This window comes from Bradyrhizobium zhanjiangense (assembly GCF_004114935.1).
Classification (GTDB): Bacteria; Pseudomonadota; Alphaproteobacteria; order Rhizobiales; family Xanthobacteraceae; genus Bradyrhizobium; species Bradyrhizobium zhanjiangense.
Map to the genome: position 1 here is coordinate 2,348,530 of NZ_CP022221.1, position 230,686 is coordinate 2,579,215.

Below are 230,686 nucleotides of genomic sequence, written 5' to 3' on the forward strand. Positions count from 1 at the left end.
GACTGTAAAGTGCGCACTTCGCGTGTTCGTGCGGAACTAATGTCTTATGCTCCGGATTTTGGTGTGTGCCGCATCGTAGTAGCTGCTAGTTGAAGTGGTGGGGCTAGACCGCGCGGCTCCCAGGCAGCTCCGATCTCCAAGCCGTGATTTTGCGGGCATTCGGGAGGCAAGGCGCGAGCCGCCTGGTGGACAACCTCTGCGAAGATCGGAAGGTGGTGAAGGTATTCAGCACTTTGGTTGGAATCCGCCTAATTTGCATTTCCGCATCTGGATAAAGGCCTGTGCATATCGAACAACGCCTCGCCCGGCGCTACGTTCGACGAGCGCTTTCGTATAGCCATCTTATCTCGGGGAGGGCTGCGCTCGTGCAGAGGATAGGCCCGACAGGCAAGGTCATGGTCGCAAGGCGTTCGACACGGCGCTTCCGATGAGCGAAGCATTGTGTGCGTCGACTGCGGCTTGCGACGCTCGGTTTAACTCGCACGAGCACAGTTCTCCCGCTCTTGTCCATCGGTGGCTGGAACGACGTCGCGCCGGGAGCGAGGGGCATGAGGAGTTCGTGCGTACGTGCGCTCCTCGGCGTGGAAACCCCGCACCAGGCTCCACGTGGCCGCGATGCTTGCATCGATTATGACAATGAACTTATTGTCGTATTGCGACGAATCGCGGGAATTAAGCTCGCGCGTTGCCCGTAGAGGCTGGACCGCCGGACAATTTCGGCGAAACGATCGCCGCTATGCGGATGATGGTGCGCTGACGGCCATGCTTTAGGATGTCTGGCGCGTTGACTTGCTCGAAGATCTGCTCGCGTTGCACTCCTTGCAGCTGCCCGGAATGAAAGTTGGCTAGCCTCGACCAGCAGCAGCACCAGCAACAGCACTATAGCAGCGCCGCCCATGCGAGGACGACTACGGTGCTCTGCTGGCGCCAGCAACAGTGACAGACGCCTCAAAGCTGGAACCGAGCAGTAGGTAATAGGGGCCTAGGTCGGCAATAGTCCCAGGCAGCGCGACCCAAGTGTGACGGCTCGCTTATTCGACGGCAGCTAATTCAACAACCGCAGAAGGGACAACACGATCGCCCATGCAATCGGCACGAACGCGACTAGGACTATCGCAATGCGTAGTGGCCAACGGACTACGTCAAGGGCTTCTTTGCCTGAAGCTATAATCCTTCGAGACTTTAGGTCGACTTCAATTTTGGGAATCACAAACGGTCCCCATCATCTAAGTGTGGAGGCCCCATCAGTTTGTGAGCCCAACTATTTAGGCACGAGTCATCGCGTGGAGCAAGTAAGAAACATTGCGTGCAGGACAGCTGCTTTCTCGCATCTCCAACAACTTGGGGACGGTTCGTTGTAGGCTGAGGTGCTTTCCCGGGCTTTACCAGATCTGACCTGCCACCGCGTATTTCCTCCAGAAGGAGTTAGAGTCCGGCCCGAAGAAGGACGGACAGGCAGATTATCGCGGTATTAAGGAGCATGAGGCTGGGGCGAAGACAGCCGACCTGGCTCGCAAGCACGGTGTTTCCGAGACGACGATTTACAATTGGAAGGCCAAATTCGGCGGCATGGACGTTTCCGAGGCGAAGCGGCCGAAAGAGGAGAACGCGAAGCTGAAGAAGCTTCTAGCCGAGCAGATGCTCAACGCGGCCGCCCTTAGCGAGCTGCTTTCAAAAAAATGGTAGGGCCCGCCGCCAAGCGCGCTGCGGTCGCGCATCTACAGGCCGTCATGAGCCTGTCGGAACGGCGGGTCTGCTCGATCGTCGGGGCGGATCGGAAGATGATCCGCTATCGCTCCAACCGCTCCCCGGACGCAGTTCTGCGTGGCCGATTGCGCGATCTCGCCAACGAGCGGCGGCGTTTCGGCTATCGCCGGTTGTTCGTCCTGCTGCGGCGGGAGGGCGAGCCATCGGGAATCAACCGGATCTATCGGCTGTATCGCGAGGAAGGGCTCACCGTCCGCAAGCGGCGCGCTCGCCGCAAGGCCGTGGGGACCCGTGCCCCGATCCTGGTCGAGGCGAGGCCGAACGCGCGCTGGTCGCTGGACTTCGTCCACGACCAGTTCGCCAATGGCCGACGCTTCCGCATCCTCAACATCGTCGACGACCTCACCAAAGAATGCCTGGGCGCCATTCCGGAGACGTCGATCTCGGGGCGGCGCGCGGCCCGCGAACTGACGGCAATCGTCGAGCGACGCGGCAAGCCAGGAATGATCGTGTCCGACCATGGCACCGAGTTCACCTGCAACGCCATCCTCGCTTGGTGCAAGGACGCAGCCATCGATTGGCACCTCATCGCACCGGGAAAGCCGATGCAGAACGGCTTCGTCGAGGGCTTCAATGGCCGGATGCGCGATGAGCTGCTCAACGAGACCCTGTTCTTCGATCTCGATGACGCCCGCGCCAAGATCGCCAATTGGGTCGCCGACTACAATCTCCAGTGTCCCACTCGTCGCAGAAATACCTGACCCCCGCGGCCTACGCCGCCCACCTCACCGCAACGGACGATCGGCTGCGCAACCCCGACCAGCTCCGCCGATCGTCCGTTGCTCCACCCGCGCCACTTGGCGTACAAAACCCCGAGACTCTAACTGCCGCGCTCGCAACCTTATAACTGTTCGTCAATCGCTTTGGCGTACGGTCTCGAACTACGGCATTCTACCGCAATGTAGCCACGGCCGCGGTGAGTAGAGCGGTGCCTCAGCGGAACCGGAGTTCTTTCTTCAGATAATCATCCTTGAAGATTTCAACGAGCGCCCTGGATATCCTGCCACGATCTTTTCGGCGCCGGAGCTCCGCAACAACGTGCGTTTCATCTAGACCGCCTACGATGCCTTCGGTCTGAACGATGATGAGTATTCGACCCTCTCGCTCCTGTGTCTGCATTCTCTCGCTATCGTGAGGACGATTACTTCATCAGGATCGCGTTTCGTTCGATGTTAGCGGCTCAGACGGTGTCTTCGTCGGTGGAGCTCGAGCGCATGTTGCTCGGTGGCGACGCTCACTTCAAACAGGCCAGGAAAGGCAGCAATCGACAGGTACTTGTGAGGAAAGGAATGAGCATTTCAGGGCCAATCCGCGCCGCGCCGGCAACAAGATCTGGGGGAAGGAGCGGGCGCTTCCCGAGTTCTCCCCATCGAAGAACTGCAAGGACCCGCGCCTCAGCTGGCGACGGAGAAGAATGCATGCGCCCAAAGCGCCGGGTCGGCCGGAAGATGCCGTCTCCTGCTACATTCTTGAGATAAAAGGATTGGGACTGGAGCTACAGCTTCGGTGTGAACGATAGGCTGATTGGTGCTTAGGGCTTTGAAAAGATTGGTATTTGGGCATTGATATGTCAGCGATCGCTGACATGCGAAAATGTTGGCGAATGGCGACATTTTTGGCTGTCAGCGATCGCTGACATATGCTAATGTAAGCGACCGCTGACATTTGGATTGCCCCATGCTCATCCGCACACCTGCCGACCTCGGCGCCGTTATTCGCGACAGACGCAAGCGTCTCAAGCTCGACCAGTTGACACTGGCCAAGCGCATTGGCGTGAGCCGTCAATGGGTGATCGATATCGAGCACGGCCATCCCCGCGCGGAGTTGGCTCTTGTGCTCCGCGCGCTCGACGCTCTCGGCATTCCCTTGGACGCAAGCGACGAGACGACCACCAGCCGTGGTTCGGCCAAATCCGCTGTCGATATCAATGCCATCCTCACCAAAGCCAAAAAGGGCAAAGCATGACGAACGAACTTGTCGCGCTCCTGGACGGCAATGAAGTAGGCCGCGTGCACAATGATGCGCGCGGGCGACTAACCTTTGTCTATAAAAGCGACTGGCGCGGCACACGTGGGGCTTACCCCCTCTCACTCTCGATGCCGCTCGCTGCTGAAGAACATGGTCCTCACGTCGTGCAGGCGTTCCTTTGGGGACTTCTGCCGGACAATGAACGTGTACTCGATCGCTGGGCCAAGAAATTTCAGGTCTCGGCCCGCAATGTCTTTGCCCTTATCTCTCACGTCGGCGAAGATTGCGCAGGAGCCATCCAGTTCATCACGCCCGATCGGCTGGAGGCTCTGAAAACCGGCAAGGACGACAAGGTCGAATGGCTGGACGAGCCGGAACTAGCAAAGCGGCTCCAAGCTTTACGCGAGGACCACGCCGCCTGGCGTCTGCCGCGCGATACCGGCCAATTCAGCCTTGCTGGCGCCCAGCCGAAGACGGCCCTTGTTCTGCAGAAGAACCGATGGGGCATTCCGTCCGGGCGCATTCCGACCACCCATATCCTCAAACCGCCGACGGGCCATTTCGATGGTCACGCCGAGAATGAGCATATCTGCCTGCAGCTCGCACGCGAGCTTGGGCTACCCGCCGCCGATACGAAGGTGATGCGATTCGCGGACGAAATTGCAATCGTTGTCGAGCGCTATGACCGCCAAGTGAGCGGGAACAACATCATCCGGGTCCACCAGGAAGACATCTGTCAGGCATTGGGCATCTTGCCTACCAAGAAATATCAGAACGAAGGTGGGCCTACGCCCGCCGATGTGATCGAGCTCTTGCGCACCTACTCGACGGACCGTGGGACCGATGTTGATACATTCATCGGCGCACTTGCCTTTAATTGGCTCATTGCGGGAACCGATGCTCATGCCAAAAACTACTCGCTTCTCTTGGCTAGCGGCCCGCATGTCAGGCTCGCACCGCTCTATGACATAGCCAGCATCCTTCCTTATGACGATGTCGATGCCCATAAGATTAAGCTCGCGATGAAAATCGGCGGCGAATACAAACTCAGCCAAATCGGCCTTCGCCAATGGCAGAAGTTTGCGCGCGAAACGCGGCTTGATGCCGACAAGATGCGTGCAGCACTAATTCAGATGGCCGAGCAACTTCCGGATTTCATCACTGCGGCGCGTGCGCGGGCCCAAAAAGAAGGCTTGGACAATGCCATCATCGGGCGCTTGGCCGACCGGTTGATCGCTCGAGCACAGGCCTGCGAACGTCTCCTGAAGGGGACCTAGTTTTGGGGGGCATGGCAAATAGACCAGCGCCTCGCGGCACCAGCACCAGCATAATCATCGTCGGCGTCGGGTTCGACACCGCGATTATCGCCGCCATGATCGCCGTCGGCGTCGCCGGCGCCGGCATTGCCGGACCGCGATGATCGGCGGGCCGATGATGATTATCGCCAGCAGCAGCGCCAGACCGGCGTCAGTGAAGCGGCATGCCTCGCGTCTAGGTCACTACAATCGTTGTGACAGTCGACAACTGAATCCACTCTCGCCCGCCGACAGATAACAGCGAGGAGCTTGCTGCTGCCGAACGTACTCTACTTGGCTAAAGGCAGATTCTCCCCCAGAATTGCCAATGTATGAATGCTTCAGCTCGGGAAGCGCTGACAATGTCGGATCTCGATCGTCACTTCCAAGCCATTTGGAACCGAGCCTGCAATGGGCCATCGCTTGCCGCTTTAGCGCCCGAACAGACGATGGGCTATCGAGCGCGACCTCGACGTGACAAGCGTGGAGGAGCGCGAGGTGGGCAATTTCGCAACGACTCCGGCCGTCGTGCTCGACGTCGGGGGCGTCAAGGCATGCTTCCCGAAAATTGGGGCGACAGGTGATCCGAATTGGGAGGTGCGCCGGCAAGCAGCGGAGGCAAACGCGGCATTGTGGGAAAAAATGGAGTGATTCTCTCCGTTCTGGATTCCCATGGGAGAGGCAAGAAAGATCCTTGGCGCTGCAAGAAACTGTACGCGCGAGCGAGCTATCGAGCTCTTCAACTATCATACATCCACTTTGTACACAGTGCCTTTCGAGGCCATTTGTATCGCACAGATCTTGCCTCAGGCACGCAGCCTGCAAGAGATTTGCCCCTGGCGCGGGAGGCGTTCCTCGCCTTCTACAGCGGATATCGCGCTTCAAGCATTTCCGCGCTCATCCCGGCTATTGAAGGAAGTCTGACGCGGATCGTTTCTGCCTCAGGAAACGAGCTTCCAATTGCCGCCAAAGTCGATCGCGTCATTGATCGATGCATCGAAAACGCGGCAGGTCTTCACTACGACAGGATGTGGGTGCCAGAGGACTATCTGAGCAAGGACTACTTGCTTGGTCAGGATGAGCGTGCTTTCGCGTTCGAATTCCCATTGGAACAGGGAGCCTATGGAAATGGTCGATGAAACTAGCGATCCCATGCTTACCGCCCCGGAATGCGCAAGCTTGTTCGGTGTGTCTAGTTACGACTTTCTGGCGCTGGATCGCCGGTGGGCGCGCGCCGAAACCGATCAAGCTGTGCAAGTTGTCGCGTTGGCCGAAATCTGAGATTTTGGGCTTGATGCAGCGCGCGAAAGCTGCGCGCCAAGTTGCCGCCTAATCCGTCACGCTCGGGGAAAGAAAACGCTCCGAAGATTTCTCCTGGGGGCGGCACCGCGTTTAGATCGTGATTGGCCTTGCGATCTATAAACCAATGGTCCCGCTTTTACAAGATGTAAGGGCACACGAGGAACGCTCACGTTCCTCCGACAGATTGGACTGTCGCTGATATCGATCTTGATCCGTTCGACGTAATCGATCCGCACATAGCCGACAAAGCAAAGCGCCTTCATCGAATTCATCGCTGGGTTTTCTTCCTATATTGCTGGATCAATGAATGGGGCGGGGCGCTACTGTTTGACCGGAAGTATCACCCGCTGTGTTGCAAGCGGCCGGATGGCTCGGTGGAAATCCTGGCTGTAGCGAACATCGAACGCGCTGCTCTGCCACAAGCCCAAGAAGCTGCGATTTCTGTACGGGAGTCTCGACCATCCATAGTCCGACGTCTCGGTTTGGGAGAAGTGGTCTACCGCAGGTATGACGTGCTCGACCGCGTATTTGCAGAACGCCGTAGGAACTTCCGGCGATACCTCGCAGGTTTCGGTGATCTCAGATGAATGCCGTTGATGCCCTCCCGCTCTACGGGTTGGAAACGCCGGAGGTGCGAGACAGGCAATAGTCGTTGAGGACGAGAAGTGCCGCGACGCGCTCGCCCGCGAGACGGGTAGGGCCGTGGTGTCCTGGGCGGGCCGAACGCAAGGCGTCAAGCATACCGATTGGACGCCGCTGGCTGGGCGCAACATCGTGATTTGGCCGGATGCCGACGCGCCGGGCCTTGCGACTGCGAATGAGATTGCGGCCATCCTGGTCGCGCTCGCCTGCACCGCGTCATGGATGTCATGCGGGACAATCCGCCGAAAGGCTGGGACGCCGCTGACGCGGTTGACGGCGGATGGGACAAGGACCGCCTTGACGGGTTCATGCGGGACACGGTTCGTCCGTGGTCGCCGCCCGCGCCGCCAGCGGAGAAGTCCGCAGCACCTGCCGGTCCGGTCGCACCAGCCGCGCCCGTCCCTGATGTTCAGGGCGACCGTCTAAAGGGCGAGCCGATCTATGGGATATTCACGAAGCTGTTGACCGGGCAATGGCGGTGCTTTCGAATCCTGCGCTCGGCATCTACGCACATGGCGATGATCTTGTGCGAGCTGTCACGTACAGCATGCCGACGCGGACACTCACAATCGCAAAGCAGGGCGAGAATGTCGATCGCCCCGACGTAACGGTTATCATCGCAACGTTTCTGATGTTGCCTTGGTCGAGACGCTTAGCGCCATGCCACATTTGCGAAATGGGATGCGCGCGCCGGCAAGTTTGTGCCGTGCGATTGCCCCACGTAAATCGCTCGCATGATCCTCGCGAGTAAGGGCCATGGCTGGACCGTGGCGCGCCTGCGGGCCATCATCAGCGCGCCGACGCTGCGGCATGACGGAACGGTGCTCAGCGCGCCTGGATACGACAAGGCCACTGGCCTCTTGCTGGTCGGAGATCGCATCTGGAGGCAGGTTCCTGAAAACCCGTCTAAACGCGATGCCATAAAGGCGCTCGATGTCTAAGCAGAGCCAATCGCGGGGTTTCCTTTCGTCGATAACTCCGACCGCGCTGCTGCCTTGGCGCTGCTCATCACTAGCGTCATGCGTCCGAGCCTCAAAACGGTTCCGATGTTCACCGTAACCGCGCCGGCCGCCGGGACAGGAAAAAGCCTCCTGGTAGACATCGCCGCCATACTGGCAACGGACCGCAAGGCCGCAGTCGTCACGCCTACCCAAGATGAGGCCGAACTCGAGAAGCGGATCGGCGCAGCCGCACTTGCTGGCGATCAGATTATCGGCATCGACAACGTAACGCATATCCTGCGCAGCGATCAGCTTTGCCAGTTGCTCATTCAAGAGAAAGTTCAAGTCCGAGTGCTCGGCGCGTCCAAGAATGTACGCATTCCTTCCACGGCTCTCATCTGCGCGACTGGTAACAATCTCTCGGTCCACGGCGATCTAAATCGCCGCGCCGTTCGTATCCGGCTCGACGCCAAGTGCGAGCGGCCTGACGAGCGCCGTTTTGATCGGCATGCGGCAGGCCTCGCATTACGGAAGCGCGCGGAACTCGTCGCCGCCGCGCTGACGATCGTCCGGGCTTACCTCGCTGCCGGTGCTCCAAGTCAGGCAGCGCCCACGGGATCGTTCGAGGATTGGTCTGACACGGTGCGTTCGGCGCTGATCTGGATGGGAATGGGCGACTGCCGAGGGGATGTCGATGCGATGCGCGCAGAGGATCCCGAGAAGGCGGAACTGGCTGAGATCATGGAAGGTCTGCCGACCGGCAGGTTCACGGTCCGCGAAATCGCACACAACGTCTCCGAGAGCCCCGAGCTGCGAGAGGTGTTCGCCGGCTTTGTGGGCAGGAATGGTGTGTTCGCCACGAAGACCTTCGGTCGGTATCTCGCGCGGTATCGCGGCACGATCGTCGGAGGGCGATCAATCGAGCTGATCGCCAACGGTGCTGTTTGGCAGGGCCAAAGCCAGACTGAAGTTCGGTGGTGAGCGACCCGCATAGCCTCAACAGACCCGGCCTTGGCCGGGTTTTTTTGTTGTCAGCACCCAAACAAATTTGGAATTCCATCCTCTTGAGGTTTGTGAGGTTTCCGAGGTTTCTCTCAACCCTAACGCGGAAATTGTCAGTAGAGATGGTTATATACCCGTGCATACATGACAATGCCTAGGAGGCGACTGAAACAAACCTCAGAAACCTCCGAAACCTCATCGCCCTCGATCTCACCTCACGTAAGAAATGGTCCTTTCAAAAATGACACTCGAACACTTTCTCACCGCTGGTGTCGTTGGCTTCTCCATCATTGCTGGGGCAGCGTGGTTCCTGGCGGCGACTGTAAAAATCAATGTGCCCAAGCAAGGGGGCAAGATCGTCGACTTTCGAGAGACCATCGGAGATGAGCCGGGTGACAACCAGCTAGTGGTTGACGGCGTAGATGTTTGGCGGACATCTGCGTTGCAGGGTCGATGGAACGCCACAGCAGCCGCTGCGGCTTGCGTCGCTGCGCTCCTTCAAGCATGGCAGGCTTCGCTTCACTGGTAATTATGGCCCTTCGGTAGAGATGTAGGGAAATGCAGTAGTGCGGTTGGTGGCGGCAACTATTCGCGTGCCACAGATCGCATTATGGCATTGACCGCAAAACAGCAACGATTTGTTGAAAGCTACTTGCTCGATCTCAACGCGACGCAAGCCGCGATCCGCGCGGGCTATTCCAAGGGAACCGCAGACAAGCAAGGTCCGCGCCTTTTAGCCCATCCCGATGTTATTGCCGCGATCGATGCGGCCAAGCTCGCACGGTCGGAACGGACGCAAGTTGACGCGGACTACCTGTTGCGTCGCCTTTTCGAAGAGGCTGAGGCTGACCTTGCCGATCTGTACGACGAGAACAACAACCTCAAGCCAATAGAGGAATGGCCGGAAATTTGGCGGCAAGGCCTCGTTGCCGGTGTGGAGATCGACGCGCTGTATGAAGGTTCAGGCGAGGATCGTCGGCAGGTCGGACACGTCAAGAAAATCAGGCTGAGCGATCGACTGCGCCGGCTGGAGTTGATCGGCAAGCATGTCGGCGTGAACGCGTTCCAGGATCAGGTTGCGATGAGCGGGGTCGAGGGGCTGGCGGACCGGATTGCCCGTGCCAAACTTCGCAACGGAAGCGATGGCTAACCCGATGGTCAAAAGACTTGCGTCGCGCAGCCGAGCGTGATGCACAACGGCCTGTGGCATCGACCCGTGCGATGGCGGCGGAGCGAGCGCAACGAGGCGTTCGAAATGCCGTCTACAGGTTGGGCCGCTTTGGCGGCGGCCCTTCTCATTTCCGGTGCTTGTACAATTCGGCCTCAGCCTTCTTTAGCTCGGCGTCGGCTTCTTCCCACTCTTTGGAGCCTGGGCGCATCTTGTCCCTGGCTTCACGCCACGCTGAAACATTCTCTGCGTATGCCTGGTCAGTCATTGAGCACCTCGTTGATCCACAAGAGCTAATTAGGACACTACAAGATTCAAGGCACTATGAGGCCTCGTCTTGCCGACCTGTATTGCCGCGACGCTGATTCGGAGGACGTCAATCGGAAAGAATTGTGTATTCACACCTTGCGGCAACTAGAACGGGCGTTATGTTGTGCCCCGACACTGAGGTAGCCGAAGCGTGTAGGGGCACCGGGTGGCTATTTAAACTCCCAAAAATCTCTGCCACTGCTGGCTTAACGCGCGATGTCGGCTAAGTTAGGACCCCGCGCGAGAGAAGGAGGACACCATGACGGTGTTACTCACTCTCGAAGCCAGCCAACCAAGTTGGAAGACCTTTCGTCTTGGTATTGGATGCAACTTGCATCTGGCTTCGATGATCGCTCTGCTCTCACAATTGTTCTGATCGACGGAAGGAGCCTCTCGGAAACGAGGGGCTCTTTTCTGTTTAGAACGTCCCATCGTCAGCGCGTTCCACCGCTGGCGGATTTGGATTCAACTAGGCCCGACGGATTGGTTGTTCCGCTGCACCCGAGCACAATAGGCGATGAATGAGGCTTCCGCATTGGGACCCCGGGCCTCATCCATGAACTTTTGCATCCGCTCGTCGGTGACGCTGGTTTTCCCGTAGGTCAGGTGGCAATTGAATGCGATAATTGCCTCCGCTGGCTCGATCAGCTTCGCCGGATTTGCAGCCAGATTTGCTTGTGTGCAGGCTTCGAGAATGCCCTGATAGGTGATGCGCAACTCATGTGCGTCCGCCGCCGAGCCGATCAGGTCGTCAAAGTAAACCGAGACCAGGACGCCCCGGTCCATCGCCTCCTCGATCGACGAGGCAATTGCCGACCGCCACAGCGCCAGACTAGCTAGGAGCGGGGACTGCTTGAACCCGATCGGCAGAACGTATTTCGGCCCGCCCTCGTACGGATTGCGTACGGTAGACCAGGCCGCATAATCCCGCGCTGAGTGAAAGCCCAGTTGACGCAGCATGTGCGCCACCCTGTTTCGAGAGATCGAATAGAAGAAGTTTTTGAGGTCGATGCGGAAGAAATATCGATTGGTTCGGTGCTCGTGGAGCGCCGCCACATGTCCGCCGCTGCGGTAGTGGAAGAAATAGTGAGGCAACTCGATTTCAGCGGCAAATTTGAGGAGCGTATCCCCTCGTCGATCGCATTCCGCGTTCGGGACGAAAATGTGTTTACCGCGAGACGTATAGCGTTCCTTGAAGTTTTCGAGCATCGCAGTTGGCGACCTTATCCAGGATCTCAAGCACAGCCTTGGCCAACCGTAGAACGGCAGTCAAGACCTGCAGGGTCACCCGAATAAGGCGCGCCCGACGTGCGAATTTCTTCGTCATCGAACAACTCCGTATTCCGCCCGTCGACTACCCGCGATGCCAGTTTTGGAATCGCCAACCGAGAGAGACCCATTGCGTAACAACAGATACCCCTAAGGCGTGCAGGTAACGTTACGTAACGTTTCGAAACATGCAGCCACGCGAAGCAGGTCATCGCCAACGTGCGTGTCGATAGGATCGTAGGTGGCGAGGTCGATCGCAAGGGGGCGCATCCTATAATCCACAGTTGCGTCATAAATGCCACCATTCCCCAAGCCCCGGCCACGACTATGTCGCGCGTTGCGAACATCGCAACGGATGTTGCGATCTTGCCCGCAGACGCAACGAGGCGGCGCGAACGAGGATTACTTCGGGCCTGCCGGCTTCAAGGGACACGGGAAGGACGGCATCGAGACGCGCGACCACACCTTCGGTTCATTCAGCGGCCACGCCAATTAAGATGGCGCAAATCTTCCAAATCCTCTCTGATGTCCACATCTCAATGGGGTTTACCCTCACGAGACAGGCCCCTGAGACGCAGAACATGTCTCAATAGGATTGACTTTGAAATTATGAGACACCACCGTCTCACGGTCTAAAGCCTAACGAAACACAGAGGCATACGCTCGCGTCTCCACCATCGATCAAGACCTAACCATCCAAGAGACCGCGTTGCGCGCGGCGGGCTGTGACCTGATCCGCTCTGAGAAGCGAACGGGCACCACTACCACCCGCCGCGAGGAGCTGCGCACCGTGCTTGACTTCCTACGCTCCGGCGACGTGCTGATGGTGACACGCATCGACCGTCTCGCGCGCAGCATTGGTGACCTGCAGGACATTGTGCGCGCCATGAAAGCCCGTGGTGCCTCCCTGCGGGCTACGAGCAACCGATTGACACCAGCACGGCAGCGGGCAAGTGCTTCTTGGACATGCTCGGTGTGTTCGCAGAATTCGAGACCAACCTCCGCAAAGAGCGGCAGTTAGAGGGCATTGCGGACGCCAAGGCACGCGGTGTGTATCTAGGGCGCAAGGCCATTATCGACCCTGCGAAAGTGGAGGCCCTCAAGGCTGAAGGCATGGGGGCGTCGGCCATCGCCAAGGCTCTCAAGATTGGTCGCGCCTCGGTCTACCGCGTTCTTGAGGAGTGAGGAGCATGCCGATGCTATGCAGGATGATCCTCTGGACACCATTCGATAAAATTGCAATTCCTGCGGGCGAACTAAGGGAAAGGAAAACAAGTTGAAGTTTGGGAATTTGCTTGTCGCGGCAGTGATCGCGGCTTTGCCCTCGGTGGCGTTCGCAGAGATGACAACTCCGCTCCTCGACAAGGAGACGGACGCGATCAAGCAGTATCTTTGGAAGCAGGGCATGAGCACGGCGCCGACCGGATTGTATCTGGCAGCTCGATACCAGCTGCGGACGGAGATTTGCGGCAAGCCAGACATGGACGAAGAAGTGCAGATGTACCTGCGCGACGCGACCGTAGAGGCGCCGGCTGCGGTGATCGCAAACTGGCACGCCACCTTCAAAAAGAAGATGCGCGAGGTACTCCTCGCCAATCCATCCGAAGCTCGCGAATTCTGCAAGTAAATTCGCTGGCTATGGGGTGGCTGAGGGGTGATTGCGATCTCCGCGATCTGTTGAGGCCGATCTTGCCGGCGGAGATCGCGGCCTGATGAACACCGCGTTACTGCTGATGGCGCAGTATAACGGCATGGTGATCCCGCTCGAACTCTTGTGCCGAGACTACTTCCAGCACCTGACGCCGAACGAATTCGCGCGGAAGGCTACGAACGGGAGCCTCGACATCCCGGTTGTCCGGATCGAGGGCAGCGCGAAGACAACACGGGGCATCCACCTCGCCGACCTCGCGAAGTGGATCGACGATCGCCGCGCGGCAGCGCAGAAGGAGCTGGAGCAGCTTCAAGGACGCAGGTGAGAGGTGGCCGCTCACATCATAGAGGCCCGGCCAAGCGCCGGGCTTTTGTTTTCTGAGTGATCGCCCGCTAGAGCATCTAAGGTCCGCTTCGCGGCCAAGCGGTTTCTATGCCATTGTTCTCGGCGTTCTTGGCAACGACGTCCGGTCCGATCATGAGTTCGCCAGCTAGTTCATAGACCGCGCTCTGCGACAGAAAATTCTTTGATGCTCTTTTCCGAAGTAACGCTTTAGGGGCGGTCAACTCGGCGGCAAACGCACGATTGGCTTGCTGGTCGCGCGTGACGGCGGAAGTGAGAAGGCGGCTCTCATGTGGTTCGGCTGACCAGCCCGAGAAAACGGCGCGTGCGGCGGCGAATCGACGCTTCGGTTGGGTTTCCTGCAATAGCGCAACTCGCATATCGGAATCGTCGCGCACCACTGCGCCGGTAATAGATATTTCCTCGTCAGTCCGCCGTCGCGGTTCGCCTCTGATCGAAGTGTCGACGCGCAACATATCAAACACCTTCGTCGCCCCGGCGGGGTCCGTGTCCTTAATGCCGAGCCGCCGCCTGATGAGATCGGCGGCCTGGACGCCGCGGCGGTAGGCATGCACGGAAAGATTGTCGGCCGGCAGCCGTACTGTTTCGAGCGGTGAAAGCGTGGAAGTCGCCGCGTTCTTGGTGAGCAAGGCCGCTTCCTCAGCGAGCGCCGCGACTGATTTGAATGTTTGAGGGGTCGAACTGAGACAAAGGTCCATAAGTAACCGATCGCCTAACACCGGCTGTAGCCGTTCGATTAAGTCGGCGATCGCGTCGTCGACATCATAGGGAGAGAGACCGAGAGCGCCCGCACAACGACAGAACTGGGCCTCTTCTTCATCGGTATCGATGATTTGGATCCATGCATCCTGTAAGAACGTCCCCTTGATGCTCGCCGCTTCTAATCGCGCCACAACTTTCGCGACGAAGTCGCGCAATACCTGTTCGACGGCGTCTCTCTTCAATGTTGTTGATGCGGTATTCCGGAATCTGACACCGGCCAGCTCAACGTCTCTTCCGCTGGCAGTGATGTAAACGGAGCCGCCCTGAGGAAGGAACAAGAGGCGCGGAAGAGCAAATCCGTGTTGCCCAGACAGCAAAGAATGACGAGCATTGAACGTCGGGCTGGTGCTTTGGGAATTGTCTTCTTCACTCTTGCGGGGCTCCCACAGCAGAGCCCACCAATTCTCGGCCATCCATTCGGCAAGGTAATAGGCAGGAATTTGGAGCTGCGGCACTACGTTGTCGCGGCCGTCGATGAACTCGGTGACGACCTTGTTCCCCACCTCAATCATGAGGTTGCAGAAGGTCATGTCCACCTCGTTCCTTCCGCCGGTCGGCGACCAGGACGTTGTGATTTTGAACTCACTCATTCTGCAAACCAGGCGGCAGGCCGCTGACCTCTATGGGGTACGCGTGATAAGTCCCGGCAGTTCCCGTATTCGTGGTAGCTTCGTACCAAACCATGCCGATCTTGTGCCAGATGTGCCTCGGAAAACCGTTAACCCACTGCCGGGAAATTCGCCGAGCCCGGATAGCAGCTCTTAATGCGTCGCCGGCCTCCTGAAGCGTGAAGTCACGCGGACACGGAGTGGCCGGTTTTGGCCGACGGCGTAGCCTGCCATCGATCTTACAGTGATAGTCGCTCGGCGCATACAGCGCCCTTGCAGCGGCTGTTTCCAACTGCTCTTCCGGAACGAGCCGCGCCAAAATACGCGGCTTATCCGGGTTCGGATTCCGCCTCTTTGGCCGTCGCATTCCTCTCCCCCAACGTAGGCATGCTAGCTACTCGGCCAAGTTGCTTCAACCAAAATTGTTCGCTTTGGGATAGGCTGATCCGTCAATTCTCCTTCCGAACAGTCGGATTTCGCGAGTACTATCAACGGGTGAACGAAAGGGGAAAGTTCGGTTTGGGGATTGAAAACTAAGAAGAATTTGACGGATTTTGATTCCATGGGGCGTGCGCGTACTTAGTGCGCCGGGTCTTAAGAGATCCAGTGGCACGTTCGGCGAGATCAGACCGTTCTCCGGCACGCATACGACCATGTCGCCGCGGACAGGCTCGGCGGCCAGCACCGCAAGCGCAAAAGCAGGAGGGATCGGCCGCGGAGCGTGTCCTCGGTAGAATTGGTCTCGACAATGTCGGTCGGAAGAAGGGCGCTGGGGGTGGGCGGCGAAGCCAGCCCTCACCGAAAAAATAAAACCAGGTGAGATAACGGCCAATAACGGCGCGCGGTATTCGGCCATGGCAGGGGACTCCAGCAGCCTGCTCAGGGAGCCTGCTACGTGGGGTTAGCCAGATTGTCCTCGATCCCCACAGGACCAAGCTTTCGATCGCATCCCGAATGGCACGCGCGTTGACGACGCGCGCGACCTCGGCGGAAGGTCGAAGGTAGCGACGCCGACGCACAGGTCGACGGGCAACGCATCGCCCTCATAAAATCTTGAGATACTCAACAAGCGCTCGGCGCTCGGGTTCGGTCAATTCTGGTCCGATGACGCCAGGCGGCAGCTTCGTTAGGTCGGTTTCCTTGCCCTCGAACGAATGTCCGCGATTGCTGTTGCCAAGCAGCGACACATCAAAGTTCGTCAGGCCGGCCGCACAGCTCTCGGTCGCCTCTGCTTTCGTAACAAGCCCGACATTGACCGGGTCGAACGCACGACTGCCGATGCAAAACGAAGTCGGCCGTTGGGCTTGCGGCAAAAACATGTCTCTCAGTGTCGGAACGGACCCATTGTGCAGATAAGGAGCCGTTGCCCAAACACCGTCCAACGGGCGCGCCCGGTACTGAGGCTCAAGAGCGAGAAGGATTTCGTCCTTGCCGTTGCGGCTCGCACGCGCCCCGACATAGACTCGCTGGTTTTGGCAGTTCTTCCGAGGTCCCCACATTTGCCGCTTGGTCTCTTCAGAAGTGCCGTTCGCAATGAGCCATTGGTCGATCGTTTTGCCGACCACGTCCATGAGCGCGAGTACAAATAGAGGATCTACGCCTTTATCTGCCAGAAGGCCGCAACCTCCGGCTTTGTTGAGGTCATCTGCAGGATTTAATCCGAGTGACTTGGGTAGGTGAACGCGCCGCGTCGTGAGGACGTTAGATTGTTGGCGGTCGGTGCCGATCGCCGAAACTGGCATCTGGACGACGTTAAAATAGTGCCGTCCGCCGATCTCTACCCAATTCTTCTCGTTCCTGGCTGAGCGATCGGGGTTCTCTGCGCGCCAGAATGAGTCTTCCGGCCACTTTTTGTCGAAGGCAGCATCGTTCACGGGGCCTCGGTGGCATTCAAAGCAGTGAGCACGATAAAGATCGCGACCTTGTTCAACGAGCTTTTCATCGATCGCCCAGGCCGGGTCACCGCGGAATTTCTCCTGCGCGTCCTTCCATCGGGGTGCTACGAGCCCGGTGAATTTTCTCCCTCCTGCATTTTCGGACGAAAAGGGATCGGTGCCGCGCAGAAGCTCTTCGAACCGCGCGATGTCGGAGAGATGTATGGATGAGGCAAAAAGCGGCCTTCCGGGCGCGGCAGCGGTCATATTGATTTTTGCGCTGACACCGAGCGCTTCGCCTGCATTCCGAACGAGTTCGTTGAGAACAGAAGCGTCATACTGTGCCCAAAGGAAATACGGCGTGTCCCAGATCGGTGGAAAGCTCACGGGGGCATCGTGGCGCGCGAAGTTGCCCTTGAGGAGTGGCTCGGAAAGTTCGCCGGTCAAGGGATCGAGTAGATTGCTATAGAAAACCTGGTTTCCGATCCGGTTCAGCGCATCAAGTCGACCGAACCCTTCATCGAGATCCGCCACTCCTTGTCCCGTTAAAAGTCTGTCAGTCTCTGCCTTTTGGTTCTCGATCTTTCGGAGCGCTAACTCGAGATCGCTTCGAAGCTGTCTTCGATCGACGCTCTGCCCTTTGATCTGCTCCAGCTTGCTGGCGAAACGCTCGAAACGCCATGGCAAGATCAGCGTGTAGCCGATCGACAGCCCGACGGCTCTTTCAACCTCGCCAAGATTGACCATCGCCGGCCCGTCGTCGAACCGTATGCTGACATTCTTGTATTCGAGATGACCCGTATGACAGGCGGCGCAGGTTAGGCCAACCTGATCTTCATACGGGGCGCCTGTCGTTGGATCAACGCCGCCCTTGAGGATGGCAAAGCCGACCGGCAAAGCATTCAGGTTCGCGGGCGCGCTTGGAGTCCACCCGGGGTTGGCTGTGTCCCCATTCGGCGCATCGTCGTGATAACCGTATGCGGGCGCAATACCGGCAAAGTCCTTTGAGCCAGGACTGGGAATGAAGCCGAGGCGGCGCAGGTAGTTCTCGTCCGTCAAGCTCGTGTAAGAGAAGGACAGCTCCGGCCGTTCCAGAGCCAAAAACCACTGATAATTGACAGGGATGGTCGCTGTCCCCTGCGATGTGTGGTGAAACCAGTAACGCTGGCGGGCGCTCCAATTTTGCGGGAGCCAATAAGCGCTTTCGATTTTCGATGGCTCGGGCAGGGTTGCAGGCAGCAATTGAGCTACCAGATTAGCATCGTTCTTGATTTTGAGGGTGGCGTCGCGAACCTTCTCCAAATATACCAGGCCGGCCGCCACGATCACGACAACGACGATTGCCAACAATAGGCTGGTGATATGAGGCCAGCGCATCAGCCAGGAAAAAAGACGAGAGCCAAAAGAAGGTCTCCCCATAGCAGGACTCCATCCATCTTTCGTGCGCCCAGCCGGCCCGACAGGCCGGCGGAAACGACGACGCCGTCTGTTACTTGTTCAGCAATTGGCTATTGATGAAGGCGACCACGTCGGCGGTCTCGGCTGCCGCGCGCCTCGTTATCGTCGCCGTGGCCCGGCCGCCGTGCAAAAAGGATGGAAACCAACCGAAGTTGCGGAGATTCCAATCTTCCTTCGGCTAGACCGCCCGCTTCACGCCAGGGACTGCGAAATTTGGAATTTTCCTGGCGAGTGGCTGTGCCGTCTCGGTGTGACAGCTCACGCAATCGGTATTGAAGAAGTGGCTCTTCTTCGGATCGGCAATGGTATTGACGATCTCGATGATGCGGCTGTTGGGCACGTTACCATCGATGAACTCGGAGGTCGAAACACCCTTACGATCAGCTTGGGGCAGGGGCGGATTTTGCAATGCCGCGTGTCGACAGGTGATCGGATTTTGATTATTCGTACCCGGTTGCGGGACCACGTGCTTTCCGCCGATGGCGCTGAACATCTGTGCCGCGTGCATGCCATCAAGCGTCGGGCCGGGCACTGGTGTTAGGCCTGCTTGCGGGACCCTTAACATCGACACGAAAATCCAGGGTTCGGGCGGTGCGATGCCCATCACGGCCATGGTGTTGAGGCGCTGCGGCGAGAGATGCTTCTCAATCAACGCCTTGAGCGCGTCGCGAAACGCCTTCGCCGATAGCCCTACAAGACCCGGATGCACATTCAGATCACCGCTAGTCGATACCTTGACATTGCCAAAATGCCCGGCTCCAAGCTGACCGCGCAAAGTCGCGACGTCACGAATGATCGCCTTGAATGCTTCGTCGTCTGGTTTGAAGCGCGGGAACGGCGCGCAACCGTCCAGAGGTGGATCCGCCTCGAGGGTGAAGCTGAAGATAAGGTGGCCGGCGGTGTCATGGACTTTGAAGCCGTCCGGCCCATTTGTTACCGGCTGAATGATCAGGCGGATTTGTGGTTGCCGGCCAAACTGGGCGATGATCTCCGGCGACAATCCCGGCGCGCCCGGGTCGATCCGGATTCCGGCCACAAACCAGGCGTCGATCTTTTTTACGGCATCGGGAAACTGAATGTGCCGTGCACCCGAATCCGGCGCGCCAGGATGCTCCGGGTTTTCGGCGTTGGCGATAAAATGCGCGAAATCCGCGTCGGAAAACAGCCGCTGCGGCAATCCCGAAGGGCCCGCAAGATCGGACACGGCGATGAGGTTGGCAAGGTCGGCCGCCGACTTCGGCGGAGGAAAGAGAATGGACACATCATTGGGCGCAAGCGGCCTCGACGCCGCTTGCGCCGGAGCCGTTCCTACCTCCAAAGCTGCGGCGAACATCACCCCTGCCGCTAACAAGCTTGCAAGCCGTCGCGGAAACAGAGATCCGTTGATTTGACCCCTCGCGATCATTGGAAATCCCCCTGTAAGACCAAAACTTTAAACATTAGCTGTCGGACAATCTCGCCGCTACGCGCCTCGCCAAGGCAATGCGGGTGACCGGATCAAACCCTTCACTCCTCACCGTAGAATTGGCTTTGCAAGGTCTTGAGTTTCGTCGGATGCAACGCCTCATCGATACAGCCGAGGAAACATCTCACTGCGTGCATTGACCCGCGCGTGGTCGGCTGGATGCGCCATATCCGTTTGCAACGCGCGGACGGTTGTCCAGTCGTTCGCACGATCCTTGAGCAATTCGAACAGCGTTCGGCGGTTGTTCGGCGGAGATAACCGGTCGTCCTTATACCGGTGCATCCGGAAGTGAGCGAAAGTGACCTTGGCTGAGATCTTCGCATCCCATAGCGCGTCGGGTAGCGTTAGCAGATCAAGTCCTTGCAGCTCGCCCAGCTGCTGCATTTGATCCTGCGCTTCCTGATACTGCTCACGGCCGACCAATTGATACATTCCTCGCGGGCGAAACAGCCAGCCGTCGTCCGTTCCGGGCTGGTTGCCAAAGTCGTTGTCATCGTAAGCGAGCACGAAATTGGCTAGAACCTATCTCAAAATTGTCGAAACAGGATCAGCAGGCAAGCGAGCTGGACGAAGCCGAGGAAATTTTGCGGATAGAACTCCCAGCGGACCAGCAGGCGCCGCCGCCACTGTATCCAGGCGAAGAAGCGTTCGACCAGCCAACGCCGAGTATAACGACGGAGCCTACGGCCGTCCTGGGTGAGCGACCTCACTCGGTTTGAACGATGTGGCGCGATCATCTCGATGCCTTGTGACCGCAGTTTATCGTCGAGCGTATCGCTGTCATAGGCGCGGTCGCCGATGAGGTTCTCTGGCTTGGCCTCGATCATGTAGAAGTCGAAGCAGAGCTGTACCAAGCGCACTTCGTGATGGTTCGCGGCATGCGTGCTCACTGAAAGCGGCAAACCGTGGCGATCCACAATCGCCATGATTTTTAACCCCTTTCCGCGCCTCGTTGGGCCGATCTCTGCACCGCCGCCTTTGGCCATCGCAAAGGTCGCGTCGATGAAACACTCCTCTTCGTCGAGCAAGCCTTTCTCGCGAAGTTCGTTGGCGATATCGGTCAGAACGCGTCGCAACACTTCATTGCGACACCAGTTCTGAAAGCGACGATGTACGGTCTTATAGTTCGGATAGCACTGCGGCAGCATGTGCCACTGCGCGCCCGTATTCAAAATCCAAAGAGCGGCTTCGAGAACCTGACGCGTCGCAATCGGCTTCCGGCCCGGCCGGCCGTCGGCAATGTGCTCTTCCGGAAAGTGTTTCCGGATGCGCTCCCATTGCTCGTCCGTCAGCCGAATCATCTTTCCTTTATAGACGATCGACGCTGATCTTCAATTTTGAGATAGGTTCTAGTTCCTTGGGATGATTAAGCAAAGAGTTCACGTCGACCGCGGGCTTGTTTGCGGCCAGAAGCCTTGAGTTATTTTTGTCAATGCGATCGCGCCATTTCTGCGGGAGTTGAGAAACCGCGCTGTAAGAAAAGTTCTCGCTGCTGCGCGTAAAATCGGCGCTGTCGTAAGAGATGGATCCCAGAATATAGGCGAGGATACGGGGATCCGTTTCCTCGACGCGATCCCATTCCTGCAACAAGGCTTTGACCTGTTCGGCCTGATAGTAGGCCATATAGCCCTTGCGATATGGCGGAACGGGGGGAGGGGCCGGCGAATGATTTTTGCGCGATTCACTGAGCTGATGCTCGTAGGCGGCGACGTTTTCCTGATATTCCTCATAACCGCGCTGTTGCAACCAATTGCTCTCATAACAAGCAAGTAATGGCTGCGGTTTGATCTTTGGAGTTGGTTGATATTCCTTCGCTAGCTCGTCGGCGTAGGCAGTGGATGCATGCAAAAGGGCTGAAGGAGAGTGAGAAAAATCAGCTCCGGCGCTTGCTCGACACCAAGCTGAAAGAGGCGCACACGCAGTATCTTGCCAAGAATCCGATGCAGCTGACGATACTGTTGTCTTTGATCCATAATCGTGGTGCATCCCTGCCAGAGAAGCGCACGGCTATGTACGACGCTTACATGGACATGTTTTTCAGCCGTGAGTCAGAGAAGAGCGATGTCGTGAGGGACAATCGAGATGTTCTCATAGACATACACAGATTCCTAGCGTGGAAGCTGCAAACGGCTGCAGAGGCGGGCAACAATGGCAGTATCGAGTACAGTGACCTCAGGGCTACACTGTTCTCGTATCTTGATAAGGAAGGTGAGGATACGACTATTGTTGATGCGCTATTCAATGGGATTATAGAGCGAGTAGGTGCCTTAGTGTCCAGAGTGCAGGACACTTACGAGTTTGAGGTTCAGCCCTTGCGCGAGTATTTCGTTGCTAAGTATCTTTACGAGACATCGCCCTATCCCTCGGGCGAAGGAGACGCCACGGGTGACAAATTCGATCGTTTTAATGCTCTTATCCGCAATCCATATTGGTTGAACGTCACGAGATTCTACGGAGGCTGCTTTAACAAAGGTGAGATCCTCACGTTGGTGAATGAGCTTGTGGAACTGGCGAAGACTTCACCATACGATCGCACGAGCCATGTTCGATCGATCGCGCTGATGCTTCTTGGTGATTGGGTGTTCACTCAGTATCAGCCTGGCGTGAAAAGTGTCGTCAACTTTATAACGGACTACCCGCAACTTCGGCAGTTGCTTGCTTCGGTCGACGAACCCGGCACCGGTTTATGGGGTGTGTTGCCCGAGCGAAGCGGTAGAGCAGACTTCATCTCCATTCTGTTCGATCGAATCGTTAGAACGCAATATGTCGATGAGCGTCGTGCCCTCGCTCAGATTATTAATCAAAATGCGACGGCGGAAGAACGCTTCGACTATTGGCAGCAGGCGCAGTCAAAGATGCTCCATCTAGAGTGGGCGAAGCTTGGTGCGTTATTAGATGTTTACGCAACGGCAAACGAGGTGCGAGCGGGCGCGCTGCTCGCCACAAAGAGTGAGGCTATCCTTAGTCGGTTCGTGGAGTCTCGTTGCTTTACTCTCCTGGAGAAGTCTGATTGCGCAGACGAGGCGCGCAAGCTAATCCTTTTTGATGCGAAGTTTAGTGCCGTCGCCTTTGATGGGTCTAATCCTCATAGGCTCAACTGGCTAGCATTGATTTGCGGCGCGTTTCAGTATGGTTCCGTGTTCGATGTGGGTGCTGTTTCGCTGCGATCCTTTCTTGAGTCGAGAGCCGGGCGCGATAAATTCCTCCCGCGTTCTGCGACGCCCGAGAACCTCAAGCTGGATGAGCTTCCCGAACCTGAGCGCGGGGTTGTTCTGGCGTATCTCGCTTTTATCGACAATAGTACGGAACTCTTGTCGAGTACGTTAGCCCCATGGACAGAGTTGGTGACGGCCTTAAGACAAGCTCTCGGAGATAGCCCGGCTTTCGATCGGATCGCGGTCATTAGTGCGGGCATCCGATCTAAGATCGATTTGGGAAGCGACGGTGACTTAAGCGCCACGGATGATATCGTCTCGACCGCTCGGTTTGCGAGATTGAAGTCTGGCGCCCATCAATGGTGGCGCGACCGTCTAAGCGGAGTCGAGAATGTTGATGCACGGGTTAGATGGTTGTTGCTGTTGTGGTTTTGGGCAACACCACGAACATTGATGAAGCTAGCGTCCTTTCTTGATGGCTTGCTCGCCGATTTGTCTAACAAAGAATGGACGACCCTGAGCCGAGAGTTCTATTTCCTTTCCACATACGTTCGGCGGTCGGACGAAGCCTCTTCCGGCCAGAGTTATGATCTAACCGACTTTGAAAAATTCAGTTCTCGGGTCTGTAGCTTCGTGAGACAGCGTCTTCCACTCAAGCCGCAGCTGAAGCTTGCACAGAACGTCGCGAACGATCCGTCTGCCGAAGCTCCTGAGGTGCAATTTGCGTTGGAGGCGGTAGTTAGGTCTTGCCTAGGCGAATCCAACTGGGAAGGCGAATTGGGGACCATCAAAGCGCTGTATTCGAGGGGGGCTTACATCCCCCTAGGAATACGTCGAAACTTCGAAGTCCCCGCAGGCGTGGCGAGTGAGGTGTCGCGCGAGCCCGAAAGCTTTCCTTTGCCTCTAGTCGCCGCCGCGGACGGCGCTTTGCGGGCAGAGGCGGGATCAAAATCGGTAAGCCTGCAAGCGATCGCGGCGCGAGACAAGTGGTTCCGTTAGAAGCAGCGAAGAATCAGCATTTGTCGTGACGTGAGATCGATGAACACGAACAGTAGCAAGATGAGCGTTGCTGTTTCTATTGAGGTCGGCCCCTCCGTCGCAACGTCTGAGCGTGTGACCTTGCCCCCAAGTTTTATCCAGTTTTGAGTTCGCCCCGGTGGTTGGATTTGCCCGTTTGGGCGGTGGGAGCGACGGGAGCTGGCGCGGAGCCTTCGGCATAGCGCAGCGCCAGATCCCGGCGCGGATGACAGGTGAAGGCGAACTCCGACGGGGTCTTCCATCCGAGCTGCGAGTGTGGTCGTGCGTTGTTGTAATCGGCCCGCCAGCATCCAAGCGTGACGCGGGCCTGGGCCAGCGACGTGAACAGCGTCTCGTTCAACAATTCATCCCGCAGCCGGCCGTTGATGGGGAAGACGGCCCCGCTCCCTCGGCGCCGGCGATATACTGGCGATGGACGAACCCGCTAACAGGAGCAATTCACCAATGGAAGCCGCGACAATTGGGTTGGACATTTCGAAGCACGTATTTCACATCCATGCAGTTGATAGCCAAGGCCAAGTGGCCGGTCGCCAACGCCTCCGGCGAGGCGAGATCGTGTCGTTCTTCTCCTCGCTCGCACCTTGCCTGGTCGGCATTGAGGCCTGCGCGACTGCTCACCACTGGGCGCGGGAGATTCGGCAGTTCGGACACGATGTGAGATTGATCCCGCCAGCCTATGTTAAACCCTACGTACGAAGAGGAGCCAAGAATGACGCCGCTGACGCGGCCGCGATCTGCGAAGCCGTCACCCGTCCCAATATGCGGTTCGTTCCAATCAAGAGCGTCGAGAACCAGGGCTTCTTGATGCTTCATCGTGCAACTCTCGATGAAGGCGTTCTGCATGGGCTTGCCCGGCGCGATGTAGTGCCATGCGACGCGGCTCTGGTCGGCCCAGGTCAGGGTGGCATTGCTGGTGAACTCGCTACCGTTGTCGCTAACCACCATTTTGGGCTTGCTCCGTTCCATCACCAGCCGGTCCAGTTCCCGCGCGACCCGGGCGCCCGAGAGCGAGGTGTCGGCCACAAGCGCCAGGCACTCGCGGGTGCAATCATCGACCACGGTCAGGATGCGGAAGCGGCGGCCGTCGGTGAGCTGATCCGAGACGAAGTCGAGCGACCAGCGGTCGTTCGGCGCCATCGGCACTGTCATCGGCGCTCGGGTCCCGATCGCCCGCTTGCGGCCGCCACGGCGACGAACCGCGAGCCTCTCTTCCCGGTAGAGCCGGAAGAGTTTCTTGTGGTTGATCCTATAGCCCTCCCGCTTGAGCAGAACATGCAGGCGCCGATAGCCGAAGCGACGGCGCTCCTGGGCGAGCGCCCTCATGCGTTGGCGCAGGGCGGCATCATCCGCCCGGGACGTCTGGTATCTGATGGTCATGCGGCAACAGCCGATGGCTTTACACGCCCGCCGTTCGCTCATCCCGTGGGCATCCACGAGATGCGCGACAGCTTTCCGCTTCCCCGCGGGCGTCACCACTTCTTTCCCAACAAGTCCTTCAGCGCTGCATTGTCCAGCATGGCATCAGCCAGCAACCGCTTCAGCCGCGTGTTCTCGTCCTCCAGCGTCTTCAGCCGCTTGGCCTCCGAGACCTCCATCCCGCCAAACCTGGCTTTCCATTTGTAGATACTGGCATCACTGACGCCGTGCTTCCGGCACAGATCGGCAACCGAAACGCCAGCCTCGTGCTCCTTCAAAATCCCGATGATCTGCTCTTCCGAAAAGCGGCTGCGCTTCATGCTCTGGTCCTTGTCTTGGGCCAGAGCGAACTTCAACCTGGATTAAGCCTGAGGGGCAAGGTCACGTGGGCTCACGTTGCGTGATCTATCGCATATCTAGGAAATCGCTTCATGGCCTTGGCGCGGGTCTTCAAGGTGACTTTGGTGTACATCTCCTCCTGTGTTCTCTCGACCATGTTTTGAGATGGCATTCAAGGTCAGCAGCTCGATGCCAACTTCCTTCCTCCCACGGCTCGTATTTGAGTTCCGATTGAGAAAAGCTAATACCGGAAATAGACGAACGATCTTTGTATCTTCGTCGCGTTGGGTTTGGTATTGTCAAGCCTTGGTCGATCAGCATGTTTGCTATGCTACAGGGGGAGGCACATGGCGTGCAGCATCGAACACTTTGGTCACGTACTCGCAATTGCATTCAGCGTGAGCGCGATACTGTATTATATCGAACTGCGCGAACTAATAACGAAACGGAGAGAGGAGGCCGTGGCGATTCATGAGGCCGCGCGAAAGGCTGCCAACAAAGAATGGGCTGATGAGCTTGTTCAGAACATTAGAAAAGATATGGACAACGCGAGAGCCGCGAACCGGCCCTGGATGCTCACACCCACTCGGGAGCCGAGCGAAGAAGAACTCAAAAACGAGTCCAGACTTTTATCGAGAATGTTATTGCTCGATTACAGCGGCACTCTCCTGAGAGCGTTCCCATTCATCACAACAGCGTTGGTCTTTTTGTCTACAGCAACGTCATTAGGCGCCTTACTTGTTGCTGGTTATTATCCGGAGGCGCAACCCGGCTGCAGTTACATGACCTTCATTCTAGCTATTTCCTTTGCTTCGATAGTTTGGAATGTTTTGGTGTACTGGATCTACATCCCAAAAATATCGTCGTGGGTGGCGAAGGGCTGAAGCCGTTCAGGCTCGCCAGAGACTCCTCTATCTTGCCAGTGTCGTGCTGCAGAGCAGCATCCAATCATATCTTTCCTCTAATATGTACTCATGAACGACGGAATGCCATTTGACCTTCTGCCGAAGCCGCCCTCTTTCACGGACGAAGAAGTGCGCGAACAAAGCCTCGGCGTCCAAATGGTCAAGGTTACAAACCAAGGAATAACCTACACCGCCGCACAGAACGCGCCGAGCCTTCCCATATCCGTCGGCGCACCCGTCCACGCTATCATCGGCCAAATCTACGCGACGGGTTCACTTCAGTTTGTGGCGCTCGTACCTTCCACAATCGTACTGAGCGTTACGACATACCAAGAGAGCCGACGTCGATGCGCTCAAAACGTGGCTAACCGAACAAGCTTGTAAACGGTAATCGCGTCACTTTCTGATGCTGGGTTGCCAGAGTTGTACGAAACGTTCGCGCAGCCAAGCTAAGCTCCAGCTGTTCGATCAAGAGCGATATCTTCCTAGTCAGATGTCATCAGTGAATGCAGCGCCGCGCTGCGCTGCGACCTAGGTGAAGCAGCTATTCCTAGCTTTTCCTCGACCAAATAGCTTCGTTTCGTCCGTTGGACTTGGGACCTGCGCACTTATGGTCACGTGCAGCGACGAGAATTCGTTGGCGAGCGGACATAGTCTTAAGGTACGGCGGCAGCGCCTCTCCCGCCAGCTCGGCAGACCGCGCAATCGATAACTTCGCCAAAAGGAGGGATGCTATACGCGCCGGTTTTCGGGTCACGACGATATCGTAGGCAGGGTGCGGGCGGAGGACCGGTCGGGACACAGATGTATGGGGGAGGGCCCATCGATGCGGCTGTGCGCGCAACCAACGCATGAGCCTCGGGTTCAGTCAGCGTCCTAGCCCGGTTGAAGCCCTCCGGGACGACAGGACGAGATTTAGGTTTCCGTGCTTTGGCCATTTCGAAATATCCAAAGCTAGCGATTTAGTGCGTTTCTCACTCCCGTTTCGATGCCGTTCGCGATCTGAGCAGAGAGATGCAGGTCAGCGGCACGCCTGTCAGGCACGCGGCTTGCCACCGTAATTCTCCGACCATTTCTTGTTGCTTCCACGACGCCCGGAACGGCTGGTCCCAGCGTGATCGTCAGATCATTTGTTCTCGTGCGATCCAGGCTCAGGAAGTTGCCGCTCGGATTGACGGTAACTCTGGTGAGTGTCCAGCTCGGAGTGGCTGTGGCATTGGTGTTGATCACAAATTTTACCTGGTGCTGCAAGATTGAATCCTTCACTGCAATCGTAGTCGTCTTGAAATTGACGGTGTTGGTCATGGAGGCGCTGACAGCAGTGAATAGCCACTCCGAAAGCTTCAAATCGCTCTGCAGCAGGAATGCGCCATTCGGGCGCGACTCGTCAGAGCACGTTGCCTTCTGCAAGTCGGAAACCAGATAATAAGCGTCAATCTTGTTCGTCCTCGTTGCATCTGAGGATACGGACAGTCCAGCGCCCAGGGAGAACACTGCGGTTGCCGGGCTGGGGGGCGTCCAAGTGACTCCCGGGGCTAACGCTCCCTTTTCATCGTAGGTCAGCGTAAGCGTAGACTGAATACCAAATCCGTCCAGGAATGTGCCGCCTGGGAAAGCCGCATGCAGATCGGCCACTGCCGCACGCAACTCGCATGTTATGTTGATCAGAATTGCTTGAACAAAGCGCTGCCCCTCAACGCGATCACCAGAATCGTCAATCGGTGGCACGCGGAGTCCACATCCCAACAGCGCTCCCATGATCATAGTGAGCGCAAGCAATCGTATCGCGGACATGCGATCGTCTCCCGTCCGAAGCTCTTCAATTTCTGAACGTCTCCTGCGATTGTTGAAGCAACGAAATACGACTTTCTGGAAAAGAGCAATAATCAAGGGTTGAGGAAATGATACATTTCAATTGTGCGACTTTGCGGCAACACTTCTGGCTCGTAGGCGAGGTCGAAAGATGTCGTCGTGAGTACCCGGTTCGGCCTCCGTTGGACTCGCGGGCTAGGAAAGCGGATTTGCATCTGGCGGAGACGGGGGAGATAATGGCCGGCAGTTCAGGGGGCGCTTGGAGCGCCGCGCTGGTCGGTTGCTTGAGCGGCCGCGCCGCCCGCACGCGGGGGCGACAGGCTGGATCGTGCTTGCCGTCGAACATTCGCAATTACCGAGTGTGGCTTCCCACAATGGCTCCAGGCATGACGACAACAGCTGGGATTTTAGCCACTCCAATTTTCAACAGCGGCGGGGCGCCAGCCGGCAATGAATAGGTCTCCCCAATACGACGGCACATCTTATCATAAGCGTCGATCGCTAGTTGAATTGACGTGTTTGCGGACTTTAGAAACTCGTCTGCTTGCTTTTGCATAGGCTCGGTTAGTGGAGCGATGCGTCGTTTGATGCTTTCGCGCATAACCTCAAAAGCGTCTCTGCCGTTGATCGTCGGGGGAGCTCGATAGAGAGGTGTTATCGGTGCCCCGTCTCGAACTCCGATGCAGGTGTAAGTCGTTTCGCCAACTATGGTGCAATTTATTTTGAAGTGAGCGTCAGGCGACATTTGACGGCCAACTTTATCTCTAATGACACTAACTCGCCTCACAAAGTCGTCCATCGTTGGTCGTGCGCTCCTGATGTGGCCCTGATCATGGTCGAGCTCGTAGAGCGCATAGAGCGTAAATAGCCGGTAAGCCATTGCGGTCGTCGTGACAAAGAGCGCCTGGTCGTAATTTAGCGACAGCGGGACCAAGCTTGCGGTCGTCGTGTCGCATGTTTCAAGAAGGTACTTGTTACGCAATCGATTGCTCGCCCGCAGGCTCGAATACTGATAAAGATTGGTGTTGATGCCCTGCAAGTCCGCGCGACATCTGCTCGATCACTCTTTCATCCAGCTGACGTCTTAGTTCAGCAGAGACAAATGCCTCTAATTCAGCGATGGCGTTTTTGAGCCAGGACTGTACATCCGAAATGACCGGATCACCTAACGCACTGGCCAACAACCGGCCTCCGACGTAACTGATCGCGCCTTGCAGCAGTGCAAGTCCAACAAACGCCGCTGCGGATCCAAGTGTAACCGGCTCTTGTGCTGCGGCCGATCTGCTGAACGGCAGCGTCGTTGCCATCAGGCCGCAAATCATCTCGCGCCGCGAAGCGAAGATTCGATTTTCGGTCCGATCCTGCATTTTTCCCGCCAGATCCGTACGTCTAGTCACCCTGAACCATGCTCAATGTTTCCTATTGCAGCGAAAGTTCATATAAGCCTCTCCCGTGCGTCGCCGCCCGCATTAACCGCTGAGTCGGGTGAATTTGCAGATCGAAAACCGGCGCATCGGGCAAGCCGTTCTCAAGCGGATTCCAATTGAGACCGCCGTCGGGAGAATGCCAGACGCCAACATCAGCGCCGACGTAGACGTTATTGGGGGCCGTCTGGTCAACGGCCAGGGCGTTATGCTCAACGTCAAGGAGGCCGGTCGCTCCGGCACCACTGCGGACTTCCCAGCGTGTTCCGTCGAAGTGCCAGACCCTGCGACGGTCTCCTATTCCTCCAAAGGCGACATAGATGGAGCCGCTATTCGCGTCGGCCCAGTCCACTGCAACATCGGCGATAAGGCCCGATACTCCGAGCGGCGCGGCGGGCGCGTCGTCGAGCCGCCTAATCTGCCATGCATTGCCCGAGCGATCCGCTCGAAACACTTGGCCGCGCGTCGTCCCAATGAACAGACGGTTTGCCGAGGCAAATGCAAGTGCGAACGCGTCACCCGTCGAAGCCCCACCGGGGAGGGTGATCGGCGAGAGCCAGTTGCTCGCGAAGTTGTTCGATAGAAATACAAGCTGACCAGCCCCGACCGCCACCAAGTCTGCGCTGGATGGGCTTGAAGGATTGTACGGCACGCCGACAATCGGCTGTGTCATCGTCGCCCAACCGAAGTTCCACACCGGCGTCCACCCCGCGTGCGATGTGCCTCCCGTCGTGGAGCGATACACGACCCCATTCATGTATACGAGCACTTGGTTAGGCGTGTTCCAGTTAATCAAACAGTAGCCACCATCTCCACCACTGACGTGCGTCCAGATTGCCCCCGACGACGTCCGCGCCGTGCCGTTATCTTGCAGGCCACTGAATAGGATGTTGGGATCTGTTGGATGCTGCGCGATAAAATTGCTGCAGAGGCACGCGAGTCCATTATTTTGACTTACGAACTCACCGGTACCTTTGGGGGCGCGGTTGAGAAATACCCCGCCGTCGCATCCGCACCACAGCTCGTTCGGATCGCCGGGCGTGTGGCAAATGATGTGAATATCGGCGTGGGCATGGGTACCGATCGATGCCGAGTTGCTCACCTTGAAGGCCGAACCGCTCGCCTGGATAGTGCAACGCCAGACCGATCCGCCCCACGGCGGGGCGTCCATGCGATCGCCGCCAAGGTAAATTAGGTTGGTATCGGCAGGATCAACGACGATCGTTAGGTCGTAAGCCCCCTGACCTCCGGGCAGGACGTTGGGCACAGCGTTAACGGGTTTCCAGGCCTGCGTAATGCCATCAAGGCGATAAACGCCCTGGAGCGATCCGCTCGAAGTTGTAACAAATGCATAGAGCAGATTTGGCTTATCTGACTGCACCGCAAGTGCTATGCGCCCAATGTTGGTACTTGGGAAATTAGTGCCGGTGGTAGCCCAGGTTGCTCCGCCGTCGTCCGAATGCATCACCGTTGACCGAGAGGGGCCCTGTCCCCACTCCGCGCTGAAGAACCGTGTAGCGCCGCCGCTCGATGCGGCAACGACGCTCGCGTGCACTCCAGTGCGCACCTGCACCCATTGGAATTGACCTCCGGCTTGAGGTACACGGCGGTAGAGCCCAGCGGTCGTCGCACCAACTACATTCTCGCGATTGCCGGGATCGATCGCGAGCGCGAAGAAAGCTTCGCCTGCAAGGTCCGGCGAGCTTGCTTCGACGACCCAATTTGCGCCTCCATCGTCGGTGCGGATCACGCCGAGCCCGCGGTAGGCTGGAAGGGCTCCCGTTACGCGAGAACGGAAGAGCTGCAACGTGTCCCCTTCTCCAGTGCCAACATAGACCCGGTTCGGATCTATCGGGTCGAGTGCGATCGCTCCGCAGACCAAGCTTGCTGTGGCAAAATTCGTGGGATCCAAGTCGAAACGGTCCATCATGGACCGCCACGTTGTTCCGCCATCGGCGGAGCGAAACACGCCGCCGTTGGCCGACGCGGCATAAACCACCGCACCGCCCGGCGCGACCGCGAGACGCGAGACACGCCCCGCGACCGGCTGATTGCCGACGGTTTGGCCATCCATCACGACGCTCGGGCCCAGCGGGAGCCAGTTGCGCGCACCTGGGACCAATGGCATCGGCGGAGCGCCGGGCGCTACCGCCGGCCCTGCGACTGCGGCGGCCTTGCGTTGCTTGTATTCGAGGAGCACGTCGCGCCAGATTGTAGGCGTAGCCGGCGCGATTAGCGCCTCGCTGCTTGAATCGAGACTGCTTGCAGTTGCGGTAGTGACTGAGTGAGCCGTTGCGCCTCGTCCCTCCAGTGGGGTGTAGCTCGACTCCAGCATCGGTAGCAGCCACTCAAGTGGCCCGCTTCCATCTGTCTTCTTTTTCTTCTTCTTTGCCGCGACTTTTTGCTTACTGAGCCTGAGCGGCTTCAATAAGGGTGCGGCAGGTGCAGGAGCGCGTTTGCTCTTGCGTACATATCGCTTGTTGGATGTTGAGGAGGAGCTTCGCTTCCGCTTTGTCGATTTGCCCATTTGAGTGACCTCGCACTATCCGGCGACCTTAACTTGAGAACGACACGTGCTGCGAGTGCCGCAACAGGACTGACTTCGCAGTTGCTTGTCCTCCGTCAGCAAAATCGAAACCGAGACCGGGTGGAGCACCGCCGGCCTTTTCGAAAGTTCGGATCGCTATTGGTCGATCGCGATTATGCGCGATTGCTCACCCGTAACAGATTTCGCACGTAGTCTCGTGCCTTGGGCATGCGAGCAAAAGCAAGGATTGCAACGACCACGCAGACGGCAAAAACAATCATCATTTCAGTAGTGCCGTCGCCTCCATCGGGGCTAAAGCCCAGCAACTGCTCTATCCAATCCATCTAATACTCCCCTCGTATTGGGCTTTGTATTGACGCCTAGGTTTCGGTCCGACAGTGACGATCAAGACCAAGCTCTGGCAGGAGGCGGTGTAGGGCCGGTTGCGTCGTACTAACGAATTGGCCAAGCACATCCATGCGCGCGTGCCTGCCATGCTCAACGCGCCCGCAACAGACGCTGCGTCCCCCGATTGAAATGCCTCGATACCCAAAAACTAGATACCAAAAAAGGACGAATGAAGCAGACTGATTAGATGCTAGTTTTGTCCATTTCGCAACTAGAAAGCGATGCACGTAGAAATAGTCTGGAGACCTGACAGATTGCGCCTACCGGCCGAGGGAGCAGCACCCTCCGGCAAGCCAGTTCGGGAAAACAAAACTAGGGGCAGTTAATGAGCAGTCGATGTCAGGTTTATGATAGTTCGGGCATTTTGGGTGATCGGGTTCAGGGGTAGTCGCGCTCCTGAACGAGTTGAAGGCGCTCCGTAGTCGGCTGCGAAGGGCGGAAGCGAGAAGCCATCAAAGACCGCGGCGCGCCAGACGCGCCTGTGAACGTCGTTTCTTCGGCGCCAGGTAGAGGAGGATGTCGGAAACACCGCTGACTCGACGTGATCGATTGTCGACGGAGAGCCATGAAAGGTTCTGGGCGAGTTTGCCACCAAAGAGAGATCGTCGCGCACGCACCGAGTGAGAAGTATTTTTGATCCGAACACCTGGGTAGTCAGCCCTTCTAAGCGCTTGCGTAGCAGACCAGCAGTCGGTTGCTCGCCGCAACTGAGCTCAAATTTGAAGGAATGGCCCGCCCTCCCGCGTCCCGTACTTACAAATGCGAAAATGCCGAACTTTATCCGAGCCGGACTTAATTTTCGTTATACTCTCGCAGCTGGAAAGCTGTATTCTGCCATTTGATTTGCTGATCAATTTTTTACGAGAGCATGTTAATGCCCCAGCGAGCGGTATCGCGTGAGGATTTTCGAGGCTTATTCGCCTTCTATGTGTTTGTTGCCCGACATAACAACAAGCATGACGGCGCATCTCGCCTGTTGAAGTTATTCACGTCGAGCCAAAACATTTCCGATGAACTTCTGGATCAGTGGTCAGAGCGCGCTGACGCACTCGGTGGGGAGAGGGTTGGTAGCGTGCTGGGCCCACGCACCCGCGCCGTAGCGAATGGCGATGCAAACTACGACCATGCCAGCGCGTTTCTCCACGCTTTGCTCAAAGCGTTGGATCAAACCCAGCACTAAACGTCGTTGATCAGCCCATGGTCGACGCAGTGCCGTTTATCGCGATCTCGTGGGAAGCTATTGCGCCAAGCAACTTAGCAGACAGCTTGCGCCAACGCGTGAAGCGCAATTGTGCCGCAATCAGCCGATCAGTCGGCTTGCCTGAGATGGCAACTACTAGGAGTGGACTTGCTTGCAACGGCGAGCACGTCGGCTTCGGATGCCTCCAACCCGATCTTCTGGGCGAGCATGACGTCGCCGATCGGCAGAAAGCTATCGGCATGAAACACGATTTCTTCTGTAAATGACTTCTTTCGCCAATCTCGCAAACTTTGGCCGAGGCTAACGTAGACTCTTGTACCGCTTCCCGCTCTCGTTCCCGCCACAGCCGGGCCAGCCGTCCTCGTGTGCAGCGGCTCCGGGCCGCCCATGAAGGTTTCTCCTATCCGAGGCGTGGCTCCAGCAAGCAGCGAGGTCCGCAATGAAAAGACGGCTTTGTACGGGGGGAGGGCAGGTACGATTACCTACTTCAAAGGCGCGCTGTACTGCATCAGCGACGAGCTAGGCAGACCTGTTCGAGTTGAGAAGCTGGACACGCGATCATTAGTAGTGCTCGATTTACTATTCAGATTTTGAAAAACGATTTCCAATGAGCGAAACGATAGTTTTGCATACAACCCACCGGCAGGTTGTCCGAGGCATTGTCAAAGATAGTTCAGTCCTTTACACCGCCATCAGCGCTGATGTCTACGTTCACAGTATCACCAAGGAAGGTACGGCCGAACTTCATCAGGGCGCGATGGCACGGTCATCCCCAAAATGACACCGATCAGATTTTATGTCTTCCGGACAAATACAGGCAACGAACCGTTCTCCGCCACCGTCACGGTAACTGACCTGCCTGCCGCGGCTGGAGCGCGTAGCGACGTGCTCATGACGCCGTTTAGTCTTGTCAAACATAAGCCCGACGGCATTAAACCCGCTTACAGGACCTCCGGTCGAGGCATGAGCTTGGCCGTGTGCTGGATCCAAGCCGTGCACCTGAGCGATTGCGGCCGACCGCCCCGCCCGGGTGAAAGAACCTTCGCGACAACCGGAGCCGCCTCGCAAATAAAGTCGCCTCACTTGACCTGGGTCTTTCATTCGAGATCAACTGTTGGCCGTAACCGGCATGAGGCCCCCACCTCGCCACCGCGAGTTTCGCCAGCGATACGGCTTGGCATGAGCAGATCGGCGGAGGTGCAACGATGGCAAATGCCATGCTTAATGCCAGGCAGGAAGGTGATTCCCATCCTCGCGTCGAGATGATCACCGGACAGCGCCCGGCGACGCGAGCGCGCTCCTGCTCGCGGCCGCGGCATCAGCCAGGCAAGTGGCGACTCGCGTTCTGGCCGGCGGTGCATAGATGCCGGCCATGTCGAAGAATACGGCACCGGAGATTATTACCCATCGTGGAAAGACGATTATGACCGGGCCTTCGTGACGGTGAGGTGAAGCCTCTGCCCGTCCTCCAGGAGAACAGATAGTAGCGGGCAGTCGCCGGTGGTCTTGCCGATGGAAACCGCGGCCTTGCGCTGCCCGATGGAGTAGTGCCTCAGGAGGGCTTCCTTGAAGTCCTCCGCAAGGATTTCCAGCGGGTCTGAAGGCATGGTGGTTGCCATGGCTTTGATTTCCCTGCGCTCGTTATCTTTATTCAGCATACTCTTGTCCTGAACCTATTTGCGGCGCACTTTCCTGAGGTTTTGACGGTTTCCTGCATCGCACGGGAATTTCGCGACGAAATTCACCTCAGCGGGAGCTGGATCATGCGATACGATCGAGTAGACGCCCAAATGCTCGAGATTGTGCAAAAGAACGACCGCCTAACTTCCGAGGTGCTCGGCGAAATGGCCGGGCTTTCTGCTACCGCCCTGTCAAGACGATTGAAGAGGCGCTCCGCTCAGAGGGCATCATCGAAGCCGACGTCTCAATCGTCTCGCCGAAGGCGGTGGGAAGACCTATTCAAATGCTTGTGCTGGTCACCCTGGAGCGGGAGCGCGCCTCCCTTGCGAAATCGATCCTATCCGCCATTGCTACAAGCTGCGTTAGGGCGGCGGCAGTCCTAGACACGAGATCTTGCCGGATCGGCTCGCATGACCAAGCGCTCACCCACAAGGATTTCGTGTCCAACTTCTGACACGGGACAAAGTCCGTCAGGTTCAAAACACCGGCTGCGTTTGGGGCGCCTTGGAGTTTTCAAAGCGTAGTCAGGCGCTTGATGCGTGCTGACCGAGGTGGCACGGCTGTTGCTATTGGGATGCAGAAACACGGAGTGAGGGCTGAGCGCACACCAGATGCGCAAAGCGAGTGATGCTCTCCTTCTCTTGAACCCGTGTGCTCCGTTTCTGAGAGAGACAGGCTAGCGCATAAAGTCGCGCAATGAGTGGCAATAGTTTTGGAGAGCAACATGGTGCTGCGCATGGAGTCCCCAGCTCCTCCGATCAAGGTGGAGAACTGGCTGCGCGGCGAGCCCCTCACGAGCTTCCAGCCCGGGAAGGTGTACATCGTCGAATTTTGGGCAACTTGGTGCGGACCATGTGCGGCAGTGATGCCTCATCTAGTACAGCTGCAAGAGAAATACAAAGACAGCGGACTTGAGCTGCTCGGCGTCGCAGCTTACGAACGAGCTCCAACGGCGGACGAGGCCCGAACAAGCTTGGACGCGTGGTTGACCGACAAGTTCTCGAACCTGAACTATCGGATCGGGTTCGACTCCACAGGCGAAATGAGCAAGCTTTGGATGGAGTCCAGCTTTTCTGTCGGGATTCCCACCTCGTTCGTCGTTGACCGTGACGGCCACATCGCCTTTATCGGTCCTCCGATGCAGCTCGATGACGTCTTGCCGAAAGTTCTTAACGGCAGCTGGCGGACCAGCGATGAAGCTAAAGCCGCCGATACAGAGCGGATCGACAGCGGAAGACGCGAAATGCGCGAAATGAAGCGTAAGCGGGCGCTGACTGAGCCGATTCTCGCCAAGCTTTCGCCGGCGATGAAGGCGGAGGATTGGGCAAAGGCGGTTTCGGCGGTCGAAGAGGCCGTCGCGGTGATGCCGGACGACCTCAACTTCCGCGCGCTCCATGCGGATCTATTGCTTCACAGGCTGCGCAACTTGCAGACCGGCTTGCCGGTTATGAGGCAATTCGCTCGCGACGCGATCGACAAAAACGATGAGCAGTGGATGGAAGGGGCGCTGCGCCAACTCTTTGATCCGGCGAATGACAACTCCCACTTCCCGTCTGCCGAGCGCCTTGCGATGGGCAAAGAGTTGTCCGAACACATTCTTGCGCTGAATCCTCCGCAAGGGGACGGTGACTTCAAGTACCTGTCCTATGGGGCGGTCGCTCAGTATTATTACGAGAGCGGCAACAAGGATCGCGCAATCGAATTGGTCGAGGTGGCGTTGAACTCGCTAGGCGGTCCTGAGCCTATCTCCGACGAACTGAAACAGGACGTCATGTCGACGTTGGTCGAAGCGCTGGCCAACTACAAGGGTGAGAAGGCTTGCTATGGGACGGTTTGTGCAACTCCGCAAGACGGATTTCCGAGAGCGTCAAAGCGCAGGCAACGAAGCAAACAACATAAAGAAGGGTGATTAGTCGGAATTGCTGGCTGGCCATCATCCATTTCTCCAGCGGCCGGTGCCAACTAAATCTGACGGTCTGACGGTTTACACGAAAATGCTAAACGACTTCTCCGGCATCAAAATGCACGAAGGCACAGCCATCGGGGCGGCCGGAGCTAGGCCGGCATCCCCCTCCGATGCACGTCCTTAGTTTCCGCTGCGAACGCAAGAGCTCGTTACACTGGAAGGTACCGCTTCCAGTGCGGCTCGGAAACAATGCTGATCGGAAACCCTTTGTCTCGCCAGTCACAGGCCTTCATGATCTTGTTCCCAAACGAGGAGTGTTTCCACGAATCGGTAGCGTAGATGCCGATCACAAGAACGTTTGTTTTCTGTGTCAGGCTACCGACTTCGGCGCCGAGGCCTTCGACCGCGCTCTCACATTCCTTGCGGCAGCCGAAATTGAATGTGCCTGTGAAGCAGTATCGTTGACCGGCGAATGTCAGTGGCGGCTCGGGATCGTTCAGCGGCAGCGATGTTGATTTGAGAACTTCACCCAAGCCATCAATCTCTCGGTTTGAAAACTGATTGAGTGTATCGAGTAGCTCCGTCTTCTCGTCGTCATCGAGCACGCCGTCACTCAGCATCTCGTCGACCCGCTTGTAAAGCACTCGCACGACGGGCTGATCGCTGATGTGAAGATTGGCGCCGAGCCACTTCTGCAAGAATTCGACTTCAGCTTGGTTGATCTGGTTGTCTGCCACCAAGCCGCGGGCGATCCCAATCAATTCATCGATCTGCCTGCTGCCGATCCTGTCGCCACCCACACGATTGTAGAATTCGTCTGCGCCAGCCATCATCTAAAATACTCCCCAAACCGATAAATAACGGCATCAAATCGCAACCGGAGGGCGAGCGCAAGGGGGGCTAACGATTGACCTCAATCGGTCACGTAAGCTTCACCTTCCCACAACGATCCTATCCGCGCCATAAAGACGGATACTGCTGGGATTGGGGCGCCGATCGGTCTGGAAACGCCATCACGCTGAAGCGGATTTCCCCAAGAGCGGGGATGGTGCGAACGCCTATTCGATCGGTTGTGTTCAATCCCCCCACATGCGCGATCGAAGCGTTCGCCGCGGCCGTGGGCGGTCGCTAGCGCTGCGCTCACACGGAGGACCTAGTCATGACCGAGCCCACACGTCAAGCCGTTGCTGCTCAGAACCGCTCCGGCAAGCTCACCGTCCCAGGCAAGCTCAAGACCGCCGTCGACCTGATGCTGTACGAGGGCTCACGTAGGGCCGATGCTGCCATGGCCGCCGGGATGACCGACCACGGGCTCAGAGAGGCGTTCAAGAAGCCTCACGTGAAGGCCTACTGCAATGCGGGCTTGCAGGTGCTGCGAGAGAGCGAACGCGCCCGAAATATCCGCCGGCTGGCCGAGATCCGCGACACAGGTAACGGAACGCCCGCGGTGAATGCTGTTCGTGCGCTCGAGCAGATGGTTGAGCGAGACGGCGAGGCGGGTGCATCCGGACAGCAGCGCGTGCCTGGGCTCACCATCGTCATCCGCAACCAGATCGGCGGCGTCGATAACGTGATCGCACCTCCGGCGTGCAGGTGATCGATTCCCACGTGCTTCCCAGCCGCGGCGTGGCCCGCCCGCAAGAGGCAAATTTGCCACTGGACCAGCAGACGGCGAGGAGAACCCAGTGATTGACCAGTGTTGGCAAGGCTGTTTCAGCCTTTCTCATTCTGTCTCAAGTAATTGAGACTGCTTATTTTAGATTGTTGCCCCTGGGGCAACAACGCAAACCTAATCGCCTGTCGAAAGTGATGGGGGTCTATCGCGCCGTCCCATCTCCTCGCGCAGGCGCTTGAGGCGGTTCGCGACCTCGGCCTCGTCGTCCACTGAACCCCCCGGCCGAATCCGCGTTGGCGGCCATCCACTCGTCGGTGACGATCTGGATCGCGCCGGCGCAATCCTCTCCGACCTTCGATAGCAAAGCGAACGCGCTGTTCGGCGACACGCCGTAGATCTGTCCCCATTTCTGCAGGGTCTGGTCGCTGTCCGGAAGCAGTTTCCAGAGATAGTTGGCCACCTTCGCGCCGGAGTGCTTCTTGGCGGCGAGAAGCAGGGACATCGAAAAGCGGAATTTGAACCCTGTCGGCCGCGAGCCAACGATCGGCATACTCGATGGCTAGGACGCCGGCATCCATCTGCTCGAGACGGCCGATCGGGACGCCGCCCATCAGGACGTTCATGAATTTTCTCATCGCCGCCGTCACTTGAGGAAGCTCGGCTCGTCGAGCGCGAGATCACCGGTATCCAAGTCGTCGTTCTGCAGAGATCCCGGCACACTGTCGATGTTCAGGTCGATCCCGAGCGTGGCGAAGGCCTTTAGCACCGTTTCGAGGCTCGGATTCTCCAGGCGCCCAGTCTCGAACTGCGAGATCCGCTCCTGGGTTGGTCCCCAGCGTCTGGTGCTTCGGTGCGCGTCATCGACGGCTGTTCCTGCTCTCGAGACCGCAAGTAGGCGCGGAGACGTTGGAGGCGTTCCCTTGCCGGTGGATGTGACCGAGGCGCGGTCTCTTGGGACAGATCCCTCAATCCATGCGGCCAATGTCAGGATCAGCCACGCCCCAGAGTGCCCGGTATAGCCACATCATCTCCATCGACAGAGCCGATCGATTCCCGAAACGCAAAACCATCAGCAGCCAATTCCATCTCGAAGTGACTTGCGTCTGTTGTCTTCTCGATCCACAGGTCTCCAGCTGCCACATGCCCGCACCCAGGAGAAGGAACTGAATCGCGAAGAATCTAAGGTTGCTCCCAGCCTCAAGTGGGTGCCCCCAACGGCGGACGTCGGTGACAAGTGGAATTGCTCCAAGTTCCCTGAGCACGTCCGGCGTGTCAGCTGTTCCGAGCTGAACGTACCGGTGGATCATCATTCCGAACTGCCAGCCGATCTGTTTAGAGAACCGCCTGGCGAGGTAGGGCCGGCTGGAGAAGCGGTTCAGCCGACGCCTTAGCCGCAGCAGCCACGGCTCTAAATCCTTTCCAAGCCCCTTTTTGGTCAATGCGTTTCCGAGCGTCTCGCATAGACTTGTGTCCGCGAGCAGCATGAGCATTTCGGCACCGCTCGAGATTAACGGCATGGGCCCCATCGGCAACGCGATCACGTAGCCAACTCCTGGTGATGACCTGGAGGAGTAGACGTGTCCGTTGAACTCTGCATCGTTGACGGTTCCGGACGCGATCCCCGCGTCCGCTCGGCAGGTTTGGCGGAGAGCCGGAGGCTTCGAAATCAAGTCCTCGAAGGCGTTGTGCACCCAGTCTGTCCGCTTCAGAAACGAGGAGTAGCGATCGATAAACGTCCCCCCGCCAAAGCCCAAAGCCCGCTCCCCGGCCGGTCGCTTCCGCGACGATCTGGCAGTGCAATTACCGCGGCCGCCGCAAACAGGCGTAATAGGACGGCAAAATCAGTGAAGTCATTGGGATTACGGTGTTACGACCTGTCCCGCCCTTGTCATCAAGCTGTTCTGGCTCGCAACCGCGTACGGATCGTGGTGATCATTTCGTGATCCGGTAGGTGGACCAGCCGTTCGCTAGTGGCGTCTTGTGGATCACGATCCTGAGGTGCGGCTTAGCTACCGGATTGGGAAACGCGAACAAATCTGTCGAGCCTTCGACGAACATGTTTGCTCCGACGGGCGTGAGGGACGGCAGATGATCTTCAAGATCATCCACATGAGGTCGATTTGGAAGCAAGCCGGTCCGACGGATAGAACGTGTAGCGCCCGCACAAATCGGCCGCGATAATCTCAATCGCTACAAAGTACGTTCCGCCCCGGTGAACACCCGGCGCGACTGCAGCATCTTTAAGATGCTCCCATTTCCAGCGACCAGGAATCAGTTCAGTCTCTCAGGTAATTGAGCATACTGTTGCAGGCGTCCTCGGCCTCAGCGAAGCTCCGCAGCGGCGAGCCGTGCACCCTGATCGAGCCACGGCTCTGGTCAAGCGGACGCCACGAAGCGACGTAGCCGAACCTTCCGCGAAAGCCAGGACCGGTCGGGCTCTGCAAGCTTATAACGAACGAGTAGCCGCCGCTGCGTGCACTCCAAATTTCCATGTTTTCGACTGCGCGGTGGAACTGCAGGGGCATCACGCACCGTTCGCCTGGGCAACCCGACAATGAAATTCTTCCGGCGGACTCACTGGCGTACAAAATCCGAAACTCTAACCGCTGCCGGATGAAAGCGCAGTAACAGGTAAGCTGGTCTGCCAGGCGAAGCTGTCGTCTAAGTCTTCTTCAATCACCCCGGCCGCGTATAACTGATCGAGCAGGTCGGCTACTGCGAGCACGCTCGCTCCGTCAGTCGTGACCTGCCTAACCAGCTCCGACGCTGTGCAGTTGCCGTAGGCGATTAGATGGCCAACGGAAGTCGGAGCGATGTCGTCCAGCACCCGGTGTTCCATGTTGCGTGAGCGGAGATGAAAGCAATCGCTTCCCAGCCTTGTATTGCAGGTCCCTGCGGAAGCGGATCGGCAATTTGGGAGCTGGACTCTCGAGCATATGCTGGTCGATCATGCGCTGCAGCCCGTTGCGGAACTCGTCAGGCGTCCTGAAGAAGCGTTCACTCAAGACGCGGTAGCCGAGCGGCCAGCGTTTGCTACCCGGCACCGGCGTCACCAATTGTAAACGTCCCTGCAGCATATTTACGAGAAAGCCGAACACACAGGCAATCGTCGTGTGATCGCCCTCCAGCAAAGCGATTGCATCATCCTTGTTAGCGGTCCTAAGTTTCTCGCTCCGCTCGCGCGCGCGCGCCCAGCAAAAGCCTTTGCAGTCAGCGCCTCCTTGCCCTGCAGGACGAGTTCGACATCCATCAGCTCCTCAGGCGAAAACGCCATGTGAATCTGGTCGAGATGTGTTGTGCTCAGCACAGAGAAACGATTCGTCACGGTCCGATAGCGCTTGAACAGTTGGAGCACGCGCTTGGTGAGTGCGCGATCCTTGAGCGGGGCCGCCGTCGTTGTTTGGGGCAATGCGCCCGTGATCTGATAGTAGTCGAATAGAAAGCGGTCGTAGTGTGGGTTGTCCATAGGCTCTGTGGCCCAGTAGCAGAAACCAGTACGGGCTGCCGAACCAAACATCTCGCGTGTGATACCGACCACGCCGCGCCAAAGCGCTGCATGCTCTTCGCTATATTCGTAATAGCCTTTGAAACGCTCGGCCGAGAGGCCGCAGAACCAGCAACCGACGGTGCAGCCGTCGCTCAGCTCGAAAGCGATGATGGGGTACGTGACCGAGGCCGCCGTTCCGCCCAATTCGTCGTTGCAGCGCCGGATTTGGCGCTCACGCCAAGCATGAAAGCGAGGGTTGATCGTCGACATTTCGCCCTCTTCGCGCAGGAGGTCGCGATGGCGCAACATCTCGCAGATAAACTCGTCCCACATCATAGCGAGGGGCCAGGGCGTAGACTCCGGCTTAAAGCGGTGTTTCAGGTAGCCGCCGCGCCAGAGCGGCAGCATCTTCATTGGGTCAACTTCGATGCCGTAGCGCTCTGTTACCGCTCGAGGAATCAACGTTCTCCGAAAGCGCCCTGCGGAACTCCAAGTCACCAGCCAGCCGCTCCATGAAGCGCTTGACGTGTGACAACGTGCGCAGTTGCTCGGGGGTACGCCGGTCAAAAATCTGTCGGCAGTGTTCGGTGGCAGTGTGCGTCATACGGTACGGGTGCGCCCTGAAGCCGCATCTCTAGGCCTGAAAGCAATGATCTCACTCCTGACGAGGCGTGCTTTCAGTTCTCTTCGCACCGGATCGTCGACGAGCCAGAACTAAAAATATGTCATGCCGCGACGGCGACAACAACTACAATAAGTAAAACGATAGCGACTAGGTCACGGCCCGCTTCCGCGGCTTGCACGGCCCTCGTGGGTGCCTCCGACGTTGAACTAGCCAACGCTGAGGTATGCACAATCCTGCTCAAGCCCGCACCGCTCAAATCCTGCTTGGCGCCGACAATCGCGTCGAGCTGCATCAGCTCGTGTCGGCCTGGCACTCGGATGCAGCTCCTAACCTCGTCAAGCGTGAAATCGTAGCCGTGGCTCTTTCCGACCGCTACAATCGGTGCAAGACCTGTAGCACTCTGCTTAAGGTTTTCGAGCAGACTACCCTCTTTTGCTAGATTCTTGACAAACCGTTCTACCTCAGCCTGCGACATAGCCGGGCCTCTGCTAAATGTTGCTACCTATCCGTCGCCTTGGAAGCGATCGGTGACGACGCCGTAACAAAGCAATCCGCATACCAAACTGAAATTGCTGCTTTCGCGCTTTGTCTGACCGTGCGTATCGTCAACTTGCCGACATTGGTCTCTCTAACAAGCGCTCTGTACAGCGGGATGAAATCTCGTTGTGGGTAGCTAATCCAGCAGCGCAAGCGGTCGCCATCTACAAAAGCTCGGTCAGAACCGTGCTCAGCAGCGTCTGTTCACGGATTAGAAACGGCGCGCATTCCGTCCAATGCGCCCGGTTCTGCGAGAGGCTGGAGGTGAAATCCCGCCGGCCTAGTCACCACACCATCCGTATCTTGGCGAATGGCAAGTGTACAACCGGGCGGTTCTGCACTTGTGTGCGGGATGGCCGGCCACCGGGCCTGCGCCGCCGGCGGCAGTCTACGGCGGCTCGAGCGACCGACGAGGCGAGCATCTCCAGAAGAATCTGGCCGCCTTCGCGCCTGCATCCCGTACGCCGATCGCTACAGCGGGTTCGAACCGGTGTTCGACCGGCAGAAGTAGGTGCGGCCGATTACACCGGGTTTCGCATTGCCCATGCGCGGCGGGGCTTCTTCAAGCTGGCTAACATGGAGAAGAATGAAGTATTTTCTCTGCGGTATAGGCGGGGCCAGCACAGACTTCAACGAACCCGGTCATCGCGACCAGGAAATTGGTCTTAGAGCATGCGTGTGCGCACAGCATGATGATGCATTGGTAGTCTGTTCAGTTGAAGAATCGTCCTCAGAGAGTGGATGGTGCGCGCCAAATTCGTATTCGCTTGGCCTCATATTCGTAAAGGGCGGAACAGGCTGCGCAACGTGCTGTCGACCGTACCGGACCAGTGTAGTGGGCAGGCAGCCTTGCTACCCTGGCTATATCGCGTGTCAATCGGCTAGGTGGTCGGCTGGCGAGCTGTTCAAATAACGAATTCACATTCGTTGACTGCATCCCCACAGCGGCAGGAAGTCGCAGTGGATCACCGTCTCCAATTAACGGCCAGTCGCGAGGAACGGGTTCATCAGGCGCGAATAAAGCTCAGGATCGTCAACCTGCCATCGATGAGTCGAGGCGATATCACATGGCTCCGGGCCCGCGCCGCCCCGTTTTCCGAGCTGCAGCCAACGCCATCGACTCCGATCGGTTCGATGCGACAGCATCGGGTCTGCGAACTAACGCGCGCCACCGCGTAACTACTGCATAAGAGTGCTGTCAATTATCACTACCAGGTCTGAGTGTTTGAGAAGCAGTACTTGCATCGTAAGGTTACGGAAAGGTCGGATGCACATATGCGTGTTCCCATCAAGCTTCGAGACGCGCAATGCCATGGCAAACATGAACCTCAGCTCCCAATCCTTTGCCGACGCATGCGCGCGACAGCCGACCGTCACCGATCAAAAACTCACCAAACTTAGAGCACTGGTCCCGAGACGTTCAGGTTTCCAGATGAGACGTGTCATGAAGCCAATATCGCGGGTCGCAGCAGCAATAAAGCGCGCGCGGGCACTCTCCGATCTCGACCGGTGCTGCGCAATCTGGTGGCTCTATCGCCTCCATTTCGGCATCAACCGCGACGTGATGTTGGGCCTTGCCGCGGTCACGATCGCCCAGGAGAGATCCCGCTGCGGCATTTAGGCCTCGCGACATCGGCCACCTTTCATGCGAGCGCTGGTACTGCCCCACCAACCCTGCCACCAGGTTGCGCGTTGGCTGGCGGACAAAAAATCTCAGCCTAACGCCAAACGTCTCAAGTCTCCCACAGCCCAGGTCGCAATCACATCTAGTACCGGCGGACTGCCCGGGGGGCACAAATGGCGCCTGGAAATACGGTGATCAGACCGCACAAGCCGAACTAGTGCTTCTCGCCGTTCGCAGCATCAGCAGGCTGAGATTTGTGGCGTGGATGATGCTACTCATGCAGTCCAGCATCGTTGAATTGACGGGCCCGAATAGCTTAGCGGAGAGCGCCAAATCGGACCGCTTGATTTGTAAAGTCTGCCGATCGGGAGCAAGGACGCGACGCTCGCATTTCACCAGATGATCTTAAGCGGAAAGGAATATGCCGCGCCGAGTCCGCAAAGGCCGTGGAAAGTGGTCGAGTAGCTCATCAAGCAAGTCTGGCGAGCGCATTGCGATGGATTAATCCTCGCGCAGAGGCCGCCCGTGGGCAGGCTGCGTCTCTGTCGATCGAAGTCTCCGTGAGCCATACGTTCCTGCGGACGGCCAGCCGTTCACCGTGCGCCGCCCGGGAAATATGCGCTCGGCGCCTATCCACAGCGGTTTGTGCTCGCCCCCTGGGCGCTACGCGATGATACGACGCCTCAGTTTCCAGCTCGCGTTATCCATAGTCATAAATCAATCTCCCGGAGCTATTCGGATTTAGGTGACGACGTGGTCGGGCGCTTTGCCGGTGCCCACACTTGGATGACGTCAAGGCCGTGCTTGGGAGTGCTGCTGCGAGCTTCGATAACTCGTTGTAATGTTGAGGCGCCGCCGGGTCCTTGTTGCGGCGATCACTGGCCCACCATCGGTCTGGCGGTGGTTACGGTAAGAAGCCTTTCGTCCGTTCCAGCTGTATCGCCGGGGTGGCCAACACGCTCTCGATGGGTTGGTGGTGCCGGCTCAAGTGCCGGGAAATCGGACAGTTACGCTAATCACAAGCCGTAACGAGCCTGTCGGCGCGTTGATTGCGGGTGCCATGCAGACGATGGCAGGTCACTACAAGAGTAGGTAGGTGCCAAAGTGGACGCGGGGTCCTAGCGTCCTCCTGTTCCTCTGCCGATCATCGAGGAAACAGAAGTGAATCAAAGAACGAGAAGCCAAGATACGGATGAACCGTATGACTTGCGGAATCAGGGTGGCTACGTAATGCACACCTCGATCAGGAGCGTTGGCGCTCTGATTTGAACGCCGCAGAAGCGACGAATGGCGGGGCGCGTGTCTACGGAAAATCAATCAGGCGAAAATGAGTCCGTGGAACGTCAACCGGTCAACGTGATCACGGCGATCGATCGACTTGCAGGATCGGATCCGGAGAGGGTTGCGCTGAGGTACGGCGCAGACGAACTCACATATGAGGCGCTACGATTAAGATCGGATGCCCTTGCAAGGAACTTACGAGAGCAGGGCGCTCAAGGGGCGGTTGTCGGCTATTGGGGGGAGCGGGACCTCGACTGGGCGACGGCGGTCGTCGCAATATTGAAAGCTGGATCAACGTACCTACCGCTCGATCCATCGTTACCGGCTTCCCGTACATCATTCATGATCGAGCAGAGCCGCTGCGCTCTGGTGATTGGCCGAGACCAGCCGACTTCGCTGAGCCTATTGCAGGCGAGCAGCAAAGGCGCCACGCAATTCGTAGCGATAGCGGCGGCGCTGCGCCAGGGCCAGAGTTCGTCTGTGGTGCCATCGCCGAGCGAGGATGGACTCGCCTACATTCTGTTTACGTCTGGTTCGACGGGCCAGCCTAAGGGCGCAATGATTGAGCGCGGCGCCCTAAACAATCATTTGGCGGCCAAGATCGACGCTCTAAGTCTCACTCGGACGGATTGCGTCGCGCAAACCGCGTCGCATTGCTTTGATATCTCGCTGTGGCAGCTTCTGGCTGGGCTTTGCGTCGGAGCCTCTAGCGCGATCATTGATGATGCAACATTGAGATCGCCATTGTCCCTCCTCCAAGCAATTCAAGGAAGCGGCGCTGCGGTTATCCAATTCGTTCCGTCGATGCTGGCAGTGTTTGTTGAGTATCTGCAGTCGCTTACTTCGGCGGAGCGAGCTCTGGATGGTTTGCGGATTATTTCTACGGTCGGAGAACCGCTAACACCCGGATTGGCACGTGCGTGGCTTGGCTTATATCCCCGCGTCCCCATTCTCAATCACTACGGGCCGACCGAGTGCGCGGACGGCGTTACGCATCATCTGGTTTCCATGCCCCCTGCGCTGGCTGAGCCTTATGTGCCGATCGGCAGACCGATTCATAACGTTAAGGTTTACGTCGCCGACGGACTGCGGCTGTGCAACATGGGGGAGGTCGGCGAAATCTGTGTAAGCGGCGTTGGTGTCGCTGCCGGTTACGCCAATGACGATGTCCGCACCAAGGATGCCTTTGGGCCGAACCCGTTCTCAAACGACCCGTCGTTCCGGCGCCTATACCGGACAGGTGATCTTGGGCGCGTTCGTTCCGACGGGCTTCTGGAATGTCTCGGTCGACGGGATCGTCAGGTCAAAATTCGCGGGCACAGAATCGAGCTGGGAGAAATCGAAGCTCGTTTGTCCGCTCATCCCTTGGTTCATGGCGCCGTCGCAGTCGCCTCTGTCTGTGCAGGTGTAAAGCTTACGGCGCGAGATATAGCTGGGTCGGACGCGCAAGCCGAATCGCGGCGACTGATTGCGTATGTGTCGGCTCCAGCTGAACTGGCGGAAAGCGAGCTCCAGAACTTTCTTGCGGAGGCGCTTCCCAGCTACATGCTCCCAGAAAGAATCATCCACGTCAGCGGTATTCCACTGACCAGGAACGGAAAGGTCGATTTTGGAGCGTTGCCCGACCCGGGCAGTGTTCGTCCTCCGTTGGCAACGCCATTCGAGGAGCCACAAACAGACCTCGAAGCCCGACTGCGTAAAATCTGGTCCGGCATTTTGCGCATTGAGAAGATTGGTGTGAATGACCAGTTCATAAGCCTCGGCGGAGACTCGCTGCGGGCAATGCTCATATTGGGACAGTTGCAGACTCTGCTCGGGGTGAAAGCGGATTTCAGGATGGTCCTGAATGGGACGATTCGGTCTCTTGCCGCTTCGATCGCGGCTCCAGCCGATTCCAAGCCCTGCACAGCCCTGACGTACGGAAGGCCCAGCCGATCGCCTCTGACGCGAGTTCAGGAGCACCTATGGTTTCTCTCTCAGCTCGATCCATCTGCCAGGAACTACATCATTCAAGGCGGCCTGCGGATTAAGGGAAACATCGATTTAGCTCGGTTCAATCGCGCCTGGACCGAGGTCATTCATTCCCACCAGGCACTTTCGGCGCGCTTTATCGACGAAGACGGTCCGGTTCAATGCTTTGATGCCCCGCCATGCACCAATCTTGAATTGATCGATGCATCTCATCTCACCTCCTCCGAGGCTGAGGAGCTCATCGCACAGTTTCGGCGAACGGAGCTGAAAGACAATTTCGATCTCGGACAGGGCCACTTGTTTCGCGCGCGCATGGTCCGGCTTGGTCCTGACAATCATCTCATATTGATCACCGCTCACGAAATCATCCTCGATGCTTGGTCGATTTCTGTGCTCCTCAGAGATCTTCAGCAAAGATACGTAGATGCCGTGGCGTTTTGCCCAGAGAACCGTGCGTCACTCTCGGGCTATGCGGCGTGGGAAACACAACACGTTCCGCCAGAGGCGCTGGAGAGCCAACGTCACTATTGGCGTCGTCAGATTGGTGATGATCCACCGGTGCTTTCGCTTGGAAGAGCGCGCCCGCAAACAAATTCATACCGCGGCGGCTCGCATCCAGTGCTGCTTGGCAGCAATCTATCCAGTCGGGTAAGAGAATTCGCGCGCCGGAATGGCTGCACCACGTCGACAACACTGCTGGCGTGCTTCCAGCTGCTGCTACGAATGTATAGCGGTCAGGACGATATTGTCGTCGGCATGCCACACGCTGTACGGGATCAACCTGGCAGCGCCGACATCATTGGCTTTTTCCTGAATATGCTGCCGATCCGTGCCGCGATCGATGCCGGTCAGTCCTTTGCTGTTCATGCCACGCGCATCCAGGGCCTGGTCAGCGATGCCATCGCAAATTCGGCCTATCCATTCGGATGGATGGTCAGGGATACAAGGTTATGTCGCGAACCGGGTCGATCTCCGATCTTCCAGGTCATGTTCAACATGTACTCCGAGGCCGCCGAACCCGTTGGTCGGGACGAGTTGGCTCTGACATTCCGCGAGTACGACACAGGCTATGTCAAATTCGACCTAACATTGTACGCACAAGATCACGGCGATGAAATTGCGCTCCAGCTGGCGTATGCGGAAGACATATTTTCGAGTGATCTAGTTGTTCGCATGGCCAACAATCTGCGCTGTCTGATTGAGGCCTGCGTTGACAAACCGCTTGCGCCCATTGAGGAGCTGAGCTGCCTCAGCGCGTCAGACGTCACTCTACTGAACTCGCTGGAGGGGGCCAGGCAGCCATATGAGTCAGAATGTCCGCTTGTTGAAGCCTTCGAGCAGATCAGTGTCTGCAATCACAGCAAGGTAGCATATTTTGGCGAGTTCGGGGAAGTCACATTCGGCCAGCTGCGTGAGCGCGTAGCAGCTATCAGGTCCTTCCTGCGGGATTTGGACCTGGGCGCTGGCGATATGGTCGCCATGCTGGTCGACCGGTCGCCTGACGTTGCCGCTGTTATGCTGGCGGCGCGAGCTTTGCACTCTATTGTCGTGCCGATACCGCCGGATTATCCGCCTGATCGGATCCAACACATCCTGCGAGATAGTCAGGCAAAGGTGTTGGTTCACGCAAATACCACGGTGACTGGCTTTGACATACCTTCGATTTGTCTATTGACGTTAGACAGGTGCAGGGCGCTGACGGATAATTTCGAATCCAGCGACTCACCCTCAGATCACCAAATTGCGAACCTTATATACACGTCGTCCTCAACAGGGCGGGCGAAGGGGGTTCTTATTCCGGAATCGGCCATTCTCAATCGGCTGAACTGGATGTGGCGACGCTTTCCTTTCGATAGTACCGACGTGATGGTTGTCCAGAAGTCCGCTTCCCTTGTTGCGTCCGCTTGGGAGTATTTTGGTGGGCTTCTGAGAGGTGTGCCCACGCTGATCCTCACCCAAGGGCAGGTGCTAGATCCGGATCTGTTGTTGTGCAGTTTGGCAAAACGTCGTGTGACACGCTTTTTTGCCTCTCCGCCAGTCCTGTCCGGTCTCATTGGGTCCCAGGAACGGCAACCGCAAAGGACCGCCTTGAGATTGGTCACAAGCAGCGCCGAACCGATGCCTTCCTCGCTGCCCGCTCGCTGGCGCGGGTCTTTTCCGGGCGTGCCGTTGTGGAACTTCTATGGTGCGACGGAATGTGCGTCCAATGCAGCCGTGCACGAAACGTCGGATGCTGATGACAACTCGGCGCTTGTGCCGGTGGGGCGGCCAATCGACAACGTCAAACTCTACGTGCTCGATCCACGATTGAAGAGAGTGCCTGTTGGAGCCCCCGGCGAACTGTGCATCGCGGGCCGCTGTCTCAGCGCTGGGTACTGGCGGGATCAAGATCGGACTGACCGCTGTTTCGTGCCGAATCCGTATGATAGCGGACAATATAACGTGCTTTATCGAAGTGGGGACATCGCACGCATCTCGACCAGCGGCCTTCTCCAGATTTGCGGCCGATCGGACAACCAGATCAAGGTGAGGGGCTTTCGCATCGAGCCGGAGGAGGTCGAAGTTGCCCTTGAGTCTCATCCGGCGATCGCAAAGGCCGCGGTCTTCGCAGAAGGCATCGATGACGATCGCCGCTTGACGGCGAGCGTGGTGCCCGCTCGCAAGAATCTAAGCTCTGGAGAGATTCTCGCCCACCTGCGGAACAGATTGCCATCTCCCATGGTTCCCACAGCCTTCAGGTTGGTTGACAGTGTCCCCCTGACGACAAGCGGAAAGATAGACCGTGCTCGCCTATCCTCCGTTCCTTACCGCGAGATAGAAACTAATCCATCTGCTGAGCCCCGCACCAGGAACGAGCGAGTTCTTGCTCGGATCTGGGAGGATCTATTAGGCGCCAAGGGGGTAGGAATCGACAGCAGTTTCTTTGATATCGGCGGCGATTCTCTTCTGAGCGTACGTTGCGTCACGCTGGCGCGCAAAGCCGGGCTGAATCTCAGCGTCAACCAGCTTTATCGAACACCGACCATCAGGGAGTTGGCGGCCGGGGAAGCGGAGGCGGCACCCCACAACGTGGCTTCCGCGGATGGCTTACTGCCTGTGCCCCCCGTAATATCGTTTTGGAATTCTCTTGTCGGCTTTGACGAGCATTTTAACATCGGCGATCTGTTCTTCTTGCGCGGCGGCATCCTGAACATCAAGATCCTGGACCGCGCTCTCGCCCATGTCATCGAGAGGCACGAAGGCCTCAGGCTCCGCGTTGCCAGAACCCAAGATGGACTACGGCTGGGGATTGGGCCTTGTCCGGCCGAGCGCATCGTGGAGGAGATCGATCTCGTCCGGATGACCGGCCCAGACCAGCGCAGGACAATCGAGAGCGTCTCGGCAAGACGTCAACACATGTTTCGGTTTGACGGCCACACGCCTCTTATTCACGTCGCGGCCTTCCGTACTTCGGAAAGCGGCGATTACTATTTGCTGGTGTTGATGCATCATTTCGTAGCGGATGGGATGGGCTATCGGCTATTTCTGGAAGCATTGGAGGGCGCATACCACGCTCTTGCCGCAGGCCACGATGTGAATGGTCCCGAGACCGTACAAAGGCTCTCTCCCTGGTTGAAGCGCCTCGAGCACTACGCGAACAGCGAAGCACCAGACGAACTCAAGCACTGGGAGGACATCGACTACGACCAATTCAACTTGCGTGTCAGCGACGCGTCATCGCGCGGCACGAGTGTTGCCGAAGGAAGCGCGAGAGAGTTTCACGATGCAAGTGTCGGAGGTCGTCGGGACGTTGCGAACGGCAGTTCGCTTTGTGTAAATCAGGCCAAGTACCATCTTGAGATCGACGGGGAAGCGACAGCGGGTCTCCTCAGTATTGGAGCCAGATCAGCGCATTGTCAGGACTTTGATGTGTTTCTTGCTGCCCTGTCCGGTGCGTTTGGCGCCCTGTTCGGAAACTATTCGCTCTGGATTGATAGCCTGACCTCGACACGAGGCCGGCTGTTTGACGATTTCGATTCATCTCAGATCATTGGTCTTCTCAGCGAGCTCGTTCCGCTTTCATTGAATGTCACAGGAACGGAGTCGCGTTCCGACCGTGCTCGTTTGATATACCGGCAGCGCAATGCGCTGCCGCGCGGGGGAATAGGCTTTCGGGCCCTGAAATTCCTAAACCGGGATCCAGCCGTGCGGTGTCGGCTTGATCGCCTGCCACTCCCCAGAATTGGGGTGAATTATCGCGCCCGTTTGCAGCGCCATTTCCCACGCCGTTTTCTAGACACAGACCCTTATCCACTCTGGATCGGCGAACACATGCATCAAGCGGCGGCGATCCACGTCTTCTGGTTCGATGTCGGATATCAATCGGGCGATCTACAGATTGACATCACGTATGATCCGAGCATGGTCGATTATGAGGTGACCCGCCATCTTTGCACGGTCTTGCAACAGGAGCTGTTGCAGACGATCAATGAAATTCGGAAGATCTCGGGACACATTCATCCATGAATGAGCCCGATGCGGAATTCGCCGCCGAGGCCGATCACGATGTGATGCCGAACAAGAACCCGCGCATCGATCTATCAGACCCCAGTCTGTTCAGACTTATCCTGCGGCTCGCCATTCCGTCGGTTGTTGGCCTGTCGATCAATGCGTTGCAGCAGGTTGTCAACGCGATCTTTGTTGGCACACTCGGCGCGCAGGCAATCGCAGCTGTCAGCATGACCTTGCCGATCGTGGTCATGCTCGCGGCGGCCGGACAGGGGATAGGTGTTGGAGCAGCGTCGTTCATATCTCGTCATCTTGGTGCTGGTGAGTACCTGGAGGCGAGTCGAGGCGCCAGTACCGCTCTCGCGCTCGCCGCGCCAGTCGGCATCACGGTCGCAGTCGCTCTGTTTCTAAACATGCGAGAGATCTTCCTAGCGCTCGGGGCAACTCCAACCATCATGCCCCTGGCGCTCGACTACGCGACGACACTTTTGTTCGGATGCACCCTGATGCTTCTGAATATCGTCAACGGCTTCATCGTCCGAGCCGAAGGCAACACACGATTCAGCATGTGGACGATGATGACCGCCTTCATACTGAACGCTGGCCTTGATCCGGTGCTCATATCCGTGCTGAACCTCGGTGTGCGAGGCGCCGCTCTCGCAACGCTTGTGTCTCAAACTGCGGCCATTAGCCTCTATATCGCGTATTTTACCAAGCGACGCGGAATGGTTCTCGTCAGGATGTCTCACATCTCGTTGCGAGCAGATCGCATCAGACAGATCGCGCTCGTGGGGGCGCCAGCGACCATGACCAGCATCTTATCTGCTATTGCCGTTATGCTCTTGTACGGAGCAGCTGCGCCCTTCGGCGAAGAGTCCATCGCGGCCGTGGGAATAGCCGTGCGAATCTTAACAATTGGCGCACTGCTTATCAGCGGTTTCTGTATGGGTTCTCAAGCTATCCTGGGTTTTGGCTGGGGCGCACGCGATTTTTCTCGTGTACTGAGGGCTGCAAAAGTCTTGCTCTCTATGACTGTCGCTCTTTCGGTGACATATTCCGCCGGCGTTGTGATTTTTGCCCGACCTTTGGTCAGGCTGTTCAGTGATAGCGATAACGTCAGGGAAATTGCCGTTTCTGCCTGCACTGTCTTCCATCTGTTTTTTGGACTGTATGGTATTGAGAGTGTCGTCACGGCGATGCTTCAATCGCTTGGCAGAGCGCGTCTCAGCGTGGTTGTGTGTTTCGCGAGGCATTATCTCTTCATTCCGGCTGCACTGTTGTTCCCTGCCATATCGGGCTTTAGCGGAGTGTTGGCCAGTCAAGCCATTGCTGAGCTGGGCGCCGGAATGATCGCGCTGTTTGTCATGTTCCGCCAGTTCGCTGAGCTCAGACAAGGGGACCGGTACATTTAGCCAGGAATCGAAAGTGCTCTTTGATCTGATAAGAGGATCATCGGAGTCGGCATTTAAGCCTGCATGGCCGGCGAGGGGATGGCTCCAAAATTAGTGTGATGTGCAAGAGCGAGTCGGTATGTATCGGTCTTTATCGCTGCGATCGCGATGAAGCCAAAGCCGAGTGTTGCACGCGCCGGAAGCGACGCTGATGGACATTTTCAGAGCGGTCAAGGCGGAGGCGTGCTTGTTTAAATGCGATCCAGGTCGCGTTAGCCAAGTAGTCCAGCTCGGCGCCGCAGGCGTCGCCCTCGTTGCTACTACCTGACTCGCCGATCGCATCGACGGACATCACCACACACTCATTGGAGTGGACCCATCTCAGCGCCGGACTCCCGACGGGCTTCTGTGCAAGCCACCAGGTATACGCGCCTTGAGACTGCGATGATTGTGCACCTCGGCGCTCAAATGCGCGACTTGTCGCAGCTGTGGCCGGTCTTGTCGGCTATCCGACGTGGCGATGGAAAAAATCGAATACGCAGTGTTCAGGGGGCACGGATTCTGCTCACTGCGACCGTCGTGGGAGCGACGCCAGAACAACGACCGTTCGGGGTACGTTGCGGATGGCTCGCATGTTATCTGTGAGGTGATATGCGAACTGGAGTTCTCGTTTGCGGCGCGGCAGTAGTTTCGCTTGCAACATGCAGTCTCGCTCACTCAGCGGACCTGACCCCGGCGGCGAGGGTCTCGTCGACATGGAGCTGGACTGGAGGATATGTTGGCTTTCACGGCGGTGGTGGTTATGGCCGCACGTCCTTCACTGATCCCTACGGGCCGTCAATCTATGGCGACATCGTCAACACCCCAATATTCCTGGCCGGCGGTCAGATCGGCTACAATTGGCAAAGCAACGGACGGGTTCTTGGCGCCGAGTTGGATGTAAGCCATGCTGTGGCCGACGGCACAAATAGCTGTCTTGCCTTCTCCGGTAATGTTGTGATCGCCACCTGCAAGGCAGGTCCGAACGTCTTTGTCACAGGCACCGCTCGGGTCGGTTACACTTTTGGTGCCCAGGGTCGCACGCTCACCTATGTCAAGGCCGGCGCAGCCTGGCAGAACAATCGCGGGAGCATCGCTAAGAACGACGAATTTCGCGACGACGGGTCTCCTGGATTTCCGCAGCCACTACGCAATTTAACTACTGTCGTTTCGGATGGACTGTCGCGATTCGGTGTGGAGCAAGCCTTGACGGCTGACCGCACCTGGCGACGCCCCCGACCCATGCAGTCCCCGCCGCTCGCCGTCATCCCCGCCAGCGCAAGCGATTTATCGAGCAGTTATCAAGTTGGAAAGATCGGCTTGAATTATCATTTCGGAAGCGGCCCGACTCAGTCGGAATGGTCCCATGGATCGCTGTTCCCCGACAGAGGGGTGGCCGGTCATCGTGCATATCCCGATGATTGGTCGATTGAAGGCGGCTCACGGGTCTGGCTCACCAGGGGACATTCCAATGGGACTACAATCCCCCCCTCCGATGCCTGGCGATAGCGTCATTCCGAGTTCGAGGCTCACCTATCACGGGCTGGACGGCATTTCCGGCGAGCTTTTCGCACGTCTTGATAGTCCCTGGGGAATATTCATGAAGGGCAATGTTGGCATCGGACGCTTCGAGAAGGGAAAGATGAACGACGAGGATACGAGTGTCTACGGCATCGGCTATAGCAACACGTTATCAGACCAGGCGAATGGGCAATTCATGTACTACACGGCCGACGCCGGATATGACTTTCTGCGCGATAAGGCTTACAAATTAGGCGCCTTTTTCGGATGGGGCTACTACGGCCAAAAATCGGATTCCATGGGATGCGCGCAGATCGCCTCGCCGGTGGGGCCATGCGCGGTACCTGTCTCGAAACGGCTCGTCGGCAGTCAAGATCGGAATGCGCCGCGCATCGGCATGAGCGCAGAGGCTATGCTGCTCGAGCGCTGGCGCGTGAGCGCCGACGTTGCTTACCTGCCGTGGACCGACTTTACTGGTCGCGACAACCATCTCCTACGGCCTGCAACAGCTTTCTACGATCAGCGCGGGCGAAGTGGTGCGGGCGTTCAGGTGGAAGGAACATTGTCTTACTTTCTCAGCAAAAACTTGAGCATTGGTGTTGGGGCCCGGTATTGGGCGATATGGACCGGCAGTATCAGCGATGTCTCTTTTAATTACGGCGCACGCACCCCTGCGAAGTACAGCATGGAACGTTCGGGCCCGTTCTTTCAGACCTCCTACAAGTTTTGACTGAATCGGGCAGCAAACCCGGGCAGGCCAAATGTTTTTGTGGGCCGGCCTGTACTGGTCCGGTATCCGCAAGAAAAACACAGGGACGGCAGCGCTATATATGAGCGCTGCCGCGGCTCTCGAATTGCAAATGGAGGCTTTCCTCGAACTTGAGATGATTACGACAGCATTCGTAGTCACTTACGTATGCTTGCACCAAGGCGATAGCCGCAGCGGCATTTCGCGCGACAGCATCCCAGAAAAACTGCGCAGCTCGCTGAACGAGTTGAACGGCACCACGCACCGATGCGCCGGACCCAGCCAACGCGCCCAATGTTTGCTTTTCACGCTACGGATATTCGTCGTGCCGCCATCCGGCTCCATCCGGAGGAGTTCCTTGAAGTCGACCGACTTACCCTTGGCTTCCAGCTTCGCAGCGCGTTTTTTGGTTGCCTCCATTTGCGCATGCTGCGAGGACGGCATACCCAGCGCGCGGTCGCGAGCTCGCGACCGTCGGCGCCGGTCCGGACGATCGGCGCTTTGTAATCCGGAAAGACTCCGGGCATCGGTACGAGATTGCCGACGAAGCGGTTGATCACCCGGATCAGGGCGCTGATCGCCGCCTCGTTGAGGTGATGAGGCACATCTCCACGTTTCTCGATCAGCGTGACGTGATCGCTGCGCAAGCTGTAGCAGGGTCGCCGAAGGGCGGCGGCGCATTTGCTGAAGCGGAGTCGGCTGGCCTGTTCTTGACGAACGTCGTGCGCGGGTGGCGCAGCGCGGCGAGGTCGACGTCGCGCCTGGTCTTGGCGAGCACTCGATCTCAAGCCAAGGATAAGAGAGAGCGATCATGAGGAAGCTACATCCGTGGCTTATGATCTGAAATCCGACCGCCCTTCAGTGTCGTGTCGCTCATAGTGAGGCAAGATAGCCAGCCGGAATTTGCGGCTTGCAGTCTGAGAACGCAGAGCGTTATTCCTGGCCCTGGGCGCTCTGTTTCGATTGTGTGTGCCCAAGTGCCAGGAAGCCAAAATGGCATGCACGCCGTAAGGAAAATCTACGTCTCCGGGTAGAACGAAAGACACGGCATCACGTGGGCGACCCGCATTCGTGCCGAGTGCAAATTTCGAAAATCGAGGGATTAAGTCCGTTGTTAAACTGCATCGGAAGTTGCAGCCTTTGTATTTTGCGTTTCTCCCGCTAGTCCCAGGCATGACAGTAAGTGATCAGCTGATGAAACAAGTCGCGCATTGAACAACTCCAAGTCGCAAAAATATGATTATAAGCCCGTTGAAGTAGTTTGTTGCATCGTATACATCTTTAGGTAGTTTATTTTCGAGACGGTGGGTCCTATCCGCTTCGCGAGTGCATGGCCGCGAACCAGTTCTAATCTTCATCGTGCGCATGAGCCTTGCGGGATGAATGAGGTACGACACAGTCGTTGTTCGAGGATTTTCCAAGCATGAGTTCTGGGACGAGGCGAACGTTACGCGAGCTCAAAAAGAAAGCTGGTTTCGTTTCATGGACTGGACATGGATTGCGCCTATGATCTGCACTGTTGATCAGGCTGTAAATCGATCTGGTGGTCTCATATGCGAGTGTCTTTCGATGAGAACGGCACTAGCCGTGTCGACACGCAGCATGCTCAGACAGTTCGGGTGTGTAGCATCAAGCTTGTTTTGCCGGGTTTGTCGCCAGACGCGACCACCACTGAGCTTGTTTAGACATTCACAGAAAGAGGCGCCGTCATGAGTGGAACAATTGCTGTTGAAAATGTCATTTCGCGAGCAGACATCGTCAAGCACGCGGACCGGCTTGGGGCCGAAATCAAGAACATTGCGCTGTCGGACGATTTGCCTGACGATGTCATCGTAGCGTTCAACCGGCTTCTGCTAGAGCATAAGGTCATCTTCTTCCGTGATCAGGGACATCTCGACGATGCACAGCAGCAGCGTTTTGTGCTTCGGCTCGGCTCGCTGATACCGAATCCCACAATCGCGGACACAATGGGCGGTTTAACGATCCGGCAGGAGCTGTCTGATCGCGCCTGCAGTCATCTCAACCAGATGAACGATGAGCGGGTCCCCACAGCCATTTCGGTGCTGCGGCTCGCAGCGGTCCCGCCTTTTGGCGGCGACATTGCTTGGTCGAGCAGGGCGGCCGCTTATCTTGATCTTCCCGATCCCCTGCGGATGCTCGCAGATAACCTCTGGGCTGTGAGCTTCGTCGCATCTGATCTCACTGCGACAGAGAAGGCCACCGAAGCCAACAAGCGGCATTGGTGCGGCGTATCCACTGGAACGATCTACGAAACCACACATCCGGTTGTTCGTGTTCATCCCGAGACCGGCGAACGCATGCTATCGCTCGGTCGTTCAGTGAACAACTTCGTCGGCCTGCAGCGCTACCCCAGCCAAAGACTGTTTGAACGGCTGCAGTCCTATCTCACCGCCCCGCAGAACACCCTGTGCTGGAACTGGAAATCAGGCGACGTGACAATCTGGGACAATCGCGCGACTGAGCCGCACCCCGTGAACAAAATCGGCAGTCCTCACTGGGTCATGGACCAGCTTGCGATTGACGTCGGCGTACCGAACGTGAACGGGCCAAAATCAAGGGCCGCAAAGGCTGCCTGACACCGTCCACACCTCCCAGATTTCATAAGACGCCTGGGGACCAAAGACTAGGTTGCGGCCCTGCAATGTCGAGCGGAGCCCGGCCTTCGAGCTTATCCCGCCAGGGCCGGCTAACCAGCGTTGGCAATCTGTTTCTTTTTCTTGTCCATAAGACTTTCTGAAAAGGCGCGAGCAGGCGGTGCCATTCTCGTGCGAGAGGGTACAATGCGAGCCGGCTCTTGCCTATCGGTGCCGGGCATTGAAAAGTTGGCGCGGATCGAGCTTGGCGATGGTCGAGGCGCTATTCAACCTAAAGCGGGCTCGCACGCTGATATCACATATGAATGTCAGCCAGGCACCAGGTCCTGATTCCGATGAGGGCTGTTCAAGGGTGTCCTTCGCAATTGGGAGGGCGCTCAACCCGATTTGAGGAGGCGGCGGTCGCTTGTTTGTACAGACTGAAAGGCATGGGCGCGCTTGTCGCACATATTAGGCATGCTGCGCGGTTCGCTGGAGCCTGTCGCGATCAAAGGGATTGTATCCGCAATGACGGACGTAGTTGGCACATTCTTCAGAAGTGAACATGCTCAGGCTGCGTCCGATGAGATCCCAGGTTGCATCGACGGTTCTGGCTGGGGCTTGTCGCAGCAGTTCTTTGACTTTGGCGAATGCCATCTCAATTGAGAGCGGGGCGTAGGGCGGCAGGAAGAGTGGGCGCGCCGGCGCCTGCGATGAGGTACGCGGCCTCTTCGTTCTTCTAGCTCGATACATTGTGGGGATCACCGTCTCGCCCTCGCGCAGCGGGGGGAGGAGGATTTGCTCGACATGGGGTCAGGAAGCACTCGCCGTTGATTCGCCCGTCGAGCACGCAAGATGCAATCACCCCTCGCAGGTGAGGGCCGCAAGGAACATCGTCGTCTTCCAAGGGCCGTTCGGCACATCGCCGATGGCGCGTGCACTGACATCGGCCTAGGCGTCACGACGCGCCATCACGGTTCCCTTGCGAGTCATTCGACCTCAACACGTTCTAGTCGCTGCGACTTAGGTTCCCCTCTCGCCGCTATCCTCCATCTGGTACCAGGGCGCCTTTCTCAACTCTCGAGTCCGATAAGTCGTGAGCGTCACGAGAGGATCACCGCGCCCGGCCTTGACTTGCGCGGAATGCTTTGGATTGCCCGATCGAGGTGATTGACGCTGCCGTTGCGTGATGATGGGGTGATCGCGGGTTGGAGCGGGCAACGGGGACCTCGGAATGACCAGCGAGTCGCAGCTGCGCGAGAAGCTTCGGAAGATCGAGGCGTTGTTCGCGGGTGCGGGAACTGCTGGTGAGCGCCTACGGCGGAAGCTGCGCTGCAGCGGGTGCGTGCCCGGGTCGAGGAGCTGGCTCGCCACGATCCGCCGATCGAGCAGCAATTCTCACTTCCTGACCAGTGGTCGCGGCACCTTTTTCTGGCGCTTTGCCGTCGATATGGACTGCGGCCGTTTCGTTATCACCGGCAGCGACGCAACACCGTGATGATCCGTGCGTCACGAGGCTTCGTCGACAAAGTTCTGCTGCCGGAGTTCACCGAGCTGGAGAGGGCGTTGCAAGTCTATCTGCACGAGATGACGCTGCGCGTGATCCGCGAGGAGATCTATGACGACGCCAGCGATGCGCAGGAAGTTCCAGATGCTCTGCCGTCGAACTGATCAGGCGGCGAGCTTTGCCTGCGAACTGTCGCGCTCGGCCTTCCAATTCCACGGCAACAGCATGTGCAGCTGATTGATCTTTGTACGTCCAGAGACGATGCGCTCGAGAACATCGGTCAGATAATGCCGCGGGTCGAGGTCTTGCAGCTTTGCCGTGTTGATGAGCGACGCGAGAATGGCCCATGTCTCGGCGCCGCCTTCACTGCCGGCGAACAAGTAGTTCTTCCTTCCCAGGCCTATTGGCTTGATGCTGCGCTCGACCGTATTGCTGTCTATTTCAATGCGTCCGTCGTCGATGAAGCGCGTCAGGCCGTCCCAATGGTTGAGGGTGTAGCGGATGGCTTTGCCCAGACCGGACTTCTTCGAGACTTCCAGCAGTCGCGCCTCGAGCCAGGGTTTGAAGTCCTCGATCAGCGACCTGGTGTCGGTTTGCCGCACCGCAGCCCGATCCGCCGCCGGCAGACCGCGGATGCGATCCTCAATGGCGTAGAACATCGCGATCCGTTGCAGCGCTTCCGTGGCAATCGGCGACTTCGTCGCGACGTGAACGTCCCAGAACTTCCGCCGCACATGCGCGAAGCAGAACGCCAGCTGCACCAGAGAGCCGCCGTTCCTGATCAGGCTCTTGTAGGCGGCATAACCGTCGACCTGCAGGATGCCGTCGTAAGCTCCAAACAGCTGCCTGGCGCGGATCGCCTTGCGATCCTCGGCGAACACGTAAACCACCGCCGGCGGCGCCGGGCCGCCCCACGGACGGTCGTCGGTGGCGATCGCCCAGAACTGGCAGACTTTGGTCCTGCCACGGCCGGGATCGAGAACCGGCAGCGGCGTCTCGTCGGCAAACAGCCGCGGGTAGGACATCACTTTGTCGCGCAACAGCGTGTGAAGCGGCTTCAGCCACCAGGCGGCGCGGCTCATCCACGAGGCCAGCGTCTGCCGGTCGAGCGTGATGCCTTGGGCGGCAAACATCTGTTCCTGGCGATACAGCGGCAGCTGGTAGCCGTATTTCATCACGGCGATGTGGGCCAGCAAGGCTTCCGTCACCATTCCACCGTCGATCGCCTGGGCCGGCGCGGGTGCCTGTACCACACCCTGGCGGCATCCCCGGCACCCGTACCGCGGACGCACAATGCGCTTGACCCGGTACTGCATCGGAATGACGTCGAAGGCTTCCTTGACGGTCTCCCCGATCTTGTGCAGCCGCTCGCCGCAGCAGGAGCAGATGTGGCTCTCGATATCGATCACGACATCGATGCGCGGCAAATGCTCCGGGAGGCTCCCCCGGTTGCGTCGCGCCGATCGCTTTCCACGGCCCTCCGCTCCGTCAGGCAGCCTGCCTCCGGTCACGTCGTCGTTGGTGGCGGCACGAGCCGCCTGTGCCGTGATGGTGAAGAGAGACAGCTGTCCGGGATCCAGTGTCTCGGAGCGTGGACCGAAGATCGTGCGCTTGTACTGGGACAGGATCATCAGGAGCTTGTCGTTCTCCTGGACTGCAGCGTCGCGTTGGGCGATCGCCGCATCACGCTCGGCCGAAAGCGTGCTGCATTCCGCCGACAACGCCGCAAGCCGTGACGACAGCGTCATCACGGTTTGTCGCAGCAATGCTGGATCGGAAGGCAAATCACTCATGCAGAGTGATTCTACAACAGCTCCGCATGAGTGACGAACTACTATCGATACGGATCAACCAGCTCGTGATGGCTGATCCACAACACGCATCGGCACACGCTTCCAGTCTGAGCCATCGAGCAGCACCGAGAGCTGAGTATGAGATAGCGGCATGACGCCTTCCTTGATCGGCGGCCAAGTAAACTGTCCTTCGATTCTCTTGTAGTAAAGGACGAGGCCGCTTCCGTCCCAGGTCAGGATCTTCACGCGATCCCGGCGCTTGGAGCGGAAGACATAAAGTCCGCCGTCGAACGGATCGGCTCCAAACGCCTCGCTCACCAGCATCGCCAGCGAGTCCATGCCGCGACGGAAATCGACCGGCTGCGTCGCAATCCAGATCGACAACCCGGGTCGCAGCCCGATCATCGGCCAACCGTCCCGACTGCGGCCAGCACCTCGCACAGCGCCCGCCGGTCGACCGTCCCCCTGACGCGGATGCGAACCGCGCCGACCTCGATCTCGATCGCCGCCTGCTCCTCGCACGACGGCAATGTGCCCCTGCAGCCGGTGATCGCGACCGGCACAAAGCCAGCTGGTACGTCTCCGGCCAAGCGATCCGCGACCTTCGCCCGTGTCGTTTGACGACGCCACAGAAACAACAGGCTTGGGCTGATGTCATGTCGCCGCGCCACCGCGGATACGCTTGCACCAGGCGCAAAACTCTCCGCGACAATCGCCCCCTTCGCATCGGTCGACCAGCGCCGGCGCCGGCCGATCCCGGTGATGATCTCGACACGTTGCAGCGTATCGGCGCCGTCTTCGAGGATAGGCGTATGCCTATCCTTATCGCCATCCCTACGACTATCCTTTGACATGGTGACCTCGTGACCAACATTCCACGAGATCTTCCTAACCGACCAGATCAGCCCTCAGCACGTGGTCCCTGGATGACGCTGACGATAAGTCCTCACCACACTAGGTAGGTATCGATCCACTGTTGATGCTGTATTTAGACGAGGAAGATCGCATTGAATCAAACGCGCTGATACGGCAAGACGAGGTGCGCAATGGAAACAGCAGCTAATCCGCTGAATTGCAGAGCACGCGTGTTGAAGTTCATTGAAGAAACCCGCGTCGTTAGCGAGAGTGAACTGCAAGTCAACAACATCACACCTTATCATGTCACAAAGTCTTATCGCGAACAGATCATCAAAAGCGGTTACTACGATCAGCTGAAGTACATTGTCGAGCCCTCAGTCAAGGAGTTCGAAAGCCCAGGCACCTTAGATACGAGCGGCGAGCACGACAACACGGTCGTGCCGGGGCTCCAGCACAAGTACGCTCAGACCGGTTTATTGCTGGTGACGGAACGCTGCGGCTCATATTGCCGTTACTGTTTTCGCAAGCGCATTGTGGGCAAGGTTTCGGATGAAATCGCACCGGACTTCCATCAGGCCGCGCAATATATTGCGCGCCATTCTGAGATGACGAACGTACTCCTTTCCGGAGGCGACCCGTTCGTGCTCAGGACCGCAAATCTGAGCAAGATCGTTGACCACCTGCTGCCAATAAATCATTTGAATTCGATCAGATTTGGCACAAAAATGCTGGCCTATGAGCCAAGGCGGTTTGAAGATTCCGCTCTACCAACGCTATTCCAGCGTATCCACAAGGCGGGTAAAACCCCAATCATCGTCACGCATTTCGATCACGTAGGTGAGATCTCATCCGACGCGGAGCACAAAGTTCGCAGTTTGCGAGCACAGGGCGTGCAGTTCCTTAATCAGTCCGTGCTTCTCGCCAAAGTCAACGATGATCCCGAAATATTGGCCGCGACCTTCGCCAAATGCCACGAAATCGGAGTGCGACCTTACTACTTATTTCAAGCAAGGCCGGTGAAGGGTGCATCGCACTTCCAAGTCGCACTTCGGCGCGGACTAGAAATTGTACGCGGCATCAACCAACGTCTGAGCGGGATCGAGAAGACATTTAAATACATCATGTCCCATTACACAGGAAAAATAGAGATATTGGACTTAGGACAGGATGGCCGCGTGTATATGCGATACCACCAGAATAAAGTTCCCGAAAAGATCGGTAAGATCTTTTCCCGACCGCACGTCGCGACAGCCTGTTGGCTTGATGATCTGCCCGCACAATGATCTACCCCAGCTTCCCAGCCCACGAACTCGGAGGGCGTACGGTGCCCTGCCGCCCCACGAAGCGCATTCAAGTTGAACCGCTGGAAGCGCACCCTGACGGTAGTAAGGTTCGGATGGCGCTCGATTGTCCGCTGCACTGAACCTAAGGACCTGTGGAGCTCCCTATTCCTGCACTGACAGGGAGGTAAGCTCTATGCCCTTGGAGCGGGCATGGGCTCAGCCATTTCGAGAAAACCTGCCTCAAGCGGCCCTCAATAGGTTTACGCGAGCGGCGTAAGGGTTCATTTCAAAGATACTGGTCTTATAACGGGCCGCTCTGCGGGGCTTTAAGCGGCACCGTGCTGGCGCGACATCCGCTCGAGCAGGAGATCGGAACCGGCGGCCGCAGATTCGAAGGGAGTACGTAGTGAACCTCCTCCGAATGAGTGGACACCTGTAGTAGGCTCATTGAGCCCGGAGGTGTCGAATGGAACGTCAACGTCGGTCATTTACCGAAGAGTACAAGCGCCAGGCCGTTGAGCTGGTGGTGTCGAGCGGTCGCTCGATCACGTCGGTAGGCAAGGAACTCGGGCTGCGCGACTCGGTGCTGCGGCGCTGGGTGGATAAGGCCGGGCAGCAGCCGGCATCGGCGGCGTGGCGCCCCACCACGCAGGCGACGCCGATGTCGGCGGACCAGGCTTCGGAGATCGCCCGGTTGCGCCAGGAGAACGAACGGCTGCGCATGGAGCGCGACATTTTAAAAAACGGTCCAGCACCGTGGCGCGCCTGTGCGGCGTAGAAACAGCCTTGTGCTATCCTCGGCGCTGGGAGGGTAGCGGCCGCTCGATTATTGGAGGCACAATCCCCGTTAAAAAACATGGTCCATGGGTGCATGCGAACTTGAGAGTGGTGACGTCGCCTGGCGACGATCCCGATTAGGAAGATGACGATTGGCATAGCCCAGACCCTCCTGCTCATCATTGAACGGAGGATTGCCATGCTCAAGAGGACGGCCGGCGACCGCCCGGAACTGAAGCTGGTCAATGTCGGGGCCGCCGCCATCGACATTGGATCAAAGATGCACATGGCCGCGGTGGACCCCGCTTGCACCGACGTGCCGGTGCGCTCTTTCGGCACATTCACGCGAGACCTGCATGAGCTGGCGGACTGGTTCAGAGCGTGCGGCGTGACGAGTGTCGCGATGGAATCCACTGGGTCTATTGGATCCCGGTTTACGAGATCCTGGAGCAGCGCGGGTTTGAGGTGATCTTGGTCAATGCGCGGTACGCCAAGAACGTGCCCGGGCGCAAGACCGATGTCAGCGATGCCGCGTGGTTGCGCCAGCTTCATTCCTATGGCCTGTTACGCGGCAGCTTCCGACCTGATGCCGAGATTGCAACCCTGCGCGCGTATCTGCGCCAACGGGAGCGGCTGGTGGAATATGCCGCCGTCTTATCCAGCATATGCAGAAGGCCCTGATGGAGATGAATCTGCAGCTCCATCATGTGGTCTCGGATATCACCGGCGCGACCGGCATGCGGATTATCCGAGCCATTGTTGCAGGCGAGCGGAATCCTGACGTCTTGGCAACCTATCGGGACGTGCGATGCCATTCATCCATCGCGACGATCCGTGCGGCACTGGTGGGCAACGACCGGCACGAACATGTCTTCGCGCTGACCCAGTCGCTGGAACTCTACGACGTCTACCAGGCCAAGATGCTGGACTGCGACCGCAAGCTCGAGGTCCTGATCGCAGCACTGAACAATAAAGGCGCAAAGCCGGTCGGAAAGCTATCCAAGCCACGCATCAAGACCAAACAGGTCAACGCGCCCACCTTCGATGTCAGGACCGCGCTGTACGGCGTGCTCGGCGTCGATCTGACTGAGATCCACGGGTTGGGTCCATCACTGGCATTGAAGCTTATCGGGGAGTGTGGCACCGATCTGAGGGCTTGGCCGAGCGCCAAGCACTTCACCTCCTGGCTGTGCCTTGCGCCAGGCAACAAAATCTCTGGTGGCAAGGTGCTTTCTTCACGTACCCGAAGGTCTTCGAGTCGGGCAGCCGCACTGTTGCGGTTGGCAGCCACAACCGTTGGCAGAAGCGATACAGCGCTCGGCGCATTCTATGGTCGGCTAGCCTCCCGAGCGGGCAAGTCGAAAGCCGTGACGGCGACCGCCCGCAAGATTGCGGTTTTGTTCTACAACACACTCCGGCATGGCATGAGCTACAAAGATCCGGGTGCCGCCCATTATGAGCAACAATATCGCAGCCGCGTCCTCGCCAACCTACAACGCAGAGCCAAATCGCTGGGCTTCGTCTTACAGGCCATTCCGGAGGACGCCAATCCGGCTGTTTCTTAGGAAGTCGATCGCGATCTTTGCCGGAACCCGGACATGAGCTTCCGCTTCATCGAGGACCATCGCGACGCCTATCCGGTACGATTGATGTGCGCCGTGCTCGAGGTCTCGCCGGCCGGCTATTACGCCTGGCGCGATCGCCCGGCGAGTCAGCGGACCAAATCCAATGCCACGCTGCTGGCTGCGATCCGGCAGGCCCATCACGACAGCCGCGGCCGCTACGGCAGTCCCCGCGTCCATGCCGTGCTGCGGACGCAGGGCCGTGGCGCCAGCCGCGGCCGGATCGAGCGGATGATGCGCCGGCACGGTATCCGCGCCATCACGGCGCCGCCGCGCCGGGTGCGCACCACCGACAGCCGTCACGACCTGCCGATCGCCCCGAACCTGATCGCGCGCGACTTCACAGCGGAAGCCCCGAACCGCGTTTGGCTCGCCGATATCACCTACATCCCGACCGCGGAGGGCTGGCTGTATCTGGCGGCCGTCATGGATCTCTTCAGTCGAAAGATCGTCGGCTGGGCCATGCGGGATCACATGCAAGTCGAACTCGCATCCGCGGCGTTGACGATGGCCATCCAGCAGCAACGGCCGCAGGCCGGATTGATCCACCACTCCGATCGCGGCGTGCAGTATGCCTCACACGCCTATCGCGCGCTCTCACGGGCGCCGGCATCGTTGCATCGATGAGCCGCAAGGCCGATTGCTACGACAATGCCCCGATGGAGAGCTTCTTCCATACCCTGAAGACCGAGCTCGTTCACCATCGCGACTACCAGACCCGCGCCGAGGCCCAGCGCGATATCTTCGCCTTCATCGAGGGCTTCTACAACCGCACCCGGCTCCATTCCGCGATCGGATATATCGCCCCGATCGAGATGGAGCTAAAAGCCGCTTAAACCCGTCCACTTTTTCGGGGGAAGATCATAGGCCGCTCCGGCTCGCTCCCTCCGTCGTTAGCTGAAGGATGGCTCTCTCAATAATTACGTCCTGTTCCGACAGGGGCGCGCCGGTTTGCGTCCTCTAGGCATCGGCTTGGGGGGCATCGCACCCTTGGCCGGCTCAGCGAACAATTCGGACAGGTGAATACCCAAGGTCATGGCGATACGGTCCAGGAGATCAATGGTCGGGTTCTCTTTCTTCTGCTCAATACGCCCCATGTATGAGCGGTCGATCCCGGCATCATAGGCCAATTGCTCTTGCGGAATGCCGCGCTCTACGCGGATCCGGCGCACATTCCAGGCCACAAGCGCACGAGCGTTCATGCGCAGAGGCAGCCATTCCGATGATTATAAAACCACTGGTTATAGCCATACTATTACGATAAGCTCGCACGAGCAGTGGCTGTCCTCCCCAATTGCTTCGAGGAATCAGGCAACGGTGAGATGTAGACGCAGCTAGTGCGTGCCGTCTTCTCGTTGACCACCACAAGCGTTCTCGTCGGGCAATAGCTTGCCATTAGCGCAGAGAGGGAATCGCACTCAGTCCGGGGACCGCGACTATAATAGGACGAATGCTCGACTGTGGCTCGAAAGGGAAACGAATATTCTCCAGTTCGCTAGTTCTGGCTATTGCCTTTCACGAGTGCGACCGGGCCGGTCACCACGGAGCACCATGCCTTCCGCCAGGAACAGCAAGGACAACCAGGGCACATCTGCAATCCCTTCCAGTATGGACTGCGATGAAAAAGGGAAAGCTCAGGATGGAGCCACCAGGTCAATGTGAGCCGATATGCGATTGCCGTCTCAGCGCGAAAAGGAGGTTGGCGTGCGACCATTGGACGGGTACCAAAACGACCTCAAATTAGTTATCGTTGCTCTGATTTCGGTAGACTTTTCAGCTGGGTAGGAGTTTCAGGCAGTGCCAGCCGAGCCGAAGATCGCAGAATTGGCGCCCAGCGTCGACGAGCTCACGTCATATGACAAGGAGCACGCTGTTGCCTACATGCGACTTCTTGATGCGGACGCGGACAAGGCAGATTGGCGCGAAATCGCGCGAATTGTGCTTGGGCTTGATCCCACCGTTGAACCGGATCGTGCGCGACGCACATTCGAAAGTCATCTGACGCGGGCCAAGTGGCTAGCGGGCCGCGGCTATCGCGATCTGCTACGTAGCGGTTGGCCAAAACAATGATCAGCGCGGATGTCAGGGGCGCCGGAATGTGTCGCGATCGCAAAACTTGATCATTCCATCGATTAAGTGCGTGCAAGGCGCGTATACGATAAGCAAGCACCGGAAAGAGCCACAATCATCGGATGCATTTCGCCGCGTCTGAAGATTGTGCGGGAAAGGTGCGATGCCGGATACTGATTGGAGATCTGAGGAAGCGTACAGCGGCCTGAAGAAGGCGGATGCTGCCGACCTGGCCTGGGAGTGGCTGCGCCGGGATCGCGACTACCAAGAGGATTATAAGCGGCTATCTCGCCGCGAACGTTCAAGCGCAGCGGCGGGCCAGTTCCGACGCAAGTGGGGGCTCTCGTTTTCCTGCTGATCCGCAAAAGACTTTCGACAAGCATTCAGTCTTTTGGGCACCCGAGGTGCTGCCGACCATACTGTCTGTGCGGGCGGCCAACTGCATTGCGCCCAAAAGCTATCAGCTCGATTTCGACCATTTGCCCGGTGGCGAGCTTCGCCGTGCGCCGGATGGATGGCATGCGATCGTGCCGCTCGGGGGCACGAAGCATCGCCTATGGCTAAGAGAGCTTCCGGCGAGCGGATATGCTGTCGTCGTTGATCTGCCGCTCGACGCCGATTTCGAGCTTCGCTTGGGGGCCGCACGTCGATTTTGGCTCGCCCTTGAGCGTCGGACGCTCGGAGTGCCTCCTCTTGCTTTGCCTGCTTTGAAGCAGCGTCGGCTAATCCTTGCGCTTCGCGCAGTGGATGGATGGCTGGAAGGAAATAGCTACCGCCAAATCGCGCAAGGCCTGTTTGGAAGTCATCGTATCGCCCAGCGCGCTTGGAAAACAGACGATTTGCGCAGCCGAACCATTCGACTTGTTAAGCTGGGACGGCGCCTCATGCGCCTTCGCTGGCGAGCATTGCTCGACAAACGCAGGGGCAGGGATGACAAGTAAAGGGTTGCGGCGCGATAAACGGCATACCTTCCGTTCTGCCTGCCAATTCTTCTGCTGACATGGCACGATGCCGGCTAGGATAAAGTCTTTGCGCTCCGATCTCTCATTATTGGCGTCTTGATTGCTGCAAAAGAGGCGCGTTATCTCCGTAGGCCTTGACGACCGTGCTCAAATAGTTTTCTTAGGTTGAGCGCTCTCGGCTTGAGCATTGATCTCCCGCTGTACAGGATTGAGGGACACCGCGAGAGGTCAGGCAGACTGCGCAAGTGCTACCTTTTTGCATAGACGAGCCAGCCATCGGCAAAAAGAACGTGCGATCTCGGGGTGCGCGCTGCGATCTACGGAATAGGCGCGATATTGCATGCCACTCGGAGTGCGGGAGCCAGGGATGATTTGCAAAGCGCCTCCTCGCACTAGGTCACTGACGATGATTTCCGGCGCGACAAGAAGGCATTTCCCTGTCATGACGGCCGGCAGAGCAAGATAGTTGTGATCATACCGCGCGCCCGCTCGTATGTCGCTTGAAGACAGGTTCATGGCCCTCAGCCATGTCGGCAGGATGTCGGGGCGGGAGGTGATGTTCAGTATAGGGGTTGAGCGAACAATCGAGAGCTCTTTGCCCCCGACGAGATTTGGCGGGCCGACGCACACCAGCTCCTCTTTGTAGATCTCCCAACTGTCGGCGGGCTCGATGACGGAAAGATCCCGTGTAATCAAAATATCGAAATCATCCGAAGATGTCGGCGGCGCTAGCGAGCTGACGATGTCCACGATAACGCCACCCGCTTCGGAAGAGAAAGCCTGCAGATTTGGAATAAGAAGAGAGAAAGCAAAGGTCGATAGTGACGTGCGGACCACAATCCGATTCGTTCCTGCGCCTGCACGGCGTCGCATTCTCTTCGCGGTGAAGCTGACGGTTTCGAGCGGCTCAGATACCGCGTTTGCGAATAGCCTCCCGAACTCGGTCAAATCGCTGCCCCGTCCACGCCGCTCGATGAGATCAGCACCCAGATAATCCCGCAGTACAGCCAAATACCGGCTGACCGAACTTTGCGTTGTTCCCAAAGTGGTGGCCGCGCGCGTGACGCTGCCTTCGCGGGCAACGGTCACAAACGCGCGGATGGCATTTAAAGGAACTTCCTCGTCTTGAGTCGCCATTGTCTGCTCCGGCGCCAGAATGAACATCCATCACATTATTCGATGCCCATAGCCGGATCGCCGCGTATATGGGGCGGCTACGCATGAAATCCTCGTGAGAGCGTGATACCTGCGCCAGTACCGCACAAGATCTGCGTCTCAGCTGGTGTTTGTCAGGGGCTAAGTCCTTTTGCCGCGTGCCGGCTTCGGCTTGCGACCTTTAGGTAAGGTTGCCGGTGGCGGCGCGCCCTTGGATGGCCGAACAAACAGCTCGGAGACAGCTACGCCGAGCGTCTCGGCAAGGCGATCGAGAAGATCGATTGTCGGGTTCGCTTGTTGCCGCTCAAGTCCGCTCATGTAGGAGCGATCAACTCCTGCATCGTAAGCCAATTGCTCTTGCGGAATACCGCGCTGGACGCGGATCCGGCGCACATTGTAAGCCACAAGCGCACGAGCTCTCATGCGCGAAAGCAGCCATTTCGATGGCCATCAAACCACTGGCTATAACCGACATAAAAACCTCCCGAGATTAGAGGCTTTGGATCCAATTATTCGATGCGTGTCACCGAATCCCTCTACCCCGGCGCTACTGGGAGGCCGCACAAGCGCTGGTACGTCGACCGTCTATCAATTTGCAGCAGCGCAGATTTTGCGGGCGCTGACCGGAACTCAGCCGTTCCGCTGGCAGCGGTTCGATTCCGCCGCCCCTTGTCGCGAGCCATGGAAAACTGTCCCCTCGGCTTCACGAGGAATTGCCCACTCCTTGGACTGCCGAGGAGAGAGCGAATGAACTAGGAACGAATCACGGAAGGCTCATCGTAGATTGATCCACGGGAGTAGGTGATGAAGACGCCGGGGCGACGTGACGGAGCTGTTGCGTCTGAGAGCGGGTGGCTGGGGTCTGAAGCGGATGCGGCTGGGGTGCAGCCATCACACGGTGAAGGACTACGTGGCGGCGGGCGGGGTGAAGGCGTTCAAGTCGCCTGAGCGTAAGAAGTGGCTCGATGGCCTTGAAGGCTGCCTGCGCGAGGGGTTCATTCGGCACCGCGGCAATGCGGATGTGGTGCGGCAGGCCTAGGGGACGAAAAAGGCGTGCAGTCAGCCGGCGAACCCTGCAGGGTGCCGTGCAGCCCTATCGTCAGGCGCTAAAGGCCGAAGCGCTGGCGACGCGGTTCGAGGCAGGGGCAAAGCCCTCCCAACGGTTGACGCCTCACGGGCGAGACAGGCGACGCGCTTGACGCCGTGATTATACGAACAACATCATGCGAACAGTATAGGTCGCCGTGGAAGATCGCAGCGCAGTCGACGAACTGTCCTCGTGCTAAGCCATAACGAGGATGCAAATATTCTCGAGGAGAACGGTCACATGGCTCTGGTCGAAGTCGCGCCAGGTGTTCGCTCAACCATTCGGCACGCACCGTCATCTTCGTGTTAGCCGCTGGACGACTGCAAATCCAGCCGTCAGTTAGCACGCCCGGCAAGCGGGCGATGCAGATAGTCTTGGCGGACGCGGAGGTATTTCTGAAGGAGGTGGTAGCAAAGTTAGGGTAGGCGCAACGTCAGTCGCAAGTGGCGCAGGTGCTTTGTTAGCAGTACGATTACGTGCGCGGACTTATAGGTTACAACTCCTGTCAATTGTCACAACCAGATGTGGACGTTTTGGAAGCAGTACTTCCATCGTAAGGTTGCGGCGAGGCGTGTTCTCAACCAGCTTCGAAACGCGGAAAAGAATGCCATGGCGAACACCAATCTCAGCTCCCAATGTATTGCAAGTGCACGCGACCGACAGCGAGCCATCACCGACCGAAAACTCACTTAATGGAGAGCCACTGGCCTCGAGACCTCGAGGTTTCCAGATGACAGTGGAATGAAGCCGATGACGCGGATAGGTTTAGGAATAAAAGCGCGCGCTGGCCATTCCCGATCTCGACCGGTGCTGTCTGGTGGCTCTATCGCCTCAATTTCGGATTAACCGAAAACGTGATGTTGGTGCCTTGCTGCGGTCACGGTCGCCCAGGAGAGATCCCGCTGTGCCATTTAATAAGTGTGACATGGAGCGCCTTCCATGCGGGCCAGGCGCAGCCCTACCGAACGTGCCACAGGTTGGGCGCTTGACTGGCGGGCAAAAGTTTGAGGCCAACGCTAATCGCCTTAATTCTTCCTCAGCCTACAAGCCCGCAATCACATCTAGCACCGACGAACTGCCCAGGGGGTGCACAAATAGTGCCGGCAAATATGATCAGCAGACCGCGAAACTCGAACTGGTGCCCGCACTTCACACCATCAGCAGGCTGAAAGTGACATCGCGGATGATGCTGCTCATGGAGGCCCCCCCCCCAGCGTTGAAACGACGGGCCAGGTGAGCTGAGAGCGGCGAGCGTCAAAATGGCCCCGCTTGGGTGGTAAAATTTCGCGATCGGGAGCAAGGACGCGACGCTCGCATTCTACCTCGTGATCTTCAGCGGCTACAAGAAAAAAGGAATGCCGCGCCCGAGTCCACGAGACCCATGGAAGGGCCGGCCGAGCAGTTCATCTAGCAAGTCTGGCCAAGTGCGCCTTGCGCTGGATTGATCCTCGCAGCCGAAGGCGAACACGTCGTGCTCGCCTATATGAGCTTCCTGGTTCAGCACCGCGCCAAGCTGCACTCGATAATCCGATTGAGCGCTTCAACGGCGAGATCAAGCGGCGGACTGAAGTCGACCGCATTTTCCCCAATAAGGATGCCATCGTTCGCCTCATCGGCGCGAACCCGCTCGAACTAGAACGACGAATGAGCGGTCCAGCGAGCCAGTGGCATGACGCTGGAAACCATCGCGCCGTTGAGCGACGATCCCATCGTCGGCTTGCCCGCCGTGGCAGGCTGACGCCTTCCGACCCGCCGGAAAATCACCGGTGACTCGCCGCCACCTACACCACGCGAAGGGGGGCGATCCGTTAGCCTGCACTTCCCGGCTGTCGTCTAGGATCACGGAGTGTTACTAGCCTTTACGTGATATCAGGCTTTAAGAGGAAGCGCTGATAGGCTCACAGCACTTTGCTGCGCTACGGCGAGTAGCTGTCGGACGTCACGTTCGATTGCCGAATTTCACCGGAGACCGCGCTATCCGCGCCGAAATCCGGCAGACTGCAGGTTCAAATTCTCACAATTTGCTATCGAATTGGCATTAGCATGCCTCTGGACGGAGCGCATCTCGGTCGCGACTTTCGGATGAAAGAAGAATTGGGATTGGAGAGACAACATCAATGCTTGCAATGAACAGCGAAGAAGTTGCGGCGTACTCACTAAACGGCTTCGTCGTGCGCAAGAATTTGATTAGCAGCAAAGAGATCTCATTGTACCGCGATAGAGCGCGCGTACCGATAGAAGCGGAGATTGACGGTGGATCCGTATTTGCCAAGAAGGATAAGGATGGCAAGACGAGCCTCTTCAAGAGATTGATGAAGGCCGACGAGGATCGATATGGCTTTCTCGGCCGCGATACCCGACTAGTCGATCTCGCTCAGGACGCCGTCGGCAAGCCGATCTACCGGTACTACCATGAGATGATATTGAAGCAACCAATCAACGGCGGCGCCTGGGAGTGGCATCAGGATTTCGGAACTTATTTCACCCACGGCTGCTTGGCGCCGCAAATGGTGGCTATCTACGTTGCGCTTGACCAAGCGACAAAAGAGAGCGGTTGCATGCGGGTCCTAAAGGGCTCGCATAAACTAGGCAGGCTCGATCATGTCCGGCAGGGTGAGCAGATCACCGTCGACGAGGGGCAAATCGAGGCGGCGCTGAAGCGCTTCGAACCCCATTACGTCGAAATGGAGCCCGGTGACGCGATGGTCTTCGACGGCAACTTGCTGCATCGCTCCGACGCGAACCGGTCGAGCAGACATCTGTGGGCGTATATCTGTTGCTATAATGCTGTCGATAACGCGCCTTTCAAGCACGTGTGCGACTATGGGCACTACGAGCCGTTGGAAAAGATCACAGCCGCCGCTTTCCTGAGGTCCGCTTGAGAGAGGCCAATCGCGCCCCACGGCTCGGAAGCGCGAACACCCAGTTGGTTCCTTAGCGATCCTGGTTCGGATGCTGCTCCTATCCCTAAAGCAAAACTGAGTGTTGTGCTTCACTCACGCGCAAGAGACCGGTCAGCCAAGCGAGCCCATTCCACATCGCCGACAACATGGAGTTCTTCGTCTTTATGCTTGAGGGGCAGGTCGAGTTCGGGGTCGGCTCGAAAACCGCGTGACCTCCAGCACTTTCGAATAGAGGCAATATGATACGTTGCTTCGGAATGGTCCGCAGCTGTGGCTTAAGCGCGAAGCCACGAAATGGCTTTTTGATTTACGTCCGCTCACAAGTACAGGAGCTATTCGTGGCTATTGGGCCGATCGCGGCAACGACACGGGTCATCACCTTGGCCTCGCGGCCACTCGACCGTCCTGTTCCGGAAAAGTGCCGGATCGAGGAGCTTCCGCTCCCTGAGCTCTCGGACGGACAAATTCTGGTCCGAAACATCTACATGAGCGAAGACCCGGCCCTGCGGAGGCGCATGGAGCAAACCGACGAGATCGGCGCACCGCTTAAGGGTCGCAGGGCCGGCCGAGTCGTGGCCAGCCGGAATCCGTCCGTCAGCGATGGTGACTACGCGCGCCACCGACTCGGTTGGCGCAACCACGCGGTCGTTGACGCTAAGCTGGCTGCGATGTGGATACGCCGGGCATTTCGCGCACCTACTGGCGGCTGCACGAGTGATCGGCAGTGCTGGCAATGCCGATAAGGGTCGGCTGCTCGTGGATGAGCTTGGCTACGACGTCGGAATCAACTCCCGCGGCGACATGCTCGCAGAGCTCGCCCACCCGGCGCCGGGGGAGGATCGATCTGTACCTCGGCAACGTCGGCGGCGATCATCTCGTCGCTGCGTTCTACGCGCTCAAGGTCAACGGCTGCGTCGCCCTGTGCGGAGTGATCTCCGCAATGGAGGACGCTTCACGGGACGTCCGCCCGAGTTCGAGACCCGGATTGCTGGTTGGCTGCGCAGCAGCAAGTTACTGTCCAAGGCGACAGTTGTGGAAAGGTTGGATCATGAGACGAACGCGTTCATCGGGCCGCTGTCCGGAGCGAACATCGGCAAGATGCTCGTGCGCCTCGCCGACGAGAATTCTGCGCTCAAAACGGAGCCTAGGCGTGGTAAACGGCGGCGCTTAAGAGATCGTAGCAACGCTAATAGTTCGCTGGGCGGATACCAAAACCTCGGGGTATTCTGTTGGGTTTTCCCTGTATCAACTGCGTTACAATAGCCAAGGACAGGCTGGTGTGTGAGATGACTAATTCTTTTAACGGGTTAGTTCGGATGGCCGCGCCGAATCGCAATCTGCAGTTTTACGGCGCGCCCGTAGGCATTTTGATGGTCCAGCGCGCTGTCACCGATGATCCCTTTGATCGCTTCTACCCTCCTGGCAGCGTTAATAACGCCTGCACGTGGAGTGTTCCCGTGCGATATAAGCCGATGCCGGGGCTCACATTTCCCAAGCTTCAAGTCCCCAATAACGCTGCAACGGAGTCGATCGCTGTTCAGGCTGCAATCGAGCTTGCACGCGAGGGGGCGAGCCTGATCACCGCAAACTGTGGGTTCATGGTTAGGTACCAGGAAGCGGTGCGGGCGGCGGTCGACATTCCTGTTTGTTTGTCGCCGCTTCTTCTGGCGCCCTTCCTTGAGGTCATGCTTCCGCCCAACAGATCCGTGGGCATTATCACGGCTAAGGCGCCTGGGCTGACTCCTGACCTCCTAAACGCGTCGGGAATCTCGCGGGAGTCCGAGCGCATTGTCATCGGAGGGCTTGAGAATTCGCCTGCATTTGCGGCTGCTCTTCTGACGGCCAGCGGCAACCTAGACAATGCTGCGGTCGAGGTCGAAACTGTTGAAGTTGCCATGGAGCTAATGCGTCGGCGGCCAGATATTGGCGCCCTTTTGCTTGAGTGTTCGGAACTTCCACCTTATGCTGCTGCAGTCCAGCGAGCGACTGGTGTCCCGGTTTTCGATTACACGTCCATCATAGAGTTTTTCGTCCAAGGGCTGGTCCGTCGTCCGTTTCATGGGATCATTTAAGGGCGAACCGTGGACCCGGGCACAATGGTAGCCACGTTCTAATCCTTTTCATAATCGAGGACGCGACGGTAATCGGCGCCGCGGAGCGCGAAAGAAAAAGATAGAAGTTGTTTGGAGCTACAGCCACAACTTGCAATTTCGATTGTGGACGCTCTTTCACTGCGGTCATCGGAGGGGGCGACCCGGCTGAGGAAGCGCCACGGGGCGTGATTGAACAATCTGTTCCGGCGCGGCTGAACCAGATCATCAGCTTGAAGCGCGAACTTGCTCTGCTTGCCGGCAGACTCACCTGTGGCTCGGATCGAGAGCGAGATCACACGAGAACGGCCGCCCTAGCATCGAGGCCCTCTTCGTCGGACTGTTGTTGCTCAAGCGCGTTCATCGGCGATCCTACCCCGGGGTGTGGTGTTTCTAGGAGCATGATGTCTTTATACGGAAACATAGCCTGAGTTTTGGAAGTAGTTGGTGCACTCCGCCCTGGAGAAGAGATCGAGGAGTTCACCAACCTTTCTCCAGGTTGCCTCCACGTCATGGGGCTCGGCAGCTCGCATGAGATGTTTGAGTTTGGCGAAGACCTGCTCGATCGGATTGAGGTCAGGGCTATATGGCGGCAAGAAGATGCGGTGGGCGGCCTCTGGCGCGGATAGCTTGGCGAGCCGCTTTGCCCTTGTGGCTGCCAAGGTTGTCGAGAACGACGATCTCGCCCGGTGCGAGGGTGGGTGCCAACACCTTCTCGACGTACAGGGTGAAGAACTCACCATTGATGGGACCATCAATCACCGAAGGCGCGCTGATCCGATCGTAACGCAGCGCCTCGGACTTGTGCCATTGGCGCAAGCGCCTCGCGGAGGAGTTGAAGGTTTTGCTGGCGGAGCGCTCGCGGGCGGCGCGTTAGCGCGCGGCTCGGCGTCCTCTGCCGGCTCAAAGAACCTCGCGCGTTCCCCGCATTCTCGAAAACGAGTGCGTATTGGATCGAGGGCGACTTGCGCCTGCCATTGCAGAAGAAGGCGCCGAGGGGCCGGCGACGATCCGATCCGCTTGCGCCCTATTGGGGACGCCGAGATCATCCCGATCCTGAAGACTGCGCCCGGTATCCGCGTGATCGTGGTCGATGACTGCACCCGCGAGCGCCTGGCGCTAGTTGTGAGCTTTCAGGAGGTTGTCCATCCGGTCCGGAACGAGGAAGCTGAAGTTGTCGAAGCTTTAGCCAATCCCCGGAGGACCGAATAGACACCCATAAGAATGCGCCTCTGACGCCGAAAGGTCGAGAGGCCATGGTGCGAGCCGTGATCGAAGGCGGCCTGACGAAGGCCGCAGCCGCGCTCCAGTTCAATGTTACTGCGAAGACCGTCGCCAAATGGGTCAGCGCTTCCGCGAGGAAGGTGTGGAGGGATTGCGTGATCGCTCCTCAAGGCCCCTTTCATCGCCAAGCCAAACCCCTGTCACCACGTGCACCGCCGTCGAGGCGTTGCGCCGGCAGCGCCACACGGGCAGGCAGATTGCAACCGAGGTTGGTATCTCACCAGCGACTGTCAGCCGGATCCTGCGGCGGCTGGGATTGAACCGATTGCGCGACCTGGAACCGGCCGAGCCGGTGCGGCGCTATGAGCGTGAACATCCCGGCGAGCTGATTCACATCGACATCAAAAAGCTCGGCAAGTTCAACCGTATAGGCCATCGCATCACCGGCGATCGAACGGGGCAGAGCAGGCTGCGGGCGCGCGGCTGCGGATTCCGACGAAGTCGCCCGGGTGTACCGATTTGGCTTGAATCTGCTTTTTCTTCTGCTGCGGTTGCTGTGATGGGGTGGACGCCCCCTCGACGGCATCGATGTGCCAAAGTGAAGGGTGTTGAACAGCCATCACGAGAGAGGAAGCGTCCGTGAACGAAGTTAGCACGATTGGACTAGATTTAGCGAAGTATGTCTTTCAGGCCCACGGAGCCGATGCCGCCGGCAAGGTCGTTTTTCGCAAACAGCTGCGCCGGAATAAGCTGCTGGCATTCTTTGCCGAGCAGCCGGCTTGCCTCGTGGCGATCGAAGCCTGCTCGGGCGCGCATTAGTGGGCTCGTGAGATTGGCAAGCTCGGCCATGAAGTGCGGCTGATCCCACCGGCTTACGTGAAGCCCTTCGTGAAGCGGCAGAAGAACGACATGGCCGATGCAGAGGCGATCTGTGAAGCGGCGCAGAGGCCGACCATGCGTTTCGTTCCCGTCAAGAGCGAAGAGCAGCAAGCGAGCGCGGTGGTGTTTCGGACCCGCGACCTGCTGATCCGGCAGCGGACCCAGGCGATCAATGCTTTGCGTGGTCATCTCGCCGAATACGGGGTGATTGTGGCAAAGGGCACGGCCTATGTCGCAGAGCTTGTCGAGCGCGCAATGGATCCAAAAACCGACGTCCCCGAAGCGGCACGGTTCGTACTCGAGATATTGATCAAGACGATGGTGACGCTGGAAATGCAGATCAAGAAACTCGACAGCGAGATCACCCGTCGCGCCCGAAAAGAAAAAGATGCCCGCCGTTTGATGACAATCCCAGGCGTGGGACCAATGACGGCGACGGCTTTGCTTGCCCTTGCGCCTGCCGCCGGAAGCTTCCGGTGCGGACGCGACTTCGCAGCATGGCTGGGGTTGACCCCGTTGCAGCGCTCCACGGGCGGCAAACAGAAACTGGGTGCGACGTCGAAAATGGGGGAGCGAACGTTGCGACGGTTACTTATCATCGGCGCAACTGCGGTCGTGCAGCAGGCACGCCGGCGAGGCGCTTCACCGTCATCGTGGCTCGGGCGCATGATTGCCCGCAAGCCACTATGCTGGTAGCCACCGCTCTTGCCAACAAGATGGCCCGCGTCGTCTGGGCTTTGATGGCCAACGGTGGGGTCTATAAAGCTCCGGCTGTGGCGGCATAGCCGTCCGGTCAGAGGTCGTCGAGATGTAGGAAGGTCAAACGGAAGGTATGGCGCAACAGTCGAGAGACGGGGTTGGGAGAACCAGTACATGCCCAAGTGCTACCAAGCACGCCGCTGTGATTTGGACCTGATCCGCGAACTCCCATACGGGCCCGCGACAAATGACGGTCGCATTAAAGGCCGGACAGATGTCAGCACCCGACTACAGCGCAGCGCTTGACGAAAGATTCTTCTTGCATCCCCGGGGGCGTCCACAGAGGGCATGTGGGCAACGCCTTGACGTTGTCCAAGCGAAGCGGCATGTCCACAGAGCCACGGGCTCAGGCCTTTCGGGCGGATTGCCGGGTTCGGCGCAAGCTTTCGCCGGAGAGATCGAGCCGATGGGCGTTGTGGACGAGGCGATCGAGGACGGCATCGGCGTAGGTGGGGGCGCCGATGAGCGCGTGCCACTGCTCGACCGGGAGTTGGCTGGTGACGAGGGTGGAGGGGCGGCCGTAGCGATCCTCCAGGATCTCCAGGAGGTCGTGGCGGGCGCCGGCATCGAGCGGGACCAGGCCCCAGTCGTCGAGGATGAGCAGATCAACGCGGCCGAGCGCGCGCAGCAGGCGCGGGTGGCGGCCATCGCCGCGGGCGAGCGCCAGATCGTCGAACAGACGCGGGACGCGCTGGTAAAGGACGGAGCGATTATCGCGACAGGCCTTGTGGCCGAGCGCCGAGGCAATCCAGCTCTTGCCGACGCCGGCCGGACCGCAGATCAGCAGGTTGGCGTGGTCGTCGATCCAGCGGCCCTCGACGAGGCTGGCGAATAGCGCGCGATCGAGACCGCGCGGGGTGCGGTAGTCGACGTCCTCGACACAAGGCTGCTGGCGCAGCTTGGCGTGACGCAGGCGAGTGGCGAGCCGCTTGTCGTGACGCAGCGAGACTTCGCGTTCGAGCAGCAGCGCGAGCCATTCGGCGTGACCGAGGCTGGCGGCTTCGCCAGTGGCCTCGATGTCGACAAAGGCTTTGGCCATGCCGTGGAGGCCGAGCGCGTTGAGCCGGTCGAAGGTCGGATGGGCGAGCAAGGGATCATCTCCTAATTGTAGTAGCGCGGTCCGCGGATGTTGGCATGCAGGATCGGCAGGTCGTCCGCGGAACGCTGGGGAGCAGGACGCCGATCGAGGTTGTTGGCGAGGATCGATTTGACCGAGCCATAGGTGCGCGCGCCGATGTCGATCGCCCGCGCGGCTGCCGCGTCCAAGCGCTCGCGCCCGTAGGATGCGGCGAGCCTGAGGATGCCGAGACAGGCGCGGAACCCCTGCTCGGGGTGCGAGCGCTCGTCGAGAATGAGGTCGCACAACGCGCTGGTCGCCGGGCCGATCGCAGCGGCGTCCTGGCGGATGCGCGCGATGGTCCAGCCGGCGTAGCGGCGATGGCTGGAGGCCATGTGCTCCGGCACGGTGGTATGCTTGTGATTGCCGCTCATGCGCTGATGCGCGGCAATCCGCTCGCCCTTGTGGAAGATCTCGACGGTGCGGGCGGTGAACCGGACCTCGACCTCGGCACGCGCGAAGCGATGCGGAACGCTGTAGTAGTGCTTCTCCACCTCGACGTGGTAGTCGAGGCTGACCGGCGGATACGCCACTCGGCGAGCACGTAGGGGCTCGCCGGTAACGGCTTGAGCGCCGGCCGGTCGACCTCCTCGAGCAGCCGACGGCGCGTCACGCCGAGCCGCTCCTCGTTGAGCCTGGTCAGCAACTCGCCGATCGCTGCGTTGACCTCGGCGAGGCTGTAGAAGACGCGGTGGCGCAGGCGGCCGAGCAGCCAGCGCTCGATGATGAGGACGGCTTGCTCGACCTTGGCCTTGTCGCGCGGCTTGCGTGGTCGCGCCGGCAAGACGGCCGTGCCGTAATGCGCGGCCATCTCCGCATAGGTGCGATTGATCTGCGGGTCGTAGAGGCTCGCCTTGATGACCGCGACCTTGGTGTTGTCGGGCACCAGCAGCGCCGGCACGCCGTCGATCGCCGCCAAGGTGCCGACGTGGGCGCTGATCCAGTCGGCAAGCCCCTGGGTCCACGTCGCCTGCGCATAGGTGAAGTTCGAGGCGCCGAGCACGGCGACGAAGACCTGCGCCGTCCTCCGCTCGCCGGTGAGGCGGTCGACCACCACCGGCACGCCGTCGCCCGCGTAGTCGACGAACAATTTGTCGCCGGCCGCATGCGACTGGCGCATCGTCACCGACAGGCGGCCCTCCCAGGCGCGGTAAAGCTCGCAGAAGCGCGAGATATGTGATCGTGAACATATCTCGCGTTATGTTGCCGCCAGATTTATGTTGTCGCTGCTGGAGCGAGCCAAGGATTGCGCCAATTTCCTCGGCTCGCTCCGCAACATAAGAGTGTGACCTTTCGACCTACAGGGCCTTCAGGAATGCCATCAACGACGGGAGAGAGGGTTGCCGAGGCGGCGGCCTCAGACTGCTGATGTCGACCCTGGCTAACGCCTCTGCTTTCATTTCCAGGTCGACTTCAGCATAGATGTGCGTGGTGTCTAATGACACGTGGCCCAGCCAAGCACGGATCGTGTTGATGTCGACGCCGGCGCGCAGCAGGTGCACCGCCGTTGTGTGCCGAACCGTATGTGGGCTTACGCGCTTCGTCGCCAACGTCGGCACCGTTTCGCCCGCCATGGCGGCATATTGCGTCACGAGACGGTGTATTCCGAAGCGCGTCAAAGGCTGGTTCGTCCGCCCGAGAAAGACCGCTTCACTTTTGTTCCGGTCGGCCACAAGACGAGTCAACGAGGTTGCGGTCGTTGACCACAATGGACAGATTCTAACCTTGTTGCCCTTACCGTGAAGTCGCACTGACGGAGACGCACCCAGTTGGAGATTGCCGACCGTCAATTTTGCTGCCTCATCGGCGCGAGCACCGCTGTTGTATAGGAAAAGCAGCAGAACATGGTCCCGCACCCCAAGACTCGTGCGTCTGTCAGGTTGATTTAGCAACGCGTCCATCTCGGCCTTTTCGAGGTATCCGATCGCGGTCTTGGCCGTCTTCTTGAACGGCACTGCCCGTATCTCGGAACACCAGGCCAGGTGGATCGGCGAACGCGTCCCGATAAAGCGCGCCAGTGAATGGATGGTCGCCAGCCGTTGGTTGCGGGTAACCTCGCTGCACCGGCGATCGCGCTCCAGGTGGTCCAGGAACTTGCGGACGACTTCCGGCGTCAGCTCTTCCACGGTCATGCGATCGATGGCGCAGCCTCCCTGCTTGCTGGCGAACGGCAGCAACAATGTCAGCGTGTCGCGGTAGCTGGCTTGGGTGTTGCGGGAAAGATTGCGCTCGGCGACCAGATGTTCCAGCAAGAACCGCCGGATCCACGGACCAAGCAGGCTCTTATCCTTCATGGTCGGCCTCCATCGCGTACAGGGCAAAGCGCTCGCTGGCCGCCTGGAGGAGATCTGGCGTCATCTGCAAATAGCGCTGGGTTGAACGGATATCGATGTGGCCAAGGTAGGTGGCGAGTTGCGGAAGCAGTCGCTGCACCTCCTGGCCGGAGCGATACCATGCAATTACCCGGTGCACCGCGGCTGTGTGGCGAATATCGTGCAGCCGTGGAGGTCGAGGCTCGCCGACAGGGCAACTGATTCCGGCGGCCCGGCGGACATGCTGAAACCAGGAGATGACCCGCACATAGTGCCACGGTCGACTGCCGCGCGTAGTGAATAATGGAGATTCTTGCCCGCGCGGCAGAGGGAGCCGGCGACGGCGCTCGACGTACTCGACCAATTCCTGGTTGAGCTTTGGTCCGATAGGCACGAGGCGCGTTTTGAAGAACTTCGTGTCACGGACGGTGATGACCTGATCAGTCAGATCCACGTCTTGCAGGACCAAACGAAGCGCCTCGCCAATGCGCATGCCGCTTCCGTACAGCAATAAGAGGAGCGTACGGTACATAGCTGGCACATGAGGGCGATGCCCAACCTCCAGGATCGAGGTCGCGTCCAACAGGCGGCGCAGTTCTTCCGTGGAATAAACATAGGGCGTTTGTTGCGGCAGCAGCTTTGGAAACGATGTCGGCAGTGGGGAGGATGCTGCGTACCCGCGACTGATGGCGAATCGATAAAGGCCGCTCAAAACCCTATATCGCAGCATCCAGGTGGCACTGAGCGATCCTTTGCCTTGGAGGAACTCGGCTACCGCCTCTGGGGTGACTTCGCCGATATCTCGATTGCCCATCGCTCGGCAGAACCTACGGAGCAGAACCTCAGCCGACTCGAAACGCGCCCCCAGTGAGCGCTGCTTGGCCAGATAGGCGTCGACAACATGGGTCAGCCTCATTGGAGGCCTCCCAGGTCGAACGCTCCGACCTCGCGAAGCGCCTGCATGTTCACCTTGGCGTAGATGCTGGTTGACGCCGCGCTGCGATGTCCCAAATGGTCCCCGATCTCCTTTATCGACAGACCTTCGGCGAGAAGCCGGGAGGCGCAGGCGTGGCGCAACGCATGGCCACCGCGGTGGGCAGCGTCGATTCCAAGTGCAACAAATCTGCGGTTGGCGACATCATAAATGCTCCCTGCCTTCAACGGTCGACGGGGCGCGTGCATGCAGAGGAACACTTCCGGGCACGATGATAGCGGCCGCACCGTGTCGATGTAGCGGGCGAGCGCCTCAGCCGCAGAGGGAACCAGGGGATAGATCTGCGGCTGCCGGCGCTTCAGGCGGAAAAGCCGTAGCGTCCTACCGGCCCAGTCAATCTGATCAAGGCGCAATGCCGCCGCTTCGCCGCTGCGCATCCCGTAGACCGCGAGCAACAGCAGGATCGCACGATCGCGGATGTCCCGGGGGTTGTCAGTCTCGGCGTCGGCCAACATGCGCTGCACGTCGAACCACTCTGGGGCATACGGCAGCGACTCCTGACGATAAAGCCGAGGCCGGCAAATCGAGGCCGCTAAGCGGTCCGTACACATTCCCCGCTTTGCCGCGTAGCGCAGAAATCCCCGCAAGGCAGAGGCTGTGTTGGCCACCGAAACGCGGGACCATCGTCCCGTCGCCTGGGCGACAAAATAGGCGTCAACGTCTTCAGGCTGAAGGTCCCTGAGTTGCCGGTTGGTTTTGTCGCACCAGCGCAGGAACCTGCCGATTATCCGGCTCCATTGCTCCACCGTCGATGGCGAGAATCCGCGCTCATTGCGCATCCATGTCACATACTGGTCGAGTTGGCTCTGGTACTGAAACACGACGGTTGGTTCACGCCACCAACCGAGAAATCGAAGCCAAGGCCGTCCGATGTCGACCACTCTTCGTGCTGCGGTGGCAGCCCCCGTCAGGCGCAGACGCTCGGTCGCGATCCGTTGGAGTGCCTCGATATCGATGCCCTGCGAAGCATCTGGACCGAGACGTGCGGCAATCCGCAACAGCTCGTTGCGCTTGATCTTGAGAGAAGCTGCGGTCGCACCGGCTTCTGCACAGTGGCGAAGGTACCGGTACCGCTCGTCGGTGAATGGCGCGTCATCACGGTGGGGTACGGTCAAGGGAATGGAATATATCGTCTGATCCATAGCGAGCCTCCATTGGACAAAAGGTTCGCTACCCAGACGTCGAATTATGTTGCGTGAACAATGCCCGCAGAGCTCAGGCTCCCCGCAATTATCGCTCCTCGCACAACATAAATCTGGCCGCAACATAACGCGAGTACCGGTATCCGCCGGGCTCGGCGGCAATGTACTCCTCCCACAGGATCGACAGCGTCACGTGCTTGCGCTTGAGCTCGCGGTGCACCGCCGCCCAGTCGGGCTCGGCGATGCGGCGGTGACCCTGCCGGTTGCCGTTGCCGGTCTTGGCGAACAGGCGGGCCTCCAGGGCCGCGTCCGTGAGTTCGTCGGGCAACGGCCAGCTCAGGCCTGCGGCCTCGAACCGCCGGATGGTCAACCGCACTGTCGAGGGCGCCGCGCCCATCCGCCGCGCAATCTCGCGGCTCGGCAGTCCAGCCGCCTTCATCCTGATCACATCGCGCACACGGCGCATCGCAAGCCTCTCCGTCGGCATCCAGGGTCCCCCTTCGCAAAGCCGAAAGGGACGACCTATGGGAGCCAGAAGAGGCCTCGTCACCCGGGCGACATCATCCCGGAAGCATGGGCGACTTCATCTCGGAATGGGTGGGCGACTTCAAATCGGAATGGTGGGCGAGATCATCTCGGAATACTGGAGGGTTCAAATAGGTCCCGCGTCACAGATCTCGCCGCAAGTCCAGCGCGGGACCTATTTGAAGCTGGATTGAACGAAGCCGCGTCTTGTGAGCGCGGACCTATGGGGGTTCGATCTAGGCGCCGGTAGGCGCGATTGACCCGATGTCGGGCCCGCGAGCGAGTGTGGCCGCAGATTGTCGCTGATGTTGGCAGCAAAGGATGCCGCCGTCGATAGCGTCGAACGGCGCGTCAAGCCCAGGCGGCTGACTATCGCCCGTTCGGCGGGCGTTGTGAGCGTGCTTGATCGTTCCGACGGAGAACGTCGGCAGGGCAGCGCGTGCAGTGGGAGCGGACAAGTCGAGGTCGTCGGTCATGATGTATCGCAGCGAGGTGCTGCGCGTCGCTGCGCTGGCGCACGCGGCACAGGTCCAATCTCGACCATGCGGCCTCCGCAGATGGGGCACAAGTCGAGGCGGTGACCAAGGAGGATGGCGCAGCGCTCACGATAGTTGACAGCTTCGGCAGGCGGAGGTGGCTGCGGCGCGTCAAGCGCCGCTCGGATGCGCGCGAGTTTGGCGGCGCGGCAGGCGTTCGCCAGGAAACCAAAATGACGGATGCGGCGGAACCCCTTCGGCAATATGTGGAGCAGAAAGCGACGAAGGAACTCCTCAGTGTCGAGTGTCATCACTTTGGATTTGTTGCCAGCGCGATAATCCTTCCACCGGAAGCGGACGTGGCCCTGGTCACAGCTAAGGAGCCGGCCGTTGGCGATCGCAACGCGATGGGTGTAGCGCCCAAGATAGGCCAGAACCTGTTCTGGTCCGCCGAAGGGACGCTTGGCGTAGACGACCCACTCGACCTTGCGGAGGGCGTTTAGATGGCTGGCGAATGCCGCTGGCTCGACGAGGTGCGCGAGATGGCCGAAGAATTGGAGCTTGGTGCCATCGAACGCCGCCTGCAGGCGCTCCAGGAATAGCCGACGATACAATCGTGACAGGACGCGAACGGGAAGGAAGAAGCCGGGGCGACAATGAACCCAGCTTCCATCAGGGGCGATCCCGCCGCCTGGCACGAGGCAATGGGCATGTGGATGATGCGTCAGGGTCTGGCCCCAGGTATGGAGAATGGCGATCATCCCGGTCTCGGCACCGAGATGCTTCGGGTCGGCGCTGATGAGACGGATCGTCTCGGCTGCTGCCTTGAGCAGGATGTCGTAGACCACCGCCTTGTTCTGCAGCGCGATGGCGGCCACGGGCGCCGGCACGGTGAAGACGACATGGAAATAGGGGACCGGCAGCAGGTCGGCCTGGCGCTCGACGAGCCATTGGGCGCGCGCGAGCGCTTGGCACTTTGGACAGTGCCGATCGCGACAGCTGTTATAGGCGACGCGGACCAGGCCGCAGTCGTCGCACCGCTCGACGTGGCCGCCGAGCGTCGCTGTGCGACACGCCTCGATGGCCGCCATCGCACGGCGCTGATCGGAGGACAGCCGAGGACCCTGCGCGGCACGGAACGCGCCGCCGTGGCGGCGGAGGATGTCCGCCACCTCGAGCACGGGGCGCATATGCGCAGCTCAGTCGGGTGGGATCACCCTGACGGAGAGTCCATCGAATGGGCTGGTCGTGCGGGCGAGCAGATTGGTCGCGACCTGAGCGTAGCGCGCGGTCGATCCCAGCTCGGCATGTCCGAGCAGAACTTGAATGATGCGAATGTCGATCCCGCTTTCCAGGAGATGGGTCGCAAACGAGTGCCGGAGCGTATGGACAGTAATCGGCTTGGCAAGCCGAGCGCGGCGGCGGGCGGCGCGGCAGGCCGCCTGGACGCAGCGGACGCTGACATGTTCACTGGGGTCTTGGCCTGGAAATAGCCATAGCCCCGGTCGGGCTCGCATCCAGTACGTGCGCAGAATCTCCAGCAGTCGCGGAGAAAGCATCGCGTAACGATCCCTGCCGCCCTTGCCGTTCTCGATGTGGATCAACATTCGTTTGCTGTCGATCGAGCTCACCTTCAGGCGGACGACTTCACTAGCCCGTAAGCCAGCCGCATAAGCCGTCGCCAGCACGACGCGATTGCGCACCCCTGTAACCGCGTCCAGGAAGCGCTCGATCTCTTCGGCACTAAGCACGAGCGGGAGCTTGTCAGGCTTCTGGCCACCGATGATCCGCTCGAATGCCTCCGTCTGCCCGAGTGTGACGCCGTAGAAGAACCGCAGCGCGCAGGCCACCTGATTGATGTGGGACCACGAACGCTTTTGGCCGATGAGATGCAGTTGATAGGCGCGGACCTGCTCGAAACTCAACCGGTCCGGGGCGTAGCCGAAATGGCGGCTAAACTTTGCGATCGCATAGATATAGGATTGTTGAGTCGACGGCGACAGATTGCGGACCGTCATGTCCTCGATCATGCGCTGCCGAAGAGGGCTCATGGTAGCCATCTGGGTCTCCTGTCTTGAGAGGGGTGGTGCGAAGACCAACATCCTCTCAGACAGGACACCTCAGTTCACCAGGCTTGCCCCCACTCCCGCGTAGCGGGTTCGTTCAATACTGGAGGGTTCAAATAGGTCCCGCGTCACAGATCTCGCCGCAAGTCCAGCGCGGGACCTATTTGAAGCTGGATTGAACGAAGCCGCGTCTTGTGAGCGCGGACCTATGGGGGTTCGATCTAGGCGCCGGTAGCGCGATTGACCCGATGTCGGGCCCGCGAGCGAGTGTGGCCGCAGATTGTCGCTGATGTTGGCAGCAAAGGATGCCGCCGTCGATAGCGTCGAACGGCGCGTCAAGCCCAGGCGGCTGACTATCGCCCGTTCGGCGGGCGTTGTGAGCGTGCTTGATCGTTCCGACGGAGAACGTCGGCAGGGCAGCGCGTGCAGTGGGAGCGGACAAGTCGAGGTCGTCGGTCATGATGTATCGCAGCGAGGTGCTGCGCGTCGCTGCGCTGGCGCACGCGGCACAGGTCCAATCTCGACCATGCGGCCTCCGCAGATGGGGCACAAGTCGAGGCGGTGACCAAGGAGGATGGCGCAGCGCTCACGATAGTTGACAGCTTCGGCAGGCGGAGGTGGCTGCGGCGCGTCAAGCGCCGCTCGGATGCGCGCGAGTTTGGCGGCGCGGCAGGCGTTCGCCAGGAAACCAAAATGACGGATGCGGCGGAACCCCTTCGGCAATATGTGGAGCAGAAAGCGACGAAGGAACTCCTCAGTGTCGAGTGTCATCACTTTGGATTTGTTGCCAGCGCGATAATCCTTCCACCGGAAGCGGACGTGGCCCTGGTCACAGCTAAGGAGCCGGCCGTTGGCGATCGCAACGCGATGGGTGTAGCGCCCAAGATAGGCCAGAACCTGTTCTGGTCCGCCGAAGGGACGCTTGGCGTAGACGACCCACTCGACCTTGCGGAGGGCGTTTAGATGGCTGGCGAATGCCGCTGGCTCGACGAGGTGCGCGAGATGGCCGAAGAATTGGAGCTTGGTGCCATCGAACGCCGCCTGCAGGCGCTCCAGGAATAGCCGACGATACAATCGTGACAGGACGCGAACGGGAAGGAAGAAGCCGGGGCGACAATGAACCCAGCTTCCATCAGGGGCGATCCCGCCGCCTGGCACGAGGCAATGGGCATGTGGATGATGCGTCAGGGTCTGGCCCCAGGTATGGAGAATGGCGATCATCCCGGTCTCGGCACCGAGATGCTTCGGGTCGGCGCTGATGAGACGGATCGTCTCGGCTGCTGCCTTGAGCAGGATGTCGTAGACCACCGCCTTGTTCTGCAGCGCGATGGCGGCCACGGGCGCCGGCACGGTGAAGACGACATGGAAATAGGGGACCGGCAGCAGGTCGGCCTGGCGCTCGACGAGCCATTGGGCGCGCGCGAGCGCTTGGCACTTTGGACAGTGCCGATCGCGACAGCTGTTATAGGCGACGCGGACCAGGCCGCAGTCGTCGCACCGCTCGACGTGGCCGCCGAGCGTCGCTGTGCGACACGCCTCGATGGCCGCCATCGCACGGCGCTGATCGGAGGACAGCCGAGGACCCTGCGCGGCACGGAACGCGCCGCCGTGGCGGCGGAGGATGTCCGCCACCTCGAGCACGGGGCGCATATGCGCAGCTCAGTCGGGTGGGATCACCCTGACGGAGAGTCCATCGAATGGGCTGGTCGTGCGGGCGAGCAGATTGGTCGCGACCTGAGCGTAGCGCGCGGTCGATCCCAGCTCGGCATGTCCGAGCAGAACTTGAATGATGCGAATGTCGATCCCGCTTTCCAGGAGATGGGTCGCAAACGAGTGCCGGAGCGTATGGACAGTAATCGGCTTGGCAAGCCGAGCGCGGCGGCGGGCGGCGCGGCAGGCCGCCTGGACGCAGCGGACGCTGACATGTTCACTGGGGTCTTGGCCTGGAAATAGCCATAGCCCGGTCGGGCTCGCATCCAGTACGTGCGCAGAATCTCCAGCAGTCGCGGAGAAAGCATCGCGTAACGATCCCTGCCGCCCTTGCCGTTCTCGATGTGGATCAACATTCGTTTGCTGTCGATCGAGCTCACCTTCAGGCGGACGACTTCACTAGCCCGTAAGCCAGCCGCATAAGCCGTCGCCAGCACGACGCGATTGCGCACCCCTGTAACCGCGTCCAGGAAGCGCTCGATCTCTTCGGCACTAAGCACGAGCGGGAGCTTGTCAGGCTTCTGGCCACCGATGATCCGCTCGAATGCCTCCGTCTGCCCGAGTGTGACGCCGTAGAAGAACCGCAGCGCGCAGGCCACCTGATTGATGTGGGACCACGAACGCTTTTGGCCGATGAGATGCAGTTGATAGGCGCGGACCTGCTCGAAACTCAACCGGTCCGGGGCGTAGCCGAAATGGCGGCTAAACTTTGCGATCGCATAGATATAGGATTGTTGAGTCGACGGCGACAGATTGCGGACCGTCATGTCCTCGATCATGCGCTGCCGAAGAGGGCTCATGGTAGCCATCTGGGTCTCCTGTCTTGAGAGGGGTGGTGCGAAGACCAACATCCTCTCAGACAGGACACCTCAGTTCACCAGGCTTGCCCCCACTCCCGCGTAGCGGGTTCGTTCAATAGCAGGCGACATCGAGCGGAATCCGCACGCGGCGAAGGACCTGGCTGGGAATACGTCCACGTCTGTATCGACGATGCTCCCGGATCGCCTTCAGCAAGGTCATGAAGAGCGAACGACAGGGCTGCGCCGTGGCCTTCCTTAAGGCCGCGATCGCCTACTACGCGAGTCTGGGCATCACGGTCGAGCGGGTGATGACCGACAACGGCTCTTGCTACAAATCCTTTGCCTTCCGCAAAGCCTGCAAGCGCCTCGGCCTCAAGCACATCCGCACCAAGCCCTATACCCCAAAACCCAATGGCAAAGCTGAGCGCTTCATCCAGACCAGCCTGCGCGAATGGGCCTATGCCCGCGCTTACAACACCTCAAAAGAGAGAGCCGCTGAACTGCCGAGATGGCTTCACACCTACAATTGGCGCCGGCCGCATGGCAGTATCGGCTCGATGCCACCCATCAGCAGACTCGCTCTAACCAGTCCACAGCTAGTGGTTGATACCTCGCTCTTCGGCACCCGGGCGGCATGGGAACTGGTCGGTTTGGATCGAGCTCCGAAGATGGTGGTCAGCGACAATGGCGGCGAGCTCACTAGCAACGCCATTCTGAGATGGGCCGATCAGAGGGGGCCTGGCACTACATTGCGCCGGGCAAGTCCATGCAGAATGCCTTCATCGAGAGCTTCAACGTTCCGCTGCGGGACGAATTGCTGAACGAGACGCTGTTTACCTCGCTGGCCCAGGTCCGCATCGCGCTCGGATGCTGGCGCGCCGATTACAACGACGCAAGCCCACACTCGCGGCTCGGATTGAAGACGCCATCCGAGTTAGCCTTCACCTGCCATCCGCGCCGGGATCTGACACTGTGCTATCCGAGGGTTCTGCGCCAGCTCCCATCGCTAGCACCGCCCAATCGGGCAAATCCATCAGCCGAACTCAGGTCTAAATAAAACTTGAGGGGAAGGTCACGACGCCGCTCGAAGATTCCGCTCGATAAGGACTACCGCTCCGGTATCCCAATTTGATGTCGTCCATAGGCTCCGAGATGATTTCGTCTAACTTCCCTCATGCCAAACGACCATGCGATTGTCCCGTTAGCCTGCCCATCCCGTGGACGCCATCGTTATCCGGCAAAGGTCCGTGATGTCGTAGACGGGCAGCCCCGCCGTCCGGCGAATGTAAGTTGCAACGGTCGGGAATGCTGCGCATTCAAACAGGATTGCGGCTATTTGTGGATGCGCCCCCCGTAGCCGTGTGATGCAGGCGCTAACATCTCTTTCGATGGCGGCAACATCGGTGGGCGGAGGGGGATTCTTCAATTCATCACGCCAGAACTTGCCACCCTCGATGCCGCCAATCACGACCCTCGCACGTTCATTCGGATCGTCGAGTTGGAGCAAGTCTTCGCTACAGTGAGTCGAGTCATATGTTAGGACGGCAATCTTAGCCGCGCCGGGTAGCTGCCGAAGGAGTGTCGGCAACAGAAGTAAGCTCGACATGACCACCGGCACGTTCACAGACGCAGCGACTGCGGACTGATGCCGGATAGAGAAGCCACATGTCGAGCTTATCGCCATCGCGCCGCGCTCGACCAAGCGCCGAGCAGCTGCGATGAATGCCGGCTCCAACGCTGGGTCACCACGAACCACGTTCTCCACCCAGGCTCCTGCAACAGTTTCCCAGATAACTGGAAAGTCAAAGGTTTCCGGATGCAACATCGCGCCAGACGCCGGCTTTAGCCGCGTGGCGTCCGGCAGCAGGCCGCGCTCGAGATGAAGAATTCCAAGTGAGTATGGAGTTTGCGACGTCATACTCAAGCATAGCATAGACCGAAGCACTTTTCTCCTGTCTTCCTGCTGTTTTCTCCTAAATCGCACGTGAACACGGGCCAGGGTGGCGGATTGGCGCGAACCATTCCTGGTCTGGTGTTATCGTTTTGTTCCTCGGAAACAGCGTTGTAAGGGCAGAATTGCTGACAAGTGAGAGAACGAAGCCGTTATCGCGGACCGATCGTCGACTAGATGCCGTAATGGGCCCTGCTCCGAGCAAGGGGTGATGATGGTGGCTGTCCCCCGATAGATGATGAAACGGGTCACGACTTGAGTCGGCCCCAAGCATCTGGAGACGGAGGACAGCCGTGGAGAACTATGCCGGAATTGACGTGTCATTGGAACTGTCGAGCGTATGCGTTGTGGATGCCCAAGGTAAAATCCTGAAGGAAGCGAAGGTCGCGAGCGAACCCGACGCCTTGGTTGAATTTTTCGAGACGCTTGGCTTTGCAGTGAAGCGGATCGGGCTGGAGGCTGGGCCGCTGTCGCAATGGCTGCATGCGGGGCTGAAAAGAGCAGGGCTCGAGACGGTTCTGCTCGAAACGCGGCATGTGAAGGCCGCATTGTCTGCGATGACGGTGAAGACTGATCGCAAGGATGCGCGCGGGATCGCCCAGTTGATCCGGATGGGATGGTTCCGGCCGGTACACGCAAAGTCGGTCGATGCGCAGGAGATCCGGGCCCTCCTGATCGCACGCAAACAGCTTCTCGGGCGGCTGATCGACGTAGAGTTGAGTATCCGCGGGATTTTGCGTGGCTTTGGGCTGAAGGTTGGCCCGGTGACGCGGAAGAATTTCGAAGCGCGGATCCGAGAGTTAGTTGCGGGTCAGGCGACATTGGAGCGCATTGCTACAGCGATGCTTTCGGCACGATCGGCCTTGAAGGCAGAGTACGGAAGGCTACACAAGGCTGTGCTGGCAATTGTGCGTGACGATGCAGTCTGTCGCCGGCTGATGACAGTGCCAGGCGTTGGTCCCCTGGTGGCTGTTACCTACAAATCGGCGATTGATGATCCTCATCGCATCGTAAAATCGAAGGCAGCAGGCGCGCTGTTCGGGCTCACGCCAAAGAAATACCAATCAGGAGAAAAGGACGTCACGGGCGGAATCACGCTGGCCGGAGACGAGATAGTGCGCACGGTGTTGTATGAGGCTGCCAACGTTCTGTTATCGCGCATCACGCGGTTCTCAAAACTCAAGCGCTGGGGGATGGACGTCGCTAAGCGGCGCGGCTCGAAGCGCGCAAAAGTTGCTCTGGCACGTAAGCTCGCAGTGATCCTGCATCGGATCTGGGTCGACGGCACAACTTACCGATGGACCGAAGCGGGGCCGATCGCGGCATAGAAGACGTGGAGGAGATCAAGAACGCAACCGGGCTGAACTTAAGCCCAATGCCCGAAGTCCCGTCGCCGGGACGGTGGATCCGGTGAAGCCGTTACACGGCCAGTGGTCGTCATCTGACGAACCACGCGTATCTAGATAGGCTCACCGCTCCCTCTGACAGCATGATGTGGCGGCCAGGCGTTGACCACGGACAGAAGCATGAGCTCGGCGGCGTGACGTTTACTCGGGAGGCTTGACATCATCGGGCCCATTACAGAAGGTCGTGGACTCAATTGAGCGAAGCACGGCTGCGAGCTGAATGAAAGCCAGGAAGGTCGCGCCCAGCTTGTCGTAGCGGGTAGCGATGCGACGGAACTGCTTGAGCTTGTTGAAGAAGCGTTCAACGCGGTTGCGCTCGCGATAGATGGCTTTGGTCCAGCGGAAGCGCTTTTTGCGCCGGATCATGTTGGGAATGTTGGCGATGGCGCCGCGCGCTTTGATGTGAGCCCGCAGGCGATCGGCATCGTAAGCCTTGTCGGCGATAATGATGGTGTCTTGGCCGAGGTTGGCCAGAAGGGGTTCGGCGCCGGTTAGATCGTGGGCTTGACCAGGTGTGATCAGGATCTGGATCGGCCGGCCTTGGTGGTCGACGCGCGCATGGATTTTGGTCGAGAGCCCTCCGCGGCTTCGGCCCACACAACGATCTCCACTCTTTTTTTGACCCCTGAGGCATGCTGATGTACGCGCACGATCGAGCTATCGATCATCTGAACTTTGCCGTCATGAGCCTTGGTAACCGCTGCCATCAGCCCGTCCCAGATGCCAGCCTTGCGCCAGCGATTAAAGCGATTGTAGGCGGTCGTGTAGGGTCCATACCGTTCGGGCAAATCCCGCCACGGCGCTCCCGTCCGCAGCACCCAAAAGATACCATTCATGACCCGTCGATTATTCTGCGGCTGCTGGCCACGCCGCCCCCTCGGCAGCACTGGCTCGATGACACTCCACTCGAAATCCGTCAGGTCGTAGCGCATGATCAAGCCCCCTCGAAGACTTGAATCACTCTCGGCTGCTACAATCAATTGAGTACAAAACCTAGTCTAGTATGAGGATCTGGGCGCATGGCCCAGCAAGAGGTAAGGTGCTGCTGCAAGGCACGGTTTTATGCGAGCGATGTGGTGAACATTTCTCTATCCTCTAGGCTGCGCAGCGCGGGTGGGTTTGAAGCCCTGCCATATCTGTCATCACGCCCAGGAGCTATCGCGCCGAGTCGAGTTGCCAGCCCATTAGTAGCGATTTTGGGGATCGATGAGCATCAAGCAGCGATGGGCGAGTCCCGTCTCGATCTGCTCCGCGCGACAGCGCACACGTTCCCGACACTCCACGGCCAGTTTCGTACTCCGTAGGGATCTCAAGTGCAAATTCGACTCCTCGCTGATACCGCGAAAAGCGAGTAAAATGACAAGCTTTCTGCTTGAACAAGCTTTCTGCTTGAACAAGTGCGTCGTCTGCGGTGAACTGATTGTGCGTCGCCTACAACCAGACGAGCGGCCGTCAATATCCGCAGATGGCTCAACTCGACAATGGCGCCCAACAAGCCGTTGCCAAACGCCCCTTGGAGGCGCCTGCCATTGTTGATGAACAATGCCGACAAAACTTCTGCTTCCACATTCAACGACCCCCCTCGGTCGGCTGAATGCTGCAGAGCGGCGTAGTGGCACGTTGCATCTCTTAAAAAAGTTACAGTTGGATTTCGAGTTAACGGATCCTCAGCGCCAGTGGCGCGATGAGGCTAGCGCCTTTCTCCGAGAGAACGTTACCCTGAGCTTGAACGTAGCGCGACATTGAAGGCAAATTCCGCTTCGCGGCGCGAGGCGCGGGCTTTCGCAAGAAGGTCGGCGACAAGGGGGCTGACGTGGCCGCAGGAGCACGGTGGGCTAGGTAAGGGGGCAATCGAAATGCACGTTATGGCAAGAGAATTCGACTACGCCAAAGTGCTTCCCGCCGACACGACATATCTGTCGATCGCGCCGATGATTATGCGCTATGGGACCGACGAAAAGCGCGATTTTATCCCTGGGATTACTCGGGGGGAGTTATTCGCTGCGCTCGGATATTTCGAGCCCGACGCAGGGACGCACTTGGCGATCCTGAGGACGCGAGCCGTCCTCGATGGGACCGGTGGGCCATCAACGGATCCAAGATTTGGACCGGCAATGCACGGCCTCTCACGTATGGCTTTGCGTGCGCACCGATCCGGATGCGCCTAAGCGCCAGAGGATCTCCGTGATCATGGCCCCGATGAATGCAAAAGAGATCGAGGTACGGCCGCTCGACGACGGCCAGTGGCATCGGACATTTCCAGAGCACGCGGCGTCTTGAGTGTGCCAGGATTTTCTTGATACTGTTGATCGCTGCCGGCGACGTTCAGCCGTGGCATAGAGCGACATACCCAACCCAACATGCCGAAGAATCTTGGTCAGATCGTCGCGGCGACCGCAGAAGATGAGGGATCACCAGCATGAGGATCGTGCTTGAGGCTCTCCTGGACCGCAAGCGCTAGGCTTTGCATGCCACGGCGCATGTCAGTGCGGCTCGTAGCGATCCAGACCCTGAAGCCGCTCGGGAGGGGATCACGCGCCAGCCCCTCCACCGTGGGCGCACGATCAATACGTATGCGACAGCCACCAAGCTCGATCTCGATGATTCCGGGTCTTGAAAGCGAAGACGGTTGTGGCGGCGCGACGTCGATGCCGCAGACGGCATCGACGTGATCTCGACGGCAACGAGGGCTGGTACAGCTTCACCGAGCCGGCCTTGCCATGCCTAACGGCGCCTGGTGAACAGCAACGTTGGAGCCACTCCATGCCGCCGCTCACATATCACCGACTTGCCTCTTCAACCAGCCGAACCTTCTCGTCGTAACTCCATCAGCGCCGACGTTCCGCGCTCAGTACGCTCACCTGCATTCGCCCCATGACTGGGCTAGACTTAAGGCCATATCCTCAAATCAATTGCCAAACCTCGCAAGACGGCCGCCGCCGGAGCGAGACCCAGAAGCCGCTCTTTGGACGAACTTTCGAGGTGCTGTAGCGAGAAGGAAAATACAAAGGCAGAGCCCGTCGCAAGCGACGCTCCTGAGCGAACCAAAAGCAACAGAAAGGTTCATCAGCGGCAGCTTGAAGACTACAGCCAGGAAAATGCCCCCGGCCGCAGCCTCGGGCCAATGATGAGGCCGCAAGAGCTCCGTTAACCGTTGGTTCCTACAGAACTCATTGTGCCCGCCATGCCAGCCAGCGCTCCGTGATGTGTTCTTGATTGGTCTTGCCGTCGGGACGACTAGACGAGAGCCAGTTGTCATCTTGCACGACCACATTGGCGGCATTTTCCGGATTGACGCTCACAAGCTTACGCAACTTCTCCGGCAGGTACCGAAGCTGATTCAGATTGGGTCCGGGATACCCGGTGCCCTGCATGAAGCCCGCGGCGACTTCGGCTCGATTCAAGAAGGCGGTCAGTTTCTGAGCGTTTTTAGTATTTGGCCCCCCCTTCAGCACTACCCAGGGGCTGTAGACTCCTGAGGCCCCCCCCCACACCATACGAATTGGTGCGCCCTGGAGAATCGCGCTGATCGCACGGCCATCGAAGGCGCTAGTCATGACATATTCGTTGTTGATGAGAAGCTGGGTCGATTCACCGCCACTTGTCCACCACTTTGTCACATATGGCTTGATCTCGTCGAGCTTCTTTAGCCCTCGCTCAACCTTGTCGTCAGTCATTGGCCAGATGTCCGATGCCGCCACACCATCTGCGAACAGCGCACTGCTGATGTTGTAAGTAGGGACGAGCGCATAAAGCCCACGAGGGCCGGGAAACTTCTTAACATCCCAAAAATCAGCCCAATTCTTCGGACCACCTTCTTTGAAGGCGCGCTCGTCATAAGCAAGCAGCATACAGGACTCGTATGCGAGTACCGAGTCTGTGAGACGAGCTTTTTCCGGCACGCCCTCGAGCGCATCCGCATCCCACCAGCTATAGTCGATCGACTCAAACAAGCCGGCTTTGCGCATCGACGGCATGCTCGATGGTTTGACGAAGGCTGTATCCCAATCGACTCGGCCGGCCTGGTGCATTGCTTTGACTTGGGGGTCGGCATCATCAGCCGTTACATCCACTACGGTGATGCCCGTCGCCTTGGTGAAGGGGTCGAAAACGTACTTGCGCAGTCCTGCTGTAAAAGAGCCACCGTACGAATAGACCACTACCTGCCCGCTACCGGCGAGCCTTTCTTGCGCAGAGGCGGCAGTCGCTTTAGCGACGAATGGTACACTTAATGCGCCCACAGTTGACTGAAGTAGCGACCGTCGGCTAAGCGCACTGACAGCATAGTCTTCATGATCTTTTTTGGACATGACATTCCTCCTGCTCAAGCAGTTCTGCATCACAGAACGGCCTAGTGAGGAACCAATGTAAAATCTGCTTGCCCACCAAAAACCGCAAAAATCGAGCATGATTTGGAGAAATTCTGCAAAATGGGCGCGCTCGTTAGCTTCCGACGCTCTCATCGCGGGAGCGGCACCTGAGCACTCTACTCGCCACTTCACGTACAATCGCCAGCCCGGCCAGAAAGTACAGGCTTCCACGTTCGACCTCTAGCATCCTGTCGACGCCCGCGCCAAGATCAAGGATTGGGCGTACCAACTGCGTGCAACCGATCGGGAAGGCAGCAGACGAGCGCGCAGTCCGCATCCACCCGATCACTCAGATTGCCAAACTTAGATAGTTACTGCAGATCAGCTAAGTCCTCGGGATTGTCGCCAGCAGAGTATCTCCATGAGATGGAAACTTGATCTACAGAGAGCGTTCAAGGTAGGGCAGAATGAACATGCCTTGTTGCCTAGTGTAGTTGCGGATACAATCGAAGGCGCTCCAACCATGGGATTTGCCGATCACGTCAGCAAACGAAACGCTCCAAAGTCATCAAAACCTCGGATCAATCGGCGTTTCCATGGGACAACCAGCCTCGATGATCGCTGCCGCTTCCAGCAACACATCCTCCCTAAACCGCGGCCCGACAATTTGTACGCCAGTCGGCAAGCCAGCAGATGTGCCGGTTGGCACTGAGATGGCGGGCAACCCGAGAACGACGGGTGTGAAACACGGGACCATGATGCGACGCATCCAGTTCAGACTTTCGGCATCGTCGCGATCGTGTGAGTGTTCTAGTGGTAGCTCAGACGAAACAGGATGAAGCAGTAATGGGAAGTCTTGCATTAATATATTCCAGCGCCTGATCCACCCCGTGCGCCGCGCAAGAGCTTCCATATATTGATACGTGTCGGCCGCCGGAGCATCCTTCATGTCGTTCGCGTGGGCCTTTCGCAGGCGATTGTCCCCATATTGCTCGATCAGGGGCGTGCAGTAGTACGGGGCTTCGGCCCTGACGATTTTGAACCAGTCCTCAAAGATTGCGAAAAAGTCTGGAGGATCGACCGCCTCCACGGTGTAACCCGCTTCCTCCAGCAGCCTTCCAGCACGTTGCACCGCCTCTGCAACCACCGGATTGACGCCGGTTTGCGTAGGGTCGACCGACACAGCGACTCGCTTCGGCAGCGGCGGCCCTTGCAACGGTGCCGGCACCCACCACGGATCTCGTGGATCCCCCTTTGCCATGACCTCCAGCGCCAGACTGATGTCGCGGATGTGCCGCGCGAGCGGTCCTTGCACCGAGAAAAGCTGCCCAGATAGTGGACGTTCACGCTTCGCGGACGGCTGAAACGCTGGCACGCGTCCAAAGCTTGGACGCAGTCTAGCTACGCCTGTGCAATAGGCTGGATACCGGATCGACCCCGAAATGTCGTTGCCGTGACCGATCGGGGCGATCCCTACCGCAACCGAAGTCGCTGCTCCGCCGCTCGATCCGCCTGGTGTGTGAGCTTCGGACCACGGGTTCATCGTGTGCCCATGCAACTCATTGTGGGTGAACGCACGAAAGGAAAAGGTAGGCGTATTGGTCCGGCCAATTATTACAGCGCCAGCCGACTTCAGATTTGCAACGACGGGGCTGTCTTCGGTAGCAATATTGTTCCGGAATGCGACGACTCCGTCGCTCGATGCCTCGCCCACCTGATCGACATTGATCTTGATGGTGACGGGGACGCCATGCAAAGCGCCGAGAGTATCCCCACGCGCGACGGCGGCATCCGCAGCTTCAGTTGCCATGAGCGCTGCCTCTGGGGCGGGAACAACGACGGAATTCACTTTCCGATCGACTCGATCCAAACGATCTAAGCAGGATTTGACGACCTCTGTGCTGGATACTGCGCCGTTCCGGATCTCGCTCGCGAGGTCAACTGCGTCCCACTTCCACAATTCTGTCGGCAAATTCGACCGTACGCTCAACCTCATCCACGATCTCCTGCTTTTGGGTTCGCGCTCGGCTGCCGCTAACGCGTGTTATCCGAATAGGCATCTAGTACAAAGCTTTCGTCCGCATGCGGCATTCCAAGCGCCGATCCTAGTGATTTCACGAGCACGAAGGATTCGATTTTTTTTGCGCGCACGGCTTTTATTGGCTTCATCGATGAGCACAAGGCCGATCTCAAGCCACTCAATCGCACGAACGACATGCGTGTTTCCGTAGAGCTGCTTCTGTCGATACAATACTCAAGCCCAAGTATCGCAGTGTCTCGAATTGTGGTTCAAAACACTAGGTGTCCCCCTTTCGAAATTTGTTTGGCGTGCTTCATTAAAAACCCTATCAGATCGTCAAGCCGAATCTTCGAAATCTCGGACCTCGTATCGCAGATATTCTGCGTCTGATCGGGGAGGGGCGGCGTTTCTATGCGACGCGCGGGCTACCTTGAAACACGGATAACATCTAAATGTAGGCAGTAGTGGAGGTGTCTGGAATATGCCCGACTGTCCTATCCAAGGGCCTGAGCGTTACTGCCGCAGGAGATCTGCAAAGATGGCGCCCCAGTGTTCTACAGTACGTGTCCCGCGATCAAGTTCGATGGATAGCTGAATTCACTGCGGAGTGCCGAGCAGCGCGTCAAAGGCATGGCGGTCTTCACGATTCGTGATTCCAACACGAGCTAGCTGAAGTGCTTCTCAATTCCAATATTGCGGTCTATTGCAGACTGCAGCTGTGGAGCGCGCCGGGCCAGCGTGCGCATCCTCAAAACGTTCCGACACCTTTGCCGAAGCTCGGTCCGTGAACCGCGTTAGATTTCGAGGAACATTTATGCACTTGCCTGGAAATGCAACACTCATCGCGTCGAAGCTGCGAGCCGCGATGGACGAGACCGCGGGCATTCCATCGCCCGCCTATAGCGGGGTGGTCGAGATCGCAACTGCGCCCACGCCGCATTCTCCAATGCGCGTTCCGATCAATGGGGTGCCGGCCTGCTCCGCGCTCTGCGCCACGCCACGAGCGTGGGCTCGACCGGCGATCCGCGCTTCAACCAGCTCTGGATGCTGTTGGGCTAGCCGTGCGTCAAAGTTTGCCGGCGTTGCAGTTGAAGGATTGCCTGTCGATGTGGAGGTCGCCCTCGTATGTCGGCGAGGACGCAAAGGCACTCGCGTGGGCGAGCTTCCTCGAAAGCGCTTTGCAGCGCTAAAACGTCTCATGCTCGAGCCGACGCAGCGGCTCTGCGGAGCTAGGGCGAGCGACACGAAGTGAATCGGCCGGCCGCCTCGGCCGCGATCGGCGCCTTGGTAAGCCGTGCCAGATCAAGGAACTTGCGCCTGCCGTGCGCCCAGCACGCAGCCTCGATAATGGGGCCGCCCTTACGATTGGCCTCGTAGAGCCTGCCAAAGCCCGGCGTAGGCGTCGGCCTGCATCAGTCCGGCATAGCCGGCCAAATGCTATTCCGGATGCACACCGCCACGATCGGGCGAGTAGAAGAACACGGCCGCCGGCGGATCTGAGCCGGCAAACGGACGGTCGTCGCGCACGTAAGTCGAGAGCCGGCCGGTCCGGGTCTTGCCCTTGGCCAGGACCGGCACTGTGGTGTCATCCGCGTGGATGCGCTCGGCTGCGAAGACGTGGCTCCGGATCGCATCGACCAGAGGCATCAGGGTTGCCGCGGAGGCACCTACCCAGTCCGCGAGCGTCGATACATGGAGGTCGATCCCTTCACGCTGGTATGTCTGGCGCGCCGGAATCGGGACGCGCGGCCACATCGATCTTCGTGCGATGGTACACCAATCCTCCACCGAAGCATCGCTTGATCGTTCGAGTGTTCTGCACCCATCCACTCAGCTCAAGGAGTCTGCCAGCGGAAAGGCGGGAGACCCAACAATCGTCACAGGAGGAAAGGGTATCCGCATCGAAGACGCGCAGGGTCATACTTACATTGACGCCTTTGCTGGTCTCTACTGCGTGAATATTGGATACGGTCGAACCGAAGTGACGGAGGCCATTGCGCGGCAAGCTTATAAACTCGCATACTATCATACGTATGCAGCGCACACGACCGACGAGTTGGCCACACTCGCAAAGCGTCTCGTGCGAATGGCTCCGGGAAAGCCAAGTAAAGTATTCTTCGGCTTGTCCGGGTCAGACGCTAACGAGACCCAGGCTAAGCTCGTTTGGTACTACAATAATCTGCGGGGGAATCCCAAGAAGAAGAAAATCATCTCGCGCGAGCGCGGTTATCACGGCTGCTCAGTGATCTCCGGTTCGATGACTGGAATGACTTTTTACCATGATCATATGGATCTTCCCTTCCCGGGCATTCTGCACACGGGGACTCCGCACCATTATTGGGGCGCCGAGCCGGGCGAGACGGAAGAGGACTTCTCTCGCCGGCGTGCAGCCGAGCTTGAACAGCTGATCGTACGCGAAGGGCCTGAGACGATCGGCGCTTTCATTGCCGAGCCGGTGCTGGGTACGGGCGGTATAACACCGCCCCCAGCAGGCTACTGGCGTGAAGTTTAGGCTGTGCTAAGGCGTTACGACATCCTTCTGATCGCGGACGAGGTCATTTGTGGCTTTGGACGAACCGGCGCTGACTTTGGCAGCACCTTGTACGGAATGGAGCCGGACTTGGTAACGGTCGCCAAAGGCTTGACCTCCGGGTACGTGCCACTCTCTGGAGCCATTGTCGGTGAGAGAGTTTACGCAGTGATGGAGGAAGCCGCCGATCGCGTGGGAGCCTTCTCTCACGGCTACACTTATTCCGGCCATCCGATCGCGGCTGCTGCCGCCAATGCAGTGCTCGATATCGCCGAAAATGAGCGATTTATCGATAGGGCGAGAGTTGTAGGATCACACTTTCAAAAGCGGCTCAAGGAACGATTTTCATAGCTCGAAATCGTCGGTAAGGTGAGAGGCGTTGGGCTGCTTGGCGCGATCGAATTCGTCGCCGATCGCCAGTCTAAGCGACAATTCGATCCGCAACTTAAGGTGGTCGCCCGCATCTCCAAGGCAGCTCGCGATCGAGGGCTCATTGCACGAGCGATGCCACACGAAGACATTTTTGATTTTGCCCCGCCTCTCGTTGTCTCCGAAGCGAAGATCGACGAGATTGTTGATTTGGCCTATCGAGCGACAAAGCAAGTAATGGACGAGCTCGGGAAGAAGTCGACCTCTAGCTAGATCTTCATTTTATCTGTCACACTGCGGAGTGTTAATGGGAAAAACACTCACCGCGAGGGATGCCATAAACGACAAATCGCTCAAAATCCTAATACCCTCGCAGCCGGAACCGCCTGGATACGGCTTCCAGCGCTGCAATCTTTGCCTTCAGTGGAGCACCAACCATTGGTTCAGGGCCGTGGGGCGCGACGGCGCGAGCTGACGGTCTACTTGTGCGACAAGTGACCGATCTGGCCCAGCGCTATGAGGTTGCGGTGGACGTGAGCGGTCTGAACATCCGTAACACACGCCGGTGCGCTGCCGCGTCCACCTTAGTCTCATCTTGGCGCCATCATGCTCTCCGTCTATCAAATGGAGCTCTTCCAGCTTAACCTAATGGTCCCAAAACCGGGGTCCGTTTCAGACGCCTGGTGCTGGACCAGCAAACCCACTCTCTCGTTACCAGGACCGTTGGCTCCTTCTAAAATCTTTTTGCCGCGTGAGCGAACTGTTCTTAACTCAGCTGGCCGCTAGTGGCTTGAGGACCCGCGAAACAATAATCGGTGAGAGGCTCAATCTTTATACGTATCGACCCGACCTCTCCTCAACTACGGCTGCCCTGGTGTCAACCACTAGCCTTGGCAAGTGAATGAGATGACTGACTCTGGCAATGCGTGACGAGATAGTCGGAGTAAACCGGGATGAACAGGTCGGCCGCCTAGGAAGCCAACCAGCACGGCGCCGGCGACCCTCGGCGGCATTGTCGTGCTCAGTCTGGTTTCGATGATCCTGCGCCTCGTATGTCTACAGGCGGTCGTTCCATTCACGCTCAAGACGATGCGGGTTGTGGCAAGCGAGACATTCATGCGCGTCCATCGATTTTCAACCGATTGGCACACAACTCTTTTGACGTTCGGAGCGTGCGGAAGATCACGCGCGGCATGTGGGCCATCGACTTGGTTAACACTGCGACCCTGATGTCCCTGTTGTCGTCCTAACCGTACTGGTCGGCTCGATGATCCTGGTTGGGCTGCATTGGTCTGCGCTCGGTGGCGTGATCGCGATTGGCGCGGCGATCTACGTCGCGATCACGATGACATTTTCGACGCTTTATCGCGCCTGCCGCACGTGTTTCCAACGCGTGGGACACCAAGATCGGCGGCACGCTGGCCGATGCGCTAACTTGTAACGCGGGGGTAAAATCTGTCCGCGCGCAAGCGCGCGAGGAGCCTCGGCTCGCCCGAATCATCAACCGCTAGCGTGCGGCTGCAGCGAACCTGGCCGGGCGACGTTACCTTTGTGCTGACTAGCTACTTATTCACGCGTATCTGCGCGAGGTCGGCATATGCATCAACAACCTCCAGCGCTCATTCGACGACATGGAGGAACTGGTCGCAGTCCATGACGAGCCTATCAGGATTGCCGATTTGCCGGATGCAAGCCGACTGCCATTGACGGCGGTGAGATCGTATTCGACAACGTCACTTTCCAGTATGGCGGCGAGGGGGCGTCGCTCTATGACAAGCTATCTGTTGAAATATGCGCCGGCGAGCGGATTGGGCTGGCCGGCCGCTTCGCCACCTTCGTCAAGCTCGTTCAACGACTTTATAACGTCTCGGGCCGCCGCATTTTGATCGATGGCCAGGACGTTGCCCTAGCCACGCAGCAGTTGCTCCGCAGTCAGATAGGGGGCGTGCAGCAGGAGCCGATCCTATTCGACCGCTCGCTCGCCCAGAACATCGCCTATAGCAGGGCCCCGGGGCCGGCATGGGGACGACCGAGCAGGCGGCGCGGCCTGCCAATGCGCACGAGTTCATCCTGCGGCTGGGCAAGGGCTACGGCAAGCCGTTGGTGAGCGCGGCATCAAGCTATGCGGCGGTTAGCGGCCGCGCATTGCGCTGGCGCGCGCCTTTTTAGCGGACGCGCCGATGCTGATCCTGGACGAGGCAACCTCAAGCCTCGACTCGCCAAGCAGCGAATGGAGCGGTTGATGAAGGGCCGCACCTAGATTGTGATCGCGCAGCGCCTGGCGAACGTGGCAGCCTCGACCGCATTTGGTGTTTGACGGCGGAGTCATCGCCGAGGGGCACCGCGCGCTACCCTGACTAAGCGGCCCGGCGGAATCTATCGGCGGCTGCTGGAGAGCCAGGCTTGCGAATTCGGCCGGATCTCTACGACAGGCTACCGGGAAGGGTTCGCAGTCGAAATGTCGGTCGTTTGGACCGGGGCGCAAATTGAAGGATCGGCCAAAGGGAGACTAAAACCACAAGCGTCGCAGCACGTCAACAGAATCGGTAAGGTTGGACTGGGAACACAGATTGCGAGCGGGCGAGTAGCAGCTCGCAACCTCAGCTGTCCCAGGGCGGAGAGGCGTGCCGAACGTCTTGAAGTCAGATCTACACCTTGGTCTCAGGTGAGCGGTATCGCACAAAGTTCGACTTCGTCGAGTGATACGCGTCGAGGCAAAGACCGGTTGGCGATACAAAGCAGTGGCGAACATCGAACAAGACGGCCGTCGACTTTTGAGAGGCTTCGGCGACTTTCATCATCTCCGGCCCTTTGGCGAGTTGCCGTTCGCGCGGCTGAAATCCTGTGGGGTATGCTTCCGCCCATGCCGTCACCAATTTGCTTCAAGAGCTCGCCAAATCGCTCAACAAGACGGGCATCCTCGAAAGCTGTCTTGTCAATCTCGCGCTCTGTCCAGTGTTCGACGAGGCCTAAACCATCATATGCGACCATCCGGCGGGTCGACCGACGAGACGTCGCGCGCTTGGACACATCAAAGGTCATCCGCTGGTGGCGCTGTGGGGCGCACGGTGGATTGGGTTTTACTGGAACGGGAGTTTGCGGCGGTCTACACCGATGATCTCGGTCTCCCGCCGCTGCGGAAGCGATTGAAGCCAGGACTTCCGATCCTCAAGCACACCTACAACCTGTCCGACGAGGTGCCGTGCGAGCGCTGGGTTGAGAACACCTTTTTATCAGTTCTTTTGCGGCGAGGAGTTCTTCCAGCACCGGCTGGTGTTCGATTGCTCGTCGCTGACGCGCTAGCGCAACCGGATGGGCGACAATTATCCTCTGGTTCCGCGGCGCGAGCAGGTGGTAGTCCCTGAACGGACGACGCATTTTGGCGAACCACAGGTCAGCCAAAAAACTCGCACAGTTCACCGGGCAGTCGCAAGACCTGCACCGAACTGCTCAGGCGCGGAACGCTGAGCTTTCCATAAATAAATCGATAAGCTAGGGTATGATGAGATTCATCTGGAATGGATCACGGCGGTGGCGATGTAGATCGTCGCCTCGAAAAACTGACCTCTTCCTTGTCGCATCCCTAGGTGCTTGAATTCCTTCAGATTGCCGAAGACGTTGTCGATCAGGTGACGCCATCTGTAGATGTCCCTGTCGAGGTGGAGAGGCTTGGCGACTTTGATGCTGCGAGATCACGACTTTCGCCGTGCGCTCGTTCAAGGCTTCGATGCTCCAATTGGAATCAACAGCTTTATCACGATCAAGCTGCCAGGTGTTCCACAGCTGTTCGGGCGAGCGATGAGTGTCCCTCTGAGTCCATCGCTATGAAGTCTCAGGTTATAGCACTGCCCTAGCTCGCGCAGAGCGCTCAATCGCGTCTTCAAGGAGCCTTTGTAGCAAGGCATCATATGGCATACCTGATTCCGCCATCATTCTCGCAAACATGCTGGAGGGAGTAATGTCGGGCTTAGAGCCCACCTCGTTAATTAGAAGTTCCCCATTGGGTCGCATAAAAAGATCTACCCTTGCCAATGCCTCACAGCCGATCACTCTGAACGCTTCGCGAGATAGCGCTTGCACTCGATCAGCTACGACATCCTCAATTTCTGCTTTCGTCTTCATTATTACTTCTTTCTCATCGAGTTTTGCCTTGTAGGTGAAGAAGGCGGCCTTTTCAGTCGGAATAATTTCGCATGGCCAGGGACAAAGCAAGTTACTCTCTTTCTCTGCCTCCTGTAAAATCGCACACTCGAATTCGCGCGCCTGCACGAACTCCTCGATTAACACCTTGCTGCCATGGCCAAACGCGAGATCGACGGCAGCTTGAAACTCTGACTCGCAGGTTACCCTACTAACGCCGATAGAAGAATGAAAGCTCGCCGGCTTTACAATCAGGGAACGGCTGCAAAGCGTTTCTTGGGCAAATTGAAAATTCGCCGCTTCTCGAGTTGTCAGAGCTATAAATCGCGCGATCGGAAGACCAGCGTCGCGCAATATTCGTTTGGTCATTTGCTTATCGCGGCATATCGCCGCCGCAGGTAATCGGGATCCTACAAAGGGAACCTGCGCGGTTTCCAAGATACCTTGCAGGACGCCATCGCACACGTTTGCGAGCACTACGTCAATGTGACATGTTCCGCTTCTTTCACCCCCGTTGCACCGGTGAATGAGCGCTTTGCCGCCCCCGCCCGGCAACAGCGCTATTTGAGCTCCCGACGATTCCATATCTAAGGGAAACCGCAGCGCATTTTCGTGTAGCCACCATTTACCATCCGGTGCGATACGCACCAGTATCGGGGTATAGCGTTTCCGGTCCAAGGCTTCATAGACAGCTCGAGCGGCCGCCATCGTTACCTCGTGCTCAGCAGATCGACCTCCAAATAGTAGTGCCACGTTTAGAATGGTCATGATCGACCTCCTATGTTTTCGACAAATGAGGTAGCACGGAAGCACTGGCAACGACGATCTACAACTACCAAGAAAGGTACTAACGTTGGCGAATGTAGCGACTGGCGGGATCGACCGACGTGAAAAGATTATGGGCGGCGATCACTGGTCGTAGTCGTGGCGCGGGCCATTTGGTTTGCGTCGCAGTCAGGGCGGACCGCTTTCGCACATCCCGCTTTTTCGCTCCTGGGCCCCTTTGCGATTGATGCGTGAAGTTGGCGGGCGAAAGCGTGCTGTCAGGGCCTCGAACTCCGGCCACTCCATGCCATGTGCTGACACTTTTCGGACCCCCCCGGTCGGCGCAGGCCGAGGCCGATGTGCTTCGTGGGAGAATCGGTTGAGCGTCGTGAGCAGCCGACTGCACTGAGAGTTCACAGGCTGAAGTCCCTGTGCCGTCAGTTTTCCCGTATCGGATGAAGCGAGCAATGTTCACGGAAGAGCAGATTATCGCGGTATTGAAGGAGCATGAGGCTGGGGCGAAGACGGCCGACCTGGCTCGCAAGTATGGGATCTCCGAAGCGACGATCTACAATTGGAAGGCCAAATTCGGCGGCATGGAGGTTTCCGAGGCGAAGCGCCTGGGGACCGTGGAAGAGGAGAACGCGAAGCTGAAGAAGCTTCTGGCCGAGCAGATCCTCGACGGGGCCGCCCTTCGCGAGCTGATTTCAAAAAATAGTAGGGCCCCGCCGCGGGGCGCGCTGCGGTCGTGCATCTGCAGGTCGTCATGAGCCTGTCGGAACGGCGGGCCTGCTCGATCGTGGGGGCGGATCGGAAGTTGATCCGTTATCGCTCCAGCCGCCCAGCGGACGCGGCTCTGCGTGGCCGGTTGCCCGATCTCGCCAACGAGCGGCGGCGATTCGGCTATCGCCGGTTATTCGTCCTGCTGCGACGGGAGGCAGAGCCCTCGGCGATCAATCGGATCTCCCGGCTTTATCGCGAAAGGGCTCACCGTACGCAAGCGGCGGGCTCGCCACAAAGCTGTGGGACCCGTGCGCCGATGCCCAATGCGCGCTGGTCGCTGGACTTCGTCCACGACCAGTTCGCCAACGGGCGGCGCTTCCGCATTCTCAACATCGTCGACGATGTCACTAAGGTATGCCTGGGCGCCATTCCGGAGATGTCGATCTCAGGACGGCGCGTTGCCCGCGAACTGACGGCAATTCGTCGAACGACGCGGCAAGCCAGGAATGATCGTGTCCGACCATGGCACAGAGTTCACCTGCAACGCCATGCTCGCCTGGAGCAAGGACACAGTCATCGATTGGCACTTTATCGCGCCGGGATAGCCGATGCAGAAACATTGAGAGTTTAAATGGCCGGATGCGCGATGAACTGCTCAACGAGACCCTGTTCTTGGATCTGGATGACGCCCGCGCCAAGATCGCCAACTGGGTCGCCAACTACAATGTCCGGCATCCTCACGCGTCGCTGAAATACCTGATCCTCGCAGCCTATGCCGCCCACCTCGCCGCAACGGACGATCGGCCGCGCAAGCCCGACCAGCTCCGCCAATCGTCCGTTGCTCCACTCGCGCCACTTCAGGCCGGCCCGCACTTGGGGGCTGAGCGGCAGGCGGCGTGCAGCACGGCGGGCCCTAGCGGCCGCTCGCTATCGCGGCACCAGGTGCTGTTGACGCAAGACTGCTGACACGCGCGGATACCGTTTTCTCAAATGGCGACTACAACATTCATCACCAGAGTAGGTAGTGTCTCGATCATTGTTGACGGTCTATCATCAATTACCAACTCGCCTACAGGCCATCACGAGGCTTATCAAAACAAAACGAGTTCCATGAAAAACCGGGTTAATCCGTTGCGCGTCTCACGCTTCCTTCGAGTATATGACGATGCCGCCGCCCAAAAAGGCATCAGGCTTTCGGTAGGATTCGATTTTCACAAGTATGCCGCGATCGTACGGGGCACGCCAACAAAGGAGTTCACATCTCCACTCTTCCAGCTAGATCTTTCGCCAGTCAAATCAGGCGATGGATTTTGGATGATAGGCGTCGATAAGAATGACGATGTCGTTATTTTACAGGCCGTTCGACTGTTTCATCTTTCGCGCAGCAGCCTTGCAGAACATCTTTGCGCTGACCCGGCCCTAAATGCAGACGCTCAGCAAATTTGGATTTGCACAGCACCGAGCGCGAAGAAGATAACCGGGAAAGTAGCCTACCACGGGGATGCTTGGGTACGCAAAGACTATAGAGGACAGGGCATGCCCAGCATCATGGCGGGAGTAGCATTTGGTGTGTCTTTTGCCATGTGGTCTCCGGATTTCGTATGTGGACTCGTAGCGCGCTCGCTAGGGGATAAGGGCCTTATTGCGAGATACGGATATCCGCACTATGAATCCGGCGGTTTACAGGTGGTAGAGCAGAATGATCTGGACGACTATTTGCTTGTTTGGCTAACCGGCGAGGAATTGTGGGGCCGTATTGATAGTCCCGACACACGTTGTAACCCTTAAGAAGGAGTCAGATCGTTGAATTTCGAATTGACGGATCCTCAGCGTCAGTGGCGCGATGAAGTTCGCGCCTTTCTCCGCGACAATGTCACCCCAGAGCTTGAACGTGAGCGCCACATTGAAGGCAAATTGCGATTCGGACCGGAGGCGCGTGCTTTCCGCAAGAAGGTGGGCGATAAGGGGTGGTGGGGCTTGACCTGGCCGCGGGAGTACGGCGGACTAGGTAAGGGGGCAATCGAAATGCACATTATGGCGAGAGAATTTGATTACGCCAAAGTGATCCCCGCCGACACGACATATCTGTCGATCGCGCCGATGATTATGCGCTATGGGACCGAGGAAAATAAGCGCGATTTTATCCCTGGGATTACTCGGGGGGAGGTATTCGCTGCGCTCGGATATTCCGAGCCCGACGCAGGGACGGACTTGGCGAGCCTGAGGACGCGAGCCGTCCTCGATGGGGACCAGTGGGTCATCAACGGATCCAAGATTTGGACCAGCAATGCGCACGGCGCCTCTCACGTATGGCTTTGCGTGCGCACCGATCCGGATGCGCCTAAGCGCCAGGGGATCTCCGTGATCATGGCCCCGATGAATGCAAAAGGGATCGAGGTACAGCCGCTAATTTGCTGGAGCGACTATCGGACCAACCAGGTGTTCTTTACCGATGTCCGGGTCCCACGTCGAAATCTGATTGGCGAAGTCAATAAGGGCTGGGGTTATATCACGAGCGCGCTCACACATGAGCGGAGTGCTGTGACCACTGGCGGCGATCTTCGGCGGGAGATCGACGACTTGATCGAGGTCTGTCGAAGCGGTCTGGTCGGAGGCGTCCGTCTTATTGACCGCCTAAGTGTGCGGCAGCGCCTCGCAGAACTCGATGCAGACGTCGAGGTCATGCGCCTCTATGGCTTCCGGGGGGCCTCACTTATAGAGGCTGGTGAGGATCCTACCGCGACGCTTACTGCTCAGAAAATCTATAACAGCGAACTCCGTCAGAAGATCGCCGACTTCGGAACGCAGATCCTTGGTATGTACGGACAGCTGAACTGGCGAGATCGTGATGCGCCTGGTCGTGGAGATATTGAGCGGCTCTACCGGTATGCGCCGGAGGTGCGCTTTGCTGGCGGAACCAACGAGGTTCTGCGGGACATCATCGCGCAGCGCGGTTACGGAATGCCGAGTTATGGAAGGTCTGCCCGCAGCTGAGTGTGCGAAATTCAGGTAAGGGATAGCGGATGAAGTGTTCACTTTCTGACGAACAGAAACAGTTCGCCGACTCCATTCGGAGCCTGTTCGCTCGGGAGTGCCCTCCCTCTCTGGTTCGACAGCTTCAGAATCCGAACATCGATGCTAAGCCGGCTCGTCTTTGGGATCGCCTTACCCAGATTGGAGTTTTTGGTCTGGCGCTTCCGACGGAGCTGGGAGGCCAAGGCGGAACACTGTTCGACCTTGGACTGGTCTACGAAGAGGGTGGTCGCGTTCTTTGGCCGACAATCGTGTATGGTACGATCGAGTTCGGCTTGGCACTCTCTCGTCTCGCAGGTGCTCCTCATTGTTCGAAGTGGTTGCCGAAGGTGGCTGCTGGTGAGGTCATCGGAACGGTCGCGATTGCCGATCCCGGCGACAGCTCGAATACTGTCCCAAAGATTCGCGCCGAACGGAAATGCACGAAATGGACCCTCAGTGGATCTCTTGACTTTGTACCGAACGCAGACGTTGCGGACGTGCTTCTCACGACGGCGCGCACCACAGATAATGACGGAGCGAAGCTGGACGTCGCCATGCTCCTACCCCGACAGCTACTGTCTGCGCAGCGAAGGCGTACGTTCACGCGTGACAACCAGTGCCGTGTCGATCTTGATGGTGTGGAGATCGACGGCGCCAATATCTTAATGGACAGCCCATGCTTAAATCATGGTAATCTGCACTGGGTTGCTAACGCCATGACGGCTCTGCATTGTATGGACATGGTCGGTGGAGCGCAGGCCGTCATCCACCAAACTGTTCAGCATATCAAGGACCGGCATCAGTTCGGTCGACCGATAGCTAGCTTTCAGGCCGCGCAACACCACGTTGCCAACATGCACATCGCAGTGGAAGGCGCTCAGCTTGCAGCATATCAGGCCGTCGCTCTGGTAGGAGCTGGTCAGATCGCTGAGCGGGAAACAACCATTGCCAAGCTGAAGGCAAACGAAGCATACAAGTTCGCAACGCTGACTGCCCACCAGTTGCATGGAGGTATGGGCTATGTTGTCGATACGCACCTGCACCTCTGGTCAGAACGTGCGAAGGCTATGGAGCTTCGCGACGGCGCTTGGGATACGCAAATTGGTCGGCTTGCGTTAGCGCTTGGCCTGAGGGAGTAGCAGCGTTGCTGCGAGGCCTCGCCGCGGCTAACAAGCTGGCGGCTTGCAGGGACGATCAGAAACCGGCAGCCACAGCGTCTAGTGCTGCTGGCAGCCGGGTTCACTTTGGCTCCGGCGCGCCATGACGACTTGCTCACAGTGCACCTTATTTCCGGCGATAAAGCGCGTCGATCAGCCAGGTTGTCGAACCCTACAAAACAGGTGTCCGATGGGCAATGGGCACAACTCTGAGACGTCGCAGCAATGCACAATGAAGACGTCTCCATGTTGAGCAATCAGGAGTGAGGGAAACGCTATGGTAAACACTTCAGCTATGGTGCGTTGTGGAGAGGCCGCATCCGGGCAACCTACGGCACGGAGCGACGAAGGAGCGCGAGACATCATGTGTTCGCCGCTCAAGGGCATCCGCGTCGTAGACCTCACTCACGTCCTGGCCGGCCCTTACTGCTCAACCATTCTGACGGACTTAGGAGCCGAAGTTATCAAGATCGAGAGGCCCGGCATCGGTGAAATCTGCCGTCGCATGGATCCCTTCCGCGAGAGGGAAAGTTACTACTTCGCCGCCCTGAACCGGAATAAGCGCAGCCTCGCGCTGGATCTCAAGCTTGATGGTGCAAAGCTCGTCTTAGAAGATTTGATACGGCGAGCGGATGTTCTGTTAGAAAACTTTCGTCCTGGCACGCTCGATTCGCTGGGCTTCGGCTATGAGCAGCTTCGCAAACTCAATCCTACTCTCATCATCTGTTCCATTTCGGGTTTTGGGCAGACTGGGCCTTTACGCGACCATGGGTCATTTGATCTCGTGGCGCAGGCCATGACGGGAGTGATGAGCTTGACCGGGGAGCCAGGACGACCGCCAGTGAAGGCCGGTATGCCAATTGGAGATGTTTTTGCCAGCGTCTATGCAGCTCTCGCGATCGCCTCGGCCTTGATCGGGCGCATGAAGTCCGGTCGTGGGTGCGTTATTGACCTCAGTATGTTCGACGCTCTCCTCACCACAATCCCTTACTTCGCAAGCCGCTATCTGGCTGATGGTGATCTCTTGCCGCCAGTTGGTTCGGGCGATCCAAAAGCCGTCCCCTACGGCGCCTTTCCCGCCGCCGACGGCTACATCGCCATCGCAGTGTTTGGAGACAATTTCTGGCCACCTCTGTGCCGCGCGATCGAGCGGCAAGATCTCGCCCGGGACCCCGAGTTGGCCTCTACGGACGGTCGTATCCGACGACGATGCGAGGTCGAATCGGTGCTTGTCGAACGCCTGAAGGGAAAGACAGTCGCGGACTGGTGCAAGATCTTCTCAACTGCTGGGATTCCGCATGGCCCGATCCTCAGCGTTGGCGCCGCCCTGGATCATCCACATACAGTCGCGCGAAAATTGATACTCAAATTTGAACACCAGAAGTGCGGAACGATTAGGACGGTCGGCAGTCCCATCAACGTTGACGGAGAGCCCATCGTAATATCTGCGACGCCCGGGCCTATGCTTGGAGAACATACGGAGCAAGTACTTGTAGAACTTGGTTACGACGCAGCGAAGATCGCCCGCCTTCGAGCCGAGGGCGCAATCGCGCTGTTACCCTGAAGCTGGCGTAACCGAAGCAGAAGGTGCATAAGCCCGCTATGCAACGCTAGGGATTGAATTATGAGTTTCTCGTTTTTCGCTAGCTGCCCTCGCTATGTCGTCGCCACAATCCTGCCAGGCGAGTGACTTTAGAGTGCTCCAAATCGCAGGCGAAGCTCCTGATGTACTCAGATGGACCGATCGGTATAGCCCGGGAACACTCCGCCGCCGCTGCAGTATCTGCTCTATCAGAGATACTTTCCAGCCAATCGATCCTCTTCCAGGCAGGGCGCAGGACGGCTTTTATGCACTACGTACAGGTTGGCCTTTGATAGTTGGCGCAGCAGCGTCGAAGACCGTTTGCAGGTGCCGAAGAAACGTAGGCTCGTTCTAAAGTATCAGAAACGGGGCTGCGCGAACAGCGCGCTCGGCTGTCGAGACGTCAGTGGTTGCCGAAGCCGCTCGCTCGCGCCGTGCGGCGCACGCGTGGGTTCGCTCGCTTCAGCAAATAGTAGCAACACTGATGTCGACGGCGCTAAACCAGGTCGAAAGCGTGGTTGATGGATGTATTATCCCGCATCACGCAGTCCGCTGCCTGATCGTCGCAAACGCAACGATCTTGCGGTCCTCACGAGGCCGACCCCCGCGGGCGATCACTATACCTTCCAGCGAGATGCGCTGTCGATCCGATACGACCGCTGAACGGCGGCCGACCGCAACCCTCGGCGGTGGACGCGGCAGGCAGTCAACCGCAAGCGTGAGCCCGGACCTTAGTAGTCCGTCCTTAATCAACTCCGGAACTCATTATTTAGTTGTAACAACGTGGGGAGGTGAAAATTGGCAAATCCGCGGGGCGCATGATCACTTTGCAGAATTTCCTCAATAGTTAGCAAATCTTCGCAGTCCTTATGCGTCGGTACATAATACGACCGTGTTCAACCATGCATAAGCAGGAGGGGGCATGACTAAACAGTATTCCAACGGCCATTCAGGCTGTCGTCTGAACCGCCGATCGCTACTTCAGTCAACCGCCGCCGTACTGAGCGCGCCTTTTGTCGTCAAAGCCACTAAAGCTTGGGGGCAGGAGAAGCTCGCCGGTAGTGGGGAAGTCGTCGTTTTCAGTTACGGTGGCTCTATGCTCGCAGGTGCTCGGCGGCATGTTTATGAGCCCTTCACGAAGGCGACAGGAATAACGGTCGTGGACGTCGTAGCCGATGTGGCCGAGCCCCAGGTGAAGGCGATGACTCAGGCCGGTCGCATCGATTGGGATATCACGCTTGTGCAAGCAGGTAACTATCCAGCAATGGCTCAAGCCGGGATGTTTGTGCCGATCGATTATAGTCTTTGGGACCAGGAGTCGCTCGAGGGCGCGCCCGCACACACTCGTCTCAAAGACGCCGTCGCGATGTTTGGGGTGGCGGTGGTGCTCGCTTATGATCAACGCGCCTTCCCAAGAGGTGGGCCACGAAACTGGGTAGATTTCTGGGATGTCGAGAAGTTTCCAGGGCCGCGAGCGATTGAGGGTTCACAAGGTCGGCATACCATCGTTCATGCGCTTCTCGCCGCCGGCGTTGCGCCCAAAGAAGTCTGGCCGCTCAGCGATGATAAGCTCCATCGCGCGTTCCAAAAACTGAATGAGATCAGGCCCTATGTTACTAAGTGGTGGATGGCTGGCGGAGAGCCCATTCAACTTCTCATCAATGGAGAGAGCGTCATGAGCAGCGCTTTTGATGGGCGCGCGGTGGCTGCGATCCGCCAGGGTGCGCCGATCAAATTGGTCTGGCAAGGGTCGATGAGCTATAACTATTGCGCTATTCTAAAAGGTGGTCCCAATTCGATAAACGCGCAGAAGCTAATCGCCTTCCTTAATCGAGCGCAAATTGCAGCCGGATGGACGCAGGGCACCGGCTACCCTGGGCCGAATACAAATCAGCTCAAATACCTACCGACTGACTTGACGCCACTGCTCAGCGTAAATCCTGAGAACGCCTCGAGCTGCGTCCTCGACAGTACACTCTGGTTGGCCGAGATGCGTCCGGACGGCAAAACCAATGCGGATTACGTCCAGGAGCGTTGGCTGGCATGGCGGGCACGATGAAGTCCATAGCAATGAACGGCCGGCCGGAGACATCGCGGGTCTCTCGCTCGGCCCGGGCCACACCTTGGGCCTGGTTGCTGCTACCCGGAGGCATCTTCCTTGCGGTGCTCTTCGTGGTGCCGCTATCGGAGCTTCTATTGCTCTCATTCGGGATGCCAAAGTGGACCCTGGCGAATTTCCTGCGGATTGGTGACAATCCTGCCTACATTGTTGTGTTGCGGAACACGCTGGAGATCGGCGTAACTGTGACGGCGCTCAGCTTCGTGCTCAGCTACCCGATCGCCTACTCTCTCGCAACAGGCGGACCAGTGCTGCGCACGTTTCTGATGGTTGCAGTCGTGCTACCCTATTTCACGAGCGTTCTAGCGCGGACCTTCTCGTGGGTCGTCCTCCTCGGACGCAACGGCATCGTCAACCAGATAATGCTCGAACTCGGCTGGGTCTCGCAGCCGGTTCCGATGCTCTACAACCGATTCGGTGTGATCGTCGGTATGACTCACGTGATCATGCCGCTAATGATCTTGCCGATGCTGACGGTCATGTCGAGCATAGATCAGAAGCTGCTGCGAGCTGCGAGGGCGAACGGTGCGAGCCCAGTCGCGGCCTTCCTTACAATATTTCTGCCGCTCAGCCTGCCTGGCGTCGTCGCTGGGGTGCTGTTGGCGTTTATCTACTGTCTGGGCTTTTACGTTACGCCCGCATTACTTGGTGGTCTATCGGATGTCATGATCACAATGGAGATCAGTGCTCAGGTCGTCGAGCTGCTCAACTGGAACTTCGCTTCTGCTCTTTCCATGGTCCTCCTGTCAACTGTCCTGGCTATTCTGTGGGTCAGCTCGCGCTTCTTTCCGATTGAACAACTTTTAGGGCTCTCTGATGACAAGGTCGGATCGAAAGCCATTGGCCGGCGCCAACTCGGTACCCACTGGCTAATGGGGGTCGGCTCTGTGGCAAACGCGCTCGATCGCTGGGTCCCCTCGATGGGAGGTCGAGGTGTTCCGAGCTTTGCAAGTTTCTTGGCGGTACTGCTCCTGCTGCCGGTACTTATCGTCGCGTATTTGTCGTTCAGTGCTTCGTCCTACTTCGTCTTCCCAGTGCCGAGCTACTCGCTGCGCAACTACCACACCTATCTTTCCGATCCGCTCTGGCTCCGCGCCACTTTCGTTAGCATCCGCATTGCACTGATGGCGGCGGGCATGGCGACGCTGCTCGGCGGCATGCTCGCCTTCGGCTTATCGCGGGGTGGCATTCGTGCTCGCGGCGCAATGGTCGCCCTCGTTCTCTCGCCTATCATTTTGCCGACCATTGTAGTAGCGGTCGCGACTTATTTCGTGCTGGTGCGAGTGGGACTTCAAGGTACGGAGTTCGGTTTAGCGCTTGGTCACGCGGTTCACGCCATCCCCTTTGTGGTGGTGATCGTCGTTGCCAATTTGCGGGACCTCAACCCGACGTATGAGCGTGCCGCCCGCAGCCTTGGCGCCGGTCCAATGGTCACCTTTCGGACCATCATTGTGCCGCTCGTCATGCCGGCACTCATCGTCGCCGCCTTCTTCGCCTTCCTGACTTCGTTCGACGACGTCGTCTACGTGCTATTCCTCGGCATCGGAAGACTCACCACATTGCCCATGCGAATGTGGGAAGGGATCAGGCAGGATATAAATCCCACGATCGCGGCCGTGGCCACACTGCAAATGGTGTTCGCAGCGACAGTGATTATTGTCAGTGCCGTGATGGGGCGCGATAGGCCGACCTGACGTCTCGAACAAGCGAAGAGAGACGAATGTACTCAAAGTACCCTTTGGAGCTGAAATGTTGATGACCTCGAAGGCGAGCGGCACTCATGCGAAGACTGGCGGCATTTTGCTGCACAACCTGCAAAAGCGATATGGTGGCGTAACCGCCGTCGACGACGTCGATCTTTCCATCGCGCCCGGCGAGTTCGTTTCGTTGCTTGGTGCCAGCGGCTCCGGAAAAACAACGACTCTGATGATGATCGCCGGTTTCGAATTGCCCGATAGAGGTCGGGTTCTGCTGGACGATAAGGACATCACGCGCTTGCCACCACACCGTCGCGAACTGGGCGTGATTTTTCAAAACTATGCTCTCTTTCCGCACATGACGGTCGCCGAGAACGTTGCCTACCCCCTTCGTATGCGGCGGATCGCAAAGCAGGTGGTTGAAAGCCGCGTGAGCCGCGTCCTCGATCAGGTGCACCTGGGTGCTTTGGCCTCACGTTATCCGCACCAAATGTCAGGCGGTCAGCAGCAGAGAGTAGCGATAGCACGTGCACTTGTTTTTGACCCGCCAGTTCTCCTCCTTGACGAGCCGTTGGGCGCTCTCGACAGGAAGTTGCGCGAGCATCTCAGGAACGAGATCAAGACCCTCCACAGGGAAGTCGGCAAGACAATGGTCTACGTGACGCACGATCAGGATGAGGCGCTCGCCATGTCCGACCGAGTCGCCGTGATGCACGAGGGCCGGATTCGGCAGGTCTCTGCACCGCAGGAGATCTATCGCAAGCCGGCGGACTTGTTCGTGGCAGGCTTCGTCGGAGAGGTCAATCTCATACCCGTCAAGCTCAGATCCGGCATTGTCCACGGTCCTGCAGGCGAGACGTTGCCTGCCGCTCGGTGGACTGGTGCGGACATGGATGCGACTCTCTGTGTGCGGCCCGAGCATTTGCGTCTCGCCAGCGAAACCTCAGGTGGGATACAGGGAATTATCGTTGAAAAGACGTTCGTTGGCGACGCAACGATCTTTGCATTTCGCAGCGAGTCGGGACTACAGCTGACGTCGAAGGTGATGAACCTATCCACTGAAGCAATGCCCAACATTGGCGATGCCTCTGTTGCGTCCTGGGGGGTGAATGACGCAACCATTCTCACGGAATAGCTGGAACGGCCCCATGCAGCGATTGGCAATCGACCTACGGCGCGACAATCTGGGCGGACAATCGTATTGCCAGATGCACCGATGTTCCCGATAAACCTATTGTTGCCTCATCTATTTTGCTCCCTAGCCAGGGAGCGAAGAAAACCGGTCGCCCAACTGGTGGGCATTTCGAGTGCGCCGATGGCACGCTGGGTCCTCACCCGAGCGCTTGCAAAGCCAACAGACCGGTGATCGAGTGTGGTCAAGGCTGCCAGCCGCCGAAGGCGGTGGCGCAACGCGCCAGCCTTGAGCACGGTCGATCACCGGTCTACTTCGCACCACCTGACCTTGCCCCCAAGTTTTATCCATTCCTGAGTTCGCCCCGGTCGTTGGATTTGCCCATTTGGGCGGTGGTAGCGACGGGAGCTGGCGCGGAGCCCTCAGCATAGCGCAGCGCCAGATCCCGTCGCGGGTTGCAGGTGATGGCGAACTCGGACGGCGTCCTCCATCCGAGCTGTGAGTGTGGTCGTGTGTCGTTGTAATCCGCGCGCCAGCATCCGAGCGCGACGCGGGCCTGGGCCAGCGAGGTGAACAACGTCTCGTTCAACAATTCATCCCGCAGCCGGCCGTTGAAGCTCTCGATGAAGGCGTTCTGCATGGGCTTGCCTGGCGCGATGTAGTGCCAAGCGACGCGGCTCTGATCGGCCCACGTCAGAATGGCGTTGCTGGTGAGTTCGGTGCCGTTGTCGCTAACCACCGTCTTGGTCTTGACCGCGCTCGGTGATCAGGCGGTCCAGTTCCCGCGACACCCGGGCGCCCGAGAGCGAGGTATCGGCCACCAGCGCCAGACACTCGCGGGTGCAATCGTCGACCACGGTCAGAATGCGGAAGCGACGGCCGTCGGTGAGCTGATCCGACACGAAGTCGAGCGACCAACGATCGTTGGGGGCCATCGGCGCCATCATCGGTGCCCTGGTCCCAATTGCCCGCTTGCGGCCACCACGGCGGCGTACCGCGAGCCTCTCTTCCCGGTAGAGCCGGAAGAGCTTCTTATGGTTGACCAGATAACCCTCCGCTTGAGCAGCACGTGCAGGCGGCGGTAACCGAAACGGCGACGTTCCTGGGCGATCGCCCTCATGCGCTGGCGAAGGCCGGCATCATCTGCGCGGGTCGCCTTGTATCTCATCGTCATGCGGCAGCAGCCGATGGCTTTACACGCCCGCCGTTCGCTCATTCCGTAGACGTCCACGAGATGGGCGACAGCTTTCCGCTTGGCAGCGGGCATCACCATTTCTTTCCCAGGAGATCTTTCAAGGCCGCATTGTCCAGCATGGCGTCGGCCAAGAGCCGCTTCAGTCGTGTGTTCTCGTCCTCCAGGGTCTTCAGCCGCTTGGCCTCCGACACCTCCATCCCGCCGAATTTTGCCTTCCATTTGTAGATGCTGGCGTCACTGACGCCATGCTTGCGGCACAGATCGGCGACCGAAACGCCAGCTTCGTGCTCCTTCAAAATCCCGATGATCTGCTCTTCCGTAAAGCGACTGCGCTTCATGCTCTGGTCCTTATGTGGGCCAGAGCGAACTTCAAACTGGATTAAGCCCGTGGGGCAAGGTCACACCGTTCCTTCATCCAGCAGCGGCGGGCTTTCCGGTGATGTGACGATCACGTCGCTTTGTGCTGCGTTTTCTCCGTATCCGTCCGGTGAAGCTTTCAATTACCCACAAATTCTACTCCGACCATGGCGCCCAGCGCGATGTCGGTGAGGCGTGACAGCCCGCGCCACATGACGGTATTGCCGGGCGGCGGATCGCTGGCGCGGGCGAGATAGCCGCCGAGCCGGGCGATCTTGATCAGATAGTGCGAGAGCGTTTTCTGTCTTGCTTTTGGTTTGTCGTTGACGAGGCGATCGAGCACGCCGATTTCAGTCGCAGTCAACGCGAGGGTTGGCGGTGCGTCTGGGGCAGAACGGTTGAGCATTGTCATCCAGAAGACCCGCCAACTCAGGATGCAAAAGAGCGAGATCAGATTGGTCAGAGACGCTGGGCGGTCCGGAGCTTCGACTCCTCAGCTTTGCAGCCCGATTTGAGGATCTTGTGGAACACCTCGATCTTCCATCTCAAACCATACCATTCGAGTTTCTCAATGGCGTCGCTGCGGGAACCAACAGGCAGGTCGGTGATCAGCTTCCAATCGATCTTCTTTCTGTTTTTCGGCGTCCCGCGCTCTTCGGCATGGATCACCGTCAAGGTCAGAGCGGGATAGCGCTTCTGCTTTCCGATCGGCGGCAGAACGCGAATCTTGCGATACCTGATCTCAAGAACGGCCTGGTCGGGATCGCCGTTGCTGTCTCTGACTTCGATGCGATGGAGCCCTTTGACGGCGACCTCGTCCATTTCGTCGGCGATCGTGTGATCCCCGTCTCCAGCCAAGCGGTCGACGCAGGTCCTGATCAGGAAATGAGTGCCGATCTCCTGTGCTGCGCAGAAAAGCTCGTAGATGTCACTCTCGCGATCACCAATATGGATGCATCGTTCCGAATGATCCAAGAGTTGCGTAGACTGCTTGAGATTTTCCAACCACCGGACGCTTTCCTTTTTCTCGATGGGAATCCGGGTCGGATTGATCTTCTTTTTAAGCGCTGCCGTCCCCTTGAATTTCTTCCGGGTCCAGAACTTAACGGCCGCCAACCCCAGCGGCACCCCCTCGATTGTAACCGCGAGGCTCGAATGCATCAGGATGCCGCAAACCGTGTGCGATCTGAGGCGACCCGCCTTATCCCGTCCACTGTTTATGCTCTTGGTGATGCCGATCGCTTCTGACTTCTCGCGTTGAACTCGGTTGTATCGTGCAGCACAAGAACAAGACCGTCAGTGGCGGCGGCACGATCACGTGTCGATTGGAAATGGCCGGCCAGAATGTCCGCTTCGCTGACCCGGTCATTAGAGAAGAAGCGGTAGGCTGCCTTGGTATTCGCCCAATCCTGGCAGACGAGCGGAATGCTTTGTCCCATGGCGCTTCCAATCTGCGTGAGCAGTTTGCGGAATCTGTCGCCGAGCCGCGCGTCCCTAAACGCGCATCCACTACATGCGGATTCCGCTCGATGTCGCCCACCATTCCGGAATGATCTCGCCCACGATTGAACGAACCCGCTACGCGGGAGTGGGGGCAAGCCTGGTGAACTGAGGTGTCCTGTCTGAGAGGATGTTGGTCTTCGCACCACCCCTCTCAAGACAGGAGACCCAGATGGCTACCATGAGCCCTCTTCGGCAGCGCATGATCGAGGACATGACGGTCCGCAATCTGTCGCCGTCGACTCAACAATCCTATATCTATGCGATCGCAAAGTTTAGCCGCCATTTCGGCTACGCCCCGGACCGGTTGAGTTTCGAGCAGGTCCGCGCCTATCAACTGCATCTCATCGGCCAAAAGCGTTCGTGGTCCCACATCAATCAGGTGGCCTGCGCGCTGCGGTTCTTCTACGGCGTCACACTCGGGCAGACGGAGGCATTCGAGCGGATCATCGGTGGCCAGAAGCCTGACAAGCTCCCGCTCGTGCTTAGTGCCGAAGAGATCGAGCGCTTCCTGGACGCGGTTACAGGGGTGCGCAATCGCGTCGTGCTGGCGACGGCTTATGCGGCTGGCTTACGGGCTAGTGAAGTCGTCCGCCTGAAGGTGAGCTCGATCGACAGCAAACGAATGTTGATCCACATCGAGAACGGCAAGGGCGGCAGGGATCGTTACGCGATGCTTTCTCCGCGACTGCTGGAGATTCTGCGCACGTACTGGATGCGAGCCCGACCGGGGCTATGGCTATTTCCAGGCCAAGACCCCAGTGAACATGTCAGCGTCCGCTGCGTCCAGGCGGCCTGCCGCGCCGCCCGCCGCCGCGCTCGGCTTGCCAAGCCGATTACTGTCCATACGCTCCGGCACTCGTTTGCGACCCATCTCCTGGAAAGCGGGATCGACATTCGCATCATTCAAGTTCTGCTCGGACATGCCGAGCTGGGATCGACCGCGCGCTACGCTCAGGTCGCGACCAATCTGCTCGCCCGCACGACCAGCCCATTCGATGGACTCTCCGTCAGGGTGATCCCACCCGACTGAGCTGCGCATATGCGCCCCGTGCTCGAGGTGGCGGACATCCTCCGCCGCCACGGCGGCGCGTTCCGTGCCGCGCAGGGTCCTCGGCTGTCCTCCGATCAGCGCCGTGCGATGGCGGCCATCGAGGCGTGTCGCACAGCGACGCTCGGCGGCCACGTCGAGCGGTGCGACGACTGCGGCCTGGTCCGCGTCGCCTATAACAGCTGTCGCGATCGGCACTGTCCAAAGTGCCAAGCGCTCGCGCGCGCCCAATGGCTCGTCGAGCGCCAGGCCGACCTGCTGCCGGTCCCCTATTTCCATGTCGTCTTCACCGTGCCGGCGCCCGTGGCCGCCATCGCGCTGCAGAACAAGGCGGTGGTCTACGACATCCTGCTCAAGGCAGCAGCCGAGACGATCCGTCTCATCAGCGCCGACCCGAAGCATCTCGGTGCCGAGACCGGGATGATCGCCATTCTCCATACCTGGGGCCAGACCCTGACGCATCATCCACATGCCCATTGCCTCGTGCCAGGCGGCGGGATCGCCCCTGATGGAAGCTGGGTTCATTGTCGCCCCGGCTTCTTCCTTCCCGTTCGCGTCCTGTCACGATTGTATCGTCGGCTATTCCTGGAGCGCCTGCAGGCGGCGTTCGATGGCACCAAGCTCCAATTCTTCGGCCATCTCGCGCACCTCGTCGAGCCAGCGGCATTCGCCAGCCATCTAAACGCCCTCCGCAAGGTCGAGTGGGTCGTCTACGCCAAGCGTCCCTTCGGCGGACCAGAACAGGTTCTGGCCTATCTTGGGCGCTACACCCATCGCGTTGCGATCGCCAACGGCCGGCTCCTTAGCTGTGACCAGGGCCACGTCCGCTTCCGGTGGAAGGATTATCGCGCTGGCAACAAATCCAAAGTGATGACACTCGACACTGAGGAGTTCCTTCGTCGCTTTCTGCTCCACATATTGCCGAAGGGGTTCCGCCGCATCCGTCATTTTGGTTTCCTGGCGAACGCCTGCCGCGCCGCCAAACTCGCGCGCATCCGAGCGGCGCTTGACGCGCCGCAGCCACCTCCGCCTGCCGAAGCTGTCAACTATCGTGAGCGCTGCGCCATCCTCCTTGGTCACCGCCTCGACTTGTGCCCCATCTGCGGAGGCCGCATGGTCGAGATTGGACCTGTGCCGCGTGCGCCAGCGCAGCGACGCGCAGCACCTCGCTGCGATACATCATGACCGACGACCTCGACTTGTCCGCTCCCACTGCACGCGCTGCCCTGCCGACGTTCTCCGTCGGAACGATCAAGCACGCTCACAACGCCCGCCGAACGGGCGATAGTCAGCCGCCTGGGCTTGACGCGCCGTTCGACGCTATCGACGGCGGCATCCTTTGCTGCCAACATCAGCGACAATCTGCGGCCACACTCGCTCGCGGGCCCGACATCGGGTCAATCGCGCCTACCGGCGCCTAGATCGAACCCCCATAGGTCCGCGCTCACAAGACGCGGCTTCGTTCAATCCAGCTTCAAATAGGTCCCGCGCTGGACTTGCGGCGAGATCTGTGACGCGGGACCTATTTGAACCCTCCAGTATTCCGAGATGATCTCGCCCACCGTTCCGAGATGATCCGGGATGATGTCGCCCGGGATGAGGAGGTCTCTTCTGGTTCTGATAGGTCCAGCTTTTTCGGCTTTGCGAAGGAGTGGACCTGGATGCCGATGGAGAGGCTTGCGATGCGCCATGTGCGCGATGTGATCAGACTGAAGTCGGCAGGAATGCCGATCCGCGAGATCGCGCGGCGGATCGGGGCTGCGCCTTCAAGGGTGCGGCTGACGATCCGTCGGTTTGAGGCGGCAGGGCTGACCTGGCCGCTCCCGAAGAACGTCACGGATGCGGTTCTGGACGCCCGGCTGTTCGCCGGCGCCGGTACCAAGCAGGGTCATCGACGCCGCGCCGAGCCCGACTGGGCGGCGGTTCACCGCGAGCTCAAGCGCAAGCATGTGACGCTGCCGATCCTGTGGGAGGAACACATCGCGGCCGAGCCCGATGGTTACCGCTACAGCCGTTATGTTGCCGCCAGATTTATGTTGTCGCTGCTGGAGCGAGCCAAGGATTGCGCCAATTTCCTCGGCTCGCTCCGCAACATAAGAGTGTGACCTTTCGACCTACAGGGCCTTCAGGAATGCCATCAACGACGGGAGAGAGGGTTGCCGAGGCGGCGGCCTCAGACTGCTGATGTCGACCCTGGCTAACGCCTCTGCTTTCATTTCCAGGTCGACTTCAGCATAGATGTGCGTGGTGTCTAATGACACGTGGCCCAGCCAAGCACGGATCGTGTTGATGTCGACGCCGGCGCGCAGCAGGTGCACCGCCGTTGTGTGCCGAACCGTATGTGGGCTTACGCGCTTCGTCGCCAACGTCGGCACCGTTTCGCCCGCCATGGCGGCATATTGCGTCACGAGACGGTGTATTCCGAAGCGCGTCAAAGGCTGGTTCGTCCGCCCGAGAAAGACCGCTTCACTTTTGTTCCGGTCGGCCACAAGACGAGTCAACGAGGTTGCGGTCGTTGACCACAATGGACAGATTCTAACCTTGTTGCCCTTACCGTGAAGTCGCACTGACGGAGACGCACCCAGTTGGAGATTGCCGACCGTCAATTTTGCTGCCTCATCGGCGCGAGCACCGCTGTTGTATAGGAAAAGCAGCAGAACATGGTCCCGCACCCCAAGACTCGTGCGTCTGTCAGGTTGATTTAGCAACGCGTCCATCTCGGCCTTTTCGAGGTATCCGATCGCGGTCTTGGCCGTCTTCTTGAACGGCACTGCCCGTATCTCGGAACACCAGGCCAGGTGGATCGGCGAACGCGTCCCGATAAAGCGCGCCAGTGAATGGATGGTCGCCAGCCGTTGGTTGCGGGTAACCTCGCTGCACCGGCGATCGCGCTCCAGGTGGTCCAGGAACTTGCGGACGACTTCCGGCGTCAGCTCTTCCACGGTCATGCGATCGATGGCGCAGCCTCCCTGCTTGCTGGCGAACGGCAGCAACAATGTCAGCGTGTCGCGGTAGCTGGCTTGGGTGTTGCGGGAAAGATTGCGCTCGGCGACCAGATGTTCCAGCAAGAACCGCCGGATCCACGGACCAAGCAGGCTCTTATCCTTCATGGTCGGCCTCCATCGCGTACAGGGCAAAGCGCTCGCTGGCCGCCTGGAGGAGATCTGGCGTCATCTGCAAATAGCGCTGGGTTGAACGGATATCGATGTGGCCAAGGTAGGTGGCGAGTTGCGGAAGCAGTCGCTGCACCTCCTGGCCGGAGCGATACCATGCAATTACCCGGTGCACCGCGGCTGTGTGGCGAATATCGTGCAGCCGTGGAGGTCGAGGCTCGCCGACAGGGCAACTGATTCCGGCGGCCCGGCGGACATGCTGAAACCAGGAGATGACCCGCACATAGTGCCACGGTCGACTGCCGCGCGTAGTGAATAATGGAGATTCTTGCCCGCGCGGCAGAGGGAGCCGGCGACGGCGCTCGACGTACTCGACCAATTCCTGGTTGAGCTTTGGTCCGATAGGCACGAGGCGCGTTTTGAAGAACTTCGTGTCACGGACGGTGATGACCTGATCAGTCAGATCCACGTCTTGCAGGACCAAACGAAGCGCCTCGCCAATGCGCATGCCGCTTCCGTACAGCAATAAGAGGAGCGTACGGTACATAGCTGGCACATGAGGGCGATGCCCAACCTCCAGGATCGAGGTCGCGTCCAACAGGCGGCGCAGTTCTTCCGTGGAATAAACATAGGGCGTTTGTTGCGGCAGCAGCTTTGGAAACGATGTCGGCAGTGGGGAGGATGCTGCGTACCCGCGACTGATGGCGAATCGATAAAGGCCGCTCAAAACCCTATATCGCAGCATCCAGGTGGCACTGAGCGATCCTTTGCCTTGGAGGAACTCGGCTACCGCCTCTGGGGTGACTTCGCCGATATCTCGATTGCCCATCGCTCGGCAGAACCTACGGAGCAGAACCTCAGCCGACTCGAAACGCGCCCCCAGTGAGCGCTGCTTGGCCAGATAGGCGTCGACAACATGGGTCAGCCTCATTGGAGGCCTCCCAGGTCGAACGCTCCGACCTCGCGAAGCGCCTGCATGTTCACCTTGGCGTAGATGCTGGTTGACGCCGCGCTGCGATGTCCCAAATGGTCCCCGATCTCCTTTATCGACAGACCTTCGGCGAGAAGCCGGGAGGCGCAGGCGTGGCGCAACGCATGGCCACCGCGGTGGGCAGCGTCGATTCCAAGTGCAACAAATCTGCGGTTGGCGACATCATAAATGCTCCCTGCCTTCAACGGTCGACGGGGCGCGTGCATGCAGAGGAACACTTCCGGGCACGATGATAGCGGCCGCACCGTGTCGATGTAGCGGGCGAGCGCCTCAGCCGCAGAGGGAACCAGGGGATAGATCTGCGGCTGCCGGCGCTTCAGGCGGAAAAGCCGTAGCGTCCTACCGGCCCAGTCAATCTGATCAAGGCGCAATGCCGCCGCTTCGCCGCTGCGCATCCCGTAGACCGCGAGCAACAGCAGGATCGCACGATCGCGGATGTCCGGGGGTTGTCAGTCTCGGCGTCGGCCAACATGCGCTGCACGTCGAACCACTCTGGGGCATACGGCAGCGACTCCTGACGATAAAGCCGAGGCCGGCAAATCGAGGCCGCTAAGCGGTCCGTACACATTCCCCGCTTTGCCGCGTAGCGCAGAAATCCCCGCAAGGCAGAGGCTGTGTTGGCCACCGAAACGCGGGACCATCGTCCCGTCGCCTGGGCGACAAAATAGGCGTCAACGTCTTCAGGCTGAAGGTCCCTGAGTTGCCGGTTGGTTTTGTCGCACCAGCGCAGGAACCTGCCGATTATCCGGCTCCATTGCTCCACCGTCGATGGCGAGAATCCGCGCTCATTGCGCATCCATGTCACATACTGGTCGAGTTGGCTCTGGTACTGAAACACGACGGTTGGTTCACGCCACCAACCGAGAAATCGAAGCCAAGGCCGTCCGATGTCGACCACTCTTCGTGCTGCGGTGGCAGCCCCCGTCAGGCGCAGACGCTCGGTCGCGATCCGTTGGAGTGCCTCGATATCGATGCCCTGCGAAGCATCTGGACCGAGACGTGCGGCAATCCGCAACAGCTCGTTGCGCTTGATCTTGAGAGAAGCTGCGGTCGCACCGGCTTCTGCACAGTGGCGAAGGTACCGGTACCGCTCGTCGGTGAATGGCGCGTCATCACGGTGGGGTACGGTCAAGGGAATGGAATATATCGTCTGATCCATAGCGAGCCTCCATTGGACAAAAGGTTCGCTACCCAGACGTCGAATTATGTTGCGTGAACAATGCCCGCAGAGCTCAGGCTCCCCGCAATTATCGCTCCTTGCACAACATAAATCTGGCCGCAACATAACGCGAGATATGTGATCGTGAACATATCTCGCGGTTCTGTGAGCTCTACCGTGCCTGGGAAGGCCGCTTATCGGTGACGATGCGCCAGTCCCATGCAGCCGGCGACAAGATGTTCGTGGATTATGCCGGCGATGGCGTGCCGGTGGTCATCGACCGCTTCACCGGGAAGCGGCGTAGCGCCCAGATCTTCTTCGTCGCCGTGCTCGGCGCGTCGAACTTCACATACGCGCAGGCGACCTGGACCCAGGGGCTGGCCGACTGGATCAGCGGCTACGTCGGCGCGTTCGAGGCGATCGGCGGAGTGTCGGCGATGCTGGTGCCGGACAACACCAAGGTCGCGGTCATCAAGGCGTGCTTCTACGACCCCAGATCAACCGCAGCTACGCCGAGATGGCGGCGCACTATGGCACGGCCATTCTACCGGCGAGGCCGCGCCGCTCGCGCGACAAGGCCAAGGTCGAGCAGACGGTGCTCATCGTCGAGCGCTGGCTCCTCGGCCAGCTGCGCCATCGCGTCTTCTACAGCCTGGCCGACGTCAACGCGGCGATCGGCGATCTACTCCGAAGACTCAACGAGGAACGGCCGATCCGGCGGCTCGGCGTGACGCGCCGGCAGTTGCTTGAAGAGATCGACCGGCCGGCGCTCAGGGCCTTGCCGGTGCCCCCTTACGTCTTCGCCGAATGGCGTATCCGGCGCGTCAGCATCGACTACTACGTCGAGGTCGAGGCCCACTACTACAGCGTCCCGCATCGCTTTGCCCGTGTCGAAGTGGGGTGCGGCTCACGGCCCGCACCGTCGAGATCTTCCACAGGGGCGAGCGGATTGCCGCTTACCAGCGCATGAGTGGCAATCACAAGCACACCACGGTCCCCGAGCATATGGCCTCCAGCCATCGGCGCTATGCCGGCTGGACGATCGAGCGCATTCGCCAGGACGCCGCCGCGATCGGGCCCGCCGCTTTGGGGCTGTGCAATCTCATCCTCGATGAGCGGCCGCACCCCGAGCAGGGCTTTCGGGCCTGTCTCGGCATCATCCGGCTCGCCCGGTACTATGGGCGCGATAGGCTCGAAGCCGCGGCGCTCCGGGCCGTCGACATCGGCGCGCGCACCTACGGCTCGGTCAAATCGATCCTCGCCAACAATCTCGATCGGCGTCCTGCACCCCAGCCGGACCGTCAGCACGCCGGCGTCGAGGTCGACGTCATCACGCTCCAGGCCCATCGCCTCGGATATACGCATGCCTGTCACCGCGATCAACCCGAACAAGGTATGGTAGGTCCATCGGCGCAGCCCGTCCGCTGGCGGCAGAGCCAGCGCTGCCGTCAGCAGCGCATCGATCTCCGCGTCGCTGTAGACATAGGGCTTGGCGCGCTTCCATCCGGGCAGCATGCCGACGGGCGACACCTCCGTTCTCGGATCAAAGTTGGCGACATGGCGCGCGAACCCGCGCACGTCGCTCAATCGCAGCGCCCAGGATGCATGGCGATCGGGCGGCAGCGTTGCCCATTCCATTGCCAGCTTTGTCGTGATGCCCCTGGCTTTGCGCTTCTCCATGAAGGCGACGAAGTCGGCGAGCCGACGGGTCTGGTGCTCGTACTTGTATCCCAATCCCTTGCGCATGCTCAGGTACTTATCGAGTGCGGAGCGCAGATCAGTCATTGCACACCTCCCGGCCAGGGCAGGCTCAATGTTCTCAGCGCATCGATGTCGACTTTCGCGTAAATCCGGGTGGTGTCGTGGTTCTTGTGCCGCAGCAACTGTCCGATCTCCGACAAGGTCGGTGGGCGCAGCGGACGACAAGTCCACCAACAAACGAGGTGAAAGATTACCACGTTCAGCGCCGAAATCGCAGGAGGCGGTCTCATTTTGCAGATTTTGCTCAATCGCGTGCCGATCTTTGCGGTCTTTAAGCGCCTACAGTCCTTATTGTCGCCTCCTCGCGGCTCATCAAGGAGCCGCTGCCTCTCCTCCAATAGTGAGCAAATCGGCGGTTAGGAAAAACTACTATGGCAAAAGAAGCGAGCGCTTCGTCGAAAATGCAAGAAAGCCGCGATCAATTGGAGCACGTTAAAGGCCAAATTGCCTTTGTTCGACGCTCTTCCAACGAAGGCGCTCCTGACGTCTTTTCAGGGCCGGATGCCGACGAGCCGATGGTCAGTTATGACATTGATATCCGCAACGCGCGTCCAATCGTGAACGACCTATCCCTCGACCGGGAAGGCTTCACTTTAATTAAGCGCGAGGCGTCGTGGATCCACGAGTCAGATCCCGACGCCCTCCGTGACAAGTATCTGGAAGAAATGGTCCCCTTCATCAAGGACTACTTCAGCGCGTCATGGATCGTGCCCAAGCGAGATGCCATCATTGTTCGTACGCCTGAACAAGCCCTTCCCGCGGACGAGAGGCACCGTCCGCTTCTGAAGAACAAGGCGGCTGGTTGGGCTCACGTTGACTACGCGCGCATCGCTGGTCCGATGATGGCCGCGCGCGAGGATCAAATTCAGGGCAATGCAATTCGGCCCTATTCTCGCTTGATGATCATTCAAGCTTGGCATGTTCTTTCGCCGCCTCCACAGGACTTTCCGCTAGCCGTGTGCGATGGTGGCTCGGTACCCGATGATGATCTCGTGGAAGTGAACTATGACAAGTTTGGTATCAAGCATAAGGCTTGGCATACCTATTACAGTTCCCATCAACGGTGGTATTATTTCCCAGAGATGGCCTCGGACGAGTTCATTCTGTTCAAGGGCTATGACTCCGAAGACAACTATCCGCGGGTCGTTCACGCGGCATTTGATAATCGTCGCGCGTATCCCAAAGCAAAGCCGCGTAAGAGCGTAGAAGGTCGTTTCTTCGTCTACTACGACTGAGCGTTAGGTCGCTACGCTGGTTACAAGCTGCTGAGGTTCGCTGGGGCATACTCGGCGCCGGCCCGCTGGCATCCATAAAACAGAGGCGTTTTTCGACGACCTCAGTTTCGTGCCGTCCTAACCTTCGGATCGGCCTTTACCCCGAAAAGTAGACTCTGTTCAGAAGACCCGTGACCTCATCCGCCAGTTACATGCTGTCCGGCAGACCCATTTGGCCTGGCTCCGGTCGCCAACGGATTTGCGCCTGCGCTTAAAAAAAAGCGCGTCCGCGTGCAGATTTCAACATCTATCGTGCGGTAGCACATTACAAAGCTCTCGCGGAGAGCCTCGGCCTGCAATTCTCATCCTTCCTGGGGCATGATCCGAGAGGGCTCTCAAGGAGCACCCCACACCCGGGCACTTGCTCTGAAGCGTCCCCCATGGTTGAGCCTCCATGAATCCGCTTGGCGCCCGCTGACTTGGAAGGTGCAGAAGCGCGAGGGGCGCGCACTTAGCTCTCAAATGATGAAGAACGCGCGGCTACATCAACTGGCTGATCGTGCCTCTCCGTCGTTGATTGAGAGTTCAGAGCTTGGCTCAGGTGCAGTCGTCGTGCGGCATCCGCCTCAATCGTTAAAACAGATCTCCGCTGCACTTGGATCAGCGAGATAGGGCTACATCTGCCGCGCGATTGAGCATATCGTCTTTCCTGCGCACTGATCCAAACGGACGCTCCAGCATACGGCGGACGCGCACGGGTCCTGGACCGATGTGGAAAGTAACCGCCTGCCCAGTGCCCGCTCCGACTGCGTCGAACGATTGCGCTGGCGCAAATAATCGAGCCATGTCGGACAGTGATAGCGTTCAGTCCACAGCTCGGGATCGCTGATATCGCGCAAATAGACCAGCCATAGGCGCCGTTGCGCCGTCTCGACAACAGCGTGTCGCCTGCAATGGTCGGCTACTGGCTGATCAAAGATCTCAACAACTGCTGCGCCAAAGAGCAGTCCCGATAGCCAAGCGTAAGCAGCTGAGTGGCTCTATCAGTCGTCGTGAGCATTGTTAGCTCCTCCGAACGATCGGAGCTGGGTGACCAAATTTATGGCTTCTCATGCTGCGCTGTCAGGAACGGAGAGAAGTCAGTTAGCAGGATGTAACCAGCAGTCGATGTCAGGACGAGAGGATTGCCAAGGCATAGACCTGCACCATCCTCGAGAGTCGACTGTCACTCCGTCCGCTTGTACTTGACGCCAGTGTACGTCGTCGCCATCTCGAGCCCCTTCTTCGACGATCGAAGCTCAGCATCCGCTCGTTGGCCACTTTCATATCCAACTTCTCAAAGATGGCACGTTCGTGGATGACTTTCGAATCAGTTCGGATCCAGAGGGTGTTCCATAGGACCGCCAGACTTCTCAAGCTCGAATGTGTTGTCGCGAGGGATCGCAACCATCACAAATGGCACTTTCCACGTTGGGCATACCAATACGCTTACGTACAGCGAGCGGATGCGTCCTCAGAGCCCATACCGGAAGATCAAGTGGTACAGGGACCAATAGTCATCGACTTTTGTTGCCGTATTGTACACAATTGGCTGTATGTCTTGCATCACCGTGTGCAAGGCTCGTGCATCCTGCGATGCAATGCGATATTCGATCTCCACCACAAGAGGCCTGCTCCGGTTGGTGAGCGGAAGTCGTATCTCGGGATCTGCCAGGGCCTCGGCATCCTCTCCTCTCACGCCGATGCGCGGCATCCGTAACCAGACCCCAAGCAATGGTGAAAACACCATGAGCGCAGCTGATACGAGCAGCGCCGTCTCGACGCTAGCGGCGTCCGTGAGGCGGCCCCAACCCCAGCTTCCGATGGCAATTCCGCCTGAGAACGCAGCGTTATAAGCCGCAAGCGCTATACCCGCGACCCAGCGCGGAGCGGATAGCTGCACGCCGATGTTGAACAACGTTGACGTTATTGTCCAGCTAGCGCCCGCCAGAACCAGCGCGACTACGGTCAAAAAGGGTTCTCGGCTGAGAGCCACTGCCGCAATTGCTCCACCCATCGACAACTTGCAGGTGCGAACCGCAGCCTCACCGCTCATTAGCTTGCGAACCTCAGCGATAAAGTGCGACACGATCACGAAACCGGCACCGAACGCACCCAGCGTGATACCGTAAGTTTGCGAGCCGCCATTCAAGAGATCGCGCGCTACCAGCGGCATCAGCGCCGAAATGGATCCACCGATCAGTCCGGTGGCCATAGTGCGGACCAACACTATTTTGATAGATGGCGAGTTGGTGATGTAGCGGACGCCCGAGACAATAGCTCGGCTAAGGTGTTCACGGGGCAGTCGCGAGGATGCGGCGGCGCGCTTCCATGCGAGTAGGGCCGCCATAAATGGCAGATACAGCAGCGCGTTAATCGCGAACGCCCGGACTCCGCCCTCCCTTCGGTCCGTCCCCATCGGCGCAGTCTCATCCTGATTGTCGCTGGAGTCTCACCCTGATCGCCGCCGCGCAGCCGGCAATGCTTCCGCGGCCACGTGCTCGTCTACAGAGGATTGCCAAGCCGGAGCCATTAGCGCCATGCCGCTGCCAATCACGAAGCAAAACAACAGCAGAAGATTTGGCGTGGTGAAGTGCAGCCAATCGAGTGTCGTCAGTACCGCAGCACCGCAAAGAGAAATCGAGAGCGCAACGAGCGACACGATACGACGATCATACATATCGGCAATGGCACCAGCCGGCATCGAAATAAGCATCACCGGCAGCATCCAGGCCGTCCGCACTAGCGCCATCTCGTCAGCGGATGACGCCATCTCCGTCATCGCGCAAGCCGCACCGACAGTTTGGACCACGATACCTAAATTAGACAACACGCCGGCCAGCCATATGCGTCGGAACGTGCCATAGCGCGGCGCGGTTATCCTGTCGACGCTGGAAGTCTCAGGCTTGGGCGGATCGGTCATGTTTGCGTTGCTTGCGGTGATTCGATTTTGACCGGATCAGTGAACGTTTGGCCGTATCCACCCGGCAAGCAAGTCTTCAGTCCAGCTTACCCTGCGCGAAGCGGGTCGACAAAAGGAGGCTTTGTCCGGTCGCATCTCTACGAAGTAGTAGGTGGCATCGCCCGCGATTGATGCTCTTCCGTTAGTTGCGAACACCGCGGGCTTACCTTTGCGATCTCGCCCGCATAGGAGCGCAATTTTCCGGATGGGAAGCGATTTTCGTTGATGGTAGAGTTCATCGCCCACAAGTCGTTAGTGGTCCACTCTGGGAGATCTGCTTCTGCTGTCCTCCATAGCGAACATTGCAGCAGGATTGCGACCTTGCTCCCATGAATACCTTCATAGTGGTCGCTTGCATCCCGACTCTTAAGCGTTACGTGTTAGATCTTGCTGACGTTCATGGGCGGTTGTCGCTTGGGACAGAGATCAATAGAAATCAGCCATCATAAAGCCCTATCCCGCGGCAACTAGCCCACGAACTCAACTGATAAGAGAGTAAACGAGCGACACTGACGAATTCTTGCGTTCTGCGCGAAATCTATGGAGAAAAAACGCACGAACATTCGGAATTAATCGCTGGTCGCAACCTCAATGGGAATCGCGAAACTCGCCTTAACCCGGTCCATTATGACCATTGTTTTGAATCCCTTGATGTCCGAGTTCTCGTAGAAAAATACCCGGGTGAACTGCTCATACTCTTCCATGGTTCGCGCGGTGACGTACAGAACAAAGTCGGCCTCGCCGGTGACATAGAAACCATTGACGACTTCAACTGAAGACTTGATGGCCTTCTTGAATTTGTCGATAATGTCCGAACGCTCGCGCTCCAACGTTACTAGCACAAGCATTTGGATTGGCCTTCCGACTGCCCTCGGGGAAATTATCGATACATCAGCCTCGATAATGCGTTCCGAACGAAGCCTCTTTAGTCGGCGTTGACATCCAGTGGCAGAAAGTCCAACCAGTTCGCCGAGCGCCTCCGAAGTTAGCCGGTTGTTCTTTTGCACGACCTCGAGGATACGTGCGTCTATTTGGTCGTACTGCATACCTAGCCTCCCGCCGAATTTCGGCGAATGATAGCACTGCATTGCAGGAACTGGGGGTGCCCGCCCCAGAATGCAACGAAATTGTGCGCAATATTGCTGTCGCGAGCGAGGCGCCGAACGGGAACGCTCTGCTCCACGGCCCTAGCAGGCAAGTGAGCAAACAGCCATGCTCGATCCAGTCTTTGGAGGGCCCTAATGTTGCCCCTGGGTTCTGTGGGCATCATTTGGCGGGGGCGGGAGCCGAACGCGCTCTTAGTGCCGAATAACGATCGCATTTGGCACTCTCGGGGTAATCCTTTGGTCTTTGGTTCCGAAACGCATGCCTCGGACTCGAATTGATGAGCATTTTTGTGCGTCGTAGGGTGACCTGCGCGGCGGCGATCAGGGTGAGACTCCAGCGACAATCAAGGTGAGACTGCGCCGATGGGGACGGACCGAAGGGAGGGCGTAGCCGACCGGAGGACCGTCCCCATCGGCGTCGCGCGTTTTTGGACCCGTCTGGCGGCCCGGGTGCGGCTGGTGCAAGCTGTTGATTCGTCTCGACAAGAGGGAATCGATGCCTTGCCTGGCCTCTACATCACCGACCACCAGATGAGGCTGTACATGAACTACCGACTGACATTGTCCCCCGAGGCCGCCGCGGCCAAGGCGGGATACTCGAAAGCAAGCGCGTATCTGATCGAGGGCGATTCGCGCCCGCCGTCGCAGACGAAGGCGCCGAGGGGCCGGCGACGGTCCGATCCGCTCGCGCCCTACTGGGACGCCGAGATCGTTCCGATCCTGAAGGCTGCGCCCGGCATCCGCGTGATCGGCGTGCTGGACGAACTGCGCCGACGGCATCCCGACCTCAATCCGAACATCCGACGCACGCTGGAGCGGCGCATCAATGCCTGGCGGGCGCTCAACGGCCCCGAACAGGACGTGATCTTCCGCCAGGAGCACGAGCCCGGCCGTCTGGGTCTGTCGGACTTTACCGACACAAGCGCGCTCAGCATTATCACCGCGGGTGAGGCGCTCGATCACCGGCTTTATCACTTCCGGCTGGCGTTCTCCGGCTTCGAGCATGCCCATGTCGTGCTCGGCGGCGAAAGCTTCGTCGCTCTGGCCGAGGGCTTGCAGAACGCCCTGTGGGCGCTCGGCGGCGTGCCGCGAGAGCATCGCAGCGACAGCCTGTCGGCAGCGTTCCGTAATCTGGCGGCTGACGCGCGGGAGGATCTGACACAGCGCTACGCCGCGCTGATGGGCCACTATGGCATGGCACCAACGCGCAATAATGCGGGCATCGCACACGAGAACGGCTCGATCGAGAGTGCACACGGTCATCTCAAGCGAGCGCTGGAGGATGCGCTGTTGCTGCGGGGCACACGCGACTTCACCAGTCTCGATGCCTACCGGGCTTTTGTCGACGAGATTGTCGGCCGGCGCAATGCCAACCTCGCCAAGCGGATCGCGCTCGAGAAGGAAGCACTGGCGCCGCTGCCGAAAGGCCGCACGACCGACTTCGAGGAGAAGGTGATCCCGGTGACGTCGTCAGGCGGCTTCATTTTGAGACGCGTGTTCTACACCGTGCCTTCAAGATTGATTGGCCATCGCCTGCGTGTGCGCATCTTCGACGACCGGCTCGAATGCTTCCTCGGCGTCACGCCGGTCGTGACGTTGCGGCGCGGTCGGCCTGTGTCGGAGAGCCAGGGCGGGCATGTCGTCGATTATCGGCACGTCATCCATGCCCTGCGGCGCAAGCCGATGGCGCTCGTCAGCCTCGTCTATCGCGATCAGCTCTTCCCGCGCGCAGCTTACAAACGTCTGTTCGAGACCTTGCGGGAACACGGTGATGACCGACGCGCCTGCAAGGTGACGGTCGAGCTTCTGGCGCTGGCCCACGAGCGAGCCTGCGAAGCCGAGCTCGCCAAGGCGATCGCGATCGACCTCGATGCCGGACGGTTACCCGATCTTGCCGTACTGCGCGATCGCTTCCGACCCGAGGCGACCTCGATCCCGCGTGTCGCCGTCAAGCTGGCGCCGCTCGACGTCTACGATGAGCTGGCTTCCGTCAGCATCGTGTCGGCCCACTCGAACCTGGGAGAAGCAGCATGACCAGCATAGCGACCTCCATCGATGCCGCCCGCGTCGAGCTGCTGCTCAATGAGCTGCGTCTGCCCGGCGTCAAAGCGATCTGGCCGAAGCTCGCTGCGCAATCGGACAAGGAAGGCTGGCCCGCCGCCCGCTTCCTCACCGCCCTTGCCGAGCACGAGGCAGCCGATCGCACCCGCCGTCGCATCGAGCGACACATGGCGGAAGCGCGTTTGCCCGCCGGCAAGACGCTCGCCACGTTCGACTTCGAAAGCGTGCCAATGCTGTCAAAAGGCACAGGTGATGGCGCTCGCCGCCGGCGACGTCTGGTTGAAGACCGGCGCCAACCTGCTGCTGTTCGGTCCACCCGGCGCAGGCAAGACTCATCTCGGCGCAGCGATCGGCCTGGCTCTCGTCGAGGACGGCTGGCGCGTTCTCTTCGTCCGCACCACCGATCTGGTGCAGCGGCTGCAGGTGGCGCGGCGCGAGCTGGCGCTGGAATCCGCGATCGCCAAACTTGACCGCTACGACCTCCTAATCCTTGACGACATCACATATGTGAGCAAGGATCAGGCGGAAACCAGCGTGCTGTCGAGCTGATCGCCTCCCGCTACGAGCGACGCTCGCTGCTGATCATGCCCAATCAGCCATTTGGCGAATGGGGGGCGTATCTCCCCAGATCAAGTAATGACGCTGGCGGCGATCGATCGCCTGGTGCACCACGCCACGATCCCCGAGATGAACGTCGAGAGCTACCGTCGAAAAGTTGCCCTCGATCGCAAGCGCGGTCCAGGCCGGCCGCCCGTTCACGCCACGCCAAACGAACTCGACAAAGCGATGATTGACGCTGGCAATGCCGCCTGATTGTCGCGCAGCGTCAATCAAGGCTTGCCAAGTCGGCGGCCAGCGTCAATTATCTCCTGACTCGGCCGCCTCGTCTCATCTTGATTGACGCGCCGCTCTCATCCGGATTGTCGCGCTATAGTGACCGCTCGATCGACCGATCCACGTCCGAGCCAGAAGTGTCGCATCCGTTTTTCGTAAGAGGCACTAATAGCTTTATCTTGTATGCCGAGCGCGACGCGGTCATTGAACTGCGCCACGCTATGCATCGCGAGCCCGAGCTCTCGAACGCCGAATGGAAGACGCAGGAGCGGTTTCGCAGTATACTACAGCCTCGACGGCGCGAAGGCATTCCATAGCACGGGTCTCTACGTCGATATCGAAGGCCCAGTCGATCAATCGCAGTTCGCGGCGATATCGACGCTCTTCCGATTCAGGAAGCCCGCGAAGATCTGCCTTATCGCTCGCAGGTCGACGACATCATGCATGCCTGCGGTCATGATGTGCACGCATCGATCGCGCTCGGCACTGCTCTCGCATTTCACCGCATGCGTGACAATTTTGGAGGGAGGGTGCGGGTCTTCTTTCAGCCAGCGGAAGAGGCGGAGCCGCTCGGCGGACGGACGGTGAAAACGGCTTTGACGGAGCAGTCGGCTTCCACATTAGTCCCGACATTCCCGTCGGCATGTTCGACGCCTGCGAGGGGCGATAACCAAGTCCGCCGATCAATTCAAGCTCACCATCACAGAGAAAATGGCGCATGGCGCATCGCCTCACAATGGCGTCGACGCATCGCCATCGCCGCAGCTCGATTTGCCCAACTCCTGACACGCCGGAAACAGTTCCCAGGCGTTGGCGCAAAACCGCGACTTCTTCATCAGCCCTGGTTGGATGAGCGCTCAAAATCCCAATACACTCGCAGCCGAGCCTCAAAGCCGCGCGTCAAGGCGGCGGGCGCTCTCCGTCGGATCAGAGCTGGTGGTTAGGCGAGCCCCGTTCTCAAACTCAACAGCAGGAGCACCAACCCCTGGCGCGCACCGCGAGGAGGTTTCGCTCTGCGCCAGCTAGCTTCGCCCAGATTTCTGTCGTGACGGAGCTTGATACTAGGGTTCAGACTCAATTGATCCAATAGGCGACGATGGCGGCGAGGTGGACGGCGGCTAAGAAGTTCCTGGCGAGTTTGTCATACCGAGTAGCGACACGCCTGAAATCCTTGAGCCGGCAGAAACAGCGCTCGATGACATTGCGTCCTTTGTAGGCACGTTTGCTGAAGCTGTGGAGGACCACCCTGTTGGATTTGTTTGGAATGACGGGCTTCGCGCCGCGATCGACGATTTCGGCGCGAAAGCCGTCGCCGTCGTAGCCTTTGTCCCCGATAAGGCTAGACATGGGCGGCGCGAGCTTCAAAAGGGCCGGTCCTGCGGCAATATCTGCGGCTTGCCCCGGAGTGAGATGAAATGCGCAAGGTCTGCAATCAGGGTCGCTCAGCGCGTGGATTTTCGTGGTCCGCCCACCGCGCGAGCGGCCGATCGCCTGTTCATGCTCCCCCCTTTTCCGCCGCTCGCCGAGCGATGCGCTTTGATCGTGGTGGAGTCGATGGACAAAGTCACGCTGTCCTTGCCACAGCGGGCGAGCGCTTCAAAGATCGCCTGCCAATGTCCGCGCTTAGCCCAGCGATTGAAACGATTGTAGATCGTCGTGTACGGGCCATAATCGGGCGGGCAATCGCGCCAGCGCGCACCGCATTGAAGCATGTGAATGATGCCGCTGATGATACGTCGATCATCATCGCGCGCCGGGCCGGTCTGGTTCGTTGGCAGATGTGGCCTTATCTGAGCCCATTGCTCGTCGTTGAGCCAAAACAGCCCTTTGCGCATCCAAGACCCCCGCACCGAATCAACTCGGTGCGAGGGAATCAAAGTTCGCTAATTAGGTACAGACCCTAGACAACGCGGAACGTCTGGCAAATGGAAGGCCATGTGAGTTAGTCGCCCCCCGATCGGGGAAAGAGGCGCGAATATGACGGCCGCAAGCACCTCCTTGTAAGGCAGAACCCCGCGATCCCTTCTATCTGCAATGCAAGATGAGGCGAGGCAGGCGCAGTCCACTGGATAGTCGGTATCGACTTCAGACTGACTTCAAAATACTAGAACGGCTTGTAGTGAAGATCTGGAACGAAGCGATTGAGAACCTTGCAGTGGCTAACACGATCGCTTTTCTCAGATCGCATGGAGAGCTGGTTGAGCGATCGCTCTTGAGCTAGGCGCCGACATGCGCTCAAGGAGAAGGCGGAAGAACCTCCGCATGCCGCTGGCGCGCTCGGATTGCTTGATGATGTCGACTATCCCTCGCTGTCGCGCATTGAGTTTGTCTCGCCAGAGCCGCCATCAGACAACATGGCGGCCCTGTGAAGTGGACGCTGGCTTTCCGACGAAGCGGCAGCGGAATCCTCGTCCTCCTGGCGCAGACGCAGAACAAGACGTGAATCAGAATGTCTCGGCTGTCGGTAACAGGTACCGCCTGGGACCCGCACTCGAAGTGCCCTCGTACCCACAACCGGTAGCACGCGAAGATGCTCAATCAACTATCATTTGATCGGAAAGATCCCTCGCACCTACCGACTGAGCCCAGAGCCCCCCGCGAGACTCGAGGATCGGCACCGCTGCCAATGCGTTGACGATATGGTGCAGCGTGGGCAGTTGCTGCCACGTCGTGGTCAGAAAGCGCAACTTCACCTCAGCGGTCTTGCAGCGTAGGAAGCGCGTCTTTCCACCTACGGACGGCGTGAGCGTCACGTAATCAGCGTCTGCCTGACCGCGACAGCCTGTACGTGGTACGTACTTGTGATGCAGGATCCCGTCACCTGGCACCCGGGGCGCGCTCTCGAGCGGTGCATCGGTCAGTGCTGACAGCTCTAGTGTCATGAATGAGTTACCAAACCAATGTGCGCTGTAATGGTGACATCCGTCCAAAACGCGCGGCTCAGGAATCTCGGCATACAGCTTGTTGTAGCCCAGCTCCTCACGGCCGCTGATGATTGCGTCGGGCATGTTTTCCCAGATCACCGCGAGGAAGTGGCCGGTCCAACGCCGCTGCCGGCCATGGTAACTCACGGGCAACTTCAACGACAGCGTGTTGTAGCCGCGCCCCGCTAGCCAGGCCAGCGCTGTCCAGTACTGGATCTCGACTGTAACCACCGGCTCGCCATCGACGATGAAGCCAGATGGCAGCAGGCGCTGTAGCGCCGATTCTTCAGAGAGAAAACGCGCAACTATCAACGTACGTTTCGGCTGGTCGGACCAGTCGAAAGGGCCTCCATCCGGACCTTGGCGTGGCCCGGGCGTCGGCCCAAAATGGGCTGGCATTCGATACAGAGGCTCGATCAGCGAAGAAGGGTTTGACAGCTCACTCACGACGTCCCCCATTCTTTGAAATGGCGGAATGCGGTCGCATGAAGCCGTCATCCACCACCAAGGTCTGATTGGTCATCATATGTTCCTAGCCACAATGACAACGTCTCCTGGACCATGCAAATGCGCCCGAGCAGCACGCCGTCACGGTATCATACACGCGCCACTCGACCGCCGTGCGCCCCAGCGCTGGCGCTAAGCCACATGGCACAGCTTTGCTGTGCACCTCTGGCACGGAGGAGCACGCGTTGTTGATCGAGCTAATCGCGCCCATCTCTTCACTGTCGAGAGCAGACATTGCCGCGACGCGTATCCCAGCCACAGGCAAGCCAACTATTAAGGTCCGCCCGATCGCCAACAGCGTGCGGCGATGCAGCTCTTAAGTGGAGCGAGACGGCCACTCCTCGCTCCAGTCTAAATTTCAAAAATCTTTCGGGGCGTATTGGTGAGTACTTCTACGCCCGATTCAGTGACGCGGAATGTCTCGCTAATCACGTAGCCGAAATCTTCATCGACCCAGTTGCCAAGCATCAGATGGAAGGTCATGTTCGGCTTCAGCTCTGTTATATCTCCTTCCTTGAGGCTCGCTGTCGGCTCGGTCCAGTCAATGCCGATGGGGTATCCGCAGCGCGACTCCTTCTTGAACCCCATTTTCGCCATCGTGCGGTTGAATGCGCTGGCGATGTCGCCGCAGGTGGCTCCGGGGCGGACGGTGTTAAGCGCGGCCTCCAGACCGGCGACTTCTGCTTCATGTATCCGACGAAGACGATCAGAAGGCGCGCCGATTATGAAGGTGCGCATGATGGCAGCAGTGTAGCCGTAGCGAACGCCACCCCACTCCAGGTTGATCTGCGAACCATCGCGAAATTCGTCCTCACCCCATCGCACGTGTGCGGTGCCTGTGTACGGCGAGGCGCAAAAGCATATGGGCGAAATTGCTGTTCCGGGCTTGCCGTTGACCCCGCGTATCAGCGTTCCGACGATCTCGGCTGCAGCATCCGCCTCCCGTACACCCGGTCGTATTACTTCCGCCGCACGCACGATTGCCGCATCAGCGATTGCAGCCGATTCCCGCATCAGGACCATCTCCAAGTCGGATTTCACCATCCGGATCCGGTCAATCGCTTTGGAGCAATCCACGATCCTGGCCTTCGGCAATTTTACTTTGAACTTATCTTGACCTCGTCCAAACTGCTTAAGCGTTAAGAACCCTGGCTCAAGCCCAACGCCGCGAGTTGCAAGGCCTCTTTCGTGGAGAAACTCAATTACCTTGTCGTAACCATCCATGTCGGGGTTGCCAACGAGGTCTTCTGAATAGCCGATGACATTGCTACGAGCGAGAAACGTCTGACGAATTGCTGCTGGTGCATCCATCTGACGGAGGAAAAACGTAGGCTCCTCTTCATCAAGAGAAACCACAAGCCCTTGTGGAACATAGGCTGTTGCCGCAGTGTGTCCCGTCAGGTAAGTGATGTTGGACGGGCTGGTTACGAACAATACATCGATCTCGCGCCGTCGCATTTCATTTTTTACCTCGGCGAGCCTGCGCAAGTACTCTGTTCGCGGAAATGCCTGCGATCCTTTATTGATTGTCATTGTCTTAGCTCCAAGGGGTTTGAGTTTGGTTGAAACGTCGAAATCTCTGGTTTTTCCGCGCTGGTCTATAAGCTCGCGAACGTCGGACCACTTTGTATTGCCCTCCCTATTCATCTGAAGATGCACTTCTCGTAATGAAGGTCGATCTAAAGCCCTTTCCTAGGTCCCGCACTTGCGGCTCGGGATGGCCTACCTTGAGGACGCACGCTTACAACGGCTCCTTGGAGTTTTGCACCACGCTAAGATCGAGCGGCCACTCTTCATCGCGATACAAAACTCCAAGGATTCGTTTCATCGTGCCAACCGGCCTGTCCCTCCAGATATTATCGAGTGCCAACGCTGATTTTCTCCAACCTGGTCCCTCGTATCGCCGCGATTTCGCGCTCGATCGGCACAATGCGACCGTTTTAGGCGGTCCACGACTGCGTTGACTTGGCGACGTCTGCCCCAAAGCCGCGGCTCCGGGCTCTCCGCATACATTTTGTTGCAACGCATTTCATCGAAGAAAGTCGTTATCGGTTTGGCGCGGCCGACACCACGGAGAAGGGCTGCCAAGCGTTGGCTTACGGGAGTCAACAACGATCTCAACTGATGGAGGCCGACGGTCCGAAAGGAACATGAGTTGGCTTACCGCGTGCCGGCTTGGACGTCGGCAGCTATAGCGCGCTGACGAAGCAGGTCATATTCTTTAAATTGGGTCTGAATTTCTGTCCCCCGCGGCGGGCTGTACAAACAAGTGCAGAAATGCAGCATGTCAGCGAAGTTGGGTTGCCCTGCGGTCTGCCTGGGCAGGCCAGGACTTTTGGTGCCATTAATCTACGCAATACCGCCGACGGTGAAGTCCTGCACCAAAGAACGAAATTAGCTGGATGCATGCGCATCGGGGTCAAGAGTTAGCTGTTTTCTACTTGGAGAGAGCGTAGTTTCGTCAACGAGCGCTCGCTCGAACGGGCAGGCGGACTCGAACTGAGTGATCGCTCACAACGACAGCATCTTGTTCGACCCGAATGCGCGGGGTGATCGAAAGGCTGCGACATACCGCAGTCGTTTGGATTTAGCTTAAAGGAGTTCCACAATGCCGGCTTCTCGACAATGAAGGCAACGCTTTTCGCCCGCAGCGGTCAATCGCGGCGCGCGGCCACATCGATGCGCCGCCAATCGAGGGACGCACCAGAATAGGATAGTCTCTCTCCCGCAGGTCGATGGCTTCTGCGATCATGATCGCGCTGCGACATTGACCAGCAACCTGCACGTCCTTTCGTCCTGCTAAGGGTCGAATGGCGACAGCGACTCATCCTTAACCGGAGCCACTAGATGATCAGCCACTGGGGTCTCTTTGAACATGAAGCCCTAGAGAACAAGGAAGCCGTACTCTACTTCCATTTCGCGGATGGAGAATGGTGGTTGGGGCGGCTGACAATGCCCGGGGCTAATCTAACCTAGACCGGCGCACGGTGCACCAGTGAGTTCCATCGCATTCGGCGCTGCGCTGTCCAAGCATGTCAGCGCGACCAGATTCTGCATGGCCGAAAGCGGCGACTTTGATCAGATCTGCGACATGATCAACCCTATCACCGCGTGGCGACCTGCGTCACAGCGGTCTCGCCGCTACGAAAAACGGCGCTCGACAGTTCGAAGTTGGGCTTGACGATTACAACTCTCAAACGTTGTGCGCAGCGTGCTATCTTTCCGTAGGTCACAATGCATTCATCGAGTTTGGTGCCCCGAGCCGATCTGCGCTACGAAAGCTCCATTATCGATCGTGCGCTGCTGGACCCGGCAGGCGTTCTGGTTCACGAGCGCGTCGAGATCTTTAACATCGAGACCTGCGCGCGCTTCAATTAACGCGCGCCGCGGGTCTGGCAGCATAGACTCGGACGGTGCGGGTGCGCGCGTCGGTATGCTTGGAGACGACATCATCGTCGTTTCTTATACCTCCTTTGATGAAGAGGAAGCTAAGCTCTTTATACCACTCGTTGTGTTGGTTGACCGAGACAATCGCCTCCCGGTGGGTTAGAACGCGAAAGATCGTGCTGATGGCTGCGCTTTGGGCGGCCGTCCGTGCTTGCGCGATATTGAGCAACTCTGTGAGTAACGAATGGCATCGGTTCATGCATCCCCACGACGCTAACTATCTCGCGTCCTTGCAAGTTCTGAAAGAAGATGGCCGACTGCGCGGCCTCAAGCCCCGCACCGGTACGGACTTCGCATCGAACGATTATCTTGCGCTGGCGAGCGCGCAGCGTATGCAATTGGCCATATTGGCGGCCATTGACGCGGGCACACCGATCGGCGGGTCGCGCCTCCTCCGCGGCAACTGCGAGGAGCACGAAGCTCTTGAAGCTGAAGCGGCGCGGTTCTTTGGTGCAGAGACCGCGCTTTTCTTTGGCGGGGGCTATATTGCGAATTTCGCGGTTCTAACAACGCTGCCTCAACGCGGCGACCTGCTTGTTCTCGATGCTCTCGTCCACGCGAGCATCCATGAAGGCGCGCGAGCCGGCCGCGCCGACTTCCGGATAAGCGCCCACAACGACCCGCAGTCGGTCGAGAGCACAATCCGTGACTGGCGGGTAGCGGGTGGCGTCGGCCGCGTCTGGATCGTGGTCGAAAGCCTCTACAGCATGGATGGCGATTTCGCGCCGCTGCAAGAGCTGATCACGATTGCGGACCGTTACGACGCGTTCCTGATGGTGGATGAGGCGCACGCCACAGGCGTATACGGCGAGCAGGGGCGGGGGCTCGCCGCGCCATACGAAGCGCGCGACAATCTGGTGGTCGTTCATACCTGCGGAAAGGCATTGGGTGCTGCCGGGTCACTGGTGACTACCTCCACGGCAATGCGCGACTTCATGATCAATCGCTGCCGCCCATTCATCTTCGCCACCGCGCCGTCCCCCCTCATCGCTGTTGGGGTCCGAGAGGCATTATTGATCCTGCAGCAAGAGCCAGAACGCCAGCGACGTTTGCAAACATTGGTTGCGTTCACACATCGCGAAATGCAGACGCGTGGCTTGCGATGTCCCTCGACGTCACAGATCGTGCCATACATCATCGGCGACAACGCACATACGATGCAGCTAGCCTCTGCACTGCAGGCGCGCGGCTTCGATATCCGGGGGATCCGGCCGCCGACGGTGCCCCCAGGCACAGCTCGCCTCCGCATCTCAGTGACGTTGAACGTCAACGAGACTGACGTCTGTTCCATGCTCGACGCGCTAAGCGACGAGACAAGGGGGTGGCTTCGATGAGCCTGAGGATCGTGGTGACCGGTACGGATACCGGAATCGGAAAGACCGTGTTTTCCGCGGGGCTCGCTGGTCTCCTCGGGGCCACCTATTGGAAGCCAATTCAGGCCGGGCTCGAAGGAGAGAGTGACACCGAGGTCGTCGCCCGACTCGGTAACCTCTCATCTGATCGGATCGTGCCGGAGCGCTATCGTTTGCGGATAGCCGCCTCGCCTCACCAATCGGCCGAGATTGACGGGGTTCGCATCGATACGGAGTCTCTCGATCTGCCAGACAGCGGAGAACGGCCGCTCGTGATCGAGGGCGCCGGCGGGCTGATGGTGCCGCTGGGCGGAGATAAGCTCTACATTGATCTCTTCGAGCGATGGCAGCTACCCGTAGTGCTTTGCGCACGAACGGCGCTGGGCACCATCAATCACTCGTTGCTATCAATAGAGGCTCTGCGAAGGCGCCAGATTCATATTCTCGGTCTGGTCTTCATCGGCGAGCGCAACGCCGAAACTCAGACTGTGGTTCGCGAGATTGGACGCGTGCGTTGGTTGGGACGATTGCCGTGGCTGTCTCCTCTCACAACAGACACCCTCCAGGCCGCGTTCCACGCCTCGTTCCGTGCTGACGATTTCAAGCTATGATGGGACGAACAAAGTCGCCGATCTCGCATCCGTTCACGCAGCACGCGCTCCAAGACAAGATGACACGGATCGTGCATGGTCGGGGTGCCTATCTCTACACCGCCGATGGCCGCCGCATCTTAGATGCGATCTCATCCTGGTGGGTCGTGACCCACGGCCATTGTCATCCACATATTGTGGACGCTATCCGAGATCAGGCCGACAAGCTCAACCAGATTATCTTCGCCGGCTATACTCACGACCCGGCTGAGGCCGTGGCTGAACAGCTCTTGCAGTTCACGCCTCCTGGTCTTGAGTACGTCTTCTGCTCCGACAGCGGCTCGACCAGTGTGGAAGTTGCGCTCAAAATGGCGCTCGGATACTGGAACAGCGAGCCGCGCACAACAATTGTTGTGATGCAACATTCTTGCCACGGCGACACCATTGGCGCGATGTCTGTCGGCAGCCGTGGTGTATTCAACGCAGCTTATAGCCCCCTTTTGTTTGACGTCACCTCCGTCCCATTCCCGGCGCAAGATCGTGAGCAGGTCACCCTCGACGCGATCGAGGCTGCCTGTCGAAGGGAACGTCCGGCCGCCTTCATTGTGGAGCCCCCTGATTTCGGGTGCGGGCGGGATGCTGATGTACCCGGCTTGGGTGTTAGCGGAGATGAAGCGGATTTGCGAGGCTTGGAATGTCCTGTTCATCGCCGACGAGGTTATGACGGGCTGGGGCCGTACCGGAACGCTGTTTGCTTGCGAGCAAGCTGATGTCACGCCGGACATCGCCTGTTATTCCAAAGGTCTGACGGGCGGATCGCTTCCGCTCGCGGTCACACTTTGCCGCGCAGATATCTTTGATGCGCATTACTCCGCAGATCGAACGCGGACGTTTTTTCATTCCAGTTCATATACCGCCAATCCAGTGGCTTGCGCTGCAGCCAAGGCCAACCTGGATCTCTGGCGAAATCCGGCAGTTCGCCGACGCCTCGCCGCGCTCGAGGCCAAGCAAGCACAAGCGATGGATCCCTTCCGCGCCGATTCACGTTTTGAGAACGTCCGCCGCCTCGGCACTATCACCGCGCTCGATCTCAAAACGCGTGATGCCGGCTACCTCGCGGGCGTCGGTCAGCGTTCTTTCGCGATCGCAATCTGCTCCTCCGCCCGCTCGGCAATACGATCTATGTGATGCCGCCATATTGCGCGACGGCGGCGGACCTTGACGAAATATACTTGGGCATTCGGGATGCTGCCGATGCGGTGACTTAATGGTCGCACGGCCGCACTACATTTTTCACTTTTCGGATGAGACGTTTGAACGCAACGGAACTGCTCGGGCCTCGAACTGTCGGTGTCGCAGCGACCCCGCTCGCGACGCAGACGACGCCCCTCATGACGCACACGTGAGGAGCCGTCACAGATTGCAGCACGCGTCACGTTAGGGCGGCCCGCGTGCTGGACTTGACGACGAACGCTTCCTTTTTCGCACCATGCATGCCGTCTTCCGCCTTCACCAGCCCACGTGCCCTGTGCATCCAATAGGACGACCAATGAGCAACATATCGACAGCCCCCGTTCAGCGCGTCACCATACCGGTTCTACAACAATGGAAAGGGGAGGGGCGTCGCATTGCGATGACCACCGCCTACGACGCAGTTTCCGCCCGCATAGCCGATCCGATTGTAGACATTATTCTCTTGGGAACAGCGTAGGGAATGTGTGCCTGGGTTTCGACAACACGTTGCCCGTCAGCGTGGCGATGATGAATCATCACGTTGAGGCAGTTGCCCGCACAAAACCTCGCGCGTTGCTCGTTGCCGATATGCCGTTCCTGAGCTTTCACCTTAGCGCTGAGGAGACGATTCGGAATGCCGGCGGATTCCTTCAGCGCGGTGCAGATGCTGTGAAGCTCGAGGGCGGTTCCAAACGTGTCGCAACAGTCCGCGCTTTGGTCGATTGCGACATTCCTGTCATGGGCCATCTCGGCCTGACGCCGCAGAGCGTAAACATCATGGGTGGATTCAAGGTCCAGGGCCGGACCGACACTGATGCCTTGCGTCTGCTCGACGACGCATACCTGCCTGCAGGACGCCGGTTGTTTCGCACTTGTCTTGGAGGGTATCCCCTCGGAACTCGCTGCGCGCGCAGCTGAGTCGCTGGCGATACCAACAATTGGAATCGGAGCGGGCGCCGGCTGTTCGGGCCAGGTGCTTGTGCTCCATAACGTGCTCGGACTGACGGCAGGCCATCGGCCGCGCTTTGTTCGCACGTATGTAGATGGATTCAAGCTATTGCAGGACGCGCTCTCACGCTGGACTGCTGACGTGCGTGACGGCCTCTTTCCGGGAGCGCACGAATCTTACCAGCTTCCCGAAGCGATCGGCGAGCTGATCGCAAGCTGGGCCCCTCCAACCGCTTCCGATGAGCTCTGAACATGCAGACAATAACAAACATCGCCGAGCTCCGGCACGCTCTTGCCGCGTCCCGCAGGACCGATAAATGCATCGGGTTCGTCCCAACAATGGGCTATCTGCACGATGGCCATCTCGCATTGGTGAGGGAAAGTCGGGCACGTTGCCGCGTAACAGTTGCCAGCATCTTCGTAAATCCCACTCAATTTGGGCCAACAGAAGATCTCAGCACCTATCCTCGCGAGTTTCTCCGCGATAAGACGTTGGTGCAGCGATGCCGGCGTTGATATCCTCTTTGCGCCGGAGGCACACGAGATTTATCCCCTCATTTTGCGACGTTCGTCGAACCGGGCGAACTGGCTCGGCCGCTGTGCGGAGCATTCCGGCCGGGACATTTTCACGGTGTCGCCACCGTCGTTTGTAAGCTCTTTAACATTGTGCAGCCCAATTTCGCGTTCTTCGGACAAAAGGACTTTCAGCAATGCGCTGTTGTGCGTCGCATGTCAGCTGATCTCGATTTTCCAATCGAGATCGTAACCGTGCCAACCGTTCGCGAACCGGATGGGCTCGCAATGAGCAGCCGCAACAAACATCTCGCGTCTGACGAACGTAAGCGGGCTCTCGCGATCAGCCGCGCCTTGTTTGCGGCCGAGGCTGTGTTTCGCGCGGGTGAACGCGATGTCAAACAGCTGATAGACACTGCCAAGAGGCAGCTGGCGGAGCTCGACCAGCTGCAATACCTCGAGCTCGTCGATTCCAGCACACTCGAGCCGGCGACGAGCCCTTTGAGTCGTCCGATAGTCCTTTGCGTCGCTGCCTACGTCGGCTCGACCCGGCTCATCGACAACGTCGTTTTTGACGTGAGTGCAGACGAAAAGTGCCGAACATTGGCGACTGCGCGGCGAACGACACTCCAGTGTGCAATTTCCACGGAGATACCGCCAGAATGCAGAATAAAGGCGCTAGTTCCCAGCTTATTGCATAAACTAAGACGATCGGAAATCAGGCAGGCGCGCGCGGAATCGGGTTGATTGGCGTCGCCAAAAGAGGCCGCACGCTTCGTCAGCGTGGTGCGCCCGTCTTTACATGCAACAGACACTTAGTCGGTGCGATGACGCAAGTTCACCTGGGCGCATGATCTGCACTCAGGAAGACGGAATTCGCCCAACTGAAGCCGAAGGAGGCGCGGAATGCACAACGATTCTCACGGTTCCCACGCGCATTCAGTCAAATGCTGCGCCGTCTGCGGTGGTCGGTTCGGACTGATTCGCTATTACTGATGGCGAACGGCCCTTTGCTCCAAAAAATGTGTCGACCGTTTCAAGATACGGCGGGAGGTCGACCGGAAATGGCTTTGCTGGCTTCGCGCGGCATAATGGACGATGCCCTCCACACGGACCACCGTCACTGCATAAGACCTTCTTGGCAAGGCAGCGCCCTGCCAAGTCTGTCCCCCGTCCGCGGAAACGAAAGATGTCGCCACAAATGATCATGCCTAGCGTGACTGCTGACCTAGTACCCATCTTCTGTTGTAACCGGTAAGACGGCCTGGTTATGAAATCCATACTTGTGAACCATAGAACGCCCCAGCTTGACGGGCTCTGCATCGAGTGTTCTGGCTCCTTAGGACCGGGTTACGTCCGAGATATGTTAACGCGGAACGGCTATTGCTCCTGCGATTGCTATCGACGGTCTCATCCGTTGTCCTCCCTTGCTCCGCGTGGCGAGATCCTCGATGCAGCCCATCTTGTTCGTTTTGGCATCTCAAGCGTGCTGATTGCAGCTTCGTGCTGGCTTCAGCTAGGAGCGGTCTCGATGTCATTTATGGACATAACCAAGCATGACGAGCTGCCGTCTCGAGCGGAGCCCCCCTCGTCGGCTTGAGACCCGCGATCCCATCAAGCCGCTCGGTAAGCGAGGCGCGAAACGTTCCGAGCCGGCCACTTATTCAGGAGTTGGACTTAGATCTGCTCGCAAGGCCCATGAATGTCGTAACCCAGATACCGACACTCTCGCCAATGGGCCACATCGGTCCATTAAGCACCGGGCGAGAACGGACGCACGCCTTCGGAACATCCCCTCAGCTAGGTTGATTTATTCATCTCCGCGCCGCCGTTGGGAGCTTGCTGCGACTCTGCATTTTGTCCCTTCAGAGCACGGCGTTTCATTGTGGCGGTCAGCTTCATCTTTTTCGTACCTCGGCTCTTTTGCGAGACTACACTCTTAAAGGTGAGCTCCACTCGACCATTCCCCCTTGTTTTGTCCATGGCCCCTCTCCAATCAACCGCCAACTTTCGCTCCGTGGCATACCACCCCGCGCTCGTTCGATGGATGATGCACGCCGACCGTTCGCACTAACCTTTAGGTGAGAATGGCCGACTTAGACGAATGCATCGATAAGCTCGACTTTCTGGAGCCGCGCTCCGAAATCGGTACGGCGAACGAACCGCTAAGAGTGCGCACTTCGTTCCTTTCGTAGCTAGCAGCAGCTGGTTCTTGAGCAGACTGCCAACCTTGTGCGGGCCGACTATAGCGAGCTTTCCCCTCTGAAGACCCCAAACACCAAGAACCAACCAGGCGCGATCACCACGGCACCCGTTTCTGAGTATCCCTCAGAACTCGGGCGCTCTACGAGCGCCCCGAGGCCAGACGCGGTGAAGCTGCTGGCCAATTTGGCAAAATACGTCGCATACTCTACCAACACCAGAGGCGAAATCCGTCAAAAACAAGCTTTCCGCCGCGGCTTTTGGGCGCCAACCCCTTCTGTGTAGCACCACCTTTCCCCGACCAACATCATCCAGGGGAGACAGTCCCGTAACGCCGACAGGAGCGGCAGATACCTCGCAGATGATGGCAGCGCGACAAGCCACGACAAAGCAGCTTTGAATTTCACGCTCACTCAAGCCATTTCAATCCAAGAGTGCGCGGTGTTGTGCTATAAGCCATCCTGGAGCATCGGGGGCACTTCTTCAGATGTTAGACGCTGCGACCACGTCACTATTGCGCGCAATACTCGAGGAGGTCTGCGAGCACATTTCTCAGAGCGAGACCGGCGTTCGCGCGCATATCGCCTCGAAGATGCTAGAAGCCGCCAGCCGAGGTGAGACAACGCGCGAGCGGCTCACTCAGGTCGCCATCGAGGCGCTTCGTCAAGCACCAAGCATGTGGCGCTAGGCATGGACGGGACGTCCAGCTCACGAGCCGTGAAGGCCTTATCGAGCTCGCCGGGACCGGTCGCAGGAAATATCCCGCTTTAAGGATGGGTGGCGGTACTGAGCCGCCGTGAGCGTACTCGCAATCGGTTCGTGAAAGACACTTAGCCGATCGATCTTGGCTGATGTCCGAGCTGCGAGCGCGTCGGCCTTCAGCATTCCGATATCAGGGGAGGGGATCGGGGGAAGCAGCAGCGGCACGACTGGTCCACTCGGCGGCGTCTGCACGCTTTTGGCTTCGTACTTGTCGGCCAATTTCACTATGCCTCTCGTGTATCGATCGGGCGATATCGATTAGGACTTATAGAGGCTCACTGCGGAATTAGTTATCTCCGTGTTATCGGCCGTACACACATCGATTGAGAGATGTCAAAGCTGCGCAGGAGCGGCTTTTCTGCGGTCGCCATTTGGTCGATTCGTAAATCCGTCCTTTTACGAGATTCACAATGAATTCCGCGAACAATGCGCATTTGATAGCTGAAACGCGGAGCGCTTGCCGTTCTATTCTGGTCTTACGTGAGGGATTTCCAACGTGACTGGTAAAGGCAAGGCGCGACTGCCTGGTGGCAGCTATTGGACCGAGGCGACATCGGGATGGCGTTCACGGGACCTTTCGTTTTAGCCGGACCAAGACAACGCGAGGGCTTCCTCTCGAAGGAAGACTTCAGTGCCTATCGTTACGCGAATTGCTTGTGCTCGCGGTGGATCGCTGCGTGCAGCTTGATTGTCCGAAACTTCCCATAATGATCGTGAGCACGTCATGGCCACTACCTGCTGTGCGTTTTTGCTCCGCTCGTCAGCGTAGTGCTCGTGAGCGCCATCGCAATCTTGCTGTTTCTATCGGGGTCGATCAGATTCTGATGTCTTGATCACACATCAGCAGCGGCCTTGCGCTCAGCAAAACTTACCGTTCAACTCGACCTTCAGGATCTCGCATGACTGCATACCATGGCCCCGTGTTTGATATGGCCTCAAAGCAATTCGAGGTCATTGCGGATTATTTGGGGATACCCGATGACGCGAGACTCCGCCTGTTGTTACCCAAGCGATCGGTCACGGTATCCTGCCCCATTCACCGGGATAATGGTACAACCGCCGTCTTCGAAGGCTACCGAGTACAGCATCATCTCACGCTTGGCCCAACAAAAGGGGGACCCGGTTCGCGCCGAGTGTCGACCTCCGCGAGGTCGCTGCGCTCGCGATCTGGATGAGCTGGAAATGTGCTCTGGTGGGGCTACCCTATGGTGGCGCCAAGGGTGGAATTAGCGTTGACCCATCAACCTTGTCGAAGCGCGAGCTCGAGGCGCTGTCACGTCGGTATATGCAGGAGATGATTCCGTTTGTTGGGCCACATACAGACGTGATGGCGCCCGACATGGGCACGAACGAGCAGATCATGGCCTGGTTCATGGATACATATTCAATGTATCAGGGCCAAACGGTCACTGAGATCGTGGCAGGAAAGCCTGTCAGTGCCGGCGGAACATTGGGGCGCCGTGAAGCGACAGGAAGAGGGTCGCGCATCTGGTTCGCCGCGCCGCGGACGAGCTAAACATTCGTCTCAACGGCGCCACAGCGGTTGTACAGGGCTTTGGCAATGTCGGTTCGATCGCCGCACTCGAGCTGCACAACATGGGAGTCAAAGTAATCGCGGTCAGCGATCACACGGGGGCGCTCTATCGACCCCGTGGTCTCGATATACCGCAGCTCATCCGGCACGCCGCATTGCAGGGCAGCCTGGAGGGTTATTCCAACGAGGTCGCGCTCGACCCAGCAGAGATCCTTTCGATACCATGCGACGTGCTTGTCCCAGCTGCGGTGGAACGGGTCATTGACGCTCAAATTGCCGCCAACCTGCGCTGCCGTATACTTGCCGAAGGCGCAAACGGCCCCACCACGCCGGAAGCCGACCGGATCCTGGAAGGACGCCAGAAGGAGATCTTCGTTATTCCCGACATTCTCTGCAATTCGGGCGGTGTCGTGGTCAGCTACTTCGAATGGATGCAGGACCTCCAGCGATTGTTCTGGGAGGAGGAGGAAGTCATACGGCGGGAGTACCAAGTTCTAGATCGCGCCTTCGAACGCGTTCTGGCCCGCAGCAAGGGCGAAAACTTGTTCAACCGCACCGCAGCCATGGCCATCGGCGTCGAGCGCGTTCGCGGCGCAAAAGAAACACGTGGGCTATTCCCATAGGCTGCTTATTTCTACCCCACAACCCCTGGTTCACTCTCGGCCGCGCGACTGCAAGGTCGCGAGCAGAACCGCCGGTTTTGTGCGCACATCGGCTAACCTAGCAGAAAAACGATTGCGGTGGTCGGAACTTAGCCTGAAACCTGCAGTAAGTCGCGATTAGCGTCATCTGGTAGGTTTGGCGGCCCTTGTCGGGCCTCGCTTCCAATCTTTCGAGCACGGCCATGGCGGGATGGAAATGAAAGTTCTTTGCTTATGGTACGCCACCGAGGCCGAACTTTCGCGGCTCAAGGCGGCATTGCCTGACGAAACGGAGGTCGTTGCGCCCGAAGGGGAATACTTTTCGCGCTTCGAAAGCACGTTTGCCGAACTCAAGAGACACGCCATAGATGCGGAGGCAATGATTGGCTGGGCAATTCCGAAAGGAATTCTCGAGATCGCGGACAAGCTCAAGCTGCTCTGCTGGCTGCATGCTGGTTTTGACGATCTCGATTTCAGGCTCTTGAAGGAACGTCGCGTTACAGTCGCTAACACCCGCGGCGCCAATGCCATTGCGGTCGCTGAGCAGGCCATCATGTTTGTCTTGGCTCTCGCAAAGAAGACCTTGTTTAAGCATCACGCTGCTCAAGAGGGACGTCGCTTGTTCCCCGTTTATGCGGATGAATATCGTTCGGCGATGCTGTACGGTCGAACGATCGCAGTCGTTGGCGCCGGTAACATTGGCGGACATATCGCCAAATGCGCCAAAGGCTTTGGAATGCACGTGCTGGGCGTGCGTCGCAACAAGGACCGTCCGGCAGCCGGCGTCGATGTTATGTACGATATCGACGAGCTGCGCGACGTCCTCGCCAAGTCAGATTATGTCGTCCTTTCGACGCCAATCACCCCGGACACATTTCAGTTCTTTGGAAAAGCGGAATTGGATGTGATGAAGCCGTCAGCATTCTTGGTTAATAGAGCGCAGGGCAACCTGATCCAGGAAAAGCCGCTTTACGAAGCACTCACATCGGGCAGGTTGCGAGGCTACGCAGCCGATGTGTGGTGGCGCTATGAATTTGGTCGCGCTTTCCCGATCGGATACATGCCTCGACTCGAGATTCACAAGCTTCCGAACGTCATCACTTCAATCGATCAGGCATCGAACGCGGATGACGTTTTGGACCGTCACCTGCAGTGGGGCATCCAGAGCCTTGTCGAGTTCTCTAACGGCGGTGTGCCAACTCGTGCGATTGACCTGGATCTCGGCTATTGACTGTGAGCCAATCATGGCTGTGGCCTTTGCGTTGAGATCATTCGTATCGCGGAACGCGCCGTAGCTTAGGGTATATGGATGATGCAGCTAGAGTTTTGCCATCCCACTGAGGGCACGCCTTTGAACAATGTTGATGCGGCGAGCCAAGTGCCGGGAGTTGCAAGTTGGAGATGCCCATGCATGTAGACAACGTTGTCCAGGATCTCTTGGCACGGCAGAACGAGATATTGGACGGCCTCTGCACGTTTCTGAGGATGCCAAGTGTAAGTACCGATCCTGCATTCACGACTGGCATGCGCGAAGCACAGGGATTTCTTCTGGACCGGCTTAAGCGCATGGGGCTCGCGAACGTCCAGCTGTTGGATGGCGGCGGACATCCTGCTGTGTATGGTGCGTGGAATGGCGCGCCTGGCAAACCCACCATCCTGATCTACGGACATTATGACGTTATGCCGCCGGATCCGATAGAGGCGTGGCATTCTCCTGCTTTCGAACCAGCGATCCGAGACGGCAAGCTATACGCCCGTGGCGCTTCCGACGCTAAGGGATCCACGGTGATCGCGCTTGAGACGATCGCTGCTTTCCTGCGGCTACGTGGCGGCTGCCCGGTGAACGTCAAGGTCTTCCTGGAGGGCGAGGAGGAGAGTGGAAGTCAAACTCTTCGGGAAATTGTGCACCGCTTTAGACCGCTCCTCCAGGCTGACGCGATGATTTCGGCTGATGGTGGCCGGGCGAGCGCCACAATCCCGACGATTAACGTCGGTTGCCGCGGTTTGGTTGAACTCGAATTTTCAATTCGAACGGCAGACAAGGATCTTCACTCCGGTCGATATGGGGGCGCCGTACGAAACGCCGCTCATGAAATCGCAAGGTTGATCGCTTCGCTCCATGATGAATCCGGGGCAATTGCCATTCCGGCGTTGATGGCCTGCGTGCCACAGCCCACGCGCGAGGCTCGAGACCAGACAGCACGATTTCCTTTCGATGGGGTCGAGTTTGTGGAGGAGGTGGGTGCTGCGGCCTGTGGAGAGCCTGGCTTCTCGGTCCGTGAGCAGCTAACGCTGCGCCCGGCCTTGGATGTAAACGGTGCATGGAGCGGCTACACAGGCGTCGGCAGCAAGACGATCATCCCCAACAGCGCGCATGCGAAGCTTTCGTTGAGGACCGTGCCAGGCCAAGATACTGATCACGCGCTGAGTGCAATCAAGGCGCATTTGACCGCCATCTGTCCACCCGATGTCGCGCTTACGATCCAAGCTAACGATGCGGGCGCACCAGCCTTCAGCTTGCCGGAGTCGCATCCCTTGGTGATGGCCGCCAGCAAAGTGCTGCACGAGGCGACGGGACAGGTCCCGGTGTTGGTTCGCCTTGGTGCGACCGTTCCCATCACTGTTATTTTCCAGGAAATGCTGGGGCTGCAGACGCTGATGTTTGGCTTTAATCTGCCTGACGAAGATGTGCATGCTCCCAATGAGTTCTTCCGCATCGCGTCTCTTGCGGAAGGCCTTTCGACCTGGCCGCGTTTGCTGGAAGAGCTCGGCAAATTCGAAAGCGCCGATTTCCGGCCGGTCGAGACTTCTGCCAGCGCCACCCAGGACGAAACAGGTCAGCGACCGGGGAGGGACTTCGGAGGTTCACAACAAGCGTTGTATACGACCGAACTAGGACAAGTCGGACTGGGCAATTGACGCGATAATCACGCCAACGGCACTTCCACCAGGAGGAACAGGGATCATGTTCAACATTCGCGCTTCTTCTCACCCACTGAGTTTCACATTCTTGCGCAGCGCTCCTATGGCAGCCGCCCTATTGGTCGCGATCTTCAGTAACGCTTATGCGCAGCAGCTCAACACGAACGAGCCGGTCTCAATCGCGATCGCGAATGAGCCGCCATTTACCGAGCTCAAACCCGACGGCACACTGACCGGGTCTGGCCCGGACGTCGACATCGCGATACTCAAGGAGGCCGGCTTCACCCAATTCAAGGGCGAAGTGATGAAATACGGAGCAATGATTCCGGCACTGCAAGCCAGTCGCGTCAAGATGGTCTCTTCCGGTGGGCTTGCCATCCGTCCTGAGCGCTGCGAGCAGGTCATTTTCTCGGAGCCCGTCACCTGCGGTTCGACCGGCCTCCTTGTGCGGCCGGAGATGGCCGGAAAGTTCGACAGTTACGCCAAAGCAGGCGAACTTGGAGTCAAAGTCGGGGTCATTGCCGGCGGGTTGCAGGAAAAGGATGCGCTTGCGCGAGGCGTTAAGCGCGAGAACGCAGTCGTATTCCCTGACCAAGCCAGCGCGATCAAGATGCTTGCGGATGGGCGAATTGACGCGATCGCGCTCGCCGATTACTCGCTAGAGAAGATGAAACAACTCTCGGGCAACCCGTCGCTCCAGATCGTTGTTCCGTTGAAAGATGTCGAGGTCTTCTGCGCGGCTGCCGCCTTCAGGAAGGACGATACCGCACTAAGGGACGCCTACAATAGCGGCTTGAAGAAGCTGCGAGAGAGCGGGGAATTCGACAAAATCCTGATCGGCTACGGTATGGGACCGAGATTGGCCCTCATTAAGAACGCTCCGTCGACGGCAGCGATCTGCGGAAAATGAGGGTACCCGGCATTGGGGTAGGTCGCTTATGCCCCGCGCCAATGCCCAACTAGATAGATATCTTGCACCGTAAGCTATGTCGGGAACGTCATTTGCTAAAACCAATCATTGAGTTTCGGAACGTGGACAAACGCTTTGGATCCCTCAGGGTTCTGGAGCAGCTATCGTTCTGCGTTACGCCTGGCCAGCACCTGGCCCTCATTGGTCCATCCGGCTCAGGCAAGACGACCATCCTCCGAATACTGATGACGCTTGAGAGCATCACCGGCGGCGATGTCCTGATCGATGGGCAGTCCATGATCTATGAGGAGCGAAGTGGGAAATTGCTCCCTGCCTCCGAGGGCTACGTTCGAAAGATTCGTGCTAACATTGGCATGGTGTTCCAACACTTCAATCTTTTCCCCCATAAGACCGCGCTGGAAAATATTGCGCTAGCACCTGTGCTGACGCGTCAACTCTCCAAAATAGAAGCATCCGAGCGCGCTTTACAACTGCTGGAGAAAGTCGGGCTATCCAACAAAGCTGATGAGTATCCTGCGCGACTCTCTGGCGGACAGAAACAGCGTGTGGCAATCGCCAGGGCTTTAGCGCTGCAACCAAAGATTTTGTTGCTGGACGAAATCACCTCGGCGCTTGACCCGGAGCTCGTTGAGGAAGTGCTCGCCGTTATTTCGGCACTTCGCAACGAGACTGATATGACAATGCTGCTCGTCACGCACGAAATGAGCTTTGCTAAGGATTTTGCTGACCGCGTACTGTTCTTTGAACAGGGCAAGATTATTGAGGATGCCCCTCCCGCGACCATTTTTCACAACCCTCATCACGATCGGACCAAGAGCTTCTTGAAGAAAGCCATTGCTGCCGGCCAACGGGTATGAACATCGCAAAGATGATGGGGGCAAGGCGATGACGGAGTACTGGTGGTTCATCCTGAAGGGAGCGGGGTCGACTATTTCGATCACAGTGTTGAGCTGCGCGCTTGCACTGCTTGTCTCATTTGCCTCCGGCATCGCATTGCTATCCAAACGGTTCTTGGTACGCGCCAGCTCTCGCATCTATGTTGAGGTATTTCGCGGTACATCCGTTTTTGTACAATTGTTCGTCGCTTACTATGTACTCCCTCTTCTTGGCCTAAAACTTAGCCCTGTCGTCGCGGGCACCCTGGCCCTTGGCTTCAACGGCGGAGCTTATGCCGCCGAAGTCGTCCGGTCAGCCATCTTGGCTGTCGGGCGAGATCAACGAGAAGCTTCGATTGCGGTAAATTTAACACGTTGGCAAACGATGCGCTGGATCATCTTGCCGCAAGCCTTTGTGATTATGTTGCCAAGCTTCGGCAACATCGCGATAGAGATTATGAAAGGTACGGCGGCAGCCTCGTTAATCTCAGTCCCTGAGCTTACGTTTCAAGCGCAGACCGTGCGAGCTCACACGGGAGAAACCGCATTCCCCTTCATACTCATTTTGATCAGCTATCTGGCCATTGCCTCGTTGATCATGGCTGTGGTCCGTTGGCTAGAACGCAGGTTCGGCCGCGGAATCATCAAAGTGGGCGGATGAGGCAGACATGAATTGGAGCTGGAAATTCGTCGCTGAAATCGCGCCCAACCTCATCCAGGGATTTAGAGTGACGATTCTCGTCACGCTCGTCTCTTACGCCGCTGCTCTCGCGCTCGGACTGATCTTTACCTTGGCCAGGATGTCTTCGGTCAAGCCGGTGGGAAAGACCGTGCAGCTTCTGTCGGAAGGCATCAGACGCACACCACTGCTCGTTCAGTTGTATTTTTTATTCTACGTGCTGCCTGATCTTGGGATCCTGCTCTCACCATTGACGGCGGGGATTATTGGCCTTGCCACGCACAATGCGGCTTACATCTCCGAGGTTTACCGAGCCGGCATCGACAATGTATCCGTTGGCCAGTGGGAAGCAGCAAAAGCATGCAACCTCACGCGTGCACAAGCGTGGATACACGTCATACTCCCTCAAGCAATTCCTCCGATGATTGCTCCGCTCGGCAATTACCTGATCGCCATGTTCAAGGAAAGCGCGCTTCTTTCGGCCATCACGGTCCTTGAATTCATGGGATCCGCTATGGCTGAGGCTGACTATAATTATCGCTACCTCGAGCCGATCACGATCGTGGCGCTCGGATATCTGGCTGCAAGCCTCACCTCGGCGGCGGGGATCAAGCTGCTTGAAAAGAGATTCAATCGCTATGCAGCATAGACAGCACTAATCGAGCTTGGACCTTCAGCTTGTTCTGACTAGGACTCGGCTGGGTAAGATCAGGAGCGTCTTTCGACATTCCGTCGGTTGTGCTGCATTGTAGTAAGCCTTTGGCCACCGTTCTGGCGGCGCATAGCATAGGCGAGGTCCACGATCTCCTGAAAGGATCTATGCTTGACCACACGCTTAAGTTGGACGTATCGCCGCGTCGGCTGGAGATGATGACTGAGATCGGTCGACGTGGTTCTCGAAGGACGATAAGGCTCGGATCGTCGCGGAGACGCTGGTCGTGCTCGATCCCGGTCGAGGGCGCACCAAGACCGGCCAACTCTGGGCCTATGCCGCCGACGACAGGCCCTAGGCCGGCTTCGATTCGCTAGGCATCGCCTATTATGTCTAGGCAACGGGGGGCGCGGCTGTTCGGTCATCCCGCCGGCTTCAAGGGCGACGGCCACACACGTGGAACTTCGCCGGCGATCGGCATGGTCTTCCCCCTTGGCCGTATCAATAGGTCTTGGCGCCGTTCACCGCCAAGCGTACCGAATAGAGAGAAGTGGTGCCGCAGATATAGAGGACATTACGCTTGATACCGCCGAACACACAGTTCGCCACCTCCTCCGGCACTCTGATCTTCCCGATGAGCGTCCCGTCGGGGTCGTAGCAGTGGATGCCGTCGCTCGCGCTGGTCCAGATACGTCCCGCGTCGTCCAGCCGGAAGCCGTCGAACAATCCAACTGTGCAGTCGGCGAACACGTTACCCCCCCGCAGCTTTTTGCCGTCCACGATGTCGAAGACGCGGATATGCGCCGGGTTTTCGGGACCATGCGTGCGGCCGGAATCGACGACATAGAGCTTGCTCTCATCTAGCGAGAACGCGAGGCCGTTTGGCCGCACCATGTCGGTCACCACCGCCTCAACCGCGCCGCTACCCGCATCGACGCGGTACACGTAGCAGGCGCCGATCTCGCTTTCGGCCTTCTCACCGTCGTAGTCGCTGTCGATGCCGTAGGCCGGATCTGTGAACCAGATCGAACCGTCGGATTTCACCAAGACATCGTTGGGCGAATTCAGCCGCTTGCCCTGCCAGCGGTCAGCAATCGTGATGACCCTGCCGTCGAACTCTGTCCGGCTCACGCGCCGAGCGGAATGCTCGCAGGTGACCAGCCGCCCCTGCCGGTCTACCGTGTTGCCATTTGCATGGCCGCATGGCTGGCGAAAGACGCTTATCGAGCCGTCGCTCTCATCGTAGCGTAGCAAGCGATCGTTGGGGATGTCGGACCACACGACATAGCGCCCCGCCCCGAACCACGCAGGCCCTTCCGCCCAGCGACAGCCGGTGAACAACTTATCAACCTGGGCGTTGTCGCTGAACAGGCGATTGAAGCGCGGATCGAGGACCTCGTAGTGTGCAGCCGGCATGGGCTTTCCCCCGGAATTGCCATATCCCCTGGCGGACATCTCTCGTTGCTAGCAGCGCGATCAGTTGCCCCCCGAAGCCGAGTGAGGCTGTGAACTCTGTCTGGTTGGGGTTACTGAATGTAGTTCAAGTCTAGGTAGTGCTTTGCGGCATAGTGCGATCCTTCGACGCAGCTATTGGAGGAAATGCCGTTTTGAATGCAGTCTTTCATCTATGGTTCGAACGATACACCTCGATTGAGTGCCGATTGCGATAGGTCAACCCCTCCAATACGATTCGTGTCGGCTGCCAGGATCCTCTCAGCTGGAGAAGTCACCGGCCAGAGACGATGCGCCCTCGGTCGGCTTGAACTCCGACGAGCCTGGCAAGGTGCGGCAGCCGTCCTCGAACGATGAATGAGGACGCCATCCTTGATAAGCGCCTGCAGGCTCCCCGACACCCATCCCTAGTGATATGAAAACTTCGCACGGGCTGAATTGGCGCAGGATTTCACCTAGAGGAGCGCGCTAATTAGCTAAATTGGGCGTTATGACCAGCTAACGTTTACAGACAGGGTCGACTGGCGTCTGAAAATCAAAACGCCGGGGAGGAAACGATGAGCTCGCTGTGTGCTCAAAGCCGCCTGTTGCGCGATTGTCGCGCGCGCAGTTTCCCAATGCCTCTCGCTGGGGCACTTCAATCTTAGATCTTCATCAAGCAGATTTGGGCTTGCCGCAACTCGCGAGCTACCATGTTCGCCTGAGATGCACCAGACGAGCTGTAAGTGACGACCTTAACTCGCGAGCTACCATGTTCGCCTGAGATGCACCAGACGAGCTGTAAGTGACGACCTTTGCAGCCCTTCAGACGCTGCGTCGAGACCGCGAACGTATGCGCACACCTTCGATGGTATCGGACGATGCGCGCAAAGGAGGTAGTTTTACTTTAGGGGAGGGGCCTTATGACGAAACCGCCGCGAGCCATCCACGCTATGCCCTGAGCCGGCGCTCATTAGTTAAGTCGGCGGCAGGGTTGCTGCGCATACCATTCGCCGCTAAGGCGACCAACGCCTGGGCGCAAGAAAAACTTGCCGGCAGCGGCGAAGGCGTTGTTTTCAGCTATGGCGGCTCTTTCACGGAGGGCGTTCGGCGATACGTCTATGAACCGTTCACGAAGGCGACAGGAATACGTTCGATGTGGTGTCAACGCCGACGTCGAGCCCCAGGTTAAGGCGATGAATCAGGCCGGCCGCATTGATTGGGACATTGCTTGTATCGAGGCACAGAACTATCCAGCAATGCAAGAAGCTGGCATGTTCGTCCCCGTCGATTATAGCCTCTGGGATCAAGAGTCGTTAGACGGCACGCCGCCGCACACTCGTCTCAAAGAGGCGGTCGTGGTACTCGCGTCGGCGGAAGTGCTCGCTTATGATCAACGCGCCTTTCCGAAGGGCGGTCCGGAAAACTAGGTGGATTTCTGGGACGTCAAGACATTCCCAGGGCCGCGGGGCCTCTTTGCTGTCGTTGGTAAGCACGCCCTCCAGTTTGCGCTCCTTGCCGCGGGTGTCGCACACAGGGATATCTGGCGGCTGACCGACGACAAGATTGATCGCGCATTCGAAAAGCTCAACGAAATCAGGCCGCATGTGACAAAGTGGTGGACGGCCGGGGGCGAAGCGCCTCAACTCCTGATCAACCGTGAATATGCGATGACCGCGCGTTCGATGGCCGGTTGATCAGCGCGATCGGCCAGGGCGCGCAGATCAAATTTACGTGGGAGGTACGTGAGCCACACCTACGCAACCGTGCTTAAGGGTGGCCCCAACACAGCGAACGCGCAGAAGCTGATTGCATTCTTAAACCGCGCGGAGATTGCGGCCGGGTGGACACTCGCTACCGGCTACCCAGGTCCAAACACAAACCAGCTCAAGCACCTGCCAGCCGACTTGACTCAGCTTCTCGCCGTGAACCCGGAGAACGCTTCGAAGGCTATCGTTGAGGACTCTGCCTGGCTCGTCGCCAAGCGCACGGATGAAAAGACCAACGCAGACTACCTTGACGATAGCTCTTGGACGATTGTGAGGTCGTTCGCCCGAACACCGGGCGGTCATCGCCTCCCGGCCGAGACCTAAAAGCTCAACGATGTCGACCCGCTTGCCTATCTCGCCGACGTGTCCGTCACCGATCATCCCAACTGATACGGGCCGCAGCACCATCTACGGCCGGCATTCTGCCGAGTTGCTTATTTGACAAACAGCTTGCGCGGCGTCGATGATAACGGCTCGTGGCCTTTGTCGGTCACTGTGAACGACTGAGTGATTGTAATGCCAACGTCATCCAGCCAAAGTCCTGGCATCATATGAAAGCACATGCCGGGGCGGAGAATTGTGTCATCTCCCTTCCGCAGACTGGCCGTGCGTTCCACTGCGCCCGGCGGATAGCCCAGACCGATCGAATAGCCGAGTCTCGCTTCTTTTTCGAGACCATGCCGCGCTAGGGATTTGCGGAACACCTCGGCCACGTCTGAGCATTTCCGACCAGGCTCGACATACTCGAGGGCAGCGTTCATCGCTTCGACGGCAATTTCGGACAGGTTCTGGAAGCCGGGTTTCGGTTTGCCGACTGAGATCGAGCGGCTGAGATTAACCTGATAGCGCAACCGGTTTCCGAACAACTCAAGATTGAGAGTTGTCGACTCCGGAAGCGGCTTGTCCGTCCACGCAGCATGGGGCGCGATGGCCCGCTCGGCCACGCAAAGCATCGGCGGGGCGCAGCCGTAGGATCCGCCGAACTCAGGCGTACCAGCCGCCATCTGATAGTAGACAGCAGCCGCGATGTCGCATTCGCGAACGCTTGGTGCAACCGCGTCAATCGCCTTAGCCATCATGGCGTCAGCGATCTTTCCCGCTTGACGCATGAGCGCGATTTCCGCCGGGCTCTTTACAACGCGGATCCAGTTGACAAGCAGATCCGCATCGACGAATTGCGCCAAGGGGAGCGCACGTGCAAAATCGGCGTGTGCACGCGCGGAATAGTAGTATCCGCCCATTTCGACGCCGATACGCCCTTTCTCACCTCCAACTTCCCTGACTGTCTCAGCGATAACGTCGTACGCGGAGAAGCTGGCGGAATGGACGTACTTGTCCTCATAAGCCCGAATATTATCCTCATCGAGGTAAGTCGTCATAACCGCGGATACGCGGTCCATGAAACGGCCAATCCAAACTGGCTGCTCTCTCTTCAAAGACACGATGACGAACTGCGGGACATAGTAGGAATACGCATCGTAGCCCGTCAGATAGTTCATGTTTGGCGGTTCAGAGATAAGCAGAACATCGATACCTCTCTTGCCCATTTCCCGTTTCACCGCATCAAGGCGGGCGGCGAATTCGCTCTTTTCGAAATGCAGTTCCCGTTTCAATTCCATCGCCCTCGCTGGTACGGCACCGCCGCCGTGAAGTCCCAAAAACCCAGATATTGGAATTACAGCCTTATCCCGTGTTTTGTATTAATTTCACTCGAGAATGTGGACTATGCGCATAAATTCTGCAAATATTTGTGAATATTCGCAGAAATACTGCGGTACGACGTTTCGCCTCGTCGTGAGAACCTGCGGCACGCGCGCAGCCCACTATCGTACTTATGTAGCACGACGAACGTCGAAAAGAGGGTGCGCTGGGTGCTGTCACCTGCATCGAAGCCCTATCGGTTCGGCGAATGCTGGTGATCTGGCAGTTCAAGTTCGAGCAACGAGGACGATAGCGACCTTTCCATGCCCGTCGAGAGACAGCGAACGCGTAACTCCCCCGCCAAGTGCACCGTGCAGCACGAAATTCAGTGCTCCGAGAGCGGGCAATTCATATCGCTCAACTTTGCCGGTAACGATGTCGGCAAAATGGCGTTTCACCCTTTCCGCAGTGACGTGTCCGACGAGAAAGGCGTAGTCACCCGGTTCAAACGCGATGACCGAGATGTTGGATGTGTTGCCCTTGTCGCCTGCTCTGGCATGGGCGAGTTCTCGCAACTTCATCTCACACAACCTCATAAGAGATGCTCGGCTGCACCAGGGTACGCGGCACAAGGATTGACGCGGCCGCAATAACCTCCTTGGCGAATTTCGTAGCACCGCCACCGCCGGCGGGTCACTGAGCCACAACGATTCCACTTCGTTTCCGATACGGATCGCCTCGTCCATGGACTGCGTCCGTCCCGCGACCCGGATGCGCACGTCCTGTGCCTCCGCATGCGGCCCGCCACGGAAAGCGCCTCGATGGACGGCATTGACACCGATCATATCCAATCGAAGCTCGTCGACGTGCACGCCGATGATCTTCAGCCGCTCTTCGACGATCTCCAGCGCGAGCTCTGCGCGCGCCCTTGCACCCGGTCCAGCGTAGGAGATTTGCCCCTCACCAATGAAGCCGTCCCGGTACCCTATTGTCACTTTCAGGGTGTCCGTCTTTGGATGGCCCTTACCTCCGGTGACGGCAACGCGATCGCGCCCGACTTCCTCCAAGTTCACCCCGCTGAAGTCTGCAACAACATCAGGCTGAAAATAGCGCGCTGGATCGTGCACTTCATAAAGCAAATGCTCCTTGCAGGTCCTCAGATTGACCTCGCCACCACTACCCTCGACCTTCGTGATAATCGCGGTGCCGTCCTCGCGGGATTCCGCGAGAGGAAAGCCTATGCGTGCAAGGTTACGTACGTCCTTATATCCAGGATCGGCAAAACAGCCTCCGGTCACTTGACCGGCGCACTCGAGTAGATGCCCTATCAAAAGTCGCCTGTCCAAGGCGATCCCAATCATCCATGCCCCAACCAAATTCGTGTAGCAACGGGCCCGCAAAAAGAGACGTATCACTGGTGCGGCCGGTAATCACGACGTTCGCGCCACTCGCCAGCGCCTCGACGATCGGCGTCGCCCCAAGATATGCTTTGGCCGATACGACACGATCTGAGATATTAGAAAGATGGCCCTGGCGATCGATCAACGGAAACTGCTCGCCTATGATGCTCTTAAGGACATCATCTCCCTCAACGGCCGCAATCTTGAGGTCGGCTAGACCCAAGTGCTTCGCAAGCGCCGCAACCTTTCGTGCTGCGCTTGGATTGGCCGCTCCCATGTTGGTTATGATCTTCGTGCCCTGCCTGACGGCTGCAGGCAACACCGCCTTGAAGCGTGCCTGCAGCAGCGGATCGTAACCGCCGACGGATCCTTCAGGCGTGCCTGCTGGGCCAGCGCTATGGTTCGCTCGGCAGCTTGCCTTTCTCTGCGAGTTCAATGGCCGGCTCGATTCGGTTCCCCGAAAAGCCGGCTCCACAGCCCAGGCGAATAGTCTTCATGGCGGCCCTTTCGGCGTAGCTTTGATACGTGCCGGTTTCGCATAGATCTTCGACCATGGCGTCCGGCACCGTTCATTCGGTTGCTGATCCCGCTGTCGTGCACTCGATTTTGCAAGTTCGACACGTCGTGCGTGACGACTGTGTCGACTTGTTAGGTGAGCGCAACCCATTCTTCCCAAGAGACTTGACCACCTTGTTTATCAAGCCCGCCTGGAGATAGCGCGACGAAAGCGCTACCCGCGATTTTTCGGCGCCTTCTTGCTGGCCCTCCCGCGGCTTCCCGGACGGGGATACATCGTTGCTCAAGAGCTCGCAGAGAACAAGCTTCTCTCCAGTTTGCGTCGTTGCAGTTGCCCGCAGCGGACAAGGCTTGTTTGCTGCTTCGCTCCCCGTTTGATACCGCGCCGCGCTGCGCCTCCGCGACCTTCCTGTTTTTGAGGGCTTCCTGCTCGTCGCGCCTCCAGCAGGACCAGTTGAGGGTGATCGCCTGTGTGCAAATCAGACAAGGGATAACCGCCGATAACGTGCGCCTGAAAGCTCCGCAATCGTGCAGGACTCGCAGGATTTCGGCGAATGTGAGCGATAGATCGGAGGAATTCGAGTTGAGGACCCGCTAGCGTTTGCCTGAGGGAACAAGCAGCTTCGGTTGCATCGGAGTCAAGACCCACGTGAAGCGCTGGGTGAACCGCAGGCGTTTTGTGCAAGCGACAACGTCCGCTATCGCGGCCGGTGTCCTGTCTTCCCCAGCCAGCCGGTTGTCGGCCGCGTCACCGGGCGATCTAAGGCTGAATATGCCGGCCGGCAATTTCGGCGATGCCGTTATGAACGCCTTTATGAAGCCGTTCGCAGCTGAGACCGCAATCAACGTGACGCCTCTTTATCAGGATATTAGAGCGGCGCAAGTCGGACTGATGGTGAAAACGAACACCGTCACGATCGATACCATTCTCATAAGCCAGTCCAGCGCGCTCAGTCTGGTTGCGGACGCTTATCTCGAGAAGATCGACTACTCGATTCACAATCCGCGAGAGCTCGAGGGACTCGCGGGCTACTGCAAGCACCCCTTCGGCTTCGGCAGCTACATCTACTCTCTGAACATGGTTTACAACACCAGGAAATTCCCAGCCGATAAGCCTCGTCCCGCCAATTGGGCTGAGTTCTGGGATATTGCCAAGTTTCCCGGTACCCGCGCGCTTCCGAGTGGGCAATATGGATTCCCGACGCCTTGGGAGGAAGCTCTTATGGCAGACGGTGTCGCAAAGGCGCGCTCTATCCGATAGACATCGACCGCGTCTTTGCAAGCCTCGACAAGATCAAGCCGCACGTTCGCAAATGGTGAACCAGCGGGGCCGAGATCCTGCAGATGATGCGCGATGGAGTTGCTGATATTGCGCTGCCTTATGACGGGCGGGCACTTTCCCTGATTGATCAAGGCGAGCCGATCGAAATCAATCGGAACCAGGCGAAGTTGACCTGGGACTATTGGATCATTCCAAAAGGTAGCCCGAACGCGCACAACGCCCAAAAGTTCATTGAATTTACCGGCCGCGCCGACCGACAGGCGGCCTTCGCCCAGCTGTTTGCGCAAGCTCCGAGCAACCGCAACGCTTATGCGATGATACCGGAGACGGTCGCACGCAAACTCGCTACAGACCCGGACTACATTTCGAGCAGCTTCCCTCTGAATGGGGGCTGGTACGCTGAAAGGGGATCGGACGGTTCGTCGAACTACCAGCAGCTTATCCAGCGCTGGAACGGCTGGATTGTCCGCTGATCTCGCTGCCTTTTACATCGGTTCATTGCGAAAGATGAGCCCGACAGCTCGCCGGGGCCGCAATAGCAGTGCACGGCACTCCCGTTCGTCGCAATCTAGCTCCTGGAGTGTCAACTTTGACTATACGTGTGACAAGCACAACGCCAGTTGCGCAGCCCGCCACGCTGGATGAACGCTCTGCTTCCTCGGAAATTGAATTCCGTCACGTCACCAAGACGTACGGGAGCGTCACAGCGGTCAATGACTTGTCGCTCACCGTTCGTCGTGGCGAATTCCTGACCATTCTCGGTCCAAGTGGTTCAGGCAAGACCACAGCCCTGATGCTTCTTGCCGGATTTGTGTCACCTAGTAAGGGAGACACCCTCATCTCCGGGAAGTCCATCGCTGCGGTCCCTTCTTACCGGCGCGACCAAGGTATCGTCTTTCAAAACTACGCACCATTTCCCCATTTCACCGTGCGCCGAAACCTGGAATTTCCACTCGAAATGCGCGGCATGAAAGGCTCCGAAAGGATCGCATTGGTCGACCGTATGCTCGAGCGGGTCTACCTCAAGGAGCTCGGCGACCGAATGCCGGCGCAATTGAGCGGCGGGCAGCAGCAGCGCGTGGCGCTTGCCCGGGCGCTGATCGCCGATCCGCCGATCCTTTTGCTCGATGAGCCGCTCGGCGCGCTCGATCGTAACCTCCGCGAGCAAATGCAGGTCGAAATCAAAAGTCTGCACAGGGAATTCGGAAAGACAACCATTTGCGTAACGCACGATCAGGAGGAGGCGCTCACCCTATCGGATCGCATCGTCGTTATGCGTGCCGGACGGATCGAGCAGACCGGTACACCCGAAGCTCTCTATGACCGGCCGACGACGCGCTTCGTGGCGACGTTTTTGGGCGAGGCCAACATCCTCACGCGTTCCGATTTCGAGACTGCCTCCGATTCCGCTCAGCCCCTTGGCACCGTTGCCACGATCCGGCCCGAGCGTATCCGCATCGGCGCCCCTGCAGATCCTCATCCTGCCGATGCGGACCAGCGCCAGTCCGTGATCGGACAAGTGGACGACATGATATTCGCCCGCCCTCTACGGAAGTACCAAGTGCGCGTCGGTAGCAGCCTGGTCATCGCGCGCGAGCATGTTGCGCAGGACAGCGAACTTTCCCGCCCGGCGAAGAGGTACGGCTCGACTGGCTAAGATCGGACGTCCGCTTTGTCGCGGACTGCGACAGCGAGCAGTAAACAGCGATGGATGCACTTCAGAGACACTTGCGGATGCCGGTTGGGCTCACGGCCCCCGCCATGGCTATTCTGCTCGTCGTCTTCGGCATACCCCTCCTTCAGCTGTTGCTGACCAGCCTCAACGCGCCGTTCCTATCGCTTGCCAACTATCAAGCTTTTTTCAAACAGCAGGGAAATGTCTTCGTTCTCTACCAGACCATCAAGATGGGCGTGGTGGCCACGGTGATATGCCTCATCATCGGTTATCCGACAGCTTATCTGATTGTGATGGCCTCGAAGCCTGTGCGCATAGCGCTTACCGTGCTTGTCTTCATTCCCTGGCTCACCAGCGGTCTGGTGCGCACATACGCATGGACCGTGATCCTGGGCGACCACGGCCTTATCAATAATCTACTGCTTGATCTGGGGCTGATCTCACATCCGCTCCCGCTTCTCTATAACCGCCTGGCTGTCTATATCGGGATGGTGCACATCATGTTGCCCATCATGATTTTGCCGCTGCTCAGCGTCATGCAAGGCATCGACAAATCATTGCTGGCGGCAGCTCGCAGCATGGGGGCACGCCCCTTTGCCGCCTTCTGGCGAGTCTTCGTTTCGCTCAGCCTGCCCGGTGTTCGCAGTGGGATGCTGCTGGTCTTTGTGGTGTGCCTCGGCTTCTACATCACGCCGCAAGCCCTCGGCGAGCTGCCGGACGCTATGCTTTCGAACTTCATCGCCTCTCAGATCGCAAGCTCGCTCAATTTGGCGCCCATAGCAGCCGCCGCGTTTATTCTCCTGGCCATCGCCCTCGTCCTGCTATCCATTTTCGGGCTTGACGTTTCCGGTACGCAGGACCGCACGAAGCGGTCATTGCTTAGGTCTCGGGTGAGCCGACCGTCAGCCGTGGGCGCGCTTTGGCGACAGCTCAATGAGCTCGCTATGTCTTATCTCGCAAAACGCTGGGCGGCGCAGCTGTACCTGACTGCTGGCGATAGCCGCTTGCCGCCAATCGGCGGCTCAATCTTTGTTCTCCTGGTGATGACCTTCCTGCTGTTTCCGGGCCTGGTCGTGATCATCATGTCATTCAGTGCAGGGGCATTTCTACAATTCCCACCGCCCGGCTTTTCCCTGCAGTGGTATCACGCTTTCTTTGGCGATCCGTCGTGGACCGGCGCATTCTGGAACAGCATTCAGATCGGAGTGGCCGTTACCATCCTCTCCACGGTCATTGGAACGCTTGCGGCCTATGGCCTGAGCCGTTGCTCTGCGTGGCTGCGAAGCTTCCTGACCATGCTTCTCCTTGCGCCCATCATTGTTCCGGTCATCGTCGTTGGTGTTGCGGCCTATCTCGGGCTGATCAATCATGGGCTAATCGGTTCGAAACTCGGCATCGTGCTTGCTCATAGCATCAGCGCCATCGCCTATGCTGTCGTGATCGTCACGGCAACTCTGGCAACCTTCGATCGGCGGCTCGAACAGGCGGCAAAAAGTATGCGGGCAGGGCCAGTACGGACCTTCCTGAGAGTTACGCTTCCTTTGATCCGACCGGGCATCATCGCCGGCGCCGTGTTCGCCTTCTTTGCTTCGTTCGATGAGGTGGTTGTTACATCTTTCGTCAGTGGCTTTTCCATCCGTACACTTCCGCTGAAAATGTGGGAGAATATCAACCAGCAGATCGATCCAACGATCGCCGCAGTGGGAGCACTGTTGACGCTCCTGCCCATCCTTTGGTTGGTCGCCCTGTACGTCACCTGGTGGCGGTCACGACTTAAACTCCACGGAGCGCCTGTTAACCCGATTGCGTGAAGCGCCAAGCAAGCAGCATCATCCGGACCGCACCAGCAGTGCTCGAATACTCACGCTCCTTGAGCGCACGAAGCCCTGTTCGACAGCAAGAGAGAGCTTTGCAGTACCGGATCTACCCACATCCATTCGCGTGCGCGCCGGACAATCCGCAGCGCAGCTCCTGTCGAAATCGCGCGGTGCGATTGCGAATAGAACGACCCAAACGTGGCCCGTTGTCATCTACGTGCCCGCAACGCGGCGCGCTCGGCCTTGTCAATCGGACGCTCTGCCGCTGCGCGCGCGACCAAACCCTGCTAAGTGCTTCTATTCGCAGATCGCGACCGGTTTCGAGCCCCGCCATTGTGTGCCCGTGATGAGCCGATACCCTGAGGTGCTTTTGCGGGAGTCTACGACAGACACTCCGAATCGCCTTGCCTGCCCACCCATACCCAGTCTTCTTCGAATAATGAACGTCGGAGGCACATACAGAAAAATGGCCGCGTGAAGTTCACGCGGCCAAGTCAGGGAGGAAACGCCCCAAGGGACCAGCGGATCAGCGTCAAGATCGAATGACGATCGCTCTACACCTGCGAGAGCGCCCAAGGTCGGGAGTGCTCTCTCGGATCGCCCGTGAGCATCTCCTCACGTAGCCCGGTTCAGGCAATGGAGGGCTGCGATCTTCAGGCGTGATACGCCTTTTTTGTGCGCACAAGCATCGATTTATGCGCGTTGTCACTGTCGGTGCTCACTCCATACTCTGACGACGCCAATGGGTGACGGTTATGTGTCAAACGTGAACGAGATTGAGTTGCTAGCCGACAGCTACGCGTGAAGACATGCTCTAGACGGCCACCTACAACAGAGAGTGCGAGTTCAGATTTTCGCAATCAATCTGGACTAGCTAACCCGCGCGCTCATTTCGATGATCGCTCCATTGCAGATGACCAGCATGGCGCCTGAGCGCCGACCGAGACGCGCAAAGCGATCGGTACTTGGTCGAGGCTTCCGCATTGGATTGCGCAACCAAATGGCGCTGCTCGGGACCTGCGGAATTCCCATCACGGGTGGAATCTGTGTTGCCGCGGTGCACTATGCGAATCTGGTCCAGGACGACTGGAACAACAGCAATCAGTTCAAAGCCCACGTCGCCTCGCTGTCTGAGAGCTTACTGGAGTCACGCCAGATTACGAGCGACTTCCTTCACAAGCCAAGTGAGATGTTCCTGGCTCGGTACGCACAGAACCAGAGCGCCAGCTCGCTGAGCTCAGTCAAATCGAAAAGTTTGTGACGTCATTGCAGAACGATGACTTGCTAAAGCAAGCCACCTCGCTGCGTTCTGTGATCAATCTCTATGCAACGCGCTTTCAGAACGTGATCTCGGCGCAGCGCAACCTCGGTTTTAGTGAAAACGAGGGCTTTCAAGGCAAGCTGCGAACAGCCGTGCACAATGTCGAGCAACGGCTTTTTGAGCAGAACCAGCAACGCCTCACCGTTTTGCTGCTGCTGATGCGCCGACACGAAAAGGACTTCATCTTGCGAGACGACGACAAATATGCCGACCAGCTGACAGACCGTGAGGCTGAATTCGAGACCGCCCTCGAGCAGTCCCGCCTGCCGGCCGACGCAATTTCGCAGATCCTCGAACTGATCCGCTCCTATAAAGCGAATTTTGTGGCGTTCTCGGTCACGAAGCAGACGCTGAGTGACCAGGTGGAGGATCTCGGTCAGATCTACGACAGAGTTCGCCCGGCCCTTGCGAACCTCATGGCTGGCGCTGACGCACGTTCAGAAGCCGCTAAAATACGCGCGGAGGACATTCGGCAAAAACTCGTATGGATGATCGGCCTTACAACGCTGCTCACCGGTTTTCTCGCTTTGCTGTTCGGCCAGCGCATCACCAAGACAATCGCTTCCATGACGGCGGCAATGCGTCAGCTTGGGGAAGGTCAGTTGGATGTTGTTCTGCCGGGAGTTGGCCGCGAAGATGAGCTCGGCGAGATGGCCGAAGCTGTCGAACTCATCAAGCTGAAAGCCAGCGAGGAGGCCCGCATCCAACTCGAACGCAAGGCTGAGCAGGGACCGCACTGCCGCCAGGCAGCGCAGGGCTGCAATCGAGCAACTTGCAAACGAGTTCGAGATGGCTGTCGGGAAAGTCATCGACAGCGTCTCGTCCGCATCATCGGAACTGGAAGGCTCTGCTCGCAGCCTCACCAGTACCGCCGACAACGGTCGTCAGCTATCGATTGAGGTCGCCTCGTCATCGGAGGAAGCCTCAACCAACGTTCAACGGATCGCGGCAGCGACAGGCGAAATGGCAGGAACTATCGCCATATTGGTCCGCAGGTCGAAAAGTCCGCGAATATGGCATACGAGGCCGTGCGTAAGGTCGAACTTAGCGATGAACGCATGGCTAGTTTGGCTATGGCAGCCGACCGTGTCGATAACGTTGTCGAGCTGATCGTCGCGATCACACGGCAGATTAATCTGCTCGCGCTCAACGCGACGATCGAAGCTGCCCGCGCTGGCGAGTTCGGCAAAGGCTTTGCGATTGTAACTCAAGAAGTGAAAGCTCTAGCGACACAAACTGCGCAGGCCACAGTGGAGATCAGGCCAGGCAGCAACAAGTGACTCACTGACCGCCGTTAATGAAATAGGTGTGATCATCGGGCACATCTCGGCTATTGCCAAGACCGTGGCTGAGTCGGTCGAAGAGCAGGAAGCAACGAGCAAGAGCGTTGCAATTAATGTGCAGAGTGCCGCTACAAAGACCAGCGCTGTGGCCTCGAGGGTTCGCGAAGTCACCAATGGCGCGAATGAAACCGGTGATGCCTCCGTTACTGATGTCTGCCGAACGCCTGTCGGACGAAAGCTCTCGGCTAAAGCAACAGTTGGACAACTTCTTGAGCAGGGTGCAAGCGGCTTAGGCCGGCCACGCAGTTGGACAACAAACGACCTGTTGATTGCAACTCTAAGAAAGCCGATTTTCCAATAGCAGGGAAAAATAGTGCTTCATCGACTGGTGTAAACAGGCGTTTTTTGAGAGACTCGGTGCAATCGATCTGCTGCCGAGAGATGATCGTAAATGAACTGGGATTGCATCATCGAAAAGCGCTGATCGCTACAGGGCTCCGCGTCGCACGATGGCGTCATCATGCTGTTGACCGAATTCATTTCTAAGGGGGCGGGCTACTATACGCGCCGCGGCGAGCACGCAACTCGGGATTCGTCAGTCTTGGCCTGAACGAATGCGCGAGTTGAGTCGATGAGTGCGCGGTTGACAGGCTGCTGAAGAGCGTGGTCTTCCAACCGCTGCGCGAGTATGGGATGTCGTCCGGTCAACGCAAGCTGTTGATGGTGCGCGCTAAGATCGGCTTTGGCGAACGAATCAGGTGTTGCTTCTCGGCCCAGCGCGGTCGCGTCAGTCGGACTTCGCTCGGCTCCTTGGTCTACCGCGCTCGCTGCTCTAGGTACGGGGACGGTTGGCTGGCCGATGCGATTGGCAAGCTTTGCCCGGATCACCTGACAGACTTCAATAGGGACCACACGATTGCGTTACTGCCCGAGCGGAAGGAACTGGGGCGTCATCTAAGCTTCAACGTGGGGACATATCCGTTGAGTCAGATACTGCGGTAACCTAACTGCCGCTCCTGGGACACTGGGACTGGTAGTATGTTGAAAATGGAGAGGTGCGACATGGTGATCACGCGTAAAGTCTCTATCGATGACGCCACAATGGTGACTCACATGGTAGAAAGTCTGTTTGCCGAGCTTGGTGCCGGCCAATCGCAGGCGGGAGTGAAGACCGAGCTGGTTGCCGACCTTCTCGCCATGAATGAGTGCGTCTACGGGTATCTCGCCTTCCTTGACGAAAGGCCCGTCGGCATCCTTATGGTGTCGGGAAGCGCTTCCCTTTCTGCGCGAGGAACTTACGGCATCATCACCGAGCTTTACGTCGTACCGGATCAGCGATCGTCTGGAGTCGCTATGCGCCTTATCGAGGGTGCCGTGAGCCTGGGCGTGGAAAAAGGCTGGGTCCAGCTTGAAGTGGGAACACCCAAGCAACCGATGTGGAATCGTAGCCCCAACTCAGCCTTATATTTGAAGGCGGGCTTTGCAGAGATCGGTCCGCGCCTCATGTTTACCTTGCGCCGTCTAGTCGGTCCAAGAGAGCACACCACTGCTAGGGCCCGTTCGCGATTAGGTTCTGAGTTGGCATCGTTGGGCCACGGTTGTTGATGGCTCTACTATTCTCAGAACAAACGTGTTGATCCAACTCCGCGCCCGAAGCATTGCCTCTACGACCAGTGCCGCTGGTGGCTACACAGTCCTTGCACGTGTGCGGTGTCAGTTGCTATTTTCATCGTCCGTGAAGAATGCGGAGCGGCTTGCAAGCAGAAGTTATCGGATTTTGCAGGAAAGCGGTGTGTTGGATCACGCTTTCCTGGGTTTTGAGGTTTGCTTTTGGGCAATTCGTGATTCCCTGACCTCGGGGTCATCGGCATTGGGGAACGCGATGAGCAAACTGCGCGATGTTCTCCAGAAAGGCCTGCTGCTTCCGGCCCTCGATCAAATCATCGGCATGGGTCACCGCAGGCGCAGTTGGCGCCGCTGATCGACTGGAACATCCTAGATGACCGATTTCGTCGTGCTGGTCCAGGAAAGTGTGTCGGTGGCGCAGAAGACTGGCGCGATCGGCCCAAGGACCTGGAGCGGTAGTCGTTGATGGCACAGTGCAGCCGAAGGTAGTCGCGCATCCGACTGATGCGCGGGTGATGCATCGGGCCATCATCAAACTCGTCGGGCTCGTCAAACGCGTGTGCCGCTGCGCCAGAGCTACCTGCGCCTGGCCATAACTGGCTCGGCGCATGTCCGATGAAAATGGCTCTGACCATTCGCCCGCTTAGTGGTGCGCCCCTGACATTTGGGAGCAATCGTGACCATTTATTTCACTCTGGAAGCGGAGTTGCTCGAGGCGCGCGTGCTCCGACCCGGGCGACGGTCTTTATGTTTGTCCACCTTGAAGCAATCGCGCTCCGGCGACGTACGCCGTCATGATGGCAGGCGAAAGCGACGCGATTGAGGGCAAGAGCGCGATTTCGGCAGGAGTGACTTAGATCGGCCGGTCGGTGAGGGCGATCGGCCATCAGTCGATTCAGTTCCATGGCGCAATCGGAATTACCATACAGCATAGCATCGGTCACTTTCAAGCATGTGATCATGGTCAATGCGCTGTTCGGCCACTCAGGCGGGCCCCGGCACTCGGAGAGCTCGGCAGCGAGCGACGGGAATGACCGCACGTGGTAGGAGCGTTGCGACGACGTCGTCACCACCGGATTAAACCCTGAGGCGGCGGCGAATTTTTCCTCCACGCCGACGACCTCGAAGCGTGGCGCTTGCGACGGCTTTGCCCTCACATTTTCCTTCTCGCCCCAACCGGTCGAAAGATTCGTCGAAAAGGTCGTGCCGATACGCGATCGCTTCATCTGTTTGGCTGTGGCGCTCAAAAAGCGAGAGTGAGCCATGATTCAGGACGGCTGAGAAGACTGGTAGCCGCAGCTGATAAGCTATGCCTCCAAGTCCTCAGCCGGCCATCAAGTCTATGCAGCTTCGTTGAGTCCAGCAAATCAACGCACCTTCGCGTGCTCTGACGAATGCCGACACCTATCGAACAACAGTCTCGCACTTGACGGCTCCCAGCAAGCTGCCGCTATCGGCTCCTGTCGGGGCTACTCTCATGCAGCAAGACATCGTTCTCCGAGCGATCCGGAATCTCTTCCTGCCAGCGCACTGATCCGAACGGTCGCTCCAGCATGCGACGTACCCGCACAGGATTGGGACCGACGTGAAAAGCTGCCGCCTCGCTCTCCAGCGCACGTTCCGATCTCGTCGCGCGGTTTCGCTGGCGCAGGTAGTCGAACCAGGTGGGGCAGTGATAGCGCTCCGTCCAGGAGTCCGGATCGGCGATGTCGCGCGCGATCGACCACCCATACGCACCATTACGCTGTCGGAACAGCTGGACTGCCTGCATGGCGTTGTGGAACGCCCTCGCATTCTCCTGCGCAACTCGATATTCGATCTCGACTACCAGAGGGCCGCTCCTCCCGGTCAGCGCCAACTTCACGTCGGGATCCTCGAGCAGTTCGGGCTCTTCACCCCGCGCACCAACGCGCGGCATGGGTAGCCAAAGCCCTAGCAAAGGAGAGAGCAGCATCAAGACGGCGGAGATCAGGAGCGCCGCTTCCACACCGGCGACATCAGCCAGGCTGCCCCAGCCCCAGCTACCGATCGCAACCCCTCCTGATCCGGCCGCCTGATAGGCTGCCAGGGATCGACCGGCAACCCAGCGTGGCGCCGATAGCTGCACACCGACGTTGAACAGCACCCAAGCCATCGTCCACACGGCCCCCGCCAGGAGCAGCGCAACAGCGGTCAAGATCGACTCCCGGCTCAGCGCCACAGCCAGGAGAGCGCAACCCATCGACACCGAGCAGGTCCGGATGGCCGCCTCCCCACTTAGCCGCTTGCGCATTTCGGGAATGTAGAGTGCACCGATTACCGAACCGAAGCCGAAAGCGCTCAGCAGAAGGCCATAGGTCTGCGCGCCGCCATGCAGGAGATCTCGCGCCACAATGGGCATCAACGCGATGATCGAGCCGCCGATTAGTCCGGTCACCATGGAGCGGACCAAGACGATCTTGATGGCCGGGGAATTGTTGATGTAACGCACCCCAGAGATAATGGCACGATTGAATTTTTCGCGAGGCAGCCGTGAAGGCTGCGCCACGCGGTTCCATACAAACAGTGCCCCCATTAGCGGAAGATATAACAGCGCGTTCAGTGCAAATGACGCTACAGCGCCAGCGGTCGCAACGACGATGCCGCCGAGCGCAGGTCCTACGCTGCGCGCGATATTGTAACTCATACCGTTCAATGCGACGGCAGCAGGCAGCGCATCGGGTGGCACCTGCTCACTTATCGACGATTGCCACGTTGGATCCATTAGCGCCACGCCGCTCCCGACCACGAAGCACAAGGCCAGCAATAGCATCGGCGTAACCATGTCGAGCCAAGCAAATGCGGTCAGTGCAGTAGCGCCGGCGAATGCAATTCCCAGAGAAATAAGGGACACGATTCGGCGATCATGCATATCGGCGATCGCGCCCGCAGGCATTGCCATCAACATAACCGGAAGCGTAACTGCAGTCTGAACTAGCGCGACCATGTCGGCCGACGACGTCATCTGCGTCATCGCCCATGCGGCGCCGACGCTCCGAATCAGAGCGCCCATATTTGAGAGAAGACCCGCGAGCCAGACGCGGCGAAAAGTAGCATGGCGGAGCGGCGCTGTGATGCCATCGCCGCCAAGCGTCTCGAGCTTTTGTACGTCGGTCATGTCAGCCGCTGCCATGCCTCCCTCGACGGAGCAGCCCATTCGCCAGAACGAAGTCTACGACGCTCCGCTTCCGGGCAGGCATCCGCAAGTCAAGCCCGGTCATGCGGATCAATTTAAAGATAAAGGCTCTCGCCCAACTATGAAACATTTTAAGCAACAAACGCCTTAGGCGGGCCCTGCAATTTCGCGTGCAGCTATCCCCGCCTTCTCGCAATTGCAGAACCTACGGAGCTCGACAATCACGCACTCGATGTCATTCGCATTCTTCGCTGAGGTGCGCTGAGCGCTTCAAGAACAATCAGACTACGGCATCACAACGCAGATTTTTTGCGTTGTGGTACAGTCATGCGCTGAAAAAGCGCATGCCGAGGCGCGCCTTGGTGAGATACCGCATTCTGGATGAATCCAGAAAACGTGGCTGAACGAACGAGAGCGGTGACATCGACCCAGGGATCGACCATCTCCGCTCTGTCACTTTCGACCCCAACCACGTTTCAGACAAACCAGTGGTCTCTGGCAACCGCTCCGACCTTGATCCGGGAAGCTCCCATCGCGACAGCGCTTGACCCGGATCCGTCGAGCGCTCACATGTACACAAATCGTACCATGTGATCTTCTTCGCGACTCGAGTTGGAAGGTGTTGGTCTCGATATCCAGGCCTCCGATCAGGCGGCGCTGACCCTGGCATGAATAGCACACGGTCGGAGATCGTCCTCGTCGGCCGCCAGACAACTTAGCGGTTGTTTGATGCGCTATTGCCTACGGGGGCGCACCTGGGGATATCCGGGCAATTGCCAATTCTCGACCTACACCCAATGCTTGATGATGGTATCGGGCACAGACGTCTATTGTAAAATGAACCCAACCTACGCGTTCCAACGACATGGATGGGGACCTCGCTGAAGGGACAAGATTGGCGGCCCGCGATCTAAACCGTCTGCCTCGGTCCATCAAACTGACAGAAAGCCCTTATTTCGTTTGCCCCAGCGAGGCTGCTGCGTGCGCGACACGGTCTTCCCCACGATCAGGAAGTCTCTGCGAGCTGCAAGAAATTCATAAGCAGCACGTGCCCTTGTTGCGTTAGAATCGATTCCGGGTGAAATTGCACGCCATGGGTTGGGTGATAACGATGTGCGAGAGCCATAATCTCGCCTTCATCAGAACGTGCTGTGACCCTGAGATGCGGCGAGCGTGCATCGTTGAGCTCAACAACAAGAGAATGATAGCGTCCAACGGAAAGAGGGGAGGGGAGTTCATTGAACAGCCCTCGCCCATCATGCGTTATCGACGAGGACCGTCCGTGCATAGGGCGACGTGCACGTGCCACGCGCCCACCGAAAACGTGCCCAATGCATTGGTGTCCGAGACAAATTCCGAGAATTGGAATGCGACCGGACAGCTCGCGGACAACGGCACTGGATATTCCGGCTTCCGTTGGGGTGCATGGACCCGGAGAGATGACAATTGCGCGCGGCTTCAAATTAACCACATCGCTGACGCTCACTGCGTCGTTCCGGATCACTTGGGTTCCTTCGCCGAGTTTATGCAAATAGCGTGCAATGTTGAAGACGAACGAGTCGTAGTTGTCGATGATGACGATCAAAACGCACCCGATTTATCGGCACAAAAAGCGTCAAAGATCCGCCGCGCCTTGGCAAGCGTTTCCTCGTATTCCGCCTCGGACTTCGACATCGCAGTTATGCCGCTACTGACCTGCCACTGCGAATTTCCTCCAGAAGGAGTTAGAGTCCGGCCCGAAGAAGGACGGACAGATGAAGCGAGCAAGGTTCACGGAAGAGCAGATTATCGCGGTATTGAAGGAGCATGAGGCTGGGGCGAAGACAGCCGACCTGGCTCGCAAGCACGGTGTTTCCGAGGCGACGATCTACAATTGGAAGGCCAAATTCGGCGGCATGGACGTTTCCGAAGCGAAGCGGCTGAGGGCCTTGGAAGAGGAGAACGCGAAGCTGAAGAAGCTTCTGGCCGAGCAGATGCTCGATGCGGCCGCACTTCGCGAGCTCCTTTCAAAAAAATGGTAGGGCCCGCCGCCAAGCGCGCTGCGGTCGCGCATCTGCAGGCCGTCATGAGCCTGTCGGAACGGCGGGCCTGCTCGATTGTGGGGGCGGATCGGAAGATGATCCGCTATCGCTTCAGCCGCCCGCCGAACGCAGTTCTGCGTGGCCGATTGCGCGATCTCGCCAACGAGCGGCGGCGTTTCGGCTATCGCCGGTTGTTCGTCCTGCTGCGGCGGGAGGGCGAGCCCTCGGGGATCAACCGGATCTACCGGCTTTACCGCGAGGAAGGGCTCACCGTCCGCAAGCGGCGGGCTCGCCGCAAGGCCGTGGGGACCCGCGCCCCGATCCTGGTCGAGGCGAGGCCCAACGCGCGCTGGTCGCTGGACTTCGTCCACGACCAGTTCGCCAATGGCCGACGCTTCCGCATCCTCAACATCGTCGACGACGTCACCAAGGAATGCCTGGGCGCCATTCCGGAGACGTCGATCTCGGGGCGGCGCGTGGCCCGCGAACTGACGGCAATCGTCGAGCGACGCGGCAAGCCAGGAATGATCGTGTCCGACCATGGCACCGAATTCACCTGCAACGCCATGCTCGCTTGGTGCAAGGACGCAGCCATCGATTGGCACTTCATTGCGCCGGGAAAGCCGATGCAGAACGGCTTCGTCGAGAGTTTCAATGGCCGGATGCGCGATGAGCTACTCAACGAGACCCTGTTCTTCGATCTCGTTGACGCCCGCGCCAAGATCGCCAACTGGGTCGCCGACTACAATCTCCAGCGTCCCCACTCGTCGCTGAAATACCTGACCCCCGCGGCCTACGCCGCCCACCTCACCGCAACGGACGATCGGCTGCGCAACCCCGATCAGCTCCGCCGATCGTCCGTTGCTCCATCCGCGCCACTTGGCGTACAAACCCCCGAGACTCTAACTGCCGCTGGATGAAAATGCAGTGGCAGGTCATCGGAGAAAACCAAGAAAAACTGAGCGATCAACAAAAATCCCAGAAGTCTCTTCATATTGAAGCCCCAAGAGAGTTGGCTAAAAAAGTAACTTAGATCAGCAGTTTGGTATAACTCGAGGCGACGTTCGCTGCTCTTATCTCGCATTCGGCAACGGAATGCGGCGCATATGCGCGAAATCAGGTTGGATCGCGGCGGAGTCAGCGTCCCTCGAGCCACAGCGGCCCTGCTTGCCCCTGGGGGGCGAGCTCCGAGCCGATGCTCGATTATTTTGGGTGAGGCGGACTTCTCATGACCTCATCCGTTAAAGCCCCGTTTTCACGATGCTCTCACCGAAATCGTCGATCGATGGTGCCGAATGTAGAAGGGCGCTTCACCTGCAGCTGCGCGACAAAGGTGCTGATCTCCACTCGCTACATCGCAATGCCATTGCTGACGCGGCGATAGCGAGATTGCCGGCGAGATTGCGGTCAGCACCCGTGCCTCACCGCAGCTCTTGACGGTTGCCCGTTATCACGTCAACGAGAAAGGCCGATGAATGGGAATGGCAAGCTGAGGATGATGGATGTGATTGATCAAGCGAACGCCTCGGAGTTACCATCCGTCTTGCACAAATCCCCGCGACGTTTTTCCTGGGTTCTCGCGATCGTGGTCATCTCCTTTGGTCTGTGTGCCGGGGCAACCTACTATTGGACTAGCATCGAGACAGTTTTCGCGACATCGTCGGTGCGTGAACCTGCCTCAATGCCCGGCTTGCCACCTGAAGACAGGGAAGGTCTCTCGGAGATTCGATCAGGGCAACAAAAGGCGAGAGATGAAATTGCAGAGCTCAATCGCAATATCGGTGCGCAGCAAGCCGATCTGAAACGGATGGCGGACCAGATCGCGGCGCTCACCGCGAAGATCGAATCGTTGCAGAATATACCCGTGCCTGCCTCTGTGCTGCCGGCTCCTTCTCCGCCGGCCGCCCATCCCGCTTTGAGGCCAGCGAAGAGAGTGGTCCAACCATCTAAACCAGAAGGGCCAATCTCGATCGGGGGCGCGCCGCTGATTCCTGAGCCCGGCTCCGACCAGCGTTGATCCAGAAGACGGCTCTACTGGCCGTGCGAGCCCTTGACCATGGCTCCATTGATGGCTCTGTGCGTCTAAAAAGAGTGCCAGCGCACAATCAACATCGCTAGTGATGCGCTATCCTTCAGGCTTTCTCTGTAATTCGCAGCAGATGAGAGGCGCGGGTCTCAATGACGGCCCGGATCGCCTTGAGAATAGCGTGGGTCGCGCCTGCCTCTTCCCGCTCCATCAGGAGGTTGTCGGCCGCGCTTCTGATCCTGTCTGCCGATTCCTTGATGTCCTTGATGAGCAGACGTTGCGCGCCGCGTGTTGCGGGAACGAGTGTCAGCCAGTGCTGCAACTGAATCGTATCCGGAACTGAGCGCCCGCCAATGGCCATGGCGAGCTTTTTCGCCAGCCGCGGGTAAGCGGCCGTGCAGAGGACGTCATAAAGCGGGGCGAGGTCCTGCACTTCGCTCGATAAAGCAGAGCATAGTTCTTCCCATGCGCATCGGCATTGCCGACCAGATAGTGGAAAATAAGCATGCGGATGAAATTCAACCGGTCGGCTGCCGGACGTGCTGTGGCGCGATCGATAAGGTCGAGTGAACGCTCGGTCCCTGGTCCTCCTTCCTCCTCGTACTTGAGCTCCGGAGGAACGCTCAATGCCTGGCAGAAATCCTCCTGATGCAGGCGTGAGATGGTGCCGTCGTCGTGTCTTGAACGGTCGTACCGTTCGATCAGAAGAAATGAAATAGCCCCCTGCCGGCGCATCTCGACGTCAGGCACAGGCAGCTTTAGGCGTGCAGCGAGGCGCAGACAAAAGAGTTCATTCTCGACGCTGCCCTCCAGCGCCTGATGAAGGGCTTTAGAATGTGCGTGGTCGGCCGCCCCCCTTGGCAAGTCCAATTGTCTCTCCCTCAAGGCAAACAGCGAGCTTGTCCTGCACTCCGGCGAGCGACAGCCGCACGCCCTCCTCGCCGCCGAGGAGAGGGCGCTCACGGAGTTTGCCCAAAATTTCTTCGAGCCGGGCAGGCGTCAGCGCTTCGACCCCATCGTCTTCGGAGGAGGCGGGGGCATGACCGGCTGGATAGAGAGACAAAGCGCTGGCGCATTCCCCGCCGATCACTTCAAGGAGGCCGAAGGCATTTCCCGCGGAGATCCCAAGCGCGCCGGCGAGACGCTGCCGGGCGCCTTCATCGGGCAAAAGGCCTGAAAAGAAGGGGCGGATGCGGATTCCGCTCGATGTCGCCTGCTATTCCGAGATGATCTCGCCCACCATTGAACGAACCCGCTACGCGGGAGTGGGGGCAAGCCTGGTGAACTGAGGTGTCCTGTCTGAGAGGATGTTGGTCTTCGCACCACCCCTCTCAAGACAGGAGACCCAGATGGCTACCATGAGCCCTCTTCGGCAGCGCATGATCGAGGACATGACGGTCCGCAATCTGTCGCCGTCGACTCAACAATCCTATATCTATGCGATCGCAAAGTTTAGCCGCCATTTCGGCTACGCCCCGGACCGGTTGAGTTTCGAGCAGGTCCGCGCCTATCAACTGCATCTCATCGGCCAAAAGCGTTCGTGGTCCCACATCAATCAGGTGGCCTGCGCGCTGCGGTTCTTCTACGGCGTCACACTCGGGCAGACGGAGGCATTCGAGCGGATCATCGGTGGCCAGAAGCCTGACAAGCTCCCGCTCGTGCTTAGTGCCGAAGAGATCGAGCGCTTCCTGGACGCGGTTACAGGGGTGCGCAATCGCGTCGTGCTGGCGACGGCTTATGCGGCTGGCTTACGGGCTAGTGAAGTCGTCCGCCTGAAGGTGAGCTCGATCGACAGCAAACGAATGTTGATCCACATCGAGAACGGCAAGGGCGGCAGGGATCGTTACGCGATGCTTTCTCCGCGACTGCTGGAGATTCTGCGCACGTACTGGATGCGAGCCCGACCGGGCTATGGCTATTTCCAGGCCAAGACCCCAGTGAACATGTCAGCGTCCGCTGCGTCCAGGCGGCCTGCCGCGCCGCCCGCCGCCGCGCTCGGCTTGCCAAGCCGATTACTGTCCATACGCTCCGGCACTCGTTTGCGACCCATCTCCTGGAAAGCGGGATCGACATTCGCATCATTCAAGTTCTGCTCGGACATGCCGAGCTGGGATCGACCGCGCGCTACGCTCAGGTCGCGACCAATCTGCTCGCCCGCACGACCAGCCCATTCGATGGACTCTCCGTCAGGGTGATCCCACCCGACTGAGCTGCGCATATGCGCCCCGTGCTCGAGGTGGCGGACATCCTCCGCCGCCACGGCGGCGCGTTCCGTGCCGCGCAGGGTCCTCGGCTGTCCTCCGATCAGCGCCGTGCGATGGCGGCCATCGAGGCGTGTCGCACAGCGACGCTCGGCGGCCACGTCGAGCGGTGCGACGACTGCGGCCTGGTCCGCGTCGCCTATAACAGCTGTCGCGATCGGCACTGTCCAAAGTGCCAAGCGCTCGCGCGCGCCCAATGGCTCGTCGAGCGCCAGGCCGACCTGCTGCCGGTCCCCTATTTCCATGTCGTCTTCACCGTGCCGGCGCCCGTGGCCGCCATCGCGCTGCAGAACAAGGCGGTGGTCTACGACATCCTGCTCAAGGCAGCAGCCGAGACGATCCGTCTCATCAGCGCCGACCCGAAGCATCTCGGTGCCGAGACCGGGATGATCGCCATTCTCCATACCTGGGGCCAGACCCTGACGCATCATCCACATGCCCATTGCCTCGTGCCAGGCGGCGGGATCGCCCCTGATGGAAGCTGGGTTCATTGTCGCCCCGGCTTCTTCCTTCCCGTTCGCGTCCTGTCACGATTGTATCGTCGGCTATTCCTGGAGCGCCTGCAGGCGGCGTTCGATGGCACCAAGCTCCAATTCTTCGGCCATCTCGCGCACCTCGTCGAGCCAGCGGCATTCGCCAGCCATCTAAACGCCCTCCGCAAGGTCGAGTGGGTCGTCTACGCCAAGCGTCCCTTCGGCGGACCAGAACAGGTTCTGGCCTATCTTGGGCGCTACACCCATCGCGTTGCGATCGCCAACGGCCGGCTCCTTAGCTGTGACCAGGGCCACGTCCGCTTCCGGTGGAAGGATTATCGCGCTGGCAACAAATCCAAAGTGATGACACTCGACACTGAGGAGTTCCTTCGTCGCTTTCTGCTCCACATATTGCCGAAGGGGTTCCGCCGCATCCGTCATTTTGGTTTCCTGGCGAACGCCTGCCGCGCCGCCAAACTCGCGCGCATCCGAGCGGCGCTTGACGCGCCGCAGCCACCTCCGCCTGCCGAAGCTGTCAACTATCGTGAGCGCTGCGCCATCCTCCTTGGTCACCGCCTCGACTTGTGCCCCATCTGCGGAGGCCGCATGGTCGAGATTGGACCTGTGCCGCGTGCGCCAGCGCAGCGACGCGCAGCACCTCGCTGCGATACATCATGACCGACGACCTCGACTTGTCCGCTCCCACTGCACGCGCTGCCCTGCCGACGTTCTCCGTCGGAACGATCAAGCACGCTCACAACGCCCGCCGAACGGGCGATAGTCAGCCGCCTGGGCTTGACGCGCCGTTCGACGCTATCGACGGCGGCATCCTTTGCTGCCAACATCAGCGACAATCTGCGGCCACACTCGCTCGCGGGCCCGACATCGGGTCAATCGCGCCTACCGGCGCCTAGATCGAACCCCCATAGGTCCGCGCTCACAAGACGCGGCTTCGTTCAATCCAGCTTCAAATAGGTCCCGCGCTGGACTTGCGGCGAGATCTGTGACGCGGGACCTATTTGAACCCTCCAGTATTCGAGATGATCTCGCCCACCATTCCGATTTGAAGTCGCCCACCCATTCCGAGATGAAGTCGCCCATGCTTCCGGGATGATGTCGCCCGGGTGACGAGGCCTCTTCTGGCTCCCATAGGTCGTCCCTTTCGGCTTTGCGAAGGGGGACCCTGGATGCCGACGGAGAGGCTTGCGATGCGCCGTGTGCGCGATGTGATCAGGATGAAGGCGGCTGGACTGCCGAGCCGCGAGATTGCGCGGCGGATGGGCGCGGCGCCCTCGACAGTGCGGTTGACCATCCGGCGGTTCGAGGCCGCAGGCCTGAGCTGGCCGTTGCCCGACGAACTCACGGACGCGGCCCTGGAGGCCCGCCTGTTCGCCAAGACCGGCAACGGCAACCGGCAGGGTCACCGCCGCATCGCCGAGCCGACTGGCGGCGGTGCACCGCGAGCTCAAGCGCAAGCACGTGACGCTGTCGATCCTGTGGGAGGAGTACATTGCCGCCGAGCCCGGCGGATACCGGTACTCGCGTTATGTTGCGGCCAGATTTATGTTGTGCGAGGAGCGATAATTGCGGGAGCCTGAGCTCTGCGGGCATTGTTCACGCAACATAATTCGACGTCTGGGTAGCGAACCTTTTGTCCAATGGAGGCTCGCTATGGATCAGACGATATATTCCATTCCCTTGACCGTACCCCACCGTGATGACGCGCCATTCACCGACGAGCGGTACCGGTACCTTCGCCACTGTGCAGAAGCCGGTGCGACCGCAGCTTCTCTCAAGATCAAGCGCAACGAGCTGTTGCGGATTGCCGCACGTCTCGGTCCAGATGCTTCGCAGGGCATCGATATCGAGGCACTCCAACGGATCGCGACCGAGCGTCTGCGCCTGACGGGGGCTGCCACCGCAGCACGAAGAGTGGTCGACATCGGACGGCCTTGGCTTCGATTTCTCGGTTGGTGGCGTGAACCAACCGTCGTGTTTCAGTACCAGAGCCAACTCGACCAGTATGTGACATGGATGCGCAATGAGCGCGGATTCTCGCCATCGACGGTGGAGCAATGGAGCCGGATAATCGGCAGGTTCCTGCGCTGGTGCGACAAAACCAACCGGCAACTCAGGGACCTTCAGCCTGAAGACGTTGACGCCTATTTTGTCGCCCAGGCGACGGGACGATGGTCCCGCGTTTCGGTGGCCAACACAGCCTCTGCCTTGCGGGGATTTCTGCGCTACGCGGCAAAGCGGGGAATGTGTACGGACCGCTTAGCGGCCTCGATTTGCCGGCCTCGGCTTTATCGTCAGGAGTCGCTGCCGTATGCCCCAGAGTGGTTCGACGTGCAGCGCATGTTGGCCGACGCCGAGACTGACAACCCCGGGACATCCGCGATCGTGCGATCCTGCTGTTGCTCGCGGTCTACGGGATGCGCAGCGGCGAAGCGGCGGCATTGCGCCTTGATCAGATTGACTGGGCCGGTAGGACGCTACGGCTTTTCCGCCTGAAGCGCCGGCAGCCGCAGATCTATCCCCTGGTTCCCTCTGCGGCTGAGGCGCTCGCCCGCTACATCGACACGGTGCGGCCGCTATCATCGTGCCCGGAAGTGTTCCTCTGCATGCACGCGCCCCGTCGACCGTTGAAGGCAGGGAGCATTTATGATGTCGCCAACCGCAGATTTGTTGCACTTGGAATCGACGCTGCCCACCGCGGTGGCCATGCGTTGCGCCACGCCTGCGCCTCCCGGCTTCTCGCCGAAGGTCTGTCGATAAAGGAGATCGGGGACCATTTGGGACATCGCAGCGCGGCGTCAACCAGCATCTACGCCAAGGTGAACATGCAGGCGCTTCGCGAGGTCGGAGCGTTCGACCTGGGAGGCCTCCAATGAGGCTGACCCATGTTGTCGACGCCTATCTGGCCAAGCAGCGCTCACTGGGGGCGCGTTTCGAGTCGGCTGAGGTTCTGCTCCGTAGGTTCTGCCGAGCGATGGGCAATCGAGATATCGGCGAAGTCACCCCAGAGGCGGTAGCCGAGTTCCTCCAAGGCAAAGGATCGCTCAGTGCCACCTGGATGCTGCGATATAGGGTTTTGAGCGGCCTTTATCGATTCGCCATCAGTCGCGGGTACGCAGCATCCTCCCACTGCCGACATCGTTTCCAAAGCTGCTGCCGCAACAAACGCCCTATGTTTATTCCACGGAAGAACTGCGCCGCCTGTTGGACGCGACCTCGATCCTGGAGGTTGGGCATCGCCCTCATGTGCCAGCTATGTACCGTACGCTCCTCTTATTGCTGTACGGAAGCGGCATGCGCATTGGCGAGGCGCTTCGTTTGGTCCTGCAAGACGTGGATCTGACTGATCAGGTCATCACCGTCCGTGACACGAAGTTCTTCAAAACGCGCCTCGTGCCTATCGGACCAAAGCTCAACCAGGAATTGGTCGAGTACGTCGAGCGCCGTCGCCGGCTCCCTCTGCCGCGCGGGCAAGAATCTCCATTATTCACTACGCGCGGCAGTCGACCGTGGCACTATGTGCGGGTCATCTCCTGGTTCAGCATGTCCGCCGGGCCGCCGGAATCAGTTGCCCTGTCGGCGAGCCTCGACCTCCACGGCTGCACGATATTCGCCACACAGCCGCGGTGCACCGGGTAATTGCATGGTATCGCTCCGGCCAGGAGGTGCAGCGACTGCTTCCGCAACTCGCCACCTACCTTGGCCACATCGATATCCGTTCAACCCAGCGCTATTTGCAGATGACGCCAGATCTCCTCCAGGCGGCCAGCGAGCGCTTTGCCCTGTACGCGATGGAGGCCGACCATGAAGGATAAGAGCCTGCTTGGTCCGTGGATCCGGCGGTTCTTGCTGGAACATCTGGTCGCCGAGCGCAATCTTTCCCGCAACACCCAAGCCAGCTACCGCGACACGCTGACATTGTTGCTGCCGTTCGCCAGCAAGCAGGGAGGCTGCGCCATCGATCGCATGACCGTGGAAGAGCTGACGCCGGAAGTCGTCCGCAAGTTCCTGGACCACCTGGAGCGCGATCGCCGGTGCAGCGAGGTTACCCGCAACCAACGGCTGGCGACCATCCATTCACTGGCGCGCTTTATCGGGACGCGTTCGCCGATCCACCTGGCCTGGTGTTCCGAGATACGGGCAGTGCCGTTCAAGAAGACGGCCAAGACCGCGATCGGATACCTCGAAAAGGCCGAGATGGACGCGTTGCTAAATCAACCTGACAGACGCACGAGTCTTGGGGTGCGGGACCATGTTCTGCTGCTTTTCCTATACAACAGCGGTGCTCGCGCCGATGAGGCAGCAAAATTGACGGTCGGCAATCTCCAACTGGGTGCGTCTCCGTCAGTGCGACTTCACGGTAAGGGCAACAAGGTTAGAATCTGTCCATTGTGGTCAACGACCGCAACCTCGTTGACTCGTCTTGTGGCCGACCGGAACAAAAGTGAAGCGGTCTTTCTCGGGCGGACGAACCAGCCTTTGACGCGCTTCGGAATACACCGTCTCGTGACGCAATATGCCGCCATGGCGGGCGAAACGGTGCCGACGTTGGCGACGAAGCGCGTAAGCCCACATACGGTTCGGCACACAACGGCGGTGCACCTGCTGCGCGCCGGCGTCGACATCAACACGATCCGTGCTTGGCTGGGCCACGTGTCATTAGACACCACGCACATCTATGCTGAAGTCGACCTGGAAATGAAAGCAGAGGCGTTAGCCAGGGTCGACATCAGCAGTCTGAGGCCGCCGCCTCGGCAACCCTCTCTCCCGTCGTTGATGGCATTCCTGAAGGCCCTGTAGGTCGAAAGGTCACACTCTTATGTTGCGGAGCGAGCCGAGGAAATTGGCGCAATCCTTGGCTCGCTCCAGCAGCGACAACATAAATCTGGCGGCAACATAACGCGAGATATGTTCACGATCACATATCTCGCGCTTCTGCGAGCTTTACCGCGCCTGGGAGGGCCGCCTGTCGGTGACGATGCGCCAGTCGCATGCGGCCGGCGACAAATTGTTCGTCGACTACGCGGGCGACGGCGTGCCGGTGGTGGTCGACCGCCTCACCGGCGAGCGGAGGACGGCGCAGGTCTTCGTCGCCGTGCTCGGCGCCTCGAACTTCACCTATGCGCAGGCGACGTGGACCCAGGGGCTTGCCGACTGGATCAGCGCCCACGTCGGCACCTTGGCGGCGATCGACGGCGTGCCGGCGCTGCTGGTGCCCGACAACACCAAGGTCGCGGTCATCAAGGCGAGCCTCTACGACCCGCAGATCAATCGCACCTATGCGGAGATGGCCGCGCATTACGGCACGGCCGTCTTGCCGGCGCGACCACGCAAGCCGCGCGACAAGGCCAAGGTCGAGCAAGCCGTCCTCATCATCGAGCGCTGGCTGCTCGGCCGCCTGCGCCACCGCGTCTTCTACAGCCTCGCCGAGGTCAACGCAGCGATCGGCGAGTTGCTGACCAGGCTCAACGAGGAGCGGCTCGGCGTGACGCGCCGTCGGCTGCTCGAGGAGGTCGACCGGCCGGCGCTCAAGCCGTTGCCGGCGAGCCCCTACGTGCTCGCCGAGTGGCGTATCCGCCGGTCAGCCTCGACTACCACGTCGAGGTGGAGAAGCACTACTACAGCGTTCCGCATCGCTTCGCGCGTGCCGAGGTCGAGGTCCGGTTCACCGCCCGCACCGTCGAGATCTTCCACAAGGGCGAGCGGATTGCCGCGCATCAGCGCATGAGCGGCAATCACAAGCATACCACCGTGCCGGAGCACATGGCCTCCAGCCATCGCCGCTACGCCGGCTGGACCATCGCGCGCATCCGCCAGGACGCCGCTGCGATCGGCCCGGCGACCAGCGCGTAGGGCTCTAGCGTGGGACCTGGCGAACGGTCTCATACTAGAGCTGCCTGGCAGAACTTACTGCAGATCGGCGAAGACCTCCGGGTCGTCGCCAGGAGTGTGAACGAAGTATGTCCATGAGATGGATACTTGATCTATAGACGATGCCGAGCGTATGGCAGAATGAGCAGGCCTTGGTTCGCCTAGTATACTTGCGGACCATTAAGGCACTCCACCATGGCATTTGGCGACCGTCTCGGCGTCCGGAAACGAAACGCCGCACGCTCAAGAGTCATCAAAATCTCGGATCAATTGGCGTTTCCATGGGACAGCCGGCCTCGATGACGGCTGCTGCTTCCAGCAAAATATCCTCCCTAAACCGAGGCCCGACAATTTGCACGCCGGTCGGCAGGCCACCAGATAGGCCGGTCGGCACTGAAATGGCGGGCAACCCGAGAACGGCGAGTGTGTAACACGGGACCATGATGCGACGCATCCAGTTCAGGCTTTCGGCATCGTCGCGATCGTGTGAGTGTTCTAGTGGTAGCTCAGACGAAACAGGATGAAGCAGTAATGGAAAGTCGCGCATGAAAATGTTGTAGCGCCTGATCCACCCCGTTCGCCGCGCAAGAGCCTCCATATATTGATACGTGTCGGTCGCCGGAGCATCCTTCATATCGTTCGCGTGCAGCTTCCGCAGGCGATCGTCTCCATATTGCTGTATCAAGGGAGTGGAGTAATACGGGGCTTCGGCCCTGATGATTTTGAACCAGTCCTCAAAGATTGCGAAAAAGTCTGGAGGATCGACCGCCTCCACGGTGTAACCCGCTTCCTCCAGCAGCCTTCCAGCACGTTGCACCGCCTCTGCAACCACCGGATTGACGCCGGTTTGCGTAGGGTCGACCGACACAGCGACTCGCTTCGGCAGCGGCGGCCCTTGCAACGGTGCCGGCACCCACCACGGATCTCGTGGATCCCCTTTGCCATGACCTCCAGCGCCAGACTGATGTCGCGGATGTGCCGCGCGAGCGGTCCTTGCACCGAGAAAAGCTGCCCAGATAGTGGACGTTCACGCTTCGCGGACGGCTGAAACGCTGGCACGCGCCCAAAGCTTGGACGCAGTCCAGCTACGCCTGTGCAATAGGCTGGATACCGGATCGACCCCGAAATGTCGTTGCCGTGACCGATCGGGGCAATGCCTACCGCAACCGAAGTCGCTGCTCCGCCGCTCGATCCGCCTGGTGTGTGAGCTTCGGACCACGGGTTCATCGTGTGCCCATGCAACTCATTGTGGGTGAACGCACGAAAGGAAAAGGTAGGCGTATTGGTCCGGCCAATTATTACAGCGCCAGCCGACTTCAGATTTGCAACGACGGGGCTGTCTTCGGTAGCAATATTGTTCCGGAATGCGACGACTCCGTCGCTCGATGCCTCGCCCACCTGATCGACATTGATCTTGATGGTGACGGGGACGCCATGCAAAGCGCCGAAAGTATCACCGCGCGCGACGGCGGCATCCGCAGCTTCAGCTGCCTTGAGCGCCGCCTCTGGGGTGGGAACGACGACGGAATTCACCTTCGGATCGACCCGATCCAAACGGTCCAGACAGGATTTTACAACCTCTGTGCTGGATACCGCACCGCGCCGGATCTCGCACGCGAGATCAACTGCGTCCCACTTCCACAACTCTGTCGGCAAACTCGACCCCACGCTCAACTTCGTCATCACGATCTCCTGCGTTTTTGCGTTCGCGCTCGGCTGCTGCTAACGCGCACCAATGCTCCGACCTGGAGCATTGGCTCATGTTCGACAGATAAAGCCTCGTCCCACAGCCTTGGTTACCGTATAAAATCGGGATGGCTCAATTTCGCTGGAGGAAAGCGACGGTCCAGCGTGTGGGGCAGGCTGTTTCAGGTTGCCTTGCTTTTCGCGACGTGGGTGGCGATCGCGTCCATCAGCGGCGGCGACAGGCAGTCATAGGGCTCAAGCCCAAGCTCCTTCAGCCGTGACCTGATCCCGGCCATGTCGGCCGGCTTGACGCCGGACTCGATCACCGACGACACGAAGGCGGCAAATCCCGGGGCCGCCGAGCCGGACTCCCGGAACAGCTCGGGATGGACGAAGTCGAGGCCATAGAACGGATGGTTCTTGTTCTCGATCCGTCCGTACATATGGGTGCCGCAGCCCGTGCAGGCCTGGCGCTGGATCGCCGCCGCGGCGTCGACGATTTTCAGCTTGTCGCCATTCTCCAGCACGGTGAGGTTCTCGCGCGGCACCACCGCGACCACCGAGAAGGTGGCGCCCGCAGGCTTCCAGCACTTGGTGCAGCCGCAGGCGTGGTTATGGGCAACATCGCCCTTGATGCCGACCTTGACCTGCTTGTCCGCGCATTTGCAGACCAGCGTACCACCGGCAAAACTGACGGTGCCTTGTTTGACGCCATTGTCGACCGACGGGTGGATATGGACAGTCATTGACCTATCCTCTTAGTGCTTGGTGTTTGATTTCAGAATACGACGACCGAACGGATTGACTTGCCCTCGTGCATCAGGTCAAAGCCCTTGTTGATCTCGTCGAGCTTCAGCACGTGGGTGATCATCGGATCGATGTGGATCTTTCCGTTCATGTACCAGTCGACGATCTTCGGCACGTCGGTGCGGCCGCGCGCGCCGCCGAAGGCGGTGCCCTTCCAGACCCGCCCGGTGACGAGCTGGAACGGCCGGGTCGCGATCTCCTTGCCGGATTCCGCAACGCCGATCACCACCGAGACGCCCCAGCCGCGATGGCAGGCTTCCAGCGCCTGGCGCATCACGTTGGTGTTGCCGGTGCAGTCGAAGGTGTAGTCGGCGCCGCCGTCGGTCAGCGTGACGAGGTGCGCGACGATGTCGCCGGTGACCTTCTTCGGATTGACGAAATGCGTCATGCCGAACTTGCGGCCCCATTCTTCCTTGCCGTCGTTGAAGTCGACGCCGATGATCTTGTCGGCGCCGACCATCTTGGCGCCCTGGATCACGTTGAGCCCGATGCCGCCGAGGCCGAACACGACGACGTTGGAGCCGGGCGTCACCTTTGCGGTATTGACCACCGCGCCGACGCCGGTCGTGACGCCGCAGCCGATGTAGCAGCTCTTGTCGAAGGGGGCGTCCTCGCGGATCTTTGCGACCGCGATTTCCGGCAGCACGGTGAAGTTCGAGAAGGTCGAGCAGCCCATGTAGTGGTAGATCGGCTTGCCCTTGTAGGAGAAGCGGCTGGTGCCGTCGGGCATCACGCCCTTGCCCTGCGTGGCGCGGATCGCGGTGCAGAGATTGGTCTTCTGGCTCAGGCAGCTTTTGCACTGCCGGCATTCCGGCGTGTAGAGCGGAATCACGTGGTCGCCCACCTTGACCGAGCTCACGTCGACGCCGACCTCGCGAACGATGCCGGCGCCTTCGTGGCCGAGGATCGAGGGGAAGATGCCCTCGCTGTCGAAACCGTCGAGCGTATAGGCATCGGTGTGGCAGATGCCCGTCGCCTTGATCTCGACAAGGACCTCGCCCGCCTTGGGGCCTTCCAGGTCGAGCTCGACGATCTCAAGCGGCTTCTTTGCTTCAAATGCGACTGCGGCACGGGTCTTCATTCTATATCCTTCGGCATTCTAGTGACGCCAAGCCGCCATCCAACAAACATCATACACGTTGACCGTGCGTGATTTGGAACCGGCTGATTTGAGAGAGGTCGAGGCAGGATAAACTATGGAAGCTATGAGACTTGTGATTATGCAGTCCACGTCAGTTTGATGGCGGCATCGACGCAGTGACAATCACCGAGCTTAAAAATATTTGGGTCTCGATTGATGCAAATTTGGGGGCACTCACGCTCAAATGCCTCTCCGAATGTTACTATTCGAAGGATTTCGTACGCGCCCCAAGCACAAAGTACCGAGTTCGCTGGCAGCCGCATCCTTGACAAGCCACTGAGGCAGCCCTTTGAGAGGTAGACAAAGAGACCCCTCATTGACCTAAGCGATCGTAGCCAGATAGCTTTCAAGCGAAAGACCAATACACGACGGCAGGCCAGCCGCGCGCCCTGGAACAATCAAGCGGGACTTGCATAGCCCACTTGAGCAATTCAATGCGGAGTAAAACGCATCAAAATCGTTCTCGTCTTGGCTAGCACTTCCGCCTACTGATCCTACCTCGGCTCGGAGGAATTGAGGATATTATAATGACACGAGCATATCCAGCCAAGTTACCTGTACACGGGCAAGAATTTGCCAATGATGTAGAAGGGCATGAGCGCCTCATCGAAGACGGTCGAGCAGCATTCGACACCCGAGCGCTCAGCCCCAGCACGCTTCTTCGTCCTGTAAGCATTCAAACCAATGATAGTTGCTGATGCCTCTCGCACCTATTCCTCCATTCTACGCGTCGGCTTGCAAAACCGAGCGCCATGACGGCCTCGGTTAGCGGTTGCGTTCGACTTGTGCGGCGCCCCGGCAAATTGGCGTAAGGATTTGCGCGGCCAGGATCTGACGAAGCCATTTGTGATCGGCTTCCCGGCGGGCCTTGAAGTGATCCAGACATCTTTTCGAGCAAAGGGCCGTACGCCAAAAGTAGTGGCGAATTAGGCCAAGCTTCCCACCGCATCGCACTTTGTCGGCCACCGCGGGACATATGGGAATGATTTGCGCATGCTCGCCTCCTGTCGGCGCCTATGGATAACCCCTCTTGCGCGTAGCGTCGCAACAGCGCGGGCGGCACTCAAGCGGCACCGGGACTGCCAAACTCTTGCGACGTGTGTGGGTACCAAGCGCAACTGCTCGACTAGGATGCCCCTCTTCGGTGACGAAGCGCACTCCGTCGGAGCACATCACCAAGCCTTCCTAATGCAGTGCGCAATCGAGCCTTTTTGGTGCAATAGACGATCGCAATCGATTTAATTCTGCGTCCGGCTAGTTTACTTTGAAGTATTTCAACGGACGGTCGATTTTTCCCTACTCGCCTCATCGGCTGTCAAACAGTCGCCTACGAAGTTGTGCAACCTGCCAGTTTAATGATCATCGCCGGCTTTGGACCGCCCCGTCCTCGGACTTGTCAAGCTGAGAGGCGATTTTGGCCAAACAACCTAATATACAAACAGCTGCTCCAGTTATCGAAAAGAATAGTGACGTATCCTCGGACTTGAAGGAACGCCTTTGCCAGGTCGTCTCAGATTGAGAGTCTGCGTCCGAACACCATAGTCGAAGCGAGCATCCTGGTTATTCCGCCGAACGGGGGACTTTCTAATAAAGCGTTTTGCGCAGTTTCCTTCGAGATAGCTTCGACGGTAATGACATGATGCGCGTCAAATTGCGTCAGCCTCATCCGTCTCGCCTCCGATTCGCCTTCAGAAGGCTCCAGGCTACACTTGGTGCCGCTCGCACTACATGCGACAGGTATGGTCCTTAGGGCACCCACGTATTCATCCATGATGGATCGCGCAGTTCAAGAATTTACCGATCGGCTAACCGAGAGCACGGATCGCGATAGCCTGCAGCAGAGCATGACGATCATCACGGCCGAGCTCAACCTTGCGTGTTTCGCATATGTCGCTTTGCCGGACATTCTGGGCGGCTGTCCGCGGCTCATCTCGACGTATCCTTCCTCTTGGACGGCGCGATATCTGGAACGCCGCTATGAACACTTTGATCCCGTCGTCAGTCAAGCGATGCGCCGCAATCGACCGTTTCGATGGGGTCTCGGGTTTGGTCCACAACTTCGTTCGGAGAAGGAGCGCGAGTTGTTCGAAGAGGCAGCCATGTTGGCGTTCGATGTGGCTTCACGGTTCCAATACATGACTGCAGTGGCGCGGCCGCGCGCCGTAACTTTCGCGAGCGACAAGCGGCAGCTCGACTTTGAGAGATTGACAAAAAAACACACTCCGATTTTGCGCCTCATGTCGATGTACTTTCATGCACATGCCAAGGCAAGGCCGATCGAGCGGTGGGCGGAGTATTGTTGTCTCCTTCGGGAGTTCGAATTCCTCGAATGGGCTGCTCTGGGTAAGTCTGCTGCGGACATCGGGAGAGCTATCGCCAAATTTTGGTTACGGCCTGGCCGGTCAGGCGGCGGCGGTTATGGCTGACGGTCAGTCGGTTTGGCGATGACCTCGATCCCCTCGTTGAATGTCACCCCGAGAACGAGTTTTGACAACTGGTTGTGGCCATCGAGACGACGCCAGCTTTTCTGCGCGGCCTCAAGCAGTTTGAAGACCATCGCGAGCGCCGTCCTGTTGGACAGGCAACCCTTCGATCGGATCGTGCGGTGGCGCACGGTAGCGGAGTGCTTTCAATGGGATTGGTTCCGCAGGTATTTCCAGTGCTCGGCCGGGAAGTCGTAGAACGCCAGTAGGGTGTTCCGATCCTTGCTCAGGCAGTCGGCCGCCTTCGTATTTGGGCGTGTAGCTCTCGATGAAGGGGTCGAATGCCAGCTCGGCGGCGGCCTTGGTTTCGGCCATCCAGATCTCGTGCAACGCGCGTTTGGCCTTCGGCTGCTGGCTTCGGCAACTTGGCGAGCACATTCGCGGTCTGTGCACCCAGCAGCGCTGCTCGCGCGTTTTCGGCCAGACCTCGCCGGCGGCCTTCCAGAACCCGAGCGCGCCGTCTGCGATGGCGAGCCGCGGCGGCACCTCGAGCCCGCGCCGCTTCAGGTCGAGCAGCAGATCGCGCCAGTCCTGCGCGCTCTCGCGGGCGCCATCGGTGAAGCCGACCAGTTCCTTGCGGCCTTCCGGCGTCGCGCCGATCAGCACAAGAATGCACTGCTTTTCGTCTTCGAGGCGCGCTTGGAGATGGTTGCCATCCGCCCAGATGTAGACGTAGCGCTTCGCCGACTGATAGCGCCTCTGCCACGCGGCGTGTTCGTCGAGCCAACCGTCCTTCAGACGCCGATGGCCGATGCAGACAACCCGGCAGCATCCTTGCCGAGCAGCGCCGCCAGAGCCTCGGAAAAGTCGCCGGTCGAGATCCCCTTCAGGTAAAGGATAGGCAGCAGCGTCTCGATCGATTTCGAGCGGCGCATGTAGGGCGGCAGAATCGACGGAGAGAAACGGATGCGGTCGGGGTCGGTAGCGTCCACCTCGCGATCGCGTACACGCGGCTGGCGGACGGCGACCTGACCGATACCGGTCATCACCTCGCGTTCCGGCTGGTGACCGTGGCGCACGACGCGCTGGTGGCCGTCCCCGGTCTTCAAATCGGCATGCTTGCCGAGAAAGTCCGCAACCTCGGCCTCGACCGCCTGGGCCAACAGAGCACGCCCCCCATTGCGCAAGATTTCGGTGAGTTGATCGTCGACGTTTCCTGGTTGAATCAGCTTGATGATGTTATCTTTGGACACGGCATATCGCTCCTTCGGTGGAGAAGTGGAGGCGTCAAGCACCCCCACGATATGCCGCCTTTCCGATTCCCGCCGTCACCAACTTTCAGCGATAGCTCGAAGCGCTTTCGTTGCATCGCTCAATAGAGCAATTGATTGGAGCAGACAGTAGGCGATCACCGGCTCCATTACATTGAGTTGCAGTTGGCCTGCCTCAGGAGCAAGCGTCATCGTTAAATCCGCGCCAATAACCTGAAAGGCGACTCGATTTACCACCTCCGGGATCATCGGGTTGACCTTGCCCGGCATTATAGTCGAGCCCGCCTGGAGAGCCGGTAAGTGATTTCTGCCAAGCCCCGCGAGGTCCGCTTGAGAGCAGCGTAAGGTCATTCGAGGTCTTGGACAGCTTTGTCGCCGTACGCTTCAACATTCCGGAAATCAAGACAAACAGACCCGTGTCCCAGCATGCCTCGATCAAGTTAGCGGCTGAGCGGAATGGCACCTCAGTAAGCCGTGAGAGTTCCTCAACGACAAGGCCAGCATATTACGGCTTTGTATTGCTGCCGGTTCCGATGGCGGTGTCACCGAGATTTACCTCCCTGAATAAAGCGACGAGTTCTTCCAGCCGTCCAACGTCTTCCCTCATCGTCGCGGCAAAGGCAGAAAATTCCTGGCCGAGGGTCATTGGCACAGCGTCCTGCAATAGCGTGCGGCCGAGTTTTACAATGCTGGTAAACTCAAGCCCTAACCGACGCAACTCCCGATCCAGACGCTGATGGGTTAATATGACGGCGAGCCGGATCGCAGTCGGATACACGTCATTGGTTGATTGCAACCGATTGACGTGATCGTTCGGATGGATGATGTCGTAGCGACCGCGAGAAAATCCCAAGCGTTCAAACGCTCTATTTGCGATCACCTCGTTCATATTCATGTTGGTAGACGTCCCGGCGCCGCCTTGGAAAACATCAACGGGAAATTCCGTCATCGAGCCACCCGCAATAATATCGTCGCACGCTGCTGCGATTGCGGTCGCCTTAGTAGTTGGAATATCGCCGAGCCTGGCGTTTGCCAGCGCGGCTGCTTTCTTCACAACAAAATCAGAATCGCCTGTAACGTAATAACCGTTGACGAGTTCATCAGACGAGTTGATGGCGCTCTTGAAGCGATCAATGGTATCCTCACGCTCGCGCTCCAGAGTTACTAGGACCAGCATTTGAATGGCCCGGCCTACCGCGTTCGCCGATACCAGCGAGACGTCTGCCGCAATGATACCTTCCGAACGAAGCCGCTTTAGCCGGCGTTGACACGCGGTAGCAGACAGTCCGATCAGTTCGCCGATTGCCTCTGAGGTCAAGCGGTTGTTCTTTTGCACGATCTCGAGGATCCGAGCATCTATTCGATCGTATCGCATAAGGTGGTCCTTATGTCCGTCGCAAAGTGAACCCGGGCGATGCAGGAAGTCGTCCGAGCAGATTTCAACGCGCAGAAAACTGGTTCTGCAACCCTAGTATCTTGAGCTACGAACGAGTTTCAACAAATGACGGCCGCACTGTGATGAACTCTCAGATAGCTACACGGTAGCTCGCCCGAGCTGTCCGCATGAATCGGTGCTCCGCATCGACGCGATTTCGTCTGGGCCGGGGAGCGCTCATAGAGTGGTGTTCTTATGCGCGTACGGGCAGGAGAGTTGCCGAGTCTTTGGTTGTGACTTTAGGAGTGCGACCGCCACCACAGCTGCAGCGGCTGACTGAGCATGCACGATACGGAGTGATCGGGGCCCCGGGTGAGGCCGTTGTGGAGTCGCCGTGCTCGAACACACCCACCGTACTTGGTCGATCGTCAGTACGATCCTGGCGCCCGCCTCTCGACCTGATCACAAAAGCAAACAAGGACTGCGCTCAGCCGACCTGCTTTTGCGATGCAACGCAGGTCGAACACCTGCGAAATGATGAGGAATGTTGCAGGAATCCGGAGGTGTTTCCGTGGATTGCGCTGCATCATCCTGCAGATACAGGTCTAATCTCTCAACTCGCCCAACAATCCTTGGGATGTTGAGAGGTCAGAATAGTGCCCCCCCATATGACGTCGCCCCGAATTGGTCAGATCAGCGAGATGGACCGTCGCACGGTCCTGCATCCTTTCACCCAGCTAAAAGATTTCGCCACAGGCAAGCTCGGCGATCCGGTAATTGTCGAAACCGGGAAGGGCATCCGCATCAAGGATGCCCGCGGCGTCGAGCTAATTGACGGTTTTGCCGGCCTTTATTGCGTCAATATTGGGTACGGGCGCACCGAAGTCGCCGAAGCTATCTCGCGACAAGCTTACCGTCTGGCCTATTATCATTCGTACGCCGCGCATACGACTGACGAGCTGGCGATTCTATCCGATCGTCTTGTGAAGATGGCGCCTGGCAGCATGAGCAAAGTGTTTTATGGCATGTCCGGATCGGACGCCAACGAGACACAGGCCAAGCTCGTCTGGTACTACAACAACCTGCGCGGTAAACCCGAGAAGAAGAAGATCATATCGCGTCAGCGCGGTTATCACGGTTGCAGTGTCGTCTCGGGCTCCATGACCGGAATGAGCTTCTACCATGATCATATGGATCTTCCGGTGCCTGGGATCGTTCACACGGGTGTGCCGCACCATTACTGGGGCGGCAAAATCGGTGAGACCGAGATCGAATTCTCGCGACGGCGTGCCGCCGAACTCAATGAGCTGATCGAGCGCGAGGGGCCTGAGTCGGTTGGCGGTTTCATTGGCGAGCCCGTTCTTGGTACGGGCGGAATTACACCCCCGCCCGAAGAATACTGGGAGGCGATCCAGGCCGTGCTTCGGAAGCACGACGTGCTACTGATTGCCGACGAGGTCATTACCGGGTTCGGCCGTACGGGGTCCATGTTCGGTTGCGGGCATTACGGGATCGAGCCTGATCTTGTCACCATTGCCAAGGGGCTGACCTCTGGCTACTTCCCGTTGTCAGCCGCTATCGTCGGCGAGAAGGTCTATCGAGTTTTGGAGGACGGCGCCGATCGCGTCGGCGCGTTCTCGCACGGCTATACCTATTCGGGGCATCCGATCGGTGCTGCCGCGGCCAATGCGGTGCTCGATCTGGTCGAGCGCGAGGACCTTCCCGGTAACGCTGCCACGGTCGGAGCTTACTTTCAGAAGCAGCTAAAGGCTAAGTTCGCCCAGCTGCCGATCGTGGGCGAGGTTCGCGGCGTTGGGTTGATGGGGGCCATCGAGTTCGTGGCGGATCGCGAGAAGAAAGTCCCGTTCGATGCTGCGTTCAAAGTCGGCGCGCGCGTTTCCAAGGCTGCGCGGGATCGCGGCCTTATCGCCCGGGCAATGCCGCATGGCGATATTCTTGGCTTTGCTCCGCCGCTCGTCATCACGAAGGCTGAGATTGACGAGATGCTCTCAATCACAGAATCGGCCATCCGCTCAGTCATGGACGAACTAGTCCAGAGCGGCCAGAAGATTTAAAACTCTTCGGTTTTCACGTGCGTCGCAGCCTCGAATACGTTCGAGTCAGGCCCCCCATGGCACGCAAAATTCGGCTCCATACTAGGTAACACCAGCATGGAGCAGCGGAAGTGGCAGGTCGCACTCGGCTCGTTGAGCCCGTGAAGTCACCTGTCTTAAGGGCCATGCTCCGCTAAGCGGGGAGCATAGACTTACCATAAATCGCCAGCAGCCTCGGAGGCGAGTGCGGCGACAAACCTTTGTTGATAGGAGCCATGGGACCGCTAGCGGGCATCAAGATCGTCGATATGACCTCCGTGTTGATGGGGCCATTTGCGACGCAAACTCTCGGCGACTATGGAGCCGACGTCATCAAAGTCGAGGCTATCGAAGGCGACATTACCCGCCAGATCGGGCCGATGCGTCATCCTGGCATGGGCCCGTTGTTCCTCAATGCCAATCGTAGCAAGCGTTCGATCTCGCTCAATCTGAAGAGCGATGCCGGCCGCGACGTGCTGCTGCGTTTAGCGGAAAAGGCAGACGTGCTGATTTACAACGTACGATCGCAGGCGATGGCGCGGCTTCGTCTCGCCTACGAAGATGTCGCGGCGATCAACCCTCGTATCGTGTATGCTGGGCTGTTCGGCTTCGGTCAAGACGGCCCGTACGCGGCTAAGCCGGCGTATGACGATCTGTTGCAAGGCTCATCGGGTTTGTCTCATCTGCTGGCCTGCGTCGGCGACGGCAAGCCGCGCTACGTGCCGACGGCACTTGCCGATCGCGTGGTCGGACTGTCTGCAGTCGGCGCGATTCTCGCCAGCCTGTTGCATAGCGGCCGCACGGGGCGCGGCCAGCGTCTCGATGTGCCGATGTTCGAGACAATGGCGGGGTTTGTCCTGAGTGATCATCTCGGTGGTCTGACTTACGAGCCGCCGCTCGATAAGGGAGGCTATGCCCGGCAGATGTCGCCCGACAGGCGGCCGTACCAGACGAAGGACGGCTTCATCAGCGTGATCGTCTATAATGACAAGCAATGGAACAGCTTCTTTGAAGCGACTGGTCGCGACGATCTGCGTGCCAATCCGAAGTTCGCAACCTTCGCCGCGCGTCTTACGCACGTTGATGAGCTGTACGCCGAACTCGGGCGCATCTTTCTAACGCGCACAACGGCGCAGTGGCTGCGGCTGCTGGTCGACGCCGACATTCCGGTGATGATGGTGCACGATTTCGAAAGCATACTGGAGGATGAGCATCTCGCGCATACGAATTTCTTTGCCCTGAAGGAGCACCCGAGCGAGGGCACAATTCGCAGTATGCGTGTGGCGGCGCAATGGACGGACACAGTTGCCGAAACGGAGCGCCTAGCGCCCCGTTTGAGTGAGCATGCCAGCGAGATATTGCGGGAAGCCGGTTACTCCTCCGCTGAAATCGCGGCGCTCTTCGAAACGAACGCGGTCGGGCGCCCGACTGACCTCGTTGCAAATGAAAGATAAGCGAGATGGATTTTAACCTGAGCGAGAACCAGCAGTCGATCCGCGACGCCGTGGCGAAAGTGTGCTCGCCGTTCGACGATGCGTATTGGTTAAAGAAAGACCGGGAGGGAGGTTTTCCGATCGAGTTTCATCGCGCGATGGCAGATGGCGGCTGGCTCGGGATCTGCGTGCCAGAAAAATTTGGAGGAGCCGGTCTCGGTATCACAGAAGCCGCGATCATTCTGCGCACGGTGTCGGAATCTGGCGCCGGCATGACGGGCGCCTCGGCGATCCACATGAATATCTTCGGACTCAACCCCGTCATTGTATTTGGTAGCGAAGCGCAGTGTACCCGCATGCTCCCGCCTATGGTTGAAGGGAGGGAGAAAGCCTGCTTTGCAGTGACCGAGCCAAACACCGGCCTCAACACCACGCAGCTCAAGCTTCGCGCAGAACGACGGGGTGACCGCTACATCGTCAATGGCCAGAAAGTATGGATTTCGACCGCCCAGGTCGCAGACAAGGTACTCTTGCTAGCGCGTACGACTCCGCTCGAAGAGGTGAAGAAGCCGACAGGGGGCTTGAGTCTGTTCTATACAAGCTTTGATCGAAAACGCGTTAAGGTCCGCGAGATCGAGAAGATGGGTCGTAAGTCAATCGACTCCAACGAGCTGTTCTTCGAAGATTTCGAAATACCCATCGAGGACCGCATCGGCGAGGAAGGCCGCGGCTTCGAATACATCCTGCACGGCATGAATCCGGAACGTATCCTGATCGCGTCGGAAGCCATCGGTCTCGGCAAGGTGTCGCTCGATCGAGCTACTGCCTATGCCAAGACTCGCATCGTGTTCAATCGACCGATTGGAAAGAACCAGGCGATTCAGCACCCGCTGGCTAAGAATTGGATGGACTTGGAAGCCGCTTGGCTGATGACGCTGTCGGCGGCGTGGCAATACGACCAAGGCCTCCCGTGCGGCGCGGCGGCCAATTCAGCGAAGTATCTCGCGGCCGAAGCCGGATTCGAGGCCTGCCAGCAAGCGGTGATGACCCACGGCGGCTTCGGCTATGCCAAAGAGTATCACGTCGAGCGGTACTTGCGCGAGATTATGATTCCGCGGATTGCGCCGATCTCGCCACAGCTCATTCTCAGCTTCGTCGCCGAGAAAGTGCTGGGTCTGCCGAAGTCGTATTGATTCTTGCTAGCTGCGGCTCGCGGATCTATTGCGCGCGTCCAGCAAGAGCAAGTCTCATCTAGATGATGGAGAGCCGGCTCACGCCCGGAAATTATGGTAGATAGGAGTTTTGAGGATGGCCGGTCTTTATTTTGAAGACTTTTGGGAAGGCCGGGAATTCCATCACGAGTTCAGCCGCACCGTCACCGAGATGGACAATACTATCTTCAGCTTGCTGACGATGAATCCGCAACCACTGCATCTCGACGCGCATTTCGCCGAAAAGACAGAATTTGGTCAGCGCCTCTTCAATTCACTCTACACGCTGGGCATTATGATCGGCATGAGTGTGTATGATACTACGCTAGGCACCACCATCGGAAATCTCGGCATGACCGACGTAAAGTTTCCTAAGCCGGTGTTCCAAGGTGACACCTTGAGGGGGCACACCAAAATCATCTCGAATCGGCGACGCAAGTCGCGCCCAACGCAAGGTGTCGTGGAGTTTGAGCATAGCGCGACTAACCAGCGCGGCGAGATCGTCGCCAGCTGTCGCCGCACCGGCCTCATGATGTGCAAACCGACGGTTTAAAGCATGCGTTCGATGCTGTTTGTGCCTGGCGATAGCGTCAGAAAATTCGAAAGTACCCGTAAAACCGCGGCAGACTGCCTGATCCTCGATCTGGAAGACTCCGTCGCGCCCGATCAGAAGATCAGCTCGCGCACTGTCGTACACGAATGCTAAGCCAGAACCGTGGTCAGCAGAAGTGTTATGTCCGTGTCAACGCGCTAGATACCGGACTAGCGCTTGGAGACCTCGCTGCCGTCGTGCCGGCGAAGCCCGACGGCATTGTTCTGCCGAAATGCGAGGGTGGCGCTGACATCGACAGGCTCTCGCTATATCTTGATGCGTTTGAAGTTGCCGCTGGGATCGAGCCCGGTCACATCCGCATCGTGCCGGTCGCGACCGAGACGGCTCGGGCCGTGTTCAAGCTCGATAGCTTTTCCGGCAGCAGCAAACGATTGTGGGGACTCATGTGGGGTGGCGAAGATTTGAGAGCAGCGATTGGTGCGCTGCGCAATCGCACGGACGGTAGGTTCCACAGCCCCTATTTGCTGGCGCGCGACCTCTGTCTGATTGGCGCGGGTGCGGCCGGCGTAGTCGCGATGACACCATCTATACCGATATTGACGATCTGGACGGATTAAAAACAGAAGCGCTAGCGGCGCGACGCGATGGCTTCGTGTCGAAGGCAGTGATCCATCCGAAGCATGCCGACATAGTCAACACGGCCTTCACCCCATCGGAGCAGGAGCTGGCCGACGCGCACAAAATAGTTGAAGCGTTCACACCGAACCCAACGGCCGGCGTGGTGCGGGTCGACGGCAGGATGGTCGACAAGCCGCATTTGCGTGCCGCACAGAAGACGCTGGAGCTTGCGGAACGAAGGACTGACGCTACCCTTCTTTAGCGCATGAACTCGATGCCTGTATCATCACGAACGACGCGTCCAGTGCCAGGTGAAAACACGTTGAACATGCCATCATACCGGCCGACCAAGTCAGTCCTGTTCGAGACGGTCCAGAGACATGAAGATCGCTGCTAAAAGTCCCGCAATTACGATTGTCCTCCACCATCCGCTCGCAGACTCCTATGCGCAACTTATAGGGGAGCGTTTCCCAAGCGTCCGCGCAATAGTGGCGACCGACCCCGATCAGCTCGACCGATGCATCGGTGAGGCGGACGCCCTGCTCGCCTCTCACTTTCCCGTTCATGTGCTCGACAAGGCAAAGAAACTACGCTGGTTCCAATCTACCGCCGCCGGAATCGATTCTTTGCTACCGATCCGCGATAAGGTCGGTCACATCACGGTAACCAATACTCGCGGCATTCACGGCCAGATCATCGCAGATTTCGTAATGGCCGGCCTAACGATGTTGCAATGGGATTTCCGCCGGTTTTTGCGCGCGCAGGCGGAACGGAAGTGGATTCCGCGCTATATAGCGCCCCTTGCTGAGAAGACGCTTGGTGTGGTTGGGTTGGGTTCAATCGGGAAGACCATCGCCCTCCGCGCGAAGAGTGCAGGCATGACTGTCATCGGTTCGAAGCGGGACATTTCCGTCCCGGTCGAAGGTGTAGACCGCCTCTTTGGCTCGGATGCCCTTGAAGAAATGCTTCCGCGCTGCGATTTCGTTGTCTTGGCTCTACCCTCCACCCAAGACACCCAGGGTCTCATCGGAGCTGCCGAGCTCGCGCGTATGCAACCCCATGCATTTCTCATCAACATTGCACGGGGTAACGTCGTGGTCGAGGCCGAATTGATTAAGGCACTGCAGACAGGCGCGATAGCCGGTGCCATGCTGGACGTCTTTGAGCAAGAGCCACTGCCAGATGACAGCTTACTGTGGGACATGCCGAATGTCATTACCACACCGCATGTGGCCGGAAGTCCAAGCGACTTTTCGGAACGAATGTTCTCAATCCTTGGAGGCAACATTGAACGCTTCCTAGACGGCCGGCCGCTCAACAATATCGTCGATGTTCGACGCGGCTACTGAGCAATTACCCGGTACATCGGATTGCCTTCGATCGACATTTTCCTCTTTCCTCCTGATGCGGGAAAGAAGGCAGTCCCCGAGGCCTAAATCGTCTTGCGCTGGGGCAGACCAGTACGCTGTGTGGCGAAGCAGTCTGGCTTCCTATTCCAGAAAAATAAAGCGTCGACTGAAGGCTTACACGTACCAATCGACCGGTTCATCAACGATGCGGGCTGATGCCGAGGCCGCAGTTCTGAACAGCATGAGCCATCATCGCGACATCGGCGGGCAACGCGATTGCAGACCGCAAGTATGATCATTCAAGCCGCGGCAGCTCCGACGAGACGATCGCTACCAGCCGAGCCGCTCCGAACCTGCCGGGATATCGGCAGAGGCCGGACTTTGGATGCACCACGCGCATCGACACGGTCCTGGCTCGCGCCGTCTAGCGTATCATCTGTGTGCAGTACCGTGGAGGCTAGAAGAGCTGCAATGCGTCGAATTGGCCGCGTTTCAGGCGCGATTTCGGCGCATACGGTTTAAAGATCGGAGAATTTAGCTTCGATCTAAGCTATGATCACGGCCATGAGTTCGCAAAACCCTTATTTGGGTAGGCATTTCCCGTCTCGAATGCTGCTTGCGGTTCGGGACCCCGCCACCCGTCTTGCTGTTCCGATGTCGATTTGGAGGCCTTCCAATTCGGTTATCTCGGATGGCGCGCAGTGGCGCGGCGGTGTCGCGTCATGTGCGGGTCGGGGCGGGCAACGTCAGTCTGAGATGGAAATGAAGGTTTGAGCCCAATGAGCACACGCACCAATAGTTTTCTCTCGGATGTCGAGCGCGACGCGATGATCGAGTTGCGCCACGCTATGCATCGCTACCCCGAGCTCTCGAACGCAGAATGGAAGACGCAAGAGCGGATACGTGCCATCCTGCAACGCTTCGGCCTCAACGGCGCTACGGCCTTCCACAATACCGGTCTTTATGTCGACGTCGAAGGGACGGCGTCCGGCCCGCAGCGGTCGATCGCGGTACGCGGTGATATTGACGCTCTGCCGATTCAAGAGACCCGCGACGATTTGCCTTATCACTCGCAGATCAACGGTGTCATGCATGCTTGCGGTCACGATGTGCACGCGTCTATCGCGCTCGGGACCGCGCTTGCATTCCACCGCATGCGTGACAATTTTGCGGGTAAAGTGCGAGTATTTTTCCAGCCAGCTGAGGAGGCCGAGCCGCTTGGCGGTCGTACGGTGAAAGAGGAGAAATTGCTGGAGGGCTTTGACGGAGCCGTTGGCTTCCACGTTAGTCCAGACATTCCCGCCGGCATAATCGATGCGTGTGAAGGGTCGATAACAAAGTCCGCCGACCAGTTCAAGCTTACCATCACGGGCAAGATGGCTCATGGCGCGTCGCCCCATAACGGCATCGACGCGATCACTATTGCAGCCGCCTTCGTTAATGAGGTGCAGAAGGTGATCTCCCGCGAGATGCCGGTTGACGATGGTGCAGTCGTCACGATCGGCACCATCCATGGTGGCGAGGCGACCAACATCATCTGCCCCTCGGTGGTCATGGAAGGAACGATCAGGACCCGCAGCCCAGAACGTCGAGGCTTGCTATCCCAGCGCATCCGCGAAGTGGCTGAAGGTGTCGCTGCAATGCATCGTGGCCACGCCGAATGCAGCATCCGCACAGGCGAACCGCCCGTCGTCAACGATGGCGAAATGGTGAGGCGCTTCCGGCAAGTCGTTAGTGACACGATCGGCCGCGACAAATTGATTGCAAAAAAACGAGCAGCAGGTAGTGACGATTTCGGCTTCTACGCCGCATCTGTACCGTCAATCTATTTCTGGTTCGGTACCCGCGAAGCCGGCAACGACTCACTGGTGCACACTCCGACATTTGGAGCCTCCGACGATCTCCTTCTTCCCACGACGGAGCTCACCGTCAAATACGTCCTCGATCTGCTAAATCCCTGAGCAGATCCATACGTCAAAGGTTTTCAGTAAAGTCCCAGCCGGTGCTCTTCACCAATATGGTTGAGAGCGCCGGCTAGCGATCTGCCATTCGGATCTCAATGAGCCGCTACTCTACGCCGCGCAAGATGATGGCGACCTCATTCGTTCAGAACCCTAGTGATGGAACACATCAAGAAAACTCGTCGTGCGGGAGGTCTTCGTTTTCGGTCGCAACTATTCCAGTTCCTTGCGACCTCACTTGGTAGGCCTAGCTAGGTTGCAGAAACGATCGGTGCTTCCGAGGAAAAGTACCACGCGAAGGCATGTGTATCGGCTATATGTCGTGGGCAGCCACCCGAGCGGGTGGCGTATCCCGAGCGCCAACTTCCAGGCGAGAAGTTTGAGCTGGTAGCGCGCAATGCCTTGACCGCGGAGCGCGGCAAGCTGGACTTAGTTGTTTGGCGGATGCCGTGTACAGCGGTGCGGATCGCGAACCGGAAGCCGTGATACGCCTCGAGCTGCTCACCGGAGTCGGCGCTCTATCGACGGTGACTGAGCGGATCGGTCTGGTAGCCACCACCTCCACGACCTACTCGGAGCCTACAACTTGGCGCGATCCTTGGCGTCGCTGGATCATATCGGCCAGGGACGAATCGGCTGGAATGTCGTCACCAGCGGATTGCAGCCGGAGGCTGCGGCGACTGCGTTCCACCGGGGCTACCAACGATAGTCTTCCGAACATTTCGAGCGGAAACTGGTGCACGAACGCAGGACTTCGGTTGGCGAAGTCCCTGAATCAGCTCATTTCAACCCCAAACTTCCTCTGATCTTACAGGCAGGCGATCTAGGGCTCGGACTCAATTGATCCAATAGGCAACGATGGCGGCGAGATGGACGGCAGCCAAGAAGTTCCTGGCTAGTTTGTCGTAGCGAGTTGCGACACGCCTGAAATCCTTGAGGCGGCAGAAACAGCGCTCGATGACGTTGCGCCCCTTGTAGGCGCGTTTGCTGAAGCTGTGGAGAGTGACCCTGTTGGATTTGTTTGGAATGACGGGCTTGGCACCACGATCGACGATTTCGGCTCGAAAGCCGTCGCCGTCGTACCCTTTGTTGCCAATGAGGGCAGACATGGGTGGCGCGAGTTCCAAAAGGGTTGGCGCTGCGGCAATATCAGCGTCCTGGCCTGGAGTGAGATGAAATGCGCAAGGTCTGCAGTCAGGGTCGCTCAGCGCGTGAATTTTCGTGGTCCGCCCGCCGCGCGAGCGGCCGATCGCTTGTTCATGCTCCCCCTTTTCCGCCGCTCGCCGAGCGATGCGCTTTGATCGTGGTGGAGTCGATGGACAAAGTCACGCCGTCTTTGCCGCAGCGGGCGAGCGCTTCAAAGATCGCCCGCCAATGTCCGCGCTTGGCCCAGCGATTGAAACGATTGTAGATCGTCGTGTACGGACCATAGTCGGGCGGGCAATCGCGACAGCGTGCGCCGCACTGAAGCATGTGAATGAGACCGCTGATGACGCGTCGATCGTCGTCGCGCACCGGTCCGGTCTGGTTCGTTGGCAGATGCGGCTCTATCAGAGCCCATTGCTTGTCGTTGAGCCAGAACAGTCCTTTGCGCATCGAAGTTCCCCGCGTGGAATCAACCAGCTGCGAGGGAATCAGAGTTCGCTAATTAGGTACAGACCCTAGTCATCTGGAACGCAAATTCGTCGCATTAGTTGATTGTTCGAATCTCTAGAGAGGAGGGCGATAGTGGCGGATGCAGGTGTGCGAGGCCGGCCGATCGCGCCGTTGGTGCTTAGTCCGCAGGAGCGGACGTACTTGGAAAGGCAAGTTCGTCGTCATCATGTTGCCCGGTCGCTATCTGAGCGGTGCCGCGCGATCCTGCGATGCGCGGATGGATTGCCAAGCAAGTCTGTGGCTGCCGAACTCGGCCTTCACGAACACACCGTTGGCAAGTGGCGCCGCCGATTCTTGAAGATCACTGTGATGGCCTGCTTGACGAAGCCCGCCCTGGCTGCCCTCGAACCATCGACGACGACCAGGTTGCTGAGGTAATCGAGCGGACATTGCGTACGACGCCGCGCGACGCGACGCACTGGTCGATCCGCTCGATGGCTGCGGAAACTGGCTTTTCTGACACCACGATCCGCCGAATGTGGACGGCGTTCGGCTTGCAGCCGCACCGCAGCCAGACATTTAAACTGTCGAGCGATCCGCTATTTGTCGATAAGGTGCGCGATATTGTCGGGCTTTACCTGTCCCCACCGAACCGAGCCGTTGTCCTCAGCGTCGATGAGAAAAGCCAGATCCAGGCACTCGCTCGCGAGCAGCCGGTCTTGCCGATGATGCCTGGGGTGCCGGAACGTCGCACGCACAGCTATGTGCGGCATGGTACGACCACGCTGTTTGCCGCGCTCGATATCGCTTCCGGCTTTGTCATTGGCAAATGCTACAAGCGCCATCGGGCGGTCGAGTTCTTGAAGTTCCTCAAAGAGATCGACGCTCAAATCCCTGAGGAGCTCGCTGTCCATATTGTCATGGACAACTACGCCACCCACAAGACACCCAAGCTCAAAGCGTGGCTCGCTCGCCGGCCGCACTATCATGTCCACTTCACGCCGACTTCCGCGTCATGATCAATCAGGTCGAGCGTTGGTTCGCTGAACTCACCAGAAAGCAGATCCAGCGAGGTGTTCATACCTCCGTCAGGCAGCTCGAGGCCGACATCCGTACCTTCATCGACTTGCACAACAACAACCCGAATCCCTTCAAATGGACCAAGTCCGCTGAACAGATTGTGGCTTCCGTCAAACGCTTCTGCCATAAAGTCCAGCAGACTTTATGTGGCGAACTTTAGATTCACCTGACTAGCAGCAGAGCGCGTTGAAAGTGTTGCGACGTTTCTGTTCTCGAAACCTAACCAAATCACCGCGAGCGGATAATGAGCGCGCTCACAAAGATCATTCTCTTTACCGAAGCCGATGGCCATATGCGTTTTCGAGAAGAGACGATAGATCTGACCGAAGGCTTAACCGATGACCTTGCCCCCAAGTTTTATCCAGTTTTGAGTTCGCCCCGGTGTTTGGATTTGCCCGGTTGGGCGGTGGGAGCGACGGGAGCTGGCGCGGAGCCTTCGGCATAGCGCAGCGCCAGATCCCGGCGCGGATGACAGGTGAAGGCGAACTCCGACAGGGTCTTCCATCCGAGCTGCGAGTGTGGTCGTGCGTTGTTGTAATCGACCCGCCAGAATCCACGCGTGACGCGGGCCTGGGCCAGCGACGTGAACAGCGTCTCGTTCAACAATTCATCCCGCAGCCGGCCGTTGAAGCTCTATGAAGGCGTTCTGCATGGGCTTGCCCGGCGCGATGTAGTGCCATGCGACGCGGCTCTGGTCGGCCCAGGTCAGGGTGGCATTGCTGGTGAACTCGCTACCGTTGTCGCTAACCACCATTTTGGGCTTGCTCCGTTCCATCACCAGCCGGTCCAGTTCCCGCGCGACCCGGGCGCCCGAGAGCGAGGTGTCGGCCACAAGCGCCAGGCACTCGCGGGTGCAATCATCGACCACGGTCAGGATGCGGAAGCGGCGGCCGTCGGTGAGCTGATCCGAGACGAAGTCGAGCGACCAGCGGTCGTTCGGCGCCATCGGCACTGTCATCGGCGCTCGGGTCCCGATCGCCCGCTTGCGGCCGCCACGGCGACAAACCGCGAGCCTCTCTTCCCGGTAGAGCCGGAAGAGTTTCTTGTGGTTAATCCGATAGCCCTCCCGCTTGAGCAGAACATGCAGGCGCCGATAGCCGAAGCGACGGCGCTCCTGGGCGAGCGCCCTCATGCGTTGGCGCAGGGCGGCATCATCCGCCCGGGACGTCTGGTATCTGATGGTCATGCGGCAACAGCCGATGGCTTTACACGCCCGCCGTTCGCTCATCCCGTGGGCATCCACGAGATGCGCGACAGCTTTCCGCTTCCCGCGGGCGTCACCACTTCTTTCCCAACAAGTCCTTCAGCGCTGCATTGTCCAGCATGGCATCAGCCAGCAACCGCTTCAGCCGCGTGTTCTCGTCCTCCAGCGTCTTCAGCCGCTTGGCCTCCGAGATCCCGCCAAACCTGGCTTTCCATTTGTAGATACTGGCATCACTGACGCCGTGCTTCCGGCACAGATCGGCAACCGAAACGCCAGCCTCGTGCTCCTTCAAAATCCCGATGATCTGCTCTTCCGAAAAGCGGCTGCGCTTGATGCTCTGGTCCTTGTCTTGGGCCAGAGCGAACTTCAACCTGGATTAAGCCTGAGGGGCAAGGTCACCGATGTTCGGAAGTCGCCACCATTCCCGTGCAAAAACTATCAGCTGCGTCAAAGTCCTGTCGGCTTTAGTTCCGCGTTTCATTGTCCGGGCAGCCCTTTGTGGGTCTTTATCCTCGGGGGCCAAATGGAAATCATTCTACAGGACGGAAGCTCTCGTCTTTTTAAACCGGGTGACTCCTTTTATGCAGCAAACCTGCTTCCCTCCGGAACGGTTTTCGACAGACGTGTGCATGGCCACTCGTCACGTCAGGTTGGTCCCGATCCGCTTGTTACGTTGTTCATCGAATCCTGAGTCGATTGTCTGCTGGATTAGGAGCCGATTTCCAACAAGTCGTCCGAGACCTCTACGGTGACCCTGCCTTGGCGAAATCGACAGGCATGGCGGAAGCGGAAGCGTTGGGCGTAATCGGGAATACTGTCTAGACCGGTTCCATGATCAACAGTTGTTCTGCGAATTTCTGCGACCATGATCGGCTTTTCGCAGATATTCTGCGTCGCAGGTCGTATATCCTCGCGGGATGATTTCGGAAAGAGACCCGATATGAGTACTGCTTCGATATCACCTGGTTCCGTAGAGTGGTCCATACTGTCGCTCGCCAACAGTGATCCATTTCCAGCTTATGAGGTCTTACGGAAAAGGGGACCGATCGTTTGGGATCCCGGAATGAATTGCTGGCTTGTGTTGAGCTACGATCTCTGCAGGGCGGTTGAGTCCGACGAGAGCACCTATCGGATCATCCTCGCCGCCGACAAGGGGCCTCTTGCGTCCGAAATCGCGGGCGGCAAGACATCGGTCGGGCAGTCTCTTGGAGAGAAGCATGCTCGCATGCGGCGGCTGTCTCTAAGACTTCTGGGCCCTGCCGCAATGCCGCGGTACCGTACCGAGCATGTTCTTCCGGTCGTCAATGACGCTATTGACCGTTTCGCTAACCGAGGGCATGCCGAGCTCATAAATGAGTTTGCCATCCCAATACCGCCGCGGGTCATGGCTTCACTTTTCGGGCTTCCCTGGAAGGACGACGCGCTTATGGCCAATATCTCTCAATGGCATGACGATATCGTCGCTTGGGTCGGCATGGGGTACCCCAATGATGAACTGGCAAGGAAGGCTAAACACGCCTCAGATGAGCTGAACAAGGTTTTCCTCCCGCTTGTCGTCGACCGACGGGAGAGGCGTGGCGACGATTTCATCAGCGCGGTATGGACCCATGCTCCGACAGATTACGGTGAAGTCGGGGTCGAGGACGTTATTTCAATCGTGCGAGAGATGGCGCTCGGAGCGGGAGAGACCACCACGAAAGCTATCGCCAATTCAACTTATCTGTTGCTGTCTAATCCCGTCGTGCGCGAAGCGGTATCTATTGATCAACAAGGCGCTCTCAATGCTTTTGTTGAGGAAGTACTGCGGCTCTTGGGATCACTGCAGTGGCGATTCAGGCTTGCCAGTTGCGACCTGTCGCTCGCAGGTTCGGCGATAAAAAAGAACGATCGGATTATGCTCTTGCACGCTGCCGCGAATCGCGATCCCGAGCACTATGCCTGTCCCCATATGATCGATTTGAATAGAAGGCCGCCCACCGATCACCTCGCATTTAACGTCGGTACGCGAATCTGCGTGGGTATGCACCTGGCCAGACTCCAAATACGAGAGAGCCTGAAGGCGCTTATTATCCGTCTTCCGAATTTTTACCTTGATCAAGGGAAGGAGACGCCTCAGTTTCGCGGCTTCTCCCACCGCTCCTTCGGTCCTCAACATGTGGTTTTCTAAGAATGAACGTCAAGATTTACGATCAGAAAGGCGGGTTGCTTGCGCTTAATAACGTGTCCGCTCCGACGCTCATGAATGCGATTCGGGATGCGGGGTTGGATCTAACGGCACAATGCGGCGGGTGTGCTTCATGCGGAACTTGTCACGTATACGTCGACGAGGCATGGCGGGCAAAACTCAAGCCTGCCGACGAGTTCGAATCTGCAATGTTGGATGTCGTTGAGCTGCGCCAAGATAGTTCTCGGCTTTCATGTCAGATTGAGTTGACCAAAGAGTTGGATGGCCTCACTGTAACGCTTGCACCTGGCGCCGCGTTTACCTAAGTGCCAGCCGCACGTCATGTTCTCGTCGTCGCTGACATGCAGATATCGTCGGCGGCATTACGTGAGCGTTGGCCCGGCGATGTGCAGGCGTGTGCAGCAGTGCAATACACTACGAACTTCGAGGTCGGCAGTCCGTTTGATGGTCCGAGCATCGCCTAGCTTGTAGTGGTTGGCTAGGTTGCCTGCCTTCTTGGGCTGGGCAGGCGATAAGCGGCGCCGGTTACGCCGAGAATACTCGCCGACGAGGTCGGCTACAACGCACGGAGCTCGCCAAGGTGGCCGGGCCGGGTGGACAGTATTTTGCGACGTCGGCGGCGACCACCCTCATGACGGCGACTACGCGATCGATGTCAAAGGCCGCGTTGCGCTGTGCGGGAGAATCCATGATGGAAGATGCCTCGGACGCACTCAGCACGCCTTGATAATGAGCCCAAATATTGCTTTGTCAATAACTGCCGCTCCACCAACAATAACTGACCTTCCTGCCAAGACAACGTTTGAACCCGCGGATCAAGGTTCCGGCCGGGAGCGCAAGTGCGGCTATGTTGGTCATCGCCTGAGCCAAATATCTTAGACTCAGAAATCGCAAGAATGCCGACCATGAATGCAGAATTTCAGCGGAAATGAGATCCGCACATGCGTATTTCGGCTCTGGTCTCACGATAATGTGTGCACAGGAAATAGAGACAGAGAGGGTACGGCTACAATTGCGCCCTGCGATCAAACGGGACTTCAGCGTTGCGAGTTGCACCCCGCAGCTAATCAGCACGAGGCGGGAAAATGACGGAAGTGGCAAGCGACACGCGGGGTTTGTACAAACAAAGGCGAGATTGGCGGTCCTTGGTCTTTTTCAGCATTTGCCAAGGCCGTTTGGTCCTTATGACCCAAGCTAGTTGACGCTAACAATTCGTCGTCCCTCTAGGATGCAGGTTGCATGTAATCGCTCACTGGTTGGCAATATCGCTGGCCAACCGCGGCAGAGACTCTGTTCTGCGCGCTCAGATGAAGAGTGGCGGAAGTGGGAGATGCGAACGAGTTGCTGCGAGGACTGAATCTTGTTCGACGTTGTTCGGTTCGATTGTCGCGCGATTGGCACATGGATCGTGTGACCGGGAAGGCATTCAACTCGGATCGCAAGGGAGAGGACAGTGCATGACGAGCGATTTGAATATTTCGCGGCGCTCCATGTTGGCCGGCGTGGCGGGGATCGTTGCGGCGCCGATGGTGCTGGGGGCCAAACGCGCCGCGGCCAAATCCGACAGGATCGTGATCTCGAACTACGGCGGATCTTATCAAGACGCTTGCGTGAAGGCAGTGTTCGATCCCTTCACCAAGGAGACGGGCATCAGGGTAGACAACGTTCCGGTCCCCGGTCTCGATAAAGTCAGGGCCATGCAGCTCACGCGCAATGTCGAAATAGACATTTGGCTAGGCGTGAGCGCCCAATGCGCTGCCGGATCCAGGCTGGGCCTTTGGGAAAAACTCGATTCGACCCTGTTTGACCTGCAGGATTTGACGATCCAGCCGGCGAGCGACTATGTCTTGTACGAGCTCGTTGCCCAGGGCATCTGTTTTGACCCGAAGAAATATGGCCCCGGAAAATATCCATCCGACTTTGCCGAATTCTTCGATCTGAAAAAATACCCGGGGCGTCGCAGCCTCCGCAAAAGACCCGACTCGATGCTGGAAGTGGCGCTTCTCGGCGACGGCGTGGCGCCCAAGGACATCTACCCTCTGGATCTGGATCGCGCCTTCAAGGCGCTCGACCGGATCAAGTCGAATGTTGTATGGGCGCAAACCGCTCCTCAGCCGATCACCTTGCTCCAGACAGGCGAGGTTGATTTCAGCATTGTGCAAAGCAATCGGGCCAAGGCGACACATGATGCTGGGGGCGGGACGCCCTTGGACTTCTCCTTCAAGCAGACCGTCACCGATGCCCTGGGCCTTGCAATCTTAAAGGGGGCCTTGAACCAGGATGCGGCTAAGAAGCTGATCGCCTACTTTCTTCGCCCGGAAACCTTGGCGCGGTTCGAGGACGTGGTAGGCGCAGCTCCGGTGTCCAAGAAGGCGGCGACGATGTTGCTGCCCGATGCCCGCAAATGGCAGCCCGACTTGAATAGTACTAATAGCCTTGTTGTTAGCGCTGACTACTGGGCGGATAACTTCGAAGCTGTAAATCGCCGTTACCTGGAATGGCTCTCGAACTGATGGCCTGTTGCTGCCAAAAGGGTTTCGGTCAACCCTTTCGGGAGCGCAATCAGCGAGCCTTAATTTTGATCTCTCACGTGACTCGTACGGACGGCCCATGACCCGCATCAGCAGTCTGCGTGCGCAGGCAATATTCATGTCGCCGGCCACCATGATTGGGGTCGCGATTGTGTTGCCCCCACTCTTGTATGTCCTCTTCACCAGCGTCAATGGATCCGCTCTGTCGCTGGATGCGTTCGGCGCAGTTCTGACCAGCGCGTTGTTCAGGCAAACGCTGGCTAGGACGCTTTATGTCGCTGGCTTGTCGTCAATTTTGAGCTTGCTCCTGGGCTTCATCGTCGCGCTACATCTTGCCCGCCAGCCACCGCGGCGCAGGGCTTTTTTAATGGTGCTCGTACTGCTCCCGTTCTGGACCAGCATCCTGGTCAAAGCCTTCGCGTTCACGATTATTCTTGGGCGTAACGGGATCATCAACAATGTTCTGAGTTGGATCCTGCAGACGAAAATCGAACTGCCGCTCGTGCTCAATCTTTTCGGCCTTCTCGTCGGCATGACCAATTTTCTGGTTCCGCTTATCGTTCTACCGGTCTTGGCCAGTCTGCTTGCCATCGACGGCGCGATCTATCGCGCAGCTGCCATCATGGGTGCTAAGCCCGCCCGCATCTTCTGGACGGTTACTCTTCCCATGAGCTTGCCCGGCCTGTTCGCTGGCCTATTGAGCACTTTCGTGATGTGCTTGGGGGCCTTCGTAATTCCGGCGCTACTCGGCGGCCCGCATGATGAGATGCTGTCGAACCTTGTCGACTTCTACAACCGACAGATCTTGGACTGGCCCAAAGCCTCGGCCATCAGCGTGATACTGTTCGCCATGGCTATTGTTTTCGCAACACCCCTTGCGGTTTGGCGCCGGCGCAAGGTCTAGGAGGCGCACATGTCCCAAACGATTCACGATCCGCTTTCGCGCCGTTATCGGGCTATGGGCACCGGCTTGGCCGTAGCGATTTATCTGTTTCTGCTCGTGCCCATCGTGGTGACGTTCCCCATGGCATTCGGCCCGACAAACGCGCTGACCTTCCCGCCGAAGGAGTACTCCTTCGATCTGTTCAATATCTTCTTCCACTCTCCAACCTGGCTGGCATCGCTGTTTGAGAGCCTCAAGGTTGCGGTAACGGCCATGACGCTGGCAATGCTGGCCGGCGTTCCGGCGGGATACTGGATCGCGCGCAATGACTTCGTTGGCAAGGCGCTCGTTACCGGCGTAATCATGAGCCCACTCATCGTCCCCACCATCGTAACGGCGCTCGGTCTTTTCCTCTATTTTTCCTATTTGGGGATCAGCACGACGACGCTTTCCATCGTATTGGGCCATCTTATGGTCACGCTGCCATACGTCGTCGTCATGGTTGTGGCGGGGGTCAACAAGCTGGACCGCAATCTCGAATTCGGCGCCGAACTGATGGGGGCCGGGCCGATCCGCATGTTCCTGACCGTGGTCGTGCCACAGCTTGTGCCATCGTTGGTAAGCGCCGCGCTCTTCGCGTTCTTGCTGTCCTTCGACGAGGTGATCATTTCCTGGTTCCTGGCTGGTTCGCAAACGATCACCCTGCCGGTAAAGATGTATACCGCTCTCGAATGGGAGGTCTCGCCCGTGATCGCCGCTGTCGCTACCTTGCTGACGATGGTTTCGCTGGTGGTCAGCATTGTCGCGATCGCCTTAAGGAAAGGGACGCCGGTCGAGACCTGACAGGTTGGTCCGGCAAGCCCATCGGTTAATATCCAGTATCAGAGGATGCAATCAGCGCGATGTATCGAGTGCAAACCATTGAAGAAGTTCAGCGACAAGAGCAGACATTCTCGCGCCGCTCGAGCAGTGTTGGCGAAGGAATGACCGGGATGAAAACAAGTAGCTTTCTCGGTGGCCAGGTTGCGCACGCAATCGCATTGAACGGCATATCGAAGACATACGGTTCGGTGACCGCGCTGCATCCGACCGATCTCAGCGTGGACAAGGGCGAGTTCCTGACCTTGCTAGGCCCGTCGGGCTCCGGCAAAACCAGTTTGCTCAACCTGATCGCCGGCGCGACCGCACCGACCACCGGCGCTATCTTGCTGGACGGACGCAACATCACCCAGATGCCACCGCGTGAGCGCGGGATCGGCATGGTGTTTCAGAATTACGCGCTGATGCCGCACATGACGGTATTCGATAACGTGGCGTATCCGCTGCGTGTGCGGCGCGAGCCGACCAGCACAATCCGCGCCAAAGTGACAGAGGCGCTCGAACGTGTCGGCCTGCGGGGGTTTGAGGATCGCAAGCCGCGCCAATTGTCGGGCGGTCAGCAGCAGCGTGTCGGTATCGCGCGCTGCGTAGTCTATTCGCCTGCCATTATCATGATGGATGAGCCGCTGGGAGCGCTTGACAAGAATCTGCGCGAGCAGATGCAGGGTGAGATCAAGCGTCTCCACAATGAGTTGGGTACGACCATCATCTACGTCACCCACGATCAGGAAGAAGCGCTCAACATGTCCGATCGTATCTGTCTGATGAGCGCGGGCCGGATCGCGCAGCTGGGGACGCCGGACGAATTGTACTTCGAGCCGCGCAACCGCTTCGTGGCAGAGTTCATCGGCGAATCGAATCTGATCTGCGGGCGCGTGACAGGCGGCGGACGGATTACGATGACTGGTAACAGGTCCATTGCCGTTCCAGCCGGCGCGTGGGATGAGGGTTCGGAGCTCACATTGATGGTACGGCCCGAAAAAATACGCCTCGCGGGGGCCCATGACACCGTTGCTGACGGCGTCAATGACCTGAGCGGCGAGGTCGCCAGCGTCTCGTTCGTCGGCGGCATGACCCGCGTGACGGTCAAGGTCGAGAATAGTCTGACCATCACTGCCAAGATGATGTCCGAACGCGCGGAATCCAGGGTCCAGCCCGGCGCACCAGTTCGGCTATGCTGGTCACCCACCGATATGGTCGTTCTCAAGGAGTAACGTTCCGTACACGACGAAATGACTGTGTTCATCCCCGATCATTTGCTTGCTGGATTTTCCAGGCCTAACGCCAACTATGGCTAAGAGCCGATCGGTCAGGCGTCGCATTTGCGGTTGTCATTTATTTGTTCGCGAGCGCCTATTCTGCGCATGCAGCGAGCACTGTGTATAAGGGCGTGCACCTGACATTTTGCGAGATGTCCGATACGCTGCCCATCATTGCGATCACTCAGATCGGCTAGTTCACCCGTCCATTTCGCAGAATTTCGTCCAATCGACCAAAACTCCGCAGTTTTTCGATGACCTCGCCCTTATAACGTTGCTGGCCGGCTGCTTCGAGGCAAGCCCGCTGCCTGCATCTTGAAGGAGCAAATTGAATGTCACAAGCGACGATCCCCGACCAATTCGTCACCGCCGACGTCTGGAGCGATCTGCGAAAATATAGACAGATGCCCGAAATCGACATGCAGCGTATGTATGGTTATCGCGTTGAACGCATACGCGGCGCGCTGCGCAAAGCCGGCGCATCAATGTGCATCTTTGTAAATCCAATTAGCCTTCGCTATGCGGTCGACTACCGTGTGTGGGGACTCCTTCAGTCGCATATGCCTTTTACCTACCTATTCGTGCCCGTCGAAGGTCCGATCGTCATCCACGGCGATTACAATCCAAGTAAGCTGACCATGGTAGACGAATGTCGAAAGGCACGTGCAATTTCCTTCTTTAACGCCGGATATGAACTCACTGGCGCAGCCCGCGAGCTCGCAAACGATGTCGTATCCTATCTCGCTGAGATCGGAACCGATAACAGGCGGGTGGCCGTGGAATATATTAATCCCAGCGTCACGCAAGCCTTGCTCCAGCGAGGCCTAGAGGTGATTGACGGGATAGCCATCTCTGAAGAGGCGCGACTAATCAAATCGGCTGATGAGATTTCTTGCATGCGATGGGCTATCGGTGTTGCGGAGCTCGGCATTGCAAAAATGAAGGAGGCAATCCGCCCCGGGGTTACCGAAGTGCAGTTGTGGGGTCTGCTCAACTACACGAACCTGGCCAATAACGGCGACTGGCATGACGGCCGCATGCTGGCGTCAGGTCCACGCATCAATCCGTGGTTCCAGGAAGCGTCTCAACGAGAGGTGGAGTCGGGCGATCTGGTCGGCTTCGATACTGACATGATCGGTCCGTTCGGTTATTTCGCAGACATATCGCGCACGTTTCACTGCGGACCGGCCAAGCCCACGAAGAGGCAGAAGGAACTCTATGGCTTGGCAATGAAGGAGATCGAGTACAATCTCGCATTGGTAAGACCCGGGATCACGTTCCACGAATTCCAGCAGAAGGCCTTGGTCCTGCCGGAGGAGTACCACCCCAATGCTTACACCTTGTCTATCCATGGATGTGGAATGTGTGATGAGTATCCGCGCGTCAATCAGGTGTTCGGCAAACCGCAACCCTATGAAGGGACGCTGGAGGCCGGGATGGTGATTTGCGTCGAAAGTTACGTCGGAGCTGTCGGCGAGCGCGACGGTGTTAAACTCGAGCAGCAGGTCCTTTTGGTGGAGGGGGGCTACGAGCTCCTTTCGACTTATCCCTTCGAGGAGTGTCTGCTCGACTAACGACAATATGCATCGGGTTTTCAGCCAGCCTCCTCGCAAGTTGTTGAGCGTATCGCAACGGTGAGGGTCGCTGCGTTAATTGGCACGGCGACGGACATGCTAGGCGACTAGAATGAGCGCGCCGACCTCGCGGAGAAAACATGCACTTCAACAAGCTTTAGCGCATCGAGTGAATACAGAGGTCGATGCAGAGAATAGAATACTGCTTATCGAAAAGCATCAGCCGGAGTTTGAAGCGACGTGTAAACTGGAAGGAACGTCGACTCCACTCGCATTCGGGAGCGCGTAAGATGATAAAGTCAAATCCGCTCGGTCACGCAACCAACTTCTTGGGATTCGGCACCTCTCATCCACGGCCCCTGTTCAATCGGTCCGTTGGCCGAACCGAAAGATCGCAGCTCAACGTTGAGATGATTGCACATCGGGCCTAAGCGCGTTGTATTCCGGCACAATGCACGACGGCGCGGCGGCGGCCTCTGCTCCAACGCCAGAATTTTTGATAAAATCATGCGTCCCCCCTTGCTATGGTTTGGTGGAGCGTAAGTGCCTATCAAAGGATAGTCCATGAACAAGCGCATTGAGAGAGTTTCATGCCGCAGGTTGCTCGCCGGAACGGTCGGAATGGTTGCCGCGCCGATGGTGGCCTCAAGACCTGGGCTGCGGCCGCCGAGTCAAATTCATTGACGGTCACTGGATTAGGCGGGAGCTTCCAGGAAGCTTATACCAAGAACGTCACGAAGCCGTTCGCCGATGAAGTGGGTATCAATGTCTCGCTCGTCCCCAGCCCCGGCATCGATAAAATCAAGGCTATGCAGCTTACGGGCAATATCGGAATTGACGTTTATAGCTGCACCGACGCGGAGGCTGCCTTTGGGTCGAAGCAGAGGTTCTGGGAAAAGCTTGACCCCTCTCCGTTTGATTTGAACGATCTAGCCGTTCGACCGACTGGCGATACGGTTCCCGAATATTTCTATACTGAAGGTATTGGACGGGATCCGAACAGATTTGGCCCCGAAAAACATCCAGCCACCTTTGGCGATTTCTACGACATAAAGAAGTTTTCAGGCCGCCGCGCACTTCGCAAGAAACCTAACGGGAGGCAGCGCTGCTAGCCGACGGGGTGACTCCAAAGCAAATGTATCCTTTGGATGTAAATTAGATCGGGCCTTCAGGCTGGTCGACAAAATCAAGCCAAGCATCGCCACCTAGTCGTCTAATGCTACCCAATCCACCTCTCTTCTGCAGACTGGCCAAGTCGAGTTCAGCATTACCTTTCCCAGTCGAGTAAAACCGACAATGGAGCCCGGGGGGAGTGCCGCTCGCATTCTCCTTATCAGGTCACACTTTCCAAAGCCATGAACGTCGTCGTCAAGGGCTCGCCGAATAAGGCCTATACGCTCCGGCCAGACGTTCAGGCTCGCTTGCAGAATGACAACTCGGCGTTCCCGCGCTGCGCGGCGGATCCGACATCGTCGATGGACGGCTCGCATAATTCGAGGCCCGTCAATCAACTATTCCGAGTTCCGCATGGCTGAAACCCGGACGTGCCTGTTTGCAATGGAATCTGATTGTCCGCACGGACTTCGTGTCGTGGGCAGCCTCAACCTGACGCGACGTTGTGGCGATTGTACCGGCAACGCGTATCGTCGCACGCGGTTTGAATTGTCCCAAGTGGGTGGGGTAGGGATGTCGGGCGGCCGGTCCTTTGTCGCTTGGCGGCAGCTGCGTTCTTCTCCGTCGCGATCCACGCCTCAATGGTTCTCACATATGTTGGACTGCCGCCTTGGTCCGAGGACGAGGTCGTCGGATCGAAGCCTGTTGGCCGACGAAACATTTGGCCTCTCAAGCGCGATGATACGCCCTGTGGCACATAGGCTGACCGCGTGACCTAAAGGTAAGCATTTGCGCGTGCCGAACCGGATCTGACGCAAATCGAGGGGCGGGCCGCACCCCGATGGATCAGGCCGATCAAACAATCTGTTTTGCAGGATTTCTTCAGCTTTTGGCTAATTTTCGCGGTCGTTATGGCGCCAACACGCCTAAACTCTCGGTTCCCATCGGACTCGCCTGACCTTCAAGGAGAAAACACCATGCAAGCGAAAATGCATATCGGTTATATCTCGGAAGTAGTAGGCAGTTCCACCAGCGGATGGCGTATTCCGGGGGCTAACTCTCGGGCGGAGAAATTTGAACTAGTAGCGCATAATGTTTTGACAGCTGAGCGCGGCAAGTTGGACTTCGTTTTCTTGGCGGACTCCGTCTACTCTGGCGCGGATCGCGAACCGGAAGCCGTGGCGCGGCTCGAGCCACTCACCCTACTCGGCGCTCTATCGGCAGTGACTGAGCGGATCGGTTTGGTTGCCACCGTCTCGACAACTTACTCGGAGCCGTACAACTTGGCGCGAATGTTGGCGTCGCTGGATCATATTAGCAACGGGCGAATCGGCTGGAATATCGTCACCAGTGGATTCCACCCCGAGGCGGCGGCGAATTTTTCCGCTAACAAGCACCTGCAACACGCCGAGCGCTACGCTCTAGCTGAGGAGTACCTCAAAGTTGTCAAGGGGCTGTGGGATAGCTGGGAAGACGATGCCTTGGTCGCTGACCCCCAGAGCGGCGTCTTCATGGACCCGAGCAAGATGCACACGCTGAATCATGTGGGGCAATACTTCTCGGTGAAAGGGCCTCTCAATGCGAGCCGTCCGCCGCAAGGTTACCCTGTAATCTTCCAGGCTGGAGCGTCCGATCGCGGCGTTGAATTCGCCGGGGCCACAGCAGACGCAGTGTTTGCCCACGGACAAACCCAAGAGGACGCCGTTGCCTTATCGAACAAGCTGCGCGCTTGCGCCGAAGCTGCTGGCCGGCCACGCGATTCGATCAAGCTTATGCTTGGTATTTCGGTTATCGTCGCTGACACCGAGCGCGAGGCATATGAACTTGTAGCGCAGCTCGGCGCAATGGCGGATCCGCATGCCTCAATGCGTCTGCTCTCCGACCGTCTCGGCACAGACATGAGTCAGTATGAACTTGACGGCCCTGTGCCGGAACTGCCTCTCTCGACCAGGTCGGCGGGAACTCAGCAGGCGCTTCAATCACTCGCGCGGCGGCGCAAAATGACGATCAGACAACTGCGAGACATCGTCAACATGGGCAAAGGACATCGCCCGGTGGTTGGCACGGCGGAGCAGGTTGCCGACGACCTCGAAGCGTGGTTCAAGAGCGGCGCTTGTGACGGCTTCGCGCTCATATTTCCCTTCTCGCCACGACTGATCGAAAACTTTGTCGATAAGGTTGTACCGATTCTCAGGAGCCGCGGATTGTTTCGCGAAGACTACGAGGGCAGAACCCTGCGAGACTACCTGGGTGTCGAGCGGCCACCGCATTTTGCGAAATGATGACGTCCTCTGGGGCGTCGTTGTTGGGACAATCTTCGCGAGTCTAAATAACACTGACAAGTATGATCGCAGGCCCGATGAAGCCGCCGTACGATACACAGCTCGAGACGACGCCAGAGTCCGATTGTGATCCTCGCGGTTGGTGCTTCTTTTGAACGCGGGAAATATTCGGTTTGCTTGACGCTAGATTGTGAGGTCCTTCTTGATTATCGACTCGATTCCGGCGGCGACGCGGGTAATCACCTTGGCTTCACGGCCAAACGGGCGCCCCGTTCCAGAGAACTTCCGGATCGAGGAAGTCCTACTTCCCCAGCTTGCTGACGGGCAGATATTGGTCCGCAACATCTACATGAGCGTCGACCCGGCGATCCGCCGGCGCATGGAGCCGTCCGCGAAGCACTACACTACGACCTTCGAGCTCGGCGGGCCGTTCGATGGTCCGAGTGTCGGCCAGGTCGTGGCCAGCCGGCACCCGTCCTTTGCCGCTGGGGATTACGTCCGCCACCGTCTAGGTTGGCGCGACTACGCGGTCAGCGACGCCAGTGCGGCTACGCGGGTCGATCCGGCACGCGCACCGCTGCCCAGTTGGCTCGGCGTTCTCGGCCAGACGGGCTTTAGCGCGTACGTCGGGCTGCGGCGCATCGGTGAGCTGCAGCGAGGAGACGTGGTTTTTGTTTCAGCGGCAGCGGGCGCCGTCGGCAGCGCGGCCGGACAGTTCGCCCGCCTCCTTGGGGCGGCACGGGTGATTGGCAGTGCCGGTGGAGCGGACAAGGCTCGGCTGCTCGTGGACGAGCTCGGCTACGACGCTGGGATCGACTACCGCGATGACCTGCCAGGGGAACTCGCTAAGGTGGCACCGGACGGCATCGACCTGTATTTCGACAACGTCGGCGGCGATCATCTCGTCTCGGCGCTGCACGCGCTCAAGATCAACGGCCGCGCCATCCTCTGCGGAATGATCTCTACGATGGAGGACGCCTCGCACGCGCCCGGAATCAACCACTTGATCCAAGCCGTATTCAAACGGCTCAGTCTGCGCGGGTTCATCATCTATGACCATGAAGATATGCGCGTCGAGTTCGAGACGCAGGTGGCTGGATGGCTGCGCAGCGGCGAGCTGGTGTCAAAGCAGACAATAATCGAGGGTCTGGATCACGCAGTCGACGCGTTTATCGGAGTGCTGTCCGGTGCAAATGTTGGCAAGATGCTTGTCCGCCTCGCGGACGAGGACTCTACCACGACCTGAGCGAGGCGACCGAACAGCAACCCTGCTGCAGCGAGGACCGAATCGTGACCGAGCCCCGCTGTCGCTCCTTAGCAAGCGCACCGCCTGTCCTTCGTCGGCGACGTCGTCATTCCATTCGAACTCGATCTGGCGGGCGCTATGTACTAGGCTCCGACGATTTCGCCAATGACCGCACACATATCGCCAAAATAACTCTCGTGGGTGTCGCGATACTCAACAGAAATGGGAAGGCGAAGAAGTGATGCAGCTCTTGTCCGATAACCCGCGTGTTCGTCTGGAGATGGCATTGGCCAAAAATGACATGGTGGTCCCCAAAACGGGTTGTCCTTCACTCCCCAACTAATATGAGAACCTCGCCGAGATTGAGCGCGGATCCAGCGGTGTCGCTTATTCGGAAGCAGCAGCCGCCACGAAAATTCTGCATGTGCGTGACGTTTTTGTTGTTTGACGCTGACTTTGTGTTCTTTTCGCCGAAAATCAGTCGCGCGGGAAGCTATTATTTCCTCCGAGAACTCTGGCGGTTGTCGCCTGAGCGCCGCGCAGAGACGCGCCGTCAGGGCAACGCTGTTGGGTGCACGAATAGCAATAAGTTTTTCGCGAGACCTTACAGCCAGCCGGAGCTTGACCCGGCTTGATTTTCGAAGAGCTGAACACCTTGGCTGCTTGGCAGCAGAAAGAAGGAGTCGCATG

At 58.5% G+C, this 230,686-nt stretch carries 161 protein-coding genes and 47 pseudogenes (1 of these 208 cut by a window edge); 125 read left to right on the top strand and 83 right to left on the bottom strand.

Translation table 11 applies throughout. The features are described 5' to 3' along the window. The first annotated feature begins 1,459 nt into the window (after positions 1 to 1,459). The 10 genes and pseudogenes from XH85_RS11135 (at position 1,460) to XH85_RS11185 (ending at position 10,067) form a co-directional block, all read left to right on the top strand. A pseudogene (locus XH85_RS11135) lies at positions 1,460 to 2,614 on the top strand (IS3 family transposase). Between the two features lie 830 nt (positions 2,615 to 3,444). Then, complete coding sequence (locus XH85_RS11150; protein WP_128931922.1) at positions 3,445 to 3,732, top strand: type II toxin-antitoxin system Y4mF family antitoxin; 288 nt, start codon at positions 3,445 to 3,447, stop codon at positions 3,730 to 3,732. Next, positions 3,729 to 5,012, top strand: a complete 1,284-nt coding sequence (locus tag XH85_RS11155) for a type II toxin-antitoxin system HipA family toxin (RefSeq protein ID WP_128931923.1) — start codon at positions 3,729 to 3,731, stop codon at positions 5,010 to 5,012. Before XH85_RS11150 ends, XH85_RS11155 begins: the two co-directional genes overlap by 4 nt. A gap of 11 nt (positions 5,013 to 5,023) precedes the next feature. Further along, positions 5,024 to 5,155, top strand: a complete 132-nt coding sequence (locus XH85_RS47250; protein ID WP_276486055.1) for a hypothetical protein — start codon at positions 5,024 to 5,026, stop codon at positions 5,153 to 5,155. Between the two features lie 660 nt (positions 5,156 to 5,815). Then, on the top strand, positions 5,816 to 6,169 hold the full coding sequence (locus XH85_RS11160) for a hypothetical protein (RefSeq protein WP_128931924.1): 354 nt from the start codon (positions 5,816 to 5,818) through the stop codon (positions 6,167 to 6,169). Then, complete coding sequence (locus XH85_RS11165) at positions 6,159 to 6,311, top strand: hypothetical protein (RefSeq protein ID WP_245473981.1); 153 nt, start codon at positions 6,159 to 6,161, stop codon at positions 6,309 to 6,311. Before XH85_RS11160 ends, XH85_RS11165 begins: the two co-directional genes overlap by 11 nt. A gap of 1,397 nt (positions 6,312 to 7,708) precedes the next feature. Continuing rightward, the gene (locus XH85_RS11170) at positions 7,709 to 7,915 is read left to right on the top strand and encodes a hypothetical protein (protein ID WP_128931926.1); all 207 of its coding nucleotides are present in this window, start codon (positions 7,709 to 7,711) and stop codon (positions 7,913 to 7,915) included. 54 nt (positions 7,916 to 7,969) lie between these two features. Continuing rightward, positions 7,970 to 8,896, top strand: a complete 927-nt coding sequence (locus XH85_RS11175) for a hypothetical protein (protein WP_128931927.1) — start codon at positions 7,970 to 7,972, stop codon at positions 8,894 to 8,896. A 262-nt stretch (positions 8,897 to 9,158) separates the two neighbouring features. Next, on the top strand, positions 9,159 to 9,446 hold the full coding sequence (locus XH85_RS11180) for a hypothetical protein (protein WP_128931928.1): 288 nt from the start codon (positions 9,159 to 9,161) through the stop codon (positions 9,444 to 9,446). Positions 9,447 to 9,527: 81 nt separating this feature from the next. After that, complete coding sequence (locus XH85_RS11185) at positions 9,528 to 10,067, top strand: terminase small subunit (RefSeq protein WP_128931929.1); 540 nt, start codon at positions 9,528 to 9,530, stop codon at positions 10,065 to 10,067. A 145-nt stretch (positions 10,068 to 10,212) separates the two neighbouring features. On the opposite strand, the gene XH85_RS44905 is transcribed toward XH85_RS11185, so the two are convergent. Together XH85_RS44905 and XH85_RS11190 are read right to left on the bottom strand one after the other, a co-directional pair. Further along, the gene (locus XH85_RS44905) at positions 10,213 to 10,353 is read right to left on the bottom strand and encodes a hypothetical protein (RefSeq protein WP_164940735.1); all 141 of its coding nucleotides are present in this window, start codon (positions 10,351 to 10,353) and stop codon (positions 10,213 to 10,215) included. A gap of 506 nt (positions 10,354 to 10,859) precedes the next feature. Beyond that, positions 10,860 to 11,603 carry a reverse transcriptase domain-containing protein gene (locus XH85_RS11190; RefSeq protein WP_128931930.1) on the bottom strand — a complete coding sequence of 248 codons (744 nt, stop codon included), beginning with the start codon at positions 11,601 to 11,603 and terminating at the stop codon, positions 10,860 to 10,862. A 736-nt stretch (positions 11,604 to 12,339) separates the two neighbouring features. Between XH85_RS11190 and XH85_RS11195 the strand changes: the two are divergent. The 3 genes and pseudogenes from XH85_RS11195 (at position 12,340) to XH85_RS11205 (ending at position 13,639) form a co-directional block, all read left to right on the top strand. Next, positions 12,340 to 12,848 (top strand): annotated as a pseudogene (locus XH85_RS11195) (recombinase family protein). 157 nt (positions 12,849 to 13,005) lie between these two features. Beyond that, a complete protein-coding gene (locus XH85_RS11200) occupies positions 13,006 to 13,290 on the top strand; it encodes a hypothetical protein (RefSeq protein ID WP_128931931.1) in 285 nt (94 codons plus the stop codon). 85 nt (positions 13,291 to 13,375) lie between these two features. Continuing rightward, a complete protein-coding gene (locus XH85_RS11205; RefSeq protein ID WP_128931932.1) occupies positions 13,376 to 13,639 on the top strand; it encodes a pyocin activator PrtN family protein in 264 nt (87 codons plus the stop codon). Between the two features lie 76 nt (positions 13,640 to 13,715). On the opposite strand, the gene XH85_RS11210 is transcribed toward XH85_RS11205, so the two are convergent. The 7 genes from XH85_RS11210 to XH85_RS11240 all read right to left on the bottom strand — a co-directional run bounded on the left by XH85_RS11210 (position 13,716) and on the right by XH85_RS11240 (position 21,590). Next, entirely contained in the window at positions 13,716 to 15,029 is a 1,314-nt protein-coding gene (locus XH85_RS11210) for a hypothetical protein (RefSeq protein WP_128931933.1), read from the bottom strand. Between the two features lie 430 nt (positions 15,030 to 15,459). Beyond that, entirely contained in the window at positions 15,460 to 15,903 is a 444-nt protein-coding gene (locus XH85_RS11215; protein WP_128931934.1) for a hypothetical protein, read from the bottom strand. Between the two features lie 187 nt (positions 15,904 to 16,090). Next, entirely contained in the window at positions 16,091 to 18,340 is a 2,250-nt protein-coding gene (locus XH85_RS44910; protein WP_245473982.1) for a di-heme-cytochrome C peroxidase, read from the bottom strand. A 217-nt stretch (positions 18,341 to 18,557) separates the two neighbouring features. Further along, positions 18,558 to 19,712 carry a hypothetical protein gene (locus XH85_RS11225; protein ID WP_245473984.1) on the bottom strand — a complete coding sequence of 385 codons (1,155 nt, stop codon included), beginning with the start codon at positions 19,710 to 19,712 and terminating at the stop codon, positions 18,558 to 18,560. Between the two features lie 231 nt (positions 19,713 to 19,943). Then, complete coding sequence (locus XH85_RS11230; protein WP_245473986.1) at positions 19,944 to 20,351, bottom strand: hypothetical protein; 408 nt, start codon at positions 20,349 to 20,351, stop codon at positions 19,944 to 19,946. Between the two features lie 20 nt (positions 20,352 to 20,371). Next, the gene (locus tag XH85_RS11235) at positions 20,372 to 21,145 is read right to left on the bottom strand and encodes an IS5 family transposase (RefSeq protein ID WP_128931935.1); all 774 of its coding nucleotides are present in this window, start codon (positions 21,143 to 21,145) and stop codon (positions 20,372 to 20,374) included. Between the two features lie 7 nt (positions 21,146 to 21,152). After that, positions 21,153 to 21,590: a hypothetical protein gene (locus XH85_RS11240; protein ID WP_245473990.1), complete on the bottom strand. Its 438-nt coding sequence runs from the start codon at positions 21,588 to 21,590 to the stop codon at positions 21,153 to 21,155. Positions 21,591 to 21,682: 92 nt separating this feature from the next. Here XH85_RS11240 and XH85_RS11245 point away from each other — a divergent pair, with 92 nt between their 5' ends. Beyond that, positions 21,683 to 23,998, top strand: coding sequence for an NACHT domain-containing protein (locus XH85_RS11245; RefSeq protein WP_128931936.1), 2,316 nt, complete (start codon positions 21,683 to 21,685; stop codon positions 23,996 to 23,998). Positions 23,999 to 24,131: 133 nt separating this feature from the next. On the opposite strand, the pseudogene XH85_RS11250 reads toward XH85_RS11245, so the two are convergent. Further along, positions 24,132 to 24,401: pseudogene (locus tag XH85_RS11250) on the bottom strand (integrase core domain-containing protein); the annotation flags it as partial. A gap of 80 nt (positions 24,402 to 24,481) precedes the next feature. Between XH85_RS11250 and XH85_RS11255 the strand changes: the two are divergent. Then, positions 24,482 to 24,853, top strand: a pseudogene (locus tag XH85_RS11255) (IS110 family transposase); the annotation flags it as partial. On the opposite strand, the pseudogene XH85_RS11260 reads toward XH85_RS11255, so the two are convergent. Next, positions 24,815 to 25,773, bottom strand: a pseudogene (locus XH85_RS11260) (IS3 family transposase); the annotation flags it as partial. The pseudogenes XH85_RS11255 and XH85_RS11260 sit on opposite strands and share 39 nt — an antisense overlap. Before the next feature lie 366 nt (positions 25,774 to 26,139). On the opposite strand from XH85_RS11260, the gene XH85_RS11265 reads away from it, so the two are divergent. Then, the gene (locus XH85_RS11265) at positions 26,140 to 26,676 is read left to right on the top strand and encodes a hypothetical protein (RefSeq protein WP_128931937.1); all 537 of its coding nucleotides are present in this window, start codon (positions 26,140 to 26,142) and stop codon (positions 26,674 to 26,676) included. A 975-nt stretch (positions 26,677 to 27,651) separates the two neighbouring features. Here XH85_RS11265 and XH85_RS11270 read toward each other — a convergent pair. The 5 genes from XH85_RS11270 to XH85_RS44920 all read right to left on the bottom strand — a co-directional run bounded on the left by XH85_RS11270 (position 27,652) and on the right by XH85_RS44920 (position 32,804). Beyond that, entirely contained in the window at positions 27,652 to 28,491 is an 840-nt protein-coding gene (locus XH85_RS11270) for a hypothetical protein (RefSeq protein ID WP_128931938.1), read from the bottom strand. 370 nt (positions 28,492 to 28,861) lie between these two features. Next, positions 28,862 to 29,548, bottom strand: coding sequence for a hypothetical protein (locus XH85_RS44915; protein WP_164940736.1), 687 nt, complete (start codon positions 29,546 to 29,548; stop codon positions 28,862 to 28,864). After that, complete coding sequence (locus XH85_RS11275) at positions 29,484 to 29,876, bottom strand: hypothetical protein (RefSeq protein WP_128931939.1); 393 nt, start codon at positions 29,874 to 29,876, stop codon at positions 29,484 to 29,486. Before XH85_RS11275 ends, XH85_RS44915 begins: the two co-directional genes overlap by 65 nt. Before the next feature lie 52 nt (positions 29,877 to 29,928). Beyond that, on the bottom strand, positions 29,929 to 32,460 hold the full coding sequence (locus XH85_RS11280) for a beta propeller repeat protein (RefSeq protein WP_128931940.1): 2,532 nt from the start codon (positions 32,458 to 32,460) through the stop codon (positions 29,929 to 29,931). Positions 32,461 to 32,633: 173 nt separating this feature from the next. Then, positions 32,634 to 32,804 carry a hypothetical protein gene (locus XH85_RS44920; protein ID WP_164940737.1) on the bottom strand — a complete coding sequence of 57 codons (171 nt, stop codon included), beginning with the start codon at positions 32,802 to 32,804 and terminating at the stop codon, positions 32,634 to 32,636. Positions 32,805 to 33,742: 938 nt separating this feature from the next. Here XH85_RS44920 and XH85_RS11285 point away from each other — a divergent pair. Continuing rightward, positions 33,743 to 34,048 (top strand): hypothetical protein, encoded by a 306-nt coding sequence (locus XH85_RS11285; RefSeq protein ID WP_128931941.1) that lies wholly within the window; start codon positions 33,743 to 33,745, stop codon positions 34,046 to 34,048. 128 nt (positions 34,049 to 34,176) lie between these two features. On the opposite strand, the gene XH85_RS44925 is transcribed toward XH85_RS11285, so the two are convergent. Together XH85_RS44925 and XH85_RS11290 are read right to left on the bottom strand one after the other, a co-directional pair. After that, positions 34,177 to 34,317 carry a hypothetical protein gene (locus XH85_RS44925; protein ID WP_164940668.1) on the bottom strand — a complete coding sequence of 47 codons (141 nt, stop codon included), beginning with the start codon at positions 34,315 to 34,317 and terminating at the stop codon, positions 34,177 to 34,179. 1,173 nt (positions 34,318 to 35,490) lie between these two features. After that, positions 35,491 to 35,727: a hypothetical protein gene (locus XH85_RS11290; RefSeq protein ID WP_128931942.1), complete on the bottom strand. Its 237-nt coding sequence runs from the start codon at positions 35,725 to 35,727 to the stop codon at positions 35,491 to 35,493. 105 nt (positions 35,728 to 35,832) lie between these two features. On the opposite strand from XH85_RS11290, the pseudogene XH85_RS46295 reads away from it, so the two are divergent. Both XH85_RS46295 and XH85_RS11300 read left to right on the top strand, forming a co-directional pair. Continuing rightward, positions 35,833 to 36,107, top strand: a pseudogene (locus XH85_RS46295) (winged helix-turn-helix transcriptional regulator); the annotation flags it as partial. 366 nt (positions 36,108 to 36,473) lie between these two features. After that, complete coding sequence (locus XH85_RS11300; RefSeq protein ID WP_128931943.1) at positions 36,474 to 37,658, top strand: TlpA disulfide reductase family protein; 1,185 nt, start codon at positions 36,474 to 36,476, stop codon at positions 37,656 to 37,658. Between the two features lie 206 nt (positions 37,659 to 37,864). Here XH85_RS11300 and XH85_RS11305 read toward each other — a convergent pair whose 3' ends face one another. Next, the gene (locus XH85_RS11305; RefSeq protein WP_128931944.1) at positions 37,865 to 38,488 is read right to left on the bottom strand and encodes a BRCT domain-containing protein; all 624 of its coding nucleotides are present in this window, start codon (positions 38,486 to 38,488) and stop codon (positions 37,865 to 37,867) included. Between the two features lie 326 nt (positions 38,489 to 38,814). On the opposite strand from XH85_RS11305, the gene XH85_RS11310 reads away from it, so the two are divergent. Next, positions 38,815 to 39,252 (top strand): hypothetical protein, encoded by a 438-nt coding sequence (locus tag XH85_RS11310; RefSeq protein ID WP_128931945.1) that lies wholly within the window; start codon positions 38,815 to 38,817, stop codon positions 39,250 to 39,252. A gap of 220 nt (positions 39,253 to 39,472) precedes the next feature. On the opposite strand, the gene XH85_RS11315 is transcribed toward XH85_RS11310, so the two are convergent. The 6 genes and pseudogenes from XH85_RS11315 to XH85_RS11335 all read right to left on the bottom strand — a co-directional run bounded on the left by XH85_RS11315 (position 39,473) and on the right by XH85_RS11335 (position 43,857). Then, a complete protein-coding gene (locus tag XH85_RS11315) occupies positions 39,473 to 39,772 on the bottom strand; it encodes a HipA N-terminal domain-containing protein (protein WP_164940738.1) in 300 nt (99 codons plus the stop codon). A gap of 141 nt (positions 39,773 to 39,913) precedes the next feature. Then, complete coding sequence (locus XH85_RS47255; RefSeq protein WP_276486064.1) at positions 39,914 to 40,036, bottom strand: hypothetical protein; 123 nt, start codon at positions 40,034 to 40,036, stop codon at positions 39,914 to 39,916. Between the two features lie 199 nt (positions 40,037 to 40,235). Then, on the bottom strand, positions 40,236 to 41,024 hold the full coding sequence (locus tag XH85_RS11320) for a hypothetical protein (RefSeq protein WP_128931947.1): 789 nt from the start codon (positions 41,022 to 41,024) through the stop codon (positions 40,236 to 40,238). Between the two features lie 178 nt (positions 41,025 to 41,202). Continuing rightward, a complete protein-coding gene (locus XH85_RS47260) occupies positions 41,203 to 41,328 on the bottom strand; it encodes a hypothetical protein (RefSeq protein ID WP_276486066.1) in 126 nt (41 codons plus the stop codon). A gap of 541 nt (positions 41,329 to 41,869) precedes the next feature. Beyond that, positions 41,870 to 43,361 (bottom strand): annotated as a pseudogene (locus XH85_RS47850) (radical SAM family RiPP maturation amino acid epimerase). Positions 43,362 to 43,482: 121 nt separating this feature from the next. Further along, complete coding sequence (locus tag XH85_RS11335; RefSeq protein ID WP_128931949.1) at positions 43,483 to 43,857, bottom strand: Nif11-like leader peptide family natural product precursor; 375 nt, start codon at positions 43,855 to 43,857, stop codon at positions 43,483 to 43,485. A 353-nt stretch (positions 43,858 to 44,210) separates the two neighbouring features. Between XH85_RS11335 and XH85_RS45815 the strand changes: the two are divergent. From XH85_RS45815 to XH85_RS46320, 6 genes and pseudogenes are all read left to right on the top strand, one after another. Then, a pseudogene (locus tag XH85_RS45815) lies at positions 44,211 to 44,507 on the top strand (IS66 family transposase); the annotation flags it as partial. A gap of 856 nt (positions 44,508 to 45,363) precedes the next feature. Beyond that, a complete protein-coding gene (locus tag XH85_RS11345) occupies positions 45,364 to 45,540 on the top strand; it encodes a hypothetical protein (protein ID WP_245473997.1) in 177 nt (58 codons plus the stop codon). A 1,290-nt stretch (positions 45,541 to 46,830) separates the two neighbouring features. Beyond that, complete coding sequence (locus XH85_RS11350; protein WP_245473999.1) at positions 46,831 to 53,301, top strand: non-ribosomal peptide synthetase; 6,471 nt, start codon at positions 46,831 to 46,833, stop codon at positions 53,299 to 53,301. Further along, positions 53,298 to 54,695 carry an MATE family efflux transporter gene (locus tag XH85_RS11355; protein WP_128931950.1) on the top strand — a complete coding sequence of 466 codons (1,398 nt, stop codon included), beginning with the start codon at positions 53,298 to 53,300 and terminating at the stop codon, positions 54,693 to 54,695. The genes XH85_RS11350 and XH85_RS11355 overlap by 4 nt, the downstream gene beginning before the upstream one ends. A 630-nt stretch (positions 54,696 to 55,325) precedes the next feature. Next, positions 55,326 to 56,222: an outer membrane protein gene (locus tag XH85_RS46315; protein ID WP_245474005.1), complete on the top strand. Its 897-nt coding sequence runs from the start codon at positions 55,326 to 55,328 to the stop codon at positions 56,220 to 56,222. A 91-nt stretch (positions 56,223 to 56,313) separates the two neighbouring features. Next, positions 56,314 to 56,964: a TonB-dependent receptor gene (locus XH85_RS46320; RefSeq protein WP_245474008.1), complete on the top strand. Its 651-nt coding sequence runs from the start codon at positions 56,314 to 56,316 to the stop codon at positions 56,962 to 56,964. Between the two features lie 234 nt (positions 56,965 to 57,198). On the opposite strand, the pseudogene XH85_RS11365 reads toward XH85_RS46320, so the two are convergent. Next, a pseudogene (locus tag XH85_RS11365) lies at positions 57,199 to 57,587 on the bottom strand (SOS response-associated peptidase family protein); the annotation flags it as partial. A 1,104-nt stretch (positions 57,588 to 58,691) separates the two neighbouring features. On the opposite strand from XH85_RS11365, the gene XH85_RS11375 reads away from it, so the two are divergent. From XH85_RS11375 to XH85_RS11385, 3 genes are all read left to right on the top strand, one after another. Next, the gene (locus XH85_RS11375; protein ID WP_128931951.1) at positions 58,692 to 59,579 is read left to right on the top strand and encodes a TauD/TfdA dioxygenase family protein; all 888 of its coding nucleotides are present in this window, start codon (positions 58,692 to 58,694) and stop codon (positions 59,577 to 59,579) included. 474 nt (positions 59,580 to 60,053) lie between these two features. Next, complete coding sequence (locus tag XH85_RS11380; RefSeq protein ID WP_128931952.1) at positions 60,054 to 60,242, top strand: hypothetical protein; 189 nt, start codon at positions 60,054 to 60,056, stop codon at positions 60,240 to 60,242. Between the two features lie 675 nt (positions 60,243 to 60,917). Continuing rightward, positions 60,918 to 61,247: a hypothetical protein gene (locus XH85_RS11385; protein WP_245474009.1), complete on the top strand. Its 330-nt coding sequence runs from the start codon at positions 60,918 to 60,920 to the stop codon at positions 61,245 to 61,247. Here the strand turns inward: XH85_RS11385 and tnpC are convergent, their stop codons facing one another. The 3 genes from tnpC to tnpA form a co-directional block, all read right to left on the bottom strand. Then, positions 61,248 to 62,831 (bottom strand): IS66 family transposase, encoded by a 1,584-nt coding sequence (tnpC, locus tag XH85_RS11390; RefSeq protein ID WP_128937217.1) that lies wholly within the window; start codon positions 62,829 to 62,831, stop codon positions 61,248 to 61,250. It lies immediately after the preceding gene. A gap of 99 nt (positions 62,832 to 62,930) precedes the next feature. Beyond that, positions 62,931 to 63,281, bottom strand: coding sequence for an IS66 family insertion sequence element accessory protein TnpB (gene tnpB, locus XH85_RS11395; protein WP_128931953.1), 351 nt, complete (start codon positions 63,279 to 63,281; stop codon positions 62,931 to 62,933). Continuing rightward, positions 63,278 to 63,730: an IS66-like element accessory protein TnpA gene (gene tnpA, locus XH85_RS47855; protein WP_128931954.1), complete on the bottom strand. Its 453-nt coding sequence runs from the start codon at positions 63,728 to 63,730 to the stop codon at positions 63,278 to 63,280. Before tnpA ends, tnpB (XH85_RS11395) begins: the two co-directional genes overlap by 4 nt. 192 nt (positions 63,731 to 63,922) lie before the next feature. On the opposite strand from tnpA, the gene XH85_RS11405 reads away from it, so the two are divergent. The 4 genes and pseudogenes from XH85_RS11405 to XH85_RS11420 form a co-directional block, all read left to right on the top strand. Further along, positions 63,923 to 65,017 (top strand): KamA family radical SAM protein, encoded by a 1,095-nt coding sequence (locus XH85_RS11405; RefSeq protein WP_128931955.1) that lies wholly within the window; start codon positions 63,923 to 63,925, stop codon positions 65,015 to 65,017. Between the two features lie 466 nt (positions 65,018 to 65,483). Next, positions 65,484 to 65,795: a transposase gene (locus XH85_RS11410; protein WP_128930227.1), complete on the top strand. Its 312-nt coding sequence runs from the start codon at positions 65,484 to 65,486 to the stop codon at positions 65,793 to 65,795. Between the two features lie 198 nt (positions 65,796 to 65,993). Further along, positions 65,994 to 67,359: pseudogene (locus tag XH85_RS11415) on the top strand (IS110 family RNA-guided transposase). Positions 67,360 to 67,392: 33 nt separating this feature from the next. Beyond that, positions 67,393 to 68,252: pseudogene (locus XH85_RS11420) on the top strand (IS3 family transposase); the annotation flags it as partial. 84 nt (positions 68,253 to 68,336) lie between these two features. Here XH85_RS11420 and XH85_RS11430 read toward each other — a convergent pair. Next, positions 68,337 to 68,618 (bottom strand): helix-turn-helix domain-containing protein, encoded by a 282-nt coding sequence (locus XH85_RS11430; protein WP_128931958.1) that lies wholly within the window; start codon positions 68,616 to 68,618, stop codon positions 68,337 to 68,339. Positions 68,619 to 69,213: 595 nt separating this feature from the next. Here XH85_RS11430 and XH85_RS11435 point away from each other — a divergent pair. The 3 genes from XH85_RS11435 (at position 69,214) to XH85_RS11445 (ending at position 70,427) form a co-directional block, all read left to right on the top strand. Continuing rightward, positions 69,214 to 69,486, top strand: a complete 273-nt coding sequence (locus XH85_RS11435) for a DNA -binding domain-containing protein (protein WP_128931959.1) — start codon at positions 69,214 to 69,216, stop codon at positions 69,484 to 69,486. Positions 69,487 to 69,649: 163 nt separating this feature from the next. Further along, positions 69,650 to 69,844, top strand: a complete 195-nt coding sequence (locus XH85_RS46330; protein ID WP_128931960.1) for a transcriptional regulator domain-containing protein — start codon at positions 69,650 to 69,652, stop codon at positions 69,842 to 69,844. Positions 69,845 to 69,890: 46 nt separating this feature from the next. After that, complete coding sequence (locus XH85_RS11445) at positions 69,891 to 70,427, top strand: DUF2285 domain-containing protein (RefSeq protein ID WP_128931961.1); 537 nt, start codon at positions 69,891 to 69,893, stop codon at positions 70,425 to 70,427. 249 nt (positions 70,428 to 70,676) lie between these two features. On the opposite strand, the gene XH85_RS11450 is transcribed toward XH85_RS11445, so the two are convergent. Together XH85_RS11450 and XH85_RS11455 are read right to left on the bottom strand one after the other, a co-directional pair. After that, positions 70,677 to 71,612 (bottom strand): LysR family transcriptional regulator, encoded by a 936-nt coding sequence (locus XH85_RS11450; RefSeq protein WP_128931962.1) that lies wholly within the window; start codon positions 71,610 to 71,612, stop codon positions 70,677 to 70,679. A gap of 132 nt (positions 71,613 to 71,744) precedes the next feature. Next, entirely contained in the window at positions 71,745 to 72,026 is a 282-nt protein-coding gene (locus XH85_RS11455; protein WP_128931963.1) for a helix-turn-helix domain-containing protein, read from the bottom strand. A gap of 412 nt (positions 72,027 to 72,438) precedes the next feature. Between XH85_RS11455 and XH85_RS11460 the strand changes: the two genes are divergently transcribed. The 5 genes and pseudogenes from XH85_RS11460 to XH85_RS11485 all read left to right on the top strand — a co-directional run bounded on the left by XH85_RS11460 (position 72,439) and on the right by XH85_RS11485 (position 77,665). Further along, positions 72,439 to 72,642 (top strand): hypothetical protein, encoded by a 204-nt coding sequence (locus tag XH85_RS11460; protein ID WP_208758104.1) that lies wholly within the window; start codon positions 72,439 to 72,441, stop codon positions 72,640 to 72,642. Positions 72,643 to 74,152: 1,510 nt separating this feature from the next. Beyond that, positions 74,153 to 74,428, top strand: a pseudogene (locus XH85_RS11470) (transposase); the annotation flags it as partial. 379 nt (positions 74,429 to 74,807) lie between these two features. Further along, positions 74,808 to 75,572, top strand: a complete 765-nt coding sequence (locus XH85_RS11475; RefSeq protein WP_128931965.1) for a phytanoyl-CoA dioxygenase family protein — start codon at positions 74,808 to 74,810, stop codon at positions 75,570 to 75,572. A gap of 278 nt (positions 75,573 to 75,850) precedes the next feature. After that, positions 75,851 to 76,336 carry a hypothetical protein gene (locus XH85_RS47860; protein WP_420837906.1) on the top strand — a complete coding sequence of 162 codons (486 nt, stop codon included), beginning with the start codon at positions 75,851 to 75,853 and terminating at the stop codon, positions 76,334 to 76,336. A gap of 543 nt (positions 76,337 to 76,879) precedes the next feature. Further along, complete coding sequence (locus tag XH85_RS11485; protein ID WP_128931966.1) at positions 76,880 to 77,665, top strand: aspartate/glutamate racemase family protein; 786 nt, start codon at positions 76,880 to 76,882, stop codon at positions 77,663 to 77,665. 428 nt (positions 77,666 to 78,093) lie between these two features. On the opposite strand, the pseudogene XH85_RS46335 reads toward XH85_RS11485, so the two are convergent. Next, positions 78,094 to 78,478: pseudogene (locus tag XH85_RS46335) on the bottom strand (transposase); the annotation flags it as partial. Positions 78,479 to 78,891: 413 nt separating this feature from the next. On the opposite strand from XH85_RS46335, the pseudogene XH85_RS11495 reads away from it, so the two are divergent. Both XH85_RS11495 and XH85_RS11500 read left to right on the top strand, forming a co-directional pair. Beyond that, positions 78,892 to 79,400 (top strand): annotated as a pseudogene (locus XH85_RS11495) (helix-turn-helix domain-containing protein); the annotation flags it as partial. Positions 79,401 to 79,546: 146 nt separating this feature from the next. Then, positions 79,547 to 80,571, top strand: a pseudogene (locus tag XH85_RS11500) (IS110 family RNA-guided transposase). Positions 80,572 to 80,891: 320 nt separating this feature from the next. On the opposite strand, the gene istB (XH85_RS11505) reads toward XH85_RS11500, so the two are convergent. The 10 genes and pseudogenes from istB (XH85_RS11505) to XH85_RS11550 form a co-directional block, all read right to left on the bottom strand. After that, positions 80,892 to 81,635 (bottom strand): IS21-like element helper ATPase IstB, encoded by a 744-nt coding sequence (gene istB / locus XH85_RS11505; RefSeq protein WP_128931968.1) that lies wholly within the window; start codon positions 81,633 to 81,635, stop codon positions 80,892 to 80,894. 11 nt (positions 81,636 to 81,646) lie between these two features. Then, a pseudogene (istA, locus tag XH85_RS11510) lies at positions 81,647 to 82,833 on the bottom strand (IS21 family transposase); the annotation flags it as partial. A gap of 127 nt (positions 82,834 to 82,960) precedes the next feature. Continuing rightward, positions 82,961 to 83,956, bottom strand: a complete 996-nt coding sequence (locus XH85_RS11515; RefSeq protein WP_128930216.1) for a tyrosine-type recombinase/integrase — start codon at positions 83,954 to 83,956, stop codon at positions 82,961 to 82,963. Continuing rightward, positions 83,946 to 84,890, bottom strand: coding sequence for a tyrosine-type recombinase/integrase (locus tag XH85_RS11520; RefSeq protein WP_128930217.1), 945 nt, complete (start codon positions 84,888 to 84,890; stop codon positions 83,946 to 83,948). Before XH85_RS11520 ends, XH85_RS11515 begins: the two co-directional genes overlap by 11 nt. After that, positions 84,887 to 85,966 (bottom strand): tyrosine-type recombinase/integrase, encoded by a 1,080-nt coding sequence (locus tag XH85_RS11525; RefSeq protein WP_245474010.1) that lies wholly within the window; start codon positions 85,964 to 85,966, stop codon positions 84,887 to 84,889. Before XH85_RS11525 ends, XH85_RS11520 begins: the two co-directional genes overlap by 4 nt. Positions 85,967 to 86,234: 268 nt before the next feature. Further along, positions 86,235 to 86,576 (bottom strand): annotated as a pseudogene (locus XH85_RS11530) (helix-turn-helix domain-containing protein); the annotation flags it as partial. A gap of 531 nt (positions 86,577 to 87,107) precedes the next feature. Continuing rightward, positions 87,108 to 88,301 carry an IS91 family transposase gene (locus XH85_RS11535; RefSeq protein ID WP_128931969.1) on the bottom strand — a complete coding sequence of 398 codons (1,194 nt, stop codon included), beginning with the start codon at positions 88,299 to 88,301 and terminating at the stop codon, positions 87,108 to 87,110. A 9-nt stretch (positions 88,302 to 88,310) separates the two neighbouring features. Then, positions 88,311 to 89,171, bottom strand: a complete 861-nt coding sequence (locus XH85_RS11540; protein WP_164940742.1) for a tyrosine-type recombinase/integrase — start codon at positions 89,169 to 89,171, stop codon at positions 88,311 to 88,313. 462 nt (positions 89,172 to 89,633) lie between these two features. Continuing rightward, positions 89,634 to 90,827, bottom strand: a complete 1,194-nt coding sequence (locus XH85_RS11545; protein ID WP_128931969.1) for an IS91 family transposase — start codon at positions 90,825 to 90,827, stop codon at positions 89,634 to 89,636. Between the two features lie 9 nt (positions 90,828 to 90,836). Beyond that, positions 90,837 to 91,696, bottom strand: a pseudogene (locus XH85_RS11550) (tyrosine-type recombinase/integrase). Between the two features lie 114 nt (positions 91,697 to 91,810). Here XH85_RS11550 and XH85_RS11555 point away from each other — a divergent pair. Then, a pseudogene (locus tag XH85_RS11555) lies at positions 91,811 to 92,289 on the top strand (integrase core domain-containing protein); the annotation flags it as partial. Beyond that, positions 92,284 to 92,740 (top strand): annotated as a pseudogene (locus tag XH85_RS11560) (integrase core domain-containing protein); the annotation flags it as partial. The pseudogenes XH85_RS11555 and XH85_RS11560, both read left to right, overlap by 6 nt. A gap of 148 nt (positions 92,741 to 92,888) precedes the next feature. Here the strand turns inward: XH85_RS11560 and XH85_RS45825 are convergent. Further along, positions 92,889 to 93,605 carry an aspartate/glutamate racemase family protein gene (locus XH85_RS45825; RefSeq protein WP_208758106.1) on the bottom strand — a complete coding sequence of 239 codons (717 nt, stop codon included), beginning with the start codon at positions 93,603 to 93,605 and terminating at the stop codon, positions 92,889 to 92,891. A gap of 326 nt (positions 93,606 to 93,931) precedes the next feature. Here XH85_RS45825 and XH85_RS11570 point away from each other — a divergent pair, with 326 nt between their 5' ends. Then, complete coding sequence (locus tag XH85_RS11570; RefSeq protein WP_128931971.1) at positions 93,932 to 94,966, top strand: IS110 family RNA-guided transposase; 1,035 nt, start codon at positions 93,932 to 93,934, stop codon at positions 94,964 to 94,966. 219 nt (positions 94,967 to 95,185) lie between these two features. Here the strand turns inward: XH85_RS11570 and XH85_RS11575 are convergent. Continuing rightward, a protein-coding gene (locus XH85_RS11575; protein WP_245474011.1) for an IS5 family transposase occupies positions 95,186 to 95,976 on the bottom strand; the annotation gives its coding sequence in 2 pieces (ribosomal slippage) (positions 95,186 to 95,658 and positions 95,658 to 95,976; 792 coding nt in all). An 810-nt stretch (positions 95,977 to 96,786) separates the two neighbouring features. Here XH85_RS11575 and XH85_RS47865 point away from each other — a divergent pair. Then, positions 96,787 to 97,212 carry an acyl-CoA dehydrogenase family protein gene (locus tag XH85_RS47865; RefSeq protein WP_128931972.1) on the top strand — a complete coding sequence of 142 codons (426 nt, stop codon included), beginning with the start codon at positions 96,787 to 96,789 and terminating at the stop codon, positions 97,210 to 97,212. Positions 97,213 to 97,421: 209 nt separating this feature from the next. Here the strand turns inward: XH85_RS47865 and tnpB (XH85_RS47870) are convergent, their stop codons facing one another. The 4 genes and pseudogenes from tnpB (XH85_RS47870) to XH85_RS11600 form a co-directional block, all read right to left on the bottom strand. After that, positions 97,422 to 97,595, bottom strand: coding sequence for an IS66 family insertion sequence element accessory protein TnpB (gene tnpB, locus XH85_RS47870; RefSeq protein WP_420837875.1), 174 nt, complete (start codon positions 97,593 to 97,595; stop codon positions 97,422 to 97,424). A 619-nt stretch (positions 97,596 to 98,214) separates the two neighbouring features. Next, entirely contained in the window at positions 98,215 to 99,354 is a 1,140-nt protein-coding gene (locus tag XH85_RS11590) for an ABC transporter substrate-binding protein (RefSeq protein ID WP_164940743.1), read from the bottom strand. A gap of 568 nt (positions 99,355 to 99,922) precedes the next feature. Then, complete coding sequence (locus XH85_RS11595; protein WP_245474012.1) at positions 99,923 to 101,350, bottom strand: amidase family protein; 1,428 nt, start codon at positions 101,348 to 101,350, stop codon at positions 99,923 to 99,925. Between the two features lie 1,277 nt (positions 101,351 to 102,627). Beyond that, positions 102,628 to 103,099: pseudogene (locus XH85_RS11600) on the bottom strand (IS66 family transposase); the annotation flags it as partial. 43 nt (positions 103,100 to 103,142) lie between these two features. Here XH85_RS11600 and XH85_RS11605 point away from each other — a divergent pair. Both XH85_RS11605 and XH85_RS47875 read left to right on the top strand, forming a co-directional pair. Next, positions 103,143 to 104,546 (top strand): annotated as a pseudogene (locus XH85_RS11605) (aminotransferase). Positions 104,547 to 106,292: 1,746 nt separating this feature from the next. Beyond that, on the top strand, positions 106,293 to 106,442 hold the full coding sequence (locus XH85_RS47875; protein WP_164940744.1) for a hypothetical protein: 150 nt from the start codon (positions 106,293 to 106,295) through the stop codon (positions 106,440 to 106,442). A gap of 492 nt (positions 106,443 to 106,934) precedes the next feature. Here XH85_RS47875 and XH85_RS47880 read toward each other — a convergent pair whose 3' ends face one another. After that, on the bottom strand, positions 106,935 to 107,315 hold the full coding sequence (locus XH85_RS47880; RefSeq protein WP_128931975.1) for a transposase DNA-binding-containing protein: 381 nt from the start codon (positions 107,313 to 107,315) through the stop codon (positions 106,935 to 106,937). 29 nt (positions 107,316 to 107,344) lie between these two features. On the opposite strand from XH85_RS47880, the pseudogene XH85_RS46345 reads away from it, so the two are divergent. Beyond that, positions 107,345 to 107,573 (top strand): annotated as a pseudogene (locus XH85_RS46345) (transposase); the annotation flags it as partial. A 537-nt stretch (positions 107,574 to 108,110) separates the two neighbouring features. On the opposite strand, the gene XH85_RS11625 reads toward XH85_RS46345, so the two are convergent. Next, positions 108,111 to 109,181 carry a D-alanine--D-alanine ligase family protein gene (locus XH85_RS11625; protein WP_128931976.1) on the bottom strand — a complete coding sequence of 357 codons (1,071 nt, stop codon included), beginning with the start codon at positions 109,179 to 109,181 and terminating at the stop codon, positions 108,111 to 108,113. 452 nt (positions 109,182 to 109,633) lie between these two features. On the opposite strand from XH85_RS11625, the pseudogene XH85_RS11630 reads away from it, so the two are divergent. The 8 genes and pseudogenes from XH85_RS11630 to XH85_RS11665 all read left to right on the top strand — a co-directional run bounded on the left by XH85_RS11630 (position 109,634) and on the right by XH85_RS11665 (position 120,606). Beyond that, positions 109,634 to 110,867, top strand: a pseudogene (locus XH85_RS11630) (IS3 family transposase). A 24-nt stretch (positions 110,868 to 110,891) separates the two neighbouring features. Beyond that, positions 110,892 to 111,689, top strand: coding sequence for a hypothetical protein (locus XH85_RS11635; protein ID WP_128931977.1), 798 nt, complete (start codon positions 110,892 to 110,894; stop codon positions 111,687 to 111,689). Between the two features lie 15 nt (positions 111,690 to 111,704). Further along, on the top strand, positions 111,705 to 112,895 hold the full coding sequence (locus XH85_RS11640; protein ID WP_128931978.1) for an acyl-CoA dehydrogenase family protein: 1,191 nt from the start codon (positions 111,705 to 111,707) through the stop codon (positions 112,893 to 112,895). A 29-nt stretch (positions 112,896 to 112,924) separates the two neighbouring features. Beyond that, positions 112,925 to 114,055 carry an acyl-CoA dehydrogenase family protein gene (locus XH85_RS11645; protein ID WP_128931979.1) on the top strand — a complete coding sequence of 377 codons (1,131 nt, stop codon included), beginning with the start codon at positions 112,925 to 112,927 and terminating at the stop codon, positions 114,053 to 114,055. 382 nt (positions 114,056 to 114,437) lie between these two features. Then, entirely contained in the window at positions 114,438 to 115,637 is a 1,200-nt protein-coding gene (locus XH85_RS11650; RefSeq protein WP_164940746.1) for a CaiB/BaiF CoA transferase family protein, read from the top strand. A 940-nt stretch (positions 115,638 to 116,577) separates the two neighbouring features. Next, positions 116,578 to 117,714, top strand: a complete 1,137-nt coding sequence (locus tag XH85_RS11655; protein WP_128931981.1) for an ABC transporter substrate-binding protein — start codon at positions 116,578 to 116,580, stop codon at positions 117,712 to 117,714. Next, positions 117,699 to 119,468 carry an ABC transporter permease subunit gene (locus XH85_RS11660; protein WP_128931982.1) on the top strand — a complete coding sequence of 590 codons (1,770 nt, stop codon included), beginning with the start codon at positions 117,699 to 117,701 and terminating at the stop codon, positions 119,466 to 119,468. Before XH85_RS11655 ends, XH85_RS11660 begins: the two co-directional genes overlap by 16 nt. Positions 119,469 to 119,523: 55 nt before the next feature. Continuing rightward, positions 119,524 to 120,606, top strand: coding sequence for an ABC transporter ATP-binding protein (locus tag XH85_RS11665; protein WP_245474013.1), 1,083 nt, complete (start codon positions 119,524 to 119,526; stop codon positions 120,604 to 120,606). 340 nt (positions 120,607 to 120,946) lie between these two features. On the opposite strand, the pseudogene XH85_RS11670 reads toward XH85_RS11665, so the two are convergent. The 4 genes and pseudogenes from XH85_RS11670 to XH85_RS46360 form a co-directional block, all read right to left on the bottom strand. Further along, a pseudogene (locus XH85_RS11670) lies at positions 120,947 to 122,136 on the bottom strand (IS3 family transposase). A 158-nt stretch (positions 122,137 to 122,294) separates the two neighbouring features. Further along, entirely contained in the window at positions 122,295 to 122,567 is a 273-nt protein-coding gene (locus XH85_RS46350; RefSeq protein ID WP_338025620.1) for a hypothetical protein, read from the bottom strand. A gap of 47 nt (positions 122,568 to 122,614) precedes the next feature. Continuing rightward, positions 122,615 to 123,316 carry an IS4 family transposase gene (locus tag XH85_RS46355; protein ID WP_245474015.1) on the bottom strand — a complete coding sequence of 234 codons (702 nt, stop codon included), beginning with the start codon at positions 123,314 to 123,316 and terminating at the stop codon, positions 122,615 to 122,617. 56 nt (positions 123,317 to 123,372) lie between these two features. Continuing rightward, positions 123,373 to 123,804 (bottom strand): IS4/Tn5 family transposase DNA-binding protein, encoded by a 432-nt coding sequence (locus tag XH85_RS46360; protein WP_338025664.1) that lies wholly within the window; start codon positions 123,802 to 123,804, stop codon positions 123,373 to 123,375. Between the two features lie 23 nt (positions 123,805 to 123,827). Here XH85_RS46360 and XH85_RS11680 point away from each other — a divergent pair, with 23 nt between their 5' ends. The 3 genes and pseudogenes from XH85_RS11680 to XH85_RS11690 all read left to right on the top strand — a co-directional run. Continuing rightward, positions 123,828 to 124,688 carry a tyrosine-type recombinase/integrase gene (locus XH85_RS11680; RefSeq protein ID WP_164940742.1) on the top strand — a complete coding sequence of 287 codons (861 nt, stop codon included), beginning with the start codon at positions 123,828 to 123,830 and terminating at the stop codon, positions 124,686 to 124,688. A gap of 9 nt (positions 124,689 to 124,697) precedes the next feature. Then, positions 124,698 to 125,891 carry an IS91 family transposase gene (locus XH85_RS11685; protein WP_128931969.1) on the top strand — a complete coding sequence of 398 codons (1,194 nt, stop codon included), beginning with the start codon at positions 124,698 to 124,700 and terminating at the stop codon, positions 125,889 to 125,891. Between the two features lie 497 nt (positions 125,892 to 126,388). Further along, a pseudogene (locus XH85_RS11690) lies at positions 126,389 to 126,724 on the top strand (helix-turn-helix domain-containing protein); the annotation flags it as partial. Between the two features lie 96 nt (positions 126,725 to 126,820). Here XH85_RS11690 and XH85_RS11695 read toward each other — a convergent pair. From XH85_RS11695 to XH85_RS11705, 4 genes are read right to left on the bottom strand one after another with little or no spacing between them, the layout of a single operon-like run. Beyond that, positions 126,821 to 127,816: a tyrosine-type recombinase/integrase gene (locus XH85_RS11695; RefSeq protein ID WP_128930216.1), complete on the bottom strand. Its 996-nt coding sequence runs from the start codon at positions 127,814 to 127,816 to the stop codon at positions 126,821 to 126,823. Beyond that, positions 127,806 to 128,750 carry a tyrosine-type recombinase/integrase gene (locus XH85_RS11700; RefSeq protein WP_128930217.1) on the bottom strand — a complete coding sequence of 315 codons (945 nt, stop codon included), beginning with the start codon at positions 128,748 to 128,750 and terminating at the stop codon, positions 127,806 to 127,808. Before XH85_RS11700 ends, XH85_RS11695 begins: the two co-directional genes overlap by 11 nt. Continuing rightward, positions 128,747 to 129,205, bottom strand: a complete 459-nt coding sequence (locus XH85_RS46365; RefSeq protein WP_245473794.1) for a tyrosine-type recombinase/integrase — start codon at positions 129,203 to 129,205, stop codon at positions 128,747 to 128,749. The genes XH85_RS11700 and XH85_RS46365 overlap by 4 nt, the downstream gene beginning before the upstream one ends. Beyond that, positions 129,127 to 129,969, bottom strand: coding sequence for a tyrosine-type recombinase/integrase (locus XH85_RS11705; protein ID WP_245474017.1), 843 nt, complete (start codon positions 129,967 to 129,969; stop codon positions 129,127 to 129,129). Before XH85_RS11705 ends, XH85_RS46365 begins: the two co-directional genes overlap by 79 nt. A 140-nt stretch (positions 129,970 to 130,109) precedes the next feature. Here XH85_RS11705 and istA (XH85_RS11710) point away from each other — a divergent pair. Both istA (XH85_RS11710) and XH85_RS11725 read left to right on the top strand, forming a co-directional pair. Then, positions 130,110 to 131,247, top strand: a pseudogene (istA, locus tag XH85_RS11710) (IS21 family transposase); the annotation flags it as partial. A gap of 854 nt (positions 131,248 to 132,101) precedes the next feature. After that, complete coding sequence (locus tag XH85_RS11725) at positions 132,102 to 132,965, top strand: CmcJ/NvfI family oxidoreductase (RefSeq protein ID WP_245474018.1); 864 nt, start codon at positions 132,102 to 132,104, stop codon at positions 132,963 to 132,965. 639 nt (positions 132,966 to 133,604) lie between these two features. On the opposite strand, the pseudogene XH85_RS11730 reads toward XH85_RS11725, so the two are convergent. The 3 genes and pseudogenes from XH85_RS11730 to XH85_RS11740 form a co-directional block, all read right to left on the bottom strand. Then, positions 133,605 to 133,890, bottom strand: a pseudogene (locus XH85_RS11730) (MFS transporter); the annotation flags it as partial. A 645-nt stretch (positions 133,891 to 134,535) separates the two neighbouring features. Next, positions 134,536 to 135,906 (bottom strand): annotated as a pseudogene (locus XH85_RS11735) (MFS transporter); the annotation flags it as partial. 608 nt (positions 135,907 to 136,514) lie between these two features. Beyond that, positions 136,515 to 136,991 (bottom strand): Lrp/AsnC family transcriptional regulator, encoded by a 477-nt coding sequence (locus tag XH85_RS11740; protein WP_128931983.1) that lies wholly within the window; start codon positions 136,989 to 136,991, stop codon positions 136,515 to 136,517. 561 nt (positions 136,992 to 137,552) lie between these two features. Here XH85_RS11740 and istA (XH85_RS11745) point away from each other — a divergent pair. From istA (XH85_RS11745) to XH85_RS11755, 3 genes and pseudogenes are all read left to right on the top strand, one after another. Beyond that, on the top strand, positions 137,553 to 139,085 hold the full coding sequence (gene istA, locus XH85_RS11745; RefSeq protein WP_128931984.1) for an IS21 family transposase: 1,533 nt from the start codon (positions 137,553 to 137,555) through the stop codon (positions 139,083 to 139,085). Beyond that, positions 139,082 to 139,925 (top strand): annotated as a pseudogene (istB, locus tag XH85_RS11750) (IS21-like element helper ATPase IstB). The gene istA (XH85_RS11745) and the pseudogene istB (XH85_RS11750) overlap by 4 nt, the downstream one beginning before the upstream one ends. Before the next feature lie 431 nt (positions 139,926 to 140,356). Further along, positions 140,357 to 140,890: a M20/M25/M40 family metallo-hydrolase gene (locus XH85_RS11755; RefSeq protein WP_245474227.1), complete on the top strand. Its 534-nt coding sequence runs from the start codon at positions 140,357 to 140,359 to the stop codon at positions 140,888 to 140,890. Positions 140,891 to 141,020: 130 nt separating this feature from the next. On the opposite strand, the pseudogene XH85_RS11760 reads toward XH85_RS11755, so the two are convergent. From XH85_RS11760 to XH85_RS11770, 3 genes and pseudogenes are all read right to left on the bottom strand, one after another. Beyond that, positions 141,021 to 141,781: pseudogene (locus tag XH85_RS11760) on the bottom strand (IS5 family transposase). A 699-nt stretch (positions 141,782 to 142,480) separates the two neighbouring features. Then, on the bottom strand, positions 142,481 to 143,317 hold the full coding sequence (locus tag XH85_RS11765; RefSeq protein ID WP_164940747.1) for an acetoacetate decarboxylase family protein: 837 nt from the start codon (positions 143,315 to 143,317) through the stop codon (positions 142,481 to 142,483). A gap of 411 nt (positions 143,318 to 143,728) precedes the next feature. Beyond that, positions 143,729 to 144,910, bottom strand: a complete 1,182-nt coding sequence (locus XH85_RS11770) for a M24 family metallopeptidase (protein ID WP_128931987.1) — start codon at positions 144,908 to 144,910, stop codon at positions 143,729 to 143,731. A 1,701-nt stretch (positions 144,911 to 146,611) separates the two neighbouring features. On the opposite strand from XH85_RS11770, the pseudogene XH85_RS11775 reads away from it, so the two are divergent. The 7 genes and pseudogenes from XH85_RS11775 to panC all read left to right on the top strand — a co-directional run bounded on the left by XH85_RS11775 (position 146,612) and on the right by panC (position 152,207). Then, a pseudogene (locus XH85_RS11775) lies at positions 146,612 to 146,927 on the top strand (aspartate 1-decarboxylase). 94 nt (positions 146,928 to 147,021) lie between these two features. Next, the gene (locus tag XH85_RS11780; protein ID WP_128937223.1) at positions 147,022 to 148,158 is read left to right on the top strand and encodes an 8-amino-7-oxononanoate synthase; all 1,137 of its coding nucleotides are present in this window, start codon (positions 147,022 to 147,024) and stop codon (positions 148,156 to 148,158) included. Further along, positions 148,155 to 148,787, top strand: a complete 633-nt coding sequence (bioD, locus tag XH85_RS11785) for a dethiobiotin synthase (protein WP_128931988.1) — start codon at positions 148,155 to 148,157, stop codon at positions 148,785 to 148,787. Before XH85_RS11780 ends, bioD begins: the two co-directional genes overlap by 4 nt. Continuing rightward, positions 148,784 to 150,034 (top strand): annotated as a pseudogene (locus tag XH85_RS11790) (adenosylmethionine--8-amino-7-oxononanoate transaminase). Before bioD ends, XH85_RS11790 begins: the two are co-directional and overlap by 4 nt. A gap of 365 nt (positions 150,035 to 150,399) precedes the next feature. Then, positions 150,400 to 150,917, top strand: a pseudogene (locus tag XH85_RS47280) (3-methyl-2-oxobutanoate hydroxymethyltransferase). Further along, positions 150,814 to 151,197 carry a 3-methyl-2-oxobutanoate hydroxymethyltransferase gene (locus tag XH85_RS47285; RefSeq protein ID WP_276486088.1) on the top strand — a complete coding sequence of 128 codons (384 nt, stop codon included), beginning with the start codon at positions 150,814 to 150,816 and terminating at the stop codon, positions 151,195 to 151,197. The pseudogene XH85_RS47280 and the gene XH85_RS47285 overlap by 104 nt, the downstream one beginning before the upstream one ends. Positions 151,198 to 151,199: 2 nt before the next feature. Beyond that, positions 151,200 to 152,207 (top strand): annotated as a pseudogene (gene panC / locus XH85_RS11800) (pantoate--beta-alanine ligase). Positions 152,208 to 153,260: 1,053 nt separating this feature from the next. On the opposite strand, the gene XH85_RS11810 reads toward panC, so the two are convergent. After that, positions 153,261 to 153,443: a hypothetical protein gene (locus XH85_RS11810; RefSeq protein WP_128931989.1), complete on the bottom strand. Its 183-nt coding sequence runs from the start codon at positions 153,441 to 153,443 to the stop codon at positions 153,261 to 153,263. Between the two features lie 1,910 nt (positions 153,444 to 155,353). Here XH85_RS11810 and XH85_RS46375 point away from each other — a divergent pair. The 8 genes and pseudogenes from XH85_RS46375 (at position 155,354) to ehuD (ending at position 162,655) form a co-directional block, all read left to right on the top strand. Then, positions 155,354 to 155,940, top strand: a pseudogene (locus XH85_RS46375) (Glu/Leu/Phe/Val family dehydrogenase). Positions 155,941 to 155,942: 2 nt separating this feature from the next. Continuing rightward, positions 155,943 to 156,581, top strand: coding sequence for a Glu/Leu/Phe/Val family dehydrogenase (locus XH85_RS46380; protein ID WP_245474228.1), 639 nt, complete (start codon positions 155,943 to 155,945; stop codon positions 156,579 to 156,581). 229 nt (positions 156,582 to 156,810) lie between these two features. Continuing rightward, positions 156,811 to 157,830 carry an NAD(P)-dependent oxidoreductase gene (locus tag XH85_RS11825; RefSeq protein ID WP_245474019.1) on the top strand — a complete coding sequence of 340 codons (1,020 nt, stop codon included), beginning with the start codon at positions 156,811 to 156,813 and terminating at the stop codon, positions 157,828 to 157,830. 176 nt (positions 157,831 to 158,006) lie between these two features. Continuing rightward, positions 158,007 to 159,518: a M20/M25/M40 family metallo-hydrolase gene (locus XH85_RS11830; RefSeq protein WP_128931991.1), complete on the top strand. Its 1,512-nt coding sequence runs from the start codon at positions 158,007 to 158,009 to the stop codon at positions 159,516 to 159,518. 46 nt (positions 159,519 to 159,564) lie between these two features. Further along, positions 159,565 to 160,431 carry an ectoine/hydroxyectoine ABC transporter substrate-binding protein EhuB gene (ehuB, locus tag XH85_RS11835; protein ID WP_128931992.1) on the top strand — a complete coding sequence of 289 codons (867 nt, stop codon included), beginning with the start codon at positions 159,565 to 159,567 and terminating at the stop codon, positions 160,429 to 160,431. Positions 160,432 to 160,523: 92 nt separating this feature from the next. Next, complete coding sequence (gene ehuA, locus XH85_RS11840) at positions 160,524 to 161,309, top strand: ectoine/hydroxyectoine ABC transporter ATP-binding protein EhuA (protein ID WP_128931993.1); 786 nt, start codon at positions 160,524 to 160,526, stop codon at positions 161,307 to 161,309. A 28-nt stretch (positions 161,310 to 161,337) separates the two neighbouring features. Next, positions 161,338 to 161,988, top strand: coding sequence for an ectoine/hydroxyectoine ABC transporter permease subunit EhuC (gene ehuC / locus XH85_RS11845; protein ID WP_128937225.1), 651 nt, complete (start codon positions 161,338 to 161,340; stop codon positions 161,986 to 161,988). Between the two features lie 7 nt (positions 161,989 to 161,995). Then, entirely contained in the window at positions 161,996 to 162,655 is a 660-nt protein-coding gene (ehuD, locus tag XH85_RS11850; protein ID WP_128931994.1) for an ectoine/hydroxyectoine ABC transporter permease subunit EhuD, read from the top strand. Between the two features lie 504 nt (positions 162,656 to 163,159). Here the strand turns inward: ehuD and XH85_RS11855 are convergent. Further along, positions 163,160 to 164,074, bottom strand: a complete 915-nt coding sequence (locus XH85_RS11855) for an SMP-30/gluconolactonase/LRE family protein (protein WP_128931995.1) — start codon at positions 164,072 to 164,074, stop codon at positions 163,160 to 163,162. A gap of 820 nt (positions 164,075 to 164,894) precedes the next feature. Here XH85_RS11855 and XH85_RS11860 point away from each other — a divergent pair. Genes XH85_RS11860 through XH85_RS11875 form a run of 4 tightly spaced genes read left to right on the top strand, consistent with a single transcriptional unit; the run spans position 164,895 to position 166,182 of the window. Next, positions 164,895 to 165,281, top strand: a complete 387-nt coding sequence (locus tag XH85_RS11860) for a hypothetical protein (RefSeq protein ID WP_128931996.1) — start codon at positions 164,895 to 164,897, stop codon at positions 165,279 to 165,281. Between the two features lie 4 nt (positions 165,282 to 165,285). Continuing rightward, a complete protein-coding gene (locus XH85_RS11865) occupies positions 165,286 to 165,519 on the top strand; it encodes a type 2 periplasmic-binding domain-containing protein (protein ID WP_128931997.1) in 234 nt (77 codons plus the stop codon). Continuing rightward, positions 165,520 to 165,786, top strand: a complete 267-nt coding sequence (locus tag XH85_RS11870; protein WP_128931998.1) for a type 2 periplasmic-binding domain-containing protein — start codon at positions 165,520 to 165,522, stop codon at positions 165,784 to 165,786. A gap of 48 nt (positions 165,787 to 165,834) precedes the next feature. Next, entirely contained in the window at positions 165,835 to 166,182 is a 348-nt protein-coding gene (locus tag XH85_RS11875; RefSeq protein WP_128931999.1) for a hypothetical protein, read from the top strand. Positions 166,183 to 166,292: 110 nt separating this feature from the next. Here the strand turns inward: XH85_RS11875 and XH85_RS11880 are convergent, their stop codons facing one another. From XH85_RS11880 to XH85_RS11890, 3 genes and pseudogenes are all read right to left on the bottom strand, one after another. Continuing rightward, positions 166,293 to 167,477 carry a M24 family metallopeptidase gene (locus XH85_RS11880; protein ID WP_245474020.1) on the bottom strand — a complete coding sequence of 395 codons (1,185 nt, stop codon included), beginning with the start codon at positions 167,475 to 167,477 and terminating at the stop codon, positions 166,293 to 166,295. 309 nt (positions 167,478 to 167,786) lie between these two features. Continuing rightward, on the bottom strand, positions 167,787 to 168,095 hold the full coding sequence (locus XH85_RS11885) for an AtuA-related protein (RefSeq protein ID WP_420837876.1): 309 nt from the start codon (positions 168,093 to 168,095) through the stop codon (positions 167,787 to 167,789). After that, positions 168,082 to 169,396: pseudogene (locus XH85_RS11890) on the bottom strand (acyclic terpene utilization AtuA family protein). Before XH85_RS11890 ends, XH85_RS11885 begins: the two are co-directional and overlap by 14 nt. A gap of 668 nt (positions 169,397 to 170,064) precedes the next feature. Between XH85_RS11890 and XH85_RS47550 the strand changes: the two are divergent. The 9 genes and pseudogenes from XH85_RS47550 (at position 170,065) to XH85_RS11930 (ending at position 178,398) form a co-directional block, all read left to right on the top strand. Continuing rightward, positions 170,065 to 170,676, top strand: coding sequence for an extracellular solute-binding protein (locus XH85_RS47550; RefSeq protein ID WP_338025621.1), 612 nt, complete (start codon positions 170,065 to 170,067; stop codon positions 170,674 to 170,676). Positions 170,677 to 170,759: 83 nt separating this feature from the next. Continuing rightward, on the top strand, positions 170,760 to 171,170 hold the full coding sequence (locus XH85_RS47555) for an extracellular solute-binding protein (RefSeq protein ID WP_338025622.1): 411 nt from the start codon (positions 170,760 to 170,762) through the stop codon (positions 171,168 to 171,170). Between the two features lie 128 nt (positions 171,171 to 171,298). Then, positions 171,299 to 172,398: pseudogene (locus XH85_RS11900) on the top strand (ABC transporter ATP-binding protein). Positions 172,399 to 172,404: 6 nt separating this feature from the next. After that, positions 172,405 to 174,183 (top strand): ABC transporter permease subunit, encoded by a 1,779-nt coding sequence (locus XH85_RS11905; protein WP_128932001.1) that lies wholly within the window; start codon positions 172,405 to 172,407, stop codon positions 174,181 to 174,183. 1,006 nt (positions 174,184 to 175,189) lie between these two features. Further along, positions 175,190 to 175,450 carry a hypothetical protein gene (locus XH85_RS11910; protein ID WP_128932002.1) on the top strand — a complete coding sequence of 87 codons (261 nt, stop codon included), beginning with the start codon at positions 175,190 to 175,192 and terminating at the stop codon, positions 175,448 to 175,450. Next, positions 175,447 to 176,409 (top strand): HAMP domain-containing protein, encoded by a 963-nt coding sequence (locus tag XH85_RS11915; RefSeq protein ID WP_128932003.1) that lies wholly within the window; start codon positions 175,447 to 175,449, stop codon positions 176,407 to 176,409. The genes XH85_RS11910 and XH85_RS11915 overlap by 4 nt, the downstream gene beginning before the upstream one ends. Positions 176,410 to 176,493: 84 nt before the next feature. After that, positions 176,494 to 176,790, top strand: coding sequence for a methyl-accepting chemotaxis protein (locus XH85_RS11920; protein WP_276486188.1), 297 nt, complete (start codon positions 176,494 to 176,496; stop codon positions 176,788 to 176,790). A 28-nt stretch (positions 176,791 to 176,818) separates the two neighbouring features. Then, entirely contained in the window at positions 176,819 to 177,154 is a 336-nt protein-coding gene (locus XH85_RS11925; protein ID WP_128932005.1) for a hypothetical protein, read from the top strand. 701 nt (positions 177,155 to 177,855) lie between these two features. Continuing rightward, positions 177,856 to 178,398 (top strand): GNAT family N-acetyltransferase, encoded by a 543-nt coding sequence (locus XH85_RS11930; RefSeq protein ID WP_128932006.1) that lies wholly within the window; start codon positions 177,856 to 177,858, stop codon positions 178,396 to 178,398. Positions 178,399 to 179,869: 1,471 nt separating this feature from the next. Here the strand turns inward: XH85_RS11930 and XH85_RS11940 are convergent. Further along, positions 179,870 to 181,555, bottom strand: a complete 1,686-nt coding sequence (locus tag XH85_RS11940) for an MFS transporter (protein ID WP_128937227.1) — start codon at positions 181,553 to 181,555, stop codon at positions 179,870 to 179,872. 747 nt (positions 181,556 to 182,302) lie between these two features. On the opposite strand from XH85_RS11940, the gene XH85_RS11945 reads away from it, so the two are divergent. Next, a complete protein-coding gene (locus XH85_RS11945) occupies positions 182,303 to 182,458 on the top strand; it encodes a DUF3551 domain-containing protein (protein ID WP_128932007.1) in 156 nt (51 codons plus the stop codon). 121 nt (positions 182,459 to 182,579) lie between these two features. Here XH85_RS11945 and XH85_RS11950 read toward each other — a convergent pair whose 3' ends face one another. After that, positions 182,580 to 183,158, bottom strand: coding sequence for an anthranilate synthase component II (locus XH85_RS11950; RefSeq protein ID WP_128932008.1), 579 nt, complete (start codon positions 183,156 to 183,158; stop codon positions 182,580 to 182,582). 169 nt (positions 183,159 to 183,327) lie between these two features. Here XH85_RS11950 and XH85_RS11960 point away from each other — a divergent pair. Further along, positions 183,328 to 184,514 (top strand): IS3 family transposase gene (locus XH85_RS11960; RefSeq protein WP_128932010.1). Its coding sequence is split into 2 segments (ribosomal slippage): positions 183,328 to 183,580 and positions 183,580 to 184,514, totalling 1,188 coding nucleotides; the frame shifts between segments, so codons are not numbered across the junction. Positions 184,515 to 185,089: 575 nt separating this feature from the next. Further along, positions 185,090 to 185,611: a hypothetical protein gene (locus XH85_RS11965; RefSeq protein WP_164940921.1), complete on the top strand. Its 522-nt coding sequence runs from the start codon at positions 185,090 to 185,092 to the stop codon at positions 185,609 to 185,611. 115 nt (positions 185,612 to 185,726) lie between these two features. Here the strand turns inward: XH85_RS11965 and XH85_RS47560 are convergent, their stop codons facing one another. The 3 genes from XH85_RS47560 to XH85_RS47570 are packed head-to-tail and all read right to left on the bottom strand — an operon-like array spanning position 185,727 to position 186,788. After that, a complete protein-coding gene (locus tag XH85_RS47560; RefSeq protein WP_338025624.1) occupies positions 185,727 to 185,942 on the bottom strand; it encodes a hypothetical protein in 216 nt (71 codons plus the stop codon). After that, positions 185,927 to 186,490, bottom strand: a complete 564-nt coding sequence (locus XH85_RS47565) for a HipA domain-containing protein (protein WP_338025626.1) — start codon at positions 186,488 to 186,490, stop codon at positions 185,927 to 185,929. The genes XH85_RS47560 and XH85_RS47565 overlap by 16 nt, the downstream gene beginning before the upstream one ends. After that, entirely contained in the window at positions 186,450 to 186,788 is a 339-nt protein-coding gene (locus tag XH85_RS47570; protein WP_338025627.1) for a hypothetical protein, read from the bottom strand. Before XH85_RS47570 ends, XH85_RS47565 begins: the two co-directional genes overlap by 41 nt. 223 nt (positions 186,789 to 187,011) lie before the next feature. On the opposite strand from XH85_RS47570, the pseudogene XH85_RS47290 reads away from it, so the two are divergent. The 8 genes and pseudogenes from XH85_RS47290 to istA (XH85_RS12005) form a co-directional block, all read left to right on the top strand. Then, a pseudogene (locus tag XH85_RS47290) lies at positions 187,012 to 187,829 on the top strand (tyrosine-type recombinase/integrase). Between the two features lie 9 nt (positions 187,830 to 187,838). Continuing rightward, on the top strand, positions 187,839 to 189,032 hold the full coding sequence (locus XH85_RS11980; RefSeq protein WP_128931969.1) for an IS91 family transposase: 1,194 nt from the start codon (positions 187,839 to 187,841) through the stop codon (positions 189,030 to 189,032). Positions 189,033 to 189,562: 530 nt separating this feature from the next. After that, positions 189,563 to 189,902, top strand: a pseudogene (locus XH85_RS11985) (helix-turn-helix domain-containing protein); the annotation flags it as partial. 123 nt (positions 189,903 to 190,025) lie between these two features. Then, positions 190,026 to 190,868, top strand: a complete 843-nt coding sequence (locus tag XH85_RS11990) for a tyrosine-type recombinase/integrase (RefSeq protein WP_245474021.1) — start codon at positions 190,026 to 190,028, stop codon at positions 190,866 to 190,868. Next, positions 190,790 to 191,248 carry a tyrosine-type recombinase/integrase gene (locus XH85_RS46400; protein WP_245473794.1) on the top strand — a complete coding sequence of 153 codons (459 nt, stop codon included), beginning with the start codon at positions 190,790 to 190,792 and terminating at the stop codon, positions 191,246 to 191,248. Before XH85_RS11990 ends, XH85_RS46400 begins: the two co-directional genes overlap by 79 nt. 370 nt (positions 191,249 to 191,618) lie before the next feature. Further along, positions 191,619 to 192,011 (top strand): tyrosine-type recombinase/integrase, encoded by a 393-nt coding sequence (locus XH85_RS45830; protein ID WP_245474230.1) that lies wholly within the window; start codon positions 191,619 to 191,621, stop codon positions 192,009 to 192,011. A 165-nt stretch (positions 192,012 to 192,176) separates the two neighbouring features. Then, entirely contained in the window at positions 192,177 to 193,172 is a 996-nt protein-coding gene (locus XH85_RS12000) for a tyrosine-type recombinase/integrase (RefSeq protein WP_128930216.1), read from the top strand. A gap of 127 nt (positions 193,173 to 193,299) precedes the next feature. Beyond that, a pseudogene (gene istA, locus XH85_RS12005) lies at positions 193,300 to 194,207 on the top strand (IS21 family transposase); the annotation flags it as partial. Between the two features lie 289 nt (positions 194,208 to 194,496). On the opposite strand, the gene XH85_RS47295 reads toward istA (XH85_RS12005), so the two are convergent. From XH85_RS47295 to XH85_RS12020, 4 genes and pseudogenes are all read right to left on the bottom strand, one after another. After that, the gene (locus tag XH85_RS47295; protein WP_276486097.1) at positions 194,497 to 195,156 is read right to left on the bottom strand and encodes an amidase family protein; all 660 of its coding nucleotides are present in this window, start codon (positions 195,154 to 195,156) and stop codon (positions 194,497 to 194,499) included. Between the two features lie 77 nt (positions 195,157 to 195,233). Beyond that, positions 195,234 to 195,926, bottom strand: a pseudogene (locus tag XH85_RS47300) (amidase family protein); the annotation flags it as partial. Positions 195,927 to 196,111: 185 nt separating this feature from the next. Next, positions 196,112 to 196,675: an S-(hydroxymethyl)glutathione synthase gene (gene gfa, locus XH85_RS12015; protein WP_128932012.1), complete on the bottom strand. Its 564-nt coding sequence runs from the start codon at positions 196,673 to 196,675 to the stop codon at positions 196,112 to 196,114. 32 nt (positions 196,676 to 196,707) lie between these two features. Further along, entirely contained in the window at positions 196,708 to 197,817 is a 1,110-nt protein-coding gene (locus XH85_RS12020) for an S-(hydroxymethyl)glutathione dehydrogenase/class III alcohol dehydrogenase (RefSeq protein WP_128932013.1), read from the bottom strand. Between the two features lie 1,832 nt (positions 197,818 to 199,649). On the opposite strand from XH85_RS12020, the gene XH85_RS12025 reads away from it, so the two are divergent. Further along, complete coding sequence (locus XH85_RS12025; RefSeq protein WP_276486189.1) at positions 199,650 to 200,303, top strand: autoinducer binding domain-containing protein; 654 nt, start codon at positions 199,650 to 199,652, stop codon at positions 200,301 to 200,303. On the opposite strand, the pseudogene XH85_RS12030 reads toward XH85_RS12025, so the two are convergent. Further along, positions 200,294 to 201,553 (bottom strand): annotated as a pseudogene (locus XH85_RS12030) (IS256 family transposase). The gene XH85_RS12025 and the pseudogene XH85_RS12030 overlap by 10 nt on opposite strands. Before the next feature lie 75 nt (positions 201,554 to 201,628). Next, positions 201,629 to 202,946: pseudogene (locus tag XH85_RS46405) on the bottom strand (lyase family protein). Between the two features lie 668 nt (positions 202,947 to 203,614). Between XH85_RS46405 and XH85_RS12045 the strand changes: the two are divergent. The 7 genes and pseudogenes from XH85_RS12045 (at position 203,615) to XH85_RS12075 (ending at position 212,164) form a co-directional block, all read left to right on the top strand. Then, on the top strand, positions 203,615 to 205,021 hold the full coding sequence (locus XH85_RS12045) for an aminotransferase (RefSeq protein WP_128932015.1): 1,407 nt from the start codon (positions 203,615 to 203,617) through the stop codon (positions 205,019 to 205,021). A 254-nt stretch (positions 205,022 to 205,275) separates the two neighbouring features. Further along, entirely contained in the window at positions 205,276 to 206,493 is a 1,218-nt protein-coding gene (locus XH85_RS12050) for a CaiB/BaiF CoA transferase family protein (RefSeq protein WP_128932016.1), read from the top strand. 5 nt (positions 206,494 to 206,498) lie between these two features. Next, complete coding sequence (locus tag XH85_RS12055; protein ID WP_128932017.1) at positions 206,499 to 207,665, top strand: acyl-CoA dehydrogenase family protein; 1,167 nt, start codon at positions 206,499 to 206,501, stop codon at positions 207,663 to 207,665. Positions 207,666 to 207,780: 115 nt separating this feature from the next. Further along, positions 207,781 to 208,236: a MaoC family dehydratase gene (locus XH85_RS12060; protein WP_128932018.1), complete on the top strand. Its 456-nt coding sequence runs from the start codon at positions 207,781 to 207,783 to the stop codon at positions 208,234 to 208,236. A 3-nt stretch (positions 208,237 to 208,239) separates the two neighbouring features. Beyond that, positions 208,240 to 209,116, top strand: a pseudogene (locus XH85_RS47885) (HpcH/HpaI aldolase/citrate lyase family protein). Between the two features lie 118 nt (positions 209,117 to 209,234). Then, positions 209,235 to 210,203, top strand: coding sequence for a D-2-hydroxyacid dehydrogenase (locus XH85_RS12070; RefSeq protein WP_245474022.1), 969 nt, complete (start codon positions 209,235 to 209,237; stop codon positions 210,201 to 210,203). 779 nt (positions 210,204 to 210,982) lie between these two features. Next, positions 210,983 to 212,164, top strand: a complete 1,182-nt coding sequence (locus XH85_RS12075; RefSeq protein WP_128932019.1) for a M20 family metallopeptidase — start codon at positions 210,983 to 210,985, stop codon at positions 212,162 to 212,164. An 836-nt stretch (positions 212,165 to 213,000) separates the two neighbouring features. Here the strand turns inward: XH85_RS12075 and XH85_RS12085 are convergent. Continuing rightward, a protein-coding gene (locus tag XH85_RS12085) for an IS5 family transposase (protein WP_128932020.1) occupies positions 213,001 to 213,760 on the bottom strand; the annotation gives its coding sequence in 2 pieces (ribosomal slippage) (positions 213,001 to 213,427 and positions 213,426 to 213,760; 762 coding nt in all). A gap of 132 nt (positions 213,761 to 213,892) precedes the next feature. Between XH85_RS12085 and XH85_RS12090 the strand changes: the two are divergent. Further along, a pseudogene (locus XH85_RS12090) lies at positions 213,893 to 215,000 on the top strand (IS630 family transposase). Between the two features lie 197 nt (positions 215,001 to 215,197). Here the strand turns inward: XH85_RS12090 and XH85_RS12095 are convergent. Further along, positions 215,198 to 216,378, bottom strand: a pseudogene (locus XH85_RS12095) (IS3 family transposase). Between the two features lie 729 nt (positions 216,379 to 217,107). Between XH85_RS12095 and XH85_RS12105 the strand changes: the two are divergent. The 11 genes from XH85_RS12105 to XH85_RS12155 all read left to right on the top strand — a co-directional run. Further along, positions 217,108 to 218,211 (top strand): cytochrome P450, encoded by a 1,104-nt coding sequence (locus XH85_RS12105; RefSeq protein ID WP_208758108.1) that lies wholly within the window; start codon positions 217,108 to 217,110, stop codon positions 218,209 to 218,211. 2 nt (positions 218,212 to 218,213) lie between these two features. Continuing rightward, entirely contained in the window at positions 218,214 to 218,534 is a 321-nt protein-coding gene (locus tag XH85_RS12110) for a 2Fe-2S iron-sulfur cluster-binding protein (protein WP_128932022.1), read from the top strand. Between the two features lie 1,152 nt (positions 218,535 to 219,686). Beyond that, on the top strand, positions 219,687 to 220,742 hold the full coding sequence (locus tag XH85_RS12115) for an ABC transporter substrate-binding protein (RefSeq protein ID WP_164940750.1): 1,056 nt from the start codon (positions 219,687 to 219,689) through the stop codon (positions 220,740 to 220,742). A gap of 97 nt (positions 220,743 to 220,839) precedes the next feature. Beyond that, positions 220,840 to 221,664 (top strand): ABC transporter permease, encoded by an 825-nt coding sequence (locus XH85_RS12120; protein ID WP_128932024.1) that lies wholly within the window; start codon positions 220,840 to 220,842, stop codon positions 221,662 to 221,664. A gap of 9 nt (positions 221,665 to 221,673) precedes the next feature. Next, positions 221,674 to 222,486 (top strand): ABC transporter permease, encoded by an 813-nt coding sequence (locus tag XH85_RS12125; protein ID WP_128932025.1) that lies wholly within the window; start codon positions 221,674 to 221,676, stop codon positions 222,484 to 222,486. 68 nt (positions 222,487 to 222,554) lie between these two features. Next, positions 222,555 to 223,736 (top strand): ABC transporter ATP-binding protein, encoded by a 1,182-nt coding sequence (locus XH85_RS12130; RefSeq protein WP_208758109.1) that lies wholly within the window; start codon positions 222,555 to 222,557, stop codon positions 223,734 to 223,736. A gap of 377 nt (positions 223,737 to 224,113) precedes the next feature. After that, positions 224,114 to 225,355 carry a M24 family metallopeptidase gene (locus tag XH85_RS12135; protein WP_128932026.1) on the top strand — a complete coding sequence of 414 codons (1,242 nt, stop codon included), beginning with the start codon at positions 224,114 to 224,116 and terminating at the stop codon, positions 225,353 to 225,355. A 590-nt stretch (positions 225,356 to 225,945) separates the two neighbouring features. Next, a complete protein-coding gene (locus XH85_RS12140; RefSeq protein WP_128932027.1) occupies positions 225,946 to 226,467 on the top strand; it encodes a type 2 periplasmic-binding domain-containing protein in 522 nt (173 codons plus the stop codon). A gap of 978 nt (positions 226,468 to 227,445) precedes the next feature. Next, entirely contained in the window at positions 227,446 to 228,750 is a 1,305-nt protein-coding gene (locus tag XH85_RS12145; RefSeq protein ID WP_128932028.1) for an LLM class flavin-dependent oxidoreductase, read from the top strand. 202 nt (positions 228,751 to 228,952) lie between these two features. Then, positions 228,953 to 229,996 carry an NADP-dependent oxidoreductase gene (locus tag XH85_RS12150; protein ID WP_245474023.1) on the top strand — a complete coding sequence of 348 codons (1,044 nt, stop codon included), beginning with the start codon at positions 228,953 to 228,955 and terminating at the stop codon, positions 229,994 to 229,996. Positions 229,997 to 230,683: 687 nt separating this feature from the next. Continuing rightward, positions 230,684 to 230,686 carry the start of a class II aldolase/adducin family protein gene (locus XH85_RS12155; RefSeq protein WP_128932029.1) on the top strand. It continues 762 nt past the right edge of the window, so the window shows 3 of its 765 coding nt (coding positions 1-3); it begins with the start codon at positions 230,684 to 230,686; the stop codon falls past the right edge of the window.

Coding starts and splice junctions, on each gene's coding strand:
- XH85_RS11545 (WP_128931969.1), bottom strand. CDS start 90,827: ATGCGCCCCGTGCTCGAGGTGGCGGACATCCTCCGCCGCCACGGCGGC.
- XH85_RS47860 (WP_420837906.1), top strand. CDS start 75,851: ATGGTCCGCAGCTGTGGCTTAAGCGCGAAGCCACGAAATGGCTTTTTG.
- XH85_RS11345 (WP_245473997.1), top strand. CDS start 45,364: ATGAAGCCAATATCGCGGGTCGCAGCAGCAATAAAGCGCGCGCGGGCA.
- XH85_RS11885 (WP_420837876.1), bottom strand. CDS start 168,095: ATGAGGTTGTGTGAGATGAAGTTGCGAGAACTCGCCCATGCCAGAGCA.
- XH85_RS11315 (WP_164940738.1), bottom strand. CDS start 39,772: ATGTCCCTGCTTCTCGCCGCCAAGAAGCACTCCGGCGCGAAGGTGGCC.
- XH85_RS12000 (WP_128930216.1), top strand. CDS start 192,177: ATGAAGGATAAGAGCCTGCTTGGTCCGTGGATCCGGCGGTTCTTGCTG.
- XH85_RS11455 (WP_128931963.1), bottom strand. CDS start 72,026: ATGAGAGCTCGTGCGCTTGTGGCTTACAATGTGCGCCGGATCCGCGTC.
- XH85_RS12045 (WP_128932015.1), top strand. CDS start 203,615: ATGACGTCGCCCCGAATTGGTCAGATCAGCGAGATGGACCGTCGCACG.
- XH85_RS11270 (WP_128931938.1), bottom strand. CDS start 28,491: ATGTCCGCGATACGATTGCTTGCGCTCACTATGATCATGGGAGCGCTG.
- gfa (WP_128932012.1), bottom strand. CDS start 196,675: ATGACTGTCCATATCCACCCGTCGGTCGACAATGGCGTCAAACAAGGC.
- tnpC (WP_128937217.1), bottom strand. CDS start 62,831: ATGACGCTGTCGTCACGGCTTGCGGCGTTGTCGGCGGAATGCAGCACG.
- XH85_RS11180 (WP_128931928.1), top strand. CDS start 9,159: ATGACACTCGAACACTTTCTCACCGCTGGTGTCGTTGGCTTCTCCATC.
- XH85_RS44920 (WP_164940737.1), bottom strand. CDS start 32,804: ATGGATTGGATAGAGCAGTTGCTGGGCTTTAGCCCCGATGGAGGCGAC.
- XH85_RS11190 (WP_128931930.1), bottom strand. CDS start 11,603: ATGCTCGAAAACTTCAAGGAACGCTATACGTCTCGCGGTAAACACATT.
- XH85_RS11705 (WP_245474017.1), bottom strand. CDS start 129,969: ATGGATCAGACGATATATTCCATTCCCTTGACCGTACCCCACCGTGAT.
- XH85_RS11165 (WP_245473981.1), top strand. CDS start 6,159: ATGGTCGATGAAACTAGCGATCCCATGCTTACCGCCCCGGAATGCGCA.
- XH85_RS11155 (WP_128931923.1), top strand. CDS start 3,729: ATGACGAACGAACTTGTCGCGCTCCTGGACGGCAATGAAGTAGGCCGC.
- XH85_RS11930 (WP_128932006.1), top strand. CDS start 177,856: ATGGTGATCACGCGTAAAGTCTCTATCGATGACGCCACAATGGTGACT.
- XH85_RS11285 (WP_128931941.1), top strand. CDS start 33,743: ATGCCCCAGCGAGCGGTATCGCGTGAGGATTTTCGAGGCTTATTCGCC.
- XH85_RS11695 (WP_128930216.1), bottom strand. CDS start 127,816: ATGAAGGATAAGAGCCTGCTTGGTCCGTGGATCCGGCGGTTCTTGCTG.
- XH85_RS11245 (WP_128931936.1), top strand. CDS start 21,683: ATGCATGCAAAAGGGCTGAAGGAGAGTGAGAAAAATCAGCTCCGGCGC.
- XH85_RS11685 (WP_128931969.1), top strand. CDS start 124,698: ATGCGCCCCGTGCTCGAGGTGGCGGACATCCTCCGCCGCCACGGCGGC.
- XH85_RS47880 (WP_128931975.1), bottom strand. CDS start 107,315: ATGACCTTTGATGTGTCCAAGCGCGCGACGTCTCGTCGGTCGACCCGC.
- XH85_RS11660 (WP_128931982.1), top strand. CDS start 117,699: ATGGCGGGCACGATGAAGTCCATAGCAATGAACGGCCGGCCGGAGACA.
- XH85_RS11965 (WP_164940921.1), top strand. CDS start 185,090: ATGATGGATGTGATTGATCAAGCGAACGCCTCGGAGTTACCATCCGTC.
- XH85_RS11655 (WP_128931981.1), top strand. CDS start 116,578: ATGACTAAACAGTATTCCAACGGCCATTCAGGCTGTCGTCTGAACCGC.
- XH85_RS11430 (WP_128931958.1), bottom strand. CDS start 68,618: ATGAACGCTCGTGCGCTTGTGGCCTGGAATGTGCGCCGGATCCGCGTA.
- XH85_RS12135 (WP_128932026.1), top strand. CDS start 224,114: ATGTCACAAGCGACGATCCCCGACCAATTCGTCACCGCCGACGTCTGG.
- XH85_RS11380 (WP_128931952.1), top strand. CDS start 60,054: ATGCTGCGCGGTTCGCTGGAGCCTGTCGCGATCAAAGGGATTGTATCC.
- XH85_RS12110 (WP_128932022.1), top strand. CDS start 218,214: ATGAACGTCAAGATTTACGATCAGAAAGGCGGGTTGCTTGCGCTTAAT.
- XH85_RS11905 (WP_128932001.1), top strand. CDS start 172,405: ATGGATGCACTTCAGAGACACTTGCGGATGCCGGTTGGGCTCACGGCC.
- XH85_RS45825 (WP_208758106.1), bottom strand. CDS start 93,605: ATGACGTCGCAAACTCCATACTCACTTGGAATTCTTCATCTCGAGCGC.
- XH85_RS11310 (WP_128931945.1), top strand. CDS start 38,815: ATGACCGAGCCCACACGTCAAGCCGTTGCTGCTCAGAACCGCTCCGGC.
- XH85_RS47875 (WP_164940744.1), top strand. CDS start 106,293: ATGGGGACGACCGAGCAGGCGGCGCGGCCTGCCAATGCGCACGAGTTC.
- XH85_RS11475 (WP_128931965.1), top strand. CDS start 74,808: ATGCTTGCAATGAACAGCGAAGAAGTTGCGGCGTACTCACTAAACGGC.
- XH85_RS11665 (WP_245474013.1), top strand. CDS start 119,524: ATGTTGATGACCTCGAAGGCGAGCGGCACTCATGCGAAGACTGGCGGC.
- XH85_RS11215 (WP_128931934.1), bottom strand. CDS start 15,903: ATGGCCGAATACCGCGCGCCGTTATTGGCCGTTATCTCACCTGGTTTT.
- XH85_RS11650 (WP_164940746.1), top strand. CDS start 114,438: ATGTGTTCGCCGCTCAAGGGCATCCGCGTCGTAGACCTCACTCACGTC.
- XH85_RS11210 (WP_128931933.1), bottom strand. CDS start 15,029: ATGAGTGAGTTCAAAATCACAACGTCCTGGTCGCCGACCGGCGGAAGG.
- XH85_RS11450 (WP_128931962.1), bottom strand. CDS start 71,612: ATGTTCATTCTGGCGCCGGAGCAGACAATGGCGACTCAAGACGAGGAA.
- XH85_RS11810 (WP_128931989.1), bottom strand. CDS start 153,443: ATGGACAAAACAAGGGGGAATGGTCGAGTGGAGCTCACCTTTAAGAGT.
- XH85_RS47285 (WP_276486088.1), top strand. CDS start 150,814: ATGCCTTGCGTCTGCTCGACGACGCATACCTGCCTGCAGGACGCCGGT.
- XH85_RS46350 (WP_338025620.1), bottom strand. CDS start 122,567: ATGACAATGCTCAACCGTTCTGCCCCAGACGCACCGCCAACCCTCGCG.
- tnpA (WP_128931954.1), bottom strand. CDS start 63,730: ATGTCAAAGGATAGTCGTAGGGATGGCGATAAGGATAGGCATACGCCT.
- XH85_RS11990 (WP_245474021.1), top strand. CDS start 190,026: ATGGATCAGACGATATATTCCATTCCCTTGACCGTACCCCACCGTGAT.
- XH85_RS12120 (WP_128932024.1), top strand. CDS start 220,840: ATGACCCGCATCAGCAGTCTGCGTGCGCAGGCAATATTCATGTCGCCG.
- XH85_RS11375 (WP_128931951.1), top strand. CDS start 58,692: ATGAGTGGAACAATTGCTGTTGAAAATGTCATTTCGCGAGCAGACATC.
- XH85_RS11515 (WP_128930216.1), bottom strand. CDS start 83,956: ATGAAGGATAAGAGCCTGCTTGGTCCGTGGATCCGGCGGTTCTTGCTG.
- ehuC (WP_128937225.1), top strand. CDS start 161,338: ATGACGGAGTACTGGTGGTTCATCCTGAAGGGAGCGGGGTCGACTATT.
- XH85_RS11625 (WP_128931976.1), bottom strand. CDS start 109,181: ATGACCATTCTAAACGTGGCACTACTATTTGGAGGTCGATCTGCTGAG.
- XH85_RS11725 (WP_245474018.1), top strand. CDS start 132,102: ATGGCAAAAGAAGCGAGCGCTTCGTCGAAAATGCAAGAAAGCCGCGAT.
- XH85_RS12075 (WP_128932019.1), top strand. CDS start 210,983: ATGAGCACACGCACCAATAGTTTTCTCTCGGATGTCGAGCGCGACGCG.
- XH85_RS11300 (WP_128931943.1), top strand. CDS start 36,474: ATGGTGCTGCGCATGGAGTCCCCAGCTCCTCCGATCAAGGTGGAGAAC.
- ehuB (WP_128931992.1), top strand. CDS start 159,565: ATGTTCAACATTCGCGCTTCTTCTCACCCACTGAGTTTCACATTCTTG.
- XH85_RS12050 (WP_128932016.1), top strand. CDS start 205,276: ATGGGACCGCTAGCGGGCATCAAGATCGTCGATATGACCTCCGTGTTG.
- XH85_RS12025 (WP_276486189.1), top strand. CDS start 199,650: ATGGATCGCGCAGTTCAAGAATTTACCGATCGGCTAACCGAGAGCACG.
- XH85_RS11520 (WP_128930217.1), bottom strand. CDS start 84,890: ATGAGGCTGACCCATGTTGTCGACGCCTATCTGGCCAAGCAGCGCTCA.
- XH85_RS11200 (WP_128931931.1), top strand. CDS start 13,006: ATGACAACTCCGCTCCTCGACAAGGAGACGGACGCGATCAAGCAGTAT.
- XH85_RS12020 (WP_128932013.1), bottom strand. CDS start 197,817: ATGAAGACCCGTGCCGCAGTCGCATTTGAAGCAAAGAAGCCGCTTGAG.
- XH85_RS12060 (WP_128932018.1), top strand. CDS start 207,781: ATGGCCGGTCTTTATTTTGAAGACTTTTGGGAAGGCCGGGAATTCCAT.
- XH85_RS11540 (WP_164940742.1), bottom strand. CDS start 89,171: ATGGCTACCATGAGCCCTCTTCGGCAGCGCATGATCGAGGACATGACG.
- XH85_RS11350 (WP_245473999.1), top strand. CDS start 46,831: ATGGCGGGGCGCGTGTCTACGGAAAATCAATCAGGCGAAAATGAGTCC.
- XH85_RS11770 (WP_128931987.1), bottom strand. CDS start 144,910: ATGACAATCAATAAAGGATCGCAGGCATTTCCGCGAACAGAGTACTTG.
- XH85_RS11590 (WP_164940743.1), bottom strand. CDS start 99,354: ATGTCCAAAAAAGATCATGAAGACTATGCTGTCAGTGCGCTTAGCCGA.
- XH85_RS12145 (WP_128932028.1), top strand. CDS start 227,446: ATGCAAGCGAAAATGCATATCGGTTATATCTCGGAAGTAGTAGGCAGT.
- XH85_RS12055 (WP_128932017.1), top strand. CDS start 206,499: ATGGATTTTAACCTGAGCGAGAACCAGCAGTCGATCCGCGACGCCGTG.
- XH85_RS11945 (WP_128932007.1), top strand. CDS start 182,303: ATGCGCTATTGCCTACGGGGGCGCACCTGGGGATATCCGGGCAATTGC.
- XH85_RS11780 (WP_128937223.1), top strand. CDS start 147,022: ATGCATCCCCACGACGCTAACTATCTCGCGTCCTTGCAAGTTCTGAAA.
- XH85_RS46400 (WP_245473794.1), top strand. CDS start 190,790: ATGCGCAGCGGCGAAGCGGCGGCATTGCGCCTTGATCAGATTGACTGG.
- XH85_RS44910 (WP_245473982.1), bottom strand. CDS start 18,340: ATGGGGAGACCTTCTTTTGGCTCTCGTCTTTTTTCCTGGCTGATGCGC.
- XH85_RS46355 (WP_245474015.1), bottom strand. CDS start 123,316: ATGCATTCGAGCCTCGCGGTTACAATCGAGGGGGTGCCGCTGGGGTTG.
- XH85_RS11940 (WP_128937227.1), bottom strand. CDS start 181,555: ATGACCGACGTACAAAAGCTCGAGACGCTTGGCGGCGATGGCATCACA.
- XH85_RS11680 (WP_164940742.1), top strand. CDS start 123,828: ATGGCTACCATGAGCCCTCTTCGGCAGCGCATGATCGAGGACATGACG.
- XH85_RS11830 (WP_128931991.1), top strand. CDS start 158,007: ATGCATGTAGACAACGTTGTCCAGGATCTCTTGGCACGGCAGAACGAG.
- XH85_RS11275 (WP_128931939.1), bottom strand. CDS start 29,876: ATGCAGGATCGGACCGAAAATCGAATCTTCGCTTCGCGGCGCGAGATG.
- XH85_RS11535 (WP_128931969.1), bottom strand. CDS start 88,301: ATGCGCCCCGTGCTCGAGGTGGCGGACATCCTCCGCCGCCACGGCGGC.
- XH85_RS47250 (WP_276486055.1), top strand. CDS start 5,024: ATGGCAAATAGACCAGCGCCTCGCGGCACCAGCACCAGCATAATCATC.
- XH85_RS11290 (WP_128931942.1), bottom strand. CDS start 35,727: ATGCTGAATAAAGATAACGAGCGCAGGGAAATCAAAGCCATGGCAACC.
- XH85_RS11150 (WP_128931922.1), top strand. CDS start 3,445: ATGCTCATCCGCACACCTGCCGACCTCGGCGCCGTTATTCGCGACAGA.
- XH85_RS12125 (WP_128932025.1), top strand. CDS start 221,674: ATGTCCCAAACGATTCACGATCCGCTTTCGCGCCGTTATCGGGCTATG.
- XH85_RS11595 (WP_245474012.1), bottom strand. CDS start 101,350: ATGAGGTTGAGCGTACGGTCGAATTTGCCGACAGAATTGTGGAAGTGG.
- XH85_RS11355 (WP_128931950.1), top strand. CDS start 53,298: ATGAATGAGCCCGATGCGGAATTCGCCGCCGAGGCCGATCACGATGTG.
- XH85_RS11865 (WP_128931997.1), top strand. CDS start 165,286: ATGAATCAGGCCGGCCGCATTGATTGGGACATTGCTTGTATCGAGGCA.
- XH85_RS11170 (WP_128931926.1), top strand. CDS start 7,709: ATGATCCTCGCGAGTAAGGGCCATGGCTGGACCGTGGCGCGCCTGCGG.
- XH85_RS11825 (WP_245474019.1), top strand. CDS start 156,811: ATGGAAATGAAAGTTCTTTGCTTATGGTACGCCACCGAGGCCGAACTT.
- XH85_RS46320 (WP_245474008.1), top strand. CDS start 56,314: ATGAAGGGCAATGTTGGCATCGGACGCTTCGAGAAGGGAAAGATGAAC.
- XH85_RS11485 (WP_128931966.1), top strand. CDS start 76,880: ATGACTAATTCTTTTAACGGGTTAGTTCGGATGGCCGCGCCGAATCGC.
- XH85_RS11225 (WP_245473984.1), bottom strand. CDS start 19,712: ATGTTCGCCGCAGCTTTGGAGGTAGGAACGGCTCCGGCGCAAGCGGCG.
- XH85_RS11410 (WP_128930227.1), top strand. CDS start 65,484: ATGGAACGTCAACGTCGGTCATTTACCGAAGAGTACAAGCGCCAGGCC.
- XH85_RS11635 (WP_128931977.1), top strand. CDS start 110,892: ATGGCGACTACAACATTCATCACCAGAGTAGGTAGTGTCTCGATCATT.
- XH85_RS11855 (WP_128931995.1), bottom strand. CDS start 164,074: ATGCCGGCTGCACACTACGAGGTCCTCGATCCGCGCTTCAATCGCCTG.
- XH85_RS11645 (WP_128931979.1), top strand. CDS start 112,925: ATGAAGTGTTCACTTTCTGACGAACAGAAACAGTTCGCCGACTCCATT.
- XH85_RS47555 (WP_338025622.1), top strand. CDS start 170,760: ATGATGCGCGATGGAGTTGCTGATATTGCGCTGCCTTATGACGGGCGG.
- XH85_RS11265 (WP_128931937.1), top strand. CDS start 26,140: ATGGCGTGCAGCATCGAACACTTTGGTCACGTACTCGCAATTGCATTC.
- XH85_RS12070 (WP_245474022.1), top strand. CDS start 209,235: ATGAAGATCGCTGCTAAAAGTCCCGCAATTACGATTGTCCTCCACCAT.
- XH85_RS47260 (WP_276486066.1), bottom strand. CDS start 41,328: ATGTTCGTCGAAGGCTCGACAGATTTGTTCGCGTTTCCCAATCCGGTA.
- XH85_RS44905 (WP_164940735.1), bottom strand. CDS start 10,353: ATGACTGACCAGGCATACGCAGAGAATGTTTCAGCGTGGCGTGAAGCC.
- XH85_RS11910 (WP_128932002.1), top strand. CDS start 175,190: ATGGCGCTGCTCGGGACCTGCGGAATTCCCATCACGGGTGGAATCTGT.
- bioD (WP_128931988.1), top strand. CDS start 148,155: ATGAGCCTGAGGATCGTGGTGACCGGTACGGATACCGGAATCGGAAAG.
- XH85_RS12140 (WP_128932027.1), top strand. CDS start 225,946: ATGCCGCAGGTTGCTCGCCGGAACGGTCGGAATGGTTGCCGCGCCGAT.
- XH85_RS11280 (WP_128931940.1), bottom strand. CDS start 32,460: ATGGGCAAATCGACAAAGCGGAAGCGAAGCTCCTCCTCAACATCCAAC.
- XH85_RS11305 (WP_128931944.1), bottom strand. CDS start 38,488: ATGATGGCTGGCGCAGACGAATTCTACAATCGTGTGGGTGGCGACAGG.
- XH85_RS11880 (WP_245474020.1), bottom strand. CDS start 167,477: ATGGAATTGAAACGGGAACTGCATTTCGAAAAGAGCGAATTCGCCGCC.
- XH85_RS11700 (WP_128930217.1), bottom strand. CDS start 128,750: ATGAGGCTGACCCATGTTGTCGACGCCTATCTGGCCAAGCAGCGCTCA.
- XH85_RS11980 (WP_128931969.1), top strand. CDS start 187,839: ATGCGCCCCGTGCTCGAGGTGGCGGACATCCTCCGCCGCCACGGCGGC.
- XH85_RS11405 (WP_128931955.1), top strand. CDS start 63,923: ATGGAAACAGCAGCTAATCCGCTGAATTGCAGAGCACGCGTGTTGAAG.
- XH85_RS11740 (WP_128931983.1), bottom strand. CDS start 136,991: ATGCAGTACGACCAAATAGACGCACGTATCCTCGAGGTCGTGCAAAAG.
- tnpB (WP_128931953.1), bottom strand. CDS start 63,281: ATGATCGGGCTGCGACCCGGGTTGTCGATCTGGATTGCGACGCAGCCG.
- XH85_RS46330 (WP_128931960.1), top strand. CDS start 69,650: ATGCCGGATACTGATTGGAGATCTGAGGAAGCGTACAGCGGCCTGAAG.
- XH85_RS11205 (WP_128931932.1), top strand. CDS start 13,376: ATGAACACCGCGTTACTGCTGATGGCGCAGTATAACGGCATGGTGATC.
- XH85_RS11185 (WP_128931929.1), top strand. CDS start 9,528: ATGGCATTGACCGCAAAACAGCAACGATTTGTTGAAAGCTACTTGCTC.
- XH85_RS11235 (WP_128931935.1), bottom strand. CDS start 21,145: ATGATTCGGCTGACGGACGAGCAATGGGAGCGCATCCGGAAACACTTT.
- XH85_RS46365 (WP_245473794.1), bottom strand. CDS start 129,205: ATGCGCAGCGGCGAAGCGGCGGCATTGCGCCTTGATCAGATTGACTGG.
- XH85_RS46315 (WP_245474005.1), top strand. CDS start 55,326: ATGCGAACTGGAGTTCTCGTTTGCGGCGCGGCAGTAGTTTCGCTTGCA.
- XH85_RS11335 (WP_128931949.1), bottom strand. CDS start 43,857: ATGTCGCAGGCTGAGGTAGAACGGTTTGTCAAGAATCTAGCAAAAGAG.
- XH85_RS12115 (WP_164940750.1), top strand. CDS start 219,687: ATGACGAGCGATTTGAATATTTCGCGGCGCTCCATGTTGGCCGGCGTG.
- XH85_RS12105 (WP_208758108.1), top strand. CDS start 217,108: ATGAATTGCTGGCTTGTGTTGAGCTACGATCTCTGCAGGGCGGTTGAG.
- ehuD (WP_128931994.1), top strand. CDS start 161,996: ATGAATTGGAGCTGGAAATTCGTCGCTGAAATCGCGCCCAACCTCATC.